We start from the raw sequence: 229631 nt of genomic DNA, 5'->3' as shown, positions 1-229631 counted from the left end.
GATGCGTTTCTTGAACACGCAGAAGTGTTTGGTAACTACTACGGCACCTCGCGTGAAACCATTGAGCAGGTTCTGGCGACGGGCGTGAATGTGTTCCTCGACATCGACTGGCAGGGCGCACAGCAAATTCGCAAGAAAATGCCTGACTCGCGCAGTATCTTTATTTTACCGCCGTCGAAGGATGAGCTGGATCGCCGCCTGCGTGGCCGCGGTCAGGACAGTGAAGAAGTCATCGCAAAGCGTATGGAACAGGCAGTTGCAGAAATGAGCCATTACGCGGAATATGATTACCTTATTGTGAATGATGATTTTGATGCCGCGCTGAGCGATCTCAAAACCATTCTTCGCGCAGAACGACTGCGTATGAGCCGCCAGAAGCAGCGACATGACGCATTAATCACCAAACTGTTGGCAGACTGAACCCACTTTCAGTATCATGCCCAGTCATTTCTTCACCTGTGGAGCATTTTAAGTATGGCACGCGTAACTGTTCAGGACGCTGTAGAGAAAATTGGTAACCGTTTTGACCTGGTGCTGGTCGCCGCGCGTCGCGCTCGTCAGATGCAGGTGGGCGGTAAAGATCCGCTGGTACCGGAAGAAAACGATAAAACCACCGTTATTGCACTTCGCGAAATCGAAGAAGGTCTGATCAACAACCAGATCCTCGACGTGCGTGAGCGCCAGGAGCAGCAAGAGCAGGAAGCCGCAGAACTGCAGGCCGTAACCGCCATTGCTGAAGGTCGTCGTTAATTAAACCTGCGGGTCGCCCTTGTATCTGTTTGAAAGCCTGAATCAACTGATTCAAACCTACCTGCCTGAAGACCAGATTAAGCGTCTTCAGCAGGCGTATCTCGTTGCACGTGACGCTCACGAGGGCCAGACACGTTCAAGCGGTGAACCCTACATCACGCACCCGGTTGCGGTAGCCTGTATTCTGGCCGAGATGAAACTCGACTACGAAACGCTGATGGCCGCCCTGCTGCACGACGTGATCGAAGATACCCCTGCCACCTACCAGGATATGGAACAGCTGTTTGGCAAAAGCGTTGCCGAGCTGGTGGAAGGGGTCTCTAAGCTTGATAAGCTGAAATTCCGCGACAAGAAAGAGGCGCAAGCCGAAAACTTCCGCAAGATGATTATGGCGATGGTGCAGGATATCCGCGTCATTCTCATCAAACTCGCTGACCGTACCCACAACATGCGCACGCTGGGCTCACTTCGCCCGGATAAACGTCGCCGCATTGCCCGTGAAACCCTCGAAATTTACAGTCCGCTGGCGCACCGTTTAGGTATCCACCACATCAAAACCGAGCTGGAAGAGCTGGGCTTTGAAGCGTTGTACCCGAACCGCTATCGCGTGATTAAAGAGGTGGTGAAAGCCGCACGCGGTAACCGTAAAGAGATGATTCAAAAGATCCTCTCTGAAATTGAAGGGCGTTTGCAGGAAGCGGGAATCCCGTGCCGCGTCAGCGGTCGCGAAAAACATCTTTACTCCATCTACTGCAAAATGGTGCTCAAAGAGCAGCGTTTTCACTCGATCATGGATATCTACGCGTTCCGCGTAATCGTCCACGACTCTGACACCTGCTACCGCGTGCTGGGGCAGATGCACAGCCTCTATAAACCGCGCCCGGGGCGCATGAAAGATTACATCGCTATTCCGAAAGCGAACGGCTATCAATCTTTGCATACCTCGATGATCGGTCCGCACGGCGTGCCTGTTGAAGTGCAGATCCGCACCGAAGACATGGACCAGATGGCAGAGATGGGTGTAGCCGCGCACTGGGCTTACAAAGAGCACGGTGGCGAAAGCAGCACCACCGCGCAAATCCGCGCCCAGCGCTGGATGCAGAGCCTGCTGGAGCTTCAGCAGAGTGCGGGTAGCTCGTTCGAATTTATCGAGAGCGTTAAATCCGATCTCTTCCCGGATGAGATTTACGTTTTCACCCCAGAAGGCCGCATTGTCGAACTGCCTGCGGGCGCAACGCCGGTCGACTTCGCCTACGCCGTGCATACCGATATCGGGCACGCCTGCGTGGGCGCGCGCGTCGACAGACAGCCTTACCCGCTGTCTCAGCCGCTCTCCAGCGGACAGACGGTAGAAATTATTACCGCGCCGGGTGCACGTCCGAACGCGGCCTGGCTGAACTTTGTCGTGAGTTCCAAAGCGCGTGCCAAAATTCGTCAGCTGTTGAAAAACCTCAAGCGCGATGACTCCGTCAGCCTGGGGCGTCGTCTGCTCAACCACGCGTTGGGCGGCAGCCGCAAGCTGGCTGAGATCCCACCGGAGCATATTCAGCGTGAACTCGACCGTATGAAGCTCACGTCTCTGGACGATCTGCTGGCGGAAATTGGTCTGGGTAACGCGATGAGCGTCGTGGTGGCGAAAAACCTGCAGCAGGGCGAAGCGACGCCATCTGCTCCAGGCGCATCCGGCCATGCTCATCTGCCGATCAAAGGCGCGGACGGGGTGCTGATCACCTTCGCAAAATGTTGCCGTCCAATCCCTGGCGACCCGATTATTGCGCACGTCAGTCCGGGCAAAGGGCTGGTTATCCACCATGAATCCTGTCGTAACATTCGCGGCTACCAGAAAGAAGCCGAGAAGTTTATGGCGGTCGAGTGGGATAAAGAGACGGCGCAGGAATTTATCACCGAAATTAAGGTGGATATGTTCAACCACCAGGGTGCCCTGGCGAACCTGACGGCAGCCATCAACACGGCCTCGTCCAACATTCAGAGCCTGAATACGGAAGAAAAAGACGGCCGCGTCTATAGCGCCTTTATTCGTCTGACCGCTCGCGACCGCGTGCATCTGGCGAACATTATGCGCAAGATCCGCGTCATGCCGGACGTGATTAAAGTCACCCGAAACCGAAACTAGGTTTATGAATTCACAACGTTATGCCCGTATCTGCGAAATGCTCGCCAGACGCCAGCCTGACCTGACGGTCTGCATGGAGCAGGTGCATAAACCTCATAACGTCTCTGCCATCGTCCGTACCGCAGATGCCGTCGGCGTGCATGAAGTGCACGCCGTCTGGCCGGGTCACCGGATGCGAACCATGGTCTCTGCTGCGGCAGGCAGTAACAGCTGGGTATCCGTCAAATCTCACCAGACGATTGGCGATGCCGTATCGCATCTGAAAGGACGCGGGATGCAGATCTTGGCGACAAACCTGTCCGATAAGGCCGTGGATTTCCGCGAGATCGACTATACCCGCCCGACCTGCATTTTGATGGGTCAGGAGAAAACCGGGATCTCCCAGGAAGCGCTGGATCTGGCGGATCGGGACATCATCATTCCGATGATCGGCATGGTCCAGTCCCTTAACGTCTCCGTGGCGTCCGCGCTCATTCTGTATGAAGCGCAGCGCCAGCGTCAGAACGCCGGGATGTACGAGCGCAGCAACAGCATGCTGCCGGAAGAAGAACAGCAGCGCCTGCTGTTTGAAGGTGGCTATCCGGTGCTGGCTCGCGTTGCGAAGCAGAAAAAATTGCCTTACCCCCACGTCAACGCGCAGGGCGAAATTGAAGCCGATGCCGAGTGGTGGGCCACTATGCAGTACGCCGGGTAACCGATGAAAGGCCGCCTGCTGGATGCTATCCCGCTCAACAGCCTGACGGGCGTGGGCGCGGCGCAAAGCAATAAGCTGGCAAAAATTGGCCTGCACACCGTGCAGGATCTCCTGCTTCACCTCCCCCTGCGTTACGAAGACCGCACTCAGCTCTACAAGATTGGCGATCTGCTTCCCGCCATTTACGCCACCGTTGAAGGCGAAGTCCTGAACTGCAATATCACGTTCGGCGGACGCCGGATGATGACCTGTCAGATCAGCGACGGCACCGGCATCCTCACCATGCGTTTCTTCAACTTCAGCGCGGCGATGAAGAACAGCCTGGCGACCGGCCGTAGGGTGCTGGCCTATGGCGAAGCTAAACGCGGGAAATACGGCGCAGAAATGATCCACCCGGAGTACCGCGTACAGGGCGATCTCAGCACGCCGGAACTGCAGGAGACGCTCACCCCGGTTTACCCGACGACCGAAGGCGTTAAGCAGGCGACGCTGCGTAAGCTCACCGATCAGGCGCTGGAACTGCTGGATACCTGCGCCATTACCGAACTGCTGCCGCCAGAACTGGCTCAGGGGATGATGAGCCTGCCCGAGGCGCTGCGCACCCTGCACCGCCCGCCGCCAACGCTGCAGCTCAGCGATTTAGAAAGCGGTAAACACCCCGCTCAACGGCGTCTTATCCTTGAGGAATTACTGGCGCATAACCTGAGCATGCTGGCGTTGCGCGCCGGCGCGCAGCGTTTCCACGCTCAGCCGTTAAGCCCGAATGATGTGCTCAAAGATAAGCTGCTGGCCTCGCTGCCCTTTAAGCCCACCGGCGCGCAGGCGCGCGTCACCGCCGAGATTGAGCGCGATATGGCGCTCGACGTGCCGATGATGCGCCTGGTGCAGGGCGACGTAGGTTCAGGTAAAACGCTGGTTGCCGCCCTGGCCGCGTTACGCGCCATCGCCCACGGCAAACAGGTCGCCCTGATGGCACCGACAGAGCTGCTGGCCGAGCAGCACGCCAATAATTTCCGCGCCTGGTTCGCACCGCTCGGGATTGAGGTGGGCTGGCTCGCCGGAAAGCAAAAAGGCAAAGCGCGTCTTGCGCAGCAGGAATCCATCGCCAGCGGCCAGGTGCAGATGATTGTCGGCACACACGCTATCTTTCAGGAGCAGGTGCAGTTTAACGGCCTCGCGCTGGTGATTATCGACGAGCAGCACCGCTTCGGCGTGCATCAGCGTCTGGCGCTGTGGGAAAAAGGGCTGCAGCAGGGCTTCCACCCGCACCAGCTGATCATGACCGCCACGCCGATCCCGCGTACCCTGGCGATGACCGCCTACGCCGATCTGGATACCTCTACCATCGACGAACTGCCGCCGGGCCGAACGCCGGTGACGACGGTCGCCATACCGGATACGCGCCGCAGCGACATCATTGACCGCGTGCGCAACGCCTGCACCCATGAAGGGCGACAGGCCTACTGGGTCTGTACCCTGATTGAAGAGTCTGAACTGCTGGAGGCCCAGGCCGCCGAAGCGACGTGGGAAGAGCTCAAGCTGGCACTGCCCGAGCTGAACGTTGGCCTGGTTCACGGACGCATGAAGCCAGCCGAAAAGCAGGCGGTGATGCAGTCGTTTAAGCAGGGTGAACTGCATTTACTGGTCGCCACGACGGTCATTGAAGTGGGGGTGGACGTCCCGAACTCCAGCCTGATGATTATCGAAAACCCGGAACGTCTGGGGCTTGCCCAGCTCCACCAGCTGCGTGGGCGCGTTGGCCGCGGCGCGGTAGCGTCTCACTGCGTGCTGCTTTACAAAGCACCGCTTTCAAAAACCGCCCAGATGCGACTGCAGGTGCTGCGCGACAGCAACGACGGTTTTGTGATTGCGCAAAAAGATCTGGAGATACGCGGCCCGGGCGAACTACTGGGCACGCGCCAGACGGGAAATGCTGAATTCAAAGTGGCGGATTTACTGCGCGATCAGGCCATGATCCCGGAAGTTCAGCGCCTTGCGCGCCATATTCATGAACGCTACCCCGAACAGGCGGCAGCGTTAATTGAACGCTGGATGCCGGAAACCGAACGGTATTCCAACGCCTGATCTCAGGCAAATATCGGCAGCATCAGGTACAGCTTGATCACCAGCGCGTTGACGATATCAATGAAGAATGCGCCGACCATCGGGACCACCAGAAACGCCATATGCGATGGCCCGAACCGTTCGGTGATCGCCTGCATGTTGGCGATAGCCGTTGGGGTAGCCCCCAGACCAAACCCGCAGTGACCGGCCGCCAGCACCGCCGCATCATAGTTTTTCCCCATCATGCGCCAGGTCACGAACATGGCATACAGCGCCATAAACAGCGCCTGCACCGCCAGAATCGCCACCATCGGCAGCGCCAGCGAGGCCAGCTCCCACAGCTTAAGGCTCATCAGCGCCATCGCCAGGAACAGCGACAGACAGACGTTGCCAAGCACCGATACCGCACGTTCAAACACGCGATAGAAGCCCATCAGCGCCAGACCGTTGCTCAGGATCACCCCGATAAACAGCACGCAGACAAAGGTCGGCAGTTCAAACGCGGTACCCGCCAGCCATTGCGCAACCACTTTGCCCACGGTCAGGCAGATGGCAATCATCGCGATGGTTTCAATCATCACCAGCGAGGTGATGCTGCGGCCAACGTCCGGTTTTTCAAACGCGGTCGGCACCATTTCATCGTCCGGTCTGCCATTCGGCGTGGTGGAGTGCTTCACCAGATAACGCGCTACCGGGCCGCCAATCAGGCCACCCAGTACCAGGCCAAAGGTCGCGCAGGCCATCGCCACTTCCGTCGCGTTTTCAAAACCGTAGCGTTCGATGAACAGCTTGCTCCACGCCGCGCCGGTGCCGTGACCGCCCGAAAGGGTAATCGACCCCGCCAGCAGCCCCATCAGCGGATCCAGCCCCAGCAGCGTTGCCATACCGATGCCAATGGCGTTCTGCATCAGCAGCAGCCCCACCACCACAATCAGGAATACGCCGAGCACCTTACCGCCCGAGCGCAGGCTCGCCAGGTTGGCGTTCAGGCCGATAGTGGCAAAGAAAGCCAGCATCAGCGGGTCTTTCAGGGACATATCAAAATCAATTTCCCAGCCCATGCTTTTTTTCAGTATCAGCAAGGCCAGCGCCACCAGCAGACCGCCGGCGACAGGTTCAGGAATAGTGTATTTTTTCAGAAAGGAAACGCTGTGGACCAGCTTGCGACCAAGCAGAAGAACCAGCGTTGCGGCAACAAGGGTCGACAACGTATCGAGATGAATCATAAAAGGCTCCTGTTATGCGCGTATTCCATACACACGCGGCGTTATCCTGGGCCGGTTTGCGCTCGTCATGAGCCCCCGGCGCAAAAAGTGTAATTTTTTTTTCCGATAGGTTGTAAAAAACCTGCTCACAGCGGCAGATTTTCTTCCTTTTTTTTGCTGGCAATCGTTTGCTTTTACCAGGTGGTCAGATAAAATGCCCGCTTTTCCACCGTGGGATTGTCGCCGATGTCCGTTAACACCATAGAATCGCCAGATGCGCAACCGATTGCGCAGAAGCAAAATAGCGAACTGATTTACCGCCTTGAAGACCGACCGCCGCTGCCGCAGACGATTTTTGCCGCCTGCCAGCATCTTCTGGCGATGTTTGTTGCGGTGATCACCCCGGCGCTGCTGATTTGCCAGGCACTCGGTTTACCGGCGCAGGACACGCAGCACATTATCAGTATGTCTCTGTTCGCCTCCGGCGTGGCCTCCATTATTCAAATTAAAGCCTGGGGTCCGGTGGGGTCTGGGCTACTGTCGATTCAGGGCACCAGCTTTAACTTCGTGGCGCCGCTGATCATGGGCGGTACGGCGCTGAAAACCGGCGGTGCGGATGTTCCGACCATGATGGCGGCGCTGTTCGGCACCCTGATGCTTGCAAGCTGCACGGAGATGGTCATCTCCCGCGTTCTGCACCTGGCTCGCCGTGTGATCACCCCGCTGGTTTCCGGCGTGGTGGTGATGATTATCGGCCTGTCGCTGATTCAGGTGGGCCTCACCTCCATCGGCGGCGGCTACGCGGCAATGAGCGACCACACCTTCGGCGCGCCGAAAAACCTGCTGCTGGCGGGCGTGGTGCTGGCGATCATTATTTTGCTTAACCGTCAGCGTAACCCTTACCTGCGCGTGGCCTCGCTGGTGATCGCCATGGCGGCGGGCTATCTGCTGGCGTGGGCGCTGGGGATGCTGCCGGAGAACACCGCGCCGACCAACAACGCGCTGATCACCGTCCCAACGCCGCTTTATTACGGCCTGGGCATAGACTGGGGTCTGCTCCTGCCGCTGATGCTGGTCTTTATGATTACTTCTCTGGAGACCATCGGTGATATCACCGCTACCTCCGACGTCTCTGAGCAGCCGGTTTCCGGCCCGCTGTACATGAAGCGTCTGAAAGGCGGCGTGCTGGCGAACGGCCTGAACTCGTTTGTCTCTGCGGTATTCAACACCTTCCCGAACTCCTGCTTCGGCCAGAACAACGGTGTGATCCAGCTGACCGGCGTGGCCAGCCGCTACGTTGGTTTCGTGGTGGCGCTGATGCTGATCGTCCTCGGCCTGTTCCCGGCGGTGAGCGGCTTTGTGCAGCACATTCCTGAGCCGGTGCTGGGCGGCGCAACGCTGGTGATGTTTGGGACTATCGCGGCCTCCGGCGTGCGTATCGTCTCCCGCGAGCCGCTGAACCGTCGCGCGATCATGATTATCGCGCTGTCGCTGGCCGTTGGTCTGGGTGTTTCCCAGCAGCCGCTGATCCTGCAGTTTGCGCCGGACTGGGTTAAAAACCTGCTCTCTTCCGGCATTGCCGCGGGCGGTATCACCGCTATCGTGCTGAACCTCGTTTTCCCGCCTGAGAAGAACTGATCTCCCTCACGGCAGGCGGTCAATGCCTGCCGTGACATCTAATTACACCATTCCCGCCTTGAGCATTGCGCATAAATCGTGCATAACTCCCTTATGTTCGTTTCGCGGGATGGAAGACCATGAAATTTATTGGAAAGCTACTCGTCTATCTTCTGGTAGCCCTGCTTATTGTGCTGCTGGCGCTCTATATTTTGCTCCAGACCCGTTGGGGCGCGGCGCAGGTCAGCAGCTGGATTACGGTGAATACCGACTACGAACTCAGTTTCGACAAGATGAATCACCGCTTTTCATCGCCTTCCCACCTCATTCTGGAAAATGTCACCTTTGGGCGGGACGGTAAACCCGCCACATTAGTTGCCAAAAAAGTCGATATTGGCCTGAGCAGCCGTCAGATCACTGCTCCGCTGCACATGGGCACTATCACCCTGTTCGACGGCACGCTGAATCTCTCGCCTCAAACAGCGCCGCTGCCCTTCCAGGCCGATCGTCTGCAGCTGAACAACATGGCCTTTAACAGCCCGAATACTGAATGGGATCTGAGCGCACAGAAGGTCACGGGCGGCGTCAGCCCATGGCAGCCAGAAGCCGGGAACGTGCTGGGTAAAAACGCGAAGATCCAGATGAGCGCCGGCTCGCTGACCCTGAACGGCGTACCAGCCACCAACGTGCTAATCGACGGCCAGTTGAACGGCAAGGAGGTGGTGCTGAACACCATTGGTGCCGATATGGCCCGTGGCTCGCTCACCGGCTCCGCCCTGCGTAACGCTGACGGAAGCTGGATAATCGACACCATGCGCCTGAACGAGATCCGCCTGCAGAGCGACAAAACGCTGAAAGCATTCTTCGCGCCGCTGGCTACCATCCCTTCCCTGCAAATTGGCCGTCTGGAGGTCACCGATGCCCGCCTGCAGGGCCCGGACTGGGCGGTGACCGATCTCGACTTAAGCCTGCGCAACCTGACTCTCAGCAAAGGCGACTGGCAGAGCCAGGAAGGTCGCCTGTCCATGAACGCCAGCGAGTTTATCTTCGGCTCGCTGCATCTGTTTGACCCGATCCTGAATGCGGAGTTTTCCCCGCAGGGCATAGCGCTGCGTCAGTTCACCTCCCGCTGGGAAGGCGGTATGGTGCGCACGTCCGGCAACTGGCTGCGCGACGGTAAAGCGCTGGTTCTGGACGATGTTGCCATCGCCGGGCTGGAGTACACCCTTCCTGAAAACTGGAAAACGCTGTGGATGGAGCCGCTGCCGGAATGGCTGAACAGCGTCACGCTGCAAAAATTCGGCCTGAGCCGCAACCTGGTGATCGACATCGATCCCGCCTTCCCGTGGCAGATCACCTCCCTGGACGGCTACGGCGCAAACCTGCAGCTGGCGAAAGATCGCCAGTGGGGCGTCTGGGGCGGCAGCGCAACATTAAACGGCGCGGCGGCGACCTTTAACCGCGTCGACGTGCGCCGTCCGTCGCTGGCGCTGAATGCCAACGCCGCCACGGTGAACATTAGCGACCTGAGCGCCTTTACAGAGAAAGGGATCCTGGAAGCGACCGCCACCGTGTCACAGCTGCCACAGCGGCAAACCACCGTGAGCCTGAACGGGCGCGGCGTACCGCTCAACGTGCTGCAGCAGTGGGGCTGGCCTGCGTTACCGATTACGGGCGACGGCAATATTCAGGTGACCGCCAGCGGCAGCGTGCAGGCCGGTGCGCCGCTGAAGCCAACGGTAAATGGGAAGCTGAACGCGGTGAATATGGATAAGCAGCAGGTAGAGCAGACGATGACGGGCGGCGTGGTTGCAACGCCTGTGCAATAAAGTTTTTGATGTTTGTTCCCTCTCCCTTTGGGCTGAGGGATCCCCAGTAATATGGTCATGCCTCCATGACCATATTACTGTACTCTTTTCCCAGCTTTTTCATCTCGTTACCTATATTCAGCCGCCTCACTTTTCCAGGTTCATGCCGGAGCACTTCTTCTGCCAGACTCAGGTAAGACAGCACCCGCCTGTGCCTGATACTGCTTGCCTGATAATGCCAGTGTAAACACTGCCTTTCTGCCCTGTAACCTGCCAGCCACATCACCAGACTTGCCATCGCCGCGACCATATTCAGCACTTCCAGTCGCCCTTTTCCCTGGCTCCGGCTCAGCCTCAGACCGAACCCGAAGCGTGGGCTTTTGTCGTCCCGGAAGTTTTGTTCTATCTGCATTCGTCGGCTGTACAGGGCCATTATCTGGTGCGGTTCCAGCCCTTCTGCATTACTGAACAGCAGCCAGGGCTCCCGCGCACTGCTGCGGTGTTCCCGCTGTGTTTTTGGCATGCCTCCCTTTCCGCGACGCCCTGCCTCCGGGCGTTTGTGCAGATAAAACCGGCCGTAACAGGGGATACGGTGTTTACGGGACAGGACACCGTAACCCACGCAGACCGGTTGCCCGGTAGCCTCAAGCTCGCTGATTTTCATCCACTTTTTATCTCCGTCCAGCCGGAAGCTGATACAGCCCCTGACTCTGCCAGTGAAGCTCCAGCCCAGCTGACTTACATGCCGGAACCAGTCTGTCCGAAAGCCGGCATCCGTAAGGATGGTAATGGCTTTATCTTTCGGGATGGCAGCATGCAGGCGGTCAAGGAAGCGGCACTGGACATCACTGTTCTGCGCCAGCTCTGCGGGGACAACCTCACTCATAAGCGGAAGTGAACGACCATTACAGACCAGGCTTGCCCGCAGAAGATGCCAGTTCCTGTCATGCCAGCCGGTCCAGTCGACAGCGATAACGCAGAAGGGCATCAGGGAGGTGATGGTATGTGTGAGCAGGTGCTGAATGCGGGGAATATCACGGTGAAGGGCGGCATTACCCAGGGCACGGTCAACACGTTTAATTTTATTTTTGACGTGCGCCCTGCCGGGAAGGGTTCGCCCCAGGCTGGTCAGGGTCAGGGATGCGCCGTGGGTGAGCGCGACGGCCATGGAAACAAGGACATTAACCCGGAAGCTGTGAATGTCAGATAAAGACGCGGAGAAAAATTTCTGGCAGACTGTCTGTAAAGGCACGATGAGGTCTCTTCTGATTTGTTAGCGCAACCAGTAGATCACACTTCATCGTGCTTTTCATTTTTCTGGGGAACCCTCAGCCCTTTGGGAGAGGGTCAGGGTGAGGACATCAGAGCGCAGAATTACCGTAGGCCCGGTAAGCGAAGCGCCACCGGGCATTTTCCACCTCAGAGCTGAACCACCACCTCATCCCCCTCCGCTTTCACCACCACACCCCACTCGCTGCCCGCGTGCGAGCCGCCTTTCACGCCACTCACCTTCTGCACGTTGCGCAAGCACACCGACCAGTTTTTCGCGTCACCCGCGCCGGTAAAGGTCACAATGTCGCCCCGACGTGACGCCTTCAGCGTAAACGCCACGGAACCTTCCGCCGCAGGCACTTCGCTCACCGCCGCTGCGCCATCCTCCAGGTTAAACAGCTGGAAGGCCGTCCCCTCGTTCCACGCGTAGTCCGGCTTCTGGTTATTGTTGCCCAGCGCCAGCAGCGTGTTGTCGCGCACGTAGACCGGCAGACTCATAAAATCGTGCTGCTGCTTATGCCAGCGGCTGCCATGGATTTCGTCGTTGTGCCACAGGTGCGTCCAGCGGCCTTCCGGCAGGTAGAACTGCACGTCCCCCGCCTCGGAGAACACCGGAGCGACCATCAGGGCATCCCCCAGCATGTATTGACGGTCGAGGTAATCACACGCCGGATCGTCCGGGAACTCCAGCATCATCGCGCGCAGCATCGGCGTGCCGAACTCGCGGGCCAGCGTCGCCTGACGGTACAGGTACGGCATCAGCTGACACTTCAGCTGCGTGAAGTGGCGCACCACGTCGCAGGACTCGTCATCGTACGCCCACGGCACGCGGTAGGATTTGCTGCCGTGCAGACGGCTGTGGCTGGAGAACAGCCCGAACGCGCACCAGCGTTTATAGACGTGCGCCGGAGCGGTGTTTTCGAACCCGCCGATATCGTGGCTCCAGAACCCGAAGCCGGACAGGCCAATCGACAGCCCACCGCGCAGGCTTTCCGCCATCGACTCGTAGTTGGCGTAGCAGTCGCCGCCCCAGTGTACCGGGAACTGTTGCGCCCCGACGGACGCCGAGCGGGCAAACAGCACCGCCTCCTCTTCGCCGACGGTCTCATTCAGCACGTTCCACACCAGTTCGTTATAAATGTAGGCGTAGTGGTTGTGCATCTTCTGCGGATCGGCCCCGTCGAACCACTGCACGTCCGTCGGGATACGCTCGCCGAAGTCGGTCTTGAAGCAGTCAACGCCGATATCCACCAGGCCTTTCAGCTTGTCGGCATACCACCGGCACGCGTCCGGATTGGTGAAGTCGTAAATCGCCAGCCCCGGCTGCCATTTGTCCCACTGCCACAGGGAGCCGTCCGGACGCTTGAGCAGATAGCCCTTCTCTTTCAGCTCGCGGAAAATCGGGGATTTCTGGCCGATATACGGGTTGATCCACACGCAGACCTTCAGCCCTTTCTCTTTCAGGCGGCGGATCATCCCTTCCGGATCCGGGAAGGTCACCGGGTCCCACTCGAAGTCGCACCACTGGAAGGCCTTCATCCAGAAGCAGTCGAAGTGGAACACGTGCAGCGGCAGGTCGCGCTCGGCCATGCCGTCGATAAAGCTGTTCACCGTCGCTTCATCGTAGTTGGTGGTGAACGACGTGGTCAGCCACAGGCCGAACGACCACGCAGGCGGCAGCGCCGGACGCCCGGTGAACTGCGTATAGCGGTTCAGCACCTCTTTTGGCGTCGGGCCGTCGATCACGAAATACTCGAGATATTCCCCTTCCACGCTGAACTGCACTTTAGAGACCTTCTCGGAGCCGACTTCAAACGAGACGTTTTCCGGGTGATTCACCAGCACGCCGTAGCCGCGGTTGGTCAGGTAGAACGGGATATTTTTGTAGGACTGCTCGGTGCTGGTGCCGCCGTCGCGGTTCCAGGTTTCGACCGTCTGCCCGTTGCGCACCAGCGCGGTAAAGCGCTCGCCCAGGCCGTAGACTGTTTCCCCCACGCCCAGATCCAGACGCTCAAAAACGTAATTACGGTGGGTATTGCTGTCCTGCACGTAGCCGTTGTTTTTCAGCTGGCTGCCGGTAATGCGCTGGCCGTTGCGCAGGAAATCCAGCGCCCAGAACTCGCCTTTGGTGACGCGCACGCTGACGCTGCCGCTTTTCAGCTCGGCAAATTCGGCGTTGTTTTCAATCTCGACCTTCACGTCTTTCAGAACGTTCAGCGGATAGTGCGGGCCGTTGTTCAGCGCGCCCTGGAAGTGCTCGATGCGCACCCCGACAATCCCTTCCTGTGGAGCAAACAGGCGCACCGTGAACATCAACGTGTCGAGCTGCCAGGTGCGCTCACGCACGTCGCGCGGCGCAACATACACCACCAGGTCATTGCCCTGCTGCTCCACGTCGAACACCTGAACCGGACAGGTCACGTTCAGGCCCGGTTGAATAAGCCAGTTTCCATCACTGATTTTCATGCTTTCATCCTCTTAGTTCTGCAATTCTTTACTGACCGGCAGGTTTTCAAAATCCTGCTGATTGCGGCGCGCGCCCTGCGCCAGCTCACCCAGAATTTTGGTCAGGAAGGGGGTTTTCAGCGTGTAGTAGCGTTTGGCGATAATGGCGCTCAGCACGTAGCAGATCGCCGGCGCCAGCGTAAACAGGCCGATAATGATACTGATGGTCGCGCTGTTCTGGGTTTTGGCCGCCGCGTCGTAGCCGCCGCCTGCCAGCATCCAGCCGATCATCGCCCCGCCCAGCGCCAGGCCGAGCTTCAGCACGAACAGCGTGCCCGCAAAGCTGATGCCGGTCAGGCGTTTGCCGTTGGTCCATTCGCCGTAGTCGACGGTATCGGACATCATTACCCACTGGATTGGCGTCACCAGCTGGTGCAGCACGCCGATAACGAAGATAAAGACGAACATCAGCACGGTGGCGTGCATCGGGACGAAGAACATCGCCACGCTGACCACCGCCAGCGCGGCGTTGGTCCACCAGAAAATGCTGACCTTGCACTTCCAGTCGGTGAGCGGTTTCGCCAGCGCGGAGCCGATCAGATTGCCGACGCAGTAGGTGGTGAGGAATGCGACGAACACCTCCGGCGATCCCATGATCCAGGTGCAGTAGTACATCATCGCCCCGCCGCGTACGCAGACGGCGAGAATGTTGAGGATGGTGAGCACGCCGACAATGCGCCACTGGTCGTTTTGCCAGATATCGCGCAGGTCTTCCCGCATGGAGGTGGTGCTCGGCGGCACCTGGATGCGCTCTTTGGTGGTGAAGAAGCAGAATGCCAGCATCAGGAACGCGACCACCGACAGCACGGCGATCCCGCCCTGGAAGCCGAACGCCTTATCTTCGCCCCCAATCAGCTTCACCAGCGGCATCATCAGCACCGTGGAGAGCATGCCACCCGCCGTCGCCAGCACGAAGCGCCAGGACTGAAGGGAGATACGCTGCGTCGGGTCGCTGGTGATTACCCCGCCCAGCGCACAGTACGGAATGTTGACCACGGTATAGAGCAGGGTCAGCAGGGTGTAAGTCACGGCGGCATAAACCATTTTGCCGTTGAGACTGAGGTCCGGTGTGGTGTAGGCCAGCACGCAGACGATGCCGAACGGGATGGCGCCGAACAAAATCCACGGGCGGAACTTGCCCCAGCGACTGCGGGTGCGGTCGGCAATCAGCCCCATGCACGGGTCAGAGATCGCATCCAGCGCGCGGGCCAGCAGGAACATGGTGCCGACAAACCCAGCGGGAATGCCGAAAATATCGGTGTAGAAAAACATCATATAAAGCATGACGTTATCAAAAATGATGTGGCTGGCGGCGTCACCCATGCCATAGCCAATCTTCTCTTTTACTGACAATACTTCGCTCATCTTTTTTATCCTTCACGCTGTAGGGGGCGCTGAGACCGGTTGCATTGGTTTTAAACCATTGTTTCAACGGCGGGTATTGCGTTTTCTGGTTAGCAGATTACGTTTCTTGTTTTTTGTGATCGCGATAAATGTTGGAGAGCACAAAAGGCTAACCTGAGGATTTTCTTAGGAATTAGCTGAAACAGGGGGGTACAGGTCAAAAGAGAGGTGAAAAAAGTGGTGTGGGGTATGTGGTAAATGCCTGAAAGTAGCTATAATGCGCCCCGCCTCCATGTAGCAATGCAGGCGCGGAAGATCGTCATCTCCGGTGAGGTGGCTGGATTTCAAATCCAGTTGGGGGCGCCAGCGTTCCCGGGCAGGTTCGACTCCTGTGATCTTCCGCCAAAATGATTTTTAATCATTCCCGCCCTTTGCAAGATTCCGAAGCTAAGATTGTAACCAGTATTGTCAACACGTCCTATTAATTATCCAAAATGTTACGTTCGAGTTTTAATAGTTATTAAAAGGGTTTACATCTTGAGCAACTTAGTGCCATGATGTTTTATCATAAAGGCTGGTAATTTAAGTACATTCATAACATTCCATACATATGGAGTTGAAAATGCAAGAATTAGATGTTTTCACAGAACAAGCAGAATATATTCCTAAAGATTCATTTGAAAAATGGACAACTACTCATATCGATGAAGATATGATTATTAAAAAATTAAGTCACGGAGGCGCAAAATTAATCGTTGGTCCCAGGGGCTGTGGTAAAACAACTCTTATGCTAAAAACTTACTTTATAGCTTTAAAAAGTAAAAACACTTTAGGAGTATATGTTAATTACAAATCGTCCTTAAAATTAGAACCTCTTTATAAAAATGATAGTAGTGCGCAGTATTGGTTTAACCAATGGATGTTGTATAAAATTGCAGAAGGAATATTAACGGCAGTAACAGCCATCAAACAAGAAAAGAAAATAGATAATTTTTATAATAAATCAGATATTATCAGAAACTTAAGCATGCTCGAAATGGGAAGGGTTGATAAATTAAATGATGATGACATGCTTACAGTTGAAAGTGTTGTTGAAAAAATAGAACAATGTTTAGTTGCATTAAAGAAAATACGCTGCGTACTTTTATTAGATGATGCAGCGCATGCTTTTTCCAGCCAACAACAACAGGATTTTTTTGAGCTATTTAGACAAATAAGAAGGAAAAACATTTCACCAAAGGCTGCAGTTTATCCTGGAGTAACTAATTACTCTTCAACATTTCATATTGGACATGATGCTGAAGAAATTGATGTATGGATGAAACCAAATGCTGATAAATATATAGACTTCATGCATTCAATACTAAAAAATAGATTCAATGAAGAGTTTTATAGCAAACTTTCTGCAGATATGAATCTTATTAATCTTCTTTGCTATTCATCATATGGCATTCCAAGAACGCTTTTAAATGTAATTTCTAAATTTTGTATTGAACAAAAAAATGGCACTGATGAATTAGATATTACAAACTTCACCGTTCAGAAAGTTGTCAAGGAAATAAAAGAAGCATTTAAGTCGACGTATAATATATATGAATCCTTAAAATTCAAACTTCCGATGTATTCTAGCTTCATAGATTTAGGTGATAGAGTTTATGAGAAAATGCTTGTTATATTAAAAGAATATAATAAGAATTTCAGCAATGACCCAATGAAGCAGAGTTCTATCATTGCAATAAAAAAACCTATCGCTTCAGAATTGGAGAAGATTTTTGGCTTTTTCCAATATGCAGGATTAATATCTTTAGTCAGCCAGAGTAATAGGGGGGATAAAGGTGTCTATCAATTATATGAATTACATTGCTCTGCAATTATTGATAGAAATGTTTTTTTCAGCAAAAGATCTATAAATAAAGAAAATTACTGTGAAGCATTTTCCTCCAGAGATGCCAGAACATATCCTCGCCATACTGTAGAATCTATTCTTGGCGATATAGATATATTAAAATCAGTCAGTCTTTCACTACCCCCTTGTAGTATTTGTAAAACGCCAAGGGTATCAGAGAATGCTAAATTCTGTTCCAATTGTGGCGCGGTCCTAAAAGAAGCGTCTGTATTTGAGAATATAATAAATCAAGATATAAATGTTCTTCCAATTACCAAAGCCAGAGCCGAAAATATTAAGCGATATAGCAATATTCGCACTGTCAAAGATATTCTGATGGATCATGACAATAGTGAATTGCAAAGCGTGGCAATGATTGGGCCTCACTGGTGTCAACGTATAAAATCTTATGCTGAAGAGGTTATTGCGTAATGACTATTAATAACTGGAGACGCTCAGTTAATCAAACAACGGGAACGCATACTTCCACTTTACTTTCCACTTGTATTAATAGCAAAGTGAAACCTTACCCAGCTCCAATAGATGTGTTCTACACTGAAACAAAAGACATTATTTCAAAATTCGCACCGCAAGATTTCTTAACATGTGATTGGTTAGGTTCTTATCTAAGTCTAGGTATATTCTCATCAACCGAGAATTACTTTAGAGAAATATTCTCAGAAATAATAAGTATTTGCCCATGCGCTCAAAAAACATCTGCCAGTTCACCTATAAATCTTGGCTCTGTAATTTGGCACCCTGTAGGGGATATAGCTCGAGGTGCCTTCGAACATTTATCATTTGCTGATTCTGATATGATTTTTAAATCTGCAAGAAATTACATTGGAATTGAATTAAAAATCCCACAATTTGTAAAAATATTCGAAGAATTTGATAAAATATGTGAACTAAGGCATGGGATCGTTCATTCAAGTAGAATAATTGCAGGTAAAAACGCAATAAAACTAGGGTTAAATAGTTCAAAAGATAAGAGCTATATAACCATTGGATATTCAGAACTACAGGATATAATGGCTGTATGTAATAATTTAGTTACTACAATAAATACCTTTTTATTCGAAAAAATAAGCCATCGCTGGGCAATTGATTGGAGAACATTTCCTTCATGGAGTATTACTGATGAACACATTAACTTTAAAAAGATATGGACAATATTTTACTCCTCCATCGATTCTGGGCATGGCACTATACCTTCAAAATTAACACTTATGAAATGTAAAAATATGATTAAATCTGAATACGGTTTAGCTTGAAAATATTATTAACCATTCGGTTTAATTCCTCTTTTAAGCAATTCTTCCCTCGCCAGTTCCTTCAACCAACTGGCGAGACTCACCCCTTCCTCAGCCGCCACAGCATCCAATTGCTCCTTCAACGCCGGATCAATACGCATCTTAAACTGCGGAGATTGCCCACCGCCTTTTGGTTTTTTTTCGCGCGATATGATTGACATGAGGCTACCTATCTATTTAATCTTAACCATATAGGAGGCCACCTAACACCCCCCTGTATTAACAACGCCCCGATGTGCGGGAACACAAACGGAGCGTCTAACCTCACCAACTATCAAGGAGTTGATTATGGCTGATTCGCATTCTACCCCAGACACCGACCAATTCGGAACCGAGCGTTCGTTAATTGTGGGATACCGCCCGAATGTTTTCGACAAATCCACGCCGAAAATGTGGCTACGCGCCGCGGGTTTTGATACCGGGCAGCAGGTCACGATAAAAGTCATGAAAGGATGTATCGTTCTGGTGGCGTATAACGAGCAGGAGCAGAGGTTGCAGGATGATTATAAACGGACGAAAGCAAAGCTTATTGAGATAGAGGATGCGCTTGCAGCGATCCAAATTCCACATGCTGGAAAGCGCCTCGCAAAATCAAATACAAACCACCTGGCTTAGCGGCTATTTCTGGCATACTACGAGCTTACCGGCATCAACCTTATGACTCGGAGGCAGCATGACATATGAAAAATTAATGAATTCACCAGCCGGTGAGTTCGTCATGTTTGCCAGCAAGGATGGAAAAGTTCGCATTGAATGCCGCTTCGAAAGCGATACGTTGTGGCTCTCACAGGCCACGATCTGTGAGTTATACGGCAAAGCCAAAGCTACGATCAGCGGGCATATCAAGAATATTTTTGATGAGGGTGAGCTGGTCGAAAATTCAGTTGTTCGGTTTTACCGAACAACTGCCAGCGATGGTAAAGTATATAACGTTCAATACTTTAGCCTGCCCGTCATTCTTGCCATCGGCTATCGCGTTCGCTCCGCACGAGGTACACAGTTCCGCCAGTGGGCCACCCAAACGCTGCAGGAATATCTGGTTAAAGGCTTCGTTATGGACGACGAGCGTCTGAAAAACCCACCTGTGGGTTCATCCGCCGTGCCTGACTATTTCGATGAAATGCTGGAACGCATTCGCGACATACGGGCCAGTGAACGCCGGGTCTATCTTCGCGTGAGGGAGATTTTTGCGCTAGCCGCTGACTATCAGCCATCACTCAAAGAAACCACGCAATTCTTCCAGACAATCCAAAATAAACTGCATTTTGCCTGCACGGGTCTTACCGCTGCTGAGTTGATTCACCAACGTGCGGACGCCACTCAACCGCATATGGGGTTGACCAGCTATAAGGGCGAAGAAGTCCGTAAAAGCGATGTCACCACGGCAAAAAATTATCTGTCTCAGGATGAGGTCAGCGAGCTTAATCGCGTCGTTAATATGTGGCTCGATTTTGCCGAAGATCAGGCCAAACGTCGCAAGCAGGTATTTTTACGAGACTGGCAAACCAAACTCGATCAGTTCCTGAAATTTAATGACCGGGACGTTTTAGAAGGAGCTGGCAAAATCAGTAAGAAAGCAGCTGATGAGAAGGCGTGCTCAGATTACATTGAGTTTGAAAAAAAGCAGCGCCTGCTGAAAGAAGCCGAAGGTGAGAAAGATATCGTCGGCTTATTAAAATGGGATAAACAGGCTAAGCGCTAATCCCGGTATCTCTGCTCAGCTTCATATGCAACAACGGAAACGGATTCCCCTGCCCGTCCAGTTCCGAGCGTCCGACCTGCTCAAACCCCATATGGCGATAAAACGCGACGCCCTGCGGGTTCTGTTCATTCACATCCACCTCGTTCGCACCGAACTCTGCAATAGCGTATTGCAGCAGTAGTTTCCCGACGCCCTTCCCTCGGCTCGCGTCATCCACAAAAAGCATTTCAATGCGGTTTTCATCCACGCCCAAAAAGCCGTGAAGAACGCCTGTGTCATCGCGAGCAATCACGACCTTGAGGTTAGGCAGATAGGCGTTAAGCAATAACGGGCGCAGCGCCGCAATATCGCTTTCTTGTAAAAAGTGATGGGTGGCGCGAACGGAAGATTCCCAGATCGCAACCAGACGTTCAAAGTGTCTTGGGAGTGCGGTTTCTATTTTCATGGGGAGATCATGATTAGAAAACCGAACTATTTCAATCCACTCTTTGCGATCTGTTCCCCATCACCCCATCCTTCGGTACCACCACGGTGACGTTTTCCATCGGCACGCCTGCCGCAAGGTGAATATCCTGTAGCTGCTGTGACGCTCCCCGCAGGGATGGCAGCTCCGCTCGCCGGTTCATGTCGTCTTTCTCCGTTGGGCTTTTAACGGAAGTCTATCCAGGCGAGCCAGTAATGCCCCAGGAAGAAAGCACGATTTTTACTGCTTCACCCATACCAGCTGATCAACCCGGAAGCCCAGACTGCGCGCGGTGTTCAGGTAATCCTGCTTTACCGCATCCGGGATGGTCGGCGTGCGTGACAGGATCCACAGATAGTCGCGGTTCGGGCCGCTCACCAGCGCGTACTGGTACTTATCGTCCAGCCTGATCACGTTATACCCGCCGTAGAACGGGCCGAAGAACGATACCTTCAGCGCGGCGGTGGTCGGCTCGCCGGTAAAGTACGCTTTCCCCTCGCTCTCGCTCCACTTGTTCTTCACCGGATCAAAACCCCGGTTAAGCACGCTGATGCCGCCGTCGCTGCGCTCGCCGTAGGTCGCCGTCACCTGTTCCAGACCGCGTTCAAAGCGGTTTTCCAGACGGGCGACTTCGTACCATTTGCCGAGATAGCGGCTGGCGTCAAAGTGGGTAATAGGCTGCACGCCTTTCGGCGGCGTGGGGGATTTACAGGCGACCAGCGTCAGGGCAATCGCAACACCGGTCACAACAGGCCATAGCTTCATGAGAATTCCTTTCATTTGCACGGTTGGAAGTTAAGTGTAGTGCACCGTTTCGGCGCTTCATCCCGTTCGGGAAAATTCGTAGTATATTGAGAGTATTCCTCCACCCTGGACACGGACATGGCTTACTCCATCGGCGAATTCGCCAGACTCAGCGGCATCACCGCCACCACCCTGCGGGCGTGGCAGCGTCGCTACGGTTTACTCAAGCCACAGCGCACGGAAGGCGGCCACCGCCAGTACAGCGATGAGGACGTCCAGCAGGCGCTCAAAATCCTCGACTGGGTAAAAAAAGGCGTCCCGATTGGCCAGGTCAAACCGCTGCTGGAGCGCCCGACGCCGGGGCGGACCAACAACTGGCAAACGCTGCAGCAGAGCATGCTGCAACGCCTGCAGGACGGCAAAGTCGAGTCCCTGCGCCAGATGATTTACGACGCCGGACGCGAGTACCCAAGGCCGGAACTGGTCGCGAACGTACTGCGCCCGCTGCGCAGCCAGGTCTCGGCTAACGTCGCCGCTGCCCTGACCCTGCGCGCGATCCTCGACGGCATCATCATCGCCTACACCTCGTTTTGCCTCGAAGGCGATAAAAAAGCGCCGGGCGACAATATTCTGCTCAGCGGCTGGCACCTGAACGACCCATGCGAGATCTGGCTCGAAGCCCTAACGCGCACCGGGCAGGGCCATCGCATCGACATCCTGCCGGTTCCGCCAAACGCGCTGGCACCGGAGATTTTCCCGGAGCGGAAATGGCTGCTGGTCACCAGCGGCAAGCTCACCGCCGGGCGGAAAAAGCAGGTGGAGCAGTGGCAGCAGCAGGTATCGCTTGAAGTGATTATCCTCTGATAATTTTCTCCTGCGGGAATCTTCACGAAAAGTTGAATATTTTCCCGCGCCGTAGATGCTAACGTTTTCCTGTGACGAATAACTCAACAGGAAAACACCATGAAAAAAACTGCCCCTCTGCTGATCCTGGCCTCGATGGCCTTTGCCCCTGCCGCCTTTAGCGCCCCTGCCGGCACGCTAAGCGTCCACATTCTTGACCAGCAAACCGGAATGCCGCCATCAGACGTTACCGTTACGCTGGAGAAGCAGCAGCAGGACAAATGGACTCAGGTTGCCAGCGGCAAAACCGACCACGATGGCCGTATCAAATCGCTCTATCCGCAGGATCAGGACATGCAGCCTGGCGTGTACAAAGTAACCTTTAAAACCGCAGAGTATTTCCACGGCAAAAAGCTGGATACCTTCTTCCCGGAGATCCCGGTGCTGTTTACCGTGACCCGCACCAACGAGAAGCTGCACATCCCACTTCTGCTTAGCCAGTACGGCTACTCGACCTACAAGGGCAGTTAAGACGCATTGATTTTGAAGGATTATAAAAAATAGTTCCGCGAATACTTGGACAAATTAGTCATGTTGTGTAAGTTTTAGTTATATGAACGGGAGGACTACACCATGACAACGAAACCTGTGCTCGGTATTAGCGGATGTTTGACCGGATCCGCCGTTCGCTTTGACGGCGGACATAAGCGCATGGGCTTCATCATGGATGAGCTGGCCCAGTGGGTGAATTTCAGGCCCGTCTGCCCGGAGATGGCCATCGGCCTGCCGACGCCTCGCCCGGCGCTGCGTCTGATCGTCACGACAGACGGTGAAACGCAGATGCGCTTCAGCCACGCGCCTCACGAAGACGTAACGCAGAAAATGGCTGACTTTGCGGCAGATTATTTGCCGAAAATCGGCGATCTCGCAGGCTTTGTTGTCTGTGCAAAATCCCCAAGCTGCGGCATGGAACGCGTGCGGCTGTACGATGAAAACGGCAACCGGGGCCGCAAGGAGGGGGTCGGGCTGTTCACCGCCGCTCTCCTTGAAACCTTGCCGTGGCTGCCCGTGGAAGAAGACGGACGCCTGCACGACCCGGTGCTGCGGGAAAACTTCGTCGAGCGCGTTTTTGCGCTGCACGAACTCAACACGCTACGTAAAAATGGCCTGACCCGCCGCGCGCTGCTGGACTTCCACAGCCGCTATAAGCTTCAGCTGCTGGCGCACCATCAGGCGGGTTACCGTGAAATCGGCCCGTTCGTTGCCTCGCTGCACGAGTGGGAAGACCTGGACGCCTTCTTCGTGGCGTACCGGGAAAAGCTGATGACCATCCTGAAAAAACCCGCCTCGCGGAAGAATCACACCAACGTGCTGATGCATATTCAGGGCTATTTTCGTAACCAGCTCAACACCCGCCAGCGCGGCGAGCTGCGCGATGTGATCCTGCATTATCGCAACGGACAGTTGCCTATCCTCGCGCCGATCACGCTGCTGAAGCACTACCTGGCCGAATACCCCGACCGGTATCTGATGACGCAAAACTACTTTGATCCCTATCCTGATGATTTGGGTCTGCGTCTGGCAGTCAAGTGATGAAAAAAATGCGAAGGCCCCATTGACCCATAGAGGCCCAAAGCAGTACCCCGTTTAGACGACATCCTCACTGTCGTCTCTTTTTTGCATTTCATCTAAAGACTGTGATTATATACAGGCTTATTCTGCAAAAGGGGCCTGCCTGTGATCAACACCCTGCACATTCAAAACTACCGCTCCATCCGCGAGATGTCGCTGGAGCTGGAGCAGCTCAACATCGTCTTCGGGCCGAACGGTACCGGGAAATCCAATATTTACAAGGCGATACACCTGATGCACAGCGCCGCGCAAGGGCAGTTTTCCCAGGCGCTGGCGAACGAGGGCGGCATTCTGAAGGTGTTCTGGGCAGGCAAAACCCGCAGCGACCAACTGCGGCGGATGAATCTGGCCGTGGAAACAGAGACCTACGAATACGAACTGCAGGTCGGTTTTGTGGAGAAGCTGCCGTATCCCTCACAGTTTCAGCTCGACCCGGTGATCAAGGAGGAGTCCATCTGGCTGAGCGGCCAGCACCGTCGTCCTTCGTCACAGCTGATGAAGCGCAGGAATCAGGCCGTATTTCTGAACAACGTGCATCATGAAAAAGTGACCCACAGCGGCACGCTGTACGAGAACGAATCGGTATTCGGACAGCTCGGCGAACCGCACCTTTACCCGGAAGTGTCGCAGATGCGCGAGTCCCTTCGTAACTGGCGCTTTTATCATGAGTTTTCTGTATCAATCGGCTCGGCGATGCGCGCCCCGCAGGTCGGTTTCCGCTCCCCGGTGCTGGCCAGCGACGGCGCCAACCTGGCGGCGGCGTTTCAGACTATCGTGGAGATTGGCGACGAGCTGCTGCTGATGCGCATCCTCGACCAGGCCTTCCCCGGCTGCGTGTTTTACAGCGACAACAGCGGTGGACGTTTTCGCATGATGATGCAGCGCGAGGGGCTGAGCAGGCCGCTGGAACCGGCGGAGTTCTCCGACGGCACCCTGCGCTTTCTGTGCCTGGCGGTGGCGCTGTTAAGCCCGCGCCCGCCGGCGTTTATCGCGTTAAACGAACCGGAAAACAGCCTGCACCCACAGATGCTGCCCGCCCTGGCGAGCTTAATCGCCGAGGCCAGCCGCTACTCGCAGATCTGGCTCACCAGCCACTCGCCGGAGCTGGCGAAGCTGATTGAGAAGCACAGATCGTTTTCGCTGTATCAGCTGTCGATGGCGGAGGGGGAGACGAGGGTGGAGAGGCTGGGGTAGCCGGTAAGAAAAAATCGTCAGGAAGGTCTCGTTTGTAGCAAAATTATGCCTGGAAAGAATATTTCCCAGGCATATCAAATTTCCATACAACCCGGATGGGCCTGTCAATTAGTGGCGATCTATTGAGGATGATCTTCTCGCTTTGCGTTCATCTATCTTTGCAAAGAGCCATACTCTGGCACCTGCGGCGACGCCAACAATAGCGCTCACCACAGACAAATAACTTAATGATTTTGATGAAAAATCAATCTTTCCAGAGCTTATAAACTCGATCAGCACATTGTTTACAATAAAAATAAGTGCAAAAAAAACATACGCCGTAATAAAGGGTACTAAGCAGAAAAACCAAAAACGTAGCCCGATGAAACGTCTTTTTATTTGCCATTAACTTTATCCTTAACTTTATCGCCGATTAACTCCCCTCCCAAACCACCAATCAGATCATTAACTTCCCCAGGGAAAGGTGCCAGCTCACCGAATTTACCGCCAGCCCATGAACCTAATGCTGAATCAATAAGCGATCCCGTATCTGGGCCATCAGTAAAGAATGCCCCTCCCATAGCTATGCCGACGTTTTGCCAGGTATTCCTGCCCGGAGCAAGCATTCCTCCTACGCCAGCACTAATGCTGCTTTTATAATCCCATGATTTATTTTCATTGCCAGGCTGACTCAGACTAAACCACTGGTACCCTCCGTTGGCGATTTCCGCAATCACTCCCCCGCCAACAACTTTACCCACGGACGCCGCAGGTCCTAAATACCAGGCAGCTCCGATCATTACCCCATCCTGGTAACCTTCGACAATCACTTTTGTGATATTAGCGCCCTCAGGTAAGTCGCCTTTCGCCAGTTTATCCAGACCGGCCTGTTTTTCTTCTACAGATAAGCCCTGGCTTTCAGCATATTGATTCCATGACCCCACGGCTTTCATGTAATTATCAAGGCCGGAGGGGAGCGGAATGGAGGTTGCATTATTCTCAGCCGCGTTCTTTCCCCCTTGCGCCCCAGCAGCTGCCGAAGCCGTACTCCCTCCCGCCAATTCACCCGCCATCCCCGCCGATACTGAAGCCAGCGTAATGACCGTCTGCTTTTGATCTTCGCTCAGTTTCGACAGGTCTTTCACTTCCGGATAGAGCACGCTGGCTATCGCATGCGCAGCCAGCTCCCCTGACGCGGCCCCCGCAACTCCCGCTGCACCAGCGAGTCCAGACTATGCGGTTCGGTGATGTGCTGCTGCAGGTAGTCGATCAGGCAGTTAATACGTGCGTCACGGGTATCTTTCGGAACCGGCTGGGCGATGAACTGCGCCTGCCCGCCCTCGCGATGGGGCGGGACAATCATCCGACGGGCAATCTGGTTGGCGACGACGCTGCCAAAACGCTGGCGAATGATGTACAGGCAGCAGTCCAGCGCAGCCGCGGTACCGGCAGAGGTGATGATATTGCCGTCATCCACGTAGAGGGCATTGATATCCAGCTGGACGTTCGGAAAGAGCGACTGGAAATGATGTTCAAACTCCCAGTGGGTGGCGGCCCGTTTACCGTCGAGGATCCCCGCCCAGGCCAGCACAAACGACCCCAGACACAGGCCGACAATTTCCGCGCCGTTGTCTCTCGCCAACACCAGGCTGTCGAGCAGCGCCTGAGGCGGCCGTTCAAGGACGTGCTGCCAGTAGGGAACGACAACAATGTCTGCCTGCCCGATGGCGGTGTAATCCTGCGTGGCGTTGAGGGCAAACCCGTCTTTTGAGGTAAGCAACCCCGGCGTTTCGGCGCAGATCGTCACGTTAAAGCGCTTTTCGCCGGAGACCGAATCACCAAACAGAATGCAGGGAACGGAGTAGTGGAACGGGCTGAACCCGTCTACCGCGACAATCGCGACGTTGATTAGCGACATCTGTCTCTCCTTTCCCGTTAACGCACTCAGAATATAACGGTTTCGCCATCCTGGGGAATGCTCACCACATCGCTCACCTGGTTGGCTTCGACGTACTCACGCAGCGCGCTGCGGGTCAACAGGCAGTGGTTAATCGCCTCCATGTGGCTCGCGACGATTTTAGCCTGCGGCAGCAGGAAATGGACGTTAAGCACATCTTCCTGTCCCATAATAATGGGCCCAAAGCCGATGACGTGGGCATTACCGGCGTTCAGTACCACCACATCTGGCTGGTGTTTTTGCAGATCGGCTGCCACCTCTTCGCGCCAGATGGTATCCCCGGCAAGATAGAGCGTCTTCTCATCAGGATGACGCAGCACCACGCCACAGGCCTCGCCCAGCCGCTCCGCCAGTTCTGGCACGGCGTAAGCGCGGTCGGTCCCGTGCTGGCCGCCGTACGTTTTCGCAATCCGAACCTCCCCGAAGGTGGTCTCGTCGGTCATGATCGTCAGGTTGCTAAACCCCTGGCTGCGCAGCAGCGCGGCGTCACGATCGTTTTGCACGTAGATCGGTTTGTCTTTGGCGATCCGCTCTGCCGCGGTGCGATCCCAGTGATCGTCATGCGCCGTACCGGGAAAGCCCGGATAAGCGCCTTTCGGGGCCAGCATCGGGTCGATTAAAAGGCGTTTTCCGGCGTAGGTAATCAGCAGGGTGGCATTGCGAATTTGGGTAATGTTCATGGGCTATCCTCCGGTTGGTGTGATAAGGAGGATAGCCAGCCGTCACAATTGGTGCTGTGGGCTAAAGGGCGATTACCGATGGTATCGGGCCATTTTCATCACCGCGTTTTCTGCCGGCACCTTTACCAGCCCGGCACCGCCCCGCCGTTAAAGATCGTCTCTGCCGCTTTCGCCACTTCCGGTGACTGATAGGACTGGATAAACGCCTTCACGTTCTCCGCGTCTTTGTTGTCTTCGCGCGTCACCACGATGTTCACGTACGGCGAGTTTTTATCTTCAATAAAGACGCTGTCATGCACCGGCGACAGCCCGGTTTGCTGAATATAGGTGGTGCTGATGATGGCGACATCCACTTTCGGGTCATCCAGCACGCGCGGCAGCTGTGCCCCTTCCAGTTCCATGATTTTCAGCTGCTTAGGGTTGGCGATAATATCCAGCGCCGTCGGCAGCAGCCCGGTATCCGGCTTCAGGGTGATGAGCTTCTCTTTTTGCAGCAGCAGCAGCGCGCGGCCAAGGTTGGTCGGATCGTTTGGAATGGCGATAGTCGCCCCGTCCTTCAGGTCAGAGACGGATTTGATTTTGCGGGAATAGCCGGCCATCGGGAAAACAAAGGTGTTCGCCACGGCCACCAGCTTGTAGCCATGCGCCTTGTTATCTTCTGCAAGGAACGGGCGATGCTGGAAGACGTTGGCATCCAGCTCTCCCTGGTTAGTGGCATCGTTGGGCAATAGCGAGCCGCTGAAGCCGACCAGCTCCACGTCCAGGCCATATTTCTCTTTTGCCACCTTTTTAGCGACTTCCGCCACGTCCTGTTCAGCGCCGTTGATGACGCCCACTTTTATGTGTTTGGCATCGCTGCCACTTTGATCGCACCCTGCCAGCAGCAGGCCAGCGAGAACCAGAGCACCCAATCGACGTTTCACGAGAAAGTTCCTTTTGCTGAATGTTGTAGTGACTATATCGACAACGAGGCGGTGAAATAAAAAACGAAAAAGAATCAATAAGAAGGATAAGTTATATGCGGGTATGGCCGGGTGATGCTGCGCTTACCCGGCCTACGGATTCAGAGCTTAAAGGACTTTCGCCAAGTAATGTCGCTGCATGCCCGGGTACGGATAATCCTGCAAAGACATCTGCAACTGGTACCCCTGTTTTTCATAGAACGGACGCGCCTGGAAGCTGACGGTATCCACCAGCGCATGCTTGCAGCCTTTGCGTCTGGCTTCATCTTCCGCCGTTTTGATAAGCTGGCTGCCCACGCCGGTACCCCGCACGGTGTCGCTGACCCAGAGAAAATCGATATTCAGCCAGTCACCTTTACGCACCCCAATGAGCCCGCCGAGCATGACGCCTTTATCGTCTCGTACATAAACACCAATGTCGCCGCTAAAGTTTGTCAGATCGATAAACTGTCCGTTATAGGCTCTTAACCCCACAAATAGCTCTTCTTTTTCTGCGGGTGTTACATTATAAGTAATGCTCAGGTGCATATTTCTCTCCTTATTTTCCGCGCAATTTGAATATCTCACAGCTTAACCTTCATAAAAACTCCTAATTTCCTCCATTTTTTTAATACAGAAACATTCACTCAATAACTAAATAAAAAAAGCCTTTCCAATACGCACCCAAAACGTATACTGAGAACGATCATTCTCACTTTTACACGGTAGACGACGATGAGCACAAAGCTGGAAGAACGACAAAAACAACGTCAGGACGAAATCATCACCGCCGCGCGTCGCTGCTTTCGCGCCAGCGGATTTCACGCCGCCAGCATGTCGCAAATTGCCAGTGAGGCGAAGCTTAGCGTCGGGCAAATTTACCGTTATTTCAGTAACAAAGACGCGATTATTGAAGAGATGATCCGCCGCATTATCGACTCACGCATCGAAGGGATGCAGGACAAAACGGTGGTGGAAGGGATGCCGCAGGCGCTCGCCTGGCGTCAGACGCTCAACGAAGACGACGATGCGTTGATGCTCGAAATGTCTGCCGAGGCGACCCGTAACCCGCAGGTGGCGGCCATGCTGATCGCAGCCGATGCCCGGATGTTTACCAACGCCTGTGCGCACCTGAAAAAACAATTTCCCCATCTGAGCGATGAACATATTCGCTGCTGCGTGGAAATTACCGCGGTGATGATCGAAGGCACGATTTACCGTCGACTCACGCCTTTAAAAGTACCGTCAGAACAATTAGAGCCTATCTATCAGAATATTTTAAATATGCTTTTCTCTGCGAAGTAATCGCATGTGAATAATTAGCGGGAATAAGTAATTTCCCAACTTTACATTTCCGGCCTTGCCGGAGATGCGGTATCGCTGTGCCTTTAAATAGCCCCCCTCCCTGTTGATCCTTTAACAGGGCAGGCATCGTTCACCCTGGAAAAAGATTATGAAAACCATAACAACCTCCATCGCGGCATTACTCCTCCTGACCGGGTGCGATAATGCGCAAACATCTGCTCCCCAGCATCCTCTTCCGGATGTGGGGATTGTCACCCTCATGAGCCAGCCGGTCTCCGTCGTCAGCGAGCTCACGGGCCGCACCACCGCCGCCATGAGCGCCGAAGTGCGCCCGCAGGTGGGCGGCATTATTCAGAAGAGGTTGTTCACCGAAGGCGATACCGTGAAGGCCGGACAGGCGCTGTATCAAATTGACCCTTCCAGCTACCGCGCGGCGTTTGATGAAGCCGCCGCGGCGCTGAAACAGGCCCAGGCGCTGGTGCAGGCCGACTGCCAGAAAGCCCAGCGCTATGCGCAGCTGGTGAAAGACGACGGCGTGTCGCGTCAGGACGCAGAAGACGCGAAGTCCACCTGCGCGCAGGACAAGGCCAGCGTTGAATCAAAGAAGGCCGCGCAGGAGAGCGCGCGCATTAACCTCAACTGGACCACAGTCACCGCGCCGATTGCCGGACGCATCGGCATCTCCTCCGTCACCCCCGGCGCGCTGGTCACCGCCCAGCAGGATACCGCGCTCGCCACCATTCGCGGGCTGGACAGCATGTACGTCGACTTAACCCGTTCCAGCGCCGATCTGCTGCGTTTACGCAAGCAAACCCTTGCCACCAATAGCGATACGCTAAGCGTGTCGTTAATCCTCGAAGACGGCAGCACCTACAGCGAGAAAGGCCGCCTGGCGTTAACCGAAGTGGCGGTGGATGAATCAACCGGCTCGGTCACGCTGCGCGCCGTCTTCCCGAACCCGCAGCATCAGCTCCTGCCGGGCATGTTTGTCCGCGCCAGGGTAGATGAAGGCGTCATGAGCGACGCGATCCTCGCGCCGCAGCAGGGCATCACCCGTGACGCCAAAGGCACCGCCACCGCTCTGGTGGTCAATGCCAGCAACAAGGTCGAGCAGCGTCAGCTGGAAACGGGTGACACCTACGGCGACAAATGGCTGGTGCTGAGCGGGCTGAAGGCGGGCGACAGGCTGATTGTGGAAGGTACTGACAAAGTCACCGCCGGGCAGGAAGTGAAGGCCGAAGAGATGAAAGCCAACGGAGGAAACGCCTGATGTTTTCCCGTTTCTTCGTGCGTCGCCCGGTCTTTGCCTGGGTTATCGCTATTCTTATCATGCTCGCCGGGATGCTGGCCATCCGCACGCTGCCAGTCGCGCAGTACCCGGACGTTGCGCCGCCGTCGATCAAAATCTCCGCCACCTATACCGGTGCCTCCGCGCAGACGCTGGAAAACAGCGTGACGCAGGTGATCGAGCAGCAGCTGACCGGGCTGGATAACCTGCTCTACTTCACCTCCACCAGCAGCTCGGACGGATCGGTGAGCATTACCGTCACCTTCGAGCAGGGCACTGACCCGGACACCGCTCAGGTGCAGGTGCAGAACAAAGTCCAGCAGGCGGAATCGCGCCTGCCCACCGAGGTGCAGCAGTCCGGGATCACCGTCGAAAAATCCCAGAGCAACTTCCTGCTGATCATGGGCGTGTACGATAAAACCGACATCGCCAGCAGCTCGGATATTGCCGACTGGCTGGTGAGTAATATGCAGGATCCGCTGGCGCGCGTGGAAGGCGTCGGGAGCCTGCAGGTGTTCGGGGCGGAATACGCGATGCGCATCTGGCTCGACCCGGCGAAGCTGGCATCCTACTCGCTGATGCCGTCCGACGTGCAGAGCGCGATTGAAGCGCAGAACGTGCAGGTTTCCGCCGGTAAAATCGGCGCGCTGCCCTCGTCGAACGCCCAGCAGCTGACCGCCACCGTCCGCGCCCAGTCACGCCTGCAGACGGTGGATCAGTTTAAAAACATCATTGTGAAGAGCCAGTCCAACGGCGCGGTGGTGCGCATCAGCGATGTCGCCCGCGTGGAGATGGGCAGCGAAGATTATACCGCCACCGCGAAGCTCAACGGCCACCCGGCGGCGGGTATGGCAGTCATGCTCTCACCGGGTGCGAACGCGCTCAACACTGCGACGGCGGTGAAAGACAAGATTGCCGAGTTCAAAAAGTCGATGCCGGAAGGCTACGACGTGGCCTACCCGAAGGACAGCACCGAGTTCATCAAGATCTCCGTTGAGGACGTGATTCAGACCCTGTTCGAAGCCATTGTCCTCGTGGTGGTGGTGATGTACCTGTTCCTGCAAAACATCCGCGCGACGCTGATCCCCGCGTTGGCGGTACCTGTCGTTCTGCTGGGTACCTTCGGCGTGCTGGCGCTGTTCGGCTACTCCATCAATACCCTGACGCTGTTTGCGATGGTGCTGGCGATTGGGCTTTTGGTGGATGACGCCATCGTGGTGGTGGAAAACGTCGAGCGTATTATGCGCGACGAGGGGCTGCCCGCTCGGGAAGCCACCGAGAAATCGATGGGCGAAATCTCCGGCGCGCTGGTCGCCATTGCGCTGGTACTCTCTGCGGTATTCCTGCCGATGGCCTTCTTCGGCGGCTCCACCGGGGTGATTTACCGTCAGTTCTCGGTCACCATTATTTCGGCGATGTTCCTCTCCGTGGTGGTGGCGCTGACCCTGACGCCCGCACTCTGCGGCTCGATTCTGAGCCACACGACGCCGCACAAAAAGGGCTTCTTCGGCGCGTTTAACCGCTTCTACAGCAGGACCGAGCGCGGTTATCAGAACAAGGTGCTGCGCGCTCTGCGCCGTTCCGGCGGCATGCTGGTCATCTACGCCCTGCTCTGCGGCGCGATGGGCTTCGCCATGCTTAAGCTGCCGGGCAGCTTCCTGCCGACGGAAGACCAGGGCGAAATCATGGTGCAGTACACCCTGCCAGCTGGCGCGACGACGGTACGTACCGCCGAAGTCAGCCGCCAGGTGCGAGAGTGGTTCCTCACCAAAGAGAAAGCCAACACCAACGTGATCTTCACCATTGAAGGCTTCAGCTTCAGCGGCAGCGGCCAGAACGCCGGGATGGCGTTTGTCTCCCTGAAGAACTGGTCAGAGCGTAAAGGCGATGCAAACACAGCTCAGGCCATCGCCCTGCGTGCCACGCAGGAACTGAGCACCATCCGCGATGCGACCATCTTTGCGATGACGCCGCCTGCGGTGGACGGCCTGGGCCAGAGCAACGGTTTTACCTTTGAGCTGATGGCCAGCGGCGGCACCGACCGCGACGCGCTGCTGAAACTGCGTAACCAGCTGATTGGCGAAGCCAACCAGGACAGCTCGCTGCACGCCGTGCGCGCCAACGACCTGCCGCAGATGCCGCAGCTTCAGGTGGATATCGACAACAACAAGGCCGTGTCGCTGGGGCTGTCCCTGAGCGACGTCACCAACACCCTCTCCAGCGCCTGGGGCGGGACCTACGTGAACGACTTTATCGATCGCGGCCGCGTGAAAAAGGTCTACATCCAGGGCGACAGCGACTATCGCGCCGTGCCGTCCGATCTCAACAAATGGTATGTGCGCGGCAGCGACAGCACCATGACCCCGTTCTCCGCCTTCGCCACCACCCGCTGGGAGTATGGCCCGGAAAGCCTGGTGCGCTACAACGGCTCGGCGGCGTATGAGATACAGGGCGAAAACGCCAGCGGCGCGAGCTCCGGCACGGCGATGAGCAAAATGGAGCAGCTGGCAAACAGCCTGCCATCCGGCAGCACCTGGGCGTGGAGCGGTTTATCGTTGCAGGAAAAACTGGCGAGCGGTCAGGCAATTAGCCTCTATGCCCTTTCCATTCTCGTGGTATTCCTGTGCCTGGCGGCGCTGTATGAAAGCTGGTCGGTGCCGATTTCGGTCATCCTGGTGATCCCGCTTGGGGTGCTGGGTGCGGCGCTTGCCGCCTCCCTGCGCGGCCTGAGTAATGACGTCTACTTCCAGGTGGCGCTGCTCACCACTATTGGCCTGTCGTCGAAGAACGCCATCCTGATTGTCGAGTTTGCCGAAGCCAAAGTCGCAGAAGGTTACTCCCTGACGCGCGCCGCCCTGCGTGCCGCCCAGACGCGTCTGCGTCCCATCATCATGACGTCGCTGGCGTTTATCGCAGGGGTGACGCCGCTGGCCGTTGCAACCGGTGCCGGTGCCAACAGCCGCGTGGCAATTGGTACCGGCATTATCGGCGGAACGCTGGCCGCGACGCTGCTGGCGATCTTCTTCGTCCCTTTATTCTTTGTACTGGTGAAACGTCTGTTCTCCGGTAAACACGCGAACCGGAGGTCATAATGTTTCGTGTCACTGTTTTAGCGTTAGCCCTGCTGAGCGCAGGGTGTGTGTCGTTAGACCCTACCTATCAACGCCCGGACGCTCCCGTCCCGGCGACCTTGCCCGGCGCGCACGGCGAAGCCACCGCCGTGGTGAGCCAGTGGCAGCAGGTGATGAACGACGCGAGGCTGAAAAGCGTGGTGACGATGGCGCTGAACAGCAACCGCGACGTGCAAAAAGCGATCGCGGATATCGACGCCGCCCGCGCACAGTACGGTGAAACGCGCTCGTCCCTGTTTCCGACGGTGGACGCCGAGCTGAGCCACACCCGCAGCCGCACGCTGGCAAGCGGTGTTGCGACAAGCGACGAAGCCAACGGCGCGGTCTCCAGCTTCGAGCTGGATCTGTTTGGTCGCAACCAGAGCCTCTCCCGCGCCGCGCGTGAAACCTGGCTTGCCAGCGAGTTCACCGCGCAGAACACGCGCCTGACGATGGTTAGCGAGCTGACCACGGCCTGGGTGACGCTGGCGGCGGATAACAGCAACCTGGCGCTGGCGAAATCCACAATGGAGAGCGCGGCAAACTCGCTGAAGATTGTGAAGCGCCAGCAGGAAGTGGGCGTCGCGGCGGCTACGGACGTCAGTGAAGCGATGGCGGTTTACCAGCAGGCGCGCGCCAGCGTAGCAAGCTACCGGACGCTGGTGATGCAGGATAAAAATGCCCTCAATCTGCTGGCGGGCGATACGGTGCCGGAGAACCTGCTGCCCGGTACGCTGGAGAGCCTGAGCAACAACGCCATCACGCTGATCCCGGCGGGCGTCAGCTCCAGCGCGCTGCTGCGCCGCCCGGACATTCAGGAAGCGGAGCATAACCTGCTGAGCGCCAACGCCAATATCGGCGCGGCGCGCGCCAACTTCTTCCCGACCATTTCACTGACCGCCAGCGCGGGCGTCGGCAGCGACTCGCTCTCCTCCCTGTTCAGCCACGGGATGAAGGTCTGGTCATTCGCGCCGTCCATCACCCTGCCGCTGTTCAGCGGTGGCAACAATCTGGCGCAGCTGCGTTATGCAGAAGCCGAGAAAAAAGGGTTAATTGCGACCTATGAAAAAGCCATCCAGAGCGCGTTTAAAGACGTGGCCGACGCGCTGGCGCGCCGTGAAACGCTCAGCGAGCAGCTTGATGCCCAGCGAGAATACGTGGCGGCCGAGCAAAAAACGCTGGATGTGGCAACGCGCAGCTATAAGGCGGGCGCGGGGGATTATCTGACGGTACTGACTGCGCAGCGGTCGCTGTGGTCGGCGCAGGAATCGCTGATTGCGCTGCAGCAAACCGACCTGGAGAACCGCATCACGCTGTGGCAGTCGCTGGGCGGGGGGATCCAGTAACCTTATCGGTGGGCGATTCTCATGCGCAGAAAAGAGAAAATCATACTTTCGACTGGAATCGCTACACTGAATGTAACGATATATTTCATGGGAAGCCTGTGACGTCTAAAGGGGGTTGTTGATGAAAGCTGCGCACCTGGTCTGCCTGCTGGTTTGTCTGCTCTTCGCCGCGTTTGTCCATGCTCAGGAAAAGGACGATCCGGCGAAAGAGGCGCAGATTAAGCAACAGGTCCTGAAAGATATTAAGAAAACCTGTACGCCACAGAAAAAGCAGAGCGATAAGGCCTGGCAGGAGATGATTTTGTCGTCCGAGGCCAATCAGCTGCTGATCAAAAACGCCATCACCGCCGTGAAGCGCGACAACCTGGACGCCTACTGGGCTGCGGTTGGTCAGGTGGATTGTCTGGAAGATTATTGAGTTCTCGCCGGGTGGCGCTGCGCTTACCCGGCCTGGAAAATGTTTTAACGCTTCCGCACGTCCGGAATGATGAGATCCCCGCGCAGAACATAGGACCCGAGCATCTGCGTTTTCTCCGTCAGCCAGCTTACGATACGCGCCGCCATGGCATCCATGGAATATTCAATCGCCGGGATCACCGGAATACCCGGCAGGTGCAGCGATCCGGCCAGGCTAAAGACCATAATGTCGTCCGGTACGGATTTATTAAACGCCTGCAGCTGCGGGATCACCCGCTGGGCTTCCTGCTCGTCCGCCACCAGTAACGCGTTGAAGTTTAGCGTGGACGCGTTGTTGAGTAATTCCTGAAGCGCAACGGACGAGGAGGTCGCGTCCATAAAGACGAGGTTGCGATTAAAAGGCAGGAAATTTTTCTCCAGCGCGTGCTTATAGCCAAGCAGCACCTGGTCGGCAAACCCGCTGCCGTGGGGATGGATCAGCGCAATCTGGCGACGCCCCTGGCTGGTCAGATAGTTACAGGCGGTTTCGGCGGCAAAGGCGTGATCGAACTGAATGCTGTTGGAGTTATCAGCCTCCATGCAGTCCACCAGAATGACGTTTTCCATATCCACGTCCAGCGGGAAACGGGCGCCAATCACCAGAATGTCGTCACACAGGCCGCAGGAGAGTTCTTCAAGAGCATTCATCACTTCCGCTTTGCTATGGGCGAAGCGCAGCAGCAGGTGTTTTTGGTGCTGGCTGAGCTGTTTTTCCAGCGCGTAAAGATACCCGGTGGTCTGGTTAATGTTTTCCTGCGCGCAAATCACCCCAATGCAGCCCGTCGACTGGCTCAGCAGCGACTGGGCAATCACGTTAGGCCGGTAGTTCAGCTCATCCACCGCCTTCAGCACGGCCTGACGGCTGGCTTCCTTAACGCCACGTGACCCACTCAACACTCGCGATACCGTGGCTTTAGACACCCCGGCCAGACGTGATACATCATTGATTGTCGACATCTCTTTCCCCTAGCAGGCTAACCTCGCGCCTGCAAATTCCATAACCGCTACGGCTCACATTATAGCCAGAACGGAGTATATCCGTTTCCGTTTTTCATGGAAACCGATTTTCCGTTTCCACTCAAAATGATGTCAGAACAGCCAAATTATGTGACCCACATCCGGTTAATTAGCCTCATAAGCATTGGATCTTGATGGTTATCACAGTTCTGCTTTTTATAAATGGAAACCGGTTTCCGTATCATGTCCAATCATTCTCGCAATAACTATTTACATTTAGAGGATGGTTGTCGATGTTCAAGATTATGCTGTGTTGTTCTGCCGGGATGTCCACCAGCCTGCTGGTTAGCAAAATGGTCGATGTCGCGAAAGAACGTGGTTTGCCGGTGAAGATTGATGCGTACGGTGTTTCCGAATTTGATACGCAGTTTCCGCAATACCAGGTGGTACTTCTCGGACCGCAAGTGAAATACATGTTACAGACACTCTCAGACAAGGCGGCTACGAAAGGCATTCCGGTGCAGCCCATCGACATGATGGACTACGGCATGCAGCGTGGCGATAAAGTACTGGACTATGCTCTGTCGCTCATCGAAGCGGCACACTAAAAGGTGTTCACATGAGTTCGTTATATCAATCCATGGTCGCGGTGATTGAGCAGTCAATTACCCCGCTGGCCGCGAAGCTCGGCCAGCAAAAGTATGTGATTGCCATCCGCGACGGCTTTACCGCCGCGCTGCCGTTTATGATCATCGGCTCGTTTATGCTGGTGTTCATCTTCCCGCCGTTCTCGGCGGATACCACCAACAGCTTCGCCCGCGGCTGGCTGGATTTCTCCCAGACCTACCGCGAACAGCTGATGCTGCCGTTTAACCTCAGCATGGGCGTGATGACCTTCTTCATTTCGGTGGGGATTGGGGCGAGCCTGGGGCGTCAGTTTAACCTCGACCCAGTGATGTCCGGCCTGCTGGCCTTTATGGCCTTCCTGCTGGTCGCCGCGCCGTATGCCGACGGTAAAATCTCGACCCAGTATCTCTCCGGTCAGGGCATCTTTACCGCGCTTATCACCGCGATTTACGCCACCCGCGTCTATGCGTGGCTGAAGCAGAACAACGTGACCATCCGCCTGCCGAAGGAAGTGCCCACCGGCGTGGCGCGTTCGTTTGAGATCCTGATCCCGGTGATGGTGGTGATCGGTACGCTGCACCCGCTGAACCTGTTCATTGAAGCGCAGACCGGAATGATCATCCCGCAGGCGATCATGCACCTGCTGGAGCCGCTGGTATCCGCATCCGACTCCCTGCCCGCGATACTGCTCTCCGTGCTGCTGTGCCAGATCTTCTGGTTTGCCGGTATTCACGGCTCGCTGATTGTCACCGGCATCATGAACCCATTCTGGATGGCGAACCTCTCCGCAAACCAGGCGGCGCTCGCCGCAGGCGCGGCGCTGCCGCACGTTTACCTGCAGGGCTTCTGGGATCACTACCTGCTGATTGGCGGCGTAGGCTCCACGCTGCCGCTGGCGTTCCTGCTGCTGCGCAGCCGCGCCACGCACCTGCGCACCATCGGTAAAATGGGCATTGTGCCGAGCTTCTTTAACATCAATGAGCCGATTCTGTTCGGCGCGCCGATCATCATGAACCCGATGCTGTTTATCCCGTTCGTGTTTGTTCCGCTGGTCAATGCCTGCCTGGCGTACGGCGCAACGAAGCTCGGCTGGCTGGCTCAGGTGGTGTCATTAACCCCGTGGACCACCCCCGCGCCGATTGGTGCCTCATGGGCGGCAAACTGGGCGCTGAGCCCGGTGGTGATGTGCCTGGTCTGCATGGTGATGTCCGCGCTGATGTACCTGCCGTTCCTGCGCGCCTATGAGCGTACGCTGATTAAAAACGAAGAGCAAAAAGCCCAGGCTGCAACCGTCGGTACCGCTGAAGCCGCAAGCAATTAAGTCAAAGAGGAAAGGACATGAAATACGCATTTCCCGATAACTTCTGGTGGGGCAGCGCAAGCTCCGCTCTCCAGACCGAAGGGGCAAGAGAGGGGGAAACCACATGGGATTACTGGTTTGCCCGCGAGCCGAACCGTTTTCACAACGGCGTGGGGCCGCAGCATACCTCCACGTTTTATCAAAACTGGAAAACGGACATTCAGCTGTTAAAGCAGCTGAACCACAACAGCTTTCGTACCTCGATTAGCTGGGCACGCCTGATCCCCGACGGTATCGGTGAAGTGAACCCGGAAGCGGTCGATTTTTACAATCAGGTCATTGATGAGCTGAATGAACAGGGCATCACGCCGTTTATCACCCTGTTCCATTTCGACATGCCGATGGCGATGCAGGAGATCGGCGGCTGGGAAAACCGTGACGTGGTGGACGCTTACGCCCGCTATGCGCAGATCTGCTTCGAGCTGTTCGGCGACCGCGTACTGCACTGGTTTACCTTCAACGAGCCCATCGTCCCGGTGGAGGGCGGTTATCTGTACGACTTCCACTATCCCAACGTGGTGGATTTTCGTCGGGCCGCCACCGTGGCGTATCACACCGTGCTGGCCCACGCGAAGGCCGTTCAGGCTTACCGCGCCGGACATTACGCGGGTGAGATCGGCATCGTGCTGAACCTGACGCCGTCCTACCCGCGCTCGCAGAACCCGGCGGACGTGAAGGCGGCTCACATCGCGGACCTGATGTTTAACCGCAGCTTCCTTGACCCGGTACTGCGCGGGGAGTATCCGGCCGACCTGGTGGCGTTGCTGAAATCCTACGATCAGTTGCCCGCCTGCAAGCCGGAAGACGGCTTCCTGATTGCGGAAGGGAAAATCGACCTGCTCGGCGTGAACTACTATCAGCCGCGCCGCGTGAAGTGTCGCGACAGCGCGGTGAACCCGCAGGCGCCGTTTATGCCGGAGTGGTTCTTTGATAACTACGAGATGCCGGGCCGCAAGATGAATCCGTACCGCGGCTGGGAAATCTACGAGCCGGGTATTTACGATATTCTGGTTAACCTGCGCGACAATTACGGCAACCCTCGCTGCTTTATTTCTGAAAACGGCATGGGCGTCGAAAATGAACAGCGCTTTATTGAAAATGGCCAGATTAACGATCAATACCGCATAGAGTTTATTTCTGAGCATTTAACGTGGCTGCACAAAGGGATTAGCGAAGGGTGCAATTGCCTTGGCTACCATATGTGGACATTTATTGATAACTGGTCGTGGTGTAATGCCTATAAAAATCGCTACGGATTTATTCAGCTCGATTTAGAGACGCAGCAGCGCACCATTAAGAAAAGCGGAGAGTGGTTTGCCGCCACCGCCTTAAATAATAGTTTTGAAAAAGAGTAATAATGATGATCGCACTAGAAGAAGCCGTAATGGAAATTATCGTCAACGCCGGACAGTCCCGCAGCCTGTGCTTTGAAGCGCTGCACGCGGCGCGTCAGGGCAACTTTGACGAGGCCAAAAGCCTGCTGCACGAAGCCGACGGCTACGCGCGCCAGGCGCACAAGATGCAGACCAAACTGATCGAGCAGGATGCGGGCGAAGGCCGCCAGCCGATGACGTTAATCATGGTGCACGCGCAGGATCATTTAATGAATTCCTTATTAGCGCGTGAATTGTCTGAAGAAATTATTCATTTATATCAGAGATAGTCTATGGCGAAATAAAGTTAATGTAATACCTCTGTACCCTAAATAGAGATCCACTTGTTCTGATGATAGCGACATACTCTGTCAGATCGGAGCGGGATGGTTATTGTCTGAATAAAATTAAACTATATTGAGATAACCATGAATACGATTAAAAAACTTCCATTAACCATGGCGGTTATCGCCGCGCTTTGCCCAATTTCCGTACTCGCACAAGAATTTACCCAGGAGCAAATCGACGCCATTGTGGCGAAAGCGGTAGATAAAGCTCTGGCCGAGCGTCAGGCCAAAATGGATGCGGCGGTTGCGAAAAAAGCGGACGTGGTGACCGAGCCGCAAAGCGCGGCACAATCCCCGGATATGGCGATCCCGTTCGGGATTAAATTCACCGGCTACGCCCGCTACGGCGCGCACTTCCAGGCCGCCGATCAGAAATACGTGGCGGTGGACGGCTCCTACAACGGCGCGTCCGCGATTGGTCGTCTGGGTAACGAAGGTAACGGCGGGGAATTCCAGCTCTCCAAGGCCTTCAAAGGGGACAACGGCGCCATCTGGGACATCAACGTGATGATCGACCACTGGGGCGACGAGGTTAACCTGAAAAAAGCCTACGCGGGGGTGACCAACATTATGGCCTCCAACCCAAATGCCTACTTCTGGGCCGGTCGTGACTTCCACCAGCGTCCGCAGCAGGGCATCAACGATTACTTCTGGATGAACCACGACGGCCAGGGCGCCGGCGTGAAGAACTTCGACATCGGCGGCGTGCAGTTTGACGTGGCTGCCGTGGCGGCAGTCGAATCCTGTAGTCCGGAAGTGATGGAAGACGAAGCGAACCCGTCGCGCATCACCTGTACCGGCGGTTCCGGCACGGGCGACAAGGGCAACTACGCCGCGACCTCCAAAATCCACGGCATGAAGCTCGGCCCGATCGACATGGAGCTGTACGCCAACTACGGCTTTGATTCGAAAGCGGTTGAAAGCGACGAACGCCTGAACGCCTGGCAGGGCGGCGTGGTGCTGAGCCACACCAACGACAGCGGCGTGAACAAGGTGATAGCCCGCTACTCCGATAACGCGGACAACAGCGTGTTCAACAAAACCGAAGATCTGACCACGGTCTACGCCAGCTTCGAAGGGCTGTATAAATTCACCCAGGCCACGCAGGTGGAGTACATCCTCGCCTTCCACGACTACGACAACAGCCGCGATAAGACCGACAACCGCAAGAACTACAACGCCATCGTGCGCCCAATGCACTGGTGGAACGACGTTCACTCCACCTGGCTGGAAGCAGGCTGGCAGCACGTTGACTACGATAACGGCGGCGACAACAAGGGCTGGAAGCTGACCCTGTCGCAGAACATGTCTATCGCCATGGGGCCTGAGTTCCGTCCGATGCTGCGCTTCTACGTCACCGGCGGCAAGGTGGATAATGAACGCACCGCGCGCGTGAACAATACCAAAGACGAGACGCTCGACGACTTCAACGTCGGCGCGATGTGGGAGGCGTGGTTCTAAGGTCAACAACATGCCGGGTGGCGCTACGCTTACCCGGCCTACGGTTTTCCCCCTCTCCCCGTGGGAGAGGGCCGGGGTGAGGGCATCAGGCCGCACACAACCATGCTATGCTGTTGGCCAATTAACGACAACATAGCAGGGGAGAAAATGGGTTCCACACGTAAAGGGATGCTGAACGTCCTGATCGCCGCCGTTTTATGGGGCAGTTCCGGAGTTTGCGCGCAGTACATCATGGAGAAAAGCCACATTTCTTCGCCTTACCTGACCATGGTTCGCCTGCTGTTTACCGGCGTGATCCTGCTGACGCTCTCCTTCGTTCACGGCGACAAGATTTTCTCGATCATCAAGCATCGTAAAGACGCCCTCAGTCTGCTGTTTTTCTCGCTGGTCGGCGCGCTCACCGTGCAGCTCACCTTCCTGCTGACGATTGAAAAATCCAACGCCGCTACGGCGACCGTGCTCCAGTTCCTGTCGCCGACCATCATTGTGGCGTGGTTCGCCCTGGCGCGGAAAACGCGTCCCGGCGTGTTTGTCCTGTCAGCGATTTTTACGTCGTTGATCGGCACTTTCCTGCTGGTGACCCACGGCGACCCAACCTCGCTCTCCATCTCCCCTGCCGCGCTGTTCTTCGGCATCGCCTCGGCGTTTGCCGCCGCGTTTTACACCACCTATCCGTCAGCGCTGATTGCCCGCTACGGCACGCTGCCGATTGTCGGCTGGAGCATGTTGATTGCCGGGTTAATGCTGACGCCGTTCTACGCCGGGCGCGGCACCACTTTCGTGATTGACGGCGGCCTGCTGCTGGCGTTTTTCTACCTGGTGGTGATCGGCACGGCGCTGACGTTCAGCCTGTACCTGAAGGGCGCGCAGATGATCGGCGGGCCGAAGGCGAGCATTCTGAGCTGCGCCGAGCCGCTGAGCAGCGCGTTGCTGTCGGTGATATTGCTGGGCGTGGCGTTCACCCTGCCGGACTGGCTGGGGACGCTGCTGATTGTGTCGTCGGTGGTGCTGATTTCGATGGATTCGCGTAGAAGGGTTAAGGCATCGGCGTAGCCTGATGCCCTTACCCCAACCCTCTCCCACGGGAGAGGGAGAAAAACACTACTTCGCCTTAACCTTCCCCGCCACCAGCAGCGCGGTCAGCAGCATCAGCGTGCCGGAAATCACCAGCGGTGACGTCAGCCCCAGATGGTCGAGCGCCACGCCGCCAATGGCCGCACCGCAGGTGTTCGCCAGCTGGATCACCGCCACCTGAATCGACCCGGCTTTTTCCGCCTGATCGGCAAGCGTTCGGGTGATCCACGTCGACCAGCCCACCGGCACCAGCGCAAAGGCAAAGCCCCAGATAATCGCAATCGCCGAGGCAACCCACTTGTCGCTACCCCACAGAATCAGCACCGTGGCACTCACCGCCAGCAGCAACGGCGCACCCGCCAGCGCCACCTTCAGGGAGCGCTTCAGGAACTGGGACGACAGCGACGTGCCGATAAAGCTGGCGATACCGAAGCTCAGCAGCACCAGCGTCAGGCCGTCCACGTCAAAGCCCGCCATGGTCATAAACACCGGGCGGATGTAGGTGAAAAAGGCAAACTGCCCGGCAAAGGCCATAAAGATGGCGGTCATCCCCGCCAGCACGCCCGGACGCTTGAGCAGCGCGAACATGTTCTGTTTGTGGTGCGCCGCTTCGCCCGGCAGGGACGGCAGCGCCTTCCACACCCAGATAATGCAGAGCACACCCATCACTGCCGCCGCGTTAAAGACGTTACGCCAGCCGATAATCCCACCAAGGAAGCTGCCCAGCGGCGCGGCAATCACCAGCGCAATAGAGACCGCGCCGAAGATAACGGACAGCGCTTTTGGCACGGTGCGCGCGGGCACCAGGCGCATGGTCAGCGAGGCCGACATCGCCCAGAAGCCGCCTAATCCCAGCCCCAAACAGGCGCGACCGAGCAGCAGCAGAGTGAAGCTTTCCGCGAAAGAGACCAGCAGGCAGGAGAGCGTCAGCAGCACGCTGAACAGAATGACCACTTTGCGGCGATCAATCGCGCCAATCACCTGAGTGATAAACAGGCTGGCGAACATCGCCACAAAGGCGGTGACGGTAACGGACTGCCCCGCCACGCCTTCGGAAATGCCCAGATCCTGCGCCATCGGCGTCAGCAGGCTCACCGGCAGAAACTCAACGGTAATCAGGCAGGCGACGCAGAACGCCACGGAGAAAACCGCCGACCAGTTGGGGCGCGACACCTCTTTGGTCTGCGGTCTGATTGTGGGCTGGATATGTTCTGTCATAGCGTCACCTGAAGATAAAAACGTGCGGAAAAGTCGCGCAGTTTATCATCAAAAGTGTGACGAATTTAACGTTTAGACAACTTTTGTCGTTTTTAATAATTCGGAAGGCAGATCGGCGGTGACTGATACCTTTTCAGCATAACGAAAATGAAAATTCAGTAACCACAATTGAGGTGAAACAATCATAGCGTCTGAAAAGGAGAAACTATGAAAACACGTACTTTATCTCAAAATCTTACCGTCAGTGCCGTCGGCTACGGTGCCATGGGTCTGAGTGAATTTTATGGCCAGACTGATGACAAAGGTTCACTGCAGGTATTGCATAACCTCATCGATCTGAACGTGACGTTTATTGATACCGCAAATTTATATGGCCGTGGCCATAATGAAAGGCTAATCGGTCACTTTCTTGCCGGGCTGGATAAAAACACTCGCGACCAGTTCAAAATCGCCACGAAGTGCGGCATCGATCGCTCTCCTGACGAGTCCTACGCCCGCACCATCAACAATACGCCGGACTATATCATCCGCTGCTGTAACGAATCCCTTAAGCGGCTTGGCGTGGAGCGAATCGACCTCTTTTATCTTCACAGAGTGAGCAACGCAACCCCGATCGAAGAGAGTATGGATTGTCTGCGCACCCTTGTTAAAGAGGGCAAGATCAACCACATCGGCCTTTGCGAAGTGTCGGCTTCAACGCTGCAACGGGCGCATGCGGTGCATCCGGTCACCGCATTGCAAACAGAATATTCTCTGTGGACACGAGACATCGAGGAAAACATTTTGCCGGTCGTGAAAGCGCTAGGTATCGGCCTGGTGCCCTACTCACCTCTTGGCAGAGGCTTCCTGACGGGAAAATACCTGAACAACAACGATTTTGCAGAAGGTGATTTCCGCAAGAATAACGAACGATTTGTTCAGTCCAGCCTCGATCATAATCGCCAGTTGCTCGATATCATTACCCCGCTGGCGACAAAATACGGCTGTACCGCAGGTCAGATTGCGCTTGCCTGGCTGTTAGCACAATACGATCGGCTGGTTCCCATTCCGGGTACTAAGCACGTCAGCTATCTGGCCGAGAACGCGCGCGCTGCCGATATTGTGCTTGAGAAGAGCGATATCGAATCGTTGAACAACCTTCATCGCCGGGTAGCGATTAAAGGCGATCGTTATTCTGCCGAGGGTATGAAGGGCGTGAATGCCTGATACGGCATCTTGGAAATAAAAAAACCGGGTTTCCCCGGTTTTTTTATTTCTACGGAAACGCCGTTAGCGATAAACGCTCAACGCGACGCCTTCCCCGCCGCCAACGCACAGTGCGGCAACGCCACGCCTGGCATCATTACGGATCAGGGAATGAACCAGCGTCACCAAAATTCGGCAGCCGGATGCACCTACCGCATGCCCAAGCGCGATTGCCCCGCCGTATGGATTGATACGATCCGGGGAAATCCCGGCCCGCTGAATCACGGCCAGCGCCTGGGCGGCAAACGCTTCGTTGGATTCGAGATGATCCACATCCTCAGGCTTCCATCCCGAGCGGGAAAGACAGTCGGCAATGGCCTGAATCGGGGCTGCACCCATTAATGCCGGCTGGATACCGGAATTGGAAAATACGCCCAGCGATGCCAGAACTGGCAAACCACGTGCTTCGGCAGTCTCACGCGTACAAAGCAGGACCGCCGCGGCACCGTCATTCAACGATGAAGCATTTCCCGCCGTCACCGTACCCTCTTTTCGGAAGACAGGCTTCAGTTTCGTCAATTTTTCGATACTGGTTGCACGGGGTCCTTCATCCCTCTCCACGCTTATCGTTTCACCTTTTCGCGTCTGCCATTCAACCGGGACAATTTCACGCTCAAAAATGCCACGCGCCTGCGCTTCAAGCGCTTTGTGGTGAGAGACAAGGGCATATTCATCCTGCATTTCGCGGCTGATACCAAACTCCGTCGCAACATTCTCTGCAGTGATACCCATGTGATAATCGTTGAAGGCATCCCAGAGCCCGTCAGAAACCAGGCTATCTTTGAGAGTAATATTACCCAGCCGCGTTCCGCTACGCGACGTCGTGGCGATATGCGGCGCGTTGGACATACTCTCCTGACCACCGGCGATAACAAACTCAGCCTCCCCCGTCTGCAGCGCCTGCATGCCAAGATGGACCGCCTTAAGCCCGGACCCGCACACTTTGTTTACCGTCAGACATTGCGTATCTACGGGCAATCCAGCATTCAGTGCCGACTGTCGGGCCGGGTTCTGGCCGCACCCCGCAGTAAGAACCTGTCCCATAATGACCTGAGAGATATCACTGGCTTCTACGCCAGATTCTTTCAGGAGCGCCTGAATAACGCGGCTTCCCAGATCAGAGGCTGAATGCTCCGCAAGCGCGCCCTGAAATGCGCCCGTCGCCGTGCGGCGGGCTGCAATAATAACAATCTCGCTCATGCGTCACTTCCCTTCAGTCCTGGCAAAGTATGGCCCGTCGCGGCCATTGCCGCGCGGTATGCAGTAAGACCATTCATGCAGGCGGGAACGCCAGCATATACCGCCATCTGTATCACAATTTCAAGCAGCTCTTCCGGCGTCACGCCGGTATTCAGCGCGCCTCGCATATGCAGTTCTAGCTGCGGCATGGCATTACCCAGCGTCACAAGCGAGGCGACGGTCAACATTTCGCGCGTTTTGAGATCCAGTCCCGGACGACCCACCACATCCCCGAACGCATAGTCGGTAATCAGGGCGGGCAGCCCCGGGTCCAGCTCGCTCAGGCGGCGGGTGACTTTATCCGCGAGCCCCGCTTCAAGACGGTCCATAATCTCTCTGCCATAGCGCGTGCGGTCATTAATTTGACTCATAAGATTTCTCCATACGGGATTGTTTTGCGGTCAACGTTGCCGGAATAACCGCGACAAGCAGAACGGACAGACCGATGGCCGTACCGGCGACGATATACAGGAGCGGCATTGAAAATGATGAAACCATCCAGGCACCGACTGACGCACCGATACCAATGGCGGTATTGAAAAATGAAACGTAGATTGCGGAGGCCGGGAAGGCTTTATCCTCTGCCATACGTAAAACCCACGTCTGGAAACCGACAAATATTCCTGATACGGCGACACCCCAGACAACCATACTGGTAAATATCAACGCAGCAGAGAGCGAGGAACCAGACAGGCCCAGGAACAGCAGCACTGCACAGATCAGCAGTACAGACAAAGAGACCGTCAGCTTGAGATACTTATCAATCAACACGCCGGTCAGGAAATTACCTGCCAGACCCGCGATGCCGTAAACAAAAAGCACAGCAGGAATAATGGTGGTGGACAGTAAACTCTGCGTGTGTAGCCAGGGTTCAATGTACGTAAAGGCAGCAAAGTGAGCCGTCACAGCCAGCAAGGTTGCTGAGTAAATTTTCCATAATGTTGACGATTTCAGCACGCCTTTAAGCGCATCCAGCCCGAGCGCACTTTTGCTGGTAATCCTGGGAACAAGAACGCTAATACCCACAAAGGCAATTACGCTCAGCGCGGCCATCAGCCAAAATGCCTGCCGCCAGCCGAAGTGAATACCAATATAGTTGGATACCGGTACGCCAAAAACGCTTGCTGCGGAAACACCACCAAATACGATTGACGTCGCCGCCCCTATATATCTGGCAGGGACCATAGCCACCGCCGTTGCGCCGATCATCGCCCAGAATGCGCCGTGAGCGAGCGCTCCCAGTACGCGGGCGCTAAGCAGCATGCTATAGACGTTTACCGTTGCAGCCATAACGTTAGAGATCAGAAGTACCACAGTGAGCACAAGTAAAAGCCGCTTCTTAGCCACATTCCCTAAAAAGACGGAGGCAAACAGCGCACTCAACGCCCCCACCCAGGCATAAAGCGACACGGTCATGCCCACCGCAGATTCCGAAGACTGTAGCCCCTCTGCGATTGGCGTTAATAATCCGACTGGCGCCAGTTCGGTGGTGACAATAGTAAAGGTTGAAATAGCCAGAATGAATAAAGCAAGCCATGACCTTAACGTCATATTCTGCGGAGTGAGTTCTGAAGTCATACTACTTACCTCAATAAGGATTTAAATAATGTGCCAATTTTTTTCAGTTGCATATCTGGTAAGCGCGGAATGCTCTCCCACACAGACGGGATGGCCAGTGACTTCCAGCATTGGAATATCCGAAAGATCGTCGCCGTAGGCATAACAATCCACGGGGTTAATCTCTTTATCATCGCAAAAGGCGATAAGCGCGTCTTTTTTACCTGTTCCAATTGTTTGAGGCAGGCCGATTTCACCCGTCAACTCACCTGCGTCATTTATTATCACCGGCGCACAGAGTACTTCCGTTACTCCAAGATATTTTGCAATGGGTGAAAGAATAGGAAGCATAGAGCCCGATATAAATACGGTATACATGTTCTGGTTCTGATGTTTTTTAAGGGCTGAAACAGCACTCTCAATAAAAAACTCGCTTTCCAGCTTACGCCTGAACCACTTCTCACCCATTTCTTCCAGATAACGACAAGACACACCTTTAAACTGACGATAATAATCTCTGTTCAGGGCTTCCCTTGGCACGCCGTTTTTCACGTCGGTGCGAAAACGAGACATATAGCGTTGAAGACGATCGTTTTGATTATTTTCCCTGCACCAGAAATCATAGAAATCAAACATGCTTTTAATATTTATAAGCGTTTCATCAACATCAAAAAAAGCGGCATGTTTACGCAAACTTTATTCCTCGTAGTTTTTTCTTCGACTCTTAACCGGAAAATCTCTATCCGTACCAGACACGCCTGCATCCGCCCAGCGGGAAGGCGCAATTTCAGAAACCACCACGGAAATTTTATCCAGCGGCGCACCCGTGTTTTTGTGAACGGCAAATGTAATATCTTCCTGGAGTCTGATGATTTGATTTTCATCTTTCGCAGGCCAGGTCATAACATGAACAAATGGCATATTTTTCTCACTCTATAGTTGTAAATTCATCGAAGGAACGGCCTTTGAGTTTTAAATGGGCATGGATATCGCCTCCAAGACCATAAAAGCCAATTGCCCCGCCGTAGCTCTGACGCGAGCTCATATAAAGTACGACTACGTTAATAATTCTGTTTCCTTTCCTCGCCGGAGCCGGGAAAGGATCGGTTAACTCTGCCCAATATTCGGCATTACCTTCGCTATCGGTTATAAATACGTTGGGTATTCCCAGCGGACCTGGCCTGCTCGGATCCTCCGAGGCTAGATCGTTTTCCCTGAGACTCATCACGGTGTAAACGCTATCCGGAACAAGGCTCCGGAACGAAAACGTGAACCGGGCTCGTTTCTTATCTTCGGACAATGTGACCTCAAAGGAGCCCTCTGCCTCGAGCCAGGCAGCGAGGGTCACTGGCTCGATCTCTCGCTTTCCATCGCTGCTGCGATAATCCGCGATATAGCCTTCATGAAGTGGCAGGCCAGGCCTTATTTCATTATTGGCCTGTGGCCGCTGTTCTGGTGCGAAAATCATCCGATAGTTGTTCATCGGAATGGGTAAAGGAAGAGTATGAAGAATGATGTCCTTCAACGCGTCCTGAGGCATCTTTTCCAGATCGCACAGAATGTTATAGGGTGCGACTTCCCCAAATGCCGGAAGCGGGCTGTCCGGAGAGACAATGACGCTTCGCCACTGCAGTCCGTTATCCCCTGGCACCATGCCAACCACGACAAAATTACCCTTCCCGTCCATGACCTCCGCAGGGGGGTAAAGCGGCCCCTGCGTGGTCGCAGCCAGACGGTATTTCTGGCTACGTAATTCAGGCATGCGTTACCCCCTGAGTCACCCCTTGCTGCTCAATAAGGGTCGCCTGCATGGCAACCTCAGCCAGAGATTTCTCTTTCTCTGTAATCAGGGCGGAAGGATAGACGGTGAACGAGACATCCATTGTCGCGCAAAGCGTTTGGTGCTGAGTGACGCGAACCTGAGCCTTGAAACGTCCCCGGCGGTCGTTAATATCTTTTTCAAGAAATTCAAAGTGGACCAGCGCCGGTAAAGGGAACAGGAAACTGGCGAAATTGATTGCCATGCTATTAATGACGTAATAGCGTCCACTTTCCTGTGGGTAAATAAATTCTTCGGTGACACCGATAAAGGCCTGTCGGCTGGCTTCAACCAGGAGCATTCCCTGAATATGCTGCCCCGTCTGATGATCCGCCATCAATTCGCAACGCTCATCGATTAACAGCGGCATCGCATAAAGATCGTGGTTATGCTCAGCTTGTTCCGCAGGTCCTATAAGTACATTCTGTTCCAGTCTTTTATGGCAATAAGCATTTTTTTTGTCGCTAACCAGTTTTTCCAGAGAGCACATTTTTAACTTATTACCATGAATCGCATTTCTTGCCTGGTTTGAAATTACCTTTCCGGCAAAATCCTTGCGCACGCCCTGCCCAACAATAATTTCATGTTCTTTATCAATGATATTCGCAGGGATTTGAGTCAATAATTCTAGCTGAGATATAGTCAGTACATCTTTACCATTGGCAAATTCATTAAATTTATCGCCAACAACTACCAACTTTTTACAGTTCATTCATTGTCCCTCAACAACAGCAAGCACGATAGATACGTGTATAAAGGCCGTCATTACCGCCAGTAATAAAGTTATCGCCGGCCTGTTGAATGATTTCCTGATAACGCGCATTGGTAAATGCTTCTTTATATGCTGCTTTATCACCGTTGAATGAGGAGATAAACATTACACCCGGAACGCCGCTGATCAGTGAATGAAATGCTTCGAAACTTTCAATCTTATCTTTGTTATCTCTTACAACATTAAAAATGGTTTCATCGCGCCACTGACGGTACTGCTGATAGTTATGCGCAGGCACTTCGACGTGTCGGAGTTGAATATAATTTGATTGTGGCAAGCTATTTTTATTATCAATTGGGGATTCAACAAACTTAAGCAGTTCGCGACGGATATCGGCAGAAAGAACTTCAGAGAAACGATGGAACATGGATTCCATTTCACTTTCAACCCATGCAATTTCTTTAATATCGTTGAATGCGCGTAATTCCAGCAATTCATTAACGCCGTTTTCTTCACAGGTATAGTAGCGAACGTTTTCATTGCTTTTTAAGGAAGTAAATTCTTTTTCAGAAAAAGTGTTTTTTAATGGGAAGCGTGATACCAGTACATATTTGGACGACATAATTACTCCGAGTATTGATTAAGTGAGGATTCGGATAGAAATTTATCAATACAGGAAACTATTGGAATTGTTAAATTTGTAATATATTTTTTGTATTACTGTTAAAACGGGTTTTGCTGCCAGCATTTAGCGTGTAATATCGAAATGGAAAAAAGACGAAATACCTTTTCGCATTTAGGACCCACGTATGGCTACAGCAGAACATTTAATCAGCAATAACCTGCCCAGTATCAAACAATTACAATGCTTTCTCGCTGTTGCACATGAACTGAACTTTCGTAAGGCTGCCGAACGTCTGCGCATGACTCAACCGCCTCTGACGCGTCAGATAAAATGCCTTGAAGCGGTGTTGAAACGTCAGTTGTTCAGTCGCAGTACGCATGACGTTAGCCTCACTGAAGCAGGCCGAGCGCTGGTCGTTCAGGCAGAAAAAATACTCAAAGACATCAGCATCTTAAAAGAAGATCCTCACTCTTCAGAAACGAATCTGCGCATCGGTCTCACGCGCACGCTTAATTTTGAATATATTGAACCTGTAAATACCCAGCTTCAAAAAATGAACGCCGGAGATGACGTTGAAACGCCCGACCTGACGTCAGCACAGCTGCTGCAAAGCTTGTCTAAAAATATGCTGGATCTGGTGCTGACCGGGGAAAAAGGAACGGGTCATGAAGACATTGTTCAATACCGCTGGGTCTGCCAGGAACCGTTGCTCATCGCAATGCCTTCTTTACATCCTGCCAGTCTGAAAGAGAAAGTCTCGCTGGAAGACATTAGCGATCTTCCACTTTTTTGGTTTTCGAGAAGCGCTAATCCGTCATTCTATGATAAATGCGAAAGCTACTTTGACACGCTGAAAACGCCGCTGAAGCGTATTAAAGAGCCGGATGATTCCCTCGTGATGCTAAGCCGTATCGCAAGAGGGAAAGGGTTTGCGCTGCTGCCTCAGTCAAAATGCACCTTCAATCAGGAGGGGCTATGCTATCGCGAACTAACGGACGATGAGGCAAAGAGATTAAATATTGATATCTATGCCGCAACTCGCCTCAATGAAAACAGAGAGGAGATCCTGAACGCTCAGAATATCTTGTGCGGCAAAAAGGCTTAATGCAGATAAAACACACCTTCTTCCGGCAGAAATAGCTGGTTATAGCGCAGCTGGAAGGCGTTCAGCTCCTGCGGATCGGGCTCCATTTCGCGCATAAAGCCAAGTGCCAGACGAATTTGCGCATCGGTAATGGGTGCGGCAAGGCGGGCTTTACGCAGCATACGGTGCCAGGTATGCAGATTCTCTTCGCTACCGTCGACAATGCAGACCTGCCAGATGAGCAGCACCTGCGCGGCGTTTTGCAGATGCGCCTCGTCAGGCCGCTCAAGGTAGCGGATAAATTCATTGCCCGGTGTTTTACCGAACTGGTCAATCATCGACTCGATTGGCATCGGGGTAATCCCCAGCCGTTCGCTTAAACGTTTGATGGCGCGGCGGGAATCTGAGGTCAGGACACGAAATCCCACCACAAACACCACGGCAAGCGTTGCCAGCATTATCCAGACCATGCGTTCTCCTTAGACTAGCCGCTCATCATAGCGGGAAACGCAGCGTGTCGACAGCGGGTACGGCCAGAATAGTGAACCGAAAAAAGCTGGATAAATGCGATGAAAGCAATCCCGCGCAGGCGTGGCTGCGCGGGCTGTTGCTGGAGACCCGTCAGCGCGCCTGAAGCCCCTTCAACAGCGCCTCGTGAAAGCGTGCGGGATCCTGCATCTGCGGCGCGTGGCCCATGTCGTTAAACTCCACCAGCGTCGCGTGCGGGATGCGCTTCGCCGTCTCTTTGCCCAGCACCGCATAGTTGCCAAGCGTCTTGCGGACCTCCGGCGGGGCGAGGTCTTTCCCGATGGCGGTGTTGTCCTTCGTGCCGATCATCAATAATACCGGCATCTTCAGGTCGCTAAATTCATAGATGACCGGCTGGGTGTAGATCATGTCGTAGAGCAGCGCCGAGTTCCACGCCACGCGCGCCTTACCCGGCCCGTTGTTCAGCCCGGCAAGCATCGTGACCCAGCGTTCGTACTCCGGCTTCCACTCCCCGGCGTAGTAGGTATTTTTCTCGTACTGACGAATGCCGTCGGCGCTGACTTTCAGCTCGCGCTGGTACCACTGGTCAACCGTGATATGCGGCACGCCGCGCGCTTTCCAGTCTTCAAGCCCTATCGGGTTGACCATCACCAGCTGCTCTACCTGCTGCGGCCACATTAGCGCGTAGCGGGTTGCCAGCATGCCGCCGGTCGAGTGGCCGATAACCGTCGCGCGATCGACGCCAAGCGATGTGAGCAGCGCGTGGGTGTTGTCCGCCAGCTGCTGGAAGGTGTACTGATAATGGTCCGGCTTGGTGGATTTACAGAAGCCGATCTGGTCGGGTGCGATCACGCGATAGCCGCTGGCCGACAGCGCACTGATCGTGCCGTCCCAGGTGCCGGCGCAAAAGTTTTTGCCGTGCATCAGCACCACGGTACGTCCGTTGGGTTTTTCCGGCTTCACGTCCAGGTAAGCCATATCCAGAGACTGGTTTTGCGAGGTAAAGGTAAAGTGTTTTACCGGCCAGCCGTAGTCGAAACCTTCCAGCTTCTCGCCGTAGGTGGGGGCATCCGCAGCCATTGCGGGGGACGCCAGCGCCATCAGCAGCGCCAGGCAGGACAATCGTCGGGTTAACATGCAAGCTCTCCGTTAGCAAAAGGGGCTAAGGCTGCACGAAAGGCGGCAGCAAAAAACACTGTAGAGCATGGAGAGGAGTGGGTGTGTAAAGCGGGGTAAAGGTAGGACGAGCAAATAAAAAAAGCCCGGCGGTCAGCCGGGCAAAGACGTTACCTGCACACTCAGGCCGCTTTTAATTTCTGCGCGCGGTTCTCGCGGCGAATTTTACGTTCTTCCAGCACCGCGACCATCGCCATCAGGACGATACAGCCAATCGCTGCCGCATCCAGCGCCGCGAAGGTGCCCGCCCAGCCGGTGAGGCCGAAAATCGGCGTACCGTCGGCGATCATCCCCAGGCCAAGCTTGGCGAAGCTGTCGCCGATCAGGTAGGCGAAGGTGCCTTTAATCCCATCGGCGGCGCCGATCGCTTTTTTCGGCACGAACCCTACGGCCGCCACGCCAATCAGCAGTTGCGGGCCAAACACCAGGAAGCCGAGCGCGAACAGGGACGCCAGGTAAACGTACTGGTTGCTGGCGTGCTGGTAGATGCCGAGCGTGGCGATAATCAGCGCCAGCGCGACGCAGGCCACCAGCGCGCGACGGCCGTTGGCGAGGTCGGAGAGCCAGCCCCACAGCAGCGTGCCGACCAGCGCACCCACTTCGAACAGGGTGAAGCCCTGAATCGCCACCTCTTTCGACAGCTTCAACTCCTGGAAGGCATACACCGTAGACCACTGGTCGATGCCGATGCGCACCACGTACAGGAAAATGTTTGAGAAGCACAGCAGCCAGATCACTTTGTTTTTCAGCACGTACTCAACAAAGATCTGCCATTTGGACATCTCGTTCTCTTCGGTCTCTTTGTCCTCTTCGCTGATCTCCTCCCCGAACAGCTCTTCGGCTTTGCCGAGGCCGTACGATTCCGGGGAGTCGCTGCCGAAGCGCAGGCCGATAAAGCCGACGATCAGGGCGATAATCGACGGGAAGATAAACATGCCGATCACGTGGCCGTCGAACAGATAGTTCGCGCCAAACAGCGCCACGCCTGCCGCACCCGCCCCGCCGAGGTTGTGGGAGATGTTCCACATGCCGAGGTACGAACCCCGCTTGCGGCGCGGCGTCCATTTGGTGATGGTGGAGTAGCTGCACGACCCGCCGGTGCTCTGGAAGAAACCGCTCAGGGCGTAGAAGGCGATCATCAGGAACAGGCTGACGGAGCCCGCGCCCATGCTGGCGCTGAAGCCGAGCATACAGATGGCGGAGAGGATCAGCATAAACGGCAGGAACTGCTTGGTGTTTTTGCCGTCCGCGTAGTAGGACACAACCGTTTTCCCCACTCCGTAGGTGATGGAGAAGCCCAGGCCAATCATCCCCAGCTGCGTCATGCTCAGCCCGTAGGTTGAGATCATGTCGTTCTGCGCGATGTTAAAGTTTTTGCGGATCAGGTACATGGTCAGGTAGCCGATGAAGACCACCAGATAAGACTGCATGAACGGTTTGAACCACATCTTGCGCCGCACGTCGAGCGGCAGATCCAGGGTCGGCTTGCGCACCTGGTTTAAGAAGGCCAGCATGGTTGGTTTACTCCTGAGCTGATTTTTGCAGCATTGTAAAAATCAGCCGGGAGAGATGCCTGAGACAGCGTCCAGGTGAAACCGGGAAAATTTCTTAGTTTTGCGCCATTCGGCAACAAAAGGTGAGGCACGTCACGCTTCGCGCGGCGCCTGGGCGTGCAAAAACGGCAGCAGCAGCAAGGCGGAAATGCCCGCCGCGATGGCGATCGCCGCGAAGAACCCGCTCCAGTGCCAGACGTCGATCACCCGTGCCAGCGGCCAGCCGGAGAGCGACGCGCCGAGGTAGGCAAACAGCCCGACAAAGCCCGTCGCCGCGCCTGCCGCCTCCTTGTGCGAGCACTCCGCCGCCGCCATGCCGATCAGCATCTGCGGACCAAAGACAAAAAAGCCGATGGTGAAGAAGCACGCCGCCTGCATCACGTAGCTGGCAAACGGCATCAGCCACAGCGAGCCGACGGAGAGTAAAATCCCGGCGGCAAAAATCAGGTTCATCGGGCCGCGGTTGCCGTTGAACAGCTTGTCCGAGCCCCAGCCCGCCACCAGCGCGCCGATAAACCCGCCCAGCTCGAACATTGTGACCGCCGAATTAGCGGTGACCAGATCCACACCCAGCGTCTCGGACATGTACAGGTTACCCCAGTCGTTGATCGCCGCGCGCACCACGTAGACCAGCACGTAGCAGAGGGACAGCAGCCAGATGTACGGATTTTTCAGCACGTACTTGGTGAGGATTTGCTGGCGGGACAGCCCGGCGCCCTCCTGCTGCTGGGCGATCTCCATCTCGTCGTGCCGCCAGTCGCCCACCGCCGGAAGGCCGACGGTTTGCGGCCTGTCGCGCAGGCGCCAGCAGAGGAACAGCCCGGCGACAATCGCGAGGGCACCGGCAATCATCATCCCCGTGCGCCAGCCGTAGTGCAGCGCGGCAGCCCCCACCACCATCGGGATCAGTGCCCCGCCAACGTTATGCGCGGTGTTCCAGATCGCCCACCATCCGCCGCGCTCGTTGCGCGAGTACCAGGCGGTGAGCAGGCGGGCGCAGACCGGCGCGCCCCAGCCCTGGAAAAAGGCGTTCAGCGCCCACAGCAGGGCAAAGGCCCACAGCGAAGTGGAAAAGCCAAACAGGATGTTCACCACGCCGGTGGCGATCAGCCCAACGCCCATGAAATAGCGCGCGTTCGAGCGGTCGCTGACGATGCCGGAGAAGAACTTCGACAGCCCGTAGCTGATGTAAAACAGCGTCGCCAGCAGGCCGATATCGGTGCGCGTCATCACGCCGCTGGCGAGGATTTCCGGCGCGGCGGCGTTGAAGCTTTTGCGGGTGAAGTAGAACAGCGCGTAGCCGAGCCAGATGGTAATCAGGATATGGCGACGCCAGTAGCGGTAGCGGGCGTCGATTTCCGCCTTGTCGCGCAACGGAGCCGCGCTGGTTGGGGTTTTAAACATGGTACGTCCTTAACGGCAAACTGACGCTGACGCGCGTCCCGTGGGTGCAGGAGAGGGTCAGCGTGCCGCCCAGCGCCTTGACGCGCTCGCGCATGCCCGCCAGGCCAAAGCCCTGCTGGCCGGAGCCCGGCGGCAGGCCGCAGCCGTCGTCTTCAATCACCAGCATCAGGCGCTCGTCCTGCTGCCAGCCCTGGATCGTGACCGCGCTGGCATTGGCATGTTTAACGATATTGTTCAGCCCTTCCTGGCAGACGCGGAACAGCGTCACGCGCTGGCCTTCGCTGAGCAATGATTCATCAATGCGCCAGTCGAGATGGCTGACAATGCCGCGGCTTTCCAGCTCCATCTCGCGCATCAGGGAGCGTATCGCCTGCTCCAGCGACAGGTCATCAAGCTGGCGCGGACGCAGCCGTCCCAGCAAGCGGCGAACGGCGTCATAGACACCCAGCGAAAGCTGTTCGATATGCGCCCCGCCCTGCTTCACCACCGCGTTTTCCGCCGCCAGACGCTGGACGATGCCCGCCTGCGTGCGGATGGCGGTAATGGTCTGGCCGATATCATCGTGCAGCTCGCGAGCCACCTCCTGACGCACGCTCTCCTCGGTCTCCAGCAGACGCTCCGCCAGACGACGGTTGCGCGCCAGCTCGGCTTGCAGGGACTGGTTCAGCTCGCGAAGACGCTGAATGCCCGCGCCGAGCAGCAGCCCGGTCAGGCTCTGGGCCAGCAGCGAGAGCAGCAGATCCACCGGATGATCGTGCCAGGTCTGGCTGGCGATCAGCGCGATGGCGTTCATCAGCGTGGCGATCAGCGCTCCCTGCCAGCCGTAGTGCCAGGCCAGAGCGATGATCGGCAGCGCCAGGCAAAACGGCGTGAAGCGCGAAAGCTCGGCGGGCAGACCAAGCTGCAGCCACAGGCTCACCATAAACAGCAGCAAATACCAGATGAGGTGTCGGGCGCGCCAGTTCACCGGTTGGGAGACCAGCGCGGGGCCGAGCGGCTGCCAGACGGTGCTGGTGAGGTAGTGCCAGAAAACCAGACAGGTCGGCGCGAGGGTCAGACCACCGGTAAGGGTCAGAAGCAGGGCGTTAAGCATCTCCTTCTCGCCTAACCACGGCAGTGACTGCAACAGCGCGGCGGCAATCAGCGCCGCCCCCTGACGCAGTAGCGTGCGCCAGTCGCGCTGGTGGCGGTAGCGGGAAATCAGGGCAACGGGGAGAAGCGTAAGCAGGCTTCCGGTCATCAATAAGGGAAGATGCGCGAGGGCCACCTCCTGCGCCAGCCAGACCAGCATCAGCCACTCCGCGCCGAGCAAAACGGGCCAATAGCCGCGCGGGCACTGGAGCATTAACCCCAGACGCAGGCCGAAGGGAAACAGCAGCACCGCCAGCTCCGGGCGTTCCACCAGATGCAGGCTGATGCTCCACAGGCAAAACCACGCGGCGGAGAAGATAAAAAAGCTGGCGACGACGGCGATCAGCCGCGAAAACACGGGACTCATTGCCAGCTGTCGAACATGCGGCGCGCCAGCTCGACGTCGTTGCTGACGTTGAGTTTTTCCATCAGGTTGGCGCGGTGGACGTGCACGGTTTTCGGCGACAGATCCAGCTCGGCGGCAATCTCTTTCACCGACATGCCCTGGGCAAGCTTCTCCGCCACCTGGCGCTCGCGTCTGGTGAGCGGATCCTGACGTCCGGCCGCCAGCTTGATGGCGATATCCGGCGTCAGGTAGCAGCCGCCGGTGGAGACGGTGCGCACGGCAGCGATCAGCTCGTCCGGGCTACAGCGTTTGGAGAGGAAGCCGCGCGCCCCCGCGTTGAGCGCCTGCTCGACCAGCGCCGGGCTGTCGTGAACCGAGAGCATGATCGTCGCCATCCCTTTCGGCAGCTGGCTCAACAGCTCCAGCCCGGAGAGATCCGGCATCGAGATGTCACAGATACAGACCTGCACCCCGCGCCCCGGCAGGCCCGCCAGCGCCTCGTGACCGGAGCCAAACTCGGCCACGACCTGAAAATCCGGTTCGAGGTTAAGAAGCTGGGCAAAGCCGGAGCGGACGATAAGGTGGTCGTCGATGAGAGCGATGGTGGTCATGTGTGTTCCTGCGATCTGAAAAAGCCGGATGACGCTGCGCTTATCCGGCCTACAAGAGCGAAAGACGCTTACCTTAAGCGATTTACTCGAAAAACACCGCAATTTTGTTAAACATGGTGGGATCGGACTGGTTGCGCGCCACTTTGGTGACGTCTTCCAGCTTGTCGATCTGTGCCATCATCTGCTCCAGACGCTGATCGTCGTTGACCAGTAGCCAGATGCGGCTGTGCTCGCTGCCCTGAATCGGCAGGCAGAGAATACCTTCCACGTTAAACGCGCGGCGGGCAAACAGCCCACAGACGTGGGTCATAACGCCAGGGTGGTTGCGGACGGTGAGTTCCAGAATGACGTTATCATGTTGTTTCTGCATGGCTTATTCCCCCACCATCTCAGTATTGGCCGCACCCGGCGGCACCATCGGATACACTTTTTGTTCAGGGTCGATACGCACGTGGATCAGCGCCGGGCCGGGACGAGAAATCGCCGCCTGCAGCGCCGCGTGGGCGTCTTCTTCCGCGTTCAGATCGCAGGTGTGCAGGCCAAAGCCAGCGGCAATCTGCATAAAGTTAATCATCCCCGGATAGGTCGCCGCAAAAACGCCCTGCTTGTAGAACAGGCTCTGCTGCTGGTGTACCAAGCCCAGCGCCTCATTGTTCATCAGGATGATTTTCACGTCTAACTGGTTTTCGGCTGCGGTCGCCATCTCCTGAATGTTCATCATCAGGCTGCCGTCGCCGGAGAAGCAGATGACCTTGCGGTCCGGATTCGCCAGCGCCGCGCCCACAGCTGCGGGCAGGCCAAAGCCCATGGTGCCGAGACCGCCGGAGGTCAGCCACTGGCGCGGACGGTTCAGCGGGTAGGCCTGGGCGGTCCACATCTGGTGCTGGCCCACGTCGGTGGTGATAATCGCGCTGTCGTCCACGCAGGCGGCCACGGCGTTGATCAGCCCGTAGTGGCTCAGCGGGTCGCCCTCAGCTGGGATGGCGCCCGGGAACTCGCGCTGCAGATCGGCCACCAGCTGACGCCAGTCGGCCCGGTCAGTTGCGTCAGTCTGCGGGATCAGCTGCGCCAGCACTTCGGCCACGTCGCCCTGAATCGCCACGTGCGGCTGTTTGATTTTACCCAGCTCGGCGCGGTCGATATCCACGTGAATGATTTTGGCGTTCGGGCAGAACTGCTCGGTTTTGCCAATCGCCCGGTCATCAAAACGTGCCCCCATAACAATCAGCAAATCCGCCTCTTGCAGGATGTAGTTGGTGCTGCGCGCGCCGTGCATGCCCAGCATGCCTAATGACAACGGATGCGCTTTAGGCAGCATACCCAGCGCCATCAGGGTCATGGTGGTCGGCAGGTTGGCCTTTTCCGCAAACTGGCGGATTTCATCCGCAGCGTTAATCGCCCCGCCGCCCAGATAGAGCACCGGGCGTTTGGCGGCGTTAATCATGGCGGCGGCGTCGCGCACGCTTTCAGCGCTGAATTCCGGCGCGGGGGCGCGCTCGCCCGGCTCCGGCAACACGTCGATCTCGATCTCTGCGGTCTGGACATCCTTAGGAATGTCTATCCACACCGGGCCCGGGCGGCCAGACTGCGCAATGCGGAACGCATCACTGATAACCTGAGGCAGCTCGCTGATATCGCGAACTAAATAGTTATGTTTGGTGATGGGGATAGAGATGCCGTAGGTGTCCACTTCCTGGAACGCATCGGTGCCGATCATCGAGGACGGTACCTGGCCGGTAATGCAGATCAGCGGAATGGAGTCGAGGCGCGCGTCGGCGATGGCGGTCACCAGGTTGGTTGCGCCGGGGCCGCTGCAGGCCATACAGACCGCCGGTTTGCCCTGCGTACGCGCCATGCCCTGAGCGATAAAGCCTGCCCCCTGCTCGTGACGCGCCAGCACATGGCGGATCTGCGTGCTTTGGCTCAACGCATCGTACAGCGGCAGCACGGTTCCACCCGGGATACCCGCAACCGTGGTGATGCCCTGTCGTTCCAGTAAATGAACAATCAGCTGCGCGCCTGTAAAACGCGTCTTTGTGGATGTTGTGCCCGAACTTGCCATGCTCCAGTCCTTTTCTTCTGGGCCGACTTTCCGGGGAGGGTCCTAAACGAAAAACCCCGCCCGGTTTGCGCCGGCGGGGTTTTGGATTCGTGTGTTGATCCAGTCCCTACGGCGCATTGCCGACGACCACCACCACACGCACGACGACCACTGCGGCAGGTTGCGCAGTTTTTAGTAGGGTCGAAGTGAAGATGGATGAAGTCATTGGGGACCTGTGTTTGGAATCATTGATTGAATTTATACAAACACAGGTTTTCGGGCGTGACAATGGAAATATTTTCATCTGCGCAAAAATGCGTCAGGGATCACGTTTCGTTTGTTGAGTGATAAAGGGCTGTCGACCGTTTTATTTCATTCAATAAACAGTGCAGGCGATACCCCAAAGCGCACCGCCAGTTTTTTTATATGGTTTAACGTCAGCTGACGCTGTCCATTCAATACCCTTGAAACCATTGATTTACTGCCAATTTCATCCTGAAAATCTGAAATGGTCAGTTTGTACTGATCCATAAGGGTTCTTAAAACCGCAATTCCCACTGGAACAGATTCCATCTCCTGACGCAAGGCGACAATCTCGGGTCGATTCGCTTCATAACGACTTATTCTTGCACATACGATATCCAGCAAAGGACTACCAGGTTCATTCATGAGCAGATACTCAACCAGCTCAAGCGCATCCTGGTAATCTTTCTCATTCGGATGTTCACCCAGTAAAGGGACAGCCTCGACAAGGGCATGCGTTGCTTTCATTGCATCAGCGACGATCATCATTTCTTCCCCTTAGTGCGATGTTTCTCCGTAAAACGGTCATATTCCTTATGAGTAAAAACATGGCGCACATAGAACTTTTGGCTTTCAAAGAATATGAGAGCCACTACTCTGAGATTGTTATTTGCAATATCAATCACATAATGCTTATCCAGATATTTAAAGTTATCCAGGGTCGGAAAAATTTGTTTCAGCGCAGCAGGTGTCGGGCAATGGCTCTTTTCGATAGTGCGACCTAAAAAAGGAGCTCTTCCTTATGCTGCGGGAACTGTTTTACCGCATCAATAATTGCCTTCATAGAAATTAAATGCATGCTGCATGCCTGCTGCGTCCGTTGCCATTATGGCAACAATATCATGCATTGCCAATGTGTCAACACGTATCGTTTTTCTGACTAACATCTGAAAACAAAAAACCCCGCCGGAGCGAGGTTTTTATCAGGGTTTTGCGGTTGGTCGCCGCAGAACACACTGTGTTACGTCAACGGAAAAAGTATACGCGATAGAACTCGAACGCGCAATTCCGGCACGGATTTTGACGTTTATGAGTATGGATCACCTTCCAAATTTTGTCCAAAAAATACTGTTCATGCATACAGTATTTATCTATACTGAGGGTGTTCGCAGTGAGCGAGGGGGCCGCAGTTTACCGGCGCAACGAAGTCCTGGCTGAAACGGGTGGTGCCGTCAGTGCCTTAACCCCTGAAGTGAGCACACTGTGTTACGTCAATCCAGGTGCTGGCAACAGGCGGCGGAAAGGTACGCCAGCATCGTGCTCCTTTTAACCAAAAGGAGACGCGTATGAGCGTAGTGGATATGGTGATACTTATCCTCAAACTCATTGTTGCAGTACTGCAACTGCTTGATGCTGTCCTGAAATACGTTCGGTAATTCAGGTTCAAGTCGCACCTGAGAGGGGCGGGCAACCGCCCCTCTTTAATAACGAGGGAATGCTATGTCGCGTCTGTTAATTGAGCCTGTCACACCGGATGAGCCGGGGTATATCGCCCTGAAGGCGGAAAGTATCGCGCTGAATTTCAACATGCTGCGCAGGCTGGAAGAGAACTGGCTGCGGGGTGAGAACCGCTTTAACGCGCCGGGTGAAAAGCTGCTGGGTGCGTTTCTTAACGGCAAGCTGGTGGGCGTGTGTGGCCTCAACCGCGATCCGTTCAGCCAGCAGCCGCGTGCCGGACGCATTCGCCATCTCTACGTCAGCGAGAAGTGCCGCGGGCTGGGCATTGGAAAACAGCTTTTAACCGTAGTGATGGCGGATGCCAGCATCTGGTTTGATTTTCTGAATACTCACGCGCCGGACAGCGCGTACGGATTTTACAATCGAGCCGGTTTTACGCTGGTCTCAGACGAACCGCGGGTGACGCACCGCCTTTTTTGTGCGGTGTAACCGGCTGGCGGCATCAGGATGTGAATGTTACAGTTGAGTGACAATTCATCACCCAATACGCCATGACCATCACCGTTTTCTGCATTTTGCTTTTCGCCGCACTGCTGCATGCCAGCTGGAACGCTATCGTTAAAGCCGGAACGGATAAACTCTACTCTGCGATCGGCGTTAGCGGCTCAGCCGCGATTATTGCCCTGATTTTACTGCCCTTCTCACCACAGCCTTCTGCGGCAAGCTGGCCGTTTTTGATCGTCTCCTGCGCCTTACAGGTGGTCTACACCGTGCTGGTGGCGAAGACCTATCAGGTCTCGGACATGAGCCAGACCTATCCGCTGATGCGCGGCACCGCCCCGCTGCTGGTGGCGCTGATCAGCGTGCTGGCGCTCGGCGACCATCTCTCCTGGCTCGCCTGGTCCGGTATCGGAGTCATTTGCCTGTCGATTCTGGCGATGGCGATGAATGGCCGCATGCAGTCACGCAGGGGGATCTGGCTGGCGCTGCTGAATGCCTGTTTTATCGCCGGGTATACGCTGGTGGACGGCACCGGCGTGCGGCTGTCGAACACCGCGCTGGGCTACACGCTCTGGACCTTCTTTATGAACGGCTTCTGCCTGCTGGGCTGGGCGATGGTGGCGCGTCGGCGCGAGGCGTCCAGCTACCTGCGCCTGCACTGGAAAAAAGGGCTGCTCGGCGGCGTGGGGACCATGGGCTCTTACGGTCTGGCCCTCTGGGCGATGACGCAGGCGCCGCTGGCGGTGGTCGCCGCGCTGCGTGAAACCTCGATTCTTTTCGGGGCGCTGATCGCCTTTGTCCTTTTAAAAGAGAAGGTTGCGGGCCTGCGCATCGCGGCAGCGCTGGGTATTGCTGTCGGCGCAATTCTGCTGCGTCTGGCGTAAATCGCTGGCAACATTAGTTGCCGTTCTTGTTTACAAATCCTGCCTTTCCCGGTTTTTTCATTCACCGCAACAATGCTTAAATTGTCATCTGTCTGTGGTAGATTCCTCGCGCATTTATGGTAATGCGTAGTCACTTATTCTTCATTTCTCTCTTTTGGCAAAAGTATTCAGCGACATGAAAAAGCAAAGGAACGTTAACTTATTGTTGATGCTGGTGTTACTGGTGGCCGTCGGTCAGATGGCGCAAACCATCTACATTCCGGCGATTGCCGACATGGCAAAGGAACTGAACGTCCGCGAAGGCGCGGTGCAGAGCGTGATGGCAGCCTACCTGCTGACCTATGGCGTTTCACAGCTCTTCTACGGCCCGCTCTCCGACCGCGTCGGGCGTCGCCCGGTGATCCTGGTGGGCATGAGCATTTTCATGGTAGCGACGGTGATTGCCATTACCACCCACAGCCTGACCGTACTGATTGCCGCCAGCGCCCTGCAGGGCGTTGGGACGGGTGTCGGCGGGGTGATGGCGCGAACCTTACCGCGCGATATGTATCAGGGCACCCAGCTCCGCCACGCCAACAGCCTGTTAAACATGGGCATTCTGGTCAGCCCGCTTCTCGCTCCACTGATTGGCGGCCTGCTGGACACAATGTGGTCCTGGCGCGCCTGTTACGCCTTTCTGCTGGTGCTCTGCGTAATTGTCACCTTCAGCATGGCGCGCTGGATGCCGGAAACCCGTCCAAAAGACGCGCCGCGCACGAAGCTTCTCACAAGCTATAAGACGCTGTTCGGCAACGGCGCGTTTACCTGCTACCTGCTGATGCTGATCGGCGGCCTGGCGGGTATTGCAGTGTTCGAAGCCTGCTCCGGCGTGCTGCTGGGCGCGGGCCTTGGCCTGAGCAGCATGGTGGTGAGCATTCTGTTTATTCTGCCGATCCCGGCGGCGTTCTTTGGCGCCTGGTTTGCCGGGCGTCAGAACAAGCGCTTTTCAACCCTGATGTGGCAGGCCGTGATCAGCTGCCTGCTGGCGGGTCTGATGATGTGGATCCCGGGGCTGTTTGGCGTGATGACCGTCTGGACGCTGCTGATTCCGGCGGCGCTGTTCTTCTTCGGCGCGGGAATGCTGTTCCCGCTCGCCACCAGCGGCGCGATGGAGCCGTTCCCGTTCCTCGCAGGCACGGCGGGCGCGCTGGTGGGCGGTTTGCAGAACATCGGTTCCGGCGCGCTGGCCTGGCTCTCGGCCATGATGCCGCAGACCGGGCAGGCTAGTTTGGGCCTGCTGATGACGCTAATGGGGCTGCTGATTTTACTGTGCTGGCTGCCGCTGTCGTCGCGCGTTCCGCATCACGAGCAGCCGGTTTAACCGCATGATGGCCCGGCTTCTCGCCGGGCTTTTCACAGACGGGCGCAATCATCGCCTGCAATAACGGCTCCGGCGCAGGCCGCCAGGCCCCTTCTTCCCCGTCGTAAAACTGGAAATCCGCGTTAAGCGCATACGGGATTTTCGCCTTTTGCAGCTCGCAGGCCATAAAGGTGGCGAAGGCCATTTGCGAAGCGGTTGGCGTGAGGTGGTTTGACTCCCCCACGCCCCAGCCCCCGACCCAACTGACGTGCCCGGTTTTTTGCTGCCAGCGCAGCGCGGTGCTGATGCGGTTACGGATAGCCGCCTTCTCCGCCGCCGTGCCGGACGTCCACGGGTATTTACCGCTATTTTTCAGCGGCCCCCACGGGAAAATATGCCACTCCGCCAGCAGGTAGTTTTGACTGTGCGCAGGCAGCTTCAGGCCGGATAAATCTTCCGGCGCGGCACGCAGGCGCGGCGCAATGAAAATCATGCGCTGCGGGTCGATGTCGTGGATCGCTTTAATGGTTTTTTCATACACGCGGTTTAACGACGCGAGGTTGTGGTTAAGCTTGTCGGCTGGCTCATAGATGAGATCAAAACCCAGCAGCGGATAGCTCTGGCCGAAATAGTGCGCCACGGCAATCCACCAGTTGATCGTCTCTTTCTCGTTATCGGCTTTGGGGTCGTTTTTATATTCATCGGCCTGATAAGCGATAATCGGGATCACGCCATATTGCTCGCAGGCTTCCACCAGCTTGCGCAGGTGGATCAGCCGCGCTTCCGTCGGCTCATCGGCGACGCGAATGCGCACGTGGGTAATGCCTTTTGCGCGAAAATCGCGAACCACCAGCGGGTCGAACTCGCGTATGCCGCGCTCGGTGCGCGCCCAGTCCACATCCATCCCGACGCCAAGCTGCTGCGCATAACGGGCAGCCGTCAGCGGCGGCTCAGCGGCAATGGCCCAGCCGGAAGAGATCAGTAACGCGGTCGCTATAAGAGGCTTTAACACGGTTTACCCTGGATAAATCGAAAGCATTACCTGTATTTAGCACGCTTTTTCACATTTGGTGTAGCGCGAAAGCGTAATAATTCTTCAACCTGCCAGTTCTCTCAGCCAGCCGATAAAGGCGTCTATTTTCGGCCACTGTCGGCCCGAAAGCGTCGAAACATAGTAGTGCTGATGGCATTTCAGGGTCTTGTCACCAAACGGGGCGATCAGTTCGCCCCGTTCAAGCCGTTTTTGCACCAGCCGCTTTCTCCCCATCGCGACGCCGACGTGGTTGATGGCCGCAATAATCGCTAAGTCGGAACGATCGAAACCAATACCCGACGATGACGGCATATTCACCGCAAAGTGCTGCGCCCAGCTCAGCCACTCATCCGTACCGGAATCATTGCTCCAGGCCTGACGGTCGTGCAGCAGCGTGCAGTGGCTAAGGTTATCGGGGTTTTTCAACAGCTCATGCTCGCGGGCATACTGCGGCGAGCAGACGGGCAAAATCTCTTCGTCCATCAGGAAGTGATGAGACAGATGGTTTGGCGGCGTATCGTCGAAATAGAGCGCCAGATCGACCCCCGTTCGCTGCATATTGATGTAATCATTGCCGGTCAGGACGGTGAGCGAAATCGACGGATAGCGGCGGGTAAAGTCGCCCAGCATGGGTACCAGCCAGCACTGAGCGATCGACGGCCGGGAGTAGACCGTCAGCGTGCCGGACAGCGCCTGGTTTTTGATGTCCAGGATCTCCTGATTCAGGGTGTCGAGGGACGATTTTAGCGTCCAGTAAACGCGCTTTCCCTCCTGCGTCAGCTCGACTTTACGGTGCGAACGGACAAACAGCTGAATACCGAGCTCTTCTTCGAGCAGGTTGATGCGGTGGCTCACCGCGCTGGGGCTGAGCGACAGCTCCTCCGCCGCCAGCGCGAAGGATTCATGTCGAGCCGCCACTTCAAAGGTGTACATTTTCGACAGCTGCCAGCCGTTGAGCAGCCGGTTTCTGGCTTCATTTGCATCGGTCATCACAATTCTCACGCGTGGTTTCTGCGCTCAGCATACTGTTTAAGGGTGAATATATGTGAACCTAATGCGGTTTAAGTGCGTTTTTTAGAGCGCAGTCACTCAGTTGATTCAATCTGGCTCACCTGAACGCCAATTTATATCGTTTGTCAGCCCACGCCGCTTTTTCGTCCAATACCCCCAGATGACATAAGGGTGAGGTGAGATATGGGATCTCAGGTCTGGGTTGTGGCAACGCTGCTGGTCAGCATTGTGTTGATTGTTTTAACCATCGTTAAGCTAAAGTTTCACCCGTTCCTCGCGCTGCTGCTGGCGAGCTTTTTCGTCGGCGCAATGATGGGAATGAGCCCGCTGGATATGGTAAACGCCATTGAGAGTGGGATTGGCGGCACGCTGGGCTTCCTGGCGGCCGTGATTGGTCTTGGGACCATTCTCGGCAAGATGATGGAGGTTTCCGGCGCGGCAGAGCGCATCGGGATTACGTTGCAGCGCTGCCGCTGGCTGTCAGCAGACGTGATTATGGTGCTGGTGGGCCTGATCTGCGGCATTACGCTGTTCGTGGAAGTGGGCGTGGTCCTGCTGATACCGCTGGCGTTTTCCATCGCCAAAAAGACCCACACGTCGCTGCTCAAGCTGGCCATTCCGCTCTGTACCGCGCTGATGGCGGTGCACTGCGTGGTGCCGCCGCATCCGGCCGCGCTGTTTACGGTGCTGCTGCCGATTGCCCTGATGCTGGTGAAGACCATCGCTGAACTGAATATGGCAAAAGACGGCACGCTGTATACGCTGCTGGAGTTTATCGGCAACCCGATCACCGCCATGTTTATCGCCGTGTTTGTCGCCTACTACCTGCTGGGCATCCGCCAGCACATGGGCATGGGCGCGATGCTGACGCACACCGAGCACGGCTTTGGCTCTATCGCCAACATTTTGCTGATTATCGGCGCGGGCGGCGCGTTCAACGCCATCCTGAAAACCAGCGGACTGGCGGACTCGCTGGCGCAAATTCTCTCGAACCTGCACATGCACCCTATCCTGCTCGCCTGGCTGGTGGCGCTGGTGCTGCATGCCGCCGTAGGCTCCGCCACGGTCGCGATGATGGGCGCCACGGCCATCGTCGCGCCGATGCTGCCGCTCTACCCGAACGTCAGCCCGGAGATCATCACCATTGCCATCGGTTCCGGCGCCATTGGCTGCACGATCGTGACCGATTCTCTCTTCTGGCTGGTGAAGCAATACTGCGGCGCGACCCTGAATGAGACCTTCAAATACTATACGACGGTGACGTTTATCGCCTCGGTGCTTACACTTGGCGGCACATTCCTGCTTTCTTTCATTATCTGAGCGCGAAGAGACATATTATGGAAAACGCAACTATCACCACTTTAACCGCACAGTTTCCTCTGGTTGAGGATCTGATTGCCCTGAAAGAAACCACCTGGCTTAACCCGCGCACCACCACGCTGGCGGAAGGGTTACCCTATGTCGGGCTGACCAAAGCCGACGTGGACGACGCCCACGCGCGCCTCAACCGCTTCGCGCCGTATCTGGCGAAAGCCTTCCCGGAGACGGCGGCAACGGGTGGGATTATTGAATCTGAACTGGTCGCCATTCCGGCAATGCAGGCGCGGCTGGAGAGAGAATCTGGCAAATCCATTCCCGGCACGCTGCTGCTGAAAAAAGACAGCCACCTGCCGATTTCCGGCTCGATTAAAGCGCGCGGCGGCATCTATGAGGTGCTGACCCACGCGGAAAAACTGGCGCTGGACGCCGGGTTGCTGAGCGTTGAAGACGACTACAGCGTTCTGCTGGAGCCACGCTTTAAGGCCTTCTTCAGCCAGTACAGCATTGCCGTGGGCTCCACCGGCAACCTGGGGTTATCCATTGGCATAAAGAGCGCACGCATCGGCTTTAAGGTGACGGTCCATATGTCCGCCGACGCCCGCGAGTGGAAGAAAGCCAGGCTGCGCAGCCACGGCGTCATCGTCGTGGAATATGAGCAGGATTACGGCGTGGCGGTGGAGCAAGGGCGCAAAGCGGCGGAAAGCGATCCGAACTGCTTCTTCATTGACGATGAGAATTCCCGCACCCTGTTCCTGGGCTATGCGGTGGCGGGCGAGCGCCTGAAAGCGCAGTTCACCGAACAGGGCCGCGTGGTGGATGCGGATCATCCCCTGTACGTCTATCTGCCGTGCGGCGTAGGCGGCGGGCCTGGCGGCGTGGCGTTTGGCCTGAAGCTGGCCTTTGGTGATAACGTGCACTGCTTCTTCGGGGAGCCAACGCACTCGCCGTGCATGCTGCTGGGCGTTTACACCGGCCTGCATGATGCGATTGCAGTGCAGGATCTGGGCATTGATAACGTGACGGCGGCGGACGGTCTGGCGGTTGGGCGCGCGTCCGGCTTCGTAGGCCGCGCGATGGAGCGCCTGCTCGACGGGTTCTATACGCTTTCCGATCGGAGCATGTACGACATGCTCGGCTGGCTGGCGCAGGAGGAAGGGATCCGCCTTGAGCCTTCAGCGCTGGCGGGGATGGCCGGGCCGGTGCGCGTTCATTCTCATACCAACGTTACCCACCTGGTGTGGGCAACCGGCGGCGGCATGGTGCCGGAAGACGAGATGGCGAAGTATCTGGCTAAAGGGAAGTAATTAAGCCGCCACCGGGCTTACAGGCTCAAAATTTGCTGAATATGGGTTACCGCAAACAGCAGCGATAGCGAGAGAACAGCGAGTGCGATCAGGAATTTATCCCGCACTGCTTTCGGCTGTACAAAATCGTTCTGCGCCACGTCCATCAGGTTACGGCTGCGGGTATAGCGCCATAAAATGATGGCCACCAGCGCCAGCACAATAATAGAGATCCAGAATGGCACCCCGGTTCGGTGCCAGTTGTGCTTAATCGCCAGGGCAATCAGCGCGCCATACCCCAGCAACGTGCGCAGCCAGGCCAACGACGTCCGCTCCGGCTGCAGGCCGGGGTCCGCTTCGCGCCGCGCTTTGCGATTATCCGCCATAGAACACCAGCCCCATCACCACGCCCGCCACCGCCAGCAGAATCACGCTGATGATGAGTAACCCGCGCGTATAGGGCAGATCCTGCTTCAGGCGCATCGCCTTCTCATTGCGCAGCCATCGCAGGTAGCCGTAAATCGCCAGCACGCCCGCGAACAGGCACAGCAGCAGCGCCAGCACTTCACGAATCAGCGGCGTGGCAAAATCGGGGGCGAGCTGGTCAAGGCCGACACCTGCGGCCAGAAAGCCCAGTGCGGTGCGGATCCACGCTAAAAACGTGCGTTCATTAGCCAGAGAGAAGCGGTAGTCCGGCGCTTCGCCGAGGCGGGAAATTTTCATGAAGGTTCCTTGTCGTGCTACGGGCAGGCTTCAGCATAGCGTAAATCGACAAGGACAAGGAGACCGGCATCGGGCGATGCCGGTCAGGACGATTAATGCAGCTCTGGCCAGTACTCCTTGTTGGCCTCGATCAGGTCATCCAGAATCGCTTTCGCGACGGAGGCGCTCGGCACGGTTTTCGACAGGGTAATGGCCTGCCAGAGCTTCTGGTACGAGCGCTGCTCCCAGGCATCCACCACCAGTTTTTCCACCGCCACCTGCTGGCTCATCAGCCCTTTCTGGAAGTGCGGAATATCGCCCACCGTAAGCGGCTCCGGTCCGTTATGGCCCACCAGGCACGGGATCTCCACCATCGCGTCGGCGTCAAAGTTATGGATGGCACCGTTGTTTGGCACTATCAGCAGCATCCGCTCCTGGGTATTAAAGGCAATCGCAGTCGCCAGATCGACGATGTACGACGCATGTTCGTCGATTTCCAGCTCACCGGCGGCGGAGTTGCCGGCTTCGATAATCGCCCGACAGGAACTGAACACATGCTTCTCACGGTGATCCATAACTTCATTGGCGCGGGTCCGTTCCGGGTTGGAATGCGCGACCACGTAGTCCGGGAACAGGTAATACTTCAGGTAGGTGTTAGGCATGGTGTCCGGATCCAGCGCCTGCACGTCTTTAGCTTTGGCAAAGGTATCGTTCCAGCTCGCTTCGGTATGTGCATCTTCCGAAGGCGGAACATAGCCGTTTTTCGCCACGTATTCGCGCAGCTTCGGCATCAGATCATTGCCGTTCAGGTCTTCAATCGACGTCCACCAGCCGAAGTGGTTCAGGCCGTAGTAGCGCACGCGCATCTCTTTGCGGTCTTTCAGGCCGACAATCTGCGCCATGCGCCCTTCAATGCCGATCGGCATATCGCAGATGTTGAGGATTTTAGCGTTCGGACGCAGGCGGCGCGTGGCTTCTGCGACAATCGCCGCCGGGTTGGAGTAGTTCAGCATCCACGCGTTCGGGGAGTACTGCTCCATATAATCCACCAGCTCCAGCACGCCGCCGATAGAGCGCATGCCGTAAGAGATACCGCCCGGTCCGCAGGTTTCCTGGCCCAGCACGCCGTGGCGCAGCGGGATTTTTTCATCTTTTTCGCGCATCGGGTATTTGCCCACGCGGATGTGCGCCATCACGAAATCGACATCGGTAAACGCCGCTTTTGGATCGGTGGTGTAGCTGAATTCAATCTCCGGGGCCTGCTCCTTAAGGATGATTCTGCACGCTTCGGCGATGGTCTCCTGACGCGCGCCGTCGTTGTCAAAGAACTTCAGGGCGCGCAGCGGGAAACGGTCACGGTTGGCTAACAGCATCAGGACGATACCAGGCGTAAAGGTGCTGCCGCCGCCTGCAATGACAACTGAGAATTTTTTCATGATATAGCCTCTGTCAGGGTGGTTTGTTCATTTGTTAAAGGGGTTTTCATCAGCGATTCCAGCTGGTCGCGCACCTGAGGAACGTGCAGGCCGACAATCACCTGAATGCCGTTGCCGCGTCGCACTACGCCGTGTGCGCCCAGGGCTTTGAAGACGTCGTCGCTTTGGGTTTTCGCCATATCCACCAGCGCGATACGCAGGCGGGTGGCGCAGTTATTGATGCTTTCGATGTTGGCCGCGCCGCCGAGCGCCTGCAGGAATCCGGCGGCTTGCCCAACCTGCTGGCTGGCCGCCGCCGGGGCGGTGGTTTGCCCGCGCGCCGCCTTAAAGTCGGCCTTGCTGTAGAGTTTGATTTCGCTCTCTTCCCGGCCCGGCGTTTTCAGGTTCAGACGCTCAATCAGCGTTTTGAAGATCACGAAGTAGATGCCGGTGAAGCAGACACCAATGCCGATCTGGGTGAACACCGTCGAGGCGTGGTTATGGAACATCGGGATCCAGTTTTGCGGCAGGAACTGGTCCAGCAGGCCGCCGCCCATATTCCCCACGACGCCGAAGGCGTACATCACCGTCGCCATGGTGGCCGCCAGCACGGCGTGCACGGCGAACAGCAGCGGCGAGATAAACAGGAAGGTGAACTCAAGCGGTTCGGTAATGCCTACCAGCACGGCGGTGAGCGTGGCCGGAACCAGCAGGCCCGCCACCTTGACGCGATTTTCTGGCGACGCGGTGTACCAGATAGCGAAGGCAATCCCGACCGAGCCAAACACTTTTGAGTTGCCGTGCAGTGCGAAGCCACCTTCCGGGAAGAGGGTCTTCAGCGGCAGGGTGCTCTGGCTGAATTCCTGCAGATGCTGCGCCCAGTAGACCTGAATACCGCCCTCCACCGCCGCCGGGCCGAAGATGAACGGACCGTAGACAAAGTGATGCAGGCCAGTTGGGATCAGAATGCGTTCCAGGAAGGTATACACCCACACGCCCAGCGCACCGGCAGAGCGCAGGAACGCCTGCAGGGATTCGATGCCCATCTGCACTTTCGGCCAGCCTAGCAGCGTCAGCCAGGCACAGGGGATCATCACGAAGAACGCGAGGATAACGACAAACGAGCTGCCCTGGAAAATCCCCAGAAAGACCGGCAGCGGCTTGTCGAAATAGCGGTTGTGGATGGCGGTGACGATGCCTGAGATCACGATGGCACCGATGATGCTGGTATCGAGTGTTTTGATCCCGGCAATCATCGCCAGCCCGCTTCCCGCCGTTGGTTCGGCGGAGAAGTCGACGCCAAAGAAGTGGCCCCAGGTCATCCCCATCGCGTTAATGAAGTAGTTCCAGGTCAGGAAGCTAATCAGCACGGCCAGACAGGCGCGGCCCTGCGCCTGCTTCGCCAGCCCAATCGGCAGGCCGACGGCAAAAATCAGCGGCATATTGCGAAACACCGCCCAGCCGCCCTCTTCAATGATGTGAACGATCTGCGCGAAAAGATGATCGGGGGCGGTTAAGGCTTCGCCGACAAACAGCGGGTTGCGAAGCATGATGGCGATTCCCACCATGATCCCGGCAAACGGAAACAGCAACACCGGGGTAAACATGGCACCGCCAAAACGTTGTATTTGACTGAGCATTTTTAAATCCTCATGTAACAACCTGTAGGGGTAGAGGCCTTTATGGTTTTGTGCTGGCCTGAGGTGAGCATAAGAACTTACTGATGTACGAACATGGCGTGCCGCTGCGATTCGTGATCGCATTCATGGTTTTATTTTGACCAGTCAGGTCTACTTCTTGCGGTAAATATGGACATGTCAGGACGCATTCCACGCCCTGATAAGGGCAGAGAGGTCTATTGGTGATCTACAAATCAATTGCTGACAGGTTGCGGCTGCGGCTGAATTCATCGGACTACAACATCGGCAGCCCGCTGCCTGGTGAAAAAGCGCTGGCGCAGGAGTTTGGCGTGGCGCGCATGACCATCCGCAAGGCGCTGGATCTGCTGGTGAGCTGGGGGCTGGTTGAGCGCCGGCACGGCAGCGGAACGTTTGTCTCGCGCAAAGACGTTCACCACGAAACCACTAACCTGACCGGGCTGGTGGAGGTGCTGCGTCAGCAGGGAAAAGAGGTGCAGAGCAAGGTGCTGCAGTTCGAAGTGATGCCCGCCCCGCCCGCCATCGCCAGCCAGCTGCGGATCCAGGTGGATGAGCGGATCTACTTTTCACGGCGGGTGCGCTACGTGGACGGAAAGCCGCTGATGCTGGAGGACAGCTTTATGCCGGTGAAGCTGTTCCGCAACCTGTCGCTCGCGCATCTTGAGGGGTCTAAGTTTGATTACATCGAGAAGGAGTGCGGGATCACCATCAGCGGCAACTACGAGAGCCTGACGCCGGTGCTGGCAGATAAACAGCTGGCCGGTTATATGAATCTGCCGGAACAGACGCCACTGCTGCGAATTACCTCTCTCTCCTACAGCGACAGCGGCGAGTTCCTCAATTATTCCGTGATGTTCCGAAATACCAGCGATTACCAGGTGGACTACCATCTGCGGCGCATCCACCCGGAAGAGCTGTTAGCCCATCCCCCAGAACAGCACCGCCAGTAGCTGCGGGGTGATGATGCGCAGGAACATCACCAGCGGGTAGACGGTGGCATAGGAGAGCGCGGCCGCGCCGCTGGTGGCGTGCAGGTTGTTGGCAAAAGCGAGCGCTGGCGGGTCGGTCATGGAGCCCGCCAGCATACCGCACAGCGTCAGGTAGTTCATTTTGGCGAACATCCGCGCCAGGATTGCCACCGTCAGCAGCGGGATCGCCGTGATAAAGATGCCGTAGCCGACCCAGCTCATCCCTTCGCCCTTGACCAGGGTATCGACAAAATCCCCGCCGGACTTCAGCCCGACAACCGCCAGGAACAGCACGATGCCCAGCTCGCGCAGCGCCAGGTTAGCGCTCGGCGGCATAAACCAGTAGAGCTTCCCGATACAGCCGATACGCCCGAGGATCAGCGCCATAATCAGCGGCCCGCCCGCCAGGCCGAGCTTGAGCGCCACCGGGAAGCCCGGCACGTACAGCGGAATAGAGCCGAGCAGCACGCCAAGCCCGATGCCGATAAACACCGGCAGCATCTGCACCTGCTGCAGTTTTTGCTGGGCGTTGCCCACCATATCCGCCACGGCGTCGATGGACGACGGGCGTCCGACCAGGTTGAGGATATCCCCGAACTGCAGGCTGGCCTCCGGGCTGGCAACCAGTTCAACGCCCGCACGGTTGAGGCGGGAGATGACCACGTCGTAGCGCTCTTTTACCTGCAGATCGCGTATTTTCTTGCCCAGAACGTGCTCGTTAGTCACCACAACACGCTCCACGCGCATATCGGTGCCGCGAGTCGAAAGCGAGGTATCCACTTCCTGACCAATCACCAGCCGCGCGTTGTTCAAATCCCCCGGCTGGCCGACCAGGTGCAGCAGGTCACCCTGCTGGATCATCGTGCCGGGCGCAGGCACCATCAGCACGTCGTCGCGCTTAAGGCGGGAGCAGATAATATTGGCGCTGTTCAGGATCGGTACGTCCTGAATCGCCATATTGTTCAGGTTGGGGTTATCGACGCGAATGTTGATGGTTTTGATTGGCATGTGGCCATTGGTGAGCGTGGTTTCATGATCCTTCGCCTCTTTGTCGACGTTAACGCGAAACAGGACGCGGACCAGCCACATGGAGAGCAGAATGCCGCAAATCCCAAACGGATAGGCCATGGCGTAGCTCATCCCCATCTGGTCGACAATGCCGGGTTCAATGCCCAAATCGCGAAGGATTTGCTGCCCGGCTCCGAGCGCCGGCGTGTTGGTGACCGCCCCGGAGAAAATGCCCAGCACCACGGGCAGCGGGATAGCAAAGATTTTGTGCAGGATCGCGGTGACCAGCCCGCCCATCACCACAATGCCGAGGGCAAACAGATTGAGCCGTAGCCCGGAGACGCGCAGGGAAGCGAAAAAGCCCGGCCCTACCTGAATCCCGATGGTGTAGACGAAGAGGATCAGGCCGAACTCCTGAATAAAGTGGAGCATATCGGCGCTGAGAACCAGCCCGAGCTTGTCAGCAAAATGCCCGACAAAAATGCCGCCAAACAGCACCCCGCCAATTCCAAACCCGACGCCACGGATTTTGATATTGCCAATCCATAGCCCTACAACCGCGGCCAGGGCCAACACGCTTACGGTTAACGCGATATCACTCATGATCCACATCCTGTGTATAACCTTAGTTATGCTATGGATTCTCTCAGAGCCGGATGCGATTGTATGGGCGATGGCGCACAAAAAAGCCCTGCCGGAGCAGGGCTTTGTGCAGTCTGTGAGTAAAGCGGATTAGCTGTTCAACGCCGGCCGCTCGCTAATGGCGATACGCTGCGGCGCGATGGCTTCCGGCACGTTACGGATAAGATCGATATGCAGCAGCCCGTTGGTAAACGTCGCACCGGACACTTCCATATGGTCTGCCAGGGTAAAGCTCAGGCTAAACGGCTGATTAACCAGACCCTGATGCAGCCACCGGGTTTCGGTCTCTTGTTTTTCCGGCGTACCCTTCACGGTCAGGCGCGCGCCTTCGAGCTGGATATCCAGATCTTCCTGGCGGAACCCGGCCAGCGCAAGGGTGATGCGATAGTGGTTATCGTCGCTTTTTTCGATGTTGTACGGCGGAAATGTCTGTTGCTCGGTGGTGCTTTGCAGGGCATTAGCCAGTTTGTCAAAACCAATCCACTGACGCAGCAGGGGGGATAAATCGTAGTTACGCATACTAAATCTCCTTCTGAGAAGCGAGTTCGGCACAGTTTAATTTTGTGCACAGTTGTTCCTGCAAATCCTGATGGATTCGCATATGCTCCCGTTACGGCAAGCAAGTCTGGGTGGGCCGCTCGCGCGACCCGCGTAATTAGTTAATTTCGATACGGCGCGGTTTTTTCTCTTCCGGAATCACGCGTTCCAGTTCGATAAACAGCAGGCCGTTAACCAGGTTCGCGCCTTTAACGTGAATGTTCTCGGCTAACTGGAACTTGCGTTCAAAGTTGCGCTCGGCGATGCCCTGGTAAAGGTAGGTACGTTCTTTCTGCTCGGCCGTATGGGAACCTTTCACCACCAGCAGGTTGTCCTGCGCGGTGATTTCCAGCTCGTTTTCTGCAAAACCGGCGACGGCAATAGCGATGCGGTAGTGGTTTTCGTCAACCAGCTCAACATTGTATGGAGGGTAGCCGTTGCTCTGGCTTTGGTTATTTTCTAAATGGTTAAACAGGCGGTCAAAACCAATTGCAGAACGGTATAGCGGAGAAAGATCGAAGTTACGCATAGATAATACTCCTGAAATCAGCGAGAAATTGTAGCCTTCCACCATGGACAGGCCTTTGCGCCCCCGAGCACCCATCAGGCGTGTTCGTTATCGGGTCACATTCTTAAAATGGGTCTGGAACCGAGCTTTTCAAGACTATTTAGGCGAGATTTTTTTGCACTTTGCTGGTTGTCGCATAGACTCTGGGACAACAGCACAAAGGGTTAAATTGCGATGGCTGCCACAGTGCGGGGTTATCGGGCTATTCATTTCGGATAAGGCTCGCTATAACCCTGAGTTGCAGGTCTATGCAGTGCCATTAACGATGACTGAGTGATGATGAAAAATGTTCTGATAAAGCTGACGACGTTCAGCGGGGTGGTTTTACTTTGCGGGTGTTCGAGCGTGATGTCTCACACCGGCGGTAAAGAAGGAACATATCCGGGGACGCGCGCCAGCGCGGCGATGATCTCCGATGACGATACGAACTGGGGCACCAAATCCCTGGTTATCCTGGATATGCCCTTTACAGCAGTGGCGGATACGCTTCTGCTGCCGTGGGATGTATTCCGTAAGGACGATTCCGTGCGCTCACGGGTAGAGAAAAGCGAGCAGGAAAATCTGGCGACAAACGCCGTTATCCCGCCCGCCGAGATGCCGCCGCGCTAGTCCTTCGCGGTTTCCGTTACCCAAAGCTGACGGAAACCGCCCGTCTCTTGCATCCACGCAATAAAGCGCCCGTCCGGGGAAAACACGACCGCATCAGCAGACGGCGGATTGCCGTGATCGGACGTCAAAAACGTCACTTCTCCAGTCTTCGCGTCACAGCAGGCGATTCGGTTTTCAAGCACAAATCCCAGCATGTTCCCGGAAGGGTGCCAGTTAAACGCAGACTGAATACCGCTCCCGGTGCGCGTCAGCTGGCGCGGCTCGCCGCCCTCAGGAGAGATCAGCCACAGCTGCACAATGCCGTTATCATCCCGCATCAGAAACGCGATTTGCGTCCCCTGGGGGTTACTGCGCACCCAGTGACGCGGCACGTTCACCAGACCCGGGTAGACCCTCTGGTGGGTAAAGGTCAGACGACGCTGCTTCACCCCGGCAGGCGGCGCTGGCAGGGTGTCTGGGGTGCCCTGCAGCGGCGCATCGCCCGCTTGTTTCCAGTCCTGCTCGTCTTCTGGCAGGTTAACAATAAACAGTTCAGGCACTTTTTCGCCCTGCGCGGAGAGGGTATCGCCGATAAACGCTAGCCTGTTGTTGCCCACCCAGCCCTCTTCGTAGGCGCGGTTGATTTCATCGCTGCCCGGCTGCGGGTTGGGTGTTGTGCGGCTGACCAGCACGCTCCAGAACGTGCCTGAATATTCACGTGGATGATTCCCCTGCGGGTTCACCGGGCCAAACGGTGCCGCCACGCCGACGTTGCGTAAATCGAGCTTCGGATCGCGCTCATGTAAAACATGGTCGTTATAGGTAAAGCTGACGAACTGCCCGTTCGGGCTAAAGACGTGCACGTGGCTGCCGCCGCGCAGCGCGCCTGCGGTATAAGGTGCGGTGATATCCATCGCGTCCAGGTTGCTCACCTGACCGTGATGCGCAATCACACCCTGACGATGATGAAAATCGTAGTGCCAGCCAGCATCCGGGTTTTTCGGACCGTGGATAAAGACGTATTTGTCCTGTGCCGGATGAACGGTCACCACGCCGACATGCGCGCCGTCAGTAGCGCGATAAACCACCTCCACCTCGCCCGTAACGACGTTGACCTGCTCAATGGTTTCGCCGGTAAATGACGCGCCTGACGGACGTACGTCGTAGACCAGCCACCGGCTGTCCGGCGTCCAGGTATTGATGTTGGTCAGCTGGTGGTTGCGGGAAGCGAAGGTGATTTGTTTCATGAGGATACCCTGATGCACGGTGAGTGCATCAGGGTAAAACATCCGCAGGGATTAGCCTACTCGTTTCACATCGCCCACCAGCAGGATGTAGGAGAGTGCCCCGATCAGCGCCACGGCAGAGATGTAGACAAGCGCCGGGCCGAAGCCGTAGTCCTGCGCCAGGTAGCCGATGACCAGCGGTACGGTGATCCCGCCCAGTCCGCCGACAAAGTTGAACACACCGCCAGTCAGGCCAATCAGCCGCATCGGCGCGAGGGACGACACCAGCGACCAGGTGATAGAGGCGAAACCGTTACCAAAGAACGCCACCGCCATCAGGGCCATAATCCACACCGGATCGTTGGTGTAGTTGGCACCCATGATACAGGTTGAGATCAGCAAGCCGCAGATAATCGGCGTTTTACGCGCCACGCCCAGCGAGTATCCTTTTTTCACCAGCTTATCGGCCAGCCAGCCGGAGAGCAGTACGCCGAAAAATGCGGCGAGGAACGGCACGGTGGTCATAAAGCCCGCCTTCAGCGCCGCGATCCCCTTTTCCTGGGTCAGGTAGTTCGGGAACCAGGTGAGGAAGAACCACAGCGTAGAAGTAACCGCGAACTGTCCCAGATAAACGCCCACCAGCTTACGGTGGAAGACCAGCTTCCAGTCCGCTTTGGTCAGCGGCTGGCGCGCCTCTTTTTTCACCGGCGCATCACCATCCACCAGACCGCCACCGTCGCGGATGTAGTCCAGCTCGGCCCTGGTGATACTTTTGGTCAGACGCGGCGGCTGGTAGACCTTGAACCAGATTAGCGACCAGATAATGCCAATCCCGCCGGTGACGATGAACACCCAGTGCCAGCTCAGCAGCTCCTGGATCCAGATCAGCAGCGGCGTCAGGAACGCCAGGCCGACAAACTGGCCAGAGGTGTAAAAACCAACGGCGGACGCGCGCTCGTGTTCCGGGAACCAGCTGGTCACCATACGGTTGTTGGTCGGAAACGCGGGCGCTTCGAAAACCCCGGTGATGGCACGCAGGCCAATCAGCGAAATCAGCCCGGTGGCGAAGCCCTGGAATAGGGTCGCCACGGACCAGCCTAATATGGCGATAAAGTAGGTCAGACGTGAACCCACGCGGTCAAGAAACCAGCCGCCGGGGATCTGGCATAAGGTATACAACCAGGCAAACGCCGAGAAGACGTAGCCCATTTCCGCTTTGGTGATGCCAAACTCTTCCTGAATATGGGCCGATGCCACGGCAAGGTTGGCGCGGTCGACATAGCAAATGACCACGGTAATAAAGATCATCATCAGCGTCAGGTAGCGGCGACGCCCGATTTTTGTAGCGGTAACTGGAATATCCATCGCAATCTGTCTCCAGATTTTGGGCATAGCGAAGCCGCTCACCATGCCCTGTAATTTACAGAGGGTTATATTTTTGTATGTATGATTTTTGCCCGGAGGCTTACCGGGTCTACGGGATGGCGATTACCATTCCGCTACGCTGCCGTCCTCATGACGCCACAGCGGGTTTCGCCAGTCCGGCGCATTCTTACTCAGCTCAATGACTTTAGCTTCGTCAATTTCCACGCCAAGGCCCGGCTTCGTAAGCGGTTTAAAGAAACCGCCTTCCATGCAGAAGTCTTCTTTATTTTTCACAAAATCGAGCAGTTCCGCGCCCTTGTTATAGTGAATCCCCATGCTCTGTTCCTGGAACACCGCATTGCGGGAGACGAAGTCGACGTGCAGGCAGGCCGCCAGCGCGATTGGGCCGAGCGGGCAGTGCGGTGCCAGCGCCACATCGTAAGCTTCTGCCATCCCGGCAATTTTGTAGCATTCGGTGATGCCGCCCGCATGAGAAAGGTCCGGCTGTAGGATCGCTATGCCGCCCGCTTCAAGTACGCGTTTAAACTCGAAGCGCGAGAACATACGTTCACCCGCCGCGATAGGAATGTGGGTCTGTTCAGCCAGCTTCGGATAGTACTCCGCCTGCTCGGCCAGCACTGGCTCTTCGATAAACAGCGGGCGATACGGCTCCAGCTCTTTGATCAGCACTTTGGCCATCGGCGCGCTGACGCGGCCGTGGAAATCCAGGCCAAACTCAATCTCGTTGCCGAAGGCTTCACGAATTTGCGCCACGGTATTGACCGCCCGGTCTACCGCACGCGAATTGTCGATAACGCCCATCTCTTCGCAGCCGTTGAGCTTGAAGGTGTCAAAGCCGATATTGCGCAACTGCGTGATGCCGTCGATCACTTCCGCAGGACGGTCGCCGCCTACCCAGCTGTAGGCTTTGATTTTGTCGCGCACCAGGCCGCCCATAAGCTGCCATACCGGCGCGTTAAGCACTTTACCTTTGATATCCCACAGCGCCTGGTCGATACCGGCGATGGCGCTCATCAGGATCGGACCACCTCGGTAGAAGCCCGCGCGGTACATCACCTGCCACAGGTCGTTAATGCGCGCCGGATCCTGACCAATCAGGTATTCGCCCAGCTCGTGTACTGCCGCTTCAACGGTGCGCGCGCGCCCTTCAATCACCGGTTCGCCCCAGCCTACAACCCCTTCATCGGTTTCGATTTTCAGGAACATCCAGCGCGGGGGTAAACGGTACGTGGTGAGTTTGGTTATTTTCATTTCACTGCCTCTCGATACGCTTTCACAAATGCTGCCGCCTGCTGTGCGGTACGTTCCACGGACTGTCCGGCACGATAAAGATCGCTCCCCAACCCTGCGCCCACACAGCCAGCGCTCATCCACTGGCCCAGGTTTTCTGGCGTTACGCCGCCCACGGCAAAGACCGGCACGCTGGCGGGCAATACCGCTTTCAACGCCTTGATGTAGTCCGGTCCAAAAGCCGATGACGGGAAAATTTTGAGCGACTGCGCGCCCGCATCAAGGGCAGTAAAGGCTTCCGTAGCGGTGGCGCAGCCCGGGCAGACTGTCATGCCGTAACCCACCGCGCGGCGGATCACCTCAGGCTGAATATTGGGCGTGACGATAAGCCTGCAGCCCATCTTTGCCAGCCGATCGACCTGCTCAGGCTGTAACACGGTGCCTGCGCCAATCAGCGCCTTATCGCCGAAAACCTCCACCACGGCCGGAATGCTTTTTTCCCAGTCGGGCGAGTTGAGCGGGATTTCTACCGCGTCGAATCCGGCGTCGATAACCGCGCCGACGTGGTCTAACGCCTCATCGGGCGTGATGCCGCGCAAAATCGCGATAAGGGGAAGATCAGTTTGCCACTGCATGAGCGATGCTCCTTATTCCTGCCTGAAATGCCGTGTCGCCGGATACCGTCGAAACATCACGCCCAACGGCGCGAAATGCCTGTTCGTAGCGCGACGTTAGCGATGCGCCTGCGACAATCGTAATGGCCTGCTCGTGCGCGATGAACTCACGCATGCTGGCGACCTCTGCGCCAATCAGCAGGCCGGAGAGAAACTCGCTGACCTGCTCGCGCGGGAGAAGTCCCAGCACGTGCGAGGCGCGAACCTCAAAAAGCTGCGGCAACACATCAGGGGAGGCGATCCCACGTTCAAGCCCGGCGGCAAACGCCTCTGACGAGGATTCCTGCTCAGGTAAACCGGCCCCGACCAGCGAATGGTTGAGCAGCAAATGGTGCAGCTCGCCGGTCATTACGGTGCGAAAATCGTGGATTTGCTCAGCGTCAGCCTGGACCCATTTACAGTGCGTGCCGGGCATGACGTAGACAGAAGAAGGTGAGAGAGCGCGCGCGCCAAGCAGCTGCGTCTCTTCGCCGCGCATCACGTTGTGGTTATCGTCGCGAGAGACGCTCAAACCGGGAATAATCCAGATATTGTCGCCAACGGACGTTAACTGCTCGCCAATAGCGGAGAAATGGACGGGAACCGGCAGATAAGGTGCAATTTTCCAGCCTACGTTACTGCCCACCATTCCCGCCATTACCACCGGCGTGGCGCTGTCGCGCCAGTTTTGTGTGACCTCTGCTAACACCGCCTCGGGGGATTTACCGTTCAGGCGCGTCACGCCTGCTTCAGATTGCCTGCTCTCCAGGCACTGCTCGCCCTGATAAAGCCAGGCGCGCAGATTGGTCGATCCCCAGTCAATTGCGATGTAGCGAGATGTCATGTGATTTCCTTCAGCCTTCGTGTCGAGCTGGCAATCATGGTTAGCGCCGCCTGCTCTGCCGCATCGCCGTCCTGATGCCGTATCGCATCGAACAGCGCTTTATGTTCCTGGAGCGTTTTTGGCATGTTGGCCTCATCACCCATCCAGGTACGTTCAAATACCGCTCGCTGTAGCGAGCTGATCGCCACGCTAAGCTGCTGTAAAACCGGGTTATGCACCGACTGCAGCACCGCTTCGTGGTAGCGAATGTCCGCCTCGTTGAACGCCTCCCGGTTCTGGTTATTGGCGATCATGTCGTTTAAAGCCGATTCAATCTGGGCCAAATCACCGGAGGTCGCGCGTTCCGCCGCCCAGCGCGCAATTGCTGGCTCCACCAGGTTTCGAACTTCACTCATCGCGCCGATAAGCCGTGGGTCGTAGTCGTTTTCCAGCACCCACTGCAGCACGTCGGTATCGAGGTAGTTCCACTGGTTGCGCGGAGCAACAAACGCGCCGCGATAGCGCTTCATTTCAATCAGCCGCTTCGCCATCAGCGAGCGGAACACTTCCCGGATGATGTTGCGCGAGGTTTCAAACTCCTCGCACAGTTCAGCCTCTGCGGGGAGCGGCGAACCGGGAACGTATTTACCGCCCACAATCTGGGTGCCCAGCGTAATAACGATGCGATCGGTTTTATTGAGAGTCATGGAGAGTCCTTGTGCTCTGTATGTCCATCACTACTTTACCGCGACCGCTGAATTTCGCCTCACTTTTGCAGTACAAACGTGAGGCCATTCTTCTTTGCCGTGGTGACAATGTAGTACAATCAGTTAATGTTGTACTACAATCAAGATCACAAAAAGAACAATTCGATAAATGCAGGGCAAAAAAAAGCCCCGGTTGATAACCGGGGCTGATGATTAAAAATAAGCGTTACTGCAGCACAAACTTCTCGATCGCGTAGGCAACGCCGTCTTCGAGGTTAGATTTGGTGACGAAATCAGCCACCTCTTTCACCGAAGGAATGGCGTTATCCATTGCCACGCCAACGCCCGCGAATTCAATCATCGCGATGTCGTTTTCCTGGTCGCCGAGCGCCATGATTTCTTCCTGCTTAATCCCTAACGCATCAGCAAGTGATTTCACGCCGGTACCCTTATTGACGCGTTTATCGAGGATTTCGAGGAAGTACGGCGCGCTTTTCAGCACGGTGTACTTCTCTTTTACCTCCGCCGGAATGCGCGCGATGGCTTTATCCAGGATCTCCGGCTCGTCGATCATCATCACCTTCAGGAACTGCGTCGCCGGGTCCATTTTCTCGGCTTCACAGAACACCAGCGGAATGGTCGCAACGTAGGATTCATGCACCGTGTAGTAGCTGATATCACGGTTGGCGGTGTAGAGCGTATTGCGATCGAGCGCGTGGAAGTGGGAGCCCACTTCACGGGACAGTTTTTCGAGGAACAGGTAGTCATCATAGCTCAGCGCAGTTTGCGCAACCGTGCTGCCGTCTGCGGCTTTCTGCACCAGCGCGCCGTTATAGGTGATGCAGTAATCGCCCGGCTGATTCATGTGCAGCTCTTTCAGGTAGCTGTGTACGCCCGCATACGGACGCCCCGTGGTCAGAACCACATTCACGCCCTTCGCTCGTGCGGCAGCGATCGCGTTTTTAACGGCAGGAGAGATAGTGTGGTCTGGCAGCAGCAGCGTGCCGTCCATATCGATTGCAATGAGTTTGATAGCCATGAGTTCCCCGGGATAAATGAGTGCTGCCTCATGCTAACGCGATTAAGCACACAAAAATAGAGCTACATTGCGCAACAGAAACACCCCTTTTACGCTTAACCCGGGGAACGACGACTTACTCGCGGGTGAGAACAATTTTACCGAATGCGCCGCGATCCAGATGTTCAAGGGCCTGTTCAAGCTCGTTAAAACGGTAGCGATGCTCAATCACCGGCTTCAGTCCCGTGACGTCAACAGCGCGGACGAAATCCTCCAGCGCCCGGCGGTGTCCCACGCCAATCCCCTGAATGACGGGGGATTTCAGCAGCAGCTCACCAGCAGGCAGCGAAATGTCAGTCCCGGCCAGCACGCCAATGACGGAGATACGCCCGTGAACGGCAACGGCACGCAGGGAATGCTTCAGGTTTTCCCCACCTACGGTTTCGATAATATGGTCGATGCCGCGATCCTGAGTCAGCGCCAATGCTTCTTCAGCCCAGTCACTTTTCAGGCGGTTGACGCCCTGACTGGCGCCCAGTTTTTTGGCGAGCGCCAGCTTTTCATCGCTCCCGGACGTGACAATAACCTCTGCGCCGTGCGCTTTTGCAATTTGCAGGGCGAAAATCGCCACGCCGCCCGTCCCCTGTACCAGCACCGATTGCCCGGCGCGGAGCTGACCCCGCTCCACCAGCGCGAACCAGGCGGTAAGCCCTGCGCAGGGTAACGTGCTGGCCTCTGCGTCATTCAGAGTTTCCGGAGAGGCTACCAGCGCGTTTTCATTTACAACCACATATTCGGCCAGCATGCCCTGGAAATAGCCGCCGGACGTTTTGTAGGGCAAATCACGCGCGTCTGCCTGCGGCTTGCCGTCGATCCACTCCGGGAAGAAGGTTGAAATGACGCGAGCGCCGGGTTTGAAACGCGTGACACCTTCACCTACGCTGTCCACCACGCCCGCCATGTCAGACGCCGGGGTGAACGGGAAGGAAAGCGGAATCGGCATCGTGCCTTCGATAACCATTTTATCGCGATAGTTGAGCGCAACGGCATTTACCCGTACGCGAACCTCACCCGGGCCTGGCTGTGGAACCGATTCATGAATGAGTTTGAGATTCTCGCGCCCGAGGGCGTTCATTGACCAGCGCTGCATTGTCTCTGTCATTTTTTTCTCCTGCCATCAGATAAGCTTCAGTAATGACAGTCTACCGTTGACTCCTCGTCACCAGTGGCGATAAGTTTTCTCTTCATTGACGCCTGAATGGATACAAACCGTGACCGATACGCTGAAAGATATTCCTGTTTTTGTCGCTGCCGTGGAGGCAGGAAGCTTTGCGCAGGCCGCAGTTCGCCTGCACCTGTCGCGCTCTGCGGTGGGTAAAAGCATTGCTCGACTTGAGGAACGTCTGGGAGTGCGGCTGTTTCAGCGCACCACCCGCAGCCAGCGGCTCACCGATAACGGCGCCCTGTTCTACGAGCGCTGCCTGCGCGCGCTGGAGGAGATCAGGAGCGCGGAATCCCTGCTGGAAACGGGGAAACATCAGATCAACGGTCGGCTTCGTGTTGCCATGCCGGTGCTGTTTGGACGCCAGTGCGTCGCGCCGCTGCTGATTGAACTGGCGCAGGAACACCCTGGGCTTGAGCTTGAAATGTCGTTCAGCGACCGCGTGGTGGATCTGGTCGAGGAAGGCTTCGATATGGCGGTACGTAACGGCACGCTGCAGGACAGCAGCGTGCTGGTGGCCAGAAAGCTGGGAGAACACCGCATGGTCCTGTGCGCCTCGCCCGACTATCTGCAAAAAAGAGGTCATCCAGACGCTGTGGATGATTTATCCCGGCACGCGGCCATTAACTATCTGCGCGCAGGCCGCGTGCTATCCTGGCAGCTTATGGACAGCGACGGAACGCCGCGCACGTTTACGCCGCGGTCATCACTCAATATGGATGATTTGCAGGCCATCTGCGACGCGGCGGTGACCGGGCACGGCATTGCCTGGCTCCCCTGCTGGATGGCCATCAAAGAAATTCATCAGGGAAAGCTTGTCCCGCTCTTTAAGCAGGCGCAGGATGTCCATTTTGACGTCCATGCCGTCTGGCAACAGACGCCGTACCTGCCCCTGAGGGTAAGAATGGCCATAGATGCGCTGGCGAGCCGTTTACCGGCGGCGATGTCGCTGGACATTCCTGCGCCCATAAAAAAGCCGCGCTAAAAGCGCGGCCAGTTTTCATGCGGGATAGCGACTGTTAAATATCGATATTCGCCGCTTTCAGCGCGTTCTCTTCAATGAACGCACGACGTGGTTCTACCGCATCGCCCATCAGGGTGGTGAACAGCTGATCCGCTGCAATCGCGTCTTTAACGGTGACGCGCAGCATGCGACGGCTTTCCGGATCCATGGTGGTTTCCCACAGCTGATCCGGGTTCATTTCGCCCAGACCTTTATAACGCTGGATAGACAGACCGCGACGGGATTCTTTCACCAGCCAGTCCAGCGCCTGCTCGAAGCTTGCTACCGGCTGACGACGCTCGCCACGTTCGATGAAGGCATCGTCTTCGATCAGGCCGCGCAGCTTCTCGCCGAGGGTGCAGATACGGCGGTATTCCGGGCCGGTCACGAATTCGTGCTCCAGCGGGTAGTCGGTGTCGACGCCGTGAGTACGCACGCGAACAATCGGCTCAAACTGCTGTGCCGCATTCTGCTGAACGTCGAACTTCCACTGGCTGCCGTGCTGCTCTTTCTCGTTCAGCTCGCTCACCAGGGTATTCACCCAGCGGGTCACGGCCTGCTCGTTGCTCAGATCGGCTTCGGTCAGGGTTGGCTGATAGACCAGCTCCTTCAGCAGCGCTTTTGGATAGCGGCGTTCCATACGGCCAATCATTTTCTGCGTGGCGTTGAACTCGGAGACCAGACGCTCCAGCGGCTCGCCTGCCAGTGCCGGCGCGCTGGAGTTCGCATGCAGGGTCGCGCCATCAAGGGCGATCGCGATTTGGTACTGATCCATCGCGTCGTCATCTTTAATGTACTGTTCCTGCTTACCTTTCTTCACTTTGTACAGCGGCGGCTGCGCAATGTAGACGTGGCCACGCTCAACGATTTCAGGCATCTGACGATAGAAGAAGGTCAACAGCAGCGTACGGATGTGCGAGCCGTCGACGTCCGCATCGGTCATGATGATGATGCTGTGATAGCGCAGCTTGTCCGGGTTGTACTCGTCGCGGCCAATGCCACAGCCGAGCGCGGTGATGAGCGTCGCCACTTCCTGAGAAGAGAGCATCTTATCGAAGCGCGCTTTCTCAACGTTGAGGATTTTACCCTTCAGCGGCAGGATCGCCTGGTTCTTACGGTTACGGCCCTGCTTCGCAGAACCGCCCGCGGAGTCCCCTTCCACGAGGTACAGTTCGGACAGTGCCGGGTCGCGTTCCTGACAGTCAGCCAGCTTGCCCGGCAGGCCTGCCAGGTCCAGCGCGCCTTTACGACGGGTCATTTCACGGGCTTTACGCGCTGCTTCACGAGCACGTGCCGCATCGATAATTTTGCCCACCACGATTTTCGCGTCGTTCGGGTTTTCCAGCAGGTATTCGCTCAGCAGTTCGTTCATCTGCTGCTCAACCGCCGATTTCACCTCAGAAGAAACCAGCTTGTCTTTGGTCTGTGAGGAAAACTTCGGATCCGGCACCTTCACGGAGACCACGGCAATCAGGCCTTCACGGGCGTCGTCACCGGTGGCGCTGACTTTCGCTTTTTTGCTGTAGCCTTCTTTGTCCATGTAGGCGTTCAGGGTACGGGTCATCGCCGCACGGAAGCCCGCAAGGTGAGTACCGCCGTCGCGCTGTGGAATGTTGTTGGTAAAGCAGTAGATGTTTTCCTGGAAACCGTCGTTCCACTGCAGCGCCACTTCCACGCCGATACCGTCTTTTTCGGTGGAGAAATAGAAGATATTTGGGTGAATTGGCGTTTTGTTCTTGTTCAGATACTCAACAAACGCCTTGATACCGCCTTCGTAGTGGAAGTGGTCTTCTTTATTGTCGCGTTTGTCGCGCAGGCGAATAGAGACGCCAGAGTTCAGGAACGACAGTTCACGCAGGCGCTTCGCCAGGATGTCGTACTCGAATTCAGTGACGTTGGTGAAGGTTTCAAGGCTCGGCCAGAAACGCACCATGGTACCGGTTTTATCGGTATCACCGGTAACGGCCAGCGGGGCTTCAGGCACACCGTGCTGATAGATCTGACGGTGAATTTTGCCTTCGCGCTGAATAACCAGCTCCAGCTTTTGCGACAGGGCGTTTACTACGGAAACGCCTACGCCGTGCAGGCCGCCGGAAACCTTATAGGAGTTATCGTCGAACTTACCGCCTGCGTGCAGTACGGTCATGATCACTTCCGCAGCAGAGACGCCCTCTTCCGGGTGAATACCGGTTGGGATGCCACGACCGTCATCGGTAACGGAGACGGAGTTGTCCGCATGGATGGTGACCACGATGTCTTTACAGTGACCCGCGAGCGCTTCGTCGATAGCGTTATCTACCACCTCGAATACCATGTGGTGCAGACCGGTGCCGTCATCCGTGTCGCCGATATACATACCCGGGCGCTTACGCACCGCATCCAGCCCTTTCAGGACTTTGATACTGGAGGAGTCATAAGAATTCGACATCAACGTTTCTCGCTCATTTCAACTTGGGTTAATCCGTTATTTTACCCTTTTCCACGGTAAACATCTTCGAATTTTCGTCCGACATGTCCATAACGTGTTCAGCGCTAATGGCGCTGACGAAAACCTGCGACTGCGTGGCTTTTAAGCGGCTGGCAAGCAGCCCGCGCCGCGCGTCGTCAAGTTCCGAGGCAAAATCATCTATCAGGTACAGGCAGCGTCGTCCGCTCTCGCGGGTGAGGAACTCCCCCTGCGCCAGGCGTAGCGCGCACATCAGGAGCTTGAGCTGCCCGCGCGACAGCGTGTCTTCCACCGGCGCACCGTCGGCACGAATGCGGAAATCCGCCTTGTGCGGGCCGTGCGCGGTGTAGGTCAACATGCGGTCGCGCTCGAAGCTTCTCTCTAACACCTCGGCATAGTCCGTCTCTTTCTCCCAGCCACGCTGGAAGGAGAAGGTGAGAGAGAACTCGGGTAAAAACTGTTTGCAGGTGTCGGCCATATCTTCGGCGATACCCGCGCTGTATTCGGCACGCCAGCGGCTTATCTGTTCCGCAAGAGGGATGAGTTCCATGTCCCACGGACGCAGCTGGGCGTAGCGCGTGACCTGGCGCAACGCGGCGTTACGCTGTTTAAGCAGACGCTTCAGGTTGCTCCAGGCGTTAAAGAAACCGGCTTCATTGTGAAAGCATCCCCAGTCGAGGAACGCTCTTCTGTATTTGGGGCCGCCGTTGAGTAAAGTAAACCCCTCGGGCGTAATCAGCTGCATTGGCATCAGCAGCGCCAGCTCCGCCACCTTATGGCCGTCGGTGCCGTCGATGCGCACCTTGCTATCGCCCTGCTTGTCTTTGGTCAGGCCGATGGCGGTTTCCCGCTCTGCGCCCTGCAAACGCCCGTGCAGAACAAAGGATTCCTGCTCGTGGCGAATGACGCGACCAATCTGCAAACTGCGAAACGCCCGGCCATGGCCGAGCGTATAGATGGCTTCCAGCACGCTGGTTTTGCCGCTGCCGTTCGCGCCAACCAGGAAGTTAAAGCCGGGGGATAAAGCGAGATCCGCGCTTTCGATATTGCGAAAGTCGCGGATCAACAGACGGGTGAGCGACATTACAGTCTCATTGGCATGACAACATAAGCCGCGCTTTGGCTGGCCGCATCTTCAATCTGTACGCTCGAAACGGAGTCTGTCAGCAGAATGCGCACATTCTCGCATTTCAGTGCATTGAGCACATCCAGCACGTAGCTGACGTTGAAGCCGATTTCCATCTCAGCCCCGGCGTAGGTGACGTCCAGAATCTCTTCTGCCTCTTCCTGCTCCGGGTTGTTGGCGGTGATTTTGATCTGGTTTTCACTCACGTACAGGCGCACGCCGCGGAATTTCTCGTTCGAGAGAATGGCCGCGCGGGCAAACGCCTGCTTGAGGCTATCGCAGCCCGCTTCCAGCGTTTTGTCCGGGTTCTTCGGCAATACGCGGCGATAATCCGGGAAACGGCCATCAACCAGCTTCGAAGTGAAGACAAAATCGCCCACGTGGGCACGGATGTTATTGCTGCCAATCTGCACCCGCAGCGGCGTGTCACCGCCGTCGAGCATACGCATCAGTTCAATCACGCCTTTACGCGGCACGATCACCGAATGGTTCGGCAGCGAGTCGCCAATCGGCATGGAACAGACCGCCAGACGGTGGCCGTCGGTGGCGACGGTACGCAGCTCTTCACCTTCGGTTTCGAACAGCATGCCGTTTAAGTAGTAACGAACGTCCTGATGCGCCATGGAGAACTGCGTGGCTTCAATCAGACGCTTCATCGTCGCCTGCGGAAGAGTGAATTCAACTTCACTCTGCCAGTCGTCCAGGTTCGGGAAGTCCGCAGCGGGCAGCGTGGAGAGCGAGAAACGGCTGCGGCCAGAGCGCACCAGCATGCGGTCGCCCTCCAGCTGCACGGCGATTTCAGCGCCTTCCGGCAACCCGCGGCAAATATCAAAGAATTTACGTGCCGGAACCGTGGTCGCGCCCGCGTCGTGCGGCTGCGTCAACGTAACGCGCGCGATCATTTCCATTTCCAGATCTGTACCGGTCAGCGACAGCGTACCGTCCGCGACCTGAAGCAGCAGGTTTCCGAGAATAGGCAGCGTTGGGCGGCCGCCTAATGGGCCACTCACCTGTTGCAGCGGTTTTAATAAATGTTCACGTTCAACGGTAAATTTCATAGCGTCACGATGATAATGTTCTGATTAGATTGGAAAAATCTTCTTTTATGTCGTGGCTTTCTTCGCGTAACTGCTCAATCTTGCGACAAGCGTGCAGCACGGTCGTATGGTCACGGCCACCAAACGCATCGCCGATTTCCGGCAGACTGTGGTTGGTTAACTCCTTTGCCAGCGCCATCGCCATCTGACGCGGACGCGCCACCGAGCGGGAACGACGTTTAGACAGTAAATCTGCCACTTTGATCTTGTAGTACTCAGCCACCGTCTTTTGAATATTGTCGATGGTGACCAGTTTTTCCTGCAATGCCAACAAATCGCGCAGTGCTTCACGCACAAAATCGATGGTGATCGCACGACCGGTGAAGTTGGCATTGGCGATAACGCGGTTCAGCGCCCCTTCCAGCTCACGCACGTTGGAACGCAGGCGCTTGGCGATGAAGAACGCCACTTCACCCGGTAGGCGGATGTCGTTCTCATCGGCTTTCTTCATCAGGATCGCGACGCGGGTTTCCAGCTCAGGTGGCTCGATCGCCACGGTAAGGCCCCAGCCGAAGCGGGATTTCAGACGATCTTCAACGCCGTTGATCTCTTTAGGATAACGATCCGAGGTCAAAATGATCTGCTGATTACCTTCCAGCAGAGCGTTGAAGGTGTGGAAAAATTCTTCCTGCGATCGTTCTTTATTGGCAAAGAACTGGATGTCATCGATCAGCAGCGCGTCAACGGAACGGTAGTAGCGTTTAAACTCTTCGATCGCATTGTTTTGCAGGGCTTTTACCATGTCCTGAACGAAGCGCTCGGAGTGCATATACACCACTTTCGCGTTGGGCTTGCGCGCCATAATGCCGTTACCTACCGCATGCAGCAGGTGGGTTTTACCCAGACCCGTGCCGCCATACAGGAACAGCGGGTTGTAAGCACCGCCGGGGTTATCGGCAACCTGACGGGCTGCCGCGCGCGCCAGCTGGTTCGACTTACCTTCAACGAAGTTATCGAACGTGTGTTTCACGTTAACGTTAGAGCGGTAGGTTGGCTCTGCGGGGGCAGGGACGTTATCCCAGCCCTGACGAGCGGGTGCAACGCGAGGCGCCGGAGCCGGAACAGCCTGAGCGGGCGCGGCTACATTTACGGTTTCACGAACGGTTTGGGTGACCGGCTTTGTGCCCACTTCAAAACGCAGCTGTGGGACATCTGACCCGCAAAAATCGTTCAGCAGGCCATTGATGTTATTGAGGTACTTGTCTCTTACCCAATCGAGCACAAAACGGTTTGGCGCATACAAAGCCAGCGTGTTATCGCTCAGCTCCGCCTGCAACGGGCGGATCCACATACTGAATTCTGTGGCTGGTAACTCATCCTGCAATCGGGCAAGACACTGCTGCCAAAGCGAAAGTGACACGGCGGACTCCACTCGAACAATAAAAGAAAACTATTGAATATTCATGATTGTTGGCGCACATCGACATGACCCTGCGTAAAGGGGGACGTGCGAATTGCTATCTGCAATTTATCCTGACCAGGATCCTGGGATCCCGATCGGGACCGCGGATCATAGCGTAAACTGAGCCAGAGATCTTCTGTTTCTCACAGATTCTTCCCGATTTATCCACAGGAAGATCCGAAACCGGGTAAGTGTAAACGATCCTGGCGCGAGTGCCCCGCGATTTAGCCCGCATATTGGAAAATTTAATGAGCAGCGACAATTTATTGCTTAAATGATCTAACGAAGATCCGGGACGATCCTTGCGCTTTGTTGGCGAGGCCGTATAATCCTCGACCCGGCGCGTGATGCTCATCTTCCTGCGTCGTCCGTTGCTCATTTTCCACGCGAAATCGTGCGGAAATACGCGGGAAATAAGGAAAGAGAATTGACTCCGGAGTGTACAATTATTACAATCCGGCCTCTTTAATCACCCACGGCTTCGGCGTCCGTCATTCGAAACTCGGTCGGGCATCCGCAAAAGTCATGAATTTTTTCAAGTTTAGGTAGAAATCGCCATGAAACGCACTTTTCAACCGTCTGTACTGAAGCGCAACCGTTCTCACGGCTTCCGTGCTCGTATGGCTACTAAAAATGGTCGTCAGGTTCTGGCACGTCGTCGTGCTAAAGGCCGCGCTCGTCTGACCGTTTCCAAGTAATAAAGCTAACCCCTGAGTGGTTAAGCTAGCATTTCCCAGGGAGTTACGTTTGTTAACTCCCACTCATTTCACTTTCGTCTTCCAGCAGCCACAACGGGCTGGCACGCCGCAAATCACCATCCTCGGCCGCCAAAATTCGCTGGGGCATCCCCGCATCGGTCTCACAGTCGCTAAGAAAAACGTTAAGCGTGCGCATGAACGCAACCGGATTAAACGTCTGACGCGTGAAAGCTTCCGTTTACGTCAGCACGAACTGCCTTCTATGGATTTCGTGGTGGTGGCTAAAAAGGGGGTTGCCGACCTCGATAACCGTGCTCTCTCGGAAGCGTTGGAAAAATTATGGCGCCGCCACTGTCGCCTGGCTCACGGGTCCTGATAGCCCTCATTCGGGTCTATCAACGCCTGATTAGTCCGCTACTCGGGCCGCACTGCCGTTTCACACCAACATGCTCAAGCTACGGAATTGAGGCATTGCGCAGGTTTGGAGTGATAAAAGGCAGTTGGTTGACGGTGAAACGCGTATTAAAATGCCACCCTTTACACCCCGGTGGAGACGACCCCGTCCCCCCAGGACCTTTTGATACCAGAGAACACTAACGATGGATTCGCAACGCAATCTTCTTATCATCGCTTTGTTGTTCGTGTCTTTCATGATCTGGCAGGCATGGGAGCAGGATAAAAATCCTCAACCCCAGCAGCAGACCACGCAGACCACGACCACCGCAGCGGGTAGCGCCGCCGACCAGGGCGTACCGGCCAGTGGCCAGGGGAAACAGATTACGGTTAAGACCGATGTGCTTGAGCTGACTATCAACACCCGTGGTGGTGATGTTGAGCAGGCGCTGCTGTTGACCTACCCGAAAGAGCTGAAGTCTAACGAACCGTTCCAGTTACTGGAAACCACACCGGAGTTCCTGTATCAGGCGCAGAGCGGCCTGACCGGTCGTGATGGCCCGGATAACCCGGCTAACGGTGCGCGTCCACTGTATAACGTCGAGAACGACACCTTTGTACTGGCTGATGGCCAGAACGAACTCGTTATCCCGATGACCTACACCGACGCGGCAGGCAACACCTTCACCAAAACCTTCACCCTGAAACGCGGTGAGTATGCGGTGAACGTGGGCTACAGCGTACAGAACGCCGGTGCGAAACCGCTGGAACTGTCTACCTTCGGTCAGCTGAAGCAGTCCATCAATCTGCCGTCACACCGTGACACCGGAAGCAGCAACTTTGCGCTGCATACCTTCCGTGGCGCGGCGTACTCCACGCCTGATGCGAAGTACGAGAAATACAAATTCGACACCATTGCCGATAACGAAAACCTGAACGTCAGCTCCAAAGGCGGTTGGGTCGCAATGCTGCAGCAGTATTTCGCGACCGCGTGGATCCCGAATAACGACGGTACGAATAACTTCTACACCGCGAACCTGGGCAACGGTATTGCAGCCATCGGCTACAAATCACAGCCTGTTCTGGTTCAGCCGGGTCAAACCGGTAAGCTGGCAAGCACCCTGTGGGTCGGCCCGGAAATCCAGGACAAAATGGCCGCTGTTGCGCCGCACCTGGATCTGACCGTGGATTACGGTTGGTTGTGGTTCATCTCTCAGCCGCTGTTTAAGCTGCTGAAGTTCATCCACAGCTTCCTGGGTAACTGGGGCTTCTCCATCATCGTTATCACCTTCATCGTGCGTGGCATCATGTACCCGCTGACCAAAGCGCAGTACACCTCCATGGCGAAGATGCGCATGCTGCAGCCGAAGATTCAGGCGATGCGTGAGCGCCTGGGCGATGATAAACAGCGTCAGAGCCAGGAGATGATGGCCCTGTATAAGGCAGAGAAAGTGAACCCACTGGGTGGTTGCTTCCCGCTGCTGATTCAGATGCCAATCTTCCTTGCGCTGTACTACATGCTGATGGGTTCCGTTGAGCTGCGCCACGCGCCGTTCGCCCTGTGGATCCATGACCTGTCCGCACAGGACCCGTACTACATCCTGCCGATCCTGATGGGCGTGACGATGTTCTTCATCCAGAAAATGTCGCCAACCACCGTGACCGACCCGATGCAGCAGAAGATCATGACCTTTATGCCGGTCATCTTCACCGTGTTCTTCCTGTGGTTCCCGTCAGGTCTGGTGCTGTACTATATCGTCAGCAACCTGGTGACCATCATCCAGCAGCAGCTGATTTACCGTGGTCTGGAAAAACGTGGCCTGCATAGCCGCGAAAAGAAAAAGTCCTGATTCGGTAAGATAACGCTAAAATAAGGGCGGTCGATTGACCGCCTTTTTTATTTGTATTGAACGAGAGCAACCATGAGCCATAACGACACTATCGTCGCCCAGGCAACCCCACCGGGACGCGGTGGTGTAGGCATTCTGCGCATCTCCGGCCTGAAGGCACGCGAGGTGGCTGAAGCGGTGCTGGGTAAATTGCCAAAGCCGCGCTACGCTGATTATCTGCCGTTTAAAGATGCCGACGGCACGCCGCTGGACCAGGGCATTGCGCTGTGGTTCCCCGGCCCGAACTCCTTTACCGGCGAAGACGTGCTGGAACTTCAGGGCCACGGCGGCCCGGTTATCCTCGACCTGCTGTTAAAACGTATTCTGACCCTGCCTGGCCTGCGCATTGCGAAGCCGGGCGAATTCTCCGAGCGTGCCTTCCTGAACGACAAGCTCGACCTGGCACAGGCCGAGGCGATTGCAGACCTGATCGACGCCAGCTCTGAACAGGCGGCCCGCTCCGCCCTGAACTCGCTGCAGGGAGCGTTTTCCGCACGTGTGAATCACCTTGTGGAAGCACTTACTCACCTGCGAATCTATGTCGAAGCGGCTATCGACTTCCCGGACGAGGAGATCGACTTCCTCTCTGACGGCAAAATCGAAGCCCAGCTGAACCAGGTGATGAGCGATCTGGATGCCGTCCGCGCCGAAGCGCGTCAGGGCAGCCTGCTGCGTGAAGGGATGAAGGTCGTCATTGCTGGTCGCCCTAACGCCGGGAAATCGAGCCTGCTGAACGCCCTGGCGGGCCGTGAAGCGGCGATCGTCACCGACATAGCCGGGACCACCCGCGACGTGCTGCGCGAGCATATCCACATCGACGGGATGCCACTGCACATTATCGACACCGCGGGCCTGCGCGATGCCAGCGATGAAGTCGAGCGTATCGGTATTGAACGCGCCTGGCAGGAGATTGAGCAGGCCGACCGCGTGCTGTTTATGGTAGATGGCACCACGACCGACGCCGTTGACCCGGCGGAGATCTGGCCGGACTTTATCGCCCGTCTGCCGGCCAAGCTGCCTATCACCGTAGTGCGTAACAAAGCGGACGTTACCGGCGAAACGCTGGGCATCAGCGATGTGAATGGTCACTCACTTATTCGCCTTTCGGCACGTACAGGGGAAGGCGTGGACGACCTGCGTAATCATCTCAAGCAGAGCATGGGCTTTGACACCAGCATGGAAGGTGGCTTCCTGGCGCGTCGCCGTCACCTGCAGGCGCTGGAAGAGGCGGCACGCCATCTTGACCAGGGCAAAGCGCAGCTGATTGGTGCGTGGGCGGGTGAACTGCTGGCGGAAGAGCTGCGCCTGGCGCAGCAGAATCTAAGCGAGATCACCGGGGAGTTTACGTCGGACGATCTGCTGGGACGGATCTTTTCGAGCTTCTGTATTGGTAAGTAATTCCCGCTAATCAATGGTGATTTCCTCCTGGGAAATCACCATTGTCCAAATGGCAACTCGCCTAAACCCTTTTCACCCCCTATTCTGCATGCCTGCATTTATGGGGGGTTTATGGCGCGTTTTCTGTTTTGTAGTTTCGCATTAGTTCTGCTTTATCCGTCGGGTATTGATATGTATCTGGTGGGATTACCGCACATCGCCAGCGATCTGGGTGCCAGCGAAGCGCAGCTGCATATCGCGTTTTCGGCCTACCTCGCAGGAATGGCGTCGTCGATGGTCTTTGCCGGGAAGATCGCGGATAAGGCTGGCCGTCAGCCCGTCGCAATAACCGGAGCCATTATCTTTGCCCTGGCCTCTCTTCTCTGCTCACAGGCACAGAACAGCACCTTGTTCCTGGCAGGAAGGTTCATCCAGGGCATTGGTGCCGGCGGCTGTTACGTGGTGGCGTTTGCTATTTTGCGCGACACCTTAAGCGCCCAGCGCCGTGCTAAAGTGCTCTCCATGCTGAACGGGATAACCTGCATCATTCCGGTGCTGGCACCGGTTGTAGGCTATCTGATCATGCTGAAATTCCCGTGGCAGAGCTTGTTCTGGACCATGGCTGCAATGGGCGCCCTGGTCTTTATGCTGTCGATCGCCGTACTGAAAGAAACCCACCCGGGCTCGCAGAATCCCAGCCATACCGCGACCATTCATCCGGCAGAGAAACTTCTCAATCGCTTTTTCCTCAGCCGTCTGGCCGTAACCACGTTAAGCGTGGCGGTGATCCTGACGTATGTAAACGTTTCCCCGGTGTTGCTGATGGAGACCATGGGTTTCGATCGCGGTGAGTATTCAACGGTGATGGCATTAACCGCTATGGTCAGTATGGCCGTCTCATTTTCTACCCCCTTCGCGCTGAATCTCTTCCGCCAGCGCACGCTGATGCTGACCTCGCAGGTACTGTTTCTCGCCGCAGGTGTGGTTCTGGCAACCACCAGCTCGCATGCGCTGATGCTGGTGGGCATTACGCTCATCTGTGCCGGGTTCTCGGTTGGCTTTGGCGTGGCGATGAGTCAGGCGCTTGGCCCGTTCTCGCTGCGGGCAGGCGTGGCAAGCTCGGTGTTGGGGATCGCGCAGGTCTGCGGCTCGTCTCTGTGGATATGGCTGGCGGCGGTCATCGGACTTAACGCGCTCAATATGCTGATCGGGATTCTGATTGGCTGTAGCATAGTCTGCATCACCTTACTTATGGTCATCCAGCCCGCGGCACAGTATGAAGAAGCCCATCAGCAGTCTCGATCTTAACCTGTTGCTTTGCCTGCAGCTTTTGCTGCAGGAGCGCAGCGTCACCAAAGCCGCAAAGCGGATGAACGTGACGCCGTCGGCGGTGAGTAAATCGCTGGCCAGGCTGCGCGACTGGTTTGACGACCCGCTGTTTGTCAAAACGCCGTTAGGGCTGCTGCCTACGCCGCTGACGGTCAGCCTGGAGCAGGATTTGGCCGACTGGATGCAGATTGGCAACCAGATCCTCGATAAATCTCACCATGATTCGCCTGGCGGGCTGACGTTTGTGCTGGCCGCCGAAACGCCGCTGATGCTCATCCGCTTTAACGCCCTGCTTGAGCAGGTGAACCAGCGTTATCCTCAGGCGACGGTGAAGATGCGTCACTGGGATTACGACTCGCTGGACGCCATTACGCGCGGGGAAGTGGACGTTGGCTTCACTGGTCGCGAAACCCACCCGCGCTCGCGTGAACTGCTGAAGCTGATGCCGTGGTTTATCGACTACGAAATCCTGTTTAGCGACCGTCCATACGTCTATTTGCGTGAGGACCACCCCGCTCTGCAGGAGGAGTGGAATCTGGAGACCTTCCTGCGCTATCCCCATATCAGTATCTTCTGGGAACGGAGCGACACCTGGGCGCTGGATGAGGTGCTAAAAGAGATGGGGCGGGAGAGAAACATTGCCATGTGTTTGCCGGGCTTTGAGCAGTCGATGTTTATGGCGGCGCAGCCCGGTCATAACTATATCGCCACGGCTCCCCACTACTGTCGCCACTACAATGAACTCCACCAGCGGAAGCTGATCGCGCTTCCTATTCCCATTGACGAAGCGCAGGCTGAAAAGCTGACCGTTCCCTTCACGCTGATCTGGCATAAACGGAACAGCCATAATCCGAAAATCCTCTGGCTGCGGGAGACCATCAAGGCGTTGTACGGTGGCAGCGATCCAATTTTTGCCTAAGAAAATGTAAAGTTCGGCCTTCAGGCTTCTCTTACTCCGATTTACTGATTAAAACAGGAGTCAAGTTAAGCGATAATCATGTAACCGTTTAACCGATTACGACCATTATCAAGGAGCGAAAAATGGCAACGCACTTTGCAAGAGGGATACTTACAGAAGGACGTCTCGTATCGGCCAGACTCTCTTCAGCCTGTCACAGTGAGGCGCTCAAACTCCCCGAACACCGCAGGACGCGGTTTTTAGCCTCGAGAGCACTTCTCGCAGAACTGCTGTTTATGCTGTACGGCACCAGCGAACTGCCGGAGATCGTCACGCAACCTGAAGGCCGCCCGGTCTTTGCTGACCCGGAACTCCCCCGTTTTTCCATTGCCTATACGGGCAATATCATTGGCGTGGCGCTGACCACCGAAGGGGATTGCGGGCTGGATATGGAGCTTCAGCGTGCAACGCGGAGCTTCCACGGCGCAAGCCCGCACGATGACTACCCGCTCTCCAGTAATGAGAAGCTGTGGGTACGCAACCAGAACGACTCCGTCGAGGCCAGAGCCCAGCTCATCACCCTGCGCCAGAGTATTCGCAAGCTCTGCGGATGCGCTTCAGACGACGCCAGTCTGTTGCAATTGTTGCCCGGCTCCGGACGCCTGCGTGCTGCTAAAGCTACGCTTGTAGAGGCGCTCAGCGATGCAGAAGATGTGTTGATATGGTCTGTTGCAGTTAGCCCAGCCATCGAACGGCTAAAGATTTGGGAATTTGACAGTAAAGAGGGATGGAGTAGCCTTCCGGATGTGCCCGAGCGCGCCAACGAGCCCGCCGCACGCCTGATACGTTTAACCAGTTTACCGGCAGAAAAAGCATTTACCCATAGCTGATCCAATCAGGGTCATCATGATGAAACAGGAGTAATCATGTCTGATACGTTGAAAGTAGTTACGTTACTGGGAAGCCTGCGCAAAGGTTCATTTAACGGAATGGTTGCCCGCACGCTGCCGCAGCTGGCCCCGGCAGGTATGGAAATTAGCGCCCTGCCATCTATTGGCGATATCCCGTTGTATGATGCAGATGTCCAGCAGGAAGAGGGGTTCCCGCAGAGCGTGGAGGCGATAGCCGAGCAGATCCGCCAGGCCGACGGTGTGGTCATTGTCACGCCGGAGTATAACTACTCGGTTCCGGGTGGCCTGAAGAACGCGATTGACTGGTTATCCCGTTTACCGGAGCAGCCGCTGTCTGGCAAACCGGTGCTGATCCAGACCAGCTCAATGGGCGCGATTGGTGGCGCACGCTGCCAGTATCACCTGCGTCAGATCCTGGTGTTCCTGGATGCGATGGTGATGAACAAGCCGGAATTTATGGGTGGTGTGATTCAAAACAAGGTCGACCCGCAGACGGGTGAAGTGGTGGATCAGAGCACGCGTGACCATCTCTCTGGCCAGCTGACCGCGTTTGGGGATTATATTAAGCGGGTGAAGGCGTAAGCCGGAGCGGCCTGATGCCCTCACCCTGGCCCTCTCCCACGTGGAGAGGGAACAAACCTGTTTATTTCGCGTCAATAAACACAATCTTCAACACAAACAGCAGCGCAACGATAATCACGCACGGGCTGAGTTCGCGGAAACGGCCGGTACCGATCTTCATCACGCAGTAAGAGATAAAGCCCAGCGCGATACCTTCGGTGATCGAGAAGCTGAACGGCATCATCACGGCGGTAATAAAGGCCGGCACCGCTTCGGTTAAATCTTCCCACTTCACGCGCGCCAGGCTCGACGTCATCAGCACGCCCACGTAAATCAGCGCGCCGGCAGCCGCATACGGTGGAACCATACCCGCCAGCGGAGAGAGGAAGATCACCAGCAGGAACAGGATACCCACCACCACCGCCGTCAGGCCGGTACGGCCACCCACGGACACGCCGGAAGAGGATTCAATGTAAGCGGTAACAGATGAGGTGCCGATGAAAGAGCCGGCGACGGACGAGATGCTGTCCACATACAGCGCCTGCTTCATGCGCGGGAATTTGCCTTTCTCGTCAGCCAGACCCGCTTTGTCCGTCACGCCAATCAGCGTACCGGAGGAGTCAAACAGGTTGACCAGCATGAAGGAGAAGATCACGCCCGCCAGGCCCAGGTTCAGGGAACCCGCCAGGTCAACGTGACCAATCACGGTAGAGACGCTCGGCGGCGCAGAGACAATACCGCTGTAATGCACGTCACCCAGCATCCAGCCCAGCAGCGTGGTCACGATGATAGAGACCAGCACCGCAGCGTGGATGTTGCGCGACGCCAGGATCGCGATGATGAAGAAGCCCAGCACGCCCAGCAGCACGCTGTGCGAGGTCAGGTTACCGATGCTCACCAGCGTTTCCGGGTTCGCCACGATCACACCGGCGTTTTTCAGCCCCATCATGCCGATGAACAGACCGATACCGCTGGTGATACCCACGCGCAGGCTCACCGGGATATTGGCAATCATCCAGTAGCGGACGCGGAAGATGGTCAGCAGCAGCAGGCCGACCGCACCCCAGAAGATAGCGCCCATACCAACCTGCCACGGCAGGCCCATCGCCTGAACCACCACGAACGCGAAGAACGCATTCAGGCCCATAGCGGGTGCCAGCGCCACGGGCAGGTTAGCGAAAACGCCCATCAGGATGCTGCCAAGCGCCGCAATCAGGCAGGTGGTTACAAAGACGGCGCTGGTGTCCATGCCAGCGACGCCCAGAATTTGCGGGTTCACAAAAACGATATAGACCATCGTCAGGAAGGTGGTGAAACCGGCGATCACTTCGGTGCGTGCCGTTGTGCCGTGCTCGCGCAGTTTGAATACGCGCTCAAGCAGACCCTGACCAGATGTCTGGGTTGTGTGTTGTTGACTCATCATCAATTTCCGAACAAGGAGGGAAAATTCGTCGCTATCCTATACCAAAATGCGACAATAGTGGCGGTTACGGGATACTTTTTTCATTGATTATGCTTATACGGCAACGATTGCGTCTCGTAAATCTGTCGTACGTAAACGTTAAACTTGTTAAAAGGGAAGGACATGTCCGGAATTGAAGCGGTATTTTTCGACTGTGACGGTACGCTGGTCGACAGTGAGGTCATTTGTTCCCGCGCGTATGTCGCCATGTTCCAGGAATTTGGCATTACGCTCGATCTCGAAGAGGTGTTCAAACGCTTTAAGGGCGTGAAGCTGTACGAGATCATCGACATCATTAACGAAGAGCACGGGGTGGATCTGGCGAAAGCGGATCTGGAGCCTGTGTACCGCGCCGAGGTCGCACGCCTCTTTGACTCAGAACTGGAAGTTATTGCCGGGGCTAACGCGCTGCTGGATGCGATGACGGTGCCAATCTGCGTAGTTTCCAACGGTCCGGTCAGCAAAATGCAGCATTCACTGGGCAAGCTTGAAATGCTGCACCACTTTCCGGAAAAACTGTTCAGCGGCTACGATATCCAGCGCTGGAAGCCCGATCCGGCCCTGATGTTCCACGCGGCGAAAGCAATGAACGTCAACGTGGAGAACTGCATTCTGGTGGATGACTCGCCTGCGGGCGCCCAGTCGGGGATTGATGCGGGGATGGAGGTGTTTTACTTCTGTGCCGATCCGCACAACAAGCCGATCGATCATCCAAAAGTGACGACCTTTACCGATCTGGCGCAATTGCCAGAGTTGTGGAAGGCACGCGGGTGGGATATTACGCGTTAAGCTAACGTAGGGCGGGTAAGCGCCAGCGCCACCCGCCACAAACATCACTCTTTCGGATCTTTACCCGCCAGCAGCTTGTCCAGCTCGTCGCCGCCCACGTGACGGAAGTCCTGACCCTTCACGAAGTAGAAAATATATTCGCAAATGTTCTGGCAGCGGTCGCCGATACGCTCGATTGAGCGCGCGCAGAACAGGGCCGTCAGCACGCTTGGGATGGTACGGGAATCTTCCATCATGTAGGTCATCAGCTGACGCACAATGCCTTCATACTCCTGGTCGACTTTCTTGTCTTCACGGTAGATACGCACCGCTTCGTCCAGATCCATACGCGCAAAGGCATCCAGCACGTCGTGCAGCATCTGCACAGTGTGGCGGCCCAGCGACTCCAGGCTCACCAGCAGCGGCTGATGCTGCTGGGAAAACTTCTCCAGCGCGGTGCGGCAGATTTTATCCGCCACGTCACCAATACGTTCCAGCTCGGCGATGGTTTTAATGATCGCCATTACCAGACGCAGGTCGCTCGCGGTCGGCTGACGCTTGGCGATAATACGCACGCAGGCTTCGTCGATCGCCACTTCCATCATGTTGACGTTATGGTCGCCTTCGATGACGCGCTTCGCCAGCTCGCTGTCCTGGTTATGCATTGCCGTAATCGCATCAGAAAGCTGCTGCTCGACCATGCCACCCATGGTCATCACCTGCGTGCGAATACTTTCCAGCTCTGCGTTGAACTGGCCTGAAATGTGTTTATTAAGATTGAGGTTGTCCATGGTTTCTCCACATGCACTAAGGCAAATCAACCGTAGCGGCCAGTAATATAATCTTCGGTTTGTTTCTTCGCGGGCCGGGTGAACAGCGCGTCCGTATCGCTGAACTCAATCAACTCGCCCAGGTACATAAACGCCGTGTGATCTGAGCAACGCGCAGCCTGCTGCATGTTGTGGGTCACGATAACCACGGTGTAATCCTGCTTCAGCTCGGTGATCAGCTCTTCAATACGGCCGGTTGAGATCGGGTCCAGCGCTGAACATGGTTCATCCAGCAGCAAGACTTCCGGGCGAATGGCGATACCGCGCGCAATGCACAGACGCTGCTGTTGACCACCGGAGAGAGAGTACCCGCTCTGATGAAGTTTATCTTTGGTTTCGTTCCATAATGCGGCCTTGGTCAATGCCCACTGCACGCGCTCGTCCATGTCCGCACGGGAGAGCTTCTCAAACAGGCGAACGCCAAACGCGATATTGTCATAGATGGACATCGGGAACGGCGTCGGTTTCTGGAACACCATGCCCACTTTGGCACGCAGCAGGGCGATATCCTGGGCCTGGGTCAGAATGTTTTCGCCATCCAGGATAATTTCACCTTCAGCGCGCTGCTCCGGATAGAGCGAATACATTTTGTTAAAGGTACGCAGCAGCGTGGACTTGCCACAGCCAGACGGACCGATGAATGCCGTGACCTGGTTCTTCGCGATATCCAGGTTGATGTTCTTCAGGGCATGGAATTTGCCGTAGTAGAAGTTCAAATCACGAACCTGAATCTTACCCGGGGCAGTATCAACCATACTCATTGACTCATTTCCTCATTCGACGCCGCGAGCTGCCGCGCCGTAAAAAATTAACCGTGTTTCTTCTTCGCGAAAATGACGCGCGCCAGAATGTTCAGCAACAGTACGCAAAGGGTGATGATCAGCACCCCGGCCCAGGCCAGCTGCTGCCATTCCGCGAATGGGCTCATCGCAAATTTAAAGATCGTCACCGGCAGGTTGGCGATCGGCTGCATCATGTCCGTGCTCCAGAACTGGTTGGAGAGGGCAGTAAACAGCAGCGGTGCCGTTTCACCGGCAATACGGGCGATAGCCAGCAGGATACCGGTCATGATCCCGGAGACCGACGCTTTGAGGGTGATCGCAGAAATCATTTTCCATTTCGGCGTACCCAGCGCGTAAGCTGCTTCACGCAGGCTATCCGGCACCAGTTTCAGCATGTTTTCGGTGGTACGAATGACGATAGGCACCTGCAGCAGCGCCAGCGCAATTACGCCCGCCCAGCCGGAGAAGTGTTCCATTTGCGCGACTACGATGGTGTAAACAAACAGGCCCACGACAATCGACGGAGCGGAAAGCAGGATGTCGTTAATGAAGCGAATCACCTCTGCCAGCCAGGATTTACGCCCGTACTCGGCCAGGTAGATGCCGGCCATGATGCCCAGCGGCGTACCGAAAACGGTCGCCCACAGGATCAGCAGGCCGCTGCCCGCCAGGGCGTTCGCCAGACCACCACCCGCCGTATTTGGCGGCGGCGTCATCTCGGTGAACAGCGCCAGAGACATTCCATCAATACCACGCGTGATGGTGGACATCAGGATCCAGATCAGCCAGAACAGGCCGAATGCCATCGTTGCCATGGAAAGCGTCAGCGCAATGCGGTTTTTAAAACGACGCTTCGCCTGCATTTTGCGGCGGGATTCGGCAAGCTGAGCGGTGCTTTGCATTTCGAGAGTTGCCATCAGCGTGCCCCCTCATTTTTCGCGAGACGCAGGATCATCAGCTTGGAAATCGCCAGAACAATGAAGGTGATAACGAACAGAATCAGACCCAGTTCCATCAGCGCTGCGACGTGAAGCCCGGATTCCGCTTCGGCAAATTCGTTTGCCAGCGCGGAGGTAATACTGTTACCCGGCATATAGAGTGAAGCGCTGTCGAGCTGGTAGGTGTTACCGATGATAAAGGTGACCGCCATAGTTTCACCCAGCGCGCGACCTAAGCCCAGCATTACGCCGCCGATCACCCCATTTTTGGTGAACGGAAGGACAATGCGCCAGATAACTTCCCAGGTGGTACAGCCGATGCCGTAGGCCGACTCTTTCATCATCACCGGGGTTTGTTCGAAGACATCGCGCATTACCGCCGCAATGTACGGAATAATCATGATGGCGAGGATCACACCTGCCGCCAGAATACCGATACCGAATGCCGGGCCAGAGAACAGGGCACCCACAAACGGAACGGCGGAGAGAACATTACCTACCGGCTCCTGGAAGTACGTGGCAAACAGCGGCGCAAAGATAAACAGGCCCCACATGCCGTATACGATACTTGGGATGGCCGCCAGCAGTTCGATGGCAATACCCAGCGGGCGACGCAGCCAGCCCGGCGCGAGTTCCGTCAGGAACAGCGCAATACCGAAGCTTACCGGAACCGCAATCAGCAGGGCGATGAACGAGGTCACCAGCGTACCGTAAATCGGCACCAGCGCACCGTAGATATCGTTCGGCGCGTCCCACTCTTTGGTCCACAGGAAGGAGAAACCGAATTTCTGAATGCTCGGCCAGGAGGAGAAAATCAGAGACACGATAATGCCGCCCAGCAGCAATAGCACAATCAGCGCAGCCAGTTTGACCAGCGCGCCGAAAATCATGTCACCTTTTTTACCCGGAGGGTTAAATGCAGGCTTGGTTGCAGCCATAAATCACTCTTCTGTTAAACGCGTTTACGAAATCGGCGGGTAAGCGCAAGCGCCACCCGCCATTTTCGTCAGAATGCTAAATTAATACAATGCTTTACCGCTGCTGTCTTTCACGTTGGTTTTCCATGCAGCACGAATCTGCTCAACCACGCTGTCTGGCAGGCTGGCGTAATCCAGGTCGTTAGCCTGTTTGCCGCCGTTTTTGTATGCCCAGTCAAAGAACTTCAGCACTTCAGTACCTTGCTCTGGTTTCTTCTGATCTTTGTGAATCAGAATGAACGTTGTAGAAGTGATTGGCCACGCGTTGTCGCCTTTCTGGTTAGTCAGATCCTGTGCGAAGGATTTGCTCCAGTCAGCGCCTTTCGCTGCGTTAGCGAAGTTCTCTTCAGTTGGGCTAACCGGTTTGCCGTCAGCAGAAACCAGTTTGGTGTAAGCCAGGTTGTTCTGCTTCGCGTAAGCGTATTCTACGTAACCGATAGAGCCCGGCAGACGCTGTACGAAGGCAGCGATGCCGTCGTTACCTTTACCGCCCAGACCGGTTGGCCAGTTAACGGTAGAGCCGGAGCCGACTTTCGATTTCCACTCTTCGTTCACTTTTGCCAGGTAGCTGGTGAACACGAAGGAGGTACCAGAGCCGTCAGCACGGCGAACCACAGCGATGTTCTGCGAAGGCAGCTTAACGCCCGGGTTCAGCTTAGTGATGGCTTCGTCATCCCATTTTTTGATTTTGCCCAGGTAGATATCGCCCAGGGTTTTGCCGTCCAGCACCAGCTCGCCTGATTTCAGGCCAGGGATGTTAACGGCCAGCACAACGCCGCCGATCACGGTCGGGAACTGGAACAGGCCTTCCTGATTCAGTTTTTCATCAGACAGCGGAGCGTCGGATGCGCCGAAATCAACGGTATTCGCGGTAATTTGTTTTACGCCACCGGAGGAGCCGATACCCTGATAGTTAACCTTGTTACCGGTTTCTTTCTGGTAGGTATCCGCCCATTTGGCATACACCGGCGCAGGGAAGGTTGCACCAGCGCCAGTCAGGCTTGCTGCTGCAAAAGCAGAGAAAGCGCTCAGAGATAAGGTCGCGGCGACAACAGTTGCGACAGTGGTACGCATAACTTTCATAATGTCTCCTGCAAGGATTTCGTAAATCATTGTTTAAGTGGCTACGATGAGCAAAATAGGACAAACAGGTGACAGATAAATGTACGAAATATGACAGTTTTATGACAATCAACGTGTTTGATTTAAGGTAATGATTTTAATACAAATAAAATCATATCCCTGTCATGATAATGTCACACTGAGATGCGTTAAGCCTGGTTCAAAGATGTGAATATGACAACGGCTGTCATAAACAGCCGTTGTTATTAATTTTGAATTTCGAAGGTCACGGTTGCCCAGGCTTCAAAGGCGCCGGGCTTCGGAATACTCCCCGTCGCGCTGGCCGGGGCAGCAGAGAAGGTGAGTGAGTTAACTTCGGCGCCCCCCTGGTTGGCTCCCATATCCATCTCCATGCTCCCCCCATTGACGTTGACGACGCGGTCCCATTTATCATAAATAACGATCCCTACATCATCATTGCCGTTCACTTTCATCATCGTGGCGTCAGCGTCAACGGGATCGGCATGGAAAGCGGATCGGACGATGTTCTCATCCAGCATGCCGGTACATTTCACCTGTATCATCTTGCGGATTTTGCGGCTACCGACCGCCTCGCCTTTGGTGGCTGAAAACGCGCTGGCGGGAATTTTTCCAAAATCAATTTCCAGCGACTGACCCGGCGCAATCTCGCAGTTTTGCGGTACCACGATGTCTCCGGCAATTTTTATTTCGGCGAGCTTCTCGGTACTTGCCAGAGAGGACGCTTCATCGATACCGCCATAGAGCGTGGCAATCGTCGTACCCGGAACGGTAATTTTTCCAATAAAGGGCTTGTCGATCAAAAACGATATTTTTACCTGAGAGCCGGTATCAAGCGTTGCCTCTGAGCCCTCTACACTGGAGGTATAACAGTAGATACCGGACGTCACCCGGTTGGGCTCCGCCTCAAAGGGAACGGCGAGATAGTCACGTCCCAGCACGTGAATAGAGGACGCAATACTGAGGTGATCGTTCAACCTGTAGTAGGTATATCCATTTTTAACGGTATTAACGCTTAAGGGCGAACGCGCGGTGAAGTAGACGCTACGAAACGTGGTGGTGAAATGGGTCAGGCAGTTACATCCCAGTTTATACTGGGAAGGCGATTGCAGGGTCGTCAGATCGCGCACCTCGGTTCCCGCCTGGTTTTTATCTGCCGGTATTTCTGCCCCGTTAAGATTCAGATTGAAAATATAGGTGCCGCCGATGGCGAAACACACCCCGCCTTCTGTCGTCGCAGCGTGGGAAAAAGGGGTAAAAAGCAGCATGGCGACTGCTATAAAAGTGATACGTCGTTTCATCTCATTTCCCTATTGGCACACGACCGCTGTTTGAACCAGTTCAACACCCGTTGGTTTGGGGAACTGATAATGGACCTTGCAAGGTTTTGTCTTTTCACTCCCCCACTTCAGCGTGAACGTTCCCTCTTCCGGCATGCCCGAAAGATACAGTTCGCCATTCTCGCCGGTAATGCCCGACACGCTGCCCGTCGCCAGTTCGGCAGACGCCACTGCGCCAAAGGGAACCGGTTTGCCGTTGGCCTGTGTGACCTCAAAGAGCACGCGATAGCCAACGTGGGTGATAAATTCCGCCCGCACCACCGCACCTCGCGTGGGGATGACGTTAAGCACACTGTTCTCCAGCTCGACGTTCGCTTTTTCAAAATAGCCGCTCTCAATTTCCACACGGTTTTCATCGTAAGCGTTAAGCTGCGTTTGAACGGTGTAGCCTCGCCAGTCGGTTGCCGTACCGGTGCCGTTTTCCATTGCCAGACCGGCTGCACCGGGTGCTTTAATCAGCGCCACGGTTTCGCCCATCTCCTGCGAGAACGTCACTCCATCGCCATGCAGCAGGATCCCGCCGCGCGCGCCGTAGTTGAGCCGCTGGCTGTCCTGGTTGTAGTCATAGCTGCCGTTAACCGAGCCATAGGTTCCGTCATATCCCACCCCCGCGCTGCTGCTGTACACACTGTCATCCGCATCCCAGGACTGCTGGAGGTTCCAGGAGAGATTACGGTTATCAAGCGCCGTACCGTTCAGGCCAAGCTGGTGCATTCCTTTTCCGCTGTTGTTCTGCGTGAGGCCGTAGCTCACATAGCTGTCCGGCAGCAATGCTGACAGCGGCACGGAGAACGACAGCATAAAAACCTGTTCGCTTTCTCGATCGTCGCTATCTGTATACTCCGCGCTCTGCGCCGTGGTGATGGAATCGCTGTAGTTCCAGGAGAGGTTCCAGGAAAGCGACCGCCAGACATTGCTGTAGCCAAGCTGAACCAGGCGTTCAACTTCGTCGGTTTTCCAGTACTGCTGGCGGCTCAGCGTGAGATAAATGTTCCCCATGCCATCGCCGAAATTCTGCGTCCAGGACCCTTCAAGCCGACTGCGTCGGTTGCCCGTTACCCAGAAATCGCGCTGACTGTTCTGGCGTGACGCCCATTCATTGAGGGTGTAGTAGCCCTGCGTTGAGTAGCGATACCCTACCAGCCTCAGCGTGGTATCCGTCTCATCAAACCGTTTCGAATAGAGAAAACGCCAGGACTGGCCGGACTCCTCTGAGTCCTCGTCCGTAAATTGCGCTCGTGCCTGGGTGATATCGACGGAAAACGCGCCAACTGCCCCCATATCTTTGCCGACCCCCACCGCTGCCGAGCGATACGCTTCCGCGGCCTGCACGCCACCGTAAACCGTTATCCCGGCAGGAAAGCCGTGCAGAATCTGCGCCTGAAAAACGTTGGGCTGGAATTCGCTTTGATCGCGCAGTTCACCCGCGCTGATATCGACGTCGGTCTGATCTTCACGCTTGAGGATGGCCAGCGAGGCGTAGGGCTGCGTGAAGTGTTGCTCACTGCCGTCTTCTTCTTTGATGGTCACGTCCAGGTCGCCGCCGGAGCTGGTGGTGTTTAAATCCTTTAGCGCAAACGGTCCCTGCGGCACGGCAGATTGGTAAATGATGTAGCCGTTCTGCCGAATAATCACCGTCGCATTGCTTTTCGCTACGCCCCGAACGACCGGCGCAAAGCCCGCCAGGCTGGAAGGAAGCATTTCATCATCGGTATAAAGGCGCACGCCGCGCACCTGGGTACTGTCGAAGACATCGCTCGCGGTCCAGGTATCACCCAGCATGATCTGGCTGCGTAACGTCGCGAGGTTTCGCTGCACATAGGTGCTGATGGAATGGTAATCCGAATGACCGTCAATGATATTTAGCGTGCTGTAATTGCGTAAACGCCACGCGCCAATGTTCGCCCCGTTTCGCAGGTTCAGATAGTAGAAATCGCTATTGTCGTCATCATCAGACTGCAACGTGCTGGAGCCGGAAAAGTCATAGTTCATCATCAACGCATTAATACCTTCATCCCAGCGGGCAGGATTGATGGTGCCGCGGGCGGTGGTATCAATGTAAATCTGCGGCAGCGTGACGTTGAGCAGCAGCTTATCGGTATCGAACGCCCACGTGGCGCCAGGGATCAGCGGGGTAGGGTCCACACAGGCGTTTTCGTCCAGGCGATCCAGCGAACCGATCGCCGCCACCTTAGCCCCGAGCTCCGCAAGCACCGTCCTGACGTGCTTAAAACAGGGATGCAGCCTATCGCCAGCCTTATCTTCAATAAAGGTGACCTCCCGGCTATCGATAAACTCATCGTTAACATGAATATCAACCTTATAAGAGCCCGCAGGTAACGTATTGGCGCGGTTAAACTGGTGGATATCAACATCCACCGGATGGTCAATTTCAAGAAGCGCAGGGTTAAAGATATCTTTTGCCAGCGTCACGCCTGAAAAGCCGAGAGATACCCCCGAGGCCAGCGCAATGAAAAAACGGAAACACCCCATATCAAACATCCCTATGTTTACAGCGTGACGTGAATTTCCTGACTGATTGCCCCAAAATCGTTAACGAAACGCCAGACCAGCGCGTGGCCGTTAATCCCTTCCGGAAGCGGCAAACGCACGGTGTCAAAAGGGGGAATGATGTTTAAGGGAACGTCTTTTTTATCGACGGTGACATTCATAACGTTAATATGTAGCGGGCTCGGATTTTCAATCACGAGCTGCTGGTTTTGAACACGCCATTTAACCTTCGCCGCAGCCCGTTCAGGCGTGATATTCAGGGTCGCCGGACGCCAAAAAAGTTTTATCCGCGTCTTAATCGCAATTTCGAGCGAATTGGGGTTTGAACTGGACGGCGGAATATTTTTGATGTTGAGCCAGAACAGCGATTCCCGATCGTGAGGCAGTTCGCCCTTCACTTTCATGATGCGCAATACTTTCTCCTGCCCGGCCTCCAGCCTTGAAACCGGCGGAATAACGGTAAAAGGAGGTTTATTCGACGCTGTATCGCCTTTAAAAGGATCGACCCACGTCTGTATGAGATAAGGCGTGGTCGCTTCGTTATTTTTTATGCTAATTGTCGCATCGGATTTATCGCTACTATAAACAACGCGGGTTCCGCCAATAATGACGCCAGCCGTCGACAAGGGTGTTAAAAATGAAAAAGAGAGCATGATGAACAGAGTCAACAAACGCCGTAAATACATCAGTTATCCTCACATCCTGTGGAGGAGCCTGCAAAAAGGATAAAACAGGCTCCTGGCGAACAGCTGAAGATTATTTCAGGTATTCAATGGTGAACTGGGAATCCGCGTTCGCTGTACCCGGCGTAACCGTAGCCAGCGTCTGCACAAACTTCGCTTTAAAGCCCATGTCCGCTTTGCCGTCGGTGATAGCAACATAATTTGAATTGTTATACAGCGGGATCGCCGTATCATCGTTCAGGTTGAAGAGCTTGATTGCAACGCCGGTAGCCTTAACGGCTTCACCTTCGCCGGTGTAAATACCGTCAGTATCCGCTTCACCGTTAACAGGCGTGCCAATAGACAAATATCCTTTGCCGATGGTGTCTTTATCTTCTGTTCCGTCAAAACGAACTGCTGCCTGAGTATAGGTTGCAGGGCATTTCTCCAGTTTAATATGGAAATCTTTTACTGACGCCGTTGAGTCAATGCCGGAGAACGTCGTTTTGGCAACGCGGCCGATATTCACTGTCTGATCGGCGGTATCAGGCGTCACTTCACACGTTGAATCAATAACCTCTCCGCGGAAATGAACCGTACCATCCGCAGCAAATGATTGTCCTGCCATTAACGCCGATGCGAGTGCAATCGCCACCGTAATTCCATTATTTTTCATGATAACTCCATTAATTAAATCAATATTGCGTTTATCATAAAGACAACGCCATCCCAAATGCGATGAAATAATATTCTTCGGGAAGAATGATCTTCAAGGGGGGAGTTTAAATTAATGGAATAATGACGAACCAGAGCTGGAATAATAATAGAGAAAAACAAATATAATATTATTTTTGCTTTATCATTAAAATTCCTTTTCAGTATACACATAAAAAGGACACATATTTTATAAACAAACCATTTTTAGGATTCCGTTAATAAAAGCTGATCGTTTAGTGATCAAAATAGAAAATACTAATGCCTGGAAGCAATCTCGTTCATTATTCACACAATAAAGTAACGAAATGCGTCAGAATAAGATGATTGATAGCAAAGAGAAAGCTGATGAGAAAAAAGTAAGGAAAAATGGCTACACGTCGTGTAGCCATTAACAGAAGGGATTATTCTACGGTGACCGATTTCGCCAGGTTACGCGGCTGGTCAACGTCGGTGCCTTTGATCAGCGCCACGTGGTAAGCCAGCAGCTGCAGCGGAACGGTGTAGAAGATCGGTGCAATCACCTCTTCCACATGCGGCATCTCGATGATGTGCATGTTGTCGCTGCTGGCGAAACCGGCATCTTTATCAGCGAAGACGTACAGCACGCCGCCGCGGGCGCGCACCTCTTCGATGTTGGATTTCAGTTTTTCCAGCAGTTCGTTGTTCGGTGCGACAACAATGACCGGCATATCCGCGTCAATCAGCGCCAGCGGGCCATGCTTGAGCTCGCCTGCCGCGTAGGCTTCCGCGTGGATGTAGGAGATCTCTTTCAGCTTCAGTGCGCCTTCCAGCGCAATCGGGTACTGATCGCCACGACCCAGGAACAGGGCGTGATGTTTGTCAGAGAAATCTTCCGCCAGCGCTTCAATACGTTTGTCCTGAGACAGCATCTGCTCAATACGGCTCGGCAGCGCCTGGAGACCGTGAACGATGTCGTGCTCAACGGAAGCATCTTCGCCTTTCAGACGCGCCAGCTTCGCCACCAGCATCAGCAGAACGGTCAACTGAGTGGTAAACGCTTTGGTGGAGGCCACGCCGATTTCGGTACCCGCTTTGGTCATCAGCGCCAGATCGGACTCACGCACCAGGGATGAGCCCGGGACGTTACAGATGGCCAGCGAGCCCAGATAACCCAATTCCTTAGACAGACGCAGCGCTGCCAGCGTATCCGCCGTTTCGCCGGACTGGGAAAGGGTGATCATCAGGCTGTTACGACGCACCGCAGACTTGCGATAGCGGAACTCAGACGCGATTTCCACGTCGCATGGCACGCCCGCCAGGGATTCAAACCAGTAGCGAGAGACCATACCGGAGTTATAAGAAGTACCGCAGGCTACGATCTGAATATGTTCAACCTTGCCGAGCAGTTCGTTGGCGTTTGCCCCCAGCTCGCTCAGATCCACCTCGCCGTGGCTAATGCGCCCGGTCAGGGTATTTTTGATGGCGTTTGGCTGCTCGTAGATCTCTTTCTGCATGTAGTGACGGTAAGCGCCTTTGTCGCCCGCGTCGTACTGCAGGTTAGATTCGATCTCCTGACGCTTCACCTGCTCGCCTTTGGTATCGAAGACGGTCACGCTGCGGCGAGTCACTTCCGCGATATCGCCCTCTTCCAGGAAGATAAAGCGACGGGTGACCGGCAGGAGCGCCAGCTGATCGGAGGCGATAAAGTTTTCACCCATGCCCAGACCGATAACCATCGGGCTACCGGAACGCGCGGCCAGCAGGGTAGATGGATCGCGGGAGTCCATGATCACCGTACCATACGCACCGCGCAGCTGAGGGATAGCGCGCAGCACCGCATCACGCAGCGTACCGCCCTTTGCCAGCTCCCAGTGAACCAGGTGAGCAATCACTTCGGTGTCGGTTTCAGAGACGAAGGTATAGCCGCGCGCTTTCAGTTCTTCGCGCAGCGGTTCGTGGTTTTCGATAATGCCGTTATGCACCACCACGATGTGTTCAGACACATGCGGGTGCGCGTTACCTTCAGACGGTTCGCCGTGCGTCGCCCAGCGGGTGTGCGCAATACCGGTACCCCCGTGCAGCGGATGTTCTTCCGCGGCCTGAGCCAGCATCTGCACTTTACCGAGGCGACGCAGGCGGGTCATATGCCCTTCTGCATCCACGACAGCCAGACCGGCAGAGTCGTAACCACGGTATTCCAGACGACGTAAACCTTCGAGAAGGATTTCAGCAATATCACGCTGCGCAACTGCGCCAACAATTCCACACATATTTTAGATTCCGAATTTAGGCATTATGCCTGCGTTGTCGCTGACCTGTATTTACCCTTTCCGGGCGCCCCGAGCCTTGTAGAGAGTGGGGTTATTTTTATGGGTACTGCTTGTGGGGGGAGATATATATTTATCTCCTCTCCCGGGTTTGCCTGATGCGGCTACGCCTTATCAGGCCTACTCAATCGTAGGGCGGGTAAGCGTAGCGCCACCCGCCTTGTTGTTACTTTTTCTTCACCGGGCGTTTCCAGCCCTGCTTGTGTACCTGCGGCACGCGGCTTAACACCAGCTCGTTATCCGCTACGTCGCGCGTGACGGTCGTGCCGGCGGCAATGGTCACGCCGTTACCCACGGTAACCGGTGCCACCAGCTGCGTGTCCGAGCCCACGAACACGTCATTGCCGATGATGGTTTTAAACTTATTGGCGCCGTCATAGTTACAGGTAATGGTTCCTGCACCAATATTCACGTTATCGCCAATCTCCGCGTCGCCCAGATAGGTCAAATGACCGGCTTTCGAGCCTTTACCCAGACGCGCTTTTTTCATTTCCACGAAGTTGCCCACGTGCGCGCCTTCCAGCAGCTCAGCGCCCGGGCGCAGACGCGCAAACGGGCCGATGGTACACGCCGCATCAAGACGCGCGTCTTCCACCACGCTGTACGGGCTGATTTCGCAGTCGTCGCCGATAACGCTGTTTTTAATCACGCAGCCGGCGCCGATTTTGACGCGGTTGCCCAGCGTGACGTTGCCTTCAAGAATAACGTTAGTATCGATCTCAACGTCGCGCCCGTGAGACACGGTGCCGCGCAAATCGAAACGCGCCGGATCGCGCAGCATCACGCCCGCGAGCAGCAGTTTTTCGGCCTGCTCGGACTGATAAATACGCTCAAGACGGGAAAGCTGCAGGCGGTTATTCACGCCGTCCGTTTCGCTGATGCGCGCCGGATGAACGGCGGCGATCTCACGCCCTTCGTGATACGCCATCGCAATGATGTCGGTGATGTAGTACTCACCTTGCGCGTTATTGTTGTCGAGCTGAGAGAGCCAGCGCTTCATGTCCGCGCCATTGGCAATCAGGATGCCGGTGTTGATCTCCTGAATCTTGCGCTGTTCATCACTGGCATCTTTATGTTCAACGATACCCGTTACGTTGCCGTTTTCACGCGTGATACGGCCATAGCCCGTTGGATCGTCCAGCACAACGGTCAATAAACCGATGCCGCCCTGCGGCTTGGCTGCACGCAGGCGAGTCAGCGTTTCAACGGAAATCAGCGGAACGTCGCCGTAAAGCATCAGAATATCTTCGTCATCGGCAAAGAACGGCGCAGCCTGCTGCATCGCATGACCGGTACCCAGCTGTTCAGCCTGAAGCACCCAGTTGAGCGCATCATCGCTCAGCGTCTTTTTAAGCAGATCGCCGCCGTGGCCGTAGACCAGGTGAACCTGACGGGCACCCAGTTCATTCGCTGCATCAATAACATGCTGCACCATTGGCTTTCCTGCCAGCGTGTGGAGCACTTTAGGCAGATCGGAATACATGCGGGTACCTTTGCCAGCGGCAAGGATCACCACGCTCATCGCACTGTTTGACATACGCATCCTGACGGTAGTTTGAGTGAGAAGTAAAAACGTTTGATGCCTAAAATTCTACATCTTTTTCATCATGAATTAAGGATGAAAAAAAAAGCCAGTCTGGTATCCAGACTGGCTTTTGTGCTTTTCAAGCCGGTGTTACATCGCTTTTTTGGTCAACTCGATAACGCGCAGTTTCGCGATCGCTTTGGCCAGCTCCGCAGACGCCTGAGCGTAATCCACGTCACCATGAGAGCTGCTAATGTGCTCTTCAGCCTTACGCTTCGATTCCAGGGCTCGCGCTTCGTCGAGATCCTGGCCACGAATAGCGGTATCGGCCAGAACGGTCACACTGCCAGGCTGCACTTCAAGAATGCCGCCGGACAGATAGATAAACTCTTCGTGACCGAACTGTTTAACGATGCGGATCATACCAGGCTTAATGGCGGTGAGCAGCGGTGCGTGACCCGGGAAAATACCCAGTTCACCTTCACTGCCCGTTACCTGGATTTTCTCGACCAGACCAGAGAACATTTGTTGCTCTGCGCTGACGACGTCCAGGTGGTAAGTCATTGCCATATCACCCTCCGATTAAGGCGTTAAAGTTTTTTGGCTTTTTCCACGGCTTCTTCGATGGAACCAACCATGTAGAACGCCTGCTCTGGCAGGTGATCGTATTCGCCTTCCATGATGCCTTTAAAGCCACGGATGGTGTCTTTCAGGGAAACGTATTTACCCGGAGAACCGGTGAATACTTCCGCAACGAAGAACGGCTGGGACAGGAAGCGCTGGATCTTACGCGCACGTGCTACCACCAGTTTGTCTTCTTCAGACAGTTCATCCATACCCAGGATGGCGATGATGTCTTTCAGTTCCTGGTAACGCTGCAGCAGGGACTGTACGCCACGCGCGGTGTCGTAGTGTTCCTGACCAACAACCAGTGGATCCAGCTGACGGCTGGTGGAGTCCAGCGGGTCAACGGCCGGGTAGATACCCAGAGACGCGATCTGACGGCTCAGTACCACGGTTGCGTCTAAGTGCGCAAAGGTGGTTGCTGGAGATGGGTCAGTCAAGTCATCCGCAGGTACGTATACCGCCTGAACGGAGGTGATAGAACCGGTTTTGGTAGAGGTGATACGTTCCTGAAGAACACCCATCTCTTCCGCAAGCGTAGGCTGATAACCTACCGCTGAAGGCATACGACCCAGCAGTGCAGATACTTCGGTACCGGCCAGGGTGTAACGATAGATGTTATCAACGAACAGCAGAACGTCACGGCCTTCGTCACGGAATTTCTCAGCCATCGTCAGACCAGTCAGCGCAACGCGCAGACGGTTTCCTGGTGGCTCGTTCATCTGGCCGTAAACCAGGGATACTTTGTCCAGAACGTTGGAGTCGGTCATTTCGTGGTAGAAGTCGTTACCCTCACGAGTACGTTCACCTACGCCCGCAAACACGGAGTAACCGGAGTGCTCGATCGCGATGTTACGGATCAGCTCCATCATGTTTACGGTTTTACCTACACCCGCACCACCGAACAGACCAACTTTACCGCCCTTCGCAAACGGACACATCAGGTCGATAACTTTGATGCCGGTTTCCAGCAGTTCCTGAGAGCTGGACAGCTCTTCGTAGGAAGGTGCCGCGCGGTGGATAGCCCAACGCTCTTCTTCACCGATGTCGCCTTTCATGTCGATTGGCTGACCCAATACGTTCATGATACGACCCAGTGTTGCTTTACCTACCGGGACTTCGATCGGGTGCTCAAGGTCTTTAACTTCCAGACCACGACGCAGACCGTCGGAAGAACCCATCGCGATGGTACGCACGATACCGCCGCCGAGCTGCTGCTGAACTTCCAGCACCAGGCTCTCGTTACCATTCTGTACCTCAAGCGCGTCGTACACGCGTGGTACGGCGTCCTGAGGGAACTCGACGTCCACCACGGCGCCGATTACCTGGACAATCTTTCCAGTAGCCATCTTGAATCCTCTACGTAATTCGTAAACCTGGTTAAACCGCGGCGGCCCCCGAGACGATCTCGGTGAGTTCCTGAGTAATGCTGGCCTGACGAGCTTTGTTGTAAACCAACTGCAGCTCTTTAATCAGGCTGCCGCCATTATCGGTCGCGGCTTTCATCGCCACCATTCGTGCGGCCTGCTCGCTGGCCAGGTTTTCTACAACGCCCTGATAAACCTGAGATTCAACGTAACGACGCAGCAGGGTATCCAGCAGCGGTTTCGGATCGGGTTCATACAGGTAATCCCAGGCTTTCTGCTTCAGCTCGTCATCTTCTGATGCCGGTAACGGCAGCATCTGAGTGAGCGTTGGAACCTGAGACATGGTGTTAATGAATTTGTTGCTGACAACGTACAGTCTGTCCAGACGGCCTTCATCGTAGGCCTGCAACATCACTTTAACCGGGCCGATCAGTTCGGACAGGGACGGGTTATCACCCATACCGGTCACCTGAGCGACAATGTTGCCACCAACGGAGTTAAAGAAAGAGACGCCTTTAGAGCCAATCAGTGCCAGATCGCACTGAACGCCTTTATCAGACCAGCCTTTCATATCCGCCAGCAGTTTTTTGAACAGGTTAATGTTCAAGCCGCCACACAGACCACGGTCAGTCGACACCACCAGGTAGCCCACGCGCTTAACGTCGCGTTCTTCCAGGTAAGGGTGCTTATATTCCAGATTACCGTTTGCAAGGTGACCAATCACTTTGCGCATGGTCTCTGCATAAGGACGGCTGGCCGCCATGCGATCCTGCGATTTACGCATTTTGGAAGCGGCGACCATCTCCATCGCTTTAGTGATCTTTTGCGTGTTCTGGACGCTTGCGATCTTACTACGTATCTCTTTTGCGCCGGCCATGAGCTTCTCCTCAATGCCAGGCGGCTTGCCCTGAGACAAGCCGCCGGACGATTACCAGGATTGGGTTGCTTTGAAGGAATCGAGGATAGCTTTCAGCTTGCCTTCGATTTCGTCGTTATAGCCACCGGTCTGGTTGATCTCTTGCATCAGCGGAGCGTGATCACGGTCGACGTAAGCCAGCAGAGCGGCTTCGAAGCTACCGATTTTCGCCAGTTCCACATCTTCGAGGTAACCGCGTTCAGCCGCGAACAGCACCAGGCCCTGCTGAGCAACAGACATTGGAGCGTACTGTTTCTGCTTCAGCAGCTCGGTCACTTTCTGACCGTGGCTCAGCTGTTTACGGGTTGCTTCGTCCAGATCGGATGCGAACTGAGAGAACGCAGCCAGTTCACGATACTGTGCCAGCGCGGTACGGATACCACCGGACAGTTTCTTGATGATCTTGGTCTGAGCAGCACCACCCACACGGGATACGGAGATACCCGGGTTAACCGCCGGACGAATACCGGAGTTAAACAGGTTGGTTTCCAGGAAGATCTGACCATCGGTAATGGAGATTACGTTGGTCGGAACGAACGCAGAAACGTCACCCGCCTGGGTTTCAATGATCGGCAGCGCGGTCAGAGAACCTGTTTTGCCCTTCACTTCACCTTTGGTGAAGTTCTCGACGTATTCCGCGTTAACGCGGGAAGCACGCTCCAGCAGACGAGAGTGGAGGTAGAATACGTCGCCCGGGAATGCTTCACGTCCTGGTGGACGACGGAGCAGCAGGGAAACCTGACGATAAGCAACAGCCTGTTTAGACAGGTCATCGTATACGATCAGCGCATCTTCACCGCGGTCACGGAAGTATTCGCCCATTGCGCAACCTGCGTATGGCGCCAGGTATTGCAGTGCAGCAGATTCAGACGCGGTTGCTACCACAACGATGGTGTTAGACAGCGCACCGTGCTCTTCCAGTTTACGAACCACGTTAGAAATGGTGGACGCTTTCTGGCCGATAGCCACGTACACACATTTGATGCCGGAGTCACGCTGGTTGATGATGGCGTCGATTGCCATCGCGGTTTTACCGGTCTGACGGTCACCGATGATCAGTTCACGCTGACCACGACCGATTGGGATCATGGCGTCAACGGACTTATAACCAGTCTGCACTGGCTGATCAACGGACTGACGGTCGATAACGCCTGGTGCGATAACTTCGATTGGGGAGAAGCCATCGTGCTCAACCGGACCTTTACCGTCGATTGGCGCACCCAGGGTGTTAACAACGCGACCCAGCAGGCCACGGCCAACCGGCACTTCCAGAATACGGCCAGTACACTTAACCTTCATGCCTTCGGCGAGGTCAGCGTATGGACCCATCACAACTGCACCTACGGAGTCGCGCTCCAGGTTCAGTGCGATAGCGTAACGGTTACCCGGCAGGGAAATCATCTCACCCTGCATACAATCGGCCAGGCCGTGGATGCGGATAACACCGTCACTTACAGAAACAATAGTACCTTCGTTGTGAGCTTCACTCACAACATTGAACTGAGCAATGCGCTGCTTGATCAGTTCGCTGATTTCGGTGGAATTCAGTTGCATGCTCCAGTCCCCTTAAGACTGCAAGACGTCTGCAAGGCGCTCAAGACGGCCGCGTACGCTGCCATCAATGACCATATCACCCGAGCGGATGATTACGCCTGCCATTACAGACTTATCGATTTTGCAATTCAGCTTAACTTTGCGTGACAGACGTTTTTCCATCGCGGCGGTGATTTTCGCAAGCTGTTCGTCACTCAGTTCAGTCGCGGAAGTCACTTCGACTTCTGCAGTTGCTTCACTAAGGGCACGTAAGTGCTCAAACTGCTCGAGAACATCCGGGAGCACACGGAGACGACCATTTTCTGCCATCACCTTAATCAGGTTCTGGCCGTTGGCATCCAGTTGCTCTCCGCACACGGCGATAAACGACGCGGCGAGGGTTTCAGGCGCTAACGCACCGGAAAGCAACTCGGCCATTTGTTCGTTTTTCGTCACCTCAGCGGCAAACGCCAGCATATTCTGCCAGCGATCGACATTTTGGTGTTCGACAGCAAAGTCAAAAGCTGCTTTGGCGTAGGGGCGAGCTACCGTAACAAATTCAGACATCAGCCCCTCCCTCCTTACAGTTCAGCGACAAGTTTGTCCACGATGTCGCTGTTAGCAGCTTCATCCACGGAACGTTCGATGATCTTCTCGGCGCCAGCAACAGCCAGAATCGCAACCTGCTTACGCAGTTCTTCACGAGCACGTTTACGCTCTGCTTCAATTTCAGCCTGAGCCTGTGTCACGATCTTAGTACGTTCCTGTTCTGCTTCAGCTTTGGCTTCGTCCAGGATCTGAGAACGGCGCTTGTTAGCCTGTTCAATGATTACCTGAGCTTCAGCTTTCGCTTTTTTCAGCTGGTCTGTCGCGTTGGCCTGTGCAAGGTCCAAATCTTTCTTAGCGCGTTCTGCGGAAGCCAGACCGTCAGCAATTTCTTTCTGACGTTTTTCGATGGCAGCCATTAAAGGCGGCCATACATACTTCATGCAGAACCAGACAAAGAGAATAAACGCGATGGCCTGGCCGAGGATTGTTGCGTTCATGTTCACAGCACAATACCTCTTAAATTTCTGTGGCTTGGGGTTTTAAAACAACTACTACGCGACAGCAAACATCACGTACAGACCCAGACCTACAGCGATCATTGGGATAGCATCCACCAGACCCATAACGATAAAGAACTGAGTACGCAGCAGAGGAATCAGATCAGGTTGACGCGCTGCGCCTTCCAGGAATTTACCTCCGAGGATGCCGATACCGATCGCAGCACCGATAGCCGCCAGACCCATCATCACAGCGGCAGCCATGTACAGCAGATCCATATTCAGGTTTTCCATGACAGTCTCCAGTTTGTTTCAATTAAAACGTAGTAGTGTTGGTAAAAAATCAGTGCTCTTCAGACGCCATCGACAGATAGACGATCGTCAGAACCATGAAGATAAAGGCTTGCAGCGTAATGATCAGGATGTGGAAAATGGCCCATGGCACATTCAGAACCCACTGTGACCACCACGGCAGAAGACCCGCGATCAGAATGAAAATCAGCTCACCCGCATACATGTTGCCGAACAGTCGCAGACCCAGTGAAACAGGTTTGGACAGCAGGCTAACGCCTTCCAGGATCAGGTTGACCGGAATAAACGCCCAGTGGTTGAACGGCTGCAAGGTAAGCTCTTTCACAAAGCCGCTTACGCCTTTCATTTTGATGCTGTAGAAAAGAATCAGGATAAACACGCCCAGCGCCATAGACAGGGTGATGTTCACGTCCGCAGACGGTACAACACGCAGCGCAGGCAGGCCGAAGATGTGCTCGCCGATGAACGGCAGCAGGTCAATTGGCAGCAGGTCCATCAGGTTCATCAGGAAGACCCAAACGAACACGGTCAGGGCCAGCGGAGCAATCAGCTTGCTCTTACCATGGTACATGTCTTTCACGCTGCCATGGACGAAGCCGATGATCATCTCAACGAACGTCTGGAATTTCCCTGGAACACCGCTGGTCGCTTTTTTAGCAACGCTGCGGAACATGGCCAGGAACAGAAGACCCAAAACCACCGAGAAGAACATGGAGTCGATGTTGATCGTCCAGAAGGTGGCCGGGGGGTTATGTGGATCCACCAGCGAGAATGTACGCAGGTCCAGCTGAAGGTTATTCAGATGGTGACCTATGTAATCCTGCGGCGTCATATTTTCTGAAGCCATGATGCCTTTTACCCTTTGTTATTGATTACAGCTGGAGCCAGAACTTGTACCACCAGCACCAAAACCCACGTTGCTATCAGCGGCATGAATACCACTTTCAAAACCGCCAGCGCCATCACCAGTAGAGCAAAGGTCAGCAACACCTTACACACTTCGCCGAGGGCGAAGGACCAGGCCACGCGGCCTTTGGCGGGTGTATGCGCCTGATGACGCCAGGCAAAAATCATAAACAACACGTTTGGCAGCACGACCGCCAAACCCCCGCACACGGCGGAGATGCCCCAGAAGGGGTCTTTGAGGCTAAACAGCAGTCCACTTGCTATCACAGCCAGAAACTGAATGAACAGAAGCTTACGAGCAACGTTTCTACTCAAGAGCGACACAGACATCACGTTTTTACTCCTGCTCCCTTCGAGGTATGCCGCGTGTCGTATAAAACGTCCTTTAAGGCTCAGAGTCAAGCATCAAAAAGCGGACAAATTATACGGTGCGTACCCGTGATTTCAAACATTAAGTAGCGAAAAGGTGAATAAATGTTTAAATATTTTTCCCCAGCGCTATTTTTTAACTTTCGTAGAAAGCATCGACCTTCGAGCAAAACTGCAAACAGCGCGAAAACGTTGACTACAAAGCGTGCACGAGATCACAAAACACACATTTGCGATAAGGTTGTATTTATCAAAGCCGTAAATCACCCAGGATTATCTTTCTGAAATTAAACACAAAATATCGCAACTATTTTCAAAACAGCCCCGTACACAATAAAAACCTTTTATTGACATTCTTAATAAATAATTAACATTGCGTTCTGGTTACAGCCTTCCACTTTTAGCAGGCTGATATTTTCATAGTTGACTATCTTCGCGATGAATAATCGACTTGAGGTTAACCGCAAGAAAATCCCTGGTAAAAAAGCGGTTAAACGCTCTCTGGTTAACCCCGGGTAGTTGTGCTGTTTTTTAACATACTCAGAACAGCACAAATTCCACATTTTTTATTATTTTTTTAAAAATTGTTTGGCTTAATTATCACCAGATGACGTTCACCGTCGAGCTGCGGAACGTTTAATTTCTCGATGGTTTCAACGCTAAAACCGTCCGGAAGCTGTTCAATTTCATCACCGGGCAGCTGTCCTTTCAGCGCATAAAAACGGCCATCTTCTGCTGGCAGATGCTTACACCAGCTCACCATGTCATTGAGCGAAGCAAACGCACGGCTAATAACGCCGTCAAACGGCGGCTCTGCCGGAAACTCCTCTACCCTGCTCTGTACGGGCGTGATGTTATCGAGCTTCAGTTCATGCTGAACCTGGCGTAAAAAGCGCACGCGCTTGCCCAGGCTGTCCAGCAGCGTGAAATGGCTCTCAGGTCGGACAATCGACAGCGGAACGCCCGGCAAACCCGGCCCCGTCCCCACGTCGATAAAACGTCCACCTTTCAGGTACGGCGCCACCACGATACTATCGAGAATATGGCGAACCAGCATCTCGTTGGGATCGCGCACAGACGTCAGGTTGTACGCTTTATTCCATTTGTTCAGCATATCGACATACGCCACCAGCTGGTTTTTCTGGTGATCGGTGAGCGAAATACCTGCCTGATCCAGCAGACGAGAGAGTTTGTTGAGCACGGTGAATACCTGTTGAGAGTTTTTTTGCCCGGTGGCGCTGCCGCTTACCGGGCCTACGAATAAGTAGGGCGGGTCAGCGAAGCGCCACCCGCCAAAAGCAATGTCAATTACGCGCTACGGCGCAGCATGCCCTGCTTTTTCAGCCACACCAGCAGGATCGAAATCGCCGCCGGCGTAACGCCCGAGATACGGGAGGCCTGGCCAATCGATACCGGTTTGTGATCGTTCAGCTTAGCGATCACTTCGTTGGAAAGGCCCGTCACCTGACGGTAGTCCAGCATTTCCGGCAGCAGCGTGTTTTCGTTGCGCTGCTGTTTTTCGATCTCATCCTGCTGACGCGCGATGTAGCCTTCGTACTTCACCTGAATTTCGACCTGCTCGGCAGCTTCAGCGTCTTCAAGGCCCGGTGCGAACGCGGTCAGTTTGACCAGATTCTCGTAGGTGACTTCAGGACGACGCAGCAGATCTTCGCCGCTGGCTTCACGCGACAGCGGCGCTGTTAAGTGAGCGTTCACTTCGGCAGCGGTTTCCGCCTGTGGGTTTACCCACGTGGTTTTCAGGCGCTGACGTTCCTGTTCAATACGTTCCAGCTTCTCGTTAAAGCGCGCCCAGCGTTCGTCATCCACCAGACCCAGCTCGCGGCCTATCTCGGTCAGACGCAGGTCGGCGTTGTCCTCGCGCAGCATCAGACGATATTCCGCGCGAGAGGTAAACATACGGTACGGTTCTTTGGTGCCCAGCGTGCAGAGATCGTCGACCAAAACGCCCAGATAGGCCTGAGAACGCGCCGGCGCCCAGCCCTCTTTCTCGGCAGAGAAGCGGGCAGCGTTCAGACCGGCAAGCAACCCCTGCGCTGCGGCTTCTTCGTAGCCGGTGGTGCCGTTGATCTGCCCCGCGAAGAACAGACCGTGGATGAATTTGCTCTCCAGCGTCGGCTTCAGGTCACGCGGGTCGAAGAAATCGTACTCAATAGCGTAGCCAGGGCGAACGATTTTCGCATTCTCCATCCCCTGCATTGAGCGAACAATTTGCATCTGCACGTCGAATGGCAGGCTGGTGGAGATGCCGTTCGGGTAAATTTCGTTCGAGGTCAGCCCTTCCGGCTCCAGGAAGATCTGGTGCTGGTTACGATCGGCAAAGCGCATCACTTTGTCTTCGATCGACGGGCAGTAACGTGGGCCGATCCCTTCGATCACGCCAGCGTACATTGGGCTGCGATCGAGGTTATTGCGGATCACGTCATGGGTTTTTTCGTTGGTATGCGTGATGTAGCACGGTACCTGCTGCGGGTGTTGCGCCGCGTTGCCCATGAACGAGAAAACCGGCATCGGGTTATCGCCGTGCTGTTGGGCCAGTACGCTGAAATCAATGGTGCGCGCATCGATACGCGGCGGCGTGCCGGTTTTCAGACGGCTGACGCGCAGCGGCAGTTCACGCAGACGACGAGACAGCGGAATGGACGGCGGATCGCCAGCACGGCCACCGCTGTAGTTGTCCAGACCAATATGGATTTTGCCGTCCAGGAATGTCCCGACCGTTAGCACCACGGCTTTGGCGCGGAACTTGAGGCCCATCTGGGTCACGGCGCCCACGACGCGATCGTTCTCAACGATAAGATCTTCTACCGCCTGCTGGAAGATCATCAGGTTCGGCTGGTTCTCCAGCGCGGTGCGCACGGCCTGACGATAAAGCACGCGGTCTGCCTGCGCACGAGTGGCGCGAACAGCAGGGCCTTTACTCGCGTTTAGTATCCTAAACTGAATGCCCGCATGATCGATCGCTTTCGCCATCAGGCCGCCAAGTGCATCCACTTCTTTTACCAGGTGTCCTTTCCCAATGCCGCCAATCGCCGGATTACAGGACATTTGTCCCAGCGTGTCGATATTGTGTGTCAAAAGCAGGGTCTGCTGACCCATTCGCGCTGCGGCCATTGCGGCCTCAGTGCCTGCATGACCCCCGCCAATGATGATGACGTCAAAAGGATCCTGATAAAACATGGTGGTCTGCCTCGCGTAAAGCGGTATGAAAATGGATTGAAGCCCGGGCCGTGGATTCTACTCAACTTTAGTCTTTCGAGAAAGCATTGGGATCTTGGGCTATTAAAAAGAAGATCTTTTTATTTAGAGATCTGTTCTATTGTGATCTCTTATTAGGATCGCGGACACGTGTGGATAAGTCCGATCCTGCAAATAAGATCATGCAGTTAGGAAGGATCGTTTGCTGTGAATGATCGGTGATCCAGGACCGTATAAGCTGGGATCAGATCGCGACTTTATACACAGGTCAAAAACGACGCTAGGGTTGTTCTTTGGATAACTACGGGTTAATACGAGCTTTTAACCAGAGTTATCCACATCTGTTCGCGCGATCTTTAATCGTTTTTGAGTAAATCTTTCCATTCCGCGAGCCAGATCTCGGCTGGATCTTCCGGAATGTCATGATCGAGGATGTTGATCTTGAGCGTTTCACCCAGCTGTTTTGCTCCGCAAGCGGTAACAGCGGCTTCGACCTTCTCTATTGCCCCGCAAAAGGTGTCATATTCACGACTGCCGATCCCCACTGCGCCAAAACGGACGTTTGACAGGTCGGGCTGCTGTTCCAGCAGTTCGTCATATAAAGGTTGCAGGTTATCCGGCAGATCGCCCGCGCCGTGCGTGGAGGTGATCAGCAGCCAGACCCCGTCAACCGGGAGATCTTCAAGCAGCGGCCCGTGCAGCGTTTGTGTAGAAAAGCCTGCATCTTCCAGCTTTTCAGCCAGATGTTCCGCTACGTATTCCGCACCGCCAAGAGTGCTGCCGCTGATAAGGGTAATGTCCGCCATTGATCGCTCGCTCAGATAAAGAGGGGATCATTGTACGCTGTGAACGAGCTGGGATCTACCTGTGGAAAATGTGGGAATGAATTTGCCCGATCACGGGCGGATGGTACGCATGATCGGGTTTTGCAGGGAGATCAGTGTCTCGGTGGACTGAATTTCATCGATTGTTTGGATCTTGTTGATAAGTACCTGCTGGAGGGCATCGATGGAGCGGCACATCACCTTGATAAAGATGCTGTAGTGCCCGGTGGTGTAGTACGCCTCGGTGACTTCATCGAGCGCGTTCAGCTTTGCCAGCGCGGAGGGGTAGTCTTTTGCGCTTTTAAGAATAATGCCGATGAAGCAGCAGACGTCGTAACCCAGCTGCTTCGGGCTGACGTCGATGCGGGCACCGGTAATGATCCCTGCCTGCTTCATCTTCTCTACGCGAACGTGAATGGTTCCCGGGCTGACGCCAAACTGTTTCGCCAGTTCGGCGTAGGCTGTACGGGCATTGGCCATTAAGGCCTCAAGGATGCAGCGGTCCAGATTGTCGATCTGATAATTTTCCATAGCTTTTTCTTATGAAGATTAATGAATACGTCTATTCTAGCGTCTTATTTTAACGAATCAAAAGTGAAGGTGGCTTTTTGTTGATGGGTTATTGAATTAAGTGTCGCTTCTGTTGCTTAATCATTATCAACAGGACGCAGGAGTATAAATAATGAAAACCGCTTACATCGCAAAACAACGCCAGATCAGTTTCGTAAAATCCCATTTTTCCCGCCAGCTGGAAGAGAAGCTTGGTCTTATTGAAGTTCAGGCGCCGATTCTGAGCCGCGTGGGTGACGGGACGCAGGATAACCTGTCTGGATGCGAAAAAGCGGTACAGGTGAAAGTGAAAACACTGCCAGATGCACAGTTCGAAGTGGTGCATTCCCTGGCGAAGTGGAAGCGTCAAACCCTGGGACAACACGACTTCAGCGCGGGCGAAGGGCTCTACACGCACATGAAAGCCCTTCGCCCCGATGAAGACCGCCTCTCCCCGATTCACTCTGTCTACGTTGACCAGTGGGACTGGGAGCGCGTAATGGGTGACGGCGAGCGTCATGTCGGCACGCTGAAATCCACCGTTGAGGCGATCTACGCGGGGATCAAAGCGACCGAAGCGGCCGTGAGCAAAGAGTTTGGTCTGGTACCGTTCCTGCCGGATACGATCCACTTTGTCCACAGCCAGGAACTGCTGAGCCGCTTCCCGGATCTGGATGCCAAAGGCCGCGAGCGGGCGATCGCCAAAGAGCTGGGCGCGGTATTTCTGATTGGTATCGGCGGCAAACTGTCTGATGGCAAACGTCACGACGTTCGTGCGCCGGATTATGATGACTGGAGCACCGCGGGCGAAAGCGAATATGCCGGTCTGAACGGCGATATTCTGGTCTGGAACCCGGTTCTGGAAGATGCGTTTGAGCTCTCTTCGATGGGGATCCGCGTGGATGCAGAGGCGCTGAAGCGCCAGCTGGCGGTGACCGGTGATGAAGATCGCCTTAAATTAGAGTGGCATCAGGCGCTGTTGCGCGGTGAAATGCCGCAGACCATCGGCGGCGGTATCGGGCAGTCCCGTCTGACCATGCTGCTGCTGCAACTGTCTCACATTGGTCAGGTGCAGTGTGGGGTCTGGCCGCAGCAGGTACGTGAAAGCGTCGATTCTCTTCTTTAATTAACGCCGCCAGCGTCTGAGCAGGCGGCTACGCAACCCGGTATCAAAGCGCCAGATATGATCGAAGATGCGCATGATGCCGGGTTTTCCATGTGCGGACATCGCCACGGCATGAAAACGGTGCTGGTGCACGCGCTGCAGCTCCTTCACTTTATTTACCACATCTTCCGGCAGCCGCTGGGCAATGAAATCGGAAATCACCACCGCGTCAGCGTCGTACCAGTCGCCGCCCTGCATCCGTTCTACAATGCTGCGAAAACAGCTGGCCAGATCGGTGCCGCCGCGAAAACGCTGGCTTAAAAAGCGGATGGCCTGCTCAATGCCCTGCTGGTTCGTCAGCTCATAGCCCACGACTTCGCTGGAGAAGAGCATGATAAAGCAGCGACGGCGGTCAGCGAGCGCCACGCGCATCAGCGCCAGACAGAACGCCTTCGCACACTGCTCGTTAAAGCCGCCCATTGAGCCGGACGTATCCACGCAGACAATAAACGGCCCGCGCGGCTGCTCATCAAAGTCCTGATGCACGACCGGGCGCTGGCTGAGCTTCTCTCGCCAGGCTTCGCCGTGCAGCCGATAGGTGAGAAGCTGTTTTTCCACCAGCCGCCGGTAAAACTCATACTCCAGTTCGGTCATCCCCAGCGTGCTTAGCTCGGTCGGCAGCAGGCGCAGGATGTCATCGCTTTGCTGGAGTCCGTCGACCTGCTCCGGCACGGTAGCCGGTTCGCGTACAAGGGTGCGGAAGGTTTCCATCGGGGCATCCTTCTTTGGGACCGATTTGGCCTCTCGCGAGCGGCCGAGCTGTTCCGCGAGCTTCATCAACTCCGGCTGCTGGGTAAGAAAGTCGCCGTACTTCACGATCAGCTGATAATCCCCGCGCCGCAGCTGCCCGGCGCTCATATCCCAGAGGCGACCAGCGGCGTTTTCATTTTCTACCAGTACCTCTTCGAGCTGGCCACTCAGCGTCATGCGTTCCTGGACTTCGCTGAGCAGCTGTTCCCGCTCTTCATCCAGAAGCTGTTGGTTCAGCGTGGTAGCCTGGACGACCAGGCTCAGGCGCCAGCGCTGTAAAAAGAGCGTGTGCAGCGCCGGGGTAAAGGTGACGTTTTCTGTGACCAGCGTTCTGGCCTGGCTGGCAAACGGAGAGTGGACTTTATCGAGCAGGGTAAGGGTTTGCGGGATCTGGACGATAAACTGTGGCGTCGATAGCCGCTGACACTGCTGATAGGCCGCGACTTCCTCCGTCAGTTCGGGCGGGACTTCTGTCTCCTTAAACCGCTGCCGCAGATTGTCGCGCCAGCGCGGGAGATCGTCCGTCATCGCTTTTTTGAGCTTCGGGAATTTTTCAAAGAAGGCCGCCAGCTGCGGCGATGCCAGAAGGGTAATCACCACCTCCTCGATCAACCCTTCCTCGCTGACGGCCAGCATCATATTGAGCGTGTCCAGCGTTAGCATTGACGCGCCTGTTTGATCTGCGCGCTGACGTCCTGCAGGCTGGCTTCAATGCGACCTAGCCAGTCGCTATGAATAAAGAGGCATTTTTGCTGCTCGCTGAAGCGGGTGTGCTGCTGATGCCATTCGGTATCCAGCGCTTCCAGCTGCTGTTTAATCTCTTCCGGCACGCTGTCCGAGGCGGTGCCGGGAAGCGCAAGACGCGATCCCTGAAGGCTCACGTCGCGGATCACCAGGTGCTGGCTGCTGTCCACTTCCATATTCAGCGGCTGCGCGAAACCGATGCCGTTGAGCTTTCCGCGGATCTCCCCGCCCTTATCCAGCCACTGCGCCAGCGGCTCGCGCTCAATCGTAATGTGCACCACCTGCATATCATGCAGCTTGAGGGGCTGCTGGAGCAGCAGTGTCAGCGTCGTGCCGGTCAGATCGGCGGGTAGCTCGTAATGCGGTTTGCGGGCGAACATGCCGCCCAGTCGGTTCACTTTTAGCGCGGTTTTATCGCTTTGCTGCTGCTGGAGCTGAATGCGCCGTTGGGCAATCGCCCCCAGCTGGTTGAGCATCGCCTGCTGCCCCCAGGCGTGCCCGGTCATCAAAACGTCCAGCTGCTGCTGCATCAGGTTCATGCCTTCTGCGTCGTGCCAGAGGCAGTCTTTTAGCAGGATCAGATCGATAGGGGCGACCGCGTCGCGACCGCTGAACAGCGCGCTGGCCTGGAGCAGACGGATCGCTTTTTTCCAGCGACGATCCGAGACGTACGGGGCGGAAGGCAGGGAATCAAGCTGCTGGCGCAGCATGAAGATCAGTTCAAAGACGGCGTCGGGCAGCTTAATTTTGCCGATCTCTTCCTGCCACTGATGGTACTCCTCGTCCGTCACCTGCAGTGAAGGTGCCACCGGGTTTTCGTTTTCGTCCTGCTGGCTCACCAGCATTGAACGGAAGTTTGATTTATCCTGGACTTTATCCAGCCACAGGCGGATCAGCATACGGTCATACAGCGCTTCCAGGCTGCTGTCGGCTTCGGGCAGTTCGTTTGACGCGGCCACCAGCAGGCGCATGGGGATCTTCTCTTCGCTCGCGCCGTTGCGGAAGCGGCGTTCGTTGATTGCCGTCAGCAGGGTATTCAGAATGGCCGGGCCGGCTTTCCAGATCTCATCAAGAAAGACGATTTCCGCTTCCGGGAGATAACCCGCCGTCAGACGCTCATAGCGCCCTTCATCTTTCAGCGCCTGAATAGAAAGCGGGCCGAAAACTTCTTCTGGCGTGGAGAAGCGCGTCATCAAATACTCGAATGCGCGAGCGTTCTGGAAAGCGAACTTTAGGCGGCGTGCAATCAAACTTTTGGCAATGCCCGGCGGTCCCAGCAGAAATACGCTTTCACCGCTCAATGCCGCCAGCAGGCAAAGGCGAATGGCGTGGCTACGCTCGTAAAGGCCTTTCTCCAGCGCGCTGCTGAGGCGGGAAATTCTTTCTGCTAATAAATGTGAGTGAGCCATAATAGTTTTGCATCCTTTCGCCGTTGTGGCGGCCAATTGAAGCGAGTATAGACGTTTCAGTCAGGGCTGGTAATAGGCTGAAGTGCGGCGCAATTTTCTTTGCGCTACATTAATGCGGTTGCATTTAGGGGTACGATTTTGCAATGAATCGTGCATACTGTGCGCTTTTTGTGGACCAAGGGACAGGAACACATTTGTTATTTAAACGAAAAGACTAGTCTATGAGCACTGATAATAAGCAATCATTACCCGCAATAACGCTTGCGGCGATCGGGGTTGTCTACGGTGATATCGGCACCAGCCCACTTTATACGCTTCGTGAATGTTTGTCCGGCCAATTTGGCTTTGGTGTTGAGCGCGATGCCGTGTTTGGCTTCCTGTCCCTCATCTTCTGGCTGCTGATCCTGGTCGTTTCCGTTAAATATCTCTCCTTCGTTATGCGTGCAGATAATGCGGGCGAAGGCGGGATCCTGACCCTGATGTCCCTTGCCGGTCGCAATACCTCGGCCAGAATGACGTCTGTGCTGGTGATTATCGGCCTGATAGGTGGCAGCTTCTTCTACGGGGAAGTGGTGATAACACCGGCTATCTCGGTGCTCTCGGCGATTGAAGGGCTGGAGATTATTGCCCCGCAGCTTGATGCCTGGGTTGTCCCGCTGGCAATCATCGTGTTGACGCTGCTGTTCATGATCCAGAAACACGGTACCGGGCTGGTGGGCAAACTGTTTGCGCCGATTATGCTGGCCTGGTTCCTGATCCTGGCGGCGCTCGGTTTGCGCAGCATTATTGCGAACCCGGAAGTGCTGCATGCGCTAAACCCTTACTGGGCGGTGCATTTCTTCCTTGAATACAAAGTGGTTTCCTTCGTGGCGCTGGGTGCGGTCGTGCTCTCCATCACCGGTGTGGAGGCGCTCTATGCTGACATGGGGCATTTCGGGAAGCTGCCTATCCGCGTGGCATGGTTTATTGTGGTGCTCCCGTCGCTGGTGCTGAACTACTTCGGTCAGGGCGCGTTGTTGCTCAAGAACCCGGAAGCGATTAAGAACCCATTCTTCCTGCTGGCACCTGACTGGGCACTGGTGCCTATGCTGATCCTCGCAACGCTGGCGACCGTGATTGCCTCTCAGGCGGTGATTTCCGGGGTGTTCTCTCTGACCCGTCAGGCCGTTCGTCTGGGATATCTCTCGCCAATGCGCATCATCCATACCTCAGAGATGGAGTCGGGCCAGATCTACATCCCGTTCGTTAACTGGCTGCTCTACTTCGCTGTTGTGATCGTGATTGTTAGCTTCGAACACTCCAGTAATCTGGCGGCGGCCTACGGTATTGCCGTGACCGGTACGATGGTGCTGACGTCGCTTCTCTCCACCACGGTGGCGTACCGCAACTGGCACTGGAATAAGTTCCTCGTGGGGATGATTCTGGTGGGCTTCCTGTGCATTGACGTGCCGCTGTTCTCTGCGAACCTCGACAAAATTGTCTCCGGTGGCTGGCTGCCGCTGACGCTGGGCCTGTTGATGTTCATTGTCATGACCACATGGAAAAGCGAGCGCTTCCGCCTGCTGCGCCGCATGCATGAGCACGGTAATTCTCTGGAGGCGATGATCGCGTCGCTGGAGAAATCCCCGCCGGTGCGCGTGCCGGGTACCGCGGTTTACATGTCTCGTGCCCTGAATGTGATCCCGTTTGCGCTGATGCATAACCTTAAGCACAACAAAGTGCTGCACGAGCGCGTGATCCTGCTGACGCTGCGCACCGAAGATGCGCCGTACGTTCACAACGTGCGCCGCGTACAGATTGAGCAGCTGTCCCCGACCTTCTGGCGCGTGGTGGCGAGCTACGGCTGGCGCGAAACGCCGAACGTGGAAGAGGTGTTCCACCGCTGCGGTCTGGAAGGGTTAAGCTGCCGGATGATGGAGACGTCGTTCTTTATGTCGCACGAGTCGCTGATCATCGGCAAGCGCCCTTGGTACCTGCGTCTGCGCGGTAAGCTGTATCTGATTCTGCAGCGTAACGCCCTGCGCGCGCCTGACCAGTTTGAGATCCCGCCTAACCGCGTCATTGAGCTGGGGACGCAGGTCGAGATTTAAGTCTCCGTGCGGCCTGATGCCCTCACCCCGTCCCTCTCCCACGGGGAGAGGGCGCAAACATCTAAAACGGTAACCTGACGGTTACCGTTTTGCATTTACCTCCCCTTCCATTTCACTTAGCGAAACGTTTCGACGTTGATCACAAATCCGTTACGTCATGATGGTTTTCTGAACATTTATGCGGCTACACTATTTTTAGCGAAACGTTTCGCTAGTGGAGCAAGAAAATGAAGAAAGGCACGGTTCTCAACTCAGAAATCTCATCGGTTATTTCCCGTCTTGGGCATACCGATACGCTGGTGGTTTGCGATGCAGGCTTACCGGTTCCGCGCAGCACAACCCGTATCGATATGGCGTTAACGCAGGGCGTGCCCTCGTTTATGCAGGTACTGGAGGTGGTGACGGCGGAGATGCAGGTTGAGGCGGCCATTCTCGCGGCGGAAATCAAACAACATAATCCACAACTCCACGAAACGTTGCTCAGCTACATTGAGCAACTGCAACAACACCAGGGAAACACCATAGAAATTCGTTACACAACGCACGAACAGTTCAAACAACAAACCGCAGACAGTCAGGCGGTGATTCGCAGCGGGGAGTGTTCCCCGTATGCGAATATCATTCTCTGTGCTGGCGTCACCTTCTGAGGCCATCATGGACGCATTACTGCAACTCAAAGGGATCGATAAGTCGTTCCCGGGCGTAAAAGCCCTCTCCGGTGCGGCGCTTAACGTCTACCCAGGACGCGTGATGGCGCTGGTGGGCGAAAACGGTGCCGGCAAATCCACCATGATGAAAGTGCTGACCGGGATCTACCAGCGCGATGCTGGTTCACTCGTTTGGCTGGGTAAAGAAACCACCTTTAACGGCCCGAAATCCTCTCAGGAAGCGGGCATCGGCATTATTCACCAGGAGCTGAACCTGATCCCGCAGCTGACCATTGCGGAAAACATCTTCCTGGGCCGCGAGTTCGTGAACCGGTTCGGCAAAATCGACTGGAAAACCATGTACGCCGAAGCGGACAAGCTGCTGGCGAAGCTGAACCTGCGCTTTAAGAGCGACCGCCTGGTGGGCGACCTCTCCATCGGCGATCAGCAGATGGTGGAAATCGCGAAGGTGCTGAGCTTCGAGTCGAAGGTCATCATTATGGATGAACCGACCGATGCCCTGACCGATACCGAAACCGAATCCCTGTTCCGCGTGATCCGCGAACTGAAAGCGCAGGGACGCGGCATTGTCTATATCTCTCACCGCATGAAAGAGATCTTCGAAATTTGCGACGACGTTACCGTCTTCCGCGACGGCCAGTTTATCGCCGAGCGCGAAGTGGCGACGCTGACCGAAGATACGCTGATCGAAATGATGGTGGGACGTAAGCTCGAAGACCAATATCCGCATCTGGACAAAGCACCGGGCGAGATCCGCCTGAAGGTAGATAATCTCTGCGGCCCGGGCGTAAATGATGTGACCTTTACCCTGCGTCAGGGCGAGATCCTGGGCGTGGCGGGCCTGATGGGCGCGGGCCGTACCGAGCTGATGAAAGTGCTGTACGGCGCACTGCCGCGCACCAGCGGTTACGTTACCCTTGACGGCCATGAAGTGGTGACCCGCTCGCCGCAGGACGGGCTGGCGAACGGCATCGTCTATATCTCCGAAGACCGCAAGCGCGACGGCTTAGTGCTGGGCATGTCGGTGAAAGAGAATATGTCCCTCACCGCGCTGCGCTATTTCAGCCATAGCGGCGGCAGCCTGAAGCATAAAGATGAGCAGCAGGCGGTCAGTGATTTTATCCGTCTCTTCAACGTTAAAACCCCGTCGATGGAGCAGGCTATTGGCCTGCTTTCCGGCGGGAATCAGCAGAAAGTGGCGATTGCCCGCGGGCTGATGACGCGCCCGAAGGTGTTGATCCTCGACGAGCCAACCCGCGGCGTGGACGTGGGCGCGAAAAAAGAGATCTATCAGCTGATTAACCAGTTCAAGGCCGACGGTCTGAGCATCATTCTGGTCTCTTCCGAGATGCCAGAAGTATTAGGCATGAGCGATCGCATTATCGTCATGCATGAAGGGCATCTCGGCGGTGAATTCACTCGCGAGCAGGCCACCCAGGAAGTTCTGATGGCTGCCGCTGTGGGCAAGCTTAATCGCGTGAATCAGGAGTAAGAAGATGACTACCCAGGCTGTTTCTGGTCGCCGCTATTTCACAAAGGCATGGCTGATGGAACAAAAATCGCTGATTGCCCTGCTGGTGCTGATCGCGATTGTCTCGACCATGAGCCCGAACTTTTTTACCGTCAATAATCTGTTCAACATTCTGCAGCAGACGTCGGTGAACGCCATTATGGCGGTCGGCATGACGCTGGTGATTTTGACCTCGGGTATCGATCTGTCCGTCGGTTCCCTGCTGGCGCTCACCGGTGCGATCGCCGCTTCAATGGTGGGAATTGAGGTCAACGCGCTGGTGGCCGTTGCGGCTGCACTGGCGGCTGGCGCGGCGATTGGTGCCGTTACCGGTGTGATTGTGGCAAAAGGCCGCGTTCAGGCGTTTATCGCCACGCTGGTGATGATGCTGCTGCTGCGCGGTGTGACCATGGTTTACACCAACGGTAGCCCGGTGAATACCGGGTTTACGGATAACGCGGATCTGTTTGGCTGGTTCGGTATCGGTCGCCCGCTAGGTGTCCCGACCCCGGTCTGGATCATGGCTATCGTCTTCCTGGCGGCGTGGTACATGCTGCACCATACCCGTCTGGGACGTTATATCTATGCCCTGGGCGGTAACGAAGCGGCCACGCGCCTGTCCGGTATCAGCGTTAATAAAGTCAAAATTATCGTGTACTCCCTGTGCGGCCTGCTGGCGTCACTGGCGGGCATCATCGAAGTGGCGCGCCTCTCTTCCGCACAGCCAACGGCGGGGACGGGGTACGAGCTGGATGCCATCGCGGCGGTGGTTCTGGGCGGTACGAGCCTTGCGGGCGGTAAAGGTCGCATTGTTGGGACATTGATCGGCGCACTGATCCTCGGTTTCCTGAATAATGGTTTGAATTTGTTAGGTGTTTCCTCCTATTACCAGATGATCGTTAAGGCAGTGGTGATTTTGCTGGCGGTACTGGTAGACAACAAAAAACAGTAACTGACGACACTACAGGACATCTTAGATATGAACATGAAAAAACTGGCTACCCTGGTTTCTGCTGTCGCGCTGAGCGCAACCGTAAGTGCTAACGCCATGGCGAAAGATACCATCGCGCTGGTTGTCTCTACCCTGAACAACCCGTTCTTCGTCTCCCTGAAGGACGGTGCGCAGAAAGAAGCGGACAAACTGGGCTACAACCTGGTGGTGCTGGATTCACAGAACAACCCGGCGAAAGAGCTGGCTAACGTTCAGGACTTAACCGTTCGTGGCACCAAAATTCTGCTGATCAACCCAACCGATTCTGATGCCGTAGGCAACGCCGTGAAGATGGCAAACCAGGCGAAAATTCCGGTGATCACTCTGGACCGTCAGGCAACGAAAGGCGAAGTTGTGAGCCACATTGCGTCTGATAACGTGCTGGGCGGTAAAATTGCTGGTGACTACATCGCGAAGAAAGCCGGTGAAGGCGCGAAAGTTATCGAACTGCAGGGCATTGCCGGGACTTCCGCGGCCCGTGAACGTGGTGAAGGCTTCCAGCAGGCCGTGGCTGCACACAAATTCAACGTGCTGGCCAGCCAGCCGGCAGACTTCGACCGTACTAAGGGTCTGAACGTCATGCAGAACCTGCTGACCGCGCATCCAGATGTGCAGGCGGTATTTGCACAGAACGATGAAATGGCGCTGGGCGCGCTGCGTGCCCTGCAGACCGCAGGTAAATCAGATGTGATGGTTGTCGGATTTGACGGCACGCCGGATGGTGAAAAAGCAGTAAATGATGGCAAACTGGCTGCGACCATCGCTCAGCTGCCTGAGCAGATTGGCGCGACTGGCGTTGAAACTGCCGACAAAGTGCTGAAGGGCGAAAAAGTTCAGGCCAAATACCCTGTTGACCTGAAGCTGGTCATTAAGCAGTAAAGGCGATTCAGGCAGTCGCTGGCTGCCTGAGGGACACCAAATAAAAGAAAAGTGTGGCATACGCCACCGGGTAATACCGGTGGCGCTCTCAGATGGACACCTCAATACATGAAAACCGCAGGCAACCTCGTCGTCCTTGGCAGTATCAATGCCGATCACATTCTTAACCTTGAAACGTTCCCCACTCCGGGCGAAACCGTCACCGGTAATCAGTATCAGGTCGCGTTCGGCGGTAAGGGCGCAAACCAGGCAGTTGCCGCCGGGCGCAGCGGGGCGAATATCGCGTTTATCGCCTGTACGGGTGATGACGATACCGGCGAGCGCGTACGCAAGCAGCTGGCGAGCGACAACATCGATATCGCACCGGTCAGCGTTGTCGCGGGAGAGTCTACCGGCGTGGCGCTGATTTTCGTTAACGCTGAAGGTGAGAATGTCATCGGTATTCATGCTGGCGCTAACGCAGCGCTAACAACGGAGCGCGTAGAAGCGCAACGTGCAATCATTGGCGGGGCCGAGGCCCTGCTGATGCAGCTGGAGTCCCCGGTTGAAAGCGTGCTGACCGCCGCGAAAATTGCGCATGAAAATCATACCACTGTCGTACTTAACCCTGCGCCTGCCCGTGTATTATCAGATGAACTGCTGGCGCTGGTAGACATCATTACGCCGAACGAAACCGAAGCGGAAAAGCTGACGGGCATTCGCGTTGAAAATGACAATGATGCCGCGCGTGCGGCGAAAGTGCTGCATGCAAAAGGCATCGGGACCGTTATCATTACTCTTGGTAGCCGCGGGGTGTGGGCTAGCGTCAATGGCGAAGGCCGTCGCGTGCCGGGCTTTAAGGTCAAAGCCATTGATACCATCGCCGCTGGAGACACCTTCAATGGTGCGCTGGTGACGGCATTGCTGGAAGGAAAAGCGATGGATGACGCGATCCGCTTTGCGCATGCCGCCGCCGCGATTGCGGTGACGCGCAAAGGCGCACAGCCTTCCGTTCCGTGGCGTAAAGAGATCGATGAATTCTTAAGTCAGCAGGGGTAACGCTTGGCTACGATGAAAGATGTCGCCCGCATGGCGGGCGTTTCTACTTCGACCGTCTCTCACGTTATTAATAACGACCGCTTCGTCAGCGAGGCGATTCGGGAGAAAGTCGAAGCCGCAGTAAAAGACCTCAACTATGCGCCGTCGGCGCTGGCGCGCAGTCTGAAGCTTAACCAGACGCGCACCATCGGCATGCTGATCACGGCCAGTACCAATCCTTTCTATTCTGAACTTGTTCGTGGCGTAGAGCGCAGCTGCTTCGAGCGTGGCTACAGTCTGGTGCTGTGCAATACTGAAGGCGACGAGCAGCGTATGAACCGCAACCTGGAAACGCTGATGCAAAAACGCGTCGACGGGCTGCTGCTGCTCTGTACCGAAACGCATCAACCTTCAAAAGAGATCATTCAGCGCTATCCTTCTATTCCCACGGTAATGATGGACTGGGCGCCGTTCGACGGGACCAGCGATCTGATTCAGGATAACTCGCTGCTGGGCGGCGATATGGCGACGCAGCACCTGATTGATAAAGGCTATACCCGCATTGCCTGCATTACCGGCCCGCTGGATAAAACCCCGGCGCGCTTGCGTCTGGAAGGCTATCTTTCGGCAATGGAGCGGGCAGGGCTTGCCATTCCTGATGGCTATCGCATCACCGGCGATTTCGAGTTTAACGGCGGTTTCGAGGCAATGCAGACGCTGCTGGCGCAAGAGCCTCGCCCGCAGGCGGTGTTTATCGGCAACGATGCGATGGCGTTTGGTGCCTATCAGGCGCTGTATCAGGCGGGATTGCGCGTTCCGGACGATATGGCGATCGTCGGTTACGATGATATCGAACTGGCGCGCTACATGACGCCGCCGCTGACCACGATCCATCAGCCGAAGGATGAACTGGGTGAGCTGGCCATCGACGTGTTGATCCACCGTATGGCGCAGCCCACGCTGCAACAGCAACGTTTGCAGCTTACTCCTGTTCTGATGGAACGCGGTTCGGTTTAGCTTTCTCTTTGTGACGCTCTTTAATCAGGTTCCGGCCATCTTTCGGTTTTAACAACATAAAGACCAGCGCCGACACCACGGTAAGCGCGCCCATGGTGATAAAGGTATAGTGGAACTGCTCAACGGTATTCGTGCCGTCAAACCCTTCATAAAACCGCAGCACCGCCGCGCTCACGGCTACCCCGAGGCTGATCGACAGCTGTTGAGTCACCGCCAGTACGCTGTTGCCGCTGCTCGCGTTCTCGTCGGTCAGGTCCGCAAGGGTGATGGTGTTCATCGACGTGAACTGCGTTGACATCGCCATTCCCAGCACAAACAGCGGCAGGATCAACATCCAGACCGGTAACGCCGCGGATTGCAGCGAGAACTGCGCAATCATCAGACCGATAAAGACCGTCACGCCAACCAGCGTTTTACGATAGCCAAACCAGCGCAGCACCTGCGTGACCGTTGATTTCGCCAGAATGGAACCCATTGCCGTGGGCGCCATCATGCAGCCGGCAATCAGCGCCGGGTAGCCGAACCCCACCTGCAGCATCAATGGCATCAGGAACGGTACGCAGCCCGTGCCCAGACGTGAGGCAATATTGCCCGCGATCCCGACGGAAAAGGTTCGGGTGTTAAAGAGAGATAAAGAGATAAGCGGTGTCGGGTGACGACGCGCATGGCGTATATAAAGAAGGAACAGCAGAATACCGCTGAGGATGACGGCGAGCGCCAGCCACGTTTCAACGAGCTTCTCGCCAATGAGCTCCATGCCACTTGAGAACAGCACCAGGCTCAGTCCAAACAGGAAAAAGCCGCCCATATCGAAGCTGCGCCTTGGCGTGGTGAAGTTCGGCATATATTTGCGGGCATAGATCAGCCCTGCCACGCCAATCGGAATATTAATCAGGAAAATCCAGTGCCAGCTTGCCCAGGTAACCAGCACACCCCCGAGGACCGGGCCAAGTATTGGGCCGACCAGCCCTGGCATGGTGACAAAGTTGAGTACGGGGAGCAGTTCGCTGCGTGGGTAGGCACGCAGCAAAGCGAGGCGCGCCACCGGCATCATCATCGCGCCGCCTATTCCCTGCAGTACGCGAAAGATAACCAGCTCCGTTAATGAAGTGGAGAGCGCGCAGGCCAGTGAACCGAGCGTAAAGAGCGTTACGGCCAGCATGAAAACTCTGCGGGTACCGAAGCGATCGGCCAGCCAGCCACTTACCGGGATCAACATCGCTACCGTGAGGGTGTAGCTGATGATGGCGGACTGCATTGCCAGCGGGGAGCGGTTAAGGCTTTGCGCAATGGCGGGAAGCGCCGTATTGAGGATGGTGGCATCCAGTGCCTGCATAAAGAACGCCATGGCTGCAATCCACGGCAATCCGGCCATGCTGCGCGCTTTTTTCTCTGTCATTTATTTACCTGCTGGTGGGTTGGTGCGGTCAGCAATGCCTGACATGCAGTCAGGGCTCGCTGCCCGTCGCTCTCCTGAATGGCATCTACTATCGCCTGATGCAAATCCAGTTTTACCACTTCGTCTTGTGTAATAGAGGTAAAGTAGGTGTGGTACACCGAATGGAATAACGAAGCAAAGGAAGTGAGGAACGGATTGGCGCTCATCATATAGATATGTTCATGCCAGGCCATATCGACCTCAATCCATCGTTCCCGGTTGAAGTGTTTTTTCAGGAACACCATCTCTTCCATGAGTGCGTTAAGCTGCGCTTTCTGCTCTGCTGTCCCGAGCGTGGCGGCAAGCAGGCATGCCTGAGGTTCAAGACTGCTGCGCATTACCAGAAAGTGATCGACGACCTGATGAAAGTTGTCTTCGGTCATCCACCAGGAGAGCAGCTCCTGATCGAGAAAATTCCAGTTATTCTGTGGCATCACGCGCGTGCCAATACGAGGGCGTGGAAGCACCATACCTTTTGCCGTCAGGGTTTTCACCGCCTCGCGAACCGCGGTACGGCTTACTCCAAACTGCTCACCCAGCTCCAATTCGCCCGGCAGGATGCTCCCCGGGGCATATTTACCCGCTAAAATCCGCTGCGCCAGCTTTTCTGCCAGCACATAGGACAGATTTTTTTGGGCGGCCAGCTGTTGTGCGCTTAATGGCATCGCTTTTATTCCTTAATGTTTCATGCTGTTAATTATGCCACCTCGAATGTGATTGTGGTTGCAGATACATCAAATAGAACAATTTGTAGCTTGATATCACCTCTGTTGGTGAAAAAAAACACGGTCAGAAACTTTTTTTGAATTTCCTCTTGTCACTTAAGAATAACTCCCTATAATGCGCCTCCACTGACACGGAACAACGGCACACACGCCGCCAGGTCAGCAGAGAAAAGCAAAATAAACGCTTGACTCTGAAGCGGGAAAGCGTAATATGCACACCCCGCGCCGCAGCGAAAACGAAGCGGCACTGCTCTTTAACAATTTATCAGACAATCTGTGTGGGCACTCAAAGTGACATGGATTCTTAACGTCGCAAGACGAAAAATGAATACCAAGTCTCTGAGTGAACATACGTAATTCATTACGAAGTTTAATTCACGAGCATCAAACTTAAATTGAAGAGTTTGATCATGGCTCAGATTGAACGCTGGCGGCAGGCCTAACACATGCAAGTCGAACGGTAGCACAGAGAGCTTGCTCTCGGGTGACGAGTGGCGGACGGGTGAGTAATGTCTGGGAAACTGCCTGATGGAGGGGGATAACTACTGGAAACGGTAGCTAATACCGCATAATGTCGCAAGACCAAAGAGGGGGACCTTCGGGCCTCTTGCCATCAGATGTGCCCAGATGGGATTAGCTAGTAGGTGGGGTAACGGCTCACCTAGGCGACGATCCCTAGCTGGTCTGAGAGGATGACCAGCCACACTGGAACTGAGACACGGTCCAGACTCCTACGGGAGGCAGCAGTGGGGAATATTGCACAATGGGCGCAAGCCTGATGCAGCCATGCCGCGTGTATGAAGAAGGCCTTCGGGTTGTAAAGTACTTTCAGCGGGGAGGAAGGTGTTGAGGTTAATAACCTCAGCAATTGACGTTACCCGCAGAAGAAGCACCGGCTAACTCCGTGCCAGCAGCCGCGGTAATACGGAGGGTGCAAGCGTTAATCGGAATTACTGGGCGTAAAGCGCACGCAGGCGGTCTGTCAAGTCGGATGTGAAATCCCCGGGCTCAACCTGGGAACTGCATTCGAAACTGGCAGGCTAGAGTCTTGTAGAGGGGGGTAGAATTCCAGGTGTAGCGGTGAAATGCGTAGAGATCTGGAGGAATACCGGTGGCGAAGGCGGCCCCCTGGACAAAGACTGACGCTCAGGTGCGAAAGCGTGGGGAGCAAACAGGATTAGATACCCTGGTAGTCCACGCCGTAAACGATGTCGACTTGGAGGTTGTGCCCTTGAGGCGTGGCTTCCGGAGCTAACGCGTTAAGTCGACCGCCTGGGGAGTACGGCCGCAAGGTTAAAACTCAAATGAATTGACGGGGGCCCGCACAAGCGGTGGAGCATGTGGTTTAATTCGATGCAACGCGAAGAACCTTACCTACTCTTGACATCCAGAGAACTTAGCAGAGATGCTTTGGTGCCTTCGGGAACTCTGAGACAGGTGCTGCATGGCTGTCGTCAGCTCGTGTTGTGAAATGTTGGGTTAAGTCCCGCAACGAGCGCAACCCTTATCCTTTGTTGCCAGCGGTTAGGCCGGGAACTCAAAGGAGACTGCCAGTGATAAACTGGAGGAAGGTGGGGATGACGTCAAGTCATCATGGCCCTTACGAGTAGGGCTACACACGTGCTACAATGGCGCATACAAAGAGAAGCGACCTCGCGAGAGCAAGCGGACCTCATAAAGTGCGTCGTAGTCCGGATTGGAGTCTGCAACTCGACTCCATGAAGTCGGAATCGCTAGTAATCGTGGATCAGAATGCCACGGTGAATACGTTCCCGGGCCTTGTACACACCGCCCGTCACACCATGGGAGTGGGTTGCAAAAGAAGTAGGTAGCTTAACCTTCGGGAGGGCGCTTACCACTTTGTGATTCATGACTGGGGTGAAGTCGTAACAAGGTAACCGTAGGGGAACCTGCGGTTGGATCACCTCCTTACCTTAAAGAACCTGCCTTTGTAGTGCTCACACAGATTGTCTGATGAAAAGTAAAAAGCAAGGCGTCTTGCGATTGAGACTTCAGTGTCCCCTTCGTCTAGAGGCCCAGGACACCGCCCTTTCACGGCGGTAACAGGGGTTCGAATCCCCTAGGGGACGCCACTTGCTGGTTCGTGAGTGAAAGTCACCTGCCGTCATATCTCAAAACTGACTTGCGAGTCATGTTTGAGATATTTGCTCTTTAAAAATCTGGATCAAGCTGAAAATTGAAACGACACATCTTTAAGGTGTGTTCGAGTCTCTCAAATTTTCGCAATCAGAAGTGAAACATCTTCGGGTTGTGAGGTTAAGCGACTAAGCGTACACGGTGGATGCCCTGGCAGTCAGAGGCGATGAAGGACGTGCTAATCTGCGAAAAGCGACGGCGAGGTGATATGAACCTTTGACCCGTCGATGTCCGAATGGGGAAACCCAGTGTGTTTCGACACACTATCGTTAACTGAATACATAGGTTAACGAGGCGAACCGGGGGAACTGAAACATCTAAGTACCCCGAGGAAAAGAAATCAACCGAGATTCCCCCAGTAGCGGCGAGCGAACGGGGAGCAGCCCGGAGTCTGAATCAGCTTGTGTGTTAGTGGAAGCGTCTGGAAAGTCGCACGGTACAGGGTGACAGTCCCGTACACGAAAATGCACAGGTTGTGAACTCGAAGAGTAGGGCGGGACACGTGGTATCCTGTCTGAATATGGGGGGACCATCCTCCAAGGCTAAATACTCCTGACTGACCGATAGTGAACCAGTACCGTGAGGGAAAGGCGAAAAGAACCCCGGCGAGGGGAGTGAAAAAGAACCTGAAACCGTGTACGTACAAGCAGTGGGAGCACCTTCGGGTGTGACTGCGTACCTTTTGTATAATGGGTCAGCGACTTATATTCTGTAGCAAGGTTAACCGTATAGGGGAGCCGCAGGGAAACCGAGTCTTAACTGGGCGTTAAGTTGCAGGGTATAGACCCGAAACCCGGTGATCTAGCCATGGGCAGGTTGAAGGTTGGGTAACACTAACTGGAGGACCGAACCGACTAATGTTGAAAAATTAGCGGATGACCTGTGGCTGGGGGTGAAAGGCCAATCAAACCGGGAGATAGCTGGTTCTCCCCGAAAGCTATTTAGGTAGCGCCTCGTGAACTCATCTTCGGGGGTAGAGCACTGTTTCGGCTAGGGGGCCATCCCGGCTTACCAACCCGATGCAAACTACGAATACCGAAGAATGTTATCACGGGAGACACACGGCGGGTGCTAACGTCCGTCGTGAAGAGGGAAACAACCCAGACCGCCAGCTAAGGTCCCAAAGTCATGGTTAAGTGGGAAACGATGTGGGAAGGCACAGACAGCCAGGATGTTGGCTTAGAAGCAGCCATCATTTAAAGAAAGCGTAATAGCTCACTGGTCGAGTCGGCCTGCGCGGAAGATGTAACGGGGCTAAACCATGCACCGAAGCTGCGGCAGCGACACTATGTGTTGTTGGGTAGGGGAGCGTTCTGTAAGCCGTTGAAGGTGTGCTGTGAGGCATGCTGGAGGTATCAGAAGTGCGAATGCTGACATAAGTAACGATAAAGCGGGTGAAAAGCCCGCTCGCCGGAAGACCAAGGGTTCCTGTCCAACGTTAATCGGGGCAGGGTGAGTCGACCCCTAAGGCGAGGCCGAAAGGCGTAGTCGATGGGAAACAGGTTAATATTCCTGTACTTGGTGTTACTGCGAAGGGGGGACGGAGAAGGCTATGTCAGCCGGGCGACGGTTGTCCCGGTTTAAGCGTGTAGGTGTGTGTTCCAGGCAAATCCGGTTCACTTTAACACTGAGGCGTGATGACGAGGCACTACGGTGCTGAAGTGATAAATGCCCTGCTTCCAGGAAAAGCCTCTAAGCATCAGGTAACACGAAATCGTACCCCAAACCGACACAGGTGGTCAGGTAGAGAATACCAAGGCGCTTGAGAGAACTCGGGTGAAGGAACTAGGCAAAATGGTGCCGTAACTTCGGGAGAAGGCACGCTGATATGTAGGTGAAGTCCCTGCGGACGGAGCTGAAATCAGTCGAAGATACCAGCTGGCTGCAACTGTTTATTAAAAACACAGCACTGTGCAAACACGAAAGTGGACGTATACGGTGTGACGCCTGCCCGGTGCCGGAAGGTTAATTGATGGGGTTAGCGGCAACGCGAAGCTCTTGATCGAAGCCCCGGTAAACGGCGGCCGTAACTATAACGGTCCTAAGGTAGCGAAATTCCTTGTCGGGTAAGTTCCGACCTGCACGAATGGCGTAATGATGGCCAGGCTGTCTCCACCCGAGACTCAGTGAAATTGAACTCGCTGTGAAGATGCAGTGTACCCGCGGCAAGACGGAAAGACCCCGTGAACCTTTACTATAGCTTGACACTGAACACTGGTCCTTGATGTGTAGGATAGGTGGGAGGCTTTGAAGCGTGGACGCCAGTCTGCGTGGAGCCGTCCTTGAAATACCACCCTTTAATGGCTGGTGTTCTAACGTGGACCCGTAATCCGGGTTGCGGACAGTGTCTGGTGGGTAGTTTGACTGGGGCGGTCTCCTCCCAAAGAGTAACGGAGGAGCACGAAGGTTAGCTAATCCTGGTCGGACATCAGGAGGTTAGTGCAATGGCATAAGCTAGCTTGACTGCGAGAGTGACGGCTCGAGCAGGTGCGAAAGCAGGTCATAGTGATCCGGTGGTTCTGAATGGAAGGGCCATCGCTCAACGGATAAAAGGTACTCCGGGGATAACAGGCTGATACCGCCCAAGAGTTCATATCGACGGCGGTGTTTGGCACCTCGATGTCGGCTCATCACATCCTGGGGCTGAAGTAGGTCCCAAGGGTATGGCTGTTCGCCATTTAAAGTGGTACGCGAGCTGGGTTTAGAACGTCGTGAGACAGTTCGGTCCCTATCTGCCGTGGGCGCTGGAGAATTGAGGGGGGCTGCTCCTAGTACGAGAGGACCGGAGTGGACGCATCACTGGTGTTCGGGTTGTCATGCCAATGGCACTGCCCGGTAGCTAAATGCGGAAGAGATAAGTGCTGAAAGCATCTAAGCACGAAACTTGCCCCGAGATGAGTTCTCCCTGAGACTATAAGTCTCCTGAAGGAACGTTGAAGACGACGACGTTGATAGGCCGGGTGTGTAAGCGCAGCGATGCGTTGAGCTAACCGGTACTAATGAACCGTGAGGCTTAACCTTACAACGCCGAAGCTGTTTTGGCGGTGAGAGACAGATTTTCAGCCTGATACAGATTAACAGAATTTGCCTGGCGGCTTTAGCGCGGTGGTCCCACCTGACCCCATGCCGAACTCAGAAGTGAAACGCCGTAGCGCCGATGGTAGTGTGGGGTCTCCCCATGTGAGAGTAGGGAACTGCCAGGCATCAAATAAGTGAAGAGGCCATCCGAAAGGATGGCCTTTTTGCGTTTATATACCGAAAAATGTAGGCCGGGTAAGGCGAAGCCGCCACCCGGCAAGTCAGACCGCACACCACTTCACAATAAACTCAGCAATCCCATCCTCATCATTTAAATCCAGCACCGGAACCTCAATATCGAGAGCAACATCGCTGGCCACCGCAATCACATGCTCATCCAGCGTTAACTCGCTGATATCGTGCCCGGCATCACTTCTGAACAGCAGGATCTTAGGCACGGCCTCATGCTTAAATCCCTCAACCAGCACCAGATCCAGCGTGGAGTGATCCATCCGGCTCACCAGATACGCGAGATCCAGCGGTGCCTCATCCGGCGTTTCTGTCATCAATGCCCAACGCTGGTTGCTTGCTACCATTGTCTGCGCGGCACCCGCTTTGCGCAGCTCATAGCTATCTTTGCCCGGCTTATCGACATCCATATTATGGTGAGTATGCTTAATCAAGCCAGGACGAATACCGCGGGCGCACAGCGCGGGTATCAGTTTTTTCAGCAACGTGGTTTTTCCTGTCCCACTCCAGGCGGAAATGGCTAAAACAGAGTTCATCTCTTCTCCTGCATGGCCTGTAAATCTTCTATTGTGTTCACATTCACGAACGATGTTTTCATGTCGCTAAAATCAACAGCATGTCCGCCGACCTTACGCATAAACACCATCACTCTTCGTTCTCCGGAAGCCAGATAGTCGCTCATAGCAGGAATCATGGATCGGTTAATGAGCGCGATAGTTGGGTGGTCGCGCTCGCCGTCATGCACCCAGACCACGGGTGAATCACCTCGCTGTTGCACCATCCGTTCCACCAGGCAGGTGGGTATAAATGGCGTATCACACGAACAAAAGAGAAACCACTCTCCCTGCGACTGCTGCATCACCGAAAGCATACCGGCCAGCGGCCCCGGAAAATCTGCGAGATTATCCTGATAAACGGGAAACCCGCTGCGCTGGTAAATATCGATATGGCGATTTGCGCTCAGCGCCATTGCCGATACCTGATCGACAAGCGTATCAGCGACATGCTGCCATAAGGGCTTGCCTTTCAGGAGCTGAAGTCCCTTATCTTCCCCGCCCATCCGCGTAGCTCTGCCGCCTGCCAGAACGACCCCAGTGATTTCCAGGCTAAGATTCACGAATATCGCCTCTTTTATTGTGGGATTGACCCTGCTAACGTGTCACTCTAAATGAAAGGAGCACCACCATGAAATGTAAACGTCTGAATGAAGTCATTGAACTCCTCCAGCCAGCCTGGCAAAAAGAGCCAGAGCTGAATCTGATGCAATTCTTACAGAAACTGGCAAAAGAGTCAGGTTTTGACGGCGATCTGGCAGACCTTTCTGACGACATCCTGATCTACCACCTCAAAATGCGCGACTCAGCCAAAGATGCTGTTATTCCTGGTATTCAGAAGGATTATGAGGAAGATTTTAAAACTGCATTGCTGCGCGCCCGAGGCGTAATTAAAGAGTAAAAGCTTGTAAGCGGAGCCACCGAAATCGCTACAAGATGATATCCTGAATCATTCGTATAATTTCCGGATGATCGGATGAACGACCAGGCTTTTACTTTCCAGACACTACACCCGGATACCATTATGGATGCCCTGTTTGAACAGGGTATTCGTGTGGATTCCGGGCTAACTCCGTTAAACAGCTACGAAAACCGCGTCTATCAATTTCAGGACGAGGATCGTCAGCGCTTCGTCGTAAAGTTCTATCGCCCTGAACGTTGGTCTGCACAGCAAATTCAGGAGGAGCACCAGTTTGCTCACGATCTGCTGGTTGATGACGTCCCCGTTGCCGCACCGATAAAGTGCAATAACCAAACGCTGCTCACGCATGAAGGATTTTACTACGCCGTATTCCCCAGTCTGGGTGGCCGCCAGTTTGAAGCGGATAATATCGATCAGATGGAGTGGGTTGCTCGCTATCTGGGACGCATTCATCAGACGGGACGTAAAACAGCGTTCACTGCCCGACCAACGATCGGGATTCATGAATATCTCACCGAACCACGTCAGATATTCGAAACGTCTGCGCTGATCCCCGCTGCGTTAAAGGATGATTTCCTCAACGCCACCGATAAGCTTATTGCTGCGGTGAAAACCTGCTGGCGTGATGATATTTCCGTTCTGCGCCTGCATGGCGATTGTCATGCCGGAAATATTCTCTGGCGCGATGGTCCGCTGTTTGTCGATCTCGACGATGCGCGCATGGGACCAGCGGTTCAGGATCTGTGGATGCTGCTCAATGGCGACAAAGCCGAGCAGCGCATGCAGCTTGAAACGATTATTGAAGCCTATGAAGAATTTAGCCCGTTTAATTCAGACGAAATTGCCCTGATTGAGCCTTTACGTGCGATGCGTTTTGTTTATTATCTCGCATGGTTAATCAGGCGTTGGGACGACCCCGCATTTCCTCGTAATTTCCCGTGGCTTACCGGAGAAGATTACTGGCGCAGCCAGATATCTACATTCACTCAGCAGGTTAAGGTTCTTCAGGAACCCCCACTGCAATTAACGCCGATGTATTAATTGGACACACCCAGGAGAGAGTTAATCATGAAAAAAATTTGGCTGGCGCTGGCAGGTATGATTCTGGCATTTAGCGCTTCTGCTGCGCAGTTTACCGACGGTAAACAGTTTATCACGCTGGAAAAGCCGGTTGCTGGCGAGCCACAGGTTCTGGAGTTCTTCTCATTCTATTGCCCGCACTGCTATCAATTCGAAGAGGTGCTGCATGTTTCTGACAACGTGAAGAAGAAGCTGCCGGAAGGCACCAAAATGACCAAGTACCACGTTGAGTTCCTGGGCCCGTTGGGTAAAGACCTGACTCAGGCGTGGGCGGTTGCGATGGCGCTGGGCGTGGAAGATAAAATCACTGCTCCAATGTTCGAAGCCGTACAGAAAACCCAGACCGTTCAGACCACTGCGGATATCCGCAAAGTGTTCGTTGATGCCGGTGTGAAAGGTGAAGAGTACGACGCCGCGTGGAACAGCTTTGTAGTGAAATCTCTGGTTGCTCAGCAGGAAAAAGCGGCCGCTGATCTGCAGCTTCAGGGCGTTCCGGCGATGTTTGTTAACGGCAAATATCAGCTGAACATGCAGGGCATGGACACCAGCAGCATGGATATTTTCGTACAGCAGTATGCTGATACCGTGAAATACCTGGTTGAGAAGAAGTAATTTCGTTGATATGAAAACGCCGGTCACTGACCGGCGTTTTTGTATGAAGATTTAATGCTGTCTATCTGTTCGTCTTTCTCTTTCCAGAGCGTATTAAGCCACTGCTGGAAACCACGTTTAAAATTCTTATCGTTAACGTAGTCACCGTGCAGCCCGGCATCGATCGGCACTAAATTCACCCGAACAACAATCCGCGTCAGCTTGCCGCTGAGCATATCGAAGAATGGCGTCCTGTCATTTTCCGGATAGCAGAGCGTAACGTTCAGAAGTTTATCGAACTGTGCACCCAGCACGTTAAGTGCCATCGCAATACCCGCCGCCTTTGGCGGAAGCAGGTTCTGATAAGGGGAGCGTGTTTGTTGACGTTTATCTTCCGTAAACCGTGAGCCTTCAACAAAGTTCACGATGGTCGTTGGATGTGCGCGAAACTTTTCACAGGAGCGGCGCGTGGTCTCCACATCCTTACCGCGACGCTCCGGATGACGAATCAGATAGCTGCGCGAATAGCGTTTCATAAACGGCATATCAAGCGCCCAGCAGGCCAGCCCGATAAAGGGCACCCAGGCGAGCTGCTGCTTCAGGAAGTACTTGTTCATCGGGATATGTTTGCGAAAAAGCACGCATAACACCACGATGTCCGCCCAGCTGTGATGATTGCAAATCAGCAGGTACCAGTTCTTTTTGTTGAGGCTCTCCAGCCCTTCGACATCCCACTTCAGATGCGGATTCAGGCACAGCAGGATCGCTAGCCCTTCACACCAGCAATACATCATGAAATTACAAAACGCAGAGACGGATCGCCACACCGCAGGCACAGGCAGCAGCAGTTTAACGACCCCGGCGATAATGATTGGCACAGAACACGCAATCGTCACCAGAATAGTTAAAATGATGCTTAGCGGTAATGTTATTGCAGTGAGCAATCTCGACATGATGAGCTTTTTCAGGTGGTTAGCTTTAATGGACCGGCCGATGATACGGCGCTGGGGGCTGATTTTATCAGAAAAGTGACAAAATTATGGCGCTTTCATATCGTCAATAGACGGCTTTTCCCCTGAAGCAGAAGATTTCTCTAATATTGTGCGCTAATCAGGACTTATATCCACATAGACTAAATTGCCATCAGCAGGCTATTTTCATGCAGTGTTAGTTGTTAACATTATGATATGTAATAATTTATTCTCAACGCGTGCCTACTTTTAGTATCTGTTTTTCATTTGAAGTGAAAATATTCACAAACTTATCCACAGTTTGAATTTTGCGAGCGATCCTCACGATCGCAAAATCTTTTCCTGTATCGAACCTGAATAACTGATGTTTTCATCCTTCTGTGGCATCCTTTACGCATAAATTGATTAAAGGCACGGACATTATGGTTCAGATCCCAGAAAACCCACTTATTCTCGTCGACGGCTCTTCTTACCTGTATCGGGCGTACCATGCGTTTCCTCCTCTGACCAATAGCGCAGGGGAACCTACCGGCGCGATGTACGGCGTGCTGAACATGCTGCGCAGCCTGATTCTTCAGTATCAGCCCACCCATGCGGCTGTCGTTTTTGATGCGAAAGGCAAAACCTTCCGCGATGAACTGTTCGAACATTACAAATCCCATCGTCCGCCAATGCCTGACGATCTGCGTGCGCAGATTGAGCCGCTGCACGCCATGGTGAAAGCAATGGGCTTGCCGCTGCTGGCCGTCTCTGGCGTGGAGGCTGACGACGTCATCGGTACGCTGGCGCGTGAAGCTGAAAAAATGGGCCGTCCGGTGCTGATCAGCACCGGTGATAAAGATATGGCGCAGCTGGTGACGCCAGGTATTACCCTGATCAACACCATGACCAACACCATTCTGGGGCCAGAAGAAGTAGTCACTAAGTATGGCGTGCCGCCAGAGCTGATTATCGACTTCCTCGCGTTGATGGGCGACTCCTCGGATAACATTCCTGGCGTTCCTGGCGTCGGTGAAAAAACCGCGCAGGCGCTGCTTCAGGGGCTGGGTGGTCTGGACACGCTCTACGCTGAACCAGACAAAATCGCCGGACTTTCCTTCCGTGGCGCAAAAACCATGGCCGGGAAGCTGGAAGAGAACAAAGAGGTGGCTTATCTCTCCTATAAGCTGGCAACAATCAAAACCGATGTGGAACTGGAGCTGGGCTGTGAGCAGCTGGAAGTGCAACAGCCTTCCGCTGACGACCTGCTGAGCCTGTTTAAGAAATACGAATTCAAGCGCTGGACCACTGACGTGGAGGCCGGTAAATGGCTGCAGGCAAAAGGGGCCAAACCTGCTGCTAAGCCGAAAGAGACGATTGTCGTTGATGCCGAAGATCAGGCGGAAGAAGAAGCCGCAGCGCTCTCCTTCGACAACTACGAAACCATTCTGGAAGAGTCACAACTGATCGCCTGGATCGAGAAACTGAAAAAAGCGCCGGTCTTTGCCTTTGACACCGAAACAGACAGCCTCGACAACATCTCAGCCAATATGGTGGGATTGTCCTTTGCGACAGAGCCGGGTATTGCCGCCTACGTTCCCGTGGCGCACGACTACCTGGATGCGCCGGAGCAGATCTCCCGCGAGCGCGCGCTCGAGCTACTGAAGCCGATTCTGGAAGACGAAAAGGCGCTGAAGGTTGGTCAAAACCTCAAGTACGACCGCGGCATTCTGCAGAACTACGGCATTGAGCTGCGCGGGATTGCCTTTGACACTATGCTCGAATCCTACATTCTGGACAGCGTGGCGGGCCGCCATGATATGGATTCCTTATCTGACCGCTGGCTCAAGCACAAAACCATTACCTTTGAAGAGATTGCCGGTAAAGGGAAAAATCAGCTCACCTTTAACCAGATTGCTCTTGAAGAAGCAGGGCGCTACGCGGCGGAAGATGCCGACGTCACGCTGCAACTGCATCTGAAGATGTGGCCAAAACTGCAGAAGCACGAAGGTCCGCTGAACGTATTCCAGCATATTGAAATGCCGCTGGTGCCCGTGCTGTCCCGTATCGAACGCAATGGCGTTAAGATCGATCCAACGGTGCTGCATAACCACTCTGGCGAGCTCGCGCAGCGTTTGACCGAGCTCGAGCAGAAAGCGCATGACCTTGCCGGCGAGCCGTTTAACCTCTCTTCACCGAAACAGCTGCAAACTATTCTGTTTGAAAAGCAGGGCATCAAGCCGCTGAAGAAAACCCCTGGCGGCGCGCCGTCAACCTCTGAAGAGGTGCTGGAAGAGCTGGCGCTGGACTACCCGCTGCCAAAAGTGATTCTGCAGTACCGTGGTCTCGCGAAGCTGAAGTCTACCTACACGGACAAACTTCCGCTGATGATCAACCCGAAAACGGGCCGCGTGCACACGTCGTATCATCAGGCGGTAGCGGCAACCGGGCGTCTCTCGTCAACCGATCCTAACCTGCAGAACATTCCGGTGCGTAATGAGGAAGGGCGCCGCATTCGTCAGGCCTTTATAGCTCCTGATGACTACCTGATTGTCTCGGCTGACTACTCGCAAATTGAACTGCGCATTATGGCGCACCTGTCCCGCGATAAAGGTCTGCTGACGGCATTTGCGGAAGGAAAAGACATCCACCGGGCGACCGCGGCGGAGGTCTTTGGTTTACCGCTGGACAACGTGACCAACGAACAGCGCCGCAGTGCAAAAGCGATCAACTTCGGTCTAATTTACGGCATGAGCGCGTTTGGCCTTTCACGCCAGCTAAACATTCCGCGCAAAGAGTCGCAGAAGTATATGGATCTTTACTTCGAGCGTTATCCGGGCGTTCTGGAATATATGGAACGCACCCGCGCGCAGGCGAAAGAGAAAGGTTACGTTGAAACCCTGGATGGCCGTCGTCTCTATCTTCCGGACATCAAATCCAGCAACGCGGCGCGCCGCGCTGGCGCAGAGCGTGCGGCGATCAACGCCCCGATGCAGGGTACCGCAGCGGACATCATCAAGCGCGCAATGATCGCCGTTGATGCCTGGCTGGAAAAAGAGAAGCCGCGCGTGAAAATGATCATGCAGGTACACGATGAACTGGTGTTTGAAGTGCACAAAGACGATCTCGATATTGTGTCGAAAAAGATCCATGAACTCATGGAAAGCAGCATGACGCTGGACGTGCCGTTGCTGGTGGAGGTGGGAAGCGGTGAAAACTGGGATCAGGCTCACTAAAGGTTCTTTGAATAACGCGCTTTTTATGTAAGTTAGCAACATAACAACGCGCGTTTTGTGACGATCATTAGAATTCCCTATGTAAAGAATGAAAAAAAACTACAAAAAGTGCTTTTTCTACAGCAAAAAAAGGGGTAGAGTTATCGACGTAGGGTACAGAGGTAAGATGTTCTATCTTTCAGACCTTTTACTTCACGTAATCGGATTTGGCTGAATATTTTAGCCGCCCCAGTCAGTACTGACTGGGGCGTTTTTTATTGCGGCAAAGAAAAGTTCGGGCAAAAAAAAGCGCGGACATCGCCGCGCTCGGTATTACTCTTCTTCCGCTTCCGTCGCGGGTTCCAGCTCGTTAAACCAGCTGTCGAGCTTCTGACGCAGCTTGTCCACGCCCTGTTTTTTCAGCGAAGAAAAAGGCTCAACCTGTACATCGCCATTGAAGGCCAGTACCGCTTCGCGAACCATATTCACCTGCGCTTTACGCGCGCCGCTTGCCAGCTTGTCGGCTTTCGTCAGCAGCACCAGCACGGCGATATCGCTTGCTACGGCCCAGTCGATCATCTGCTGATCGAGATCTTTTAGCGGGTGACGAATATCCATCAGCACCACCAGACCTTTCAGGCACAGGCGTTTTTCCAGGTATTCGCCCAGCGCACGCTGCCACTTGATCTTCATCTCTTCAGGCACCTGCGCATAACCGTATCCCGGCAAGTCTACGAGGCGTTTGCCTTCAGCCACTTCGAAGAGGTTAATCAGCTGGGTACGGCCAGGTGTTTTTGAGGTACGCGCCAGGTTTTTCTGATTGGTCAGCGTATTCAGGGCGCTGGATTTCCCCGCATTTGAGCGGCCAGCGAATGCCACTTCAATACCGGTATCAGAAGGCAGGTGGCGAATATCGGGCGCACTGGTGACAAAATGCGTCTGTTGGTAGTTCCAGGTAGTCACGTGGTCGTCTCCAAAAATCGTAATCTGGAGGGATTATACCCGAATGCGGGCAAAAGGCTTTTCTCATTGCACGAGGCTTGCAGGCGAATGCCCAAACGGCTGTAAGAGATCGGCTAATGTTGCTATGGTAGATTTCAGAGAATTCGCAGGCGTCAAAAAATGCAAACTGTTTTAAATCATAATCTTATTTCCAGGTAATTATCTGAAAATCCGTATTTGTACCGTTTCGTTGCTTGTTAGTTTAACGGAACAAGGTAAAGTATGCGGCAAGGCGAGGAAGCCAACAGGAAATCGACTTAAGGATTAGGGTCAGGAGCGCCAGGAGGCGAAGACGCAGGATAGTCAGGACGACCAGCGCCTGGAGGCGTTTTAACAGGAAATGGAACCATACACGGACGGTATCAGCCAAAGGATAAACAGGGTGTGTTGTTGGTAAACATGGAATGTCTGACCCGTTAAGGGTTGTGAGTCAGGAAAAAGGCGACAGATTGCTCTGTCGCCTTTTTTCTTTGCTTGCTTTCTGCTAGATTTCGCCGCAATTCTATACTGAAGAAAACGACTTTAAGATAAAACATCATGAAAAAACCAACCTCCGCTGCGGGCGCGAAACGCCCTGCAAAAGCACGCCGCAAAACGCGCGAAGAACTGAACCAGGAAGCGCGCGACCGCAAACGCGACAAAAAACATCGCGGTCATGCTGCGGGTAGCCGTGCAAACGGCGGTGGTGCAGCGGGCGCTTCTGCAAAAGGCAAACAGCAGAAAGACCCTCGTATCGGCAGTAAAACTCCCATTCCACTGGGCGTGACAGACACCCCGGTCACTAAGCAGCACAAACCAAAGAGCGAGAAACCTATGCTTTCACCGCAGGCTGAGCTGGATATGCTGGAGAACGATGAGCGCCTGGACGCGCTGCTGGAACGTCTTGAAGAGGGTGAAACCCTGACCGCCGAAGAGCAGTCATGGGTAGATGCCAAACTGGACCGCATTGATGAGCTGATGCAGAAGCTGGGTCTGTCTTACGATGACGAAGACGACGAAGAGGAAGAAGAAAAGCAGGAAGATATGATGCGTCTTCTGAAAGGTGGAAACTAACATTTGCACCCGGCAGGCACGATAGTCCTGCTTATAACCCTTCCGGTTATATGTTATCTGGTGTGGTTATTCGTTAAACTACGGCGGTTGTCGCGGCGACAGAAGTGGCTGCGCACCCGAATGATGGCCCGCGATGGGGCCAGAACGGGCCGCCGTATACGAACGCGACACCAACGGAAGGAGTGAGCATGTCAGCACCAACTATCGACTGGGATTTGGCCCTAATCCAGAAGTATAACTATTCCGGGCCGCGTTATACCTCATACCCCACCGCGCTGGAGTTCTCCGATGCCTTCGGCGAGGAGGATTTTCAGCAGGCCGTCGCGCGCTATCCAGAGCGTCCGCTGTCGCTCTACGTCCATATTCCGTTCTGCCACAAGCTCTGCTACTTCTGCGGCTGCAATAAAATCGTGACCCGTCAGCACCATAAAGCCGACCAATACCTCGATGCGCTCGAACAGGAAATTGTGCACCGCGCGCCGCTATTTAAAGGTCGTCACGTCAGCCAGCTTCACTGGGGGGGCGGCACGCCAACGTATCTCAATAAGGCGCAAATAAGCCGCCTGATGACGCTGCTGCGCGGAAATTTCAATTTTAACGACGACGATGAAATCTCGATCGAAGTCGATCCGCGTGAAATTGAGCTGGATGTACTGGATCACTTACGCGCCGAAGGCTTTAATCGTCTGAGCATGGGCGTGCAGGATTTCAATAAAGAGGTGCAGCGTCTGGTCAACCGCGAGCAGGACGAGGAATTTATCTTCGCCTTACTCAACCACGCGCGTGATATCGGCTTTACCTCGACCAACATCGACCTGATTTACGGCCTGCCAAAGCAGACGCCGGAGAGCTTCGCCTTCACGCTGAAGCGCGTGGCTGAACTTAGCCCAGACCGCCTGAGCGTCTTTAACTATGCGCACCTGCCGACGCTATTTGCCGCCCAGCGCAAAATCAAAGATGCCGATCTGCCTTCTGCCCAGCAGAAGCTGGATATCCTGCAGGAAACTATCACCTCTCTGACGGAGAGCGGCTATCAATTTATCGGCATGGATCACTTTGCCCGTCCGGATGACGAGCTGGCGATTGCCCAGCGTGACGGCGTTCTGCACCGCAACTTCCAGGGTTACACCACTCAGGGCGATACCGATCTGCTCGGCATGGGTGTCTCCGCCATCAGCATGATCGGTGATAGCTACGCGCAGAACCAGAAAGAGCTGAAGCTCTACTACCAGCAGGTTGATGCAACCGGCAACGCGCTATGGCGCGGCATCGCGCTGACCCGTGACGACTGCATTCGTCGTGATGTGATTAAGGCGCTTATCTGCAACTTCCGTCTCGACTTTAGCGACGTGGAAGCACAGTGGAATCTGACATTCAGCGAATATTTTGCGGAAGACCTGAAGCTGATTGCGCCGCTGGCGAAAGACGGGCTGGTGGATGTGTCGGAGAACGCGATTGAGGTCACGCCGAAAGGGCGTCTGTTGATCCGTAATATCTGCATGTGCTTTGACGCGTATCTGCGCCAGAAGGCGCGTATGCAGCAGTTTTCACGGGTGATTTAAGGCGCAAAGCCGGGTAAGGCGAAGCCGCTACCCGGCTTTTACATTTTAACCTGCTAGCTAAACAGCCCAACCAGCGCCGCACATAATACCGCAGCAACAGCGGTTTGCGGCGTGTGGCTTTCAGCTGCTCCGCTCGACAGTAAAGTCACTAATGATTCCAGCATGATGGTTCCCCCAATTTCCGGGCACGATCATACAAAACTCATCGGAACAGTAAAGCGCAAAATAACGGCAATTTGCGCTCAATTAGTAACCTTTACACAGCGGCGTACGATCACTCCATTCCCAGCTCTTTCAGCTTACGCGTCAGGGTATTACGTCCCCATCCCAGCAGGCGCGCGGCTTCCTGCTTATGGCCCTGCGTATGACGAAGCGCGGTGGTCAACAGCGTACGCTCCATCTCTGGCTGAGCCTCAGACAGCAGGTTTTGATGACCGGAACGCAGCGCGCGGTCGGCCCACTGCGCCAGCAGCGTTGCCCAGCTGTCCGGCAGCGCGTGCCCGGTGCTGCTTTCGGGCGCGGTGGCCTCAAACAGTTCGGCAGGGAGATCCTGAATCAACACTTCCTGTCCGGCGGCCATCACGGTCAGCCAGCGGCAGGTGTTTTCCAGCTGGCGTACGTTGCCCGGCCACGCCAGACGGGTGAGGGCGGCATCGGTTTCCGGGTGAAGCTGCTTGGCTTCCACGCCCAGCTCGCGGGCCGCCACCTGCAGGAAATGACGCGCCAGGCGCGGGATATCTTCCCGACGCTCGCGCAACGGCGGCAGGTGGACGCGGATCACATTCAGGCGATGGAATAAATCCTCACGGAATTTGCCCTCCTGCACGCGCAGCTCCAGGTTCTGGTGCGTCGCGGCGATAATACGCACGTCCACCTTCACCGGCGCGTAGCCGCCCACGCGGTAAAACTGCCCGTCGGCCAGCACGCGCAGCAGGCGAGTTTGAACGTCCAGCGGCATATCGCCGATCTCGTCCAAGAACAGCGTGCCGCCGTCAGCCTGCTCAAAGCGCCCCTGGCGAATGGTATTCGCGCCGGTAAACGCCCCTTTTTCGTGGCCGAACAGCTCGGACTCAATCAAATCCTTCGGGATCGCCGCCATGTTCAGGGCGATAAACGGCGCTTTTGCCCGCGGGCTGTGGCGATGTAACGCATGCGCCACCAGCTCTTTACCTGTACCCGATTCCCCGTTAATCAACACGCTGATGGACGAGCGGGACAGACGGCCAATAATGCGAAACACGTCCTGCATCGCCGGCGCTTCGCCGATGATGTCGGTGGTTGGCCCATAATCGGGTGCGTGGCGCGGCTGTTGTTGCTCCTGGTAGTGGCTAATCGCGCGCTCAACCAGCGCCACCGCTTCGTCGATATCAAACGGTTTGGGCAGGTAATCGAACGCCCCTTGCTGATAGGCGCTCACCGCGGCATCCAGGTCGGAATGAGCCGTCATTATGATGACCGGAAGCATAGGATGGCGCTGTTTGATCTGCTTTAACAGCGCCAGCCCGTCCATGCCCGGCATGCGAATATCCGACAGCAGAACGTCCGGCGTTTTGGTGGTGAGTGCGTCGAGCACCTCGCTGCCGCTCTCAAACGTCGTGCAGCTTAAACCTGCCCCTGTGAGCGCGCGTTCAAGCACCCAACGGATGGAGCTATCGTCATCGACTACCCAGACTATCCCTCGTTGCATAAACGTCACCTTTATTTTTTAATCGGCAGGAAAACCGAAAACTCGGTATGTCCCGGCCAACTGGTAAATTCAATTTTTCCGGAGTGCTGATCGATCAAGCTGCGGGCGATAGATAAGCCCAGTCCCGTACCGCCTTCGCGCCCGCTTACCATTGGGTAGAACAGGGTGTCCTGCAGATGAGAAGGAATGCCAGGCCCGTTATCCTCAACGTCGATGCGTGCCGCCAGACGATAGCGCACGCCGTGCAGCGTAAGCTGGAAGGCGGTGCGGGTGCGTAAAATAATCTCGCCGCCTTCCGGCCCCAGCGCCTGCAGGGCATTGCGCACAATATTCAGCAGAACCTGCTCAATCTGGTCCGGGTCATGCGCCAGTTCCGGCAGGCTTGGGTCGTAATCACGCACCAGCGTGACGTTCTCCGGCAGCTCCATGGAGACGAGCTTCACCACCCGTTCAGCGACTTTATGAATGCTTTCTGAAACGTGCATACCCGGCTGCTGCGGCCCGAGCAGGCGATCGACCAGGTTACGCAGGCGGTCCGCCTGCTCAATGATGACGTTGGTATACTCCGCCAGCGCAGGGTCGGGCAGGGCTTTGGTCAGAAGCTGCGCCGCGCCGCGTAACCCACCCAGCGGGTTTTTGATTTCATGCGCCAGACCGCGCACCAGGTCACGGGCGGCAATTTGCTGCGCATGCTGAAGCTGCTCCTGGCTCAGGCGACGCTGATTATCCATCGGCGCCATTTCCAGCAGGATCAGTCCTTCCGGCAAACGTTGCGCAGTAAGGGAAAGAATATGTGAGCGCCCGTCGATCACCAGCGTGACTTCGTTATCGGTGAACCCCTGACCGGCCTGCAAACTTTCCTGCATCAGGCCAATATTCAGCGAGAAATAGCTCAACAACTCAGGAAGCGGGGTGCCAAACAGTTTGCGGGAACTCTGGGCGAGCAGCTGTTGCGCCGCCGGGTTGGCGTAATGGACGGCCAGCTCGTCGTCGACCAGCAGAATGCTGTTAATCAAAGAATTGAGGATCTGCCCAGCATCGGGCAGCGTGCCAGTTGCCATTCAGCAGTCTCCTGGAGTCGTTGCACTGTTTTAGTGCAGTATAGCGGTTTCGGCGTAAAAAGCGCGTGAGATCAGGTTGTTGGTGGAGAAAAAAGCCCATCCGGAGATGGGCTAAAAGTTTCCACGGCAACTACCCCCGGCGCTTTTGACGCCGGGTAAAACAACTAAATTAAACGCTGTAGTACAGTTCGAACTCAACCGGATGCGGAGTCATACGCACGCGGTCGTTCTCTTCAGTACGCAGGGCGATGTAAGCATCGATAGCGTCGTCAGTGAATACGCCACCCGCAGTCAGGAACTCGCGGTCTGCATCCAGCGCCTGCAGGGCTTCTTCCAGAGAGCCAGCAACCTGTGGGATCTCTTTCGCTTCTTCTGGCGGCAGGTCGTACAGGTTTTTGTCCATCGCTTCGCCTGGGTGGATCTTGTTCTTGATACCGTCCAGACCGGCCATCAGCAGCGCTGCGAAGCACAGGTATGGGTTAGCCGCTGGGTCCGGGAAGCGCACTTCGATACGACGCGCTTTCGGAGACGCCACCACCGGGATACGGATGGAAGCAGAACGGTTACGCGCAGAGTAGGCCAGCATAACTGGGGCTTCGTAGCCCGGGACCAGACGCTTGTAGGAGTTAGTGGTTGGGTTCGCCAGGGCGTTGATCGCTTTAGCGTGTTTGATAACACCACCGATGTAATACAGCGCCTGCTCGGACAGACCGGCATATTTGTCGCCAGAGAACAGGTTGGTACCGTTCTTGGACAGAGACATGTGGCAGTGCATACCGGAACCGTTGTCGCCAAACATTGGTTTTGGCATGAAGGTCGCGGTTTTACCGAAACGGTGCGCAACGTTGTGCACAACGTATTTGTAGATCTGAATTTCGTCCGCTTTTTTGGTCATGGTGTTGAAGCGGGTTGCCACTTCGTTCTGACCCGCAGTCGCCACTTCGTGGTGGTGCGCTTCAACAACCAGGCCCATCTCTTCCATCACCAGACACATGGTGGAACGGATATCCTGTGCAGAGTCGACCGGAGGAACCGGGAAGTAACCGCCTTTCACACCAGGACGGTGACCTTTGTTACCACCTTCGTATTTGGTGGAAGAGTTCCATGCGCCTTCGATGTCGTCGATAGCCACGTGGGAGCCAGAAATAGAGGCACCGAAGCGGATGTCGTCGAACAGGAAGAACTCTGGCTCTGGCCCGAACAGAACGGTGTCCGCGATGCCGGTGGAACGCAGGTACTCTTCAGCGCGTTTAGCGATAGAACGTGGGTCGCGGTCGTAGCCCTGCAGCGTGCCTGGCTCGAGGATGTCGCAGCGAATGATCAGAGTTGGTTCTTCGAAGAACGGATCAATGACCGCTGTGGTTGCGTCTGGCATCAGAACCATGTCGGATTCGTTAATGCCTTTCCAGCCACCAATGGAGGAGCCGTCAAACATTTTGCCTTCTTCAAAGAATTCGGCGTTCACCTGATGAGCAGGGATTGTGACGTGCTGTTCTTTACCTTTGGTATCGGTGAAGCGCAGATCAACAAACTTCACTTCATGTTCGTTCAGCATCGTCAAAACGTGTTCAGCGGACATACTTAACTCTCCAGATTGGTCATTGTCGTCGTGGTAACGAGGTCTTCAATTTCTGTTGGTACTGGCTGTTGCCATGTATTTTTTATAAAGCGAAATCTGTGCCAACTTTTAAAACACCCCAAAAAGGCGTTATCATGCGCACCATAGTGCAAAAGGGCTGCACCATGATGGATTTTTTGCACCAGTATAGTGCTTCAATGTGAACATTAAGCACCATATTGGTGCAATTTACGTTAAAGTGCCCTTTTACCGCTCCGTGAAAGCGATCACAAAGCATCTCTGCAATACTTGTTTGCGGGGGATGTTTGTGATCCTGTTTTGTAGTGCGATTAATCCGTGTACAATAACGCGCTATTTCTAAATGCCTGAGGCAAAGTTGTGATCGAAAATTTGCGTAACATCGCCATCATCGCGCACGTTGACCATGGTAAAACTACCCTGGTTGATAAGCTGCTGCAGCAATCCGGTACGTTTGATGCGCGTGCCGAAACCCAAGAACGCGTGATGGACTCCAACGATTTGGAGAAAGAGCGTGGGATTACCATCCTCGCGAAAAACACCGCGATTAAATGGAATGACTACCGTATCAACATCGTTGATACCCCAGGGCACGCCGACTTCGGTGGTGAAGTTGAACGTGTAATGTCCATGGTAGACTCCGTTCTGCTGGTCGTTGACGCAATGGATGGCCCAATGCCACAGACGCGCTTCGTGACCAAAAAAGCTTTTGCCCATGGTCTGAAGCCAATCGTTGTTATCAACAAAGTTGACCGCCCTGGCGCGCGTCCTGACTGGGTTGTTGACCAGGTCTTCGACCTGTTCGTTAACCTCGACGCGACCGACGAGCAGCTGGACTTCCCTATCGTTTACGCCTCTGCGCTGAACGGTATCGCAGGTCTGGACCACGAAGACATGGCTGAAGACATGACCCCGCTGTATCAGGCGATTGTTGACCGTGTTCCTGCGCCAAACGTTGACCTGGAAGGCACCCTGCAGATGCAGATCTCCCAGCTCGACTACAACAACTACGTTGGCGTAATCGGCATTGGCCGTATCAAGCGCGGTAAAGTGAAGCCTAACCAGCAGGTCACTATCATCGATAGCGAAGGCAAAACCCGTAACGGTAAAGTCGGTAAAGTCCTGACTCACCTGGGTCTTGAGCGTATCGAGAGCGACATCGCTGAAGCGGGCGACATCATCGCGATCACCGGTCTGGGTGAACTGAACATCTCCGACACCATCTGCGATCCGCAGAACGTCGAAGCGCTGCCAGCCCTGTCCGTTGATGAACCAACCGTATCCATGTTCTTCAACGTCAACACCTCTCCGTTCTGTGGTAAAGAAGGTAAGTTCGTTACCTCTCGTCAGATCCTTGACCGTCTGAACAAAGAGCTGGTGCACAACGTTGCGCTGCGCGTTGAAGAAACCGAAGACGCTGATGCATTCCGCGTTTCCGGTCGTGGTGAGCTGCACCTGTCTGTTCTGATCGAAAACATGCGTCGTGAAGGTTTCGAGATGGCGGTTTCCCGTCCGAAAGTAATCTTCCGTGAAATCGATGGCCGTAAACAAGAGCCGTTCGAAAACGTAACGCTGGACGTAGAAGAGCAGCACCAGGGCTCTGTGATGCAGGCACTGGGCGAGCGTAAAGGCGACCTGAAAAACATGAATCCAGACGGTAAAGGCCGCGTACGTCTCGACTACGTGATCCCAAGCCGTGGCCTGATCGGCTTCCGTTCTGAGTTCATGACCATGACCTCCGGTACCGGCCTGCTGTATTCCACCTTCAGCCACTACGACGACGTTCGTCCGGGCGAAGTGGGCCAGCGTAACAACGGCGTACTGATCTCCAACGGTCAGGGTAAAGCGGTTGCGTTTGCGCTGTTCGGTCTGCAGGATCGCGGTAAGCTGTTCCTGGGTCACGGTGCTGAAGTTTACGAAGGCCAGATCATCGGTATTCACAGCCGTTCTAACGACCTGACGGTAAACTGCCTGACCGGTAAGAAGCTGACCAACATGCGTGCGTCCGGTACTGACGAAGCAACGGTTCTGGTTCCACCGATCAAGATGACCCTGGAGCAGGCTCTGGAGTTCATTGATGATGACGAACTGGTAGAAGTGACTCCACAGTCAATTCGTATCCGTAAACGTCACCTGACCGAGAACGATCGTAAACGTGCTATGCGCGGTGCGAAAGAAGACTAATACGGTCAATCCGTAGTAAAAAAAGCCGCTGAGAAATCAGCGGCTTTTTTATTAGAACGAATAACGTAACCCCAGGCGGATCCTGTACTGCTCGCGGTTGTAATCATTCCATCTGTCCAGCCACTGGAGTTCGAGGTACGGCAGCCAGTTTCTGTCGATCTTATAGCTGAACTTGTTGGTAATTTCCCAGTGATGGTCTTTGCCATTTTTGCTGTGGTAATCATTTATCCGCTGGAAAAAATGCGGCTCAAAGGTGTAGAAAAACGCATCCGTCACCTTGAAATTCCAGTAGTTGGCGAATTCGTGCGTGTCGTTCTTATCCATCTGCCCGTTATAGTCCGGCGTATCGTAATTGTTATGGTTATAGCGATAGCGGAACGTCAGATTAAACCCGTCCGTGAATTTATAGTTGGTATCTAAATAAACCGCGCCACCCGAACCGGCGCTGCTGTCGTTGATCAACCCGCCCGGCTGGAAGGTGAGTTTGTCCGTCGGTTTAAAGAGCGGATACCACCCCTCTATTTCGTTATAGCTGTGCTTGAGCTCATCCCACCTCCCCACGTTGTAGGCGTTGGTGAACATCAACCCCGCGCCCATATCGAAGTTATAGCCGGCACGCAGGATCACTTCGTGCAGCTCAGAGGCCGTATTGTAGGCTTCACGGGTTTCAACATATGCCCCGGCGAATACCGGGCAGGACACAGACGACACGATCAGTACAGTGATGATTCTTTTCATAATTTGTCCATGTATCAGGTACAGAAAGGCCTCCCTCCTGATGAACAGGAAGGAAATACGGGCCGAATTTATTGTTATAAAGTGACTGCTGACGCTTTATTGTTGGGTGTTATCTCAGGGGTATTCGCTGACTGTTTTTTCCGTTTTCCAATCTCCTCGATAATAAAGGCGAAGCGCGCTTCGTTGAGTTTATAAAACAGCCCCATGGTCACGGCGGCGACGATTGCCAGGCCGCACGGCCAGAGGAAAATAAGCTGACGCAAACCCAGCAGCGTGCCCGCGCTCTGCACGGCGTGCGGAACGTAGCCGATCTGGGTCAGCATGATGCCGGGCAGGAAGCCGGCGAGAGCGGCGGAGATTTTGCGCGAGAAGGTGTAGCCGGTGTAAACCGATCCCTCGGCGCGAATGCCGGTTTTCCACTCGCCGTAATCAACGGTATCCGGCACCAGCGCCCAGTTCAGGCTGTTCACAAACGCGGTGCCGAAAAAGGCCATGCAGGAAAACAGCACGAACAGCAGGGAGCTGGTTCCCCAGAAGAAGTTCAGCACGTCGCCCACCGCCCACAGCGCCAGCCCGCCCAGATAGACCGGCTTCTTGCCAAAGCGCTTCACCGCGCCGGGCACCAGAAACACGCCAATCAGAATGCAGCCCATGCTGAAAAAGCCCATCCACGACAGCAGATGCAGGTCGTTCAGCACGTACTGGGTGTAATAGACCTGAATCGCCAGCTTGATGTTGAACGCGGCGAGAGTACACAGGTTGGCAATGCACAGCACCAGCAGCGGCGGATTGCGGAAAATCGCGCAGAACGATTTCAGAATGCCGGGCTTATGGTGATCGGGCGTTATCTCGACATAGCGCTCTTTCACCCCGCTGTAGCACCACCACATGCAGAACAGGCCGCCGGTGACGAACACCAGCGCAGCCACCAGATAGCCGAGGGAGGGCTGGTGGACGAACAGCGCCTGAATGGGCATAAAGCCGACGGTGCAGAGCAACAGCCCCACCGTGGCGCCGCCCTGTCGCCACGCCGCCAGCTGCGCGCGCTCGTTCGGGTTTTTGGTGATGGCAGGGACCATCGCACCGTAGGCACAGTTCATCAGGCTGTAGCAGAGCCCAAACATCATGAAGAGCACGGTGGCGAGCGCCGTTTTGACCGTCAGGCTAAAGTCGTTGGCCATAAACTGCGCCGTCGCGACCAGCGCCACCGGGACGGAGGCGTAAAGTATGAATGGCCGGAACTTCCCCCTCGGGCCAATGTTACGCCGGGAATCCAGCAGCACCCCGGTCAGCATGTCGGTGAACGCGGTAAAAAACTTCGCCACCAGGAAAATAATGCCGCCGTAAAACGCGGGCATCCCCAGTTCATCGGTGTAAAACTTCAGCAAATACAGCGTGCCAATACACAGCATCAGATTCGAGCCAAAATCGCCCATCCCGTAGGCGCACTTCTCTCGCAGGCTCAATTTCAGGGTTAACGGATCAGTATTGTATGTCATGGTCGATCCTCAGAGCGCCCCGCAGGGCGCTCTATCACGTCATTTAGGCCGTACGTTTGCGCAGTTCGATCTCTTCCACGATGCGCACATACATCTTCTCGTTGAGGTTGTAGAAGCAGCCCATCGCCACGATGGTGATGACCGCCAGCAGGCTCGGATAGATAAATATCAGCTGCCGCAGCCCTTCAACCGTCCCGGCGGACTGCACCACGTTCGGCACATAGCCGATCTGCGTGAGCATGATCCCCGGGAAGAAGCCGGCCAGCGCCTGGGATACCTTCCTGAAGAAGGTAAAGCCGGTGTAGACCGTCCCTTCGGAGCGCACGCCGGTGCGCCACTCGCCGTATTCCACGGTATCGGATACCAGCGCCCAGTTCAGACTGTTCACGAACGCGGAGCCGAAGAACGCCAGGCAGGAAAACGCCACAAAGCTCACCGAGCCGCCGCCGAAGAAGTAGTTAAGCAGATCGCCCGCCACCCAAATTGCCAGCCCGCTGATATAGACCTTTTTCTTGCCGAAGCGCCGCACCGCGCCGGGCATCATAAAGACGCCGATAAAAATACAGCCCATGCTGAAGAAGCCCATGTACGACAGCAGGATCGGGTCGTTCAGCACGTACTGCGTGTAGTAGACCTGAATGGCGAGCTTAACGTTAAACGCGCCCAGCGTGCACAGGTTCGCGATACACAGGATAAACAGCGGGCGGTTCCCGGCAATGGCGCGAAACGACTGCAACAGCCCCGGCTTTTGCGCCGGGTTGGCAGGCTGCGTCTCGACGTAACGCTCGGTAACGCCCTTATAGCACCACCACATAAAGAACAGGCCGAACAGCGAGAAGAGGGTGGCGGCAAAGATGTAGCCAAGCTGGTCGTTACCCTCAATCAGGTTCATCACCGGGACAAAGCCCACCGTACAAAGCAGCAGGCCCAGCGTAGCGCCGCCCTGACGCCAGGCGGCCAGCGAGGCGCGCTCGTCCGGGTTTTTGGTGATGGCGGGCACCATCGCGCCGTAAGAGCAGTTCATCATGCTGAAGAACAGGCCGTACAGCATGAACAGCACCGTTGCCATCACCGTTTTGCCGGTCATCTCAAATGGCGTACCGACGAAGTTGGCAATTGCCAGCAAGGTCACCGGGAAGGCGGCATACAGCACGAACGGGCGGAATTTCCCTTTCGGGCCAATCTTGCGCCGGGAGTCGAGCATGATACCGGTGCCCATATCGGTGAAGGCGGTAAAAAACTTCGCAATCAGGAAGATAATCCCGCCGTAGGTGCCGGGCAGCCCCAGCACGTCGGTGTAAAACTTCAGCAAATAGAGCGTGCCGATATCCAGCAGGATGTTAGAGCCGAGATCGCCCATCCCGTAGGCGAGTTTTTCTTTAAACGGCAGGCGTAGGGTTGCCGGATCGGAAGTATGTTGACTCATTATTGTTCTCCGTCTGCCCGCAGGTTTCCCTGCGGGCGAGCCTTATCAGATATCACGTAAGGTGCTAAACAGATCTGCCCATTCGCTGTGCTGGCGATAGAAGACCGGCGGCTTGCCGATCGGGGCATCAACGGTCACGTCACCGCCCTGGCAGGTTTCCCCGGTCCACGCATTGACCCAGCTGTCCTGCGGCAGATAAAGCGACCAGTCCCGGCGGCCCTCTTCATGAACCGGTGCCACCAGCAGATCGCGGCCAAACAGGTACTGGTATTTCAGCGTGTAGGCGCGCGCGTCGTCCTCGTAGTGCAGGAACAGCGGACGCATCACCGGCAGGCCGCTTTTCGCGTTCTGCGCAACCGCAGCTTTGATGTACGGCTTCAGGGTGGTGAACACGGTGGTCATGCGCGCGAAGTGCGCGATGGTTTCCGCATCGCCGTCGAACTGCCAGTTGTCGCCAGGGCGGTTGCCCTCGTGGGTACGCATCATCGGCGTAAAGGCGCTGAAGTCGCACCAGCGCAGCAGCAGCTCCTTGCTGCGCTTCATCTCGAACAGGGTGGTGTAGCCGCCGATGTCGCTGTGGTGCAGGCCGTGCCCGGTCATCGCCAGCGACAGCGCCGCAGGGATGACGGACGCCAGGCCGTCGTCCAGGCTCCAGTCGACGTTCTGATCCCCCGCCCACATCATCACCGAGTGCTTCTGGCTGCCGGTGTAGCCCGCGCGCATGAAGAACAGGATCTCCCCGAGCTTGCCGGTCTCCTGAAGCGCTTCGTAGTTACATTTGGCCCACAGGGCAGGCCAGGCGTTATGCATGATCTCTGCGCTCACGCCGTTATGCAGGAAGGTGTCGGTCGGCAGATATTCCCCGAAATCGGCCATCCAGCCGCCGCAGCCCAGTTCGATCAGGTTCTTTTTAATGACCTCTTTGTACCAGCCGTAGGCTTCCGGGTTGGTCAGGTCGATAACGCCCGCGTAAAACTCGCCGAACTCAACGTGGTAGTCTTCACCGTCGGCGTTTTTGGTCAGATAGCCGCGTTTCGCCGCCTCTTCGCAGAGATCTTTATCGCTGGCGACGTACGGGTTGATATAGGAGAGGAACTGCACCCCTTCCTGTTTCCACTTCGCAATCCGCTCATCAAGCTGCGGATAGAGCTCGCTGTTCCACTTCCAGTTCCACATCACGCGTTTGCCGAAGGAGGTCATGCGGATGCCGGACCAGTCCTGCGCCCAGATGCCGTTCACCTTCACGCCGCCCTCGCGCATGGCGTCGAGCTTCTGCTGGCACACCTCGGTGCCGCCCTGGATGCCCAGCGTCACGCCGTCGTAAACCCAGTCCGGCAGCTCCGGCTGACGTCCCAGCAGGCCGGTCAGTTTTTCCAGCAGATCGACGTACGTTTCCGCACATTCGAAGCGCAGCGTGGCGTTATCTTCCCAGAACGCCAGCTCGTGGAAATCCGGCGCGCTGAAGTCAAAGTTCATGTAGCAGCTGTTATCCACGTGGCAGTAGTACTTCTGGGTGCTCACGAAGGTAGGCTGCGGGAAGAAGGTCCAGTAGTAGTCACCACCCGCGTTCTCTTTGCAGTCGGCCTGCCAGGTGACGTAGGTCTGCTTGTTGCGCCCCACGCCCTGCTCGCTGGTCCAAAGCGGGAACGGCTTGCCGCGCAGGTCGAAGTACGAGAATTGCTCGCCGCAGCCGTAGATATGATCTTCCGGCTGCGCCGCCAGCCGCAGCCAGATGCGGTTATGGCCGGGAGCATCATTTTTCAGTTTCAGCTCCAGACGGCCTTCCGCATCCACGCCCACCAGCAGGGTGGCGCTCACCGCATCGCCGCGGGTAAAGCGGATGGCCCAGCCCACGCTTTGCTGCGTGACGGTCGCGTCCGTCAGGGCAATCTTTTCGTTGAGCTTGTCTTTAATGCTGAAGTTGCCGCGAAACATCTCGATATCGGCCTCGCCTGCGCCGATCCACAGGCAAGGCGCTTCTTCGGAGTGGGATAAAATCAGGCGATCCTGCCAGCGCAGGGTGAAGCCACGTTCGTTATTTTTCAGGTCAATATTGTGTAGGGTACGCATAAAAACTCCGTCTTTATTATTTGGCCTGGCTGTCCAGCAATCCGGCGGCGACGGCAGGCGCTAAGCCCGGCGCCAGCGGCAGGCGGGGGATCACCAGGCAGTGCAGCAGATGGTAAATATCCTGCTTGCCGTCCCAGACTTTGGTGGTCACTTCGTTATTGGTGTCCAGCTCCTGCCACCAGGAACCGTTTTCGTAATCCATCAGGTACTTGATGCAGTAATCCCACCACTTCTGATACCAGGCTTCGTACTGCGCCTCGCCGGTCACGGTATAGAGGGCATAGGCCGTGCCCATCGCCTCGACGATTGGCCAGCGCACGCGTTCCCGCACGATAGGCTTGCCGTCCCAGCCCACGGAGTAGACAAACCCGTCGGCGCCGTCGGGTGCCCAGGCGTCGCGGATGGTGGCGTGGAACAGGCCTTTTGCATCTTCCAGCAGCCACTCCGGCGGGGTTTCAAAGCGCGCTTCCAGCGCGGCGCGCAGATGCAGCATCAGGCGGCCCCACTCAATCCAGTGCCCCGGCGTGCCGCCGTAGGCGCGGAAGCGGTGAGCAGGGTTATCGATGTTGTAATCGCGGATTGGGTTCCAGTCGGTGTCGAAATGCTCGTTAACGCGATACTCACCTTTGCGCGCCACGTCGTGAATAATCACCGAGGCGATGCGCAGGGCGCGGTCGAGCCATTTCCGGTCGTGGGTCACGTCATAGACAATCAGGAAGGCTTCCACGGCGTGCATGTTGGCGTTACCGCCGCGGTAATCTTCCGTTTTGCTGAAGGCTTCATCCCAGGACTCGAGGCACATTTGCTCCTGTTCGCTCCAGAAGTAGCGCTCAATCACCTCGATGGCATCGTCCAGCAGCTTGCGTGCCTGCGGGTGGCCGGTGGTGACGGCGCTCGCCGCGCCCAGCAGGACGAAGAAGTGCTGATAGCCCTGCTTGGAGGCATCAATTACGCCTTCATCGTTTACGCAGGCGTACCAGCCGCCGTGCTGTTTGTCGCGCAGCGGGCCGTTGAGTGCATTAATGCCGTGCTCAACCAGGGTATACGCGCCGGGACGGCCCATGTTTGCCGCCACCGCGTACACGTGCAGCATGCGGGCGGTGATCCACAGATGGGTGCCCATATCGCTGCGAACCTGCCCGTTATTGCCCAGCCAGCCAAAGCCGGTCGGTACGGCGGCGTTTTTGCCGAAATCGAGAATGCGGTCGGTCTCTTGTTCGAGCCAGCGGTTGTGGCTCAGGGTGTTAAACCATTTCATGTTCGGGTCCTTTCTTAACGGCGAGCCATCATTTCGTCGACGATCTCACCCAGACGCTGAAGTTTTGGTACGGAAATATCACGCAGCATCAGCTCGGTATCCGGCAGGCCAATCACCGATGACCAGACGGCGCGACCGGCTAAAAAGCCCGATGCCCCCGCCTGCATCGCCACGCTCACGGCGCGCGGGAACAGCTTATCGTCCACACCGGAGGAGAGGATCACCCACGGCATAGCGATGTTCTCGTTCAGCTTCTGCGAGGCCGTCAGCAGTTCCTGCTGCGTGCCCTTACCAAACAGCGGCATCTCCACCTTGTAGAGGTCGGCACCGCTGTCGCCCAGCTCTTTGGCCGCATCGATAATCGCCTGTTCGCGGTTAAACGCGGCTCCGCGACGCGGCGGACGCACCACCGGCTCGATAATGCTCAGCAGCCCGTTGTCGTGGCACAGCGTATTGAACGCTTTCACCATCTCCAGGCGCTGCTGCGGATCTTCATCGCTACGCCACAGCACCAGCAGCTTCAGCGCCTTGCCGCCGTCGCGTTTGACCGCCTGGGCGTCGATGCTTTTGTCGATCACCACGCTGTCGACCGGAATACCGTTCCCCGGAATAAACTCGTCGGCCGCCACAATCATCGCGCAGCTGTTGGCTACGGCCTGCTGCTCCACAATCTGGCGATAGCAGAACTGCTGGTCGACGAGAATGGCAGAGGCGTACGGCGACAGAATCTTCGCCGCGTTGACCTTAAAATCCGTCAGGTGCTGGTCGGTTACCGGCACCGGCGCGCCTGCGGCGGCAAACATCAGGCGCATCGCTTCGCGCTGATCCACGGCCAGCATTGCAAAACCGCCGGAAGGTCGGGTGATATCTTTCAGGGTGTACATCGTCATTCCTCAGTCCTTTCGTATCAGTGTGATTTTTTCAGCCCGGCAGATGCGCGAACCTGTTCAAGAATGGCCGTCCAGTCTTCGCGCCCGCGCCCGGCGGCGCGTGCCTGGTTGTAAACTTCGCGGGACGCCGCGCCCAGCGGCATCGGAACGTGGAGCTGGTTAGCCACGTCCAGGGCGATCCCCAGATCTTTATGCGCAAGGTCGATCATGAAGGCCGGGGAAAGATCGCCTTTCAACACCTTGTTCGGCCATGAGGTGGTGAAGTGACCTTTACCCGCCGGCGTGCCGTTCATCACCTTCAGCGCCACGTCAAAGGAGAGGCCAAGCGCTTCACACAGCACGGCCGCCTCGGCGGAAAGCGCGTTCAGGGCGATGCTCATGTAGTTATTGATGAGCTTCACGCGGATGCCCATGCCTGGCCCGCCGGCGTTAATCAGCTCATTGCCCATCGCCATTAAGACGGGGGTGGCGCGTTCCACCTGCTGCGCGGTGCCGCCCGCCAGCAGGAGCAGCGTGCCGGCGATGGCATGGTCAGACGTGCGTCCCACGGGCACGTCCATCAGGCTGAAGCCGCGTTCAGCCATATCGCGGATCAGCGCGTCGGTTTGCAGCGGGTGGATGGTGGACATATCAATCACCAGCGCGTCGCGGGATAACCCTTCGCACACGCCGTGCTCGCCGAACAGCACGCTGCGCACCAGGTCGCCGTTTGGCAGCATGGTGATGACGAATTCGGCATCCGTTGCGGCCTGAGCAGGCGTAGCCGCCGCCCGTGCGCCGCTCTCTACCAGCGCCTGAACCGCCTGCGGGTTCACGTCAAACACGTTAAGCTGGTGGCCTTGATTCAACAGATTCTTCGCCATTGGCGCGCCCATCTGCCCTAAACCGATAAATGCGATTGCTGACATGCCTCTCTCCTGTCACATCGTGTCAATTTCTGCGCGTTTGTGTTGTCTGTTTTTGATCGTATTTGTAATTTATAGTCAAAAAATTGACACGGGTCACTTTTTAAACATTTGGTGAAATTAAAATGAAGGCATCAGAAATCGCAGAAGGAATCACCATGACTCGCATCGTTTGTGTCGGCATTACCGTGCTGGATCGCATCTGGTATCTCGATGATTTACCTAAGGAAGGAGGGAAATATGTCGCGAAAGACTATACGGAAGTGGGCGGTGGCCCGGCGGCCACGGCGGCGGTGGCCGCGGCAAAACTGGGTGCGGAAGTGGATTTTATTGGCCGGGTGGGGGACGACGATACCGGCAGACGGCTGCTTGCGGAGCTGGAATCCCTGGGGGTGAAGACCCGTTACACCCGCGTATTTAAGGGTGCCCGATCGTCACAATCGGCGGTGCTGGTGGACGCGGGCGGAGAACGAGTGATTGCCAACTATCCCAGCCCCGATCTCCCTGCCACGGCAGACTGGCTGCATGAAATCGACTTCTCGCAATGGGATATCGTGTTAGCAGACGTGCGCTGGCATGACGGGGCAAAACAGGCGTTTACCCTGGCCCGTCAGCAGGGCGTTCCTACTTTGCTTGATGCCGACGTTACCCCGCAGGACATCGCGGAGCTGATAGCCTTAAGCGACCACGCGGCCTTCTCCGCGCCGGGCCTGCGGCGACTAACTCAGTTGGATAAAGCAGAAGATGCTCTTAAAAAAGCACAAATGCTCACAAATGGACATGTGTATGTCACTCAGGGGCGAGACGGCTGCTACTGGCTGGAAAACAGCGCCTTGTGTCATCAATCCGGCTTTGAGGTGAACGTGGTGGATACCACCGGCGCGGGCGACGTTTTCCACGGCGCGCTGGCGTTCAGCCTGGGACAGCAATCCACCGCCGCAGACGCCGTGCGTTTTGCCAGCGCCGTCGCAGCCCTGAAATGCACAAAGCCCGGCGGGCGCGCGGGTATACCCGACTGTGATCAAACCCGCTCTTTTTTGTCACTTTTTGTATAAAATGCGGAGCGTGATGGTTTTCAGAGGACAGCCCATGAGCCTTACCGAACTGACCGGCAACCCGCGTCACGATCAGCTGCTGACGCTGATTGCCGATCGCGGCTATATGAACATTGATGAACTGGCGCAGCTGCTGGACGTGTCGACGCAAACGGTGCGCCGGGATATCCGTAAGCTCAGCGAGCAGGGGCTGATCACGCGTCATCACGGCGGCGCGGGCAGGGCATCCAGCGTGGTAAACACGGCGTTCGAACAGCGCGAAGTGTCGCTTACCGAAGAGAAGCGGGCGATTGCCGAGGCGATTGCGGACTATATTCCCGACGGCTCAACTATTTTCATCACCATCGGCACGACCGTAGAGCACGTTGCCCGGGCGCTGCTTAACCATAATCATCTGCGCATCATCACCAACAGCCTGCGGGTGGCGCATATTCTGTATAAGAACCCGCGCTTTGAAGTGATGGTGCCGGGCGGCACGCTGCGCCCGCACAACGGCGGCATTATCGGGCCTGCGGCGACGGCGTTTGTGTCTGGTTTTCGGGCGGACTATCTCGTGACCAGCGTCGGGGCGATTGAGCACGACGGCGCGATGATGGAGTTTGACGTGAATGAAGCCAGCGTGGTGAAAACCATGATGGCCCACTCCCGCCACATTTTACTGGCGGCCGATCATACGAAATTTAACGCATCCGCCGCGGTGGAAATTGGCAACGTGGCGCAGACAACGGCTCTTTTCACCGATGAGATGCCCGGCTCGGCGCTGCAAAATCATCTGAAATCCAGCAAGGTTGAAACGGTGCTGGCCTGTACCAGCGATGATATCGCCTGAAGCAAAAAGCCGCTGATTTCTCAGCGGCTTTTTTGTTATTTGAAGCTGTATTTTACCCCCAGCATTCCCTGCGTATCGCTGTAGCCTTTATCGCCAATCTGCTGTGCCACATTGCCCCAGACGCTAAGCTGCGGGGTAATCTGCCCCTCTACGCCCGTCTTTAACTCACCAATATTGCGCGTACCGCGCATCTCATTGCTGACGTCATCCATGCGGATACGCGTGGTCTGGGTATTGTGGATCCAGTTCGCTTCAATAAACGGCTGGAAGGTGCGTGATTTAGCGTCATCCATCGCGTTATGTCCGCTGATATAGGCCTTCACGCCGAGACGCGTCATCAGGTTGCCCTGGGTTTCGTCTTTCACCCGCGTGCCGTTACGCTCGCGATGGTCGTCAGCCTGCACGTCCATCCAAACGGCCTGCGCCTTCGGCTGGATCCAGTAGCTGTTGCGGCCGCTTTCACCCACCTTAACGCTATAGCCCGCTTCGACAGAGGCGGTTATGCCGCTGGAGCGATAACGCTCGGTCGCCTGGTCCTGCCCCATCACCTTATTGTCAAACCAGTTATACAGCACCCAGCTATCAACGTAGGTGCCGCTGTTATCGGCTTCGTTTGCGTACCAGGTACCGTACAGACCTACGCTATAGCCATTCACTTCGCCACGTGAGTGGTATCCGGTCAGGCTGGAGGCGCTCCGGCTTTGGCTGTTACCGTAGCCCGCCATCAGGCCAAGATGCCAGCGGTCCAGGCCATCTGTGCTCCATTGGGCGATATCGCCACCCAACTGCAGCACGTAACGGTTGGCTGTCGTTTTTAGCTGGCCGCTGCCGTCGTTGAAACGCGCATGCCCGCCGACATTTCGCATCCAAAGGCTCGTCACTTTTTGCTCGCCGGTGAGCATGTCGGTGTACTGCGTTTCACCCAGACGATCGTGCAGGCGGGTCATAAACAGCGTATTTGCCGCATAGCTGTTTGCCTGATAGCTGCCAAATTCTGGGCGATACTGATGCTCGCTTTTCGGCGGCGCAGGTGGCGGTACCGGTTCTTGCGGCGGAATCACCGGGTCGACGGGCGGATCTACCGGGACGACAGGCGGGTCGACAGGGTCAACAGGTGGATCCACCGGGTCAACAGGCGGGTCGACGGGGTCAACAGGGGGATCTACCGGGTCAACAGGAGGATCTACCGGGTCGATCGGTGGGTCAACGGGTTCAGCCAGGCTGGTCAGAAACCAGTTCTTACCTTTCTGCACAACGTTATAGTCATAACCCCCCGCTACGATACGGCTGGCCTTCTCAAACGTTCCCTCCGAGTTGCCGCCAACGCTGACTATTTCAATCCCTTCAACGGTTTGTGCGCCTGCACCACCAATGTTGTTTACGTCAACCGCGGTACGACCGGATGTGTTTCCTTCAACAATCAGCCTGTCAGTTTCAGAGGTATCGTCAGACAGCACGGTATTGAAAACCAGCTTACCGCCGTTGCCTGTGTAATCCTCGTTGATGGTCAGGGTTTGCCAGGCCGCGTCCTCAGCATGCTGGAAATTTATCGTGCCGCCCGCGTTCAGGGTCAGGCTGGTCAGCGTTGAGCTGTCGCGCATATTCCAGACGGCATCATTCATCGTAAGCGCAAGAGTACCGGTCCCGGCAGCGTTGCTTTCTATGTACGATGCTCCGTTCCACAGCGAGCTGTTACCCATTGTCAGCGTAATGGTACTGTTTTGTGCCGGAAGGGTACTGTTGGCCGCGACGCCACCTGCGGCGAGGATATCGCCGTTAAGGAGGAATTTTCCGCCTGCAGAGGCATCAATAATTCCGCCATTGCTGGCGTTCAGGGCATAGCTACCCTGGTCGCGCTGGCCTGCGGTGGTAATGGTTGCCCCACCGTCGAGCGTTATCACGCCGCGTGACCAGGCATACATCCCGTGCGGCGCCTGGGCGGAGCTGCTGGTTTTCTCGCTGCTGTTGACCGCAATGGTGATGTTATCTCCCACATTTACCGCTGCTGTATAAGCGTAGATGCCATGCGCGCTGGCACCGTTGGTGGTGATGGTCGCGCCTTCATCAAGGGTGATGGTTGACGAGCCGGTAGAGTACACGCCGGAGGCATTGGCTGCGTCGGTGGTAATGGTCGCTTTTTTTCCCAGCTCGATTCTGGAGGCAGAACCCGCATACAGGCCGTAGGCCGAAGTGCCATACGTTTCGATGGTGGCCTCATCCCCCAGACGGACGGATGAGCCGCTCTGGTTGGTACGAATCCCCTCGGCGTAGGTACCCCGCGTCACAATATGCGCACGATCGCCGACAACAATGTTATTTTTGGCCTTCGAGGCATCATTCAGTGCATAGGCGCTAATACCGCGACCGGTACTGCCAGTGGTTTCGATATAGAGATCGTCACCCACATAAATATTGGCGGAGCCGAGAGAACCCTGGCTGAAGGAGCTGTACCCGGCATTGATGCCATCGCCGCTTTGGCCATTAACGTAAATGTGGGTGCGGTCGCCGGTAATGATAAACACCGGGTTATTCGGCGTGTTCATACCGTGGGTACGAATACCGTCGACATCTTTACCGTTATTGGCAGCCACTTTTGACTGGGTACGAATAGTCAGGTCGTCACCAAATATCACCCCCGGGCTGCCGGACGTGGAGTTCTGAATAACGGTCACGGAGTGCTCAAAGGCTTCCGCCCCCGGCCCTTCGAGAGTGATCCCATCCCCGTAGACTGGAATATTGCCCGGGCTGTACTGGTAGACATAGTTAGGATCGCTGGTATTTTTGCTAAAGTTCGCGTTTGCCGTTGCAGGAATCAGCGCCTGTATTTCCGCAGGCAAATCCGTTACTGCTCCGGTGGCTGGTAAATTAGCAAAATCGATAACTGCAGCATTCGCGGTAAATAGCGCTGACGATAGTGCCAGCGAAATCGCAACGGCGACAGGTGAATGTTTCAATAAATATGGCATAACTGCCCCCTTTCTTTCAGGCGTAAAACATCCTCCACACCATTAAATGTGGGTATGTTAAGAAGTTGAAATTACAAAATAGAAACGAGAATTTTATGAATGCTGGTACCTAACTTCCTCTCTAATCGTATTTTATGAACGTAAATTTTTTTCACATCAACGCTGGTTGTTTTTATTATCTCCCGGAGACACACCCCTGAAATAAGTCTGTTAAGTAAAGTGAATTCAACAGTGTTCAGGGTATTACCACGCCTGCTGCTCACTCGCCTGCCGGAAAAAAGATGGTTAATTTTTTCCTGCAATATAGCGTCATCGTCATCTGAATAAAAAATTCCCTTTATTTCACTGTGGTGAGCGAAAAAGTAGTGAGCCAACGCCTCCAGTTTACGGTCCGCGATAAGCACGATGTGCATGTTGGTCATCGCCAGATGTTCAATCCATTGCGGATCGACAAGCAGGCGCAGGTTATACATCGAAAAATCTACAAAAATAAATCCGCGTAATAAATGATTCTTGTTCCCAGACAATATTTTATTTTCTACTGCAAGTTGCAGGAAATGATTTCCCACCGGCCAAACTGCGAAGGAGGCGCTGCCACAGTATTGTGAACGCACCGTGTTATCCGGAAATAACTGACAGGACAATTCGCAGCTTATACAGCGGACAACCTTTCGCGACGATGTTATCATCCAGTCCACTCCTGTCTTATTTTCATTATCAATATTTCACTGCCTTTCAAATGTGTCAATCTTGAAACATATCCAGCGTTTCTGTCGTATTTATGAGAAATAATGCCAGAGAAAATAAATTCCTGGCTGTCTCTATTCTTGCAGGCCGCAGACATAGCGACAGAACATTGATTGCCAGACCTTACCCAGGAATATTCATCAATCCATTAAGATTATTCGGCAAAAACAACCCCGGAAGGAAATTGACGAAATAGCACTAATAGCTAAAGATTCGTCACCTCGATCTGCCTGAACGTCAGTCTTTTCTCAACGTGTGGCTCAATATAATTATTTGACCTGGTGAAGTGTAATGAAATCTCATTATGTCCTTTTAGCTGAGGCTCACCTAAGAAAACTGACTTGTAATCAATTGAAAAATAATGCGATGTTTCTAATCTTAGGTACGGGTCTGTCGCGCTCTAATCCTTCTGACCTATACTGTTGTTAAATATACGTATGTTTTTTGGGTTTGCGGGGTTAAATATTGTTATTGCAGAGGAAAGTAAAATTGTATCTTATTAACAAGCTGGTCGAGTATGACCCGGAAAACAAAACCCTGGCGAATCATATTACCGGGCGCACGATACATTTGCAGCTTCCTGCCAATCTCTGCTTTCTTTATCTCGTTACCCATCCTGGCGAAATAATTTCGCAAAATCAGTTAATGGTGGTGGGATGGGGTGAGCGTAACGATGTCACCACACCGAATACCTTTTACCAGGCCATTTTGACATTGCGCAATGCGCTGGCTGAGGTGGGGTTACCGCGCGATACGGTAAAAACGATTTCGCGTCGCGGGTTGACGCTTTCCGAAGCCACCCAGGTTGAAGTATTTACCCCAACCGCCGAGCCGGTAATTGCCAGTGAAGACGCGGCAATAGCCGAAGGCACCGCGATGAAGAAGCCGGCGTGGTTAATAATAGCCACCGCTGCGCTTTTTCTGATCGCGCTTATTAACGGGGTCATATTATATAAACATCACCAGAACATGCCGTTTAGTCACTACATTCCACTTTCAATGGGCAGCACGACCAACGCCTGCCAACTCTTTTATGCACCTAATGAACATATGCAGGACCATTACCTTCGCTTGTTAAAAAATTATCCCAGCCTGTGTGCCGGAAACCGATACGTTTTTCTCATCGGCTATAGTAAAACGGAGCGAATCGCGGCGTTTGTCTGTAATAACGATGCGCGACATGACGCGGCAGCGTTATGTACCACGCATTATTTTTGGGCGCATGAGCAATGATGACACTCGGGAATCGTATTATTTTGCTGGCGGCGTTGCTGGGGGCTGCTATTACCAGCGGCTGGTTAGCGTATTCGCATTTTTCGAGTGCGCCGATACGCTGTACAGGTGATGTGGAGTGGACGATTGGTAAAAACCGATTTGTAGGAACGGTTTCATGGCGAATGCAGCATCGGGAAGGGACCGCTGTCATTAACGGTAAACTGTTTGGTCACGTGGTTTCTGAAGTCAACCGCACCATCTATTTCCACTACAGCGATCACCAGAACGCGCGCGTATTAAATAACGATCGTATTGTTAAAACCTTCGCCGATAGTGCGGATGAGGCTGATATCAATGCAACGCTACCGGGTTTTTATCGCACGCCGGGAAGAGATCTGAGCCTGATGATTGATGAGTACCGTGGAGCGTGGCTTTTTGCCGCGTCAAACGTCCCTTCGCTGTACTGCCGTAAAAACGCGCCGTAAAAATCAATCGCACACCTTAGACGGCACGCATAGTCAAATCTCGTGATTCCCGCTACAGTTATCTCTCCACGGCGAAAGGAGATAAACATGCTTTATATCTTTGACTTAGGAAACGTAATCGTCGATATCGATTTTAACCGGGTGCTGGGTGCCTGGAGCGACTTTAGCCGTGTGCCGCTGGCGACGTTAAAGCAGGATTTCGCGATGGGTGAGACCTTCCATCAGCATGAACGCGGCGAGATTAGCGATGAAGAGTTTGCTGAACGCTTCTGCCAGGAGATGGGGCTTTCGTTAAGCTATGAACAATTTTCTCACGGCTGGCAGGCGGTATTCATCGCGATCCGTCCGGAAGTGATCGACATTATGCACAAACTGCGCGAGCAGGGGCACCGGGTGGTCGTGCTGTCTAACACCAACCGTCTGCACACGACCTTCTGGCCAGAGGAATACCCCGAAGTTAAGGCGGCGGCAGATAAGATCTATCTTTCCCAAGAGATGGGTATGCGTAAGCCTGAAGCGCGAATTTATCAGGCTGTTTTGCAGGCAGAGGGATTCACCGCGGCCGATGCGGTCTTTTTCGATGACAACGCCGATAATATAGAGGGAGCTAACCAGTTGGGTATCACGTCAATTCTGGTGACCGGAAAAGAGACGATACCGAACTACTTTGCGAAGCAGTTATGCTAAAAACCGTTCATCAAAAAGCCACGCATCATACTCGCCCGCTGAGGGCCTGGCTGAAGTTGCTCTGGCACCGCATTGATGAGGACAACATGACCACGCTGGCGGGTAACCTCGCCTACGTGTCGTTGCTCTCATTAGTGCCGCTGGTGGCGGTTATCTTTGCGCTCTTTTCCGCTTTCCCGATGTTCGCGGACGTTAGCCTGCAGCTTCGCCATTTCGTCTTCGCGAACTTCATCCCGGCCACCGGGGATGTTATCCAGAACTACATCGAGCAGTTTGTTGCCAACTCCAGCAAGATGACGGCAGTGGGGGCGTGCGGCCTTATCGTCACCGCGCTGCTGCTGATGTACTCTATCGACAGCGCGCTTAACACCATCTGGCGAAGCAAAAAAATCCGTCCTAAGGTCTATTCCTTTGCCGTCTACTGGATGATTTTAACGCTGGGGCCGTTGCTGGCTGGGGCGAGTCTGGCAATCAGTTCGTATCTTCTCTCCTTGCGCTGGGCGAGTGATTTAAACAGCGTGATTGATAACGTGCTGCGTATTTTTCCGCTGATCCTGTCCTGGCTCTCGTTCTGGCTGCTCTATAGCGTTGTACCGACCACGCGCGTGCCTAACCGCGATGCGGTAGTTGGGGCGCTGGTGGCGGCAGTGCTTTTTGAACTGGGTAAAAAAGGGTTTGCCCTTTACATCACCATGTTCCCGTCTTATCAGCTGATTTACGGCGTGCTGGCGGTGATCCCCATTTTATTTGTCTGGGTTTACTGGACCTGGTGTATCGTCTTGCTTGGTGCCGAAATAACTGTCACTCTCGGCGTATACCGCGAACTTAAAAAAGCAGCAGAAGCTGAAAAACAATTAGAAGCAGACCAACCATGATTGCATTGATACAGCGCGTAACCCGTGCCAGCGTCACCGTGGAGGGAGAGGTGACGGGTGAAATTGGCCCAGGACTTTTGGTGTTGTTAGGTGTCGAAAAGGATGATGACGAACAAAAAGCGAACCGCTTATGCGAGCGCGTGCTGGGCTACCGCATATTCAGCGATGCGGAAGGCAAGATGAATCTGAACGTCCAGCAGGCGGGCGGCAGCGTGCTGGTGGTTTCCCAGTTTACGCTGGCAGCGGATACCGAGCGCGGCATGCGCCCGAGTTTCTCTAAAGGCGCGGCGCCGGATCGTGCAGAAGCACTTTACGAATACTTTGTTGAGCGTTGTCGCCAACAGGAAATGAATACGCAAACCGGACGATTCGCTGCAGATATGCAGGTCTCGCTGGTGAACGATGGCCCCGTCACATTCTGGCTCCAGGTATGAGCCAACTGGCGGCGTGGCCGCGGGTAACAAGAGAGAGTACAGCTATGTATCACCTTCGAGTACCGCAAACGGAAGAAGAGTTAGAAGCGTATTACCAGTTCCGCTGGGAAATGCTGCGCAAGCCACTGCATCAGCCAAAAGGATCTGAACGCGACGCCTGGGATGCGATGGCCCATCATCAGATGGTGATGGACGAAGAGGGTAACCTCGTCGCCGTCGGGCGACTGTATATCAACGCTGATAACGAAGCGTCGATTCGTTTTATGGCGGTTCACCCTTCCGTGCAGGATAAAGGGCTGGGGACGCTAATGGCGATGACGCTGGAGTCCGTCGCCCGTCAGGAAGGCGTTAAGCGCGTCACCTGTAGCGCCCGGGAAGATGCCGTGGAGTTTTTTGCCAAACTCGGTTTTGTTAATCAGGGGGAAATCACCGCTCCGCAAACCACGCCGATTCGCCACTTTTTGATGATCAAACCCATCGCCACGCTGGACGATATTCTTCATCGCGCGGACTGGTGCGGGCAGCTGCAGCAGGCCTGGTATGAACACATCCCTCTGAGTGAAAAGATGGGCGTGCGCATTCAGCAGTACACCGGGCAAAAATTCATTACCACCATGCCGGAAACCGGCAATCAGAACCCTCACCACACCCTGTTTGCCGGCAGCCTGTTTTCCCTGGCGACGCTCACCGGCTGGGGGCTGATCTGGCTAATGCTGCGCGAGCGGCATCTTGGCGGCACCATTATTCTGGCCGATGCCCACATCCGCTACAGTGCGCCTATCAGCGGCAAGCCGAGCGCGGTGGCGGACCTTGGCGCGCTGGGCGGCGATCTTGATCGTCTGGCACGTGGCCGCAAAGCGCGCGTGCAGATGCAGGTTGAGCTGTTCGGCGATGAAACGCCGGGCGCGGTGTTTGAAGGCACCTATATCGTTCTTCCTGCGAAGCCGTATGGCGCTTATGAAGAGGGCGGGAACGAGGAGGAGTAGTCTCCTTCTCACTCTCGCCCGGCATGGTTAATGCGCCAGGCAATATCTCGCATAACGTCTCGCGCTGACTGGCTAATTCCACTCAACTGAAAGAAGCCGTGTATTACACCCCGCCATCGTTGAGCGGTACACTTCACGCCTTGCTCCGTGAGGCGCTGACAAAGCGCCTCGCCTTCGTCGCGTAACGGATCATACTCAGCGGTAACAATGTGGACCTTTGGCAGACCGCTAAAGTCGTTGCGCCACAGTGGGCTGACTTCAGGATGCTGACGGTCGGCTCCAGCCAGATACATTTCATAGCCGCTCAAAAGGGTATCGCGAGTAATCACGTAATCCATGCCATTGAGGGTATAGCTTTCAAAACTGGCCGTAGCGTCGAGCATGGGGTAGATAAGAATGAGCTGCGCGGGATCCCAGAGACCTTTGGCCTTAAGCCGCAAGGACGTTACCAGCGCAAGATGGCCTCCCGCGCTGTCTCCACAAAGTGTAATCCGGTTTTTATCCACACCTAATTGTTCTGCATTTTGCCAGACAAGATCTGCCGCTCTCTCTGCATCGTCATGCGCAGCCGGGAAGGTATGCTCGGGTGCGAGTCTGTACTGAACCGCAATGACCCGACAGTTACCGTAAAACGCCAGTTGGCGAAGCTGATTATCATGGGTTTCAAACCCACCGCTGACAAAACAACCGCCATGATAGTAGAGGGCACAAGGTAACGTTTCAGGGGCATTGACAGGCGAAAATACCCGAAAGGTCAAATCCTCAAGAACAAGCGTTTCAACCTGGACACGAGTTTCTTTTTCCCCGGCCAGCGCTGTGCTGGCGACATATCCGCTTCTCCGGTCATCAATACTCTGCTTTCGCGAGGAAGGTCGTCCTGCGGCAATAAACTCCTGTACCAGCTTATCAATACCCTTCTCCAGAGCCATGGTTACGTCCTTTTACTGTGTGTTTATACAGTTTATAGCCTGGTTTACAGCAGATGAAAACAGAGAAATGTTGAGAGGTGCATATTGTGGAAAACGGCTCGCAAAATCGATCATTCCCTAAAAAACGTCCTTTCACCCTAAATTGATAAAGAGTATTTTGCCTGAAAATTAACCAATGATGATATACTAAGGTGATATATGAGCGTTTTGGCGGAACTTGATATGGGCAGAATACTTATCGATTTGTCTGATGACGTGATTCAACGTTTGGATAACCTCAAGCAATTGCGAAATCAACCACGTGCTGAACTGCTTCGCGAAGCGATTGAGCTGTATCTCGACCAGCAGAGTTCTTCTGTTATCCGAAATGCGCTTGGTCTGTGGGGAGACAGAAAAGAGGACGGGCTTGAGTATGAACGCAAGCTGCGTGAGGAGTGGTAATCATGGAGCACATGGCAGTGTTTGATACCAATATTCTCATTGATCTCTTCAACAACCGTGTTGAAGCTGCGGATGCGATTGAGCATACCGCGTCGCATCGTGCCATCAGCTTAATTACCTGGATGGAAGTGATGGTGGGCGCTCGCAGGCATGGTCATGAAGCGAAAACGGCAGCCGTGATGGGCGCTTTTGAAATTATTGATGTGTCTCGGGATATCGCGGAAAGAAGCGTTTTACTACGTGAGAAGCATGGAATGAAACTGCCTGATGCTATCATCCTGGCTACAGCGCAGAGCAGAAAATGTCCGTTGATTTCTCGCAACACGAAAGATTTTGCGGGTATTGACGAGGTCCTTACGCCTTACCAAGTGTAGGCCGGGCAAGCTCGCGCCGCCCGGCACTCTCACGGAGATTACTCCCCTTCACCCGGGAACAGGAACGGGTTGATCGAGCTGCGGGCAAAGCCCTCCTGCTCCATCTTCGCATCCAGAATTAGCGAGGCGAGATCGTCGGCCACCGCTTCGACTTTCGGGTCTTTTTCCTGATACAGGATCTTCAGGTAGGTTCCGCAGTCGCCGCAGCTTTCGGCTTTCACCGCCGCGTCTTCATTTTCCAGCGACCAGTAGTTGAGATCGCGAGTCTGCTCGCAGTTGCTGCACTTCACGCGCACCACGTGCCACTCGGTTTCACACAGGTTGCAGTGCAGGTAGCGCAGCCCCTGCGTGGTCCCAATCTGCACCATGCTGGAGACCGGCATTGAGCCGCACACCGGGCAGAACTGGCGCGCTTCGCCGTATTCGGCGCGGGCTTTGCCCGGGATCAGGCTCGCCATTTGCGCCCAGTAGAGCGACAGCGCGGCCCAGATAAACGGCGCTTTATCGCTGCTGACCAGCGAGAAGTCGGAGGCAAACAGCGCGCTCGCCATCTCTTCCAGCTCCAGGTCAGAGGCTTTTTCCAGATTCTCGATGACCGCCAGCGCGGTGCCGCTCATCTCCGGCTTCAGCTCGGCAATCAGCGAATGAAGCAGCTTATGCCAGTGCTTGTCGCGCGGCAGGACGTGAATATCCAGCGGCGGTTTGCCCTGCTCGTTAGCTTCTTTGATGCGCGCGGCCAGGTCCATTTGCAGCGGGTGGTCGTACAGCACCACCTCCTGTGCATGGGCGACCAGCGCGGCAAAACGCAGAAAATCGCCCAGCGGGTTGTTCTCTGCCAGCTCGCGCAGACGCTCTGCGCGGCGGTTGTAGAGGTTCTTGAGTCTGGGGAATAACAACGGCGGAATATACTCCGCCGTACGTTTCTCGCTCGACCCCAGCTCATCTTGCGGGATTATGCGAATACTCATTCAGATGACTTTTCCTGTTTCTGGCGGACTTCACGGTACCAGCGCGGGTGATGTTTCTTCGCCCACGTTTTGGTTACCCATCCTTCCACCATCGCGGTAATGGTGCCTTTCACCCAGAGGGCGGCGTAAATATGCACCATGATAACCACAATTAACGCCACTGCGGCAAATGAATGCAGCATTAGCGCAAATCGGATCACCGGGATTGAGAAAGCAGGCGCAAAGTACGGACGCCAGATGATCACGCCGCTCACCAGCAACAGGACCAGGAAGATAATCGCCGCCCAGAATACGCATTTCTGGCCGAAGTTATAACGCCCGGTATCACCCACTTCCTCGTTGACGACGATCTTACGAATATTCTTCGCCCAAAAGATATCATCCCGATTGATTAGGTTATGGTGCCAGTAACGGAAAAACATGATGATAAACGAGGCAAACATCACCACACCCACGAACGGGTGAAGGATGCGCGCCAGCTGCGGCGTGCCCAGGATCTGCATCAGCCAGTTGAAGGAGGGGAAGAAGAACCCCAGCCCGCTTATCGCCGCCAGCATGAAGCAGAAGGCGGTGACCCAGTGGTTGATGCGTTCCGGCGCGGTGTAGCGCACGATGGTGTCACGTTTTCTCATTTGCGCACCTCGTCTTTCTCTTCATGCAGGTTGTCGTCTTCCTCTTCCGCACGGTTCGGACCAACGCCGACGTAGTGGAAGATGCTCGCTGCGAAGGTGGCAGCAAAGCCCACCGCGGCCAGCGGTTTCCAGATGCCTTTCCAGAACTTCACGGTGGCGCTGATTTCCGGGTTCTCCGGCAGGCCGTGATACAGGTTCGGCTTGTCGGCGTGGTGCAGCACGTACATCACGTGCGTACCGCCAACCCCTGCCGGATCGTACAGGCCCGCGTTGTCGTAACCACGGGTTTTCAACTCGCCCACGCGCTCTGCCGCCAGCGTTTTCATATCCTCTTTGGAGCCAAAGTGGATAGCGCCGGTTGGGCAGGTCTTCACGCATGCAGGCTCCTGGCCCACGTTAACGCGGTCAACGCACAGGGTGCATTTGTAGACGCGGTTGTCTTCTGGGTTCATGCGCGGCACGTCGAACGGACAGCCCGCGATGCAGTAGCCGCAGCCAATGCACTGCTCGGACTGGAAGTCGACGATGCCGTTGGCATACTGAATGATAGCCCCTTCTGACGGACACGCCTTCAGGCAGCCCGGATCCGCGCAGTGCATACAGCCGTCTTTGCGGATAAGCCATTCCAGTTTGTCGTTCTGCTCCACTTCCGAGAAACGCATTACCGTCCAGGACTTGGCGGTCAGGTCTGCCGGGTTGTCGTACACCCCGACGTTGTGACCCACTTCGTCACGGATGTCGTTCCACTCAGAGCAGGCCACCTGACAGGCTTTACAGCCGATACAGGTGGTCACGTCGATCAGCTTCGCCACTTCCTGCTGGTGGTCCCGCGCCTGAGGCGCGGGCGTGAAACCGTTAGTCGCGGAACGACGGATAATGTCTTGAGATTGATAAGCCATAAGTCGTCTCCGTTACACCTTTTCCACGTTCACGAGGAAGGCCTTAAACTCCGGCGTCTGCGTGTTCGCATCACCGACGAACGGCGTCAGGGTGTTCGCAATGAACCCTTTCTTCGCCACGCCCTCATAACCCCAGTGAATTGGGATGCCGATGGTATCCACCTGCTGACCGTGAACGTTCAGCGTGCGAATACGCTTGGTCACCACCGCCTTGGCCTTGATGTAGCCGCGGTTAGAGGAGACCTTCACGGTATCGCCATGGGCAATGCCGAGCTTGTTCGCCAGCTTCTCGCCGATCTCCACAAACTGTTCCGGCTGCGCGATGGCGTTAAGCAGCGCGTGCTTGGTCCAGTAGTGGAAGTGCTCGGTCAGACGGTAAGTGGTGCCCACGTACGGGAACTTGTCTTTTTTACCCAGCGCTTCAAAGTCGCCCTTGAAGATACGCGCTGCCGGGTTAGAGACCACGTTCGGGTGCAGCGGGTTGGTGCCCAGCGGCGTCTCAAACGGCTCGTAATGTTCCGGGAACGGCCCTTCCGCCATCTTATCGATAGCAAATAGACGGCCCATCCCTTCAGGCTGCATGATAAACGGCCCAACGTCGCTGCCTGGTGCGGCAGTGCTGTAGTCCGGAATATCCACGCCGCCCCATTTCGCGCCGTCCCACTTCAGCAGCTGACGCTTCGGATCCCACGGGTTACCCTGCGGGTCAGCGGAGGCACGGTTATAGAGGATGCGGCGGTTCAGTGGCCACGCCCATGCCCAGCCCAGCGTATTGCCGAGGCCCGACGGGTCGGCGTTGTCGCGGTTGGCCATCTGGTTGCCTTTCGGCGTCCAGCTACCGGCAAAGATCCAGCAGCCGCTGGAGGTGGTACCGTCATCGCGCAGGTGGGCGAAGGTGCTGAGCTGGTCGCCTTTCTTCGCCAGAACCGCGCCGGTGGCCGGGTCGATAACGTCCGCCAGCGCCTTACCGTTGCTCTCCATGGCCACTTCTTCCGGCGCAGGATTTTCCGGCGTCGAGTAGTTCCAGGTCATGTTCAGCACCGGCTCAGGGTTCGCGCCGCCTTCTGCCGCATACATCTTACGCAAGCGTAAGAAGATGCCGGCCAGGATCTCGCCGTCGTTCATGGCGATGCCCGGGGCGTCCGCGCCTTTCCAGTGCCACTGCAGCCAGCGGCCGGAGTTGACGATAGAACCGTTCTCTTCCGCGAAGCAGGTGGACGGCAGGCGGAACACTTCGGTCTGAATCTTCGACGGATCGACGTCGTTCGACTCACCGTGGTTCTGCCAGAAGGTCGAGGTCTCGGTATTGAGCGGGTCAATCGTCACCAGGAACTTCAGCTTCGAGAGGGATTCAACAACCTTGTTCTTGTTCGGGAACGACGCCACCGGGTTAAAGCCCTGGCAGATATAGCCGTTGACCTGGCCCTGGTGCATCATCTCGAAGTACTGGAGAACGTCGTAACCTTTGTCCCACTTCGGCAGCCAGTCAAAGCCCCAGCTGTTTTCCGCCGTCGCTTTGTCGCCGTAGAAGGCTTTCATCAGCGAGACGAAGAACTTTGGATAGTTGCCCCAGTAGTTCACCTGGCCTTCGAGCAGCGGTTTTGGCGTGCTGGCCGTCAGGTAGGTCTGCAGGTCAGTCTGTTTCTCGCTCGGCAGGTTCATGTAACCCGTCAGGCTCTGAGACAGCAGGCCGAGGTCGGTCAAACCCTGGATGTTAGAGTGACCGCGCAGGGCGTTCACGCCGCCGCCTGCCATCCCCATGTTGCCGAGCAGCAGCTGCACCATTGCCATGGTACGGATGTTCTGGGCGCCGATGGAGTGCTGCGTCCAGCCGAGTGCATACAGGAACGACGCGGTTTTGTCCTTCGCGCTGGTTTCCGCAATCAGCTCGCAGACCTTCAGGAAGTCCGCCTTCGGCGTGCCGCAGATGTTCTCAACAACGTCCGGCGTGTAGCGGGAAACATGCTCTTTCAGCAGGTTCCATACGCAGCGCGGGTGTTGAAGAGTGGTGTCGCGCTTCGCAAAGCCTTTCTCATCCAGCTCGTAGTTCCAGCTGGTTTTGTCGTACTTGCGTTTTTCCGCGTCATAACCGCTGAACAGGCCATCTTCGAAGTGGTAATCCTCACGCACGATCAGGCTGGCGTTGGTATAGGCTTCGGTGTACTCGCGGTTATATTTTTCGTTGGTCATCAGGTACAGCAGTACGCCTGACAGGAAAGTGATGTCAGTACCTGAACGAATAGGGGTGTAGAAATCCGCCACTGACGCAGTACGCGTAAAGCGGGGATCGATCACAATCAGTTTCGCACCGTTGTGGATTTTGGCTTCCATCGCCCAGCGGAACCCGACAGGGTGCGCTTCAGCGGCGTTACCGCCCATCACCACAATGAGGTTGGCGTTCTTGATGTCGACCCAGTGGTTGGTCATCGCACCGCGACCAAATGTTGGAGCAAGACTTGCTACCGTTGGTCCGTGTCAGACACGCGCCTGGTTGTCGACCGCGAGCATACCGAGTGCGCGCGTAAATTTCTGGGTTAAATAGCCGGTTTCGTTGCTGGAGGCAGAAGCACACAGCATCCCGGTGGAGAGCCAGCGGTTGACCGTGACGCCGTCGGCGTTCTTCTCAATAAAGTTGGCATCGCGGTCTTCTTTAATATGTTTTGCGATGCGGTCAAACGCCTCTTCCCAGCTGATTTGCTGCCATTTATCGGAGCCAGGTGCGCGATATTCCGGGAATTTCAGACGGCTTTCGGAGTGGATAAAGTCCACCAGACCGGCCCCTTTCGGGCACAGCGCGCCGCGGTTGACCGGATGGTCCGGGTCGCCTTCGATATGGAAAATAGACGCTTTGGCGTTTTTCGCACCGTCGCCGAGGCTATACATCAACAGCCCACAGCCGACGGAGCAGTACGTACAGGTGTTACGGGTTTCGCGGGTGCGCAGCAGTTTGTACTGCCGCGTTTCCGCCAGCGCTACGCCGGGCGCAAAGCCCAGTGCCGCCGCCGTGGTGCCTGCCATACCGCCAGCGCAGATCTTAAAGAACTGCCTTCTGCTGACCTGCATGGGTCACTCCTTGTTCGACATTGCTTATATATGTAGTTTTAACTTCGCGGTTGAGAATTGACCGCAAAGGAGAAAAATTTGCGTTAATCCCTCATTTCTCCGAGGGATATCATCAGAATACCACAATGTCGGTATACCTGTTCCAACGGCGTTAATACAAAGTGAACGTATTATCACTGTGTTGATTATAAAGTGTGATACTGATCACACTATAAACTCTGCATGTTAAAGAGGTGTAGCGGGGGCCGGGTTGCACCTCTTCTTAATGAGTAGGACAATGAGTGTCGAAAAGTTGATCCATACTATGCGTACGGCCTGCGGTTTATGCTGCAATAGCAGGCCTACTTCCGTGGTTGTTCAGGAATACCGCTGTGTCTAAACAAAACCGTGCTACCCGCTCATCGCCACTGCCTGCGGGCATTGTGGAAATGTCGGTACGCAGACCGCCCCACATTACCCATGCCACACCCGATTTTCTGGCTGAAGAAGTGCCTGTTGCCCTCGTTTACAACGGTATTTCGCACGTGGTGATGATGGCCTCACCTAAAGATCTCGAACTGTTCGCCATCGGTTTTTCCCTTTCGGAAGGCATCATTGCGCACCCGCAGGAGATCTACGGCATGGACGTGGTTCAGGCGTGTAACGGTCTTGAAGTGCAAATCGAACTCTCCAGCCGCCGCTTTATGGGGCTGAAAGAGCGCCGCCGCGCGCTGGCCGGGCGTACCGGGTGCGGTGTCTGTGGTGTTGAGCAGCTTAATGATATTGGCAAGCCCGTTGCGCCACTGCCGTTTACCCAGACCTTCAATCTGGCGCATCTCGACCGTGCGCTGGAAAATCTCAACGATGTTCAGCCCATCGGCCAACTGAGCGGCTGCACGCACGCGGCGGCGTGGGTATTGCCGTCAGGAGATATTGCTGGAGGGCATGAGGACGTGGGCCGCCACGTCGCGCTCGACAAGCTATTAGGCCGTCGTGCGGGGGAAAGCGATCTCTGGCAGCAGGGCGCGGCGCTTGTTTCCAGCCGCGCCAGCTATGAGATGGTGCAGAAGTCCGCGATGTGCGGCGTGGAAATTCTGTTTGCGGTGTCGGCGGCAACCACGCTGGCGGTGGAGGTGGCGGAGCGCTGCAATCTGACGCTGGTGGGGTTCTGCAAGCCGGGCAGGGCGACAATTTATACCCATCCGCAGCGGTTAATGGTTGATCAGTAATTTTGAACGATAATAGCAAATCCTTCCGCTTTTAGTTGTTCAGGATGAGGGCTAGTATTTATCTCATCAAGGCACGGTGCCTTACCTAAACAACTTAATGAAAGGGTTTATATCATGAAAAGCATCAAAACTTTTGTCGCTGTAATCGCTCTGGCTGCTTCTTTCGGTTCTTTCGCTGCACAGACAGTGACCGCCTCTGCTTCCACCATTGATAGCGCAGAAGCGAAAATCGCGGCTCAGGCTCAGGAAGCGGGCGCGTCATCCTACAAAATTACCCAGGCGTTCACCGGTAACCGCGTACACATGACCGCTGAACTGAACAAATAATTTCGCTATACCGTCGAAAGAGCGCCCCTGGGGCGCTTTTTTAGTTTATACCCGCCAGACGCAGCAGCGCCGTCACCACCGCCGCCGCGACGATCACCACAATTAACGGCATTTTTCGCCATGCCAGGAACACCGCGAACCCCACACCCAGCACGCGCGCCATACCCGCAAAATGTTCCCCTTCATAAAACGTGGTCGCCAGCGCGACGGAGAACAGCAAAACGGTAGCCGCATCGGAAAGCAGCGCCTGCGAACTTTCAGAAAGCGCCAGCCGGTTGCCCAGCTTTGCCCCCCCGAGACGCATCAGGTAGGTTCCGGCAGAAAGAATGGCGATGCCGAGAATAAAAAACGTCATATTTCCCATTATTTTTTCCTCGCAGCGAGACCGAGTAACGAGAGCAGAACCGGTAAACTCACCGGGGCAAACGGCACGGCAGCCAGTGATAGCGCGGCACCGCTGCAGGCGCGGATCAGCGTGGTACGGTTTTTAAACGCGGGTACCACTAACGCCAGCAGGATCGCCGGAAACACCGCGTCCAGCCCGATGGTCTCCGGGTCCGGCAGCAGTTTACCGACCATGGCACCCAGCAGCGCCCCCACCGGCCAGATAATCGCCACGCCTAAACCGCACAGCCAGTAGGCCGCTTTACGCTGCTCGGGCGTTTTTTGCGACAGGCCAAACACCACGCTTTCATCGTTCATGATGTGACAGCCGAGATAGCTCAAACCCCGTTTGCCCACCAGTTCACGCACCGTCACGCCAAACGGCACATGGCGCGCGTTGACCAGCAAACCGGCGGCCGCTGCCGCCAGCGGGTTACCTCCGCTTGCCACAATGCCGATAAACATAAACTCGGATGCGCCCGCCAGCACCGTGAGGGAAAGCACAAACGGCACCCACAGCGGAAAACCGTAGGCCATCGCCAGGGAGCCGTAAGACATGCCGACCACGCCTACCGCGAGGCAGACCAAAATTATCGCTTTTATCGTGTCGCCTTTCAGGCAAGAGAGGGGATTCTTCATATCATTTTAGCCATATCGAACGTATTTCCATTATAATGAACGCATCAAAATCGTTTTACAAGATGAACGAATCGTTCGTTATAGAGAAAAAGAGGCCGTTTTTATGACGCAGCCAATCAGCGTGATTGCCAAAAGCCTGGTGCGGGAACGCCTGCGAACCGGGCTGTCACTGGCGGAAATTGCCCGCCGTGCCGGGATCGCCAAATCTACGCTTTCTCAGCTGGAGTCTGGCAACGGCAATCCTAGCCTGGAAACGCTCTGGTCGCTTTGCGTGGCGCTGGATATCCCGTTTGCCCGGTTACTGGAGCCGCAGCAGCCCGTCACGCAGGTGATCCGCCGCGGCGAGGGCACCAAGGTGGTTGCCGGGCAGGCAAACTACGAGGCGATTTTGCTGGCGGCGTGTCCGCCAGGGGCGCGTCGTGATATCTATCTGCTGCTGACGCAGCCGGGCGCAGACCGTATTTCCCAGCCGCATCCGCCGGGGTCGGTTGAGCATATTATCGTGACCCAGGGGCGGGCGATGGTCGGCCTGATCGACGCGGCGGAAGAACTCGGCCCGGGCGATTACATTTGCTACCCTGCCGATCAGCCGCATATCTTTAAGGCGCTGGAGCCAGACACCCACGCCCTTCTGGTGGCGGAACAAAATTAACGAAGATACGGAAAATCATGTCGCTCAAAGCCATTGCTAAAGAATTGGGGCTGTCCGTCACTACCGTCAGCCGCGCCCTCAACGGGTATGACGATGTTTCTGCTGAGACGCGCGCCCGCGTGGAGGCGGAGGCCCAGCGCCGTGGTTACCGACCTAATACGTTTGCGCGCCGCCTGAAGATGGGCAAAATCGATGCCGTCGGCCTCGTTTTTCCCGTGCATCCTGTTCCGCTTAATAACAGCGTTTTTATGGACATGGTCGGCGAAATTAGCCACGAACTGGCGCGACATGAGATCGACCTGCTGCTCATCGCCGACGATGATCTGGCGGATAAGCACAGCTATATGCGCATGGTGCAAAGCCGCCGCGTGGATGCGCTGATTGTGGCCCACACGCTCGATCGCGATCCGCGACTTGAACAGCTGCAGGCCGTCGGTTTCCCTTTTCTGGCGCTTGGCCGCAGCCAGCTACCGCAGCCGTACGCATGGTTCGACTTTGACAACTATGCTGGCACGTACCAGGCCACCCGCTGGCTGATTGAGAAAGGCCATCAGCGCATCGCCCTGCTGGGCGAAAGCAATAATCAGGCATTCATCACCCAGCGGCGACAGGGCTACCTGGACGCGCTGCGGGAAGCCGGGCTCTCCAGCGAATGGCTGCGCGCTATGCCCCCTTCGCGCCGCGTGGGGTATGCCACCACGAAAGAACTTCTCTCCCTGCCGCAGCCCCCCACGGGCATCATTACCGACTGCAACACCCACGGCGACGGCGCGGCGATGGCGCTGGCGGAACTGGGCCGCCTGACAGGCGAGAACGCCGTTGCGCTGGTGGTTTATGACGGACTTCCGCAGGACAGCATCGTTGATGCTGACGTGGCGGCAGTGATCCAGTCCACTCGTCAGGGCGTCGGGAAACAGATTGCCGATATGGTGCGCCAGCTGATTAACGGCGACGACGTCGAACGGCTCCAGGTGCTCTGGCAGCCCGAATTCTTCCCGGGCCAGACGGCCTAAACCGCGTAAATTTCCAAACCCGATCACAGATCCGAAACGTTTTGGTTTGTATCCGAAACGTTTCGGATCAACACTCAAGACATCCCGACGACAGGAGATGTCTGATGCAAGATGCCATTTTACGACTCGAAAGCACCACGGTTGACGTGGTGATAAAAACCCAACCGTTCGCCGAAATTCTCTACTGGGGGCCACACCTTCAGCACTTTTCGCCGCAGAACGTCGCTACACTGGCGCGGCCGGTGGCAAACGGCAGGCTGGATGTGGACTCCCCGGTAACGCTGATGGCCGAGCTGGGGCACGGGCTGTTTGGCTCGCCCGGTATTGAGGGGCATCGCCAGGGGCTGGACGGTTCTCCGGTGTTTAAAACCACGCAGGTGCAGCAGGACGTAAACACCCTGACGATAACCGCCGAAGATGGATGCGCGGGCCTGCGTCTGACCAGCGAGCTGACGCTGGAGGCCAGCGGCGTGCTGGTGGTGCGCCATGGAGTAACCAACCTGAAAGCGCTGGCGTGGCAGGTGGACCGATTCGCCGTCACGCTGCCGGTGGCCGAGCGCGCGCAGGAGGTAATGGCCTTTCACGGACGCTGGATCAGAGAATTTCAGCCGCACCGCGTCACGCTTGAACACGACAGCTTTGTCATTGAAAACCGTCGGGGTAAAACGTCCCACGAACATTTCCCGGCGCTGATCGCCGGTACGCCATCGTTCAGCGAAATGCAGGGCGACGTCTGGGGCGTGCATCTGGGCTGGAGCGGCAACCACCGCCTGCGCGCCGAAGCGAAAACCGATGGTCGCCGTTATATACAGGCAGAAGCGCTTTACCTGCCGGGTGAAATGGCGATTGAAGAGGGCGAAACGCTCTGGACGCCGCGCCTGTATGCCAGTTATTCCCCGCACGGGCTGAACGGCATGAGCCAGCAGTTCCACCGCTACCTGCGCGACAGCATCATCCGCTTCCCGGAAAACAAACCGCGCCCGGTACACCTCAATACCTGGGAGGGGATCTACTTCAGCCACGATCCGGAGTACATCATGCGCATGGCCGACGAGGCCGCCGCGCTGGGTGTGGAGCGCTTTATCATTGACGACGGCTGGTTCAAAGGCCGCAACGACGACCATGCCGCGCTGGGCGACTGGTACCTGGATGAGAAAAAATACCCGAACGGCCTGACGCCGGTAATCAGTCACGTTAAACGGCTCGGCATGGAATTTGGCATCTGGATCGAGCCGGAGATGATTAACCCGGATTCCGATCTCTATCGCGCGCATCCTGACTGGGTGCTGGCGCTGCCGGGCTATCCCCAGGCGACCGGACGACACCAGCTGGTGCTCAATCTCAACATCCCGCAGGCCTTTGATTATCTCGTGGAGCGCATGAGCTGGCTGCTGGGCGAGCATGCGGTTGACTATGTGAAATGGGACATGAACCGCGAGCTGGTGCAGCCCGGGCACAACGGTAAAGCCGCCGCCGACGCGCAGACCCGCCAGTTTTACCACCTGCTGGATGTGCTGGGCGAGCGTTTTCCGCACATTGAATTTGAATCCTGCTCCTCCGGCGGGGGGCGAATCGATTATGAAGTGCTGACCCGCAGCCATCGCTTCTGGGCTTCCGACAACAACGACGCGCTGGAGCGCAACACGATCCAGCGCGGTATGAGCTATTTCTTCCCGCCGGAAGTGATGGGGGCGCATATCGGTCATCATAAATGTCACGCCACCTTCCGCCAGCACAGCATCGCTTTCCGTGGGCTGACGGCGCTGTTTGGGCATATGGGGCTGGAGTTGGATCCGCTCACCGTGGATGCGCAGGAGCGTGAGGGCTATCGCCATTATGCCGCACTGTATAAGCGGTGGCGCGAGGTGATTCATCGCGGTACCCAGTGGCGCGTGGACATGCCGGATGCCACCACGCTGGCGCAGGGTATAGTGAGTGAAGACAAAGCGCAGGGGCTGTTTATGGTCAGCCAGCTCGCGATGCCGGATTACACCCTGATGATGCCGCTGCGCATGCCGGGGTTAGACGCCAGCGCGCAGTACCGCATCACGCTGCTGGATCACCCGAACATTCAGATCACGGGCGAGGGCGGGCACACCATGCGCAAGCTGCCAGCGTGGATGGAAGCCCCGCAAACGGCAAGCGGCGAATGGCTGATGCGGGCGGGTATTGCGCTGCCGATTCTGGATCCGGAAACCGCCATTCTGATTGGCGTGGAACGCGTGTAAAGGTGACGGGCCGGGCAACCGGCCCTCCGTTGAGGATAAAAATAATGAACACAACAACCTGTACCCACAAAGACAACCCTAACTTCTGGATCTTCGGGCTGTTCTTCTTTCTCTACTTCTTCATCATGGCCACCTGCTTTCCGTTCCTGCCGATTTGGCTGTCGGACATCATTGGCCTGAATAAAACCCATACCGGGATTGTCTTCTCCTGCATCTCGCTGTCGGCCATCGCGTTCCAGCCGGTGCTGGGCGTCATTTCGGACAAGCTGGGGCTGAAAAAACACCTGCTGTGGATCATCTCGGTGCTGCTGTTTCTGTTCGCGCCGTTTTTCCTGTACGTCTTCGCGCCACTGTTGAAAACCAATATCTGGCTGGGCGCGCTGAGCGGCGGGCTGTATATCGGCTTTGTTTTTTCAGCCGGATCCGGGGCCATTGAGGCCTACATTGAACGCGTGAGCCGCAACAGCCTCTTTGAATATGGTAAGGCGCGCATGTTTGGCTGCCTCGGCTGGGGGCTGTGCGCCTCAACGGGCGGCATCCTGTTCGGCATCGATCCGTCGTATGTTTTCTGGATGGGATCGGCGGCGGCACTTTTGCTGATGCTGTTGCTGGTGGTCGCGAAACCAAAGCCCAACCAGACGGCGCAGGTGATGAACGCCCTGGGCGCGAACCAGCCGCAGATCACCGCTAAAACCGTGTTCAACCTGTTCCGCCAGCGCAGAATGTGGATGTTCATCCTGTACGTGATTGGCGTGGCCTGCGTGTATGACGTTTTCGACCAGCAGTTTGCCACCTTCTTTAAAACCTTCTTCGCCACGCCGCAGGAAGGGACCCGTGCCTTTGGTTTTGCCACCACGGCGGGGGAGATTTGTAACGCCATCATCATGTTCTGCTCGCCGTGGATCATTAACCGCATCGGCGCGAAGAACACGTTGCTGATTGCCGGGGTGATTATGGCGACGCGCATTATCGGCTCGTCGTTTGCCACCACCGCCGTGGAGGTCATCGCCCTCAAGATGCTGCACGCCCTGGAAGTCCCGTTCCTGCTGGTGGGGGCATTCAAATACATTACCGGAGTGTTTGATACGCGCCTGTCGGCCACCATCTACCTGATTGGTTTTCAGTTTGCCAAACAGTCGGCAGCGATTTTCCTCTCCGCCTTTGCCGGAAATATGTATGACCGGATCGGCTTTCAGGAGACGTATCTGATGCTGGGCTGTTTCGTGCTGGCGATTACGGTGGTATCGGCGTTTACGCTGAGCAGCAGGCGGGAGATTGCTGCCACCACAGGGGCGGCAGCGTTAACGCATCACTCCAGGTAAAACACCTCTTTCAGCCCGGCGCTCACCGGGCTGTTATCCGGGTTCGACGGCATGACGTCAGCCATATATTTCCACCAGCGCTGGCACACGTCGTTATTCGCCACCGCGTTCCAGCGCTCCTCCGACTCAATCTCCACCGTCGCAAACAGCAGGTTGCGTGCTTTATCGAGGTAAATGGCATAGTGGTGTGCGCCGTGGTCTTTCAACACCGCTTCCAGTTCGGGCCAGATCGGATTGTGGCGACGCGCGTACTCCTCGTGCGCGTCCGGGTTTATCTGCATCACAAACGCTTTGCGGATCATAATGCCTCCAGGTACAGCTCGCGGACCTCGTCGCGGCTGGCGGTGCGTGGGTTACACGGCGCACACGGATCGGCGAGGGCTTTATCCAGCCAGCTTTCGATATCGGCTTTGGTGACGCCGAGCTGGCTGAAGCCTGACGGAATGCCGACGCGGGCGCTCAGGTCGCGAATCGCCTGAATGGCGGACATGCTGGCGGCTTCATCGCTCATCCCGCGGGTATCGACGCCCATTGCCTGCGCCACACGGGCAAAACGCGCGACCGCGTTCGGGCGGTTAAAGTTTTCGATGATCGGCAGCAGGATGGCGTTGCACACGCCATGCGGCAGGTTGTGCGTTGCGCCCGGCTGGTGCGCCAGAGCATGTACCAGCCCCAGCCCGGCGCTGTTAAACGCCATACCTGCCAGGTACTGACCAAACGCCATCTGCTCGCGCGCTTCCAGGTTATGACCGTCGTCGACTGCTTTCGGCAGCCAGAGGCTGATCAGGCGAATCGCTTCCAGCGCGTTAGCATCGGTCAGCGGGTGCGCGCCAACGGACACATAGGCTTCAATGGCGTGCGTTAACGCATCCATACCGGTCGCGGCGGTCACGGAGGCCGGAATATCAAGCATCACGCTGGCATCGTCCACGGCAATATCCGGGATGATGTTCGGGTCGATAATCACCTCTTTCACCTGACGCGCGGAGTCGATGATCACCGCGTTGCTGGTCATCTCTGCCGCGGTGCCTGCGGTAGTGTTGATCGCCACCAGCGGCACGCCTGCGTTTTTCACCTTGCCGACGCCGGAATAATCGGTTGATGGACCCGGGTTGGCGGTGAGGATTTTAATCGCCTTGGCGGTATCAATCGGGCTGCCGCCGCCAAAGGCGATGATGTAATCACACTCCGCGTCCCGGTAAGCCGCAAATCCTTTTTGCACCAGCGCTTCCGTCGGGTTCGGAAACACCTCATCGAACAGGTGATATGACATTTGATGGGCGTCCAGCGCGGTAAACAGGCTGTCGAGCAGGCCCAGTTTCACCAGTTGGCCGTCGGTGACAACCAGCGCTTTGCCCCACTGCCTGGTCGCTACCAGGTTGACCATATCGCCGATTGCACCCGCGCCATGCAGGCTAATTTTGGGAAGTGCCAACATAAAGCTCATGATAATTCTCCTTAACTATCGCCTGTGGCGTTACGCGTATAAATCCAGGGCCGACTGCATCGGGGTAACGCCAAAACGTTTGCCCAGCGCGATCAGCTCTTCCCGGGTGATGGTCTGCTTCATGCCGCCCATGGAATAGACCTTCACCAGCACCTCCGCGGATTTCTCGGCGGTGTCGATCAGGCCAAAGGTTTCATCCAGCGTCGGACCGCTGCCGAAGACGCCGTGGAACGGCCACAGCACCAGGGCGTGCTTTTGCATATCCGTCGCGGTCGCCTGACCGATTTCATCGGTACCCGGCACCATCCACGGCAGAATACCGACACCGTCCGGGAACACCACCAGGCATTCGGTACTGCCTTCCCACAGCTTGCGGGTAAAGAAATCAGAATTATTTTCCAGCACGTAGGTCAGGGCGATCAGGTTAGTGGCGTGGCAGTGCATGATGACGCGGTCTTTGCCGTCAGTCGCCTTGATGCGCTCGCAGTGGGAGAGGAAGTGCGCCGGCAGTTCAGAGGTCGGCACCGCGTCGTCCGTTAGCCCCCACAGAATGTGGTATCCCGCGCCGTCGCTGTCTACCCTCACGACACCGAGATTGGCTTCCGGGTCCAGTTGAACGTTACGGAAGAACTTCCCGGAACCGGTAACGATAAACGGCGTGTTGGCGAGCAGCGGCATCGGCTGACTCAGGGCAATATAGCGCGGCTTCTGGTGAAAATCGGCGGCGTACGGCTCGATGTCTGCATCGTCCAGGCGCAGCGTGAGGTTGCCGCCGTTGCGCTCGTCCCAGCCCTTCAGCCAGGCGTCGGAGGTGGCTTTGATCATGCCCTGGACGAACCAGGAGGTGGTGATGGTCTGCATACAGTGTTTCCTTTGAAAATGCCGGGTGGCGTTACGCTTACCCGGCCTGCTTTTACCTGTAGGCCCGGCAAGCAACGCGCCGCCGGGCGATATTTTTTACTGACGAGCGGCGAGCACGTCTTTCTCATACGCCCGCACGTTGTCCAGCCACTGGCTGCCCGCAGGCGCATCGTGACGCTGGCAGTACATCTCCCACACCGCCGGCCACGGCAGGGATTTCTGCTCCTCCAGCAGCGCCAGGCGCGCGGTGTAATCGCCGCTCTCTTCCAGCTGTTTCAGCGCGGCGGTTGGCTCCAGCAGGGCACGCAGCAGGGCTTTCTTCATGTTACGGGTGCCGATAACCCATGCCGCGATGCGGTTGATGGAGGCGTCGAAGAAGTCGAGCCCGATGTGCACGCGGTCAAACAGATCGTGGCGGATGATTTCGCTGGCAATCGCCTGGGTTTCGTCGTCCAGCAGGACCACGTGGTCGCTGTCCCAGCGCACCGGACGGCTGACGTGCAGCAGCAGGCGCGGCACGTAGAGCATGGCGGCGGAGATTTTGTCGGAGATGACTTCCGTTGGGTGGAAGTGGCCAGCATCCAGGCACAGCGCGGTCTGGCGGCTGGTGGCGTAACCCATGTAGAACTCGTTTGAGCCCACGGTGTAGCTCTCTGCGCCAATGCCGAACAGCTTGCTCTCCACCGCGTCGATATGGTGCGCCGGATCGAGCTTCTCGCTGATGGCTTCATCCAGCGCGGCCAGCAGGCGCTGACGTGGCGCCAGTCGGTCTACGGTGATGTCCTTCATGCCATCCGGGATCCAGATATTCATCACCGACGGCGTGCCAAGCTGCTCGCCGAAATACGCCGAGACGCGGCGGCTGGCCTTCACGTGGTCGATCCAGAACTGCCGGATTTCGTCGTTGGCGTGTGCAAGGGTAAACCCGTCTGCGCTCAGCGGGTGCGAGAAGCAGGACGGGTTAAAATCCAGTCCCAGCCGGTTGGCCTTTGCCCACTCCACCCAGTTCTTAAAGTGTTCCTGTTTGATTTCGTTACGCGCGACCGGTGCGTCGGATTCGAGATAAATCGCGTGCAGGTTCAGGCGTTTTGGCCCTGGGATGAGGCTCAGCGCCAGCTCCAGATCCGCACGCAGTTCGGTGGCGTTGCGCGCTTTGCCCGGGTAGTTACCCGTTGCCTGAATGCCACCCGTCAGGGAACCGCCCGGATCCTCGAAGCCGGCAACGTCATCACCCTGCCAGCAGTGCATGGAGACGGGCAGACGGTCGAGCTGGCGCAGCGCCTCTTCGACATCCACGCCGACGGCGGCGAAACGCTGTTTAGCCAGGTCCCAGGCTTGTTCAAGTTGAGTGGTCATGCGCAAAGCTCCTTAGTCAGTCGTTTTTGCTGAAACTGCGCCCGGTAGCGGGCAATGTCATGGCAGGGATTGGGGGTGAAGGTGGTCAGGCTGTTATTCGCCGTCACCACCGAACGGAAATCGTCGACGTTTGATAGTTCGTCCAGCGTCATCAACTGAATGCCAATGTTGCCGAGCGTGGAAGCCTCTACGGGACCTGCCACCACGGTAATGCCACAGGCATCGGCGCAGAGCTGGTTCAGCAACTGGTTCTGGCAGCCGCCGCCCACGATGTGCAGCTGGCTGAACGGTTTACCGCGAAGGTCAGCCAGTTCGCTCAGGATGTCGGCATAGAGCAGGGCGAGGCTGTCAAAAATACAGCGCGCCAGCTCGGCGGGGCGGGAAGGTACCGGCTGCCCCGCGTCAAAACAGGCGGCCTGGATCTCAGTGCTCATGTGCACCGGGTTAATAAAGCGGTCGTCGTTCGGGTTAATCAGAAAGGTGCAGGCCTTCAGCTTTTCGGTTTCCGCGATAAGCGCGGGCAGGTCGGTGACGTTCTGCTCTTTCAGCACCCGCTGGAGCAGCCACAGGCCCATGATGTTCTTCAGCACGCGGTAGCGTCCTTCGGCACCGCCTTCGTTGGTGATATTGGCGGCCAGCGCGGCGTCGCTGGTGTAAGGCGTTTTACTCTCAAAACCCATCAGCGACCAGGTGCCGGAGGAGAGATAGGCCGCGTCTTTGCTGGCGAGCGGCGAGGCAATGACCGCGCTTGCGGTGTCGTGACTGGCGACGGCGACAACGGGAATTTCATTCCCCTGCGGGCAAATCCACTGGCCGATGACATTGCCCGGATGGGTTGGCGCGCCGAACCAGGACGGCGAGGCGCCCGTCCATGCCAGCAGGTGTTCATCCCAGTTATCGGTGTTGATATTGACCAGCTGCGTGGTGGTGGCGTTGGTGTATTCCCAGTTCATGTTGCCGGTCAGACGATAGCTTAAGTAGTCCGGGATCAGCAGCGCATGCGCCACCTTTTCAACCAGCTCTGGCTGTTGCTCAACCATCGCCCGCAGCTGATACAGCGTGTTAAACGGCAGAAACTGAATGCCGCTGCGACCATAGATGTTCTCTTTGCCAAGCTGCGCGATGGCGTGCGCCATCAGCCCATCGGTGCGGCTGTCGCGGTAGGAGACGGGCAGGCCAACGCGTTCGCCGTGACTGTCCAGCAGCACGTAATCCACGCCCCAGGTATCAATGCCGATACTGTCGATGCGGATACCGTTTTCGCAGACGTTGTGAAGTCCGGTGCGGATCTCCGCTTCCAGCGCATCGATATCCCAGGTCACAAAACCGTCCTGTTTTTGCAGAAAATTGGCGAAACGGTGCATTTCGCGAAGCGTAAGGGTGTGCTGGTCACAGTCCCAGGTGGCGAGCATTACACGGCCGCTGGATGCGCCTAAATCGACAGCCACACAATGGCGAAAAGTCATGGTCGGGTCCTTTCTTAAGTCATTAGCGATGAGTGTAAGAAAGGGAAGAAATAGCCACCTTCTCGCCACTGACAGCCCAAATCTCGCGCTGGCAAGAAAGCAAAGGTGAACGTGAGGGAGTTCACAGTTTCCAGTAATGGCGGGGTTTGCAGGCAGTGTGACGCTGACCGCATTTCCCGATCTTTCCGCCTGTTTCTTGAAAAACCGGCAGCTTTTGCGCGGTTTACTGTCAAAAATTTAAGGTGAGCGTGGAGGGCCTTAATTACTATTTTGAGAACTTTTCTCATTGGTGGGGGCCGTTATGACCGTACTGCACAGCGTCGATTTTTTTCCTTCGGGGGCTTCTCCCGTCGCGATTGAGCCACGGCTTCCTCAGGCTGCGTTCCCGGAGCATCATCATGATTTTCATGAGATTGTGATTGTTGAGCACGGAACGGGCATCCACGTGTTCAACGGTCAGCCGTATACCATCAGCGGCGGTACGGTGTGCTTCGTGCGCGACCACGACAGACACCTTTATGAACATACCGACAACCTGTGTCTGACCAACGTGCTCTATCGTTCCCCGGACGCGTTCCAGTTTCTCTCCGGGTTGAATCAGCTGTTGCCGCAGGAGAAGGACGGCCACTACCCGTCGCACTGGCGGGTGAATCAATCCACGTTACAGCAGGTGCGTCAGCTGGTGAGCCAGATGGAGCAGAGCGAGGACGGGCAGGAGACGCACGCGATTGCCACCCGCGAGCTGCTGTTTATGCAGCTGCTGGTGCTGCTGCGCCGCAGCAGCTTGGTGGAAGGGATGGAAAATAATGACGCACGGCTGAACCAGCTTATGGCCTGGCTGGAAGATAATTTCGCTGAAGATGTCTGCTGGGAAACGCTGGCGGACGACTTTTCGCTCTCGTTGCGCACGCTGCATCGTCAGCTCAAGCAGCATACCGGGCTCACGCCGCAGCGTTACCTTAACCGTCTGCGCCTGATCAAAGCGCGTCACCTTTTACGGCATACCGACGAAAGCGTTACAGAAATTGCTTATCGCTGCGGTTTCGGCGACAGTAACCACTTTTCGACGCTATTTCGCCGGGAATTTAGCTGGTCGCCGCGCGATATTCGTCAGGGGAAAGACGCGTTGCTTCAGTAACGCGAGGGCAGTCACCGTTTTCAGGCCGCAAAAAAGCTAATAATGCCCGGTTATTCGCCGTAGAGGTTGTGGTGTGGCCGCTCAGTTAATTCTTCGCAAAGATGATTTTTTTGCCTCCGCGAGTCAGGCCGTCGCGGTGGCCGACCGTTACCCGCAAAATGTCTTTGCCGAGCACACCCATGAGTTCTGCGAGCTGGTGCTGGTGTGGCGCGGCAACGGCCTTCACGTCCTCAACGACCGGCCCTACCGCATCACGCGCGGGGATCTGTTTTACATTCGCGCCGAAGACAAACACGCCTACGCCTCGGTTAACGATCTGGTGTTGCAGAACGTCATCTACTGCCCTGACAGGCTTAAACTGAATGTCGACTGGGCGAGCAACATTCCGGGCATTCTGAATGCCGGAGGCGAACCGCACTGGCGCTTAAGCAGCAGCGGCATGGCTCAGGTGCGCCAGACGATTTCCCAGCTGGAGCAGGAGAGCCAGAAGAGCGACCCGGTGGCAAACCAGATGTCGGAGCTGCTTTTCGCCCAGCTGGTGATGACCCTGAAGCGTCATCGTTACGCCACGGATAATCCCTCCGCCACCACGCAGGAAGCGCTGCTGGATAAGCTGATCGCCCGGCTTGCGGGCAGTCTGAACAAGAGTTTCGTACTGGAAAAATTCTGCGAGCAGGAGCAGTGCAGCGAGCGCGCGCTGCGCCAGCAGTTCCGCACCCAGACGGGAATGACGATAAATCATTACCTGCGCCAGCTGCGCATCTGCCACGCCCAGTATCTGTTACAGCATACGGAGCTGATGGTCAGTGAAGTGGCGATGCGCTGCGGCTTTGAGGACAGTAACTACTTTTCGGTGGTGTTTAACCGTGAGGTGGGGATGACGCCGGTTCAGTGGCGTCATCGCAGTCGAAAAGCAGCGTAATCAGTTCGCCATGCCGAGGCCGACGATATTGGCCGCAATGATAATCACCACGCAGCCCAGGCTCAGTACGCCAACCGGACGACGTCCGGCGTTGTTCCACTCCTTCAGCACCAGCCCAACCAGACCGCCGCACAGCACGTAGAAGCTCATGTGCAGCATCCAGCTTATGTAGTCGTACTGCGGCGGAATGCTGGCGTGGCCCCAGGCGTAGAAGAAGAATTGCAGATACCACATCAGGCCGCCGAGCGCGGAGAGCAGAACGTTGGTGAGGATCAGCGGTTTTGCCAGCGAGAAGTCGGCTTTTACCGACAGGTTCTTCACTTTTGCCAGACGGATAAAGCAGAAACCGAGGTTTACCAGCGCGCCGCCGCCCATGATCACCACGTAGCTTGGCAGGGCAACATACAGCGGGTCAACGCCCAGCGCCGCAGCGGCGTCGTGCATCGGTTTGGCGGCGTTCATGGCGAACGACATGCCCGCCGAGAAGACCCCGCACATCACCGCCAGCAGCAGCCCTTTCTTCAGGTTGAACTCTTCGGCCCTGATGCCCATCTTGCGTTCTTTTAGCTGGCCTGCGCGGGTAACGATTCCCACGCCGATCACCGCCACCAGCACGCCCAGCAGCGTCATCCGGCCGCCCTGGGTGTTGATCAGCACGTCGAAATGGCCGTTAAGGATTGGCGTCATCAGCGTGCCCACTATCAGCGTAATGCCAATCGCGATGCCGATACCCATCGACATCCCGAGGTAGCGCATGGTCAGGCCGTAGTTGATGTTGCCGATGCCCCACATCGCGCCGAACAGGAATACCGGTAGCAGGGTGGAGGCGTTGAAGGAGGAGAAGTAGCCCCAGAAATCGGGCAGCAGCATGGCGCTGATTGTCCACGGCAAAATTAGCCAGGACACGGTACCGCCAACGGACCACATGGTTTCCCACGACCAGCCTTTCACCTTTTTGAACGGGGCATAGAAACAGGCTGCACTGGCTGCGCCTATTAAATGCCAGAAGATACCCATCGTAATCGCATGATTCATTTTTACGTCCTCATCGTTTTTATAGCCGGAGGCTTCCCCCCGACTTGATGAGTGTAAAAATTAGGCTGTTCAGGAACCTTCAGAAGGTTGCCGCACTTTTGTTTTGAATGGCAATCAGCACGTTAAGCGCGTGAGCAGACTCACAATTCTTTTATTTCTCAAAAACCGAATAACCTTATAAAAACTACGGCATTGATAATCATTTTCAATATCATTTAATTAACTATAATGAACCAACTGCTTACGCGGCATTAACAGCTGTGCCGCCCGACAATAATGGAGAGGATTATGAGTTATACACTGCCATCCCTGCCGTATGCCTACGACGCACTGGAACCGCATTTCGACAAGCAGACGATGGAAATCCATCACACTAAACACCACCAGACCTACGTGAACAACGCGAATGCTGCGCTGGAAAGCCTGCCAGAGTTCGCTAATCTGCCTGTTGAAGAGCTGATCACCAAGCTGGACCAGCTGCCAGCAGACAAGAAAACCGTACTGCGTAACAACGCGGGCGGTCACGCTAACCACAGCCTGTTCTGGAAAGGCCTGAAAACCGGCACCACCCTGCAGGGCGACCTGAAAGCGGCTATCGAGCGCGACTTCGGTTCCGTAGACAACTTCAAAGCGGAATTCGAAAAAGCCGCTGCAACCCGCTTCGGCTCTGGCTGGGCGTGGCTGGTTCTGAAAGGCGACAAGCTGGCAGTGGTTTCTACTGCTAACCAGGACTCCCCGCTGATGGGTGAAGCGATCTCTGGCGCATCCGGTTTCCCAATCCTGGGTCTGGACGTGTGGGAACACGCTTACTACCTGAAGTTCCAGAACCGTCGCCCTGACTACATCAAAGCGTTCTGGGATGTCGTGAACTGGGACGAAGCAGCAGCGCGTTTCGCCGCTAAAAAATAAGGTTGCATTGACGCCTGTGAGAAGCGAGTCTGATGACTCGCTTTTTTTGTATCTGCGTAATGGAGGCAGCGATGCATTACCCGGTGAACGTGTTTACAGGCAAGGTAAGGGAGTACGACGGCAGCCGCCCGAGCGCCATCGCCAAAGTGCAGGTCGACGGTGAACTGTCGCTGACCGAGCTCGGGCTTGTGGGCGACCAGCAGGCCGAAAAGAAAATCCACGGCGGGCCCGATCGCGCGCTGTGCCACTATCCGCGCGAGCACTATCAGCACTGGAAAACCGAATTTCCTGAGCAGGCGGACCTCTTCGTCGCGCCCGCGTTTGGCGAAAATCTTTCAACGGAAGGGCTGACGGAAAAGAACGTCTTTATTGGCGATATTTACCGCTGGGGCGATGCTCTGATTCAGGTGACGCAGCCACGCTCACCGTGCTTTAAGCTCAACTACCATTTCGGGATTCAGGATATGTCGGCCCAGCTGCAAAACGCGGGCAAAACCGGCTGGCTGTATCGCGTGGTGCTTGCAGGACAAGTATCTGCGGATGCCCCGCTTGAGATCGCGTCGCGTTTGAGCGACGTGTCCGTTTACGACGCCTGCGCTATTGCCTGGCATATGCCTTTCGACGATGAACAGTATCATCGCCTGCTGTCGGCGGCGGGGTTGTCTACCAGTTGGACGAGAACGATGCAAAAGCGGCGGTTAAGCGGGAAGATCGAGAGTAGTTCGCGGAGATTGTGGGGGAAATAGGTTCCGTAGAAAGTAGGCCGGGTAAGGCGAAGCCGCCACCCGGCACATACCGTTACGAACGCTTATACAGCGGTAGCCACAGCGTTAACCGCAGCCCGCCCAGAGGGCTGTCGTCGGCTTTCACCCAGCCGCGGTGCTGCTGCATGGCGGTTTCTACAATCGCCAGCCCCAGCCCCGTGCCGCCGGACTCACGGTCGCGCGCTTCGTCGGTGCGGTAGAACGGACGGAAAATCTGCTCGCGATCTTCCGGGCTGACGCCTGGACCATCGTCATCGACAATGACGGTGATCCCGTCTTTATCCACCGAGAACGCCACCTCAATCTTCGTATGCGAGTAGCGCAGGGCGTTACGCACGATATTCTCCAGCGCGCTTTCCAGCGCGTTGGGGTTACCGTACAGCGGCCACGGGCCCGGCGGGAAGTTGACGGTGAACGATTTCCCCATCTGCTCCGCTTCGAACGCCGCGTTGTCCAGCACCTCGTGCCACAGGTGATTGGCTTTCACCGTTTCGCTCACCAGCGCGTTTTTTTGCTGGTTGCGCGACATCACCAGCAGATCGTTAATCATGCTGTCCAGACGGTGCGCTTCCGTTTCAATACGCTCCAGCTCTTTGCTTTCCCCGCTGCGGCGACGCAGCAGGGCGGTGCCCAGCTGTAAGCGCGTGAGCGGGGTGCGCAGTTCGTGCGAGATGTCCGACAGCAGGCGTTGCTGGGCCGTCATCATCCGATCAAGCGCGCTGACCATCTGGTTAAAACTGGTGCCGGCGGCCAGGAACTCCTGCGGCCCGGATTCCAGCTCCGGATGCTGTCTGAGATTGCCTTGTGCCACTTCGTCCGCCGCGTTTTTCAGCTTACGCGCCGGTTTCGCCAGGCTCCACGCCAGCCATAACAGCAGCGGGGAACTGACCAGCATCGTGACGATCAGCAGCAGAAGCGGACGGTCAAACAGCAGGTTGATGAAGTCGGACTGGGAACTGCTCGCAGGGCGAATCAGGTAGAGCTGGTAGTTATCTTCCCCATCCCGTACCGAGAAAGGGCCGACCATCTCTACCCGACCATATTTCTTTTTCTGTGGGTGATCGGCGTTATCCGCCTGGCCAATAAAGTTGCGGATGATCTGCATTTCATTGCGATCGGCGCCAATCACGCGGCCTTCGCTGGTAACCAGCAAAAGACGTTGTCCTGGCGGCGCCCACTTGTCGATAGCGCGAAACAGCCTGCGCCACCACATTAAATCGTTCGGCGGATCGTTTGCCAGCTCCGCTTCCACGTGCTGCTCGATCATCACGCCCTGACGTTGCTCGCTGTCGAGCAGCTCCGTCATCTGGCGTGAGTCGAGTTTTGGCAACATCAAAACGAGCATTAAAACCAGTGCCAGCGTCAGCCAGAAGATGGCGAAGATGCGGGCGGTTAAGCTGCCTATCATGAAGCAGAAACCATCAGATAACCGCGACCACGCAGGGTTTTAAACCATGGGTGACCGTCTTTACGCTCCGGCAGCTTGCGGCGCAGGTTAGAGATGTGCATGTCAATGGCGCGGTCAAACGGCGTGAGGCGTTTGCCCAGCACTTCCTGGCTTAAATGTTCACGCGATACCACCTGGCCAAGATGTTGCGCCAGTAGATACAGCAGTGTGAACTCGGTGCCAGTAAGCTCCAGCGTCTGGCCGTCGAAGCTTGCTTCCTGACGGCCCGGGTTCAGGCTCAGGGAGTCCACTTCCAGCGTTGGCGAGCTGTTGTCGGTATTCTGCTGCTGCTCGCTCCAGTGGGAACGACGCAGGATCGCGCGAATACGGGCCACCAGTTCACGGTCGTTGAACGGCTTCGGTAAATAGTCATCCGCACCCAGCTCAAGGCCGAGAACGCGGTCAAGCTCGCTGCCGCGGGCGGTCAGCATGATAACGGGGGTCTGGTGTGTCTGGCGAAGCTCTTTCAGCGTATCAATACCGTTTTTCTTTGGCATCATTACGTCGAGCAAAAGTAGATCGATGCTGTCGTCAAGGAGACTCAGCGCCTGCTCGCCATCATGGGCAACCAGGACGTTGAAACCTTCCATGTCGAGCAACTCCTTTAAAAGGGATGTGAGCTCTCGGTCATCGTCAACTAACAGGATTTTATTCATTGTTTAAATACCTCCGAGGCAGAAATTACGACATCAAGGCTATCTAATCCATGACTTTACGTTGTTTTACACCCCCTGACGCATGTTTGCAGCCTGAATCGTAGACTGTCTCTCGTTGAATCGCGACACGAAAGATTTTGGGAGCAAGTGATGCGCAAAGTTACCGCTGCCGTCATGGCCTCAACGCTGGCGTTCAGTGCGTTTAGCCAGGCTGCTGTAGCTATCATCGGCGATAACGGTTCCTCGCAAGAGGGCGCAACGCAGCACAGCAGCCAAAGCCATATGTTTGACGGCATAAGTTTAACCGAACATCAGCGTCAACAGATGCGAGATCTGATGCAGAGGGCACGACACGACCAGCCCCCTGTTAATGTTAGCGAAATGGAGACAATGCATCGCCTTGTCACCGCAGAAAATTTTGACGAAAGCGCTGTTCGCGCTCAGGCCGAAAAAATGGCACAGGAACAGGTTGCCCGCCAGGTAGAAATGGCGAAGGTCCGCAACCAGATGTTCCACCTGCTAACGCCCGAGCAGCAAGCGGTTTTGAATGCCAAACATCAGCAGCGTATGGACCAGCTGCGTGAGGTTGCACGGATGCAGCGAAGCTCAGAAGCGACGTTTTTCAGTAGCAATAGCAGTACCCGTAGTAACCAGTAAACCCTGTTTTCCTTGCCATAGACACCATCCCTGTCTTCCCCCACATGATGTGGGGGTTTTTTTTGCCCCGCATTCTGATTTGTTAACCGTTTATTCATCCTTTGCCTCCCCATGCTTCCGTTATACTAGCGGCATGACATGACAGGAGCGTTTATGAATCAATCCTATGGAAGGCTGGTAAGCCGGGCCGCCATTGCGGCGACCGTCATGGCCTCTGGCCTGCTGCTGATCAAAATCTTTGCCTGGTGGTATACCGGCTCGGTCAGTATTCTGGCGGCGCTGGTGGATTCACTGGTCGATATCGCCGCCTCGCTGACCAACCTCCTGGTGGTGCGCTACTCGCTGCAGCCGGCGGATGAAGAGCACACGTTTGGGCACGGCAAGGCGGAATCGCTCGCGGCGCTGGCGCAAAGTATGTTCATTTCTGGCTCTGCACTGTTCCTGTTTTTGACCGGTATTCAGCATCTGGTTTCACCTTCACCGATGAACAATCCCGGTGTTGGCGTGGTCGTCACGGTCATTGCACTTATAAGCACACTTGTTCTGGTAACTTTCCAGCGCTGGGTCGTTCGCAAAACGCAAAGTCAGGCCGTACGGGCGGATATGCTTCATTATCAATCTGATGTTATGATGAATGGGGCTATTCTTATTGCGCTCGGTCTGGCCTGGTATGGCTGGCATCGGGCCGATGCGTTGTTTGCGTTAGGGATTGGTATCTATATTTTATATAGCGCCCTGCGGATGGGGTATGACGCGGTGCAATCACTGCTCGATCGCGCTCTTCCGGACTCAGAACGTAACGAAATTTTTTCTATCGTGACCTCCTGGCCCGGCGTCAGCGGTGCACACGATCTTCGAACGCGGCAGTCAGGGCCGACCCGCTTTATTCAGATTCATATTGAAATGGAAGACAACCTGCCACTGGTACAGGCTCACGTTATTGCTGAGCAGGTCGAGCAGGCGATTTTGCAGCGTTTTCCTGGTTCAGACGTCATCATTCACCAGGATCCCTGCTCGGTTGTACCCGGACATGTTGGGCTTTCGTAATTCGTTGTAAAAAAGTGAGCCAGGCCAGCATTTTGTGTATAAATTACCGCCATTTGGTCTGACCTGAATCAATTCAGCCAGAAGGGATTGATATACTATTTGCAGTATTCGTTGGTCGATAAGTTTCTTCCGGCAACAGATTTCAATTTTGCATTCCTAAGTTCAGAGGTAGTCATGATTAAGAAAATCGGTGTGTTGACAAGCGGCGGTGATGCGCCGGGCATGAACGCGGCAATTCGTGGGGTTGTCCGTGCAGCGCTGACGGAAGGTCTGGAAGTTTTTGGTATCTATGATGGTTACCTGGGTCTGTATGAAGACCGTATGGTTCAGCTCGACCGCTACAGCGTGTCTGACATGATCAACCGTGGCGGTACCTTCCTTGGGTCTGCGCGCTTCCCGGAATTCCGTGACGAACACATCCGTGAAGTGGCTATCGAGAACATGAAAAAGCGTGGTCTGGACGCGCTGGTCGTTATCGGCGGTGACGGCTCGTACATGGGTGCAAAACGTCTGACCGAAATGGGCTTCCCGTGCATCGGCCTGCCGGGCACCATCGACAACGACATCAAAGGCACTGACTACACCATCGGTTACTTCACCGCGCTGGGCACCGTTGTGGAAGCCATTGACCGCCTGCGTGATACCTCTTCTTCTCACCAGCGTATCTCTATCGTTGAAGTGATGGGCCGTTACTGCGGTGACCTGACCCTGGCAGCGGCTATCGCCGGTGGCTGTGAGTTTGTGGTGGTTCCTGAAGTGGAATTCAGCCGCGAAGATCTGGTTGCTGAGATCAAAGCCGGTATCGCGAAAGGTAAGAAACACGCGATTGTGGCTATCACCGAGCACATCTGTGACGTTGACGAGCTGGCGAAGTACATTGAAACCGAAACCAAACGCGAAACCCGCGCGACCGTTCTGGGCCACATCCAGCGCGGCGGTTCCCCTGGCCCGTACGACCGTATTCTGGCGTCCCGTATGGGTGCGTACGCTATCGAGCTGCTGCTGCAGGGCCACGGCGGCCGCTGCGTCGGTATTCAGAACGAACAACTGGTGCACCATGACATCATCGACGCGATTGAAAACATGAAGCGTCCATTCAAAGGTGACTGGCTGGACTGCGCGAAAAAACTGTACTGATCCTTCGAGCCCTCTTCTTTCTGAAGAGGGCTTTTATTCCTCCACGTTATAGCCAATCTTTTTTTATTCTTTAATCATCGATTCGCTTTCTGGCACGCTGCATTCATCAAAACACTACACAAGAGAGCTGGGCGATGAATAAATGGGGCGTGGGGTTAACATTATTGCTGGCATCGACCAGCGTGCTGGCAAAGGACATTCAACTTCTCAACGTGTCGTACGACCCGACGCGTGAGCTGTACGATCAATACAACAAAGCCTTCGCGGCGCACTGGAAGCAGGAAACCGGCGATAACGTGGTGGTTCGCCAGTCGCACGGTGGCTCTGGTAAGCAGGCGACATCTGTGATTAACGGTATTGAAGCCGACGTGGTTACCCTGGCGCTGGCCTATGATGTCGACGCTATCGCCGAGCGTGGCCGTATCGACAAAAACTGGATCAAACGCCTGCCGGACAACTCCGCGCCATACACCTCGACCATCGTCTTCCTGGTGCGTAAAGGCAACCCGAAACAGATTAAGGACTGGAACGACCTGATCAAACCGGGCGTTTCTGTGATTACCCCGAACCCAAAAAGCTCCGGCGGGGCACGCTGGAACTACCTGGCGGCCTGGGGCTACGCGCTGCACCACAACAACGGTGACCAGGCTAAAGCACAGGAGTTCGTCAAATCCCTGTACAAAAACGTTGAAGTGCTGGACTCCGGCGCGCGCGGTGCCACTAACACCTTCGTCGAGCGCGGAATTGGCGACGTGCTTATTGCCTGGGAAAACGAAGCCCTGCTGGCGACCCACGAACTGGGTAAAGACAAGTTTGAGATCGTGACGCCGAGCGAATCCATCCTCGCCGAGCCGACCGTTTCCGTGGTCGATAAGGTCGTTGATAAGAAAGGCACCAAAGCGGTGGCGGAAGCCTACCTGAAATATCTCTACTCGCCGGAAGGCCAGGAAATCGCGGCGAAGAACTTCTATCGTCCGCGCGATGCGGCTGTCGCGAAGAAATACGACAGCGAATTCCCGAAACTGAAGCTCTTCACCATTGATGATGTATTCGGCGGCTGGACGAAAGCGCAGAAAGAGCACTTCTCTAATGGCGGCACCTTCGACCAGATTAGCCAGCGCTAACGGTTAGCAAACGACACGGCGACCCGGTGTGAGAAATCCACCGGGTTTTTTATTTGGTCATCATTTTGCGTTACTCTTTTGCCTCTATTGAAAACAGGGAACGCGTTGTGAAAAAAATTATCTTACTGATCCTGATTGTCATCGCCCTTGCCGCAGGCGGCGTGTACTGGATAAAAGCGGGTAATCCGAATGCGTTGCGCCATATCGTCCTCGACCAGTGTCTGCCTAATCAGCTGCAGCACCGTAACCCGGCACCCTGCGCGCAGGTGAAGCCTGATGCGGGCTATGTGGTATTTAAGGACCGCAACGGGCCGCTGCAGTATCTGCTGATGCCAACGTACCGCATCAACGGCACCGAAAGCCCGCTCCTGACCGAGCCTCATACGCCAAACTTCTTCTGGCTGGCGTGGCAGTCGCGCAGCTTTATGACCCTGAAGCGTGGCTCTGAAGTGCCGGACAGCGCTATTTCGCTGACGATTAACTCACCGACCGGACGCACGCAGAACCATTTCCATATCCATATCTCCTGCCTGCGCCCGGACGTGCGCGAGAAGCTCAACGCGGCGCAGGGAGACATCAGCACCCAGTGGCTACCGTTCCCGGGTGGGCTGGAAGGACATGAGTACCTCGCACGCCGGGTGACGGAGAATGAACTGGTCCAGCGCAGTCCGTTTATGATGCTGGCGGAAGAGCTGCCGGAGGCGCGCGACCATATGGGACGCTTCGCGCTGGCGATGGCGCAGCAGTCAGATGGTTCGTTTGTTTTGCTGGCGACCGAGCGGAACCTGCTCACGCTTAACCGCGCGTCGGCAGAGGAATTGCAGGATCATCAATGCGCTATCCTGAAGTAACCCCACTATAAATCGCGTTTACTCAGGCTGCCTGTCACCGTAGACTTGCTGAAAAAATCTACAGGAGACAGGTATGTCGCTCTGGTTAACGCATCCTCTGCTGCTGCCCTCGCTGATCGTCGGCGTCACCATCGTGCTGTGGGCGACGTCGCTGTTGCCGGAATTTATCACCGCGCTGCTGTTTTTCACGGCGGCGATGGCCGCCAGAATCGCCCCGCCGGAGGTGATTTTTGGCGGTTTTGCCTCGTCGGCCTTCTGGCTGGTCTTCAGCGGCTTTGTGCTCGGCGTGGCGATCCGTAAAACCGGCCTGGCGGACAGGGCCGCCCGGGCGCTGTCGGCAAAGCTCACTGACTCCTGGATGCTGATGGTGGCGAGCGTGGTATTGCTCAGCTACGCGCTGGCGTTTGTGATGCCGTCAAACATGGGGCGTATTGCGCTGCTGATGCCCATTGTCGCGGCGATGGCGAAACGCGCCGGTATCGCCGACGGATCCCGCGCCTGGTTCGGCCTTGCGCTGGCAGTCGGCTTCGGTACCTTCCAGCTCTCGGCCACCATTCTGCCCGCCAACGTGCCTAACCTGGTCATGAGCGGCGCGGCGGAAGGCTCGTACGGCATTCACCTGAACTATGTCCCGTATCTGCTGCTGCACACGCCGGTGCTCGGTATTCTCAAAGGCCTGATTCTGATTGGCCTCATCTGCTGGCTGTTCCCCGGCAGCCCGAAACCGGCGAAGGATTTCACGCTGTCTGAACCGATGGGGCGTGACGAAAAACGACTCGCCTGGCTGCTGGTGGTGGTGCTGATGATGTGGGTGACGGAGAGCTGGCACGGCGTGGGGCCGGCGTGGACGGGGCTGGCGGCCTCGATTATCGTTATGCTGCCGCGCATTGGTTTTATCACCGGCGAGGAGTTCTCGGTGGGGGTAAATATGCGCACCTGCATTTACGTTGCGGGTATTCTCGGGCTGGCGATCGTCGTGACGCAAACGGGTATCGGAGCGGCCGTAGGCGAGGCGCTGCTGCGCATAATGCCGCTGGATGCGGACAAACCATTCACCAGCTTCCTGGCGCTAACCGGAATTACTACGGCACTCAATTTCATTATGACTGCCAACGGCGTTCCGGCGCTTTACACCACGCTGGCGCAGAGCTTCTCGGACGCGACCGGTTTCCCGCTGCTGTCGGTAATCATGATTCAGGTACTGGGCTATTCCACGCCGCTACTGCCGTATCAGGCGTCGCCGATTGTGGTGGCGATGGGGCTAGGAAAGGTGCCTGCAAGGGCGGGGATGGTGCTCTGCCTGGCGCTGGCGATTGCGACGTATCTGGTGCTGCTGCCGCTGGATTATCTGTGGTTTAGCGTGTTAGGGCGTTTGTAGCGGCGGGTAAGCGCAAGCGCCACCCGCCACAAAGGCCATTACGCCTGTTTAGCCGCTTCTGCCGCTTTAACGATCACCGCGAAAGCGTCCGCTTTCAGGGATGCACCGCCAACCAGCGCGCCATCGATATCTGGCTGGGTGAACAGCTCAGCAGCGTTGGAGGCGTTTACGGAGCCGCCGTACTGGATGATCACTTGCTCAGCCACTTTCGCGTCGGCTTTAGCAATGTGGTCACGGATGAATTTGTGAACTGCCTGAGCCTGCGCAGGGGTAGCAGATTTGCCGGTACCGATCGCCCAGACTGGCTCGTAAGCGATAACCGCGCCTTCGAACGCTGCCGCGCCCTGCGTTTTCAGCACGGCGTCGATCTGACGTGCACACACTTCTTCGGTTTTGCCCGCTTCGTTTTCCGCTTCGGTTTCACCGATGCACAGAACCGGGATCAGACCCTGCTCTTTCAGCACGGCAAATTTCTTCGCGATGAACTCGTCAGATTCTTTGTGGTAGGTGCGACGCTCGGAGTGGCCGATGATGATGTATTTCGCGCCGATATCTTTCAGCATTTCAGCGGAAGTTTCACCGGTGAACGCGCCAGACAGGTTAACGTCAACGTTCTGCGCGCCCAGCACGATGTGGCTGCCGTCAGCGGCACGTTTAGCCAGATCCAGGTACATATCCGGCGGAGCGATAGCAACCGCGCAGCCGGTCACGCCAGCCAGCTCTTTACGCAGGTTTGCAACCAGTTCGTTTACCATGTGGCGGCTGCCGTTCAGTTTCCAGTTACCCATCACTAAAGGATGTCGCATTTCAATTCTCCACGCTAAATAAGCGAATTAAGGAATATGGCCGCCCTGTCGGGCAGCATGGTCTGTGAATCAGTATAGAGATTTTCCCTCGAAAGGCTTTGCTTTTTGTCATTAATTGGCCCCGCCAAGGGTGTCAGATAGCGCCAGCTTAATCGGTTCAACGGCGAAGGTCAGTCCTTTTTCGCCGTTATCCGCCACTACATAGCGAATCGCGCCTTCGGTTGTGGCGTAGTACCGCTTGTTTTTACCGGCGGTCAGCAGCTTTTGCAGCTTTTGCTGGCTCTGCTTTTTCGTCAGCGCAGGCGTAAACGCCTGCAGCACCGCGCTCATGTAATCAAGCGCCTTCGATTTAGCCGCTTTCTGCTCTGGCCCCTGAATCGGCAGCCAGGTGATTTGCATGCTTTTGATTTTTAACGTACCGCGCTCCAGCGCCGTGGAAGCATACAAATTCTCGTTAATCTTGCTCGCTGCACGGGTCAGTGTAGGGGTATCGCGCGAGCTATCAATGGCGCGAAACTCATCCAGCGGCAGCCCTGGGTTGGCCTGATTGAAAGCTTCGCGAAACTGGCTGATGGACTGATCGAAAGACGGTGCGCCCGCCAGCAAATACGGCGCAGTGGTGGGGGCCGCGGTGTTGGCGGCATGCAGCGGAAAACCCGCGCCGAGCATCGCTAAACACAGGAAAAGAGAATGTGCCGAATTTTTCATCAACATTGCACCTGGCCGTAAGTGCTCATGATTAAAACGATATCTGGTCGGCTTGTCAAAAGGTCACAACTCCAGGGTAAAATGCGGGCTAAACGATAATAAGGAACCTTACATGACCATACAGCAGTGGCTGTTTTCATTCAAAGGGCGTATTGGACGCCGTGATTTCTGGGTCTGGATGGTGACGTGGGTCGTCGCCATGCTGCTTCTTTTTTTCGTTGCTTATAACGCCTGGCTGAGCACGCAAACGGCGGCATTTGCACTGGTCTGCCTGCTATGGCCAACGGCGGCCGTCGTGGTGAAACGCCTGCACGATCGCGGCCGCTCCGGCGCGTGGGCATTTTTGATCATACTGGCGTGGATGCTGGTGGCAGGGAACTGGGCGATGCTGCCTTCCATCCTGCCGTGGGTCGTGGGCAGGCTGCTGCCGTCGGTCATCTTCGTGATGATGATTGTCGATCTGGGCGCGTTTATCGGCACCCAGAGCGAAAATAAATACGGTAAAGATACCGTCGAGGTGAAATACCGCTGATCACCAGTAGTGTTCGGCGGTCATATGGCCCGGCCGGCGGCGAAGATGTTTCGTCATCTGCCGGGTATCCTTCAGAAGCTGCTGCGTGTCCCGGACCATCTGCGGGTTACCGCACAGCATGACGTGGCTGGTTTCGGCCGTCATCGGTAAGCCCACTGCGTCTTCCAGTGCGCCGCTCTCAATTAACGCCGGTACGCGACCGGTAAGCGCTCCTGCTACGGTTTCGCGGCTGACTACCGTCTGAATCTTTAACTTTCCGCCGTACTGCTGTTCCAGCGCCTGCATCTGCGGGAGATAGCTTAAATCTGCGGCATAGCGCGCGGCGTGCACCAGCACGATGTTTTTGAAGCGCTCCAGATCCTTACCGTACTGCAAGATAGAGAGATACGGACCGATGGCCGTGCCGGTTGCCAGCATCCAGAGCGTGTCACAGTCAGGGATCTCTTCGAGCACAAAGAAGCCTGCCGCTTCGCTCACAATCTGCACATCGTCGCCGGGCTTAAGGGCGGCAAGGCGCGGGCTGAGCTTACCGTCAGGAACGGTGACGAGATAGAACTCGAGATCCGGGTTATCCGGCGCGTTAACGTAAGAGTAGGCGCGCTGCACGCGCTCGCCGTCGACATCCAGACCCAGCTTGGCAAATTGCCCGGCCTTAAACGGGTGAACGGGAGCATGCAGGGTGAGACTAAATAGCGCATCGGTCCAGAATTCTATCTTTGTGACTTTACCTGTTACCCAGTCCGCCATGATCTTCTCCTGTGCTGTTTCTCTGTTCTATCTTCCGTACTTGTGGGAAACATTTCCAGCCCCTTCGGGCCGGAAAGCTCTATCGATCAAACGGTTTTACAGAATGTGGGTCTGCACGTCCGGGTCTTTACGGTCGAGATAGTGAATGGACTGAATGCGTCGGATGGTGCGCGATTTACCGCGGATCAGCAGCGTTTCGGTGGTCGCCATGTTGCCCTTGCGGGTGATGCCGTCCAGCAGATCGCCTTTGGTGATGCCGGTTGCAGAGAAGACGACGTTATCGCTGCGCGCCATGTCGTTCAGCGCCAGTACTTTATTGGCTTCGATGCCCATCGCTGCGCAGCGCGCCAGCTCGTCCTCACCGATACGACGGTTTTCGTCGCTGTCGCCTTTCACCTCATGGCGCGGCAGAAGGCGCGCCTGCATATCGCCGTCCAGTGCGCGGATCACCGCCGCAGAGACCACGCCTTCCGGCGCGCCACCGATGCCGTAAAGCACGTCGACTTCGCTGTCCGGCATACAGGTCAGAATAGACGCGGCAACGTCGCCATCCGGAATGGCAAACACGCGCACGCCGAGTGCCTGCAGATAAGAGATGGTGGCGTCGTGGCGCGGTTTCGCCAGAATGGTCACGGTGAGTTCGTTGAGCGGTTTAGCCAGCGCCGCCGCGATATTGCGCAGGTTGGCGTCCAGCGGCAGGCTGAGATCGATTGCACCTTTCGCTCCAGGGCCGACAATCAGCTTTTCCATATACATGTCCGGCGCGTTGAGGAAGCAGCCTTTATCGCCCACGGCCAGCACCGCCAGGGCGTTGGCCTGGCCCATCGCCGTCATGCGCGTGCCTTCGATCGGGTCCACCGCGATATCCACCGCATCGCCTTTGCCGGTCCCGACCTTTTCACCGATGTAGAGCATCGGCGCTTCGTCGATCTCGCCTTCACCGATGACGATAGTGCCGTCGATGTTGACCTGGTTAAGCACAATGCGCATGGCGTGGACGGCCGCGCCGTCTGCGGTATTTTTGTCGCCACGACCCAGCCATTTATAGCCTGCAAGGGCGGCTGCTTCGGTGACGCGGGAAAACTCGATAGCAAGTTCACGTTTCATGAGGGACTCGTACAATCAAAAGGAATTGCACGAAGTTTATCACAGAGTGGGGAGGGGGGAGGGGACCGGTGCGGTTGGAACCCCTCACCCTAACCCTCTCCCCAGGGGAGAGGGAATATAGGCTTACTCTTCGTGCTCTTCCCACGCCAGGGCGCGTTTCACCGCTTTCTTCCAGCCGCTGTAGCGGTAGTTGCGCTCGGTGGTTTCGATGCCAGGGCGGAATTCGCGTTCGATGACCGCTTTCTCCTGCAGCTCGTCCAGGTTCTGCCAGAAGCCTACCGCGAGACCCGCAAGATACGCCGCGCCCAGTGCCGTCACTTCACGTACTTCAGGGCGCTCAACGCGGGTGCCCAGAATGTCGGACTGGAACTGCATCAGGAAGTTGTTGGCCACCGCGCCGCCGTCTACGCGCAGGGCGTGCAGACGAATGCCGGAGTCTGCCTGCATCGCTTCCAGCACGTCACGCGTCTGGTAGGCGATGGATTCCAGGGTCGCACGAATGATGTGGTTTGAGTTCACACCACGCGTCAGGCCGAAAATTGCGCCGCGGGCATACGGGTCCCAGTACGGTGCGCCCAGACCGGTGAACGCTGGCACCACGTACACGCCGTTGGTGTCTTTCACTTTGGTCGCGAAGTACTCGGAGTCAAACGCATCGCTGATCAGCTTCATCTCGTCGCGCAGCCACTGAATAGATGCGCCCGCCATAAACACCGCACCTTCCAGGGCATAGTTGACCTCGCCGCGCGGGCCGCAGGCGATGGTGGTCAGCAGGCCGTTTTCTGATTTCACCGCTTTCTCGCCGGTGTTCATCAGCATAAAGCAGCCGGTGCCGTAGGTGTTCTTCGCCATCCCTTCCTTGACGCACAGCTGGCCGAACAGCGCCGCCTGCTGGTCACCGGCGATACCGGCGATAGGAATACGGGTGCCGCCTTTACCGCCGATGTTGGTCTGGCCGTAGACTTCAGACGACTTACGCACTTCAGGCAGCATCGCGCGCGGAATATCCAGCGCGTCCAGCATCTTGTCATCCCACTCCAGGGTGTTGATGTTGAACAGCATGGTGCGCGAGGCATTAGTGTAGTCAGTAACGTGGACACGTCCCTGAGTCATCTTCCAGATAAGCCAGGTATCAACGGTACCGAACAGCAGCTCGCCGCGTTTTGCACGCTCGCGTGAACCTTCCACGTGGTCGAGGATCCACTTCACTTTGGTGCCGGAGAAGTACGGGTCAACCACCAGGCCGGTGGCGCTACGCACGTACTCTTCCATCCCGTCACGCTTAAGCTGTTCGCAGATCTCTGACGTACGGCGGCACTGCCAGACGATGGCGTTGTAAATCGGCTTACCGGTTTCGCGTTCCCACACCACGGTGGTTTCACGCTGGTTGGTGATACCAATCGCGGCGATTTCGTCGGAACTGATGTCGGCTTTCGCCAGCACTTCTACCAGCGTGGAGCTTTGTGACGCCCAGATCTCCATCGGGTCGTGTTCTACCCAGCCTGGACGAGGATAAATTTGCTCAAATTCGCGCTGTGACACGCTGACGATATTCGCGTCATGATCCATTACGACAGCGCGGGAGCTGGTAGTGCCCTGGTCGAGCGCAACGATATATTTTTTTTCGGTCATGGTATGTGTCCCGTAGTCAGATTACAGCGAAGCTTTTTGTTGTGCGGTAGAAGTCGTTTCCTTCTCCTCTTCCACACAGGTGTCGCACGGTAAGTGGCGACCAATTAATTTGCGATAGCCAAATGCACCCAGTGCCGCCCCTACGACGGGTCCGAACAGCGGTACCAGGAAGTAAGGAATATCTTTGCCGCCGGTGAAAGCCACGTCGCCCCATCCTGCAAAGAAGGCGAAGGTTTTTGGACCCAGGTCACGCGCCGGGTTCATCGCAAACCCTGTTAACGGCCCCATGGACGCACCGATGACGGCGATCAGCAGGCCAATCAGCAATGGCGCCAGCGGGCCACGCGGAATGCCGTTACCATCATCGCCCAAAGCCATAATGACGCCCATCAGAATAGCGGTAATCACCATTTCAACTGCGAACGCCTGCACAAAATTGATATGCGGGTTAGGGTAGGTTGAGAAGATGCCTGCCAGATCCAGACTTTCGACGCTACCGCGCACCATATGATGCGTCTGTTCGAAGTCGATGAAAAGATTGTAATAAAGCCCGTAAACTAACGCCGCTGCGCAAAACGCGCCGGCAAATTGAGAAATAATGAAGGGAACAACTTTGCGTCCGTCGAAGCACGCGAACAGCCACAGTGCGATAGTCACCGCCGGGTTAAGATGTGCGCCAGAGACCCCTGCAGTCAGGTAGATGGCCATCGCCACGCCCAGACCCCAGATGATACTGATTTCCCACTGACCAAAACTGGCACCCGCCACTTTCAGTGCAGCGACACAGCCCACTCCGAAGAATATCAACAACCCGGTACCAAGGAACTCGGCAATGCACTGGCCTTTTAAGGTTGATGTCTGACTCATAATCGGAATCCTGAAGAAATTGATGTTTATTGTTAGCGTGGCCGCCCGTGACAGCCACGATGCCCTGTAGACATAGTGTTAATTTATCGTTAACGAGCAAAAACGAGAAATATCGAAATTAAAATGTGTGGTCTGTGTCAATAAAATGAGCGTTTTCGCGCCATAAAGCGCGTTTTTGCATCAGTCGCGCACGGTGAGCTGAATCATTTTTTTAACGAATGGGTTAACAACTTAGAGGTATATGCCGCGAACGCACCAGGACGAGGCCGAAAAGTGTTGCAAACCGCGATCTGCGTGGCATGCCGCTGGACAGGGGCGACTGCGCTCCATACAATCGGAACATATGTTGTGCGCGTTTACGTTAAAGCGTCGCCTTGCAATTCAGGAGAGGTAGGATCATGTCTTTAGAAGTGTTTGAGAAACTGGAAGCGAAAGTACAGCAGGCGATTGACACCATCACGCTGCTGCAGATGGAAATTGAAGAGCTGAAAGAGAAGAACAACAGCCTGGCGCAGGAAGTTCAGAACGCTCAGCACGGCCGCGAAGAACTGGAGCGCGAAAACAACCAGCTGCGCGAACAGCAGAACGGCTGGCAGGATCGCCTGCAGGCGCTGCTGGGACGTATGGAAGAAGTCTGATTCCCACTGGGGATGAACTGAACAGGCCGGGTAAGGCGACGCCGCCACCCGGCTTTTTTTATGGTTCTCGCTGACTGACATCCAACCATAAAAAAGGCCGCCCAAGGCGGCCTTAACGCTACTTGTCCTGCGCTGTCGTGGTAAACGCAACAAACCCGATCGGTTCATCACTTTTTACAACGAGTACGCTGGCGACAATGAACGCGATACATAAATAGCGTTTCATTATGCGGTCCCTGCGGCTAACCGCTCCACCGTTCACCACCGGTGATAAGTCGGTGGACACAAGCCTGGTTAAAGGCTGCTTTACGGTTGTGGTTACACCTTTCCCTGGACCGATGCCCATGTGCGAAATGGCGGAAAGGGACGCTGCATCATAATGAGCAATAGCAGCGTAGTTAAGGTTTTCATAGATAATTAGGAATTTATAAAGGGTCGATGAGGTTACCTGAGGTTTGAACCAGGGTAAGATAAAAATCCTGGTTAAAGGTTGCAAAACTTCCCAACGGACCGCGAATCCCGAGGGACAAAAAAAACCGCCACATTGCTGTTGGCGGTTTTTTTATGGTTCACGCTTATGGTTTATTACTCGATATCCAGCGGATCTTCAGAAAGGATAATGCCGGTATTATCGGCGTAGAGATGATCGCCTGAGAAGAAGGTCACGCCGCCGAAGTTAACGCGCACGTCGCTTTCGCCGATGCCGTCACCCGCAGCGCCTACCGGAATGGCCGCGATGGCCTGAATTCCAATATCCAGGTCTTCGAGATCGTCTACCTGACGCACGGAACCGTACACCACAAGGCCTTCCCACTCGTTCTGGACGGCAATGCCGGCAAGTTCAGCATCAATCAGTGCGCGACGAACGGACCCGCCGCCGTCGACCACCAGAACGCGGCCACGGCCGTTCTGTTCGAGCAGATCGTACAGCAACCCGTTGTCCTCGAAACATTTCACCGTGACGATTTGCCCGCCAAACGATGACCGCCCACCAAAGTTGGAGAACAGCGGTTCAACGACGTTGACATCTTCCTGGTAGATGTCACAAAGCTCGGAGGTATCGTATTTCATAGGTTTAACGCTCAGTTGCTGCGAATGTGTTCAGTATATCGTGCGAAATGCGTTGTTGGCAAAATCATCAATTGTTAATTGATATTTGTCAGCTAACTGAGCGTCTGGCTTAACACAATCCCAATGATGAACAACAGGTTAGTCAGCAGCGCGCCTTTTACCGTTCGCTCCAGCATTGGCGGCATGGCTGCCGGGCTGAGTTCACGCATCACAAAGCGGGCCTGCTTAACCAGCAGCGGCGCGGCAAGCACAAACAGCCAGCCCCACAGACTATGCAGGGAAATCAGGTTAAACAGCGCCAGGCAAACCAGCGCGCCAATAAGCAGGCAGGCATGATAGCGGCGCGCATTCACCGGCCCCAGACGCACCGCCAGCGTGTTCTTGCCGTTCTCACGATCGCTGTCGATATCGCGCAGATTATTGATATTGAGCACCGCCGTCGCCAGCAGGCCGCAGGCGGTCGCCGGGAGGAACAGGGCAGGGATCACCGTATGCGCCTGTAAGTACCAGCTCCCCATTACGCTCAGCCAGCCGAAGAACACCAGCACAGAGATATCCCCAAGGCCAATATAGCCGTAAGGGCGCGTGCCGACGGTGTAGGTGATGGCCGCGATAATGGCGAGCAGGCCCAGCACCAGGAAGCCAATGAAGTCGCTGGTAGTTTTCGAGGCGACCGTCACCAGCGCCAGACCAGATAAGCAAATCAGCACCACGGTGATAATCAGCGCACGCTTCATCTGTGCCTGGGTGATCACCCCTTTTTGCATCCCGCGCAGCGGCCCGATACGGTCAGGCTTGTCGCTGCCTTTTACCGCATCGCCATAATCGTTCGCGAGGTTAGAGAGGATTTGCAGCAGCCCGGCGGTAATGAGCGCCAGACCTGCCACCAGCGGATCGAAATGCCCTTGCCACCAGGCAAGCGCGGTGCCGACAATAATGGCGGCAAAAGCCAGAGGAAGCGTTTTAGGGCGCAGACTTTCGAGCCACGCCTGAGTACGGCTGATATCAGTCATAGTAATTTAGCCAATAAAAATGGGGGCCTTAGCCCCCATTAACAGTGATGAGAATGCAGTAACCGCGATTATAGGATAAAACGGCTCAGATCTTCATCTGCCACTAACGCATCCAGATGTTTGCTCACATAGTCTGCGTCGATGGTAATGGTTTGACCGTTGAGGTCGCTCGCGTCATATGAGATGTCTTCTACCAGGCGTTCCAGCACGGTGTGCAGACGACGCGCACCGATGTTCTCGGTGGTTTCGTTGACCTGCCATGCGGCCTGGGCGATACGCTTGATACCGTCTTCGGTGAACTCAAGGTTCACGCCTTCGGTCGCCATCAGCGCCTTGTACTGTACGGTAGCAGAGGCGTTTGGCTCCGTCAGGATGCGCTCGAAATCTTCGGTGGTCAGCGCCTGCAGCTCAACGCGGATCGGCAGACGACCCTGCAGTTCGGGGATCAGATCCGACGGGCTGGCTACCTGGAATGCACCGGAAGCGATAAACAGAATGTGGTCCGTTTTCACCATGCCGTGCTTGGTAGAGACGGTGCAGCCTTCAACCAGCGGCAGCAGATCGCGCTGTACGCCTTCGCGGGACACGTCCGGACCGGAGCTGTTGCCGCCGCGCTTACAAATTTTGTCGATTTCGTCGATAAACACGATACCGTGCTGCTCAACCGCGTCGATAGCGTCCTGCTTCAGCTCTTCCGGATTTACCAGCTTCGCCGCTTCTTCTTCAATCAGCAGCTTCATCGCGTCTTTGATTTTCAGCTTACGCGCTTTCTGCTTTTGGCCGCCCAGGTTCTGGAACATGGACTGCAGCTGGCTGGTCATCTCTTCCATGCCCGGAGGCGCCATGATTTCCACGCCCATCGGCGCGGCCGCGAGGTCGATCTCAATCTCTTTGTCGTCCAGCTGGCCTTCACGCAGTTTTTTGCGGAACGCCTGACGCGCGGCTGAAGGCTCAGCCTGCTGTTCAGCCTGACCCCAGTTGTTTTTCGCCGGTGGGATCAGCACGTCGAGAATACGCTCTTCGGCCATCTCTTCCGCGCGGTAGCGGTTTTTCTCAATCGCCTGGACGCGCACCATCTTAATCGCAGAAT

213 protein-coding genes, 2 tRNA genes, 3 rRNA genes, 4 pseudogenes and 1 other annotated feature (2 of these 223 cut by a window edge) are annotated in these 229631 nt (G+C 55.7%); of the genes and pseudogenes, 97 read left to right on the top strand and 125 right to left on the bottom strand.

Translation table 11 applies throughout. The annotated features are described in order from the left end of the window. The 5 genes in view from gmk to recG are tightly spaced (at most 54 nt apart) and all read left to right on the top strand, a layout consistent with a single transcriptional unit that may run on beyond the window. A protein-coding gene (gmk, locus tag OKF39_RS01365) for a guanylate kinase (protein ID WP_010426438.1) crosses the window boundary here: on the top strand, positions 1 to 420 show its 3' portion. 204 nt of this gene lie to the left of the window's left edge; the window shows 420 of its 624 coding nt (coding positions 205–624); its start codon lies beyond the left edge, outside the window; the stop codon is at positions 418 to 420. A 54-nt stretch (positions 421 to 474) separates the two neighbouring features. After that, a complete protein-coding gene (rpoZ, locus tag OKF39_RS01360) occupies positions 475 to 750 on the top strand; it encodes a DNA-directed RNA polymerase subunit omega (protein WP_000135058.1) in 276 nt (91 codons plus the stop codon). A gap of 19 nt (positions 751 to 769) precedes the next feature. Beyond that, a complete protein-coding gene (gene spoT / locus OKF39_RS01355; protein WP_028015011.1) occupies positions 770 to 2884 on the top strand; it encodes a bifunctional GTP diphosphokinase/guanosine-3',5'-bis pyrophosphate 3'-pyrophosphohydrolase in 2115 nt (704 codons plus the stop codon). Positions 2885 to 2888: 4 nt separating this feature from the next. Then, the gene (gene trmH / locus OKF39_RS01350) at positions 2889 to 3578 is read left to right on the top strand and encodes a tRNA (guanosine(18)-2'-O)-methyltransferase TrmH (protein ID WP_028015010.1); all 690 of its coding nucleotides are present in this window, start codon (positions 2889 to 2891) and stop codon (positions 3576 to 3578) included. A 3-nt stretch (positions 3579 to 3581) separates the two neighbouring features. Beyond that, entirely contained in the window at positions 3582 to 5663 is a 2082-nt protein-coding gene (recG, locus tag OKF39_RS01345; protein WP_069733363.1) for an ATP-dependent DNA helicase RecG, read from the top strand. A 2-nt stretch (positions 5664 to 5665) separates the two neighbouring features. Here recG and gltS read toward each other — a convergent pair whose 3' ends face one another. After that, a complete protein-coding gene (gene gltS, locus OKF39_RS01340; RefSeq protein WP_047366905.1) occupies positions 5666 to 6868 on the bottom strand; it encodes a sodium/glutamate symporter in 1203 nt (400 codons plus the stop codon). 225 nt (positions 6869 to 7093) lie between these two features. Between gltS and xanP the strand changes: the two genes are divergently transcribed. Together xanP and OKF39_RS01330 are read left to right on the top strand one after the other, a co-directional pair. Beyond that, on the top strand, positions 7094 to 8485 hold the full coding sequence (gene xanP, locus OKF39_RS01335; protein ID WP_232949120.1) for a xanthine/proton symporter XanP: 1392 nt from the start codon (positions 7094 to 7096) through the stop codon (positions 8483 to 8485). A 119-nt stretch (positions 8486 to 8604) separates the two neighbouring features. After that, entirely contained in the window at positions 8605 to 10293 is a 1689-nt protein-coding gene (locus OKF39_RS01330; protein ID WP_028015006.1) for an AsmA family protein, read from the top strand. 55 nt (positions 10294 to 10348) lie between these two features. On the opposite strand, the gene OKF39_RS01325 is transcribed toward OKF39_RS01330, so the two are convergent. From OKF39_RS01325 to OKF39_RS01315, 3 genes are all read right to left on the bottom strand, one after another. After that, positions 10349 to 11524, bottom strand: a complete 1176-nt coding sequence (locus OKF39_RS01325) for an IS4 family transposase (protein ID WP_232929599.1) — start codon at positions 11522 to 11524, stop codon at positions 10349 to 10351. 167 nt (positions 11525 to 11691) lie between these two features. Beyond that, entirely contained in the window at positions 11692 to 14010 is a 2319-nt protein-coding gene (gene yicI / locus OKF39_RS01320) for an alpha-xylosidase (protein WP_479983414.1), read from the bottom strand. Between the two features lie 12 nt (positions 14011 to 14022). Beyond that, positions 14023 to 15414, bottom strand: a complete 1392-nt coding sequence (locus OKF39_RS01315; RefSeq protein ID WP_150145118.1) for a glycoside-pentoside-hexuronide family transporter — start codon at positions 15412 to 15414, stop codon at positions 14023 to 14025. Between the two features lie 289 nt (positions 15415 to 15703). Here OKF39_RS01315 and OKF39_RS01310 point away from each other — a divergent pair. The 3 genes from OKF39_RS01310 to OKF39_RS01300 all read left to right on the top strand — a co-directional run bounded on the left by OKF39_RS01310 (position 15704) and on the right by OKF39_RS01300 (position 18552). Continuing rightward, positions 15704 to 15798, top strand: a tRNA-Sec gene (locus OKF39_RS01310). 217 nt (positions 15799 to 16015) lie between these two features. Beyond that, positions 16016 to 17710 (top strand): ORC-CDC6 family AAA ATPase, encoded by a 1695-nt coding sequence (locus OKF39_RS01305; RefSeq protein WP_049000298.1) that lies wholly within the window; start codon positions 16016 to 16018, stop codon positions 17708 to 17710. Next, complete coding sequence (locus OKF39_RS01300) at positions 17710 to 18552, top strand: hypothetical protein (protein ID WP_127334657.1); 843 nt, start codon at positions 17710 to 17712, stop codon at positions 18550 to 18552. The genes OKF39_RS01305 and OKF39_RS01300 overlap by 1 nt, the downstream gene beginning before the upstream one ends. Positions 18553 to 18560: 8 nt before the next feature. Here the strand turns inward: OKF39_RS01300 and OKF39_RS01295 are convergent, their stop codons facing one another. Next, a complete protein-coding gene (locus OKF39_RS01295) occupies positions 18561 to 18752 on the bottom strand; it encodes a toxin-antitoxin system HicB family antitoxin (protein WP_049000296.1) in 192 nt (63 codons plus the stop codon). Positions 18753 to 18879: 127 nt separating this feature from the next. Between OKF39_RS01295 and OKF39_RS01290 the strand changes: the two genes are divergently transcribed. Both OKF39_RS01290 and OKF39_RS01285 read left to right on the top strand, forming a co-directional pair. After that, complete coding sequence (locus tag OKF39_RS01290) at positions 18880 to 19206, top strand: SymE family type I addiction module toxin (protein ID WP_479983413.1); 327 nt, start codon at positions 18880 to 18882, stop codon at positions 19204 to 19206. Between the two features lie 58 nt (positions 19207 to 19264). Further along, positions 19265 to 20293: a virulence RhuM family protein gene (locus OKF39_RS01285; protein ID WP_479983412.1), complete on the top strand. Its 1029-nt coding sequence runs from the start codon at positions 19265 to 19267 to the stop codon at positions 20291 to 20293. Here OKF39_RS01285 and OKF39_RS01280 read toward each other — a convergent pair. From OKF39_RS01280 to OKF39_RS01270, 3 genes and pseudogenes are all read right to left on the bottom strand, one after another. Further along, a complete protein-coding gene (locus OKF39_RS01280) occupies positions 20283 to 20738 on the bottom strand; it encodes an acetyltransferase (protein WP_479983411.1) in 456 nt (151 codons plus the stop codon). The two genes, OKF39_RS01285 and OKF39_RS01280, sit on opposite strands and share 11 nt — an antisense overlap. A 31-nt stretch (positions 20739 to 20769) precedes the next feature. Further along, positions 20770 to 20877 (bottom strand): annotated as a pseudogene (locus OKF39_RS01275) (class I SAM-dependent methyltransferase); the annotation flags it as partial. 119 nt (positions 20878 to 20996) lie between these two features. Then, the gene (locus tag OKF39_RS01270; RefSeq protein WP_049137128.1) at positions 20997 to 21521 is read right to left on the bottom strand and encodes a lipocalin family protein; all 525 of its coding nucleotides are present in this window, start codon (positions 21519 to 21521) and stop codon (positions 20997 to 20999) included. 117 nt (positions 21522 to 21638) lie between these two features. On the opposite strand from OKF39_RS01270, the gene OKF39_RS01265 reads away from it, so the two are divergent. The 4 genes from OKF39_RS01265 (at position 21639) to OKF39_RS01250 (ending at position 25169) form a co-directional block, all read left to right on the top strand. Next, complete coding sequence (locus tag OKF39_RS01265) at positions 21639 to 22364, top strand: MerR family transcriptional regulator (protein ID WP_479983410.1); 726 nt, start codon at positions 21639 to 21641, stop codon at positions 22362 to 22364. Between the two features lie 99 nt (positions 22365 to 22463). Further along, complete coding sequence (gene uraH, locus OKF39_RS01260) at positions 22464 to 22874, top strand: hydroxyisourate hydrolase (RefSeq protein WP_047366896.1); 411 nt, start codon at positions 22464 to 22466, stop codon at positions 22872 to 22874. A gap of 102 nt (positions 22875 to 22976) precedes the next feature. After that, positions 22977 to 23936: a YbgA family protein gene (locus OKF39_RS01255; RefSeq protein WP_041911685.1), complete on the top strand. Its 960-nt coding sequence runs from the start codon at positions 22977 to 22979 to the stop codon at positions 23934 to 23936. A gap of 144 nt (positions 23937 to 24080) precedes the next feature. Then, positions 24081 to 25169 carry an AAA family ATPase gene (locus OKF39_RS01250; protein WP_100171134.1) on the top strand — a complete coding sequence of 363 codons (1089 nt, stop codon included), beginning with the start codon at positions 24081 to 24083 and terminating at the stop codon, positions 25167 to 25169. Positions 25170 to 25543: 374 nt separating this feature from the next. Here OKF39_RS01250 and OKF39_RS01245 read toward each other — a convergent pair. The 5 genes and pseudogenes from OKF39_RS01245 to OKF39_RS01225 form a co-directional block, all read right to left on the bottom strand. Then, a pseudogene (locus tag OKF39_RS01245) lies at positions 25544 to 26365 on the bottom strand (VENN motif pre-toxin domain-containing protein); the annotation flags it as partial. Next, a pseudogene (locus OKF39_RS01240) lies at positions 26362 to 27066 on the bottom strand (GlxA family transcriptional regulator); the annotation flags it as partial. The pseudogenes OKF39_RS01240 and OKF39_RS01245, both read right to left, overlap by 4 nt. Positions 27067 to 27092: 26 nt before the next feature. Beyond that, positions 27093 to 27785, bottom strand: coding sequence for an MBL fold metallo-hydrolase (locus OKF39_RS01235; RefSeq protein WP_063155220.1), 693 nt, complete (start codon positions 27783 to 27785; stop codon positions 27093 to 27095). A gap of 122 nt (positions 27786 to 27907) precedes the next feature. Beyond that, positions 27908 to 28708 carry a lipoprotein NlpA gene (nlpA, locus tag OKF39_RS01230; RefSeq protein ID WP_063155221.1) on the bottom strand — a complete coding sequence of 267 codons (801 nt, stop codon included), beginning with the start codon at positions 28706 to 28708 and terminating at the stop codon, positions 27908 to 27910. A gap of 147 nt (positions 28709 to 28855) precedes the next feature. Further along, complete coding sequence (locus OKF39_RS01225) at positions 28856 to 29275, bottom strand: GNAT family N-acetyltransferase (protein WP_063155222.1); 420 nt, start codon at positions 29273 to 29275, stop codon at positions 28856 to 28858. Between the two features lie 186 nt (positions 29276 to 29461). Here OKF39_RS01225 and OKF39_RS01220 point away from each other — a divergent pair, with 186 nt between their 5' ends. From OKF39_RS01220 to OKF39_RS01200, 5 genes are all read left to right on the top strand, one after another. Further along, complete coding sequence (locus OKF39_RS01220; protein ID WP_048959756.1) at positions 29462 to 30031, top strand: TetR/AcrR family transcriptional regulator; 570 nt, start codon at positions 29462 to 29464, stop codon at positions 30029 to 30031. A 148-nt stretch (positions 30032 to 30179) separates the two neighbouring features. Then, positions 30180 to 31301 (top strand): efflux RND transporter periplasmic adaptor subunit, encoded by a 1122-nt coding sequence (locus OKF39_RS01215; protein ID WP_045260816.1) that lies wholly within the window; start codon positions 30180 to 30182, stop codon positions 31299 to 31301. Further along, positions 31301 to 34411, top strand: coding sequence for an efflux RND transporter permease subunit (locus tag OKF39_RS01210; protein ID WP_479983409.1), 3111 nt, complete (start codon positions 31301 to 31303; stop codon positions 34409 to 34411). The genes OKF39_RS01215 and OKF39_RS01210 overlap by 1 nt, the downstream gene beginning before the upstream one ends. After that, entirely contained in the window at positions 34411 to 35775 is a 1365-nt protein-coding gene (locus OKF39_RS01205) for an efflux transporter outer membrane subunit (RefSeq protein ID WP_063155225.1), read from the top strand. The genes OKF39_RS01210 and OKF39_RS01205 overlap by 1 nt, the downstream gene beginning before the upstream one ends. Before the next feature lie 121 nt (positions 35776 to 35896). Next, entirely contained in the window at positions 35897 to 36193 is a 297-nt protein-coding gene (locus tag OKF39_RS01200) for a YicS family protein (protein WP_028014983.1), read from the top strand. Between the two features lie 44 nt (positions 36194 to 36237). Here the strand turns inward: OKF39_RS01200 and OKF39_RS01195 are convergent, their stop codons facing one another. Further along, complete coding sequence (locus tag OKF39_RS01195; RefSeq protein WP_028014982.1) at positions 36238 to 37188, bottom strand: LacI family DNA-binding transcriptional regulator; 951 nt, start codon at positions 37186 to 37188, stop codon at positions 36238 to 36240. A 293-nt stretch (positions 37189 to 37481) separates the two neighbouring features. On the opposite strand from OKF39_RS01195, the gene OKF39_RS01190 reads away from it, so the two are divergent. The 6 genes from OKF39_RS01190 (at position 37482) to OKF39_RS01165 (ending at position 43409) form a co-directional block, all read left to right on the top strand. Continuing rightward, positions 37482 to 37796 (top strand): PTS sugar transporter subunit IIB, encoded by a 315-nt coding sequence (locus OKF39_RS01190; protein ID WP_014830072.1) that lies wholly within the window; start codon positions 37482 to 37484, stop codon positions 37794 to 37796. An 11-nt stretch (positions 37797 to 37807) separates the two neighbouring features. Beyond that, complete coding sequence (locus OKF39_RS01185; RefSeq protein WP_063155226.1) at positions 37808 to 39136, top strand: PTS sugar transporter subunit IIC; 1329 nt, start codon at positions 37808 to 37810, stop codon at positions 39134 to 39136. Between the two features lie 17 nt (positions 39137 to 39153). Then, a complete protein-coding gene (locus tag OKF39_RS01180; protein ID WP_192979462.1) occupies positions 39154 to 40530 on the top strand; it encodes a glycoside hydrolase family 1 protein in 1377 nt (458 codons plus the stop codon). 5 nt (positions 40531 to 40535) lie between these two features. Continuing rightward, a complete protein-coding gene (locus tag OKF39_RS01175; protein ID WP_028014979.1) occupies positions 40536 to 40838 on the top strand; it encodes a PTS lactose/cellobiose transporter subunit IIA in 303 nt (100 codons plus the stop codon). Positions 40839 to 40976: 138 nt separating this feature from the next. Further along, complete coding sequence (locus OKF39_RS01170; RefSeq protein WP_041911699.1) at positions 40977 to 42356, top strand: carbohydrate porin; 1380 nt, start codon at positions 40977 to 40979, stop codon at positions 42354 to 42356. A gap of 147 nt (positions 42357 to 42503) precedes the next feature. Next, complete coding sequence (locus tag OKF39_RS01165) at positions 42504 to 43409, top strand: EamA family transporter (RefSeq protein WP_047366710.1); 906 nt, start codon at positions 42504 to 42506, stop codon at positions 43407 to 43409. Between the two features lie 48 nt (positions 43410 to 43457). On the opposite strand, the gene nepI is transcribed toward OKF39_RS01165, so the two are convergent. Beyond that, positions 43458 to 44648, bottom strand: a complete 1191-nt coding sequence (gene nepI, locus OKF39_RS01160; RefSeq protein WP_192978528.1) for a purine ribonucleoside efflux pump NepI — start codon at positions 44646 to 44648, stop codon at positions 43458 to 43460. Positions 44649 to 44855: 207 nt separating this feature from the next. Between nepI and OKF39_RS01155 the strand changes: the two genes are divergently transcribed. Continuing rightward, positions 44856 to 45854, top strand: a complete 999-nt coding sequence (locus tag OKF39_RS01155) for an aldo/keto reductase (RefSeq protein WP_047366712.1) — start codon at positions 44856 to 44858, stop codon at positions 45852 to 45854. A gap of 63 nt (positions 45855 to 45917) precedes the next feature. Here the strand turns inward: OKF39_RS01155 and OKF39_RS01150 are convergent, their stop codons facing one another. The 8 genes from OKF39_RS01150 to OKF39_RS01115 are packed head-to-tail and all read right to left on the bottom strand — an operon-like array spanning position 45918 to position 51842. Further along, positions 45918 to 47093, bottom strand: coding sequence for an acetyl-CoA C-acetyltransferase (locus tag OKF39_RS01150; RefSeq protein WP_192978530.1), 1176 nt, complete (start codon positions 47091 to 47093; stop codon positions 45918 to 45920). Continuing rightward, positions 47090 to 47503, bottom strand: a complete 414-nt coding sequence (locus OKF39_RS01145; protein ID WP_028014973.1) for a carboxymuconolactone decarboxylase family protein — start codon at positions 47501 to 47503, stop codon at positions 47090 to 47092. Before OKF39_RS01145 ends, OKF39_RS01150 begins: the two co-directional genes overlap by 4 nt. Next, the gene (locus tag OKF39_RS01140) at positions 47490 to 48710 is read right to left on the bottom strand and encodes an MFS transporter (protein WP_028014972.1); all 1221 of its coding nucleotides are present in this window, start codon (positions 48708 to 48710) and stop codon (positions 47490 to 47492) included. Before OKF39_RS01140 ends, OKF39_RS01145 begins: the two co-directional genes overlap by 14 nt. Positions 48711 to 48731: 21 nt before the next feature. Continuing rightward, positions 48732 to 49382 (bottom strand): HAD family hydrolase, encoded by a 651-nt coding sequence (locus OKF39_RS01135; RefSeq protein ID WP_248203979.1) that lies wholly within the window; start codon positions 49380 to 49382, stop codon positions 48732 to 48734. A gap of 3 nt (positions 49383 to 49385) precedes the next feature. Next, on the bottom strand, positions 49386 to 49610 hold the full coding sequence (locus tag OKF39_RS01130) for a 2-hydroxymuconate tautomerase (protein WP_041911708.1): 225 nt from the start codon (positions 49608 to 49610) through the stop codon (positions 49386 to 49388). A gap of 7 nt (positions 49611 to 49617) precedes the next feature. Beyond that, entirely contained in the window at positions 49618 to 50451 is an 834-nt protein-coding gene (locus OKF39_RS01125) for a hypothetical protein (RefSeq protein WP_049000252.1), read from the bottom strand. Further along, positions 50444 to 51220, bottom strand: coding sequence for an AfsA-related hotdog domain-containing protein (locus tag OKF39_RS01120; protein ID WP_048959936.1), 777 nt, complete (start codon positions 51218 to 51220; stop codon positions 50444 to 50446). Before OKF39_RS01120 ends, OKF39_RS01125 begins: the two co-directional genes overlap by 8 nt. Positions 51221 to 51230: 10 nt before the next feature. Beyond that, positions 51231 to 51842, bottom strand: coding sequence for a hypothetical protein (locus OKF39_RS01115; protein WP_045260828.1), 612 nt, complete (start codon positions 51840 to 51842; stop codon positions 51231 to 51233). A gap of 187 nt (positions 51843 to 52029) precedes the next feature. Between OKF39_RS01115 and OKF39_RS01110 the strand changes: the two genes are divergently transcribed. Beyond that, the gene (locus OKF39_RS01110; protein WP_063155231.1) at positions 52030 to 52950 is read left to right on the top strand and encodes a LysR family transcriptional regulator; all 921 of its coding nucleotides are present in this window, start codon (positions 52030 to 52032) and stop codon (positions 52948 to 52950) included. Here OKF39_RS01110 and OKF39_RS01105 read toward each other — a convergent pair. The 11 genes and pseudogenes from OKF39_RS01105 to OKF39_RS01055 all read right to left on the bottom strand — a co-directional run bounded on the left by OKF39_RS01105 (position 52947) and on the right by OKF39_RS01055 (position 62782). Continuing rightward, positions 52947 to 53399, bottom strand: coding sequence for a DUF1198 domain-containing protein (locus tag OKF39_RS01105; protein ID WP_028014965.1), 453 nt, complete (start codon positions 53397 to 53399; stop codon positions 52947 to 52949). The genes OKF39_RS01110 and OKF39_RS01105 overlap by 4 nt on opposite strands. 151 nt (positions 53400 to 53550) lie before the next feature. Further along, positions 53551 to 54555 carry an alpha/beta fold hydrolase gene (locus OKF39_RS01100; protein ID WP_063437535.1) on the bottom strand — a complete coding sequence of 335 codons (1005 nt, stop codon included), beginning with the start codon at positions 54553 to 54555 and terminating at the stop codon, positions 53551 to 53553. 161 nt (positions 54556 to 54716) lie between these two features. Further along, positions 54717 to 56108, bottom strand: a complete 1392-nt coding sequence (gene uhpT / locus OKF39_RS01095) for a hexose-6-phosphate:phosphate antiporter (RefSeq protein WP_028014963.1) — start codon at positions 56106 to 56108, stop codon at positions 54717 to 54719. Between the two features lie 132 nt (positions 56109 to 56240). Then, positions 56241 to 57551, bottom strand: a complete 1311-nt coding sequence (gene uhpC / locus OKF39_RS01090) for an MFS transporter (protein WP_063155232.1) — start codon at positions 57549 to 57551, stop codon at positions 56241 to 56243. Then, positions 57544 to 59049 (bottom strand): signal transduction histidine-protein kinase/phosphatase UhpB, encoded by a 1506-nt coding sequence (gene uhpB, locus OKF39_RS01085; RefSeq protein WP_192978539.1) that lies wholly within the window; start codon positions 59047 to 59049, stop codon positions 57544 to 57546. Before uhpB ends, uhpC begins: the two co-directional genes overlap by 8 nt. Continuing rightward, positions 59046 to 59639: a response regulator transcription factor UhpA gene (uhpA, locus tag OKF39_RS01080; protein WP_041911714.1), complete on the bottom strand. Its 594-nt coding sequence runs from the start codon at positions 59637 to 59639 to the stop codon at positions 59046 to 59048. Before uhpA ends, uhpB begins: the two co-directional genes overlap by 4 nt. A gap of 82 nt (positions 59640 to 59721) precedes the next feature. After that, positions 59722 to 60009: an acetolactate synthase small subunit gene (gene ilvN / locus OKF39_RS01075; RefSeq protein ID WP_010426528.1), complete on the bottom strand. Its 288-nt coding sequence runs from the start codon at positions 60007 to 60009 to the stop codon at positions 59722 to 59724. Between the two features lie 3 nt (positions 60010 to 60012). Beyond that, a complete protein-coding gene (gene ilvB / locus OKF39_RS01070) occupies positions 60013 to 61701 on the bottom strand; it encodes an acetolactate synthase large subunit (protein WP_045260834.1) in 1689 nt (562 codons plus the stop codon). Positions 61702 to 61807: 106 nt separating this feature from the next. Beyond that, entirely contained in the window at positions 61808 to 61906 is a 99-nt protein-coding gene (ivbL, locus tag OKF39_RS01065; RefSeq protein ID WP_057979964.1) for an ilvB operon leader peptide IvbL, read from the bottom strand. Between the two features lie 146 nt (positions 61907 to 62052). Then, positions 62053 to 62472, bottom strand: a complete 420-nt coding sequence (locus OKF39_RS01060) for a helix-turn-helix domain-containing protein (protein WP_127334638.1) — start codon at positions 62470 to 62472, stop codon at positions 62053 to 62055. Beyond that, a pseudogene (locus tag OKF39_RS01055) lies at positions 62469 to 62782 on the bottom strand (type II toxin-antitoxin system HigB family toxin). Before OKF39_RS01055 ends, OKF39_RS01060 begins: the two are co-directional and overlap by 4 nt. A 487-nt stretch (positions 62783 to 63269) precedes the next feature. Here OKF39_RS01055 and tisB point away from each other — a divergent pair. From tisB to emrD, 4 genes are all read left to right on the top strand, one after another. Continuing rightward, on the top strand, positions 63270 to 63359 hold the full coding sequence (gene tisB / locus OKF39_RS01050; protein WP_045260836.1) for a type I toxin-antitoxin system toxin TisB: 90 nt from the start codon (positions 63270 to 63272) through the stop codon (positions 63357 to 63359). Positions 63360 to 63423: 64 nt separating this feature from the next. Continuing rightward, positions 63424 to 63870, top strand: a complete 447-nt coding sequence (locus OKF39_RS01045) for a GNAT family N-acetyltransferase (RefSeq protein WP_028014956.1) — start codon at positions 63424 to 63426, stop codon at positions 63868 to 63870. A gap of 62 nt (positions 63871 to 63932) precedes the next feature. Further along, positions 63933 to 64766 carry an EamA family transporter gene (locus OKF39_RS01040; RefSeq protein ID WP_063437530.1) on the top strand — a complete coding sequence of 278 codons (834 nt, stop codon included), beginning with the start codon at positions 63933 to 63935 and terminating at the stop codon, positions 64764 to 64766. A gap of 175 nt (positions 64767 to 64941) precedes the next feature. Continuing rightward, positions 64942 to 66126, top strand: a complete 1185-nt coding sequence (gene emrD / locus OKF39_RS01035; RefSeq protein ID WP_039024559.1) for a multidrug efflux MFS transporter EmrD — start codon at positions 64942 to 64944, stop codon at positions 66124 to 66126. Here emrD and OKF39_RS01030 read toward each other — a convergent pair. Then, entirely contained in the window at positions 66029 to 67117 is a 1089-nt protein-coding gene (locus tag OKF39_RS01030) for a glycoside hydrolase family 5 protein (RefSeq protein WP_041911718.1), read from the bottom strand. The two genes, emrD and OKF39_RS01030, sit on opposite strands and share 98 nt — an antisense overlap. Positions 67118 to 67201: 84 nt before the next feature. Next, positions 67202 to 68128, bottom strand: coding sequence for a DNA-binding transcriptional regulator DsdC (dsdC, locus tag OKF39_RS01025; RefSeq protein WP_126818360.1), 927 nt, complete (start codon positions 68126 to 68128; stop codon positions 67202 to 67204). A gap of 204 nt (positions 68129 to 68332) precedes the next feature. Here dsdC and OKF39_RS01020 point away from each other — a divergent pair, with 204 nt between their 5' ends. Together OKF39_RS01020 and dsdA are read left to right on the top strand one after the other, a co-directional pair. Next, entirely contained in the window at positions 68333 to 69469 is a 1137-nt protein-coding gene (locus tag OKF39_RS01020) for a GntT/GntP/DsdX family permease (protein ID WP_479983408.1), read from the top strand. A 17-nt stretch (positions 69470 to 69486) separates the two neighbouring features. After that, entirely contained in the window at positions 69487 to 70773 is a 1287-nt protein-coding gene (gene dsdA / locus OKF39_RS01015; RefSeq protein WP_479983407.1) for a D-serine ammonia-lyase, read from the top strand. A gap of 17 nt (positions 70774 to 70790) precedes the next feature. Here the strand turns inward: dsdA and OKF39_RS01010 are convergent, their stop codons facing one another. From OKF39_RS01010 to OKF39_RS00995, 4 genes are all read right to left on the bottom strand, one after another. Continuing rightward, positions 70791 to 71138 (bottom strand): DUF202 domain-containing protein, encoded by a 348-nt coding sequence (locus tag OKF39_RS01010; RefSeq protein WP_028014949.1) that lies wholly within the window; start codon positions 71136 to 71138, stop codon positions 70791 to 70793. After that, positions 71128 to 71475 carry a YidH family protein gene (locus OKF39_RS01005; protein WP_028014948.1) on the bottom strand — a complete coding sequence of 116 codons (348 nt, stop codon included), beginning with the start codon at positions 71473 to 71475 and terminating at the stop codon, positions 71128 to 71130. Before OKF39_RS01005 ends, OKF39_RS01010 begins: the two co-directional genes overlap by 11 nt. Positions 71476 to 71567: 92 nt before the next feature. Next, complete coding sequence (locus OKF39_RS01000; RefSeq protein ID WP_479983406.1) at positions 71568 to 72890, bottom strand: 6-phospho-alpha-glucosidase; 1323 nt, start codon at positions 72888 to 72890, stop codon at positions 71568 to 71570. Then, positions 72887 to 74509: an alpha-glucoside-specific PTS transporter subunit IIBC gene (locus tag OKF39_RS00995; protein ID WP_479983405.1), complete on the bottom strand. Its 1623-nt coding sequence runs from the start codon at positions 74507 to 74509 to the stop codon at positions 72887 to 72889. The genes OKF39_RS01000 and OKF39_RS00995 overlap by 4 nt, the downstream gene beginning before the upstream one ends. Before the next feature lie 221 nt (positions 74510 to 74730). Here OKF39_RS00995 and OKF39_RS00990 point away from each other — a divergent pair, with 221 nt between their 5' ends. Beyond that, positions 74731 to 75477, top strand: a complete 747-nt coding sequence (locus tag OKF39_RS00990) for a GntR family transcriptional regulator (RefSeq protein ID WP_028014945.1) — start codon at positions 74731 to 74733, stop codon at positions 75475 to 75477. On the opposite strand, the gene OKF39_RS00985 is transcribed toward OKF39_RS00990, so the two are convergent. The 3 genes from OKF39_RS00985 to ibpA all read right to left on the bottom strand — a co-directional run bounded on the left by OKF39_RS00985 (position 75445) and on the right by ibpA (position 78211). Further along, on the bottom strand, positions 75445 to 77106 hold the full coding sequence (locus OKF39_RS00985; RefSeq protein WP_028014944.1) for a putative transporter: 1662 nt from the start codon (positions 77104 to 77106) through the stop codon (positions 75445 to 75447). The two genes, OKF39_RS00990 and OKF39_RS00985, sit on opposite strands and share 33 nt — an antisense overlap. A 129-nt stretch (positions 77107 to 77235) precedes the next feature. Then, positions 77236 to 77664, bottom strand: coding sequence for a small heat shock chaperone IbpB (gene ibpB / locus OKF39_RS00980; RefSeq protein WP_028014943.1), 429 nt, complete (start codon positions 77662 to 77664; stop codon positions 77236 to 77238). A 136-nt stretch (positions 77665 to 77800) separates the two neighbouring features. Continuing rightward, on the bottom strand, positions 77801 to 78211 hold the full coding sequence (ibpA, locus tag OKF39_RS00975) for a small heat shock chaperone IbpA (RefSeq protein WP_008500162.1): 411 nt from the start codon (positions 78209 to 78211) through the stop codon (positions 77801 to 77803). Beyond that, positions 78205 to 78276: a sequence feature (ROSE (Repression Of Heat Shock gene Expression) occurs in the 5'-region of heat shock genes and acts as an RNA thermometer to modulate expression.), on the bottom strand. (Overlaps the previous gene by 7 nt.) Positions 78277 to 78526: 250 nt before the next feature. Between ibpA and OKF39_RS00970 the strand changes: the two genes are divergently transcribed. Next, positions 78527 to 78859 carry a YceK/YidQ family lipoprotein gene (locus OKF39_RS00970; protein ID WP_014881914.1) on the top strand — a complete coding sequence of 111 codons (333 nt, stop codon included), beginning with the start codon at positions 78527 to 78529 and terminating at the stop codon, positions 78857 to 78859. Here OKF39_RS00970 and OKF39_RS00965 read toward each other — a convergent pair. From OKF39_RS00965 to OKF39_RS00930, 8 genes are all read right to left on the bottom strand, one after another. Next, positions 78856 to 80085 carry a YidR family protein gene (locus OKF39_RS00965; RefSeq protein WP_479983404.1) on the bottom strand — a complete coding sequence of 410 codons (1230 nt, stop codon included), beginning with the start codon at positions 80083 to 80085 and terminating at the stop codon, positions 78856 to 78858. The two genes, OKF39_RS00970 and OKF39_RS00965, sit on opposite strands and share 4 nt — an antisense overlap. Before the next feature lie 51 nt (positions 80086 to 80136). Continuing rightward, entirely contained in the window at positions 80137 to 81474 is a 1338-nt protein-coding gene (locus OKF39_RS00960) for an MFS transporter (RefSeq protein WP_080351061.1), read from the bottom strand. A 78-nt stretch (positions 81475 to 81552) separates the two neighbouring features. Beyond that, positions 81553 to 82701 (bottom strand): galactonate dehydratase, encoded by a 1149-nt coding sequence (gene dgoD, locus OKF39_RS00955; protein ID WP_028014940.1) that lies wholly within the window; start codon positions 82699 to 82701, stop codon positions 81553 to 81555. Then, positions 82698 to 83315, bottom strand: coding sequence for a 2-dehydro-3-deoxy-6-phosphogalactonate aldolase (locus OKF39_RS00950; protein ID WP_041911729.1), 618 nt, complete (start codon positions 83313 to 83315; stop codon positions 82698 to 82700). The genes dgoD and OKF39_RS00950 overlap by 4 nt, the downstream gene beginning before the upstream one ends. Continuing rightward, the gene (locus OKF39_RS00945; RefSeq protein WP_049137088.1) at positions 83299 to 84177 is read right to left on the bottom strand and encodes a 2-dehydro-3-deoxygalactonokinase; all 879 of its coding nucleotides are present in this window, start codon (positions 84175 to 84177) and stop codon (positions 83299 to 83301) included. The genes OKF39_RS00950 and OKF39_RS00945 overlap by 17 nt, the downstream gene beginning before the upstream one ends. Next, positions 84174 to 84863 carry a D-galactonate utilization transcriptional regulator DgoR gene (gene dgoR, locus OKF39_RS00940; protein WP_003861109.1) on the bottom strand — a complete coding sequence of 230 codons (690 nt, stop codon included), beginning with the start codon at positions 84861 to 84863 and terminating at the stop codon, positions 84174 to 84176. Before dgoR ends, OKF39_RS00945 begins: the two co-directional genes overlap by 4 nt. A 226-nt stretch (positions 84864 to 85089) precedes the next feature. Next, entirely contained in the window at positions 85090 to 85902 is an 813-nt protein-coding gene (gene yidA, locus OKF39_RS00935; protein ID WP_047363227.1) for a sugar-phosphatase, read from the bottom strand. A 115-nt stretch (positions 85903 to 86017) separates the two neighbouring features. Then, positions 86018 to 87043, bottom strand: coding sequence for a zinc-dependent alcohol dehydrogenase family protein (locus OKF39_RS00930; protein WP_028014936.1), 1026 nt, complete (start codon positions 87041 to 87043; stop codon positions 86018 to 86020). Between the two features lie 109 nt (positions 87044 to 87152). Between OKF39_RS00930 and OKF39_RS00925 the strand changes: the two genes are divergently transcribed. Further along, on the top strand, positions 87153 to 88088 hold the full coding sequence (locus OKF39_RS00925; protein WP_479983403.1) for a LysR family transcriptional regulator: 936 nt from the start codon (positions 87153 to 87155) through the stop codon (positions 88086 to 88088). A gap of 34 nt (positions 88089 to 88122) precedes the next feature. Here the strand turns inward: OKF39_RS00925 and gyrB are convergent, their stop codons facing one another. From gyrB to dnaA, 4 genes are read right to left on the bottom strand one after another with little or no spacing between them, the layout of a single operon-like run. Beyond that, positions 88123 to 90534 (bottom strand): DNA topoisomerase (ATP-hydrolyzing) subunit B, encoded by a 2412-nt coding sequence (gene gyrB / locus OKF39_RS00920; RefSeq protein ID WP_028014934.1) that lies wholly within the window; start codon positions 90532 to 90534, stop codon positions 88123 to 88125. Between the two features lie 28 nt (positions 90535 to 90562). Continuing rightward, the gene (gene recF / locus OKF39_RS00915; protein ID WP_045260850.1) at positions 90563 to 91636 is read right to left on the bottom strand and encodes a DNA replication/repair protein RecF; all 1074 of its coding nucleotides are present in this window, start codon (positions 91634 to 91636) and stop codon (positions 90563 to 90565) included. Next, positions 91636 to 92736, bottom strand: coding sequence for a DNA polymerase III subunit beta (dnaN, locus tag OKF39_RS00910; protein WP_008500170.1), 1101 nt, complete (start codon positions 92734 to 92736; stop codon positions 91636 to 91638). The genes recF and dnaN overlap by 1 nt, the downstream gene beginning before the upstream one ends. A 4-nt stretch (positions 92737 to 92740) precedes the next feature. After that, positions 92741 to 94135, bottom strand: a complete 1395-nt coding sequence (gene dnaA, locus OKF39_RS00905) for a chromosomal replication initiator protein DnaA (protein ID WP_032644944.1) — start codon at positions 94133 to 94135, stop codon at positions 92741 to 92743. Positions 94136 to 94734: 599 nt separating this feature from the next. On the opposite strand from dnaA, the gene rpmH reads away from it, so the two are divergent. The 9 genes from rpmH (at position 94735) to OKF39_RS00860 (ending at position 102254) form a co-directional block, all read left to right on the top strand. Further along, positions 94735 to 94875: a 50S ribosomal protein L34 gene (rpmH, locus tag OKF39_RS00900; protein WP_000831330.1), complete on the top strand. Its 141-nt coding sequence runs from the start codon at positions 94735 to 94737 to the stop codon at positions 94873 to 94875. A gap of 16 nt (positions 94876 to 94891) precedes the next feature. Continuing rightward, positions 94892 to 95251, top strand: a complete 360-nt coding sequence (gene rnpA, locus OKF39_RS00895; protein ID WP_014072458.1) for a ribonuclease P protein component — start codon at positions 94892 to 94894, stop codon at positions 95249 to 95251. Further along, positions 95215 to 95472, top strand: a complete 258-nt coding sequence (gene yidD / locus OKF39_RS00890) for a membrane protein insertion efficiency factor YidD (protein WP_001307474.1) — start codon at positions 95215 to 95217, stop codon at positions 95470 to 95472. The genes rnpA and yidD overlap by 37 nt, the downstream gene beginning before the upstream one ends. 2 nt (positions 95473 to 95474) lie before the next feature. Continuing rightward, entirely contained in the window at positions 95475 to 97118 is a 1644-nt protein-coding gene (gene yidC / locus OKF39_RS00885) for a membrane protein insertase YidC (RefSeq protein ID WP_028014931.1), read from the top strand. Between the two features lie 72 nt (positions 97119 to 97190). Then, positions 97191 to 98555, top strand: coding sequence for a tRNA uridine-5-carboxymethylaminomethyl(34) synthesis GTPase MnmE (gene mnmE / locus OKF39_RS00880; RefSeq protein ID WP_049137086.1), 1365 nt, complete (start codon positions 97191 to 97193; stop codon positions 98553 to 98555). Positions 98556 to 98666: 111 nt separating this feature from the next. Then, entirely contained in the window at positions 98667 to 99842 is a 1176-nt protein-coding gene (locus tag OKF39_RS00875) for an MdtL family multidrug efflux MFS transporter (protein WP_479983402.1), read from the top strand. After that, positions 99811 to 100782 (top strand): HTH-type transcriptional regulator YidZ, encoded by a 972-nt coding sequence (gene yidZ, locus OKF39_RS00870; RefSeq protein WP_028014928.1) that lies wholly within the window; start codon positions 99811 to 99813, stop codon positions 100780 to 100782. Before OKF39_RS00875 ends, yidZ begins: the two co-directional genes overlap by 32 nt. Positions 100783 to 100904: 122 nt before the next feature. Further along, positions 100905 to 101651, top strand: a complete 747-nt coding sequence (locus OKF39_RS00865; RefSeq protein WP_063437519.1) for a 4'-phosphopantetheinyl transferase family protein — start codon at positions 100905 to 100907, stop codon at positions 101649 to 101651. Between the two features lie 36 nt (positions 101652 to 101687). Next, positions 101688 to 102254, top strand: coding sequence for an NADPH-dependent FMN reductase (locus OKF39_RS00860; protein WP_003861147.1), 567 nt, complete (start codon positions 101688 to 101690; stop codon positions 102252 to 102254). A 61-nt stretch (positions 102255 to 102315) separates the two neighbouring features. Here OKF39_RS00860 and adeP read toward each other — a convergent pair whose 3' ends face one another. After that, complete coding sequence (adeP, locus tag OKF39_RS00855) at positions 102316 to 103653, bottom strand: adenine permease AdeP (protein ID WP_145965165.1); 1338 nt, start codon at positions 103651 to 103653, stop codon at positions 102316 to 102318. Positions 103654 to 103818: 165 nt separating this feature from the next. Between adeP and yieH the strand changes: the two genes are divergently transcribed. After that, positions 103819 to 104484: a 6-phosphogluconate phosphatase gene (gene yieH / locus OKF39_RS00850; protein ID WP_248207980.1), complete on the top strand. Its 666-nt coding sequence runs from the start codon at positions 103819 to 103821 to the stop codon at positions 104482 to 104484. Between the two features lie 44 nt (positions 104485 to 104528). Here the strand turns inward: yieH and phoU are convergent, their stop codons facing one another. The 24 genes from phoU to asnC form a co-directional block, all read right to left on the bottom strand. After that, the gene (phoU, locus tag OKF39_RS00845) at positions 104529 to 105254 is read right to left on the bottom strand and encodes a phosphate signaling complex protein PhoU (protein WP_003861153.1); all 726 of its coding nucleotides are present in this window, start codon (positions 105252 to 105254) and stop codon (positions 104529 to 104531) included. Positions 105255 to 105280: 26 nt separating this feature from the next. Then, a complete protein-coding gene (gene pstB / locus OKF39_RS00840) occupies positions 105281 to 106054 on the bottom strand; it encodes a phosphate ABC transporter ATP-binding protein PstB (protein ID WP_010426574.1) in 774 nt (257 codons plus the stop codon). Between the two features lie 47 nt (positions 106055 to 106101). Then, the gene (gene pstA, locus OKF39_RS00835; protein WP_014881893.1) at positions 106102 to 106992 is read right to left on the bottom strand and encodes a phosphate ABC transporter permease PstA; all 891 of its coding nucleotides are present in this window, start codon (positions 106990 to 106992) and stop codon (positions 106102 to 106104) included. Continuing rightward, positions 106992 to 107951, bottom strand: coding sequence for a phosphate ABC transporter permease PstC (pstC, locus tag OKF39_RS00830; RefSeq protein ID WP_028014924.1), 960 nt, complete (start codon positions 107949 to 107951; stop codon positions 106992 to 106994). Before pstC ends, pstA begins: the two co-directional genes overlap by 1 nt. A gap of 81 nt (positions 107952 to 108032) precedes the next feature. Then, on the bottom strand, positions 108033 to 109073 hold the full coding sequence (gene pstS, locus OKF39_RS00825; protein WP_028014923.1) for a phosphate ABC transporter substrate-binding protein PstS: 1041 nt from the start codon (positions 109071 to 109073) through the stop codon (positions 108033 to 108035). Between the two features lie 245 nt (positions 109074 to 109318). Then, on the bottom strand, positions 109319 to 110392 hold the full coding sequence (stgD, locus tag OKF39_RS00820) for a fimbrial protein StgD (RefSeq protein WP_052954293.1): 1074 nt from the start codon (positions 110390 to 110392) through the stop codon (positions 109319 to 109321). A gap of 9 nt (positions 110393 to 110401) precedes the next feature. After that, the gene (locus OKF39_RS00815) at positions 110402 to 112924 is read right to left on the bottom strand and encodes a fimbria/pilus outer membrane usher protein (protein ID WP_479983401.1); all 2523 of its coding nucleotides are present in this window, start codon (positions 112922 to 112924) and stop codon (positions 110402 to 110404) included. A gap of 17 nt (positions 112925 to 112941) precedes the next feature. Continuing rightward, positions 112942 to 113628 carry a fimbrial chaperone gene (locus OKF39_RS00810; RefSeq protein ID WP_049001568.1) on the bottom strand — a complete coding sequence of 229 codons (687 nt, stop codon included), beginning with the start codon at positions 113626 to 113628 and terminating at the stop codon, positions 112942 to 112944. A gap of 70 nt (positions 113629 to 113698) precedes the next feature. Then, positions 113699 to 114280: a chaperone-usher fimbrial major subunit gene (locus OKF39_RS00805; RefSeq protein WP_063155248.1), complete on the bottom strand. Its 582-nt coding sequence runs from the start codon at positions 114278 to 114280 to the stop codon at positions 113699 to 113701. Between the two features lie 442 nt (positions 114281 to 114722). Continuing rightward, a complete protein-coding gene (gene glmS, locus OKF39_RS00800; RefSeq protein ID WP_047366743.1) occupies positions 114723 to 116552 on the bottom strand; it encodes a glutamine--fructose-6-phosphate transaminase (isomerizing) in 1830 nt (609 codons plus the stop codon). Positions 116553 to 116775: 223 nt separating this feature from the next. After that, positions 116776 to 118146, bottom strand: coding sequence for a bifunctional UDP-N-acetylglucosamine diphosphorylase/glucosamine-1-phosphate N-acetyltransferase GlmU (glmU, locus tag OKF39_RS00795; protein ID WP_049137078.1), 1371 nt, complete (start codon positions 118144 to 118146; stop codon positions 116776 to 116778). Between the two features lie 138 nt (positions 118147 to 118284). Continuing rightward, positions 118285 to 118704: a F0F1 ATP synthase subunit epsilon gene (locus OKF39_RS00790; RefSeq protein WP_006177560.1), complete on the bottom strand. Its 420-nt coding sequence runs from the start codon at positions 118702 to 118704 to the stop codon at positions 118285 to 118287. A 20-nt stretch (positions 118705 to 118724) separates the two neighbouring features. Then, complete coding sequence (gene atpD / locus OKF39_RS00785) at positions 118725 to 120107, bottom strand: F0F1 ATP synthase subunit beta (RefSeq protein ID WP_003862362.1); 1383 nt, start codon at positions 120105 to 120107, stop codon at positions 118725 to 118727. A 31-nt stretch (positions 120108 to 120138) separates the two neighbouring features. Continuing rightward, entirely contained in the window at positions 120139 to 121002 is an 864-nt protein-coding gene (atpG, locus tag OKF39_RS00780) for a F0F1 ATP synthase subunit gamma (RefSeq protein WP_003862364.1), read from the bottom strand. 51 nt (positions 121003 to 121053) lie between these two features. Then, a complete protein-coding gene (atpA, locus tag OKF39_RS00775) occupies positions 121054 to 122595 on the bottom strand; it encodes a F0F1 ATP synthase subunit alpha (RefSeq protein ID WP_003862367.1) in 1542 nt (513 codons plus the stop codon). 12 nt (positions 122596 to 122607) lie between these two features. Continuing rightward, on the bottom strand, positions 122608 to 123141 hold the full coding sequence (gene atpH / locus OKF39_RS00770) for a F0F1 ATP synthase subunit delta (RefSeq protein WP_003862369.1): 534 nt from the start codon (positions 123139 to 123141) through the stop codon (positions 122608 to 122610). Between the two features lie 14 nt (positions 123142 to 123155). Then, the gene (gene atpF / locus OKF39_RS00765) at positions 123156 to 123626 is read right to left on the bottom strand and encodes a F0F1 ATP synthase subunit B (protein WP_003862370.1); all 471 of its coding nucleotides are present in this window, start codon (positions 123624 to 123626) and stop codon (positions 123156 to 123158) included. A 48-nt stretch (positions 123627 to 123674) separates the two neighbouring features. Then, positions 123675 to 123914 carry a F0F1 ATP synthase subunit C gene (gene atpE, locus OKF39_RS00760; protein ID WP_000429386.1) on the bottom strand — a complete coding sequence of 80 codons (240 nt, stop codon included), beginning with the start codon at positions 123912 to 123914 and terminating at the stop codon, positions 123675 to 123677. A gap of 49 nt (positions 123915 to 123963) precedes the next feature. Then, positions 123964 to 124779 (bottom strand): F0F1 ATP synthase subunit A, encoded by an 816-nt coding sequence (gene atpB / locus OKF39_RS00755; protein ID WP_028014916.1) that lies wholly within the window; start codon positions 124777 to 124779, stop codon positions 123964 to 123966. A gap of 8 nt (positions 124780 to 124787) precedes the next feature. After that, positions 124788 to 125168, bottom strand: coding sequence for a F0F1 ATP synthase subunit I (atpI, locus tag OKF39_RS00750; RefSeq protein WP_008500194.1), 381 nt, complete (start codon positions 125166 to 125168; stop codon positions 124788 to 124790). Between the two features lie 616 nt (positions 125169 to 125784). Then, on the bottom strand, positions 125785 to 126408 hold the full coding sequence (gene rsmG / locus OKF39_RS00745; RefSeq protein ID WP_028014915.1) for a 16S rRNA (guanine(527)-N(7))-methyltransferase RsmG: 624 nt from the start codon (positions 126406 to 126408) through the stop codon (positions 125785 to 125787). 107 nt (positions 126409 to 126515) lie between these two features. Next, positions 126516 to 128405 carry a tRNA uridine-5-carboxymethylaminomethyl(34) synthesis enzyme MnmG gene (gene mnmG / locus OKF39_RS00740; RefSeq protein ID WP_045261176.1) on the bottom strand — a complete coding sequence of 630 codons (1890 nt, stop codon included), beginning with the start codon at positions 128403 to 128405 and terminating at the stop codon, positions 126516 to 126518. A gap of 374 nt (positions 128406 to 128779) precedes the next feature. Continuing rightward, complete coding sequence (gene mioC, locus OKF39_RS00735; RefSeq protein WP_479983400.1) at positions 128780 to 129229, bottom strand: FMN-binding protein MioC; 450 nt, start codon at positions 129227 to 129229, stop codon at positions 128780 to 128782. Between the two features lie 90 nt (positions 129230 to 129319). Beyond that, positions 129320 to 129778, bottom strand: a complete 459-nt coding sequence (asnC, locus tag OKF39_RS00730; protein WP_479983399.1) for a transcriptional regulator AsnC — start codon at positions 129776 to 129778, stop codon at positions 129320 to 129322. A 151-nt stretch (positions 129779 to 129929) separates the two neighbouring features. Between asnC and asnA the strand changes: the two genes are divergently transcribed. After that, the gene (asnA, locus tag OKF39_RS00725) at positions 129930 to 130922 is read left to right on the top strand and encodes an aspartate--ammonia ligase (RefSeq protein WP_041911750.1); all 993 of its coding nucleotides are present in this window, start codon (positions 129930 to 129932) and stop codon (positions 130920 to 130922) included. Here asnA and viaA read toward each other — a convergent pair whose 3' ends face one another. Together viaA and ravA are read right to left on the bottom strand one after the other, a co-directional pair. Next, entirely contained in the window at positions 130923 to 132374 is a 1452-nt protein-coding gene (gene viaA / locus OKF39_RS00720; protein WP_028014911.1) for an ATPase RavA stimulator ViaA, read from the bottom strand. Then, entirely contained in the window at positions 132368 to 133864 is a 1497-nt protein-coding gene (gene ravA, locus OKF39_RS00715; protein ID WP_049001581.1) for an ATPase RavA, read from the bottom strand. The genes viaA and ravA overlap by 7 nt, the downstream gene beginning before the upstream one ends. A 221-nt stretch (positions 133865 to 134085) precedes the next feature. On the opposite strand from ravA, the gene kup reads away from it, so the two are divergent. From kup to rbsR, 7 genes are all read left to right on the top strand, one after another. After that, positions 134086 to 135954 (top strand): low affinity potassium transporter Kup, encoded by a 1869-nt coding sequence (gene kup / locus OKF39_RS00710; RefSeq protein WP_045261172.1) that lies wholly within the window; start codon positions 134086 to 134088, stop codon positions 135952 to 135954. 227 nt (positions 135955 to 136181) lie between these two features. Then, positions 136182 to 136601: a D-ribose pyranase gene (rbsD, locus tag OKF39_RS00705; RefSeq protein ID WP_045354607.1), complete on the top strand. Its 420-nt coding sequence runs from the start codon at positions 136182 to 136184 to the stop codon at positions 136599 to 136601. A 7-nt stretch (positions 136602 to 136608) separates the two neighbouring features. Next, the gene (gene rbsA / locus OKF39_RS00700; protein ID WP_041911754.1) at positions 136609 to 138114 is read left to right on the top strand and encodes a ribose ABC transporter ATP-binding protein RbsA; all 1506 of its coding nucleotides are present in this window, start codon (positions 136609 to 136611) and stop codon (positions 138112 to 138114) included. Between the two features lie 4 nt (positions 138115 to 138118). Next, positions 138119 to 139084: a ribose ABC transporter permease gene (gene rbsC / locus OKF39_RS00695; protein ID WP_479983398.1), complete on the top strand. Its 966-nt coding sequence runs from the start codon at positions 138119 to 138121 to the stop codon at positions 139082 to 139084. A 27-nt stretch (positions 139085 to 139111) separates the two neighbouring features. Further along, a complete protein-coding gene (rbsB, locus tag OKF39_RS00690) occupies positions 139112 to 140002 on the top strand; it encodes a ribose ABC transporter substrate-binding protein RbsB (protein ID WP_010426610.1) in 891 nt (296 codons plus the stop codon). Positions 140003 to 140110: 108 nt separating this feature from the next. After that, positions 140111 to 141040 (top strand): ribokinase, encoded by a 930-nt coding sequence (gene rbsK / locus OKF39_RS00685; protein ID WP_063155251.1) that lies wholly within the window; start codon positions 140111 to 140113, stop codon positions 141038 to 141040. A 3-nt stretch (positions 141041 to 141043) separates the two neighbouring features. Then, a complete protein-coding gene (rbsR, locus tag OKF39_RS00680; RefSeq protein ID WP_072252026.1) occupies positions 141044 to 142036 on the top strand; it encodes a ribose operon transcriptional repressor RbsR in 993 nt (330 codons plus the stop codon). Here the strand turns inward: rbsR and mdtD are convergent. Together mdtD and OKF39_RS00670 are read right to left on the bottom strand one after the other, a co-directional pair. Next, a complete protein-coding gene (gene mdtD, locus OKF39_RS00675) occupies positions 142002 to 143435 on the bottom strand; it encodes a multidrug transporter subunit MdtD (RefSeq protein WP_028014904.1) in 1434 nt (477 codons plus the stop codon). The two genes, rbsR and mdtD, sit on opposite strands and share 35 nt — an antisense overlap. Beyond that, on the bottom strand, positions 143432 to 144139 hold the full coding sequence (locus tag OKF39_RS00670) for a FadR/GntR family transcriptional regulator (RefSeq protein ID WP_028014903.1): 708 nt from the start codon (positions 144137 to 144139) through the stop codon (positions 143432 to 143434). Before OKF39_RS00670 ends, mdtD begins: the two co-directional genes overlap by 4 nt. A 452-nt stretch (positions 144140 to 144591) precedes the next feature. On the opposite strand from OKF39_RS00670, the gene OKF39_RS00665 reads away from it, so the two are divergent. The 4 genes from OKF39_RS00665 to rrf all read left to right on the top strand — a co-directional run bounded on the left by OKF39_RS00665 (position 144592) and on the right by rrf (position 149559). After that, positions 144592 to 146131, top strand: a 16S ribosomal RNA gene (locus OKF39_RS00665). 85 nt (positions 146132 to 146216) lie between these two features. Further along, positions 146217 to 146292: transfer RNA gene (locus OKF39_RS00660), tRNA-Glu, on the top strand. Positions 146293 to 146474: 182 nt separating this feature from the next. After that, positions 146475 to 149377 (top strand): 23S ribosomal RNA (locus OKF39_RS00655). A gap of 66 nt (positions 149378 to 149443) precedes the next feature. After that, positions 149444 to 149559 (top strand): 5S ribosomal RNA (gene rrf, locus OKF39_RS00650). Together the 16S, 23S and 5S rRNA genes with 1 tRNA gene alongside form the textbook arrangement of a ribosomal RNA operon. Positions 149560 to 149655: 96 nt before the next feature. Here the strand turns inward: rrf and mobB are convergent. Next, complete coding sequence (gene mobB, locus OKF39_RS00645; RefSeq protein ID WP_048959965.1) at positions 149656 to 150159, bottom strand: molybdopterin-guanine dinucleotide biosynthesis protein MobB; 504 nt, start codon at positions 150157 to 150159, stop codon at positions 149656 to 149658. After that, positions 150156 to 150740, bottom strand: a complete 585-nt coding sequence (gene mobA / locus OKF39_RS00640; protein ID WP_048959966.1) for a molybdenum cofactor guanylyltransferase MobA — start codon at positions 150738 to 150740, stop codon at positions 150156 to 150158. Before mobA ends, mobB begins: the two co-directional genes overlap by 4 nt. 68 nt (positions 150741 to 150808) lie before the next feature. On the opposite strand from mobA, the gene OKF39_RS00635 reads away from it, so the two are divergent. The 3 genes from OKF39_RS00635 to dsbA all read left to right on the top strand — a co-directional run bounded on the left by OKF39_RS00635 (position 150809) and on the right by dsbA (position 152791). Then, on the top strand, positions 150809 to 151078 hold the full coding sequence (locus tag OKF39_RS00635) for a YihD family protein (protein WP_008501866.1): 270 nt from the start codon (positions 150809 to 150811) through the stop codon (positions 151076 to 151078). Between the two features lie 75 nt (positions 151079 to 151153). After that, positions 151154 to 152140, top strand: a complete 987-nt coding sequence (locus OKF39_RS00630) for a serine/threonine protein kinase (protein ID WP_063437445.1) — start codon at positions 151154 to 151156, stop codon at positions 152138 to 152140. Between the two features lie 27 nt (positions 152141 to 152167). After that, entirely contained in the window at positions 152168 to 152791 is a 624-nt protein-coding gene (gene dsbA, locus OKF39_RS00625) for a thiol:disulfide interchange protein DsbA (protein WP_028014899.1), read from the top strand. Between the two features lie 23 nt (positions 152792 to 152814). Here the strand turns inward: dsbA and OKF39_RS00620 are convergent, their stop codons facing one another. After that, positions 152815 to 153666 carry an acyltransferase gene (locus OKF39_RS00620; RefSeq protein ID WP_252039398.1) on the bottom strand — a complete coding sequence of 284 codons (852 nt, stop codon included), beginning with the start codon at positions 153664 to 153666 and terminating at the stop codon, positions 152815 to 152817. Between OKF39_RS00620 and OKF39_RS00615 the strand changes: the two genes are divergently transcribed. From OKF39_RS00615 to spfP, 3 genes are all read left to right on the top strand, one after another. Continuing rightward, positions 153563 to 153802 (top strand): hypothetical protein, encoded by a 240-nt coding sequence (locus OKF39_RS00615; protein WP_479983825.1) that lies wholly within the window; start codon positions 153563 to 153565, stop codon positions 153800 to 153802. The genes OKF39_RS00620 and OKF39_RS00615 overlap by 104 nt on opposite strands. A 361-nt stretch (positions 153803 to 154163) precedes the next feature. Beyond that, on the top strand, positions 154164 to 156956 hold the full coding sequence (gene polA / locus OKF39_RS00610; protein WP_126327363.1) for a DNA polymerase I: 2793 nt from the start codon (positions 154164 to 154166) through the stop codon (positions 156954 to 156956). A 166-nt stretch (positions 156957 to 157122) separates the two neighbouring features. Further along, positions 157123 to 157170 (top strand): small protein SpfP, encoded by a 48-nt coding sequence (gene spfP / locus OKF39_RS00605; protein WP_071892919.1) that lies wholly within the window; start codon positions 157123 to 157125, stop codon positions 157168 to 157170. Between the two features lie 98 nt (positions 157171 to 157268). Here spfP and yihA read toward each other — a convergent pair whose 3' ends face one another. Further along, positions 157269 to 157898, bottom strand: coding sequence for a ribosome biogenesis GTP-binding protein YihA/YsxC (yihA, locus tag OKF39_RS00600; protein ID WP_045630625.1), 630 nt, complete (start codon positions 157896 to 157898; stop codon positions 157269 to 157271). Positions 157899 to 158474: 576 nt separating this feature from the next. Between yihA and yihI the strand changes: the two genes are divergently transcribed. Both yihI and hemN read left to right on the top strand, forming a co-directional pair. After that, the gene (gene yihI / locus OKF39_RS00595) at positions 158475 to 158990 is read left to right on the top strand and encodes a Der GTPase-activating protein YihI (protein WP_028014895.1); all 516 of its coding nucleotides are present in this window, start codon (positions 158475 to 158477) and stop codon (positions 158988 to 158990) included. Positions 158991 to 159178: 188 nt separating this feature from the next. Further along, positions 159179 to 160552 carry an oxygen-independent coproporphyrinogen III oxidase gene (hemN, locus tag OKF39_RS00590; protein ID WP_479983397.1) on the top strand — a complete coding sequence of 458 codons (1374 nt, stop codon included), beginning with the start codon at positions 159179 to 159181 and terminating at the stop codon, positions 160550 to 160552. A 53-nt stretch (positions 160553 to 160605) separates the two neighbouring features. On the opposite strand, the gene OKF39_RS00585 is transcribed toward hemN, so the two are convergent. The 4 genes from OKF39_RS00585 to glnA all read right to left on the bottom strand — a co-directional run bounded on the left by OKF39_RS00585 (position 160606) and on the right by glnA (position 164879). Next, entirely contained in the window at positions 160606 to 160716 is a 111-nt protein-coding gene (locus OKF39_RS00585; protein WP_017382667.1) for a YshB family small membrane protein, read from the bottom strand. Positions 160717 to 160826: 110 nt separating this feature from the next. Then, on the bottom strand, positions 160827 to 162239 hold the full coding sequence (gene glnG / locus OKF39_RS00580; protein ID WP_479983396.1) for a nitrogen regulation protein NR(I): 1413 nt from the start codon (positions 162237 to 162239) through the stop codon (positions 160827 to 160829). Between the two features lie 11 nt (positions 162240 to 162250). Beyond that, positions 162251 to 163300, bottom strand: a complete 1050-nt coding sequence (glnL, locus tag OKF39_RS00575; protein WP_014172250.1) for a nitrogen regulation protein NR(II) — start codon at positions 163298 to 163300, stop codon at positions 162251 to 162253. 169 nt (positions 163301 to 163469) lie between these two features. Next, positions 163470 to 164879, bottom strand: coding sequence for a glutamate--ammonia ligase (gene glnA, locus OKF39_RS00570; RefSeq protein ID WP_008501856.1), 1410 nt, complete (start codon positions 164877 to 164879; stop codon positions 163470 to 163472). Between the two features lie 378 nt (positions 164880 to 165257). Here glnA and typA point away from each other — a divergent pair, with 378 nt between their 5' ends. Continuing rightward, entirely contained in the window at positions 165258 to 167081 is a 1824-nt protein-coding gene (typA, locus tag OKF39_RS00565) for a ribosome-dependent GTPase TypA (RefSeq protein ID WP_028014891.1), read from the top strand. Between the two features lie 51 nt (positions 167082 to 167132). Here the strand turns inward: typA and ompL are convergent, their stop codons facing one another. The 7 genes from ompL to yihU all read right to left on the bottom strand — a co-directional run bounded on the left by ompL (position 167133) and on the right by yihU (position 175870). Further along, the gene (gene ompL, locus OKF39_RS00560) at positions 167133 to 167819 is read right to left on the bottom strand and encodes a porin OmpL (RefSeq protein WP_045260222.1); all 687 of its coding nucleotides are present in this window, start codon (positions 167817 to 167819) and stop codon (positions 167133 to 167135) included. Positions 167820 to 167893: 74 nt separating this feature from the next. Continuing rightward, complete coding sequence (locus OKF39_RS00555; protein WP_069733771.1) at positions 167894 to 169318, bottom strand: MFS transporter; 1425 nt, start codon at positions 169316 to 169318, stop codon at positions 167894 to 167896. A gap of 43 nt (positions 169319 to 169361) precedes the next feature. Next, a complete protein-coding gene (locus tag OKF39_RS00550) occupies positions 169362 to 170744 on the bottom strand; it encodes an MFS transporter (protein ID WP_022649848.1) in 1383 nt (460 codons plus the stop codon). A 45-nt stretch (positions 170745 to 170789) separates the two neighbouring features. Next, positions 170790 to 172814: an alpha-glucosidase gene (locus tag OKF39_RS00545; RefSeq protein WP_479983395.1), complete on the bottom strand. Its 2025-nt coding sequence runs from the start codon at positions 172812 to 172814 to the stop codon at positions 170790 to 170792. Positions 172815 to 172830: 16 nt separating this feature from the next. Further along, the gene (yihS, locus tag OKF39_RS00540) at positions 172831 to 174072 is read right to left on the bottom strand and encodes a sulfoquinovose isomerase (protein WP_102750839.1); all 1242 of its coding nucleotides are present in this window, start codon (positions 174070 to 174072) and stop codon (positions 172831 to 172833) included. Positions 174073 to 174086: 14 nt separating this feature from the next. Next, a complete protein-coding gene (yihT, locus tag OKF39_RS00535; protein WP_102750838.1) occupies positions 174087 to 174962 on the bottom strand; it encodes a sulfofructosephosphate aldolase in 876 nt (291 codons plus the stop codon). A 17-nt stretch (positions 174963 to 174979) separates the two neighbouring features. Continuing rightward, a complete protein-coding gene (yihU, locus tag OKF39_RS00530; RefSeq protein WP_219260562.1) occupies positions 174980 to 175870 on the bottom strand; it encodes a sulfolactaldehyde 3-reductase in 891 nt (296 codons plus the stop codon). Positions 175871 to 176025: 155 nt separating this feature from the next. Between yihU and OKF39_RS00525 the strand changes: the two genes are divergently transcribed. Next, the gene (locus tag OKF39_RS00525; RefSeq protein ID WP_193542546.1) at positions 176026 to 176922 is read left to right on the top strand and encodes a sugar kinase; all 897 of its coding nucleotides are present in this window, start codon (positions 176026 to 176028) and stop codon (positions 176920 to 176922) included. 34 nt (positions 176923 to 176956) lie between these two features. Further along, a complete protein-coding gene (locus tag OKF39_RS00520; protein WP_032644939.1) occupies positions 176957 to 177751 on the top strand; it encodes a DeoR/GlpR family DNA-binding transcription regulator in 795 nt (264 codons plus the stop codon). Positions 177752 to 177786: 35 nt separating this feature from the next. On the opposite strand, the gene OKF39_RS00515 is transcribed toward OKF39_RS00520, so the two are convergent. Then, positions 177787 to 180717 (bottom strand): autotransporter outer membrane beta-barrel domain-containing protein, encoded by a 2931-nt coding sequence (locus tag OKF39_RS00515; protein ID WP_479983394.1) that lies wholly within the window; start codon positions 180715 to 180717, stop codon positions 177787 to 177789. Positions 180718 to 180788: 71 nt separating this feature from the next. Then, positions 180789 to 181406 carry a helix-turn-helix transcriptional regulator gene (locus tag OKF39_RS00510; protein WP_479983785.1) on the bottom strand — a complete coding sequence of 206 codons (618 nt, stop codon included), beginning with the start codon at positions 181404 to 181406 and terminating at the stop codon, positions 180789 to 180791. A 547-nt stretch (positions 181407 to 181953) separates the two neighbouring features. On the opposite strand from OKF39_RS00510, the gene OKF39_RS00505 reads away from it, so the two are divergent. From OKF39_RS00505 to fabY, 6 genes are all read left to right on the top strand, one after another. Continuing rightward, complete coding sequence (locus OKF39_RS00505) at positions 181954 to 182697, top strand: winged helix-turn-helix domain-containing protein (protein WP_136344168.1); 744 nt, start codon at positions 181954 to 181956, stop codon at positions 182695 to 182697. Then, positions 182694 to 183164 carry a hypothetical protein gene (locus tag OKF39_RS00500; RefSeq protein WP_028014878.1) on the top strand — a complete coding sequence of 157 codons (471 nt, stop codon included), beginning with the start codon at positions 182694 to 182696 and terminating at the stop codon, positions 183162 to 183164. Before OKF39_RS00505 ends, OKF39_RS00500 begins: the two co-directional genes overlap by 4 nt. A gap of 87 nt (positions 183165 to 183251) precedes the next feature. After that, entirely contained in the window at positions 183252 to 183851 is a 600-nt protein-coding gene (yihX, locus tag OKF39_RS00495) for a glucose-1-phosphatase (protein ID WP_479983393.1), read from the top strand. Beyond that, the gene (locus OKF39_RS00490; RefSeq protein ID WP_045260235.1) at positions 183845 to 184726 is read left to right on the top strand and encodes a virulence factor BrkB family protein; all 882 of its coding nucleotides are present in this window, start codon (positions 183845 to 183847) and stop codon (positions 184724 to 184726) included. The genes yihX and OKF39_RS00490 overlap by 7 nt, the downstream gene beginning before the upstream one ends. Then, complete coding sequence (gene dtd / locus OKF39_RS00485) at positions 184723 to 185160, top strand: D-aminoacyl-tRNA deacylase (RefSeq protein WP_008501836.1); 438 nt, start codon at positions 184723 to 184725, stop codon at positions 185158 to 185160. Before OKF39_RS00490 ends, dtd begins: the two co-directional genes overlap by 4 nt. 44 nt (positions 185161 to 185204) lie before the next feature. Next, positions 185205 to 186146 (top strand): fatty acid biosynthesis protein FabY, encoded by a 942-nt coding sequence (fabY, locus tag OKF39_RS00480; RefSeq protein WP_028014875.1) that lies wholly within the window; start codon positions 185205 to 185207, stop codon positions 186144 to 186146. An 8-nt stretch (positions 186147 to 186154) separates the two neighbouring features. Here the strand turns inward: fabY and OKF39_RS00475 are convergent, their stop codons facing one another. Next, entirely contained in the window at positions 186155 to 187075 is a 921-nt protein-coding gene (locus OKF39_RS00475) for an alpha/beta hydrolase (RefSeq protein WP_028014874.1), read from the bottom strand. 198 nt (positions 187076 to 187273) lie between these two features. On the opposite strand from OKF39_RS00475, the gene OKF39_RS00470 reads away from it, so the two are divergent. After that, the gene (locus OKF39_RS00470) at positions 187274 to 187516 is read left to right on the top strand and encodes a ribbon-helix-helix domain-containing protein (RefSeq protein WP_015569912.1); all 243 of its coding nucleotides are present in this window, start codon (positions 187274 to 187276) and stop codon (positions 187514 to 187516) included. A 2-nt stretch (positions 187517 to 187518) separates the two neighbouring features. Continuing rightward, the gene (locus tag OKF39_RS00465; protein WP_077266491.1) at positions 187519 to 187890 is read left to right on the top strand and encodes a type II toxin-antitoxin system VapC family toxin; all 372 of its coding nucleotides are present in this window, start codon (positions 187519 to 187521) and stop codon (positions 187888 to 187890) included. Between the two features lie 38 nt (positions 187891 to 187928). Here the strand turns inward: OKF39_RS00465 and fdhE are convergent, their stop codons facing one another. From fdhE to fdnG, 4 genes are read right to left on the bottom strand one after another with little or no spacing between them, the layout of a single operon-like run. Next, positions 187929 to 188858: a formate dehydrogenase accessory protein FdhE gene (gene fdhE, locus OKF39_RS00460; protein ID WP_479983392.1), complete on the bottom strand. Its 930-nt coding sequence runs from the start codon at positions 188856 to 188858 to the stop codon at positions 187929 to 187931. Further along, on the bottom strand, positions 188855 to 189490 hold the full coding sequence (gene fdoI, locus OKF39_RS00455) for a formate dehydrogenase cytochrome b556 subunit (RefSeq protein ID WP_015569914.1): 636 nt from the start codon (positions 189488 to 189490) through the stop codon (positions 188855 to 188857). Before fdoI ends, fdhE begins: the two co-directional genes overlap by 4 nt. Beyond that, positions 189487 to 190389: a formate dehydrogenase subunit beta gene (gene fdxH, locus OKF39_RS00450; protein WP_003861960.1), complete on the bottom strand. Its 903-nt coding sequence runs from the start codon at positions 190387 to 190389 to the stop codon at positions 189487 to 189489. Before fdxH ends, fdoI begins: the two co-directional genes overlap by 4 nt. 12 nt (positions 190390 to 190401) lie before the next feature. Continuing rightward, positions 190402 to 193452, bottom strand: a complete 3051-nt coding sequence (gene fdnG / locus OKF39_RS00445) for a formate dehydrogenase-N subunit alpha (protein ID WP_100171272.1) — start codon at positions 193450 to 193452, stop codon at positions 190402 to 190404. Positions 193453 to 193823: 371 nt separating this feature from the next. Here fdnG and fdhD point away from each other — a divergent pair, with 371 nt between their 5' ends. Further along, complete coding sequence (fdhD, locus tag OKF39_RS00440) at positions 193824 to 194660, top strand: formate dehydrogenase accessory sulfurtransferase FdhD (RefSeq protein WP_047366787.1); 837 nt, start codon at positions 193824 to 193826, stop codon at positions 194658 to 194660. A gap of 114 nt (positions 194661 to 194774) precedes the next feature. Continuing rightward, a complete protein-coding gene (locus OKF39_RS00435; RefSeq protein ID WP_041911778.1) occupies positions 194775 to 194987 on the top strand; it encodes a YdgH/BhsA/McbA family protein in 213 nt (70 codons plus the stop codon). Between the two features lie 40 nt (positions 194988 to 195027). Here OKF39_RS00435 and OKF39_RS00430 read toward each other — a convergent pair whose 3' ends face one another. Together OKF39_RS00430 and OKF39_RS00425 are read right to left on the bottom strand one after the other, a co-directional pair. Continuing rightward, positions 195028 to 195351: an AzlD domain-containing protein gene (locus OKF39_RS00430; protein WP_479983391.1), complete on the bottom strand. Its 324-nt coding sequence runs from the start codon at positions 195349 to 195351 to the stop codon at positions 195028 to 195030. Then, positions 195351 to 196010, bottom strand: coding sequence for an AzlC family ABC transporter permease (locus OKF39_RS00425; RefSeq protein ID WP_479983390.1), 660 nt, complete (start codon positions 196008 to 196010; stop codon positions 195351 to 195353). Before OKF39_RS00425 ends, OKF39_RS00430 begins: the two co-directional genes overlap by 1 nt. 103 nt (positions 196011 to 196113) lie before the next feature. Here OKF39_RS00425 and OKF39_RS00420 point away from each other — a divergent pair, with 103 nt between their 5' ends. The 4 genes from OKF39_RS00420 (at position 196114) to OKF39_RS00405 (ending at position 201225) form a co-directional block, all read left to right on the top strand. After that, positions 196114 to 196662 (top strand): helix-turn-helix domain-containing protein, encoded by a 549-nt coding sequence (locus OKF39_RS00420; RefSeq protein ID WP_003861973.1) that lies wholly within the window; start codon positions 196114 to 196116, stop codon positions 196660 to 196662. A 17-nt stretch (positions 196663 to 196679) separates the two neighbouring features. Further along, entirely contained in the window at positions 196680 to 197675 is a 996-nt protein-coding gene (locus OKF39_RS00415; protein WP_479983389.1) for a LacI family DNA-binding transcriptional regulator, read from the top strand. 104 nt (positions 197676 to 197779) lie between these two features. After that, positions 197780 to 199903: an alpha-galactosidase gene (locus tag OKF39_RS00410; protein ID WP_479983388.1), complete on the top strand. Its 2124-nt coding sequence runs from the start codon at positions 197780 to 197782 to the stop codon at positions 199901 to 199903. 44 nt (positions 199904 to 199947) lie between these two features. Next, on the top strand, positions 199948 to 201225 hold the full coding sequence (locus OKF39_RS00405; protein ID WP_059357403.1) for an MFS transporter: 1278 nt from the start codon (positions 199948 to 199950) through the stop codon (positions 201223 to 201225). Here OKF39_RS00405 and rhaM read toward each other — a convergent pair. The 5 genes from rhaM to rhaB form a co-directional block, all read right to left on the bottom strand. Beyond that, positions 201213 to 201527, bottom strand: coding sequence for an L-rhamnose mutarotase (gene rhaM, locus OKF39_RS00400; RefSeq protein ID WP_479983387.1), 315 nt, complete (start codon positions 201525 to 201527; stop codon positions 201213 to 201215). The genes OKF39_RS00405 and rhaM overlap by 13 nt on opposite strands. Continuing rightward, positions 201524 to 202672 (bottom strand): lactaldehyde reductase, encoded by a 1149-nt coding sequence (gene fucO, locus OKF39_RS00395; protein WP_479983386.1) that lies wholly within the window; start codon positions 202670 to 202672, stop codon positions 201524 to 201526. The genes rhaM and fucO overlap by 4 nt, the downstream gene beginning before the upstream one ends. A gap of 30 nt (positions 202673 to 202702) precedes the next feature. Beyond that, a complete protein-coding gene (rhaD, locus tag OKF39_RS00390) occupies positions 202703 to 203533 on the bottom strand; it encodes a rhamnulose-1-phosphate aldolase (protein ID WP_045260243.1) in 831 nt (276 codons plus the stop codon). A 96-nt stretch (positions 203534 to 203629) separates the two neighbouring features. Continuing rightward, positions 203630 to 204889 carry an L-rhamnose isomerase gene (rhaA, locus tag OKF39_RS00385; protein WP_479983385.1) on the bottom strand — a complete coding sequence of 420 codons (1260 nt, stop codon included), beginning with the start codon at positions 204887 to 204889 and terminating at the stop codon, positions 203630 to 203632. Further along, entirely contained in the window at positions 204886 to 206355 is a 1470-nt protein-coding gene (gene rhaB, locus OKF39_RS00380) for a rhamnulokinase (RefSeq protein WP_479983384.1), read from the bottom strand. The genes rhaA and rhaB overlap by 4 nt, the downstream gene beginning before the upstream one ends. A gap of 301 nt (positions 206356 to 206656) precedes the next feature. On the opposite strand from rhaB, the gene rhaS reads away from it, so the two are divergent. Both rhaS and rhaR read left to right on the top strand, forming a co-directional pair. Continuing rightward, positions 206657 to 207493 carry an HTH-type transcriptional activator RhaS gene (gene rhaS / locus OKF39_RS00375; RefSeq protein ID WP_479983383.1) on the top strand — a complete coding sequence of 279 codons (837 nt, stop codon included), beginning with the start codon at positions 206657 to 206659 and terminating at the stop codon, positions 207491 to 207493. 73 nt (positions 207494 to 207566) lie between these two features. Beyond that, a complete protein-coding gene (gene rhaR / locus OKF39_RS00370; protein ID WP_028014857.1) occupies positions 207567 to 208415 on the top strand; it encodes an HTH-type transcriptional activator RhaR in 849 nt (282 codons plus the stop codon). Here the strand turns inward: rhaR and rhaT are convergent, their stop codons facing one another. Further along, positions 208416 to 209450, bottom strand: a complete 1035-nt coding sequence (rhaT, locus tag OKF39_RS00365) for an L-rhamnose/proton symporter RhaT (protein ID WP_045630604.1) — start codon at positions 209448 to 209450, stop codon at positions 208416 to 208418. A gap of 288 nt (positions 209451 to 209738) precedes the next feature. On the opposite strand from rhaT, the gene sodA reads away from it, so the two are divergent. Further along, positions 209739 to 210359, top strand: a complete 621-nt coding sequence (gene sodA, locus OKF39_RS00360) for a superoxide dismutase [Mn] (RefSeq protein WP_003861999.1) — start codon at positions 209739 to 209741, stop codon at positions 210357 to 210359. Between the two features lie 71 nt (positions 210360 to 210430). Then, positions 210431 to 211105, top strand: coding sequence for a 6-hydroxyaminopurine reductase (yiiM, locus tag OKF39_RS00355; RefSeq protein WP_479983784.1), 675 nt, complete (start codon positions 210431 to 210433; stop codon positions 211103 to 211105). Positions 211106 to 211157: 52 nt separating this feature from the next. On the opposite strand, the gene cpxA is transcribed toward yiiM, so the two are convergent. Then, complete coding sequence (cpxA, locus tag OKF39_RS00350) at positions 211158 to 212531, bottom strand: envelope stress sensor histidine kinase CpxA (RefSeq protein ID WP_003862003.1); 1374 nt, start codon at positions 212529 to 212531, stop codon at positions 211158 to 211160. Continuing rightward, positions 212528 to 213226, bottom strand: a complete 699-nt coding sequence (gene cpxR, locus OKF39_RS00345) for an envelope stress response regulator transcription factor CpxR (RefSeq protein ID WP_006179159.1) — start codon at positions 213224 to 213226, stop codon at positions 212528 to 212530. The genes cpxA and cpxR overlap by 4 nt, the downstream gene beginning before the upstream one ends. A 150-nt stretch (positions 213227 to 213376) precedes the next feature. Here cpxR and cpxP point away from each other — a divergent pair, with 150 nt between their 5' ends. From cpxP to OKF39_RS00315, 6 genes are all read left to right on the top strand, one after another. Beyond that, the gene (gene cpxP / locus OKF39_RS00340; protein ID WP_028014854.1) at positions 213377 to 213883 is read left to right on the top strand and encodes a cell-envelope stress modulator CpxP; all 507 of its coding nucleotides are present in this window, start codon (positions 213377 to 213379) and stop codon (positions 213881 to 213883) included. A 153-nt stretch (positions 213884 to 214036) separates the two neighbouring features. Beyond that, positions 214037 to 214930, top strand: a complete 894-nt coding sequence (fieF, locus tag OKF39_RS00335; protein ID WP_028014853.1) for a CDF family cation-efflux transporter FieF — start codon at positions 214037 to 214039, stop codon at positions 214928 to 214930. A 174-nt stretch (positions 214931 to 215104) separates the two neighbouring features. Continuing rightward, positions 215105 to 216067 (top strand): 6-phosphofructokinase, encoded by a 963-nt coding sequence (gene pfkA, locus OKF39_RS00330; RefSeq protein WP_028014852.1) that lies wholly within the window; start codon positions 215105 to 215107, stop codon positions 216065 to 216067. 134 nt (positions 216068 to 216201) lie between these two features. Further along, complete coding sequence (locus OKF39_RS00325) at positions 216202 to 217191, top strand: sulfate ABC transporter substrate-binding protein (RefSeq protein WP_028014851.1); 990 nt, start codon at positions 216202 to 216204, stop codon at positions 217189 to 217191. A gap of 107 nt (positions 217192 to 217298) precedes the next feature. Then, positions 217299 to 218042 (top strand): CDP-diacylglycerol diphosphatase, encoded by a 744-nt coding sequence (locus tag OKF39_RS00320; RefSeq protein WP_045630631.1) that lies wholly within the window; start codon positions 217299 to 217301, stop codon positions 218040 to 218042. Between the two features lie 73 nt (positions 218043 to 218115). Continuing rightward, entirely contained in the window at positions 218116 to 219420 is a 1305-nt protein-coding gene (locus tag OKF39_RS00315; RefSeq protein ID WP_479983382.1) for an SLC13 family permease, read from the top strand. 38 nt (positions 219421 to 219458) lie between these two features. Here OKF39_RS00315 and tpiA read toward each other — a convergent pair whose 3' ends face one another. Beyond that, positions 219459 to 220226 carry a triose-phosphate isomerase gene (gene tpiA / locus OKF39_RS00310; RefSeq protein WP_006808674.1) on the bottom strand — a complete coding sequence of 256 codons (768 nt, stop codon included), beginning with the start codon at positions 220224 to 220226 and terminating at the stop codon, positions 219459 to 219461. 111 nt (positions 220227 to 220337) lie between these two features. Further along, a complete protein-coding gene (locus OKF39_RS00305) occupies positions 220338 to 220934 on the bottom strand; it encodes a DUF1454 family protein (protein WP_028014848.1) in 597 nt (198 codons plus the stop codon). Between the two features lie 112 nt (positions 220935 to 221046). On the opposite strand from OKF39_RS00305, the gene OKF39_RS00300 reads away from it, so the two are divergent. Continuing rightward, positions 221047 to 221466 carry a DUF805 domain-containing protein gene (locus OKF39_RS00300; protein WP_028014847.1) on the top strand — a complete coding sequence of 140 codons (420 nt, stop codon included), beginning with the start codon at positions 221047 to 221049 and terminating at the stop codon, positions 221464 to 221466. On the opposite strand, the gene fpr is transcribed toward OKF39_RS00300, so the two are convergent. The 4 genes from fpr to OKF39_RS00280 all read right to left on the bottom strand — a co-directional run bounded on the left by fpr (position 221467) and on the right by OKF39_RS00280 (position 225819). Next, complete coding sequence (gene fpr, locus OKF39_RS00295) at positions 221467 to 222213, bottom strand: ferredoxin--NADP(+) reductase (protein WP_047362494.1); 747 nt, start codon at positions 222211 to 222213, stop codon at positions 221467 to 221469. A gap of 96 nt (positions 222214 to 222309) precedes the next feature. Further along, a complete protein-coding gene (gene glpX, locus OKF39_RS00290; protein WP_028014845.1) occupies positions 222310 to 223320 on the bottom strand; it encodes a class II fructose-bisphosphatase in 1011 nt (336 codons plus the stop codon). A 123-nt stretch (positions 223321 to 223443) separates the two neighbouring features. Beyond that, positions 223444 to 224952, bottom strand: a complete 1509-nt coding sequence (gene glpK / locus OKF39_RS00285) for a glycerol kinase GlpK (RefSeq protein WP_028014844.1) — start codon at positions 224950 to 224952, stop codon at positions 223444 to 223446. Between the two features lie 21 nt (positions 224953 to 224973). Then, positions 224974 to 225819, bottom strand: a complete 846-nt coding sequence (locus OKF39_RS00280) for an MIP/aquaporin family protein (protein WP_028014843.1) — start codon at positions 225817 to 225819, stop codon at positions 224974 to 224976. A gap of 398 nt (positions 225820 to 226217) precedes the next feature. Between OKF39_RS00280 and zapB the strand changes: the two genes are divergently transcribed. Next, positions 226218 to 226457 (top strand): septal ring assembly protein ZapB, encoded by a 240-nt coding sequence (gene zapB / locus OKF39_RS00275; RefSeq protein WP_028014842.1) that lies wholly within the window; start codon positions 226218 to 226220, stop codon positions 226455 to 226457. A gap of 585 nt (positions 226458 to 227042) precedes the next feature. On the opposite strand, the gene rraA is transcribed toward zapB, so the two are convergent. From rraA to hslU, 3 genes are all read right to left on the bottom strand, one after another. Then, entirely contained in the window at positions 227043 to 227528 is a 486-nt protein-coding gene (rraA, locus tag OKF39_RS00270; RefSeq protein ID WP_023309687.1) for a ribonuclease E activity regulator RraA, read from the bottom strand. A 92-nt stretch (positions 227529 to 227620) separates the two neighbouring features. After that, complete coding sequence (gene menA / locus OKF39_RS00265) at positions 227621 to 228547, bottom strand: 1,4-dihydroxy-2-naphthoate polyprenyltransferase (protein ID WP_479983783.1); 927 nt, start codon at positions 228545 to 228547, stop codon at positions 227621 to 227623. A gap of 62 nt (positions 228548 to 228609) precedes the next feature. Then, a protein-coding gene (gene hslU, locus OKF39_RS00260) for an HslU--HslV peptidase ATPase subunit (RefSeq protein ID WP_028014840.1) crosses the window boundary here: on the bottom strand, positions 228610 to 229631 show its 3' portion. The gene runs 313 nt beyond the window's last position; the window shows 1022 of its 1335 coding nt (coding positions 314–1335); its start codon lies off the right edge, out of view; the stop codon is at positions 228610 to 228612.

Source organism: Enterobacter cloacae complex sp. HYC042_NIDB, assembly GCF_056673315.1.
This window is presented reverse-complemented; position numbering and strand designations above follow the sequence as displayed.

What these genes read in the sequence shown, in the direction of transcription:
- rpoZ (WP_000135058.1), top strand. Translation starts at nt 475, where the DNA reads ATGGCACGCGTAACTGTTCAGGACGCTGTAGAGAAAATTGGTAACCGT.
- trmH (WP_028015010.1), top strand. Translation starts at nt 2,889, where the DNA reads ATGAATTCACAACGTTATGCCCGTATCTGCGAAATGCTCGCCAGACGC.
- recG (WP_069733363.1), top strand. Translation starts at nt 3,582, where the DNA reads ATGAAAGGCCGCCTGCTGGATGCTATCCCGCTCAACAGCCTGACGGGC.
- gltS (WP_047366905.1), bottom strand. Translation starts at nt 6,868, where the DNA reads ATGATTCATCTCGATACGTTGTCGACCCTTGTTGCCGCAACGCTGGTT.
- xanP (WP_232949120.1), top strand. Translation starts at nt 7,094, where the DNA reads ATGTCCGTTAACACCATAGAATCGCCAGATGCGCAACCGATTGCGCAG.
- OKF39_RS01330 (WP_028015006.1), top strand. Translation starts at nt 8,605, where the DNA reads ATGAAATTTATTGGAAAGCTACTCGTCTATCTTCTGGTAGCCCTGCTT.
- yicI (WP_479983414.1), bottom strand. Translation starts at nt 14,010, where the DNA reads ATGAAAATCAGTGATGGAAACTGGCTTATTCAACCGGGCCTGAACGTG.
- OKF39_RS01315 (WP_150145118.1), bottom strand. Translation starts at nt 15,414, where the DNA reads ATGAGCGAAGTATTGTCAGTAAAAGAGAAGATTGGCTATGGCATGGGT.
- OKF39_RS01305 (WP_049000298.1), top strand. Translation starts at nt 16,016, where the DNA reads ATGCAAGAATTAGATGTTTTCACAGAACAAGCAGAATATATTCCTAAA.
- OKF39_RS01300 (WP_127334657.1), top strand. Translation starts at nt 17,710, where the DNA reads ATGACTATTAATAACTGGAGACGCTCAGTTAATCAAACAACGGGAACG.
- OKF39_RS01295 (WP_049000296.1), bottom strand. Translation starts at nt 18,752, where the DNA reads ATGTCAATCATATCGCGCGAAAAAAAACCAAAAGGCGGTGGGCAATCT.
- OKF39_RS01290 (WP_479983413.1), top strand. Translation starts at nt 18,880, where the DNA reads ATGGCTGATTCGCATTCTACCCCAGACACCGACCAATTCGGAACCGAG.
- OKF39_RS01285 (WP_479983412.1), top strand. Translation starts at nt 19,265, where the DNA reads ATGACATATGAAAAATTAATGAATTCACCAGCCGGTGAGTTCGTCATG.
- OKF39_RS01280 (WP_479983411.1), bottom strand. Translation starts at nt 20,738, where the DNA reads ATGAAAATAGAAACCGCACTCCCAAGACACTTTGAACGTCTGGTTGCG.
- OKF39_RS01270 (WP_049137128.1), bottom strand. Translation starts at nt 21,521, where the DNA reads ATGAAGCTATGGCCTGTTGTGACCGGTGTTGCGATTGCCCTGACGCTG.
- OKF39_RS01265 (WP_479983410.1), top strand. Translation starts at nt 21,639, where the DNA reads ATGGCTTACTCCATCGGCGAATTCGCCAGACTCAGCGGCATCACCGCC.
- uraH (WP_047366896.1), top strand. Translation starts at nt 22,464, where the DNA reads ATGAAAAAAACTGCCCCTCTGCTGATCCTGGCCTCGATGGCCTTTGCC.
- OKF39_RS01255 (WP_041911685.1), top strand. Translation starts at nt 22,977, where the DNA reads ATGACAACGAAACCTGTGCTCGGTATTAGCGGATGTTTGACCGGATCC.
- OKF39_RS01235 (WP_063155220.1), bottom strand. Translation starts at nt 27,785, where the DNA reads ATGAACATTACCCAAATTCGCAATGCCACCCTGCTGATTACCTACGCC.
- OKF39_RS01225 (WP_063155222.1), bottom strand. Translation starts at nt 29,275, where the DNA reads ATGCACCTGAGCATTACTTATAATGTAACACCCGCAGAAAAAGAAGAG.
- OKF39_RS01220 (WP_048959756.1), top strand. Translation starts at nt 29,462, where the DNA reads ATGAGCACAAAGCTGGAAGAACGACAAAAACAACGTCAGGACGAAATC.
- OKF39_RS01215 (WP_045260816.1), top strand. Translation starts at nt 30,180, where the DNA reads ATGAAAACCATAACAACCTCCATCGCGGCATTACTCCTCCTGACCGGG.
- OKF39_RS01210 (WP_479983409.1), top strand. Translation starts at nt 31,301, where the DNA reads ATGTTTTCCCGTTTCTTCGTGCGTCGCCCGGTCTTTGCCTGGGTTATC.
- OKF39_RS01205 (WP_063155225.1), top strand. Translation starts at nt 34,411, where the DNA reads ATGTTTCGTGTCACTGTTTTAGCGTTAGCCCTGCTGAGCGCAGGGTGT.
- OKF39_RS01200 (WP_028014983.1), top strand. Translation starts at nt 35,897, where the DNA reads ATGAAAGCTGCGCACCTGGTCTGCCTGCTGGTTTGTCTGCTCTTCGCC.
- OKF39_RS01195 (WP_028014982.1), bottom strand. Translation starts at nt 37,188, where the DNA reads ATGTCGACAATCAATGATGTATCACGTCTGGCCGGGGTGTCTAAAGCC.
- OKF39_RS01190 (WP_014830072.1), top strand. Translation starts at nt 37,482, where the DNA reads ATGTTCAAGATTATGCTGTGTTGTTCTGCCGGGATGTCCACCAGCCTG.
- OKF39_RS01185 (WP_063155226.1), top strand. Translation starts at nt 37,808, where the DNA reads ATGAGTTCGTTATATCAATCCATGGTCGCGGTGATTGAGCAGTCAATT.
- OKF39_RS01180 (WP_192979462.1), top strand. Translation starts at nt 39,154, where the DNA reads ATGAAATACGCATTTCCCGATAACTTCTGGTGGGGCAGCGCAAGCTCC.
- OKF39_RS01175 (WP_028014979.1), top strand. Translation starts at nt 40,536, where the DNA reads ATGATCGCACTAGAAGAAGCCGTAATGGAAATTATCGTCAACGCCGGA.
- OKF39_RS01170 (WP_041911699.1), top strand. Translation starts at nt 40,977, where the DNA reads ATGAATACGATTAAAAAACTTCCATTAACCATGGCGGTTATCGCCGCG.
- OKF39_RS01165 (WP_047366710.1), top strand. Translation starts at nt 42,504, where the DNA reads ATGGGTTCCACACGTAAAGGGATGCTGAACGTCCTGATCGCCGCCGTT.
- nepI (WP_192978528.1), bottom strand. Translation starts at nt 44,648, where the DNA reads ATGACAGAACATATCCAGCCCACAATCAGACCGCAGACCAAAGAGGTG.
- OKF39_RS01155 (WP_047366712.1), top strand. Translation starts at nt 44,856, where the DNA reads ATGAAAACACGTACTTTATCTCAAAATCTTACCGTCAGTGCCGTCGGC.
- OKF39_RS01150 (WP_192978530.1), bottom strand. Translation starts at nt 47,093, where the DNA reads ATGAGCGAGATTGTTATTATTGCAGCCCGCCGCACGGCGACGGGCGCA.
- OKF39_RS01145 (WP_028014973.1), bottom strand. Translation starts at nt 47,503, where the DNA reads ATGAGTCAAATTAATGACCGCACGCGCTATGGCAGAGAGATTATGGAC.
- OKF39_RS01140 (WP_028014972.1), bottom strand. Translation starts at nt 48,710, where the DNA reads ATGACTTCAGAACTCACTCCGCAGAATATGACGTTAAGGTCATGGCTT.
- OKF39_RS01130 (WP_041911708.1), bottom strand. Translation starts at nt 49,610, where the DNA reads ATGCCATTTGTTCATGTTATGACCTGGCCTGCGAAAGATGAAAATCAA.
- OKF39_RS01125 (WP_049000252.1), bottom strand. Translation starts at nt 50,451, where the DNA reads ATGCCTGAATTACGTAGCCAGAAATACCGTCTGGCTGCGACCACGCAG.
- OKF39_RS01120 (WP_048959936.1), bottom strand. Translation starts at nt 51,220, where the DNA reads ATGAACTGTAAAAAGTTGGTAGTTGTTGGCGATAAATTTAATGAATTT.
- OKF39_RS01115 (WP_045260828.1), bottom strand. Translation starts at nt 51,842, where the DNA reads ATGTCGTCCAAATATGTACTGGTATCACGCTTCCCATTAAAAAACACT.
- OKF39_RS01110 (WP_063155231.1), top strand. Translation starts at nt 52,030, where the DNA reads ATGGCTACAGCAGAACATTTAATCAGCAATAACCTGCCCAGTATCAAA.
- OKF39_RS01105 (WP_028014965.1), bottom strand. Translation starts at nt 53,399, where the DNA reads ATGGTCTGGATAATGCTGGCAACGCTTGCCGTGGTGTTTGTGGTGGGA.
- OKF39_RS01100 (WP_063437535.1), bottom strand. Translation starts at nt 54,555, where the DNA reads ATGTTAACCCGACGATTGTCCTGCCTGGCGCTGCTGATGGCGCTGGCG.
- uhpT (WP_028014963.1), bottom strand. Translation starts at nt 56,108, where the DNA reads ATGCTGGCCTTCTTAAACCAGGTGCGCAAGCCGACCCTGGATCTGCCG.
- uhpC (WP_063155232.1), bottom strand. Translation starts at nt 57,551, where the DNA reads ATGTTTAAAACCCCAACCAGCGCGGCTCCGTTGCGCGACAAGGCGGAA.
- uhpB (WP_192978539.1), bottom strand. Translation starts at nt 59,049, where the DNA reads ATGAGTCCCGTGTTTTCGCGGCTGATCGCCGTCGTCGCCAGCTTTTTT.
- uhpA (WP_041911714.1), bottom strand. Translation starts at nt 59,639, where the DNA reads ATGACCACCATCGCTCTCATCGACGACCACCTTATCGTCCGCTCCGGC.
- ilvN (WP_010426528.1), bottom strand. Translation starts at nt 60,009, where the DNA reads ATGCAGAAACAACATGATAACGTCATTCTGGAACTCACCGTCCGCAAC.
- ilvB (WP_045260834.1), bottom strand. Translation starts at nt 61,701, where the DNA reads ATGGCAAGTTCGGGCACAACATCCACAAAGACGCGTTTTACAGGCGCG.
- ivbL (WP_057979964.1), bottom strand. Translation starts at nt 61,906, where the DNA reads ATGACTTCATCCATCTTCACTTCGACCCTACTAAAAACTGCGCAACCT.
- OKF39_RS01060 (WP_127334638.1), bottom strand. Translation starts at nt 62,472, where the DNA reads ATGATGATCGTCGCTGATGCAATGAAAGCAACGCATGCCCTTGTCGAG.
- tisB (WP_045260836.1), top strand. Translation starts at nt 63,270, where the DNA reads ATGAGCGTAGTGGATATGGTGATACTTATCCTCAAACTCATTGTTGCA.
- OKF39_RS01045 (WP_028014956.1), top strand. Translation starts at nt 63,424, where the DNA reads ATGTCGCGTCTGTTAATTGAGCCTGTCACACCGGATGAGCCGGGGTAT.
- OKF39_RS01040 (WP_063437530.1), top strand. Translation starts at nt 63,933, where the DNA reads ATGACCATCACCGTTTTCTGCATTTTGCTTTTCGCCGCACTGCTGCAT.
- emrD (WP_039024559.1), top strand. Translation starts at nt 64,942, where the DNA reads ATGAAAAAGCAAAGGAACGTTAACTTATTGTTGATGCTGGTGTTACTG.
- dsdC (WP_126818360.1), bottom strand. Translation starts at nt 68,128, where the DNA reads ATGACCGATGCAAATGAAGCCAGAAACCGGCTGCTCAACGGCTGGCAG.
- OKF39_RS01020 (WP_479983408.1), top strand. Translation starts at nt 68,333, where the DNA reads ATGGGATCTCAGGTCTGGGTTGTGGCAACGCTGCTGGTCAGCATTGTG.
- dsdA (WP_479983407.1), top strand. Translation starts at nt 69,487, where the DNA reads ATGGAAAACGCAACTATCACCACTTTAACCGCACAGTTTCCTCTGGTT.
- OKF39_RS01010 (WP_028014949.1), bottom strand. Translation starts at nt 71,138, where the DNA reads ATGGCGGATAATCGCAAAGCGCGGCGCGAAGCGGACCCCGGCCTGCAG.
- OKF39_RS01005 (WP_028014948.1), bottom strand. Translation starts at nt 71,475, where the DNA reads ATGAAAATTTCCCGCCTCGGCGAAGCGCCGGACTACCGCTTCTCTCTG.
- OKF39_RS01000 (WP_479983406.1), bottom strand. Translation starts at nt 72,890, where the DNA reads ATGAAAAAATTCTCAGTTGTCATTGCAGGCGGCGGCAGCACCTTTACG.
- OKF39_RS00995 (WP_479983405.1), bottom strand. Translation starts at nt 74,509, where the DNA reads ATGCTCAGTCAAATACAACGTTTTGGCGGTGCCATGTTTACCCCGGTG.
- OKF39_RS00985 (WP_028014944.1), bottom strand. Translation starts at nt 77,106, where the DNA reads ATGAGTGATATCGCGTTAACCGTAAGCGTGTTGGCCCTGGCCGCGGTT.
- ibpB (WP_028014943.1), bottom strand. Translation starts at nt 77,664, where the DNA reads ATGCGTAACTACGATTTATCCCCCCTGCTGCGTCAGTGGATTGGTTTT.
- ibpA (WP_008500162.1), bottom strand. Translation starts at nt 78,211, where the DNA reads ATGCGTAACTTCGATCTTTCTCCGCTATACCGTTCTGCAATTGGTTTT.
- OKF39_RS00970 (WP_014881914.1), top strand. Translation starts at nt 78,527, where the DNA reads ATGATGAAAAATGTTCTGATAAAGCTGACGACGTTCAGCGGGGTGGTT.
- OKF39_RS00965 (WP_479983404.1), bottom strand. Translation starts at nt 80,085, where the DNA reads ATGAAACAAATCACCTTCGCTTCCCGCAACCACCAGCTGACCAACATC.
- OKF39_RS00960 (WP_080351061.1), bottom strand. Translation starts at nt 81,474, where the DNA reads ATGGTGAGCGGCTTCGCTATGCCCAAAATCTGGAGACAGATTGCGATG.
- dgoD (WP_028014940.1), bottom strand. Translation starts at nt 82,701, where the DNA reads ATGAAAATAACCAAACTCACCACGTACCGTTTACCCCCGCGCTGGATG.
- OKF39_RS00950 (WP_041911729.1), bottom strand. Translation starts at nt 83,315, where the DNA reads ATGCAGTGGCAAACTGATCTTCCCCTTATCGCGATTTTGCGCGGCATC.
- OKF39_RS00945 (WP_049137088.1), bottom strand. Translation starts at nt 84,177, where the DNA reads ATGACATCTCGCTACATCGCAATTGACTGGGGATCGACCAATCTGCGC.
- dgoR (WP_003861109.1), bottom strand. Translation starts at nt 84,863, where the DNA reads ATGACTCTCAATAAAACCGATCGCATCGTTATTACGCTGGGCACCCAG.
- yidA (WP_047363227.1), bottom strand. Translation starts at nt 85,902, where the DNA reads ATGGCTATCAAACTCATTGCAATCGATATGGACGGCACGCTGCTGCTG.
- OKF39_RS00930 (WP_028014936.1), bottom strand. Translation starts at nt 87,043, where the DNA reads ATGACAGAGACAATGCAGCGCTGGTCAATGAACGCCCTCGGGCGCGAG.
- gyrB (WP_028014934.1), bottom strand. Translation starts at nt 90,534, where the DNA reads ATGTCGAATTCTTATGACTCCTCCAGTATCAAAGTCCTGAAAGGGCTG.
- recF (WP_045260850.1), bottom strand. Translation starts at nt 91,636, where the DNA reads ATGTCGCTCACCCGTCTGTTGATCCGCGACTTTCGCAATATCGAAAGC.
- dnaN (WP_008500170.1), bottom strand. Translation starts at nt 92,736, where the DNA reads ATGAAATTTACCGTTGAACGTGAACATTTATTAAAACCGCTGCAACAG.
- rpmH (WP_000831330.1), top strand. Translation starts at nt 94,735, where the DNA reads ATGAAACGCACTTTTCAACCGTCTGTACTGAAGCGCAACCGTTCTCAC.
- yidD (WP_001307474.1), top strand. Translation starts at nt 95,215, where the DNA reads ATGGCGCCGCCACTGTCGCCTGGCTCACGGGTCCTGATAGCCCTCATT.
- yidC (WP_028014931.1), top strand. Translation starts at nt 95,475, where the DNA reads ATGGATTCGCAACGCAATCTTCTTATCATCGCTTTGTTGTTCGTGTCT.
- mnmE (WP_049137086.1), top strand. Translation starts at nt 97,191, where the DNA reads ATGAGCCATAACGACACTATCGTCGCCCAGGCAACCCCACCGGGACGC.
- OKF39_RS00875 (WP_479983402.1), top strand. Translation starts at nt 98,667, where the DNA reads ATGGCGCGTTTTCTGTTTTGTAGTTTCGCATTAGTTCTGCTTTATCCG.
- yidZ (WP_028014928.1), top strand. Translation starts at nt 99,811, where the DNA reads ATGAAGAAGCCCATCAGCAGTCTCGATCTTAACCTGTTGCTTTGCCTG.
- OKF39_RS00865 (WP_063437519.1), top strand. Translation starts at nt 100,905, where the DNA reads ATGGCAACGCACTTTGCAAGAGGGATACTTACAGAAGGACGTCTCGTA.
- OKF39_RS00860 (WP_003861147.1), top strand. Translation starts at nt 101,688, where the DNA reads ATGTCTGATACGTTGAAAGTAGTTACGTTACTGGGAAGCCTGCGCAAA.
- adeP (WP_145965165.1), bottom strand. Translation starts at nt 103,653, where the DNA reads ATGAGTCAACAACACACAACCCAGACATCTGGTCAGGGTCTGCTTGAG.
- yieH (WP_248207980.1), top strand. Translation starts at nt 103,819, where the DNA reads ATGTCCGGAATTGAAGCGGTATTTTTCGACTGTGACGGTACGCTGGTC.
- phoU (WP_003861153.1), bottom strand. Translation starts at nt 105,254, where the DNA reads ATGGACAACCTCAATCTTAATAAACACATTTCAGGCCAGTTCAACGCA.
- pstB (WP_010426574.1), bottom strand. Translation starts at nt 106,054, where the DNA reads ATGAGTATGGTTGATACTGCCCCGGGTAAGATTCAGGTTCGTGATTTG.
- pstA (WP_014881893.1), bottom strand. Translation starts at nt 106,992, where the DNA reads ATGGCAACTCTCGAAATGCAAAGCACCGCTCAGCTTGCCGAATCCCGC.
- pstC (WP_028014924.1), bottom strand. Translation starts at nt 107,951, where the DNA reads ATGGCTGCAACCAAGCCTGCATTTAACCCTCCGGGTAAAAAAGGTGAC.
- pstS (WP_028014923.1), bottom strand. Translation starts at nt 109,073, where the DNA reads ATGAAAGTTATGCGTACCACTGTCGCAACTGTTGTCGCCGCGACCTTA.
- stgD (WP_052954293.1), bottom strand. Translation starts at nt 110,392, where the DNA reads ATGAAACGACGTATCACTTTTATAGCAGTCGCCATGCTGCTTTTTACC.
- OKF39_RS00815 (WP_479983401.1), bottom strand. Translation starts at nt 112,924, where the DNA reads ATGGGGTGTTTCCGTTTTTTCATTGCGCTGGCCTCGGGGGTATCTCTC.
- OKF39_RS00810 (WP_049001568.1), bottom strand. Translation starts at nt 113,628, where the DNA reads ATGTATTTACGGCGTTTGTTGACTCTGTTCATCATGCTCTCTTTTTCA.
- OKF39_RS00805 (WP_063155248.1), bottom strand. Translation starts at nt 114,280, where the DNA reads ATGAAAAATAATGGAATTACGGTGGCGATTGCACTCGCATCGGCGTTA.
- glmS (WP_047366743.1), bottom strand. Translation starts at nt 116,552, where the DNA reads ATGTGTGGAATTGTTGGCGCAGTTGCGCAGCGTGATATTGCTGAAATC.
- glmU (WP_049137078.1), bottom strand. Translation starts at nt 118,146, where the DNA reads ATGTCAAACAGTGCGATGAGCGTGGTGATCCTTGCCGCTGGCAAAGGT.
- OKF39_RS00790 (WP_006177560.1), bottom strand. Translation starts at nt 118,704, where the DNA reads ATGGCAATGACTTACCACCTGGACGTCGTCAGCGCAGAGCAACAAATG.
- atpD (WP_003862362.1), bottom strand. Translation starts at nt 120,107, where the DNA reads ATGGCTACTGGAAAGATTGTCCAGGTAATCGGCGCCGTGGTGGACGTC.
- atpG (WP_003862364.1), bottom strand. Translation starts at nt 121,002, where the DNA reads ATGGCCGGCGCAAAAGAGATACGTAGTAAGATCGCAAGCGTCCAGAAC.
- atpA (WP_003862367.1), bottom strand. Translation starts at nt 122,595, where the DNA reads ATGCAACTGAATTCCACCGAAATCAGCGAACTGATCAAGCAGCGCATT.
- atpH (WP_003862369.1), bottom strand. Translation starts at nt 123,141, where the DNA reads ATGTCTGAATTTGTTACGGTAGCTCGCCCCTACGCCAAAGCAGCTTTT.
- atpE (WP_000429386.1), bottom strand. Translation starts at nt 123,914, where the DNA reads ATGGAAAACCTGAATATGGATCTGCTGTACATGGCTGCCGCTGTGATG.
- atpB (WP_028014916.1), bottom strand. Translation starts at nt 124,779, where the DNA reads ATGGCTTCAGAAAATATGACGCCGCAGGATTACATAGGTCACCATCTG.
- atpI (WP_008500194.1), bottom strand. Translation starts at nt 125,168, where the DNA reads ATGTCTGTGTCGCTCTTGAGTAGAAACGTTGCTCGTAAGCTTCTGTTC.
- mnmG (WP_045261176.1), bottom strand. Translation starts at nt 128,405, where the DNA reads ATGTTTTATCAGGATCCTTTTGACGTCATCATCATTGGCGGGGGTCAT.
- mioC (WP_479983400.1), bottom strand. Translation starts at nt 129,229, where the DNA reads ATGGCGGACATTACCCTTATCAGCGGCAGCACTCTTGGCGGTGCGGAA.
- asnC (WP_479983399.1), bottom strand. Translation starts at nt 129,778, where the DNA reads ATGGAAAATTATCAGATCGACAATCTGGACCGCTGCATCCTTGAGGCC.
- asnA (WP_041911750.1), top strand. Translation starts at nt 129,930, where the DNA reads ATGAAAACCGCTTACATCGCAAAACAACGCCAGATCAGTTTCGTAAAA.
- viaA (WP_028014911.1), bottom strand. Translation starts at nt 132,374, where the DNA reads ATGCTAACGCTGGACACGCTCAATATGATGCTGGCCGTCAGCGAGGAA.
- ravA (WP_049001581.1), bottom strand. Translation starts at nt 133,864, where the DNA reads ATGGCTCACTCACATTTATTAGCAGAAAGAATTTCCCGCCTCAGCAGC.
- kup (WP_045261172.1), top strand. Translation starts at nt 134,086, where the DNA reads ATGAGCACTGATAATAAGCAATCATTACCCGCAATAACGCTTGCGGCG.
- rbsD (WP_045354607.1), top strand. Translation starts at nt 136,182, where the DNA reads ATGAAGAAAGGCACGGTTCTCAACTCAGAAATCTCATCGGTTATTTCC.
- rbsA (WP_041911754.1), top strand. Translation starts at nt 136,609, where the DNA reads ATGGACGCATTACTGCAACTCAAAGGGATCGATAAGTCGTTCCCGGGC.
- rbsC (WP_479983398.1), top strand. Translation starts at nt 138,119, where the DNA reads ATGACTACCCAGGCTGTTTCTGGTCGCCGCTATTTCACAAAGGCATGG.
- rbsB (WP_010426610.1), top strand. Translation starts at nt 139,112, where the DNA reads ATGAACATGAAAAAACTGGCTACCCTGGTTTCTGCTGTCGCGCTGAGC.
- rbsK (WP_063155251.1), top strand. Translation starts at nt 140,111, where the DNA reads ATGAAAACCGCAGGCAACCTCGTCGTCCTTGGCAGTATCAATGCCGAT.
- mdtD (WP_028014904.1), bottom strand. Translation starts at nt 143,435, where the DNA reads ATGACAGAGAAAAAAGCGCGCAGCATGGCCGGATTGCCGTGGATTGCA.
- OKF39_RS00670 (WP_028014903.1), bottom strand. Translation starts at nt 144,139, where the DNA reads ATGCCATTAAGCGCACAACAGCTGGCCGCCCAAAAAAATCTGTCCTAT.
- mobB (WP_048959965.1), bottom strand. Translation starts at nt 150,159, where the DNA reads ATGAACTCTGTTTTAGCCATTTCCGCCTGGAGTGGGACAGGAAAAACC.
- OKF39_RS00635 (WP_008501866.1), top strand. Translation starts at nt 150,809, where the DNA reads ATGAAATGTAAACGTCTGAATGAAGTCATTGAACTCCTCCAGCCAGCC.
- OKF39_RS00630 (WP_063437445.1), top strand. Translation starts at nt 151,154, where the DNA reads ATGAACGACCAGGCTTTTACTTTCCAGACACTACACCCGGATACCATT.
- dsbA (WP_028014899.1), top strand. Translation starts at nt 152,168, where the DNA reads ATGAAAAAAATTTGGCTGGCGCTGGCAGGTATGATTCTGGCATTTAGC.
- OKF39_RS00615 (WP_479983825.1), top strand. Translation starts at nt 153,563, where the DNA reads ATGAAATTACAAAACGCAGAGACGGATCGCCACACCGCAGGCACAGGC.
- polA (WP_126327363.1), top strand. Translation starts at nt 154,164, where the DNA reads ATGGTTCAGATCCCAGAAAACCCACTTATTCTCGTCGACGGCTCTTCT.
- yihI (WP_028014895.1), top strand. Translation starts at nt 158,475, where the DNA reads ATGAAAAAACCAACCTCCGCTGCGGGCGCGAAACGCCCTGCAAAAGCA.
- hemN (WP_479983397.1), top strand. Translation starts at nt 159,179, where the DNA reads ATGTCAGCACCAACTATCGACTGGGATTTGGCCCTAATCCAGAAGTAT.
- OKF39_RS00585 (WP_017382667.1), bottom strand. Translation starts at nt 160,716, where the DNA reads ATGCTGGAATCATTAGTGACTTTACTGTCGAGCGGAGCAGCTGAAAGC.
- glnG (WP_479983396.1), bottom strand. Translation starts at nt 162,239, where the DNA reads ATGCAACGAGGGATAGTCTGGGTAGTCGATGACGATAGCTCCATCCGT.
- glnL (WP_014172250.1), bottom strand. Translation starts at nt 163,300, where the DNA reads ATGGCAACTGGCACGCTGCCCGATGCTGGGCAGATCCTCAATTCTTTG.
- glnA (WP_008501856.1), bottom strand. Translation starts at nt 164,879, where the DNA reads ATGTCCGCTGAACACGTTTTGACGATGCTGAACGAACATGAAGTGAAG.
- ompL (WP_045260222.1), bottom strand. Translation starts at nt 167,819, where the DNA reads ATGAAAAGAATCATCACTGTACTGATCGTGTCGTCTGTGTCCTGCCCG.
- OKF39_RS00555 (WP_069733771.1), bottom strand. Translation starts at nt 169,318, where the DNA reads ATGACATACAATACTGATCCGTTAACCCTGAAATTGAGCCTGCGAGAG.
- OKF39_RS00550 (WP_022649848.1), bottom strand. Translation starts at nt 170,744, where the DNA reads ATGAGTCAACATACTTCCGATCCGGCAACCCTACGCCTGCCGTTTAAA.
- OKF39_RS00545 (WP_479983395.1), bottom strand. Translation starts at nt 172,814, where the DNA reads ATGCGTACCCTACACAATATTGACCTGAAAAATAACGAACGTGGCTTC.
- yihS (WP_102750839.1), bottom strand. Translation starts at nt 174,072, where the DNA reads ATGAAATGGTTTAACACCCTGAGCCACAACCGCTGGCTCGAACAAGAG.
- yihT (WP_102750838.1), bottom strand. Translation starts at nt 174,962, where the DNA reads ATGACGATGTACACCCTGAAAGATATCACCCGACCTTCCGGCGGTTTT.
- yihU (WP_219260562.1), bottom strand. Translation starts at nt 175,870, where the DNA reads ATGTCAGCAATCGCATTTATCGGTTTAGGGCAGATGGGCGCGCCAATG.
- OKF39_RS00525 (WP_193542546.1), top strand. Translation starts at nt 176,026, where the DNA reads ATGACTCGCATCGTTTGTGTCGGCATTACCGTGCTGGATCGCATCTGG.
- OKF39_RS00520 (WP_032644939.1), top strand. Translation starts at nt 176,957, where the DNA reads ATGAGCCTTACCGAACTGACCGGCAACCCGCGTCACGATCAGCTGCTG.
- OKF39_RS00515 (WP_479983394.1), bottom strand. Translation starts at nt 180,717, where the DNA reads ATGCCATATTTATTGAAACATTCACCTGTCGCCGTTGCGATTTCGCTG.
- OKF39_RS00510 (WP_479983785.1), bottom strand. Translation starts at nt 181,406, where the DNA reads ATGATAACATCGTCGCGAAAGGTTGTCCGCTGTATAAGCTGCGAATTG.
- OKF39_RS00500 (WP_028014878.1), top strand. Translation starts at nt 182,694, where the DNA reads ATGATGACACTCGGGAATCGTATTATTTTGCTGGCGGCGTTGCTGGGG.
- yihX (WP_479983393.1), top strand. Translation starts at nt 183,252, where the DNA reads ATGCTTTATATCTTTGACTTAGGAAACGTAATCGTCGATATCGATTTT.
- OKF39_RS00490 (WP_045260235.1), top strand. Translation starts at nt 183,845, where the DNA reads ATGCTAAAAACCGTTCATCAAAAAGCCACGCATCATACTCGCCCGCTG.
- dtd (WP_008501836.1), top strand. Translation starts at nt 184,723, where the DNA reads ATGATTGCATTGATACAGCGCGTAACCCGTGCCAGCGTCACCGTGGAG.
- fabY (WP_028014875.1), top strand. Translation starts at nt 185,205, where the DNA reads ATGTATCACCTTCGAGTACCGCAAACGGAAGAAGAGTTAGAAGCGTAT.
- OKF39_RS00475 (WP_028014874.1), bottom strand. Translation starts at nt 187,075, where the DNA reads ATGGCTCTGGAGAAGGGTATTGATAAGCTGGTACAGGAGTTTATTGCC.
- OKF39_RS00470 (WP_015569912.1), top strand. Translation starts at nt 187,274, where the DNA reads ATGAGCGTTTTGGCGGAACTTGATATGGGCAGAATACTTATCGATTTG.
- OKF39_RS00465 (WP_077266491.1), top strand. Translation starts at nt 187,519, where the DNA reads ATGGAGCACATGGCAGTGTTTGATACCAATATTCTCATTGATCTCTTC.
- fdhE (WP_479983392.1), bottom strand. Translation starts at nt 188,858, where the DNA reads ATGAGTATTCGCATAATCCCGCAAGATGAGCTGGGGTCGAGCGAGAAA.
- fdoI (WP_015569914.1), bottom strand. Translation starts at nt 189,490, where the DNA reads ATGAGAAAACGTGACACCATCGTGCGCTACACCGCGCCGGAACGCATC.
- fdxH (WP_003861960.1), bottom strand. Translation starts at nt 190,389, where the DNA reads ATGGCTTATCAATCTCAAGACATTATCCGTCGTTCCGCGACTAACGGT.
- OKF39_RS00435 (WP_041911778.1), top strand. Translation starts at nt 194,775, where the DNA reads ATGAAAAGCATCAAAACTTTTGTCGCTGTAATCGCTCTGGCTGCTTCT.
- OKF39_RS00430 (WP_479983391.1), bottom strand. Translation starts at nt 195,351, where the DNA reads ATGGGAAATATGACGTTTTTTATTCTCGGCATCGCCATTCTTTCTGCC.
- OKF39_RS00425 (WP_479983390.1), bottom strand. Translation starts at nt 196,010, where the DNA reads ATGAAGAATCCCCTCTCTTGCCTGAAAGGCGACACGATAAAAGCGATA.
- OKF39_RS00420 (WP_003861973.1), top strand. Translation starts at nt 196,114, where the DNA reads ATGACGCAGCCAATCAGCGTGATTGCCAAAAGCCTGGTGCGGGAACGC.
- OKF39_RS00415 (WP_479983389.1), top strand. Translation starts at nt 196,680, where the DNA reads ATGTCGCTCAAAGCCATTGCTAAAGAATTGGGGCTGTCCGTCACTACC.
- OKF39_RS00410 (WP_479983388.1), top strand. Translation starts at nt 197,780, where the DNA reads ATGCAAGATGCCATTTTACGACTCGAAAGCACCACGGTTGACGTGGTG.
- OKF39_RS00405 (WP_059357403.1), top strand. Translation starts at nt 199,948, where the DNA reads ATGAACACAACAACCTGTACCCACAAAGACAACCCTAACTTCTGGATC.
- rhaM (WP_479983387.1), bottom strand. Translation starts at nt 201,527, where the DNA reads ATGATCCGCAAAGCGTTTGTGATGCAGATAAACCCGGACGCGCACGAG.
- fucO (WP_479983386.1), bottom strand. Translation starts at nt 202,672, where the DNA reads ATGAGCTTTATGTTGGCACTTCCCAAAATTAGCCTGCATGGCGCGGGT.
- rhaD (WP_045260243.1), bottom strand. Translation starts at nt 203,533, where the DNA reads ATGCAGACCATCACCACCTCCTGGTTCGTCCAGGGCATGATCAAAGCC.
- rhaA (WP_479983385.1), bottom strand. Translation starts at nt 204,889, where the DNA reads ATGACCACTCAACTTGAACAAGCCTGGGACCTGGCTAAACAGCGTTTC.
- rhaB (WP_479983384.1), bottom strand. Translation starts at nt 206,355, where the DNA reads ATGACTTTTCGCCATTGTGTGGCTGTCGATTTAGGCGCATCCAGCGGC.
- rhaS (WP_479983383.1), top strand. Translation starts at nt 206,657, where the DNA reads ATGACCGTACTGCACAGCGTCGATTTTTTTCCTTCGGGGGCTTCTCCC.
- rhaT (WP_045630604.1), bottom strand. Translation starts at nt 209,450, where the DNA reads ATGAATCATGCGATTACGATGGGTATCTTCTGGCATTTAATAGGCGCA.
- sodA (WP_003861999.1), top strand. Translation starts at nt 209,739, where the DNA reads ATGAGTTATACACTGCCATCCCTGCCGTATGCCTACGACGCACTGGAA.
- yiiM (WP_479983784.1), top strand. Translation starts at nt 210,431, where the DNA reads ATGCATTACCCGGTGAACGTGTTTACAGGCAAGGTAAGGGAGTACGAC.
- cpxA (WP_003862003.1), bottom strand. Translation starts at nt 212,531, where the DNA reads ATGATAGGCAGCTTAACCGCCCGCATCTTCGCCATCTTCTGGCTGACG.
- cpxR (WP_006179159.1), bottom strand. Translation starts at nt 213,226, where the DNA reads ATGAATAAAATCCTGTTAGTTGACGATGACCGAGAGCTCACATCCCTT.
- cpxP (WP_028014854.1), top strand. Translation starts at nt 213,377, where the DNA reads ATGCGCAAAGTTACCGCTGCCGTCATGGCCTCAACGCTGGCGTTCAGT.
- fieF (WP_028014853.1), top strand. Translation starts at nt 214,037, where the DNA reads ATGAATCAATCCTATGGAAGGCTGGTAAGCCGGGCCGCCATTGCGGCG.
- pfkA (WP_028014852.1), top strand. Translation starts at nt 215,105, where the DNA reads ATGATTAAGAAAATCGGTGTGTTGACAAGCGGCGGTGATGCGCCGGGC.
- OKF39_RS00325 (WP_028014851.1), top strand. Translation starts at nt 216,202, where the DNA reads ATGAATAAATGGGGCGTGGGGTTAACATTATTGCTGGCATCGACCAGC.
- OKF39_RS00315 (WP_479983382.1), top strand. Translation starts at nt 218,116, where the DNA reads ATGTCGCTCTGGTTAACGCATCCTCTGCTGCTGCCCTCGCTGATCGTC.
- tpiA (WP_006808674.1), bottom strand. Translation starts at nt 220,226, where the DNA reads ATGCGACATCCTTTAGTGATGGGTAACTGGAAACTGAACGGCAGCCGC.
- OKF39_RS00305 (WP_028014848.1), bottom strand. Translation starts at nt 220,934, where the DNA reads ATGAAAAATTCGGCACATTCTCTTTTCCTGTGTTTAGCGATGCTCGGC.
- OKF39_RS00300 (WP_028014847.1), top strand. Translation starts at nt 221,047, where the DNA reads ATGACCATACAGCAGTGGCTGTTTTCATTCAAAGGGCGTATTGGACGC.
- fpr (WP_047362494.1), bottom strand. Translation starts at nt 222,213, where the DNA reads ATGGCGGACTGGGTAACAGGTAAAGTCACAAAGATAGAATTCTGGACC.
- glpX (WP_028014845.1), bottom strand. Translation starts at nt 223,320, where the DNA reads ATGAAACGTGAACTTGCTATCGAGTTTTCCCGCGTCACCGAAGCAGCC.
- glpK (WP_028014844.1), bottom strand. Translation starts at nt 224,952, where the DNA reads ATGACCGAAAAAAAATATATCGTTGCGCTCGACCAGGGCACTACCAGC.
- OKF39_RS00280 (WP_028014843.1), bottom strand. Translation starts at nt 225,819, where the DNA reads ATGAGTCAGACATCAACCTTAAAAGGCCAGTGCATTGCCGAGTTCCTT.
- zapB (WP_028014842.1), top strand. Translation starts at nt 226,218, where the DNA reads ATGTCTTTAGAAGTGTTTGAGAAACTGGAAGCGAAAGTACAGCAGGCG.
- rraA (WP_023309687.1), bottom strand. Translation starts at nt 227,528, where the DNA reads ATGAAATACGATACCTCCGAGCTTTGTGACATCTACCAGGAAGATGTC.